202 protein-coding genes, 3 tRNA genes and 1 pseudogene (1 of these 206 cut by a window edge) are annotated in these 229,447 nt (G+C 71.4%); 105 read left to right on the top strand and 101 right to left on the bottom strand.

Features of this window, described 5'->3' with window-relative positions:
- A protein-coding gene (locus tag EKO23_RS02370; protein ID WP_134713674.1) for a formate--tetrahydrofolate ligase crosses the window boundary here: on the bottom strand, positions 1-1,419 show its 5' portion. 261 nt of this gene lie to the left of the window's left edge; 1,419 of the gene's 1,680 nt are visible here — the first part of the coding sequence; its start codon is at positions 1,417-1,419; the stop codon falls past the left edge of the window.
- 28 nt (positions 1,420-1,447) lie between these two features.
- Complete coding sequence (gene purU, locus EKO23_RS02365; protein ID WP_134713672.1) at positions 1,448-2,332, bottom strand: formyltetrahydrofolate deformylase; 885 nt, start codon at positions 2,330-2,332, stop codon at positions 1,448-1,450.
- Between the two features lie 87 nt (positions 2,333-2,419).
- On the opposite strand from purU, the gene EKO23_RS02360 reads away from it, so the two are divergent.
- From EKO23_RS02360 to EKO23_RS02310, 11 genes are all read left to right on the top strand, one after another.
- Entirely contained in the window at positions 2,420-3,232 is an 813-nt protein-coding gene (locus tag EKO23_RS02360) for an IclR family transcriptional regulator (protein ID WP_134713670.1), read from the top strand.
- Positions 3,233-3,343: 111 nt separating this feature from the next.
- Positions 3,344-4,852 (top strand): aldehyde dehydrogenase family protein, encoded by a 1,509-nt coding sequence (locus tag EKO23_RS02355; protein ID WP_134713668.1) that lies wholly within the window; start codon positions 3,344-3,346, stop codon positions 4,850-4,852.
- Between the two features lie 3 nt (positions 4,853-4,855).
- Positions 4,856-6,574, top strand: coding sequence for a choline dehydrogenase (gene betA, locus EKO23_RS02350; protein WP_134713666.1), 1,719 nt, complete (start codon positions 4,856-4,858; stop codon positions 6,572-6,574).
- On the top strand, positions 6,571-7,644 hold the full coding sequence (locus EKO23_RS02345) for a quaternary amine ABC transporter ATP-binding protein (protein WP_134713664.1): 1,074 nt from the start codon (positions 6,571-6,573) through the stop codon (positions 7,642-7,644). Before betA ends, EKO23_RS02345 begins: the two co-directional genes overlap by 4 nt.
- Positions 7,641-9,680, top strand: a complete 2,040-nt coding sequence (locus EKO23_RS02340) for an ABC transporter permease (RefSeq protein ID WP_134713662.1) — start codon at positions 7,641-7,643, stop codon at positions 9,678-9,680. The genes EKO23_RS02345 and EKO23_RS02340 overlap by 4 nt, the downstream gene beginning before the upstream one ends.
- A gap of 61 nt (positions 9,681-9,741) precedes the next feature.
- Complete coding sequence (locus EKO23_RS02335; protein WP_246050856.1) at positions 9,742-10,743, top strand: ABC transporter substrate-binding protein; 1,002 nt, start codon at positions 9,742-9,744, stop codon at positions 10,741-10,743.
- A 152-nt stretch (positions 10,744-10,895) separates the two neighbouring features.
- Complete coding sequence (locus EKO23_RS02330) at positions 10,896-13,433, top strand: GcvT family protein (RefSeq protein WP_134713660.1); 2,538 nt, start codon at positions 10,896-10,898, stop codon at positions 13,431-13,433.
- A 67-nt stretch (positions 13,434-13,500) separates the two neighbouring features.
- A complete protein-coding gene (locus EKO23_RS02325) occupies positions 13,501-14,271 on the top strand; it encodes an electron transfer flavoprotein subunit beta/FixA family protein (protein WP_134713658.1) in 771 nt (256 codons plus the stop codon).
- A complete protein-coding gene (locus EKO23_RS02320; RefSeq protein ID WP_134713656.1) occupies positions 14,268-15,245 on the top strand; it encodes an electron transfer flavoprotein subunit alpha/FixB family protein in 978 nt (325 codons plus the stop codon). The genes EKO23_RS02325 and EKO23_RS02320 overlap by 4 nt, the downstream gene beginning before the upstream one ends.
- Before the next feature lie 85 nt (positions 15,246-15,330).
- Entirely contained in the window at positions 15,331-15,840 is a 510-nt protein-coding gene (locus EKO23_RS02315) for a universal stress protein (RefSeq protein WP_246050855.1), read from the top strand.
- A 4-nt stretch (positions 15,841-15,844) separates the two neighbouring features.
- Positions 15,845-17,530, top strand: coding sequence for an NAD(P)/FAD-dependent oxidoreductase (locus EKO23_RS02310; protein WP_217702410.1), 1,686 nt, complete (start codon positions 15,845-15,847; stop codon positions 17,528-17,530).
- Positions 17,531-17,563: 33 nt separating this feature from the next.
- Here the strand turns inward: EKO23_RS02310 and EKO23_RS02305 are convergent, their stop codons facing one another.
- From EKO23_RS02305 to EKO23_RS02295, 3 genes are all read right to left on the bottom strand, one after another.
- A complete protein-coding gene (locus tag EKO23_RS02305; protein ID WP_167880287.1) occupies positions 17,564-19,153 on the bottom strand; it encodes a sulfatase family protein in 1,590 nt (529 codons plus the stop codon).
- Between the two features lie 161 nt (positions 19,154-19,314).
- Positions 19,315-20,148, bottom strand: a complete 834-nt coding sequence (locus tag EKO23_RS02300) for an arylamine N-acetyltransferase family protein (RefSeq protein WP_134713652.1) — start codon at positions 20,146-20,148, stop codon at positions 19,315-19,317.
- An 84-nt stretch (positions 20,149-20,232) separates the two neighbouring features.
- Complete coding sequence (locus tag EKO23_RS02295; RefSeq protein ID WP_175582648.1) at positions 20,233-21,372, bottom strand: TlpA family protein disulfide reductase; 1,140 nt, start codon at positions 21,370-21,372, stop codon at positions 20,233-20,235.
- A 656-nt stretch (positions 21,373-22,028) separates the two neighbouring features.
- On the opposite strand from EKO23_RS02295, the gene EKO23_RS02290 reads away from it, so the two are divergent.
- Positions 22,029-24,137: a RecQ family ATP-dependent DNA helicase gene (locus EKO23_RS02290; RefSeq protein ID WP_134713650.1), complete on the top strand. Its 2,109-nt coding sequence runs from the start codon at positions 22,029-22,031 to the stop codon at positions 24,135-24,137.
- 16 nt (positions 24,138-24,153) lie between these two features.
- Here the strand turns inward: EKO23_RS02290 and EKO23_RS02285 are convergent, their stop codons facing one another.
- The 3 genes from EKO23_RS02285 to EKO23_RS02275 all read right to left on the bottom strand — a co-directional run bounded on the left by EKO23_RS02285 (position 24,154) and on the right by EKO23_RS02275 (position 27,534).
- Entirely contained in the window at positions 24,154-25,446 is a 1,293-nt protein-coding gene (locus EKO23_RS02285; RefSeq protein WP_134713648.1) for a DUF1501 domain-containing protein, read from the bottom strand.
- 5 nt (positions 25,447-25,451) lie between these two features.
- Positions 25,452-26,912, bottom strand: coding sequence for a DUF1800 domain-containing protein (locus tag EKO23_RS02280; RefSeq protein ID WP_134713646.1), 1,461 nt, complete (start codon positions 26,910-26,912; stop codon positions 25,452-25,454).
- A 136-nt stretch (positions 26,913-27,048) separates the two neighbouring features.
- Entirely contained in the window at positions 27,049-27,534 is a 486-nt protein-coding gene (locus tag EKO23_RS02275; RefSeq protein WP_134713644.1) for a glutathione peroxidase, read from the bottom strand.
- Between the two features lie 230 nt (positions 27,535-27,764).
- Between EKO23_RS02275 and EKO23_RS02270 the strand changes: the two genes are divergently transcribed.
- Complete coding sequence (locus tag EKO23_RS02270; protein ID WP_217702409.1) at positions 27,765-30,521, top strand: DEAD/DEAH box helicase; 2,757 nt, start codon at positions 27,765-27,767, stop codon at positions 30,519-30,521.
- A 20-nt stretch (positions 30,522-30,541) separates the two neighbouring features.
- A complete protein-coding gene (locus tag EKO23_RS02265; protein WP_134713642.1) occupies positions 30,542-31,228 on the top strand; it encodes an SWIM zinc finger family protein in 687 nt (228 codons plus the stop codon).
- 113 nt (positions 31,229-31,341) lie between these two features.
- Here EKO23_RS02265 and EKO23_RS02260 read toward each other — a convergent pair whose 3' ends face one another.
- Positions 31,342-32,424 (bottom strand): LLM class flavin-dependent oxidoreductase, encoded by a 1,083-nt coding sequence (locus EKO23_RS02260; RefSeq protein WP_134713640.1) that lies wholly within the window; start codon positions 32,422-32,424, stop codon positions 31,342-31,344.
- A gap of 123 nt (positions 32,425-32,547) precedes the next feature.
- On the opposite strand from EKO23_RS02260, the gene EKO23_RS02255 reads away from it, so the two are divergent.
- On the top strand, positions 32,548-33,105 hold the full coding sequence (locus EKO23_RS02255) for an NADPH-dependent FMN reductase (protein ID WP_134713638.1): 558 nt from the start codon (positions 32,548-32,550) through the stop codon (positions 33,103-33,105).
- Between the two features lie 99 nt (positions 33,106-33,204).
- Here EKO23_RS02255 and EKO23_RS02250 read toward each other — a convergent pair whose 3' ends face one another.
- Together EKO23_RS02250 and EKO23_RS02245 are read right to left on the bottom strand one after the other, a co-directional pair.
- Positions 33,205-33,789: a class I SAM-dependent methyltransferase gene (locus EKO23_RS02250; RefSeq protein WP_134713636.1), complete on the bottom strand. Its 585-nt coding sequence runs from the start codon at positions 33,787-33,789 to the stop codon at positions 33,205-33,207.
- Positions 33,790-33,879: 90 nt separating this feature from the next.
- The gene (locus EKO23_RS02245) at positions 33,880-34,446 is read right to left on the bottom strand and encodes an SACE_7040 family transcriptional regulator (protein ID WP_134713634.1); all 567 of its coding nucleotides are present in this window, start codon (positions 34,444-34,446) and stop codon (positions 33,880-33,882) included.
- A 129-nt stretch (positions 34,447-34,575) separates the two neighbouring features.
- On the opposite strand from EKO23_RS02245, the gene EKO23_RS02240 reads away from it, so the two are divergent.
- From EKO23_RS02240 to EKO23_RS02215, 6 genes are read left to right on the top strand one after another with little or no spacing between them, the layout of a single operon-like run.
- Positions 34,576-36,204, top strand: coding sequence for a carboxyl transferase domain-containing protein (locus EKO23_RS02240; protein ID WP_281280839.1), 1,629 nt, complete (start codon positions 34,576-34,578; stop codon positions 36,202-36,204).
- Positions 36,205-36,244: 40 nt separating this feature from the next.
- The gene (locus EKO23_RS02235) at positions 36,245-38,098 is read left to right on the top strand and encodes an acetyl/propionyl/methylcrotonyl-CoA carboxylase subunit alpha (protein WP_134713632.1); all 1,854 of its coding nucleotides are present in this window, start codon (positions 36,245-36,247) and stop codon (positions 38,096-38,098) included.
- A complete protein-coding gene (locus EKO23_RS02230) occupies positions 38,095-38,988 on the top strand; it encodes a hydroxymethylglutaryl-CoA lyase (RefSeq protein WP_134713630.1) in 894 nt (297 codons plus the stop codon). Before EKO23_RS02235 ends, EKO23_RS02230 begins: the two co-directional genes overlap by 4 nt.
- A 15-nt stretch (positions 38,989-39,003) precedes the next feature.
- Entirely contained in the window at positions 39,004-40,095 is a 1,092-nt protein-coding gene (locus tag EKO23_RS02225; protein ID WP_134713628.1) for a hypothetical protein, read from the top strand.
- Between the two features lie 7 nt (positions 40,096-40,102).
- Complete coding sequence (locus tag EKO23_RS02220) at positions 40,103-41,233, top strand: hypothetical protein (protein ID WP_134713627.1); 1,131 nt, start codon at positions 40,103-40,105, stop codon at positions 41,231-41,233.
- The gene (locus tag EKO23_RS02215; RefSeq protein WP_134713625.1) at positions 41,230-42,444 is read left to right on the top strand and encodes a hypothetical protein; all 1,215 of its coding nucleotides are present in this window, start codon (positions 41,230-41,232) and stop codon (positions 42,442-42,444) included. Before EKO23_RS02220 ends, EKO23_RS02215 begins: the two co-directional genes overlap by 4 nt.
- Here EKO23_RS02215 and EKO23_RS02210 read toward each other — a convergent pair.
- Entirely contained in the window at positions 42,405-43,085 is a 681-nt protein-coding gene (locus EKO23_RS02210; RefSeq protein WP_134713623.1) for an EcsC family protein, read from the bottom strand. The genes EKO23_RS02215 and EKO23_RS02210 overlap by 40 nt on opposite strands.
- Positions 43,086-43,128: 43 nt before the next feature.
- On the opposite strand from EKO23_RS02210, the gene aat reads away from it, so the two are divergent.
- From aat to EKO23_RS02195, 3 genes are all read left to right on the top strand, one after another.
- Positions 43,129-43,800 carry a leucyl/phenylalanyl-tRNA--protein transferase gene (gene aat / locus EKO23_RS02205; RefSeq protein ID WP_134713620.1) on the top strand — a complete coding sequence of 224 codons (672 nt, stop codon included), beginning with the start codon at positions 43,129-43,131 and terminating at the stop codon, positions 43,798-43,800.
- Between the two features lie 164 nt (positions 43,801-43,964).
- A complete protein-coding gene (locus tag EKO23_RS02200; RefSeq protein WP_134713618.1) occupies positions 43,965-44,324 on the top strand; it encodes a hypothetical protein in 360 nt (119 codons plus the stop codon).
- A 2-nt stretch (positions 44,325-44,326) separates the two neighbouring features.
- On the top strand, positions 44,327-44,770 hold the full coding sequence (locus EKO23_RS02195) for a hypothetical protein (protein ID WP_134713616.1): 444 nt from the start codon (positions 44,327-44,329) through the stop codon (positions 44,768-44,770).
- Positions 44,771-44,797: 27 nt separating this feature from the next.
- Here the strand turns inward: EKO23_RS02195 and EKO23_RS02190 are convergent, their stop codons facing one another.
- Positions 44,798-45,130, bottom strand: a complete 333-nt coding sequence (locus EKO23_RS02190) for a rhodanese-like domain-containing protein (protein ID WP_134713614.1) — start codon at positions 45,128-45,130, stop codon at positions 44,798-44,800.
- 10 nt (positions 45,131-45,140) lie between these two features.
- Positions 45,141-46,007 carry an Fpg/Nei family DNA glycosylase gene (locus EKO23_RS02185; RefSeq protein ID WP_134713612.1) on the bottom strand — a complete coding sequence of 289 codons (867 nt, stop codon included), beginning with the start codon at positions 46,005-46,007 and terminating at the stop codon, positions 45,141-45,143.
- A 208-nt stretch (positions 46,008-46,215) separates the two neighbouring features.
- Here EKO23_RS02185 and EKO23_RS02180 point away from each other — a divergent pair, with 208 nt between their 5' ends.
- The 5 genes from EKO23_RS02180 to EKO23_RS02160 all read left to right on the top strand — a co-directional run bounded on the left by EKO23_RS02180 (position 46,216) and on the right by EKO23_RS02160 (position 50,442).
- Entirely contained in the window at positions 46,216-46,494 is a 279-nt protein-coding gene (locus EKO23_RS02180; RefSeq protein ID WP_134713610.1) for a hypothetical protein, read from the top strand.
- A 228-nt stretch (positions 46,495-46,722) separates the two neighbouring features.
- A complete protein-coding gene (locus EKO23_RS02175; protein ID WP_134713608.1) occupies positions 46,723-47,937 on the top strand; it encodes an ATP-binding protein in 1,215 nt (404 codons plus the stop codon).
- 29 nt (positions 47,938-47,966) lie between these two features.
- Entirely contained in the window at positions 47,967-48,452 is a 486-nt protein-coding gene (locus tag EKO23_RS02170) for a helix-turn-helix transcriptional regulator (protein ID WP_134713606.1), read from the top strand.
- Positions 48,449-48,874: a VOC family protein gene (locus EKO23_RS02165; RefSeq protein ID WP_134713604.1), complete on the top strand. Its 426-nt coding sequence runs from the start codon at positions 48,449-48,451 to the stop codon at positions 48,872-48,874. The genes EKO23_RS02170 and EKO23_RS02165 overlap by 4 nt, the downstream gene beginning before the upstream one ends.
- 65 nt (positions 48,875-48,939) lie before the next feature.
- On the top strand, positions 48,940-50,442 hold the full coding sequence (locus EKO23_RS02160; RefSeq protein WP_134713602.1) for an alkaline phosphatase family protein: 1,503 nt from the start codon (positions 48,940-48,942) through the stop codon (positions 50,440-50,442).
- Here the strand turns inward: EKO23_RS02160 and EKO23_RS02155 are convergent.
- Complete coding sequence (locus EKO23_RS02155) at positions 50,427-50,900, bottom strand: MarR family winged helix-turn-helix transcriptional regulator (protein WP_134713600.1); 474 nt, start codon at positions 50,898-50,900, stop codon at positions 50,427-50,429. The two genes, EKO23_RS02160 and EKO23_RS02155, sit on opposite strands and share 16 nt — an antisense overlap.
- 55 nt (positions 50,901-50,955) lie before the next feature.
- Between EKO23_RS02155 and EKO23_RS02150 the strand changes: the two genes are divergently transcribed.
- The 4 genes from EKO23_RS02150 to EKO23_RS02135 all read left to right on the top strand — a co-directional run bounded on the left by EKO23_RS02150 (position 50,956) and on the right by EKO23_RS02135 (position 53,969).
- Positions 50,956-51,330: a VOC family protein gene (locus EKO23_RS02150; protein ID WP_134713598.1), complete on the top strand. Its 375-nt coding sequence runs from the start codon at positions 50,956-50,958 to the stop codon at positions 51,328-51,330.
- A 66-nt stretch (positions 51,331-51,396) separates the two neighbouring features.
- Positions 51,397-52,173: a glycerophosphodiester phosphodiesterase family protein gene (locus EKO23_RS02145; protein WP_134713596.1), complete on the top strand. Its 777-nt coding sequence runs from the start codon at positions 51,397-51,399 to the stop codon at positions 52,171-52,173.
- Between the two features lie 10 nt (positions 52,174-52,183).
- Positions 52,184-53,122 (top strand): DUF5926 family protein, encoded by a 939-nt coding sequence (locus tag EKO23_RS02140; protein WP_134713594.1) that lies wholly within the window; start codon positions 52,184-52,186, stop codon positions 53,120-53,122.
- Between the two features lie 175 nt (positions 53,123-53,297).
- The gene (locus tag EKO23_RS02135; RefSeq protein ID WP_134713592.1) at positions 53,298-53,969 is read left to right on the top strand and encodes a class I SAM-dependent methyltransferase; all 672 of its coding nucleotides are present in this window, start codon (positions 53,298-53,300) and stop codon (positions 53,967-53,969) included.
- Positions 53,970-54,045: 76 nt separating this feature from the next.
- On the opposite strand, the gene EKO23_RS02130 is transcribed toward EKO23_RS02135, so the two are convergent.
- The 6 genes from EKO23_RS02130 to EKO23_RS02105 are packed head-to-tail and all read right to left on the bottom strand — an operon-like array spanning position 54,046 to position 59,186.
- A complete protein-coding gene (locus tag EKO23_RS02130) occupies positions 54,046-55,272 on the bottom strand; it encodes an arginine deiminase (protein WP_134713590.1) in 1,227 nt (408 codons plus the stop codon).
- Positions 55,273-55,309: 37 nt separating this feature from the next.
- Complete coding sequence (locus EKO23_RS02125; RefSeq protein ID WP_134713588.1) at positions 55,310-55,918, bottom strand: TMEM165/GDT1 family protein; 609 nt, start codon at positions 55,916-55,918, stop codon at positions 55,310-55,312.
- A complete protein-coding gene (locus EKO23_RS02120) occupies positions 55,918-56,394 on the bottom strand; it encodes a MarR family winged helix-turn-helix transcriptional regulator (RefSeq protein WP_134713586.1) in 477 nt (158 codons plus the stop codon). The genes EKO23_RS02125 and EKO23_RS02120 overlap by 1 nt, the downstream gene beginning before the upstream one ends.
- 29 nt (positions 56,395-56,423) lie before the next feature.
- Positions 56,424-57,617, bottom strand: coding sequence for a nickel pincer cofactor biosynthesis protein LarC (larC, locus tag EKO23_RS02115; RefSeq protein WP_246050854.1), 1,194 nt, complete (start codon positions 57,615-57,617; stop codon positions 56,424-56,426).
- A complete protein-coding gene (gene larB, locus EKO23_RS02110; protein WP_134713583.1) occupies positions 57,614-58,306 on the bottom strand; it encodes a nickel pincer cofactor biosynthesis protein LarB in 693 nt (230 codons plus the stop codon). The genes larC and larB overlap by 4 nt, the downstream gene beginning before the upstream one ends.
- A 22-nt stretch (positions 58,307-58,328) precedes the next feature.
- The gene (locus EKO23_RS02105) at positions 58,329-59,186 is read right to left on the bottom strand and encodes a prephenate dehydratase (RefSeq protein ID WP_134713581.1); all 858 of its coding nucleotides are present in this window, start codon (positions 59,184-59,186) and stop codon (positions 58,329-58,331) included.
- 46 nt (positions 59,187-59,232) lie between these two features.
- Here EKO23_RS02105 and EKO23_RS02100 point away from each other — a divergent pair, with 46 nt between their 5' ends.
- Both EKO23_RS02100 and EKO23_RS02095 read left to right on the top strand, forming a co-directional pair.
- Positions 59,233-59,652, top strand: coding sequence for a DUF4446 family protein (locus EKO23_RS02100; RefSeq protein ID WP_134713579.1), 420 nt, complete (start codon positions 59,233-59,235; stop codon positions 59,650-59,652).
- A 92-nt stretch (positions 59,653-59,744) separates the two neighbouring features.
- Complete coding sequence (locus EKO23_RS02095) at positions 59,745-60,188, top strand: DUF3237 family protein (protein WP_134713577.1); 444 nt, start codon at positions 59,745-59,747, stop codon at positions 60,186-60,188.
- Between the two features lie 31 nt (positions 60,189-60,219).
- On the opposite strand, the gene EKO23_RS02090 is transcribed toward EKO23_RS02095, so the two are convergent.
- On the bottom strand, positions 60,220-60,471 hold the full coding sequence (locus EKO23_RS02090; RefSeq protein ID WP_134713575.1) for a PspC domain-containing protein: 252 nt from the start codon (positions 60,469-60,471) through the stop codon (positions 60,220-60,222).
- Between the two features lie 220 nt (positions 60,472-60,691).
- On the opposite strand from EKO23_RS02090, the gene EKO23_RS02085 reads away from it, so the two are divergent.
- Positions 60,692-62,695: an APC family permease gene (locus tag EKO23_RS02085; protein ID WP_425464379.1), complete on the top strand. Its 2,004-nt coding sequence runs from the start codon at positions 60,692-60,694 to the stop codon at positions 62,693-62,695.
- Positions 62,696-62,713: 18 nt separating this feature from the next.
- Here the strand turns inward: EKO23_RS02085 and EKO23_RS26025 are convergent, their stop codons facing one another.
- On the bottom strand, positions 62,714-64,291 hold the full coding sequence (locus tag EKO23_RS26025) for a bifunctional phosphatase PAP2/diacylglycerol kinase family protein (RefSeq protein ID WP_246050853.1): 1,578 nt from the start codon (positions 64,289-64,291) through the stop codon (positions 62,714-62,716).
- 111 nt (positions 64,292-64,402) lie between these two features.
- Here EKO23_RS26025 and EKO23_RS26020 point away from each other — a divergent pair, with 111 nt between their 5' ends.
- The 6 genes from EKO23_RS26020 (at position 64,403) to EKO23_RS02050 (ending at position 69,377) form a co-directional block, all read left to right on the top strand.
- Positions 64,403-65,332 carry a hypothetical protein gene (locus tag EKO23_RS26020; RefSeq protein WP_134713573.1) on the top strand — a complete coding sequence of 310 codons (930 nt, stop codon included), beginning with the start codon at positions 64,403-64,405 and terminating at the stop codon, positions 65,330-65,332.
- A gap of 123 nt (positions 65,333-65,455) precedes the next feature.
- The gene (gene serS, locus EKO23_RS02070) at positions 65,456-66,727 is read left to right on the top strand and encodes a serine--tRNA ligase (RefSeq protein WP_134713571.1); all 1,272 of its coding nucleotides are present in this window, start codon (positions 65,456-65,458) and stop codon (positions 66,725-66,727) included.
- Positions 66,720-67,592: an HAD family hydrolase gene (locus tag EKO23_RS02065; RefSeq protein ID WP_217702406.1), complete on the top strand. Its 873-nt coding sequence runs from the start codon at positions 66,720-66,722 to the stop codon at positions 67,590-67,592. Before serS ends, EKO23_RS02065 begins: the two co-directional genes overlap by 8 nt.
- Positions 67,589-67,915: a DUF1905 domain-containing protein gene (locus tag EKO23_RS02060; RefSeq protein WP_134713569.1), complete on the top strand. Its 327-nt coding sequence runs from the start codon at positions 67,589-67,591 to the stop codon at positions 67,913-67,915. The genes EKO23_RS02065 and EKO23_RS02060 overlap by 4 nt, the downstream gene beginning before the upstream one ends.
- Positions 67,912-68,706, top strand: a complete 795-nt coding sequence (locus tag EKO23_RS02055; RefSeq protein ID WP_134713567.1) for an HAD family hydrolase — start codon at positions 67,912-67,914, stop codon at positions 68,704-68,706. The genes EKO23_RS02060 and EKO23_RS02055 overlap by 4 nt, the downstream gene beginning before the upstream one ends.
- A gap of 89 nt (positions 68,707-68,795) precedes the next feature.
- On the top strand, positions 68,796-69,377 hold the full coding sequence (locus EKO23_RS02050; RefSeq protein WP_134713565.1) for a hypothetical protein: 582 nt from the start codon (positions 68,796-68,798) through the stop codon (positions 69,375-69,377).
- A gap of 6 nt (positions 69,378-69,383) precedes the next feature.
- Here the strand turns inward: EKO23_RS02050 and EKO23_RS02045 are convergent, their stop codons facing one another.
- The 4 genes from EKO23_RS02045 to mobA all read right to left on the bottom strand — a co-directional run bounded on the left by EKO23_RS02045 (position 69,384) and on the right by mobA (position 72,016).
- Entirely contained in the window at positions 69,384-69,968 is a 585-nt protein-coding gene (locus EKO23_RS02045; RefSeq protein ID WP_134713563.1) for a bacterial proteasome activator family protein, read from the bottom strand.
- Positions 69,969-69,977: 9 nt separating this feature from the next.
- Complete coding sequence (locus EKO23_RS02040; protein WP_134713561.1) at positions 69,978-70,967, bottom strand: NAD(P)H-quinone oxidoreductase; 990 nt, start codon at positions 70,965-70,967, stop codon at positions 69,978-69,980.
- Between the two features lie 44 nt (positions 70,968-71,011).
- Complete coding sequence (locus EKO23_RS02035; RefSeq protein ID WP_134713559.1) at positions 71,012-71,335, bottom strand: DUF6457 domain-containing protein; 324 nt, start codon at positions 71,333-71,335, stop codon at positions 71,012-71,014.
- A 108-nt stretch (positions 71,336-71,443) separates the two neighbouring features.
- Positions 71,444-72,016, bottom strand: a complete 573-nt coding sequence (mobA, locus tag EKO23_RS02030) for a molybdenum cofactor guanylyltransferase (RefSeq protein WP_134713557.1) — start codon at positions 72,014-72,016, stop codon at positions 71,444-71,446.
- Between the two features lie 60 nt (positions 72,017-72,076).
- Between mobA and EKO23_RS02025 the strand changes: the two genes are divergently transcribed.
- The 3 genes from EKO23_RS02025 to EKO23_RS02015 all read left to right on the top strand — a co-directional run bounded on the left by EKO23_RS02025 (position 72,077) and on the right by EKO23_RS02015 (position 75,293).
- Entirely contained in the window at positions 72,077-72,877 is an 801-nt protein-coding gene (locus tag EKO23_RS02025) for a carbon-nitrogen hydrolase family protein (protein ID WP_134713555.1), read from the top strand.
- Between the two features lie 276 nt (positions 72,878-73,153).
- Positions 73,154-74,359, top strand: a complete 1,206-nt coding sequence (locus tag EKO23_RS02020) for a hypothetical protein (RefSeq protein WP_246050852.1) — start codon at positions 73,154-73,156, stop codon at positions 74,357-74,359.
- Between the two features lie 37 nt (positions 74,360-74,396).
- Positions 74,397-75,293 (top strand): TIGR02569 family protein, encoded by an 897-nt coding sequence (locus tag EKO23_RS02015; protein WP_134713553.1) that lies wholly within the window; start codon positions 74,397-74,399, stop codon positions 75,291-75,293.
- Positions 75,294-75,319: 26 nt separating this feature from the next.
- Here the strand turns inward: EKO23_RS02015 and EKO23_RS02010 are convergent.
- Positions 75,320-75,411: transfer RNA gene (locus tag EKO23_RS02010), tRNA-Ser, on the bottom strand.
- A 48-nt stretch (positions 75,412-75,459) separates the two neighbouring features.
- A complete protein-coding gene (locus EKO23_RS02005) occupies positions 75,460-75,831 on the bottom strand; it encodes a hypothetical protein (RefSeq protein ID WP_134713551.1) in 372 nt (123 codons plus the stop codon).
- Positions 75,832-75,933: 102 nt separating this feature from the next.
- Here EKO23_RS02005 and EKO23_RS02000 point away from each other — a divergent pair, with 102 nt between their 5' ends.
- The 3 genes from EKO23_RS02000 to EKO23_RS25005 all read left to right on the top strand — a co-directional run bounded on the left by EKO23_RS02000 (position 75,934) and on the right by EKO23_RS25005 (position 76,860).
- A complete protein-coding gene (locus tag EKO23_RS02000; protein WP_134713549.1) occupies positions 75,934-76,380 on the top strand; it encodes a hypothetical protein in 447 nt (148 codons plus the stop codon).
- Positions 76,381-76,434: 54 nt separating this feature from the next.
- A tRNA-Ser gene (locus tag EKO23_RS01995) sits at positions 76,435-76,528 on the top strand.
- Between the two features lie 185 nt (positions 76,529-76,713).
- Complete coding sequence (locus EKO23_RS25005) at positions 76,714-76,860, top strand: hypothetical protein (protein ID WP_167880285.1); 147 nt, start codon at positions 76,714-76,716, stop codon at positions 76,858-76,860.
- A gap of 167 nt (positions 76,861-77,027) precedes the next feature.
- Here the strand turns inward: EKO23_RS25005 and EKO23_RS01990 are convergent, their stop codons facing one another.
- Together EKO23_RS01990 and EKO23_RS01985 are read right to left on the bottom strand one after the other, a co-directional pair.
- Positions 77,028-78,017, bottom strand: coding sequence for a phospholipase D-like domain-containing protein (locus tag EKO23_RS01990; protein ID WP_134713547.1), 990 nt, complete (start codon positions 78,015-78,017; stop codon positions 77,028-77,030).
- 118 nt (positions 78,018-78,135) lie between these two features.
- Positions 78,136-79,944, bottom strand: coding sequence for a phosphoenolpyruvate carboxykinase (GTP) (locus tag EKO23_RS01985; RefSeq protein ID WP_134713545.1), 1,809 nt, complete (start codon positions 79,942-79,944; stop codon positions 78,136-78,138).
- A gap of 271 nt (positions 79,945-80,215) precedes the next feature.
- Here EKO23_RS01985 and EKO23_RS01980 point away from each other — a divergent pair.
- A tRNA-Arg gene (locus EKO23_RS01980) sits at positions 80,216-80,291 on the top strand.
- 109 nt (positions 80,292-80,400) lie between these two features.
- On the opposite strand, the gene EKO23_RS01975 is transcribed toward EKO23_RS01980, so the two are convergent.
- The 7 genes from EKO23_RS01975 to EKO23_RS01945 form a co-directional block, all read right to left on the bottom strand.
- Complete coding sequence (locus tag EKO23_RS01975) at positions 80,401-81,561, bottom strand: tyrosine-type recombinase/integrase (protein WP_134713543.1); 1,161 nt, start codon at positions 81,559-81,561, stop codon at positions 80,401-80,403.
- Positions 81,558-81,926 (bottom strand): helix-turn-helix domain-containing protein, encoded by a 369-nt coding sequence (locus EKO23_RS25750; protein WP_217702405.1) that lies wholly within the window; start codon positions 81,924-81,926, stop codon positions 81,558-81,560. The genes EKO23_RS01975 and EKO23_RS25750 overlap by 4 nt, the downstream gene beginning before the upstream one ends.
- Positions 81,886-83,457, bottom strand: coding sequence for a replication initiator (locus EKO23_RS01965; protein WP_175582647.1), 1,572 nt, complete (start codon positions 83,455-83,457; stop codon positions 81,886-81,888). The genes EKO23_RS25750 and EKO23_RS01965 overlap by 41 nt, the downstream gene beginning before the upstream one ends.
- A 229-nt stretch (positions 83,458-83,686) precedes the next feature.
- Positions 83,687-85,048, bottom strand: coding sequence for an FtsK/SpoIIIE domain-containing protein (locus tag EKO23_RS01960; RefSeq protein WP_134713541.1), 1,362 nt, complete (start codon positions 85,046-85,048; stop codon positions 83,687-83,689).
- A gap of 3 nt (positions 85,049-85,051) precedes the next feature.
- The gene (locus EKO23_RS01955; protein WP_134713539.1) at positions 85,052-85,318 is read right to left on the bottom strand and encodes a hypothetical protein; all 267 of its coding nucleotides are present in this window, start codon (positions 85,316-85,318) and stop codon (positions 85,052-85,054) included.
- The gene (locus EKO23_RS01950) at positions 85,315-85,632 is read right to left on the bottom strand and encodes a hypothetical protein (protein WP_134713537.1); all 318 of its coding nucleotides are present in this window, start codon (positions 85,630-85,632) and stop codon (positions 85,315-85,317) included. Before EKO23_RS01950 ends, EKO23_RS01955 begins: the two co-directional genes overlap by 4 nt.
- A complete protein-coding gene (locus EKO23_RS01945) occupies positions 85,632-86,066 on the bottom strand; it encodes a plasmid replication, integration and excision activator (protein WP_134713535.1) in 435 nt (144 codons plus the stop codon). Before EKO23_RS01945 ends, EKO23_RS01950 begins: the two co-directional genes overlap by 1 nt.
- Before the next feature lie 136 nt (positions 86,067-86,202).
- Here EKO23_RS01945 and EKO23_RS01940 point away from each other — a divergent pair, with 136 nt between their 5' ends.
- Together EKO23_RS01940 and EKO23_RS01935 are read left to right on the top strand one after the other, a co-directional pair.
- Positions 86,203-86,943 (top strand): helix-turn-helix domain-containing protein, encoded by a 741-nt coding sequence (locus tag EKO23_RS01940; RefSeq protein WP_134713533.1) that lies wholly within the window; start codon positions 86,203-86,205, stop codon positions 86,941-86,943.
- A 23-nt stretch (positions 86,944-86,966) separates the two neighbouring features.
- Positions 86,967-87,440, top strand: coding sequence for an NUDIX hydrolase (locus EKO23_RS01935; protein WP_134713531.1), 474 nt, complete (start codon positions 86,967-86,969; stop codon positions 87,438-87,440).
- Here EKO23_RS01935 and EKO23_RS01930 read toward each other — a convergent pair.
- The 3 genes from EKO23_RS01930 to EKO23_RS01920 form a co-directional block, all read right to left on the bottom strand.
- Positions 87,428-87,982: an HDIG domain-containing metalloprotein gene (locus EKO23_RS01930; protein ID WP_246050851.1), complete on the bottom strand. Its 555-nt coding sequence runs from the start codon at positions 87,980-87,982 to the stop codon at positions 87,428-87,430. The two genes, EKO23_RS01935 and EKO23_RS01930, sit on opposite strands and share 13 nt — an antisense overlap.
- Before the next feature lie 135 nt (positions 87,983-88,117).
- Positions 88,118-89,338 carry a hypothetical protein gene (locus EKO23_RS01925; RefSeq protein WP_134713521.1) on the bottom strand — a complete coding sequence of 407 codons (1,221 nt, stop codon included), beginning with the start codon at positions 89,336-89,338 and terminating at the stop codon, positions 88,118-88,120.
- Positions 89,339-89,391: 53 nt separating this feature from the next.
- Positions 89,392-90,966, bottom strand: a complete 1,575-nt coding sequence (locus tag EKO23_RS01920) for an AAA family ATPase (protein ID WP_167880283.1) — start codon at positions 90,964-90,966, stop codon at positions 89,392-89,394.
- A gap of 448 nt (positions 90,967-91,414) precedes the next feature.
- On the opposite strand from EKO23_RS01920, the pseudogene EKO23_RS01915 reads away from it, so the two are divergent.
- The 3 genes and pseudogenes from EKO23_RS01915 to EKO23_RS01900 all read left to right on the top strand — a co-directional run.
- Positions 91,415-92,722: pseudogene (locus tag EKO23_RS01915) on the top strand (ISL3 family transposase); the annotation flags it as partial.
- Positions 92,723-92,750: 28 nt separating this feature from the next.
- Entirely contained in the window at positions 92,751-93,161 is a 411-nt protein-coding gene (locus tag EKO23_RS01910) for a VOC family protein (RefSeq protein ID WP_134713517.1), read from the top strand.
- Between the two features lie 1,108 nt (positions 93,162-94,269).
- A complete protein-coding gene (locus tag EKO23_RS01900) occupies positions 94,270-94,866 on the top strand; it encodes a hypothetical protein (protein WP_134713515.1) in 597 nt (198 codons plus the stop codon).
- 57 nt (positions 94,867-94,923) lie between these two features.
- Here the strand turns inward: EKO23_RS01900 and EKO23_RS01895 are convergent, their stop codons facing one another.
- Positions 94,924-96,420 (bottom strand): LGFP repeat-containing protein, encoded by a 1,497-nt coding sequence (locus tag EKO23_RS01895; protein WP_134713513.1) that lies wholly within the window; start codon positions 96,418-96,420, stop codon positions 94,924-94,926.
- 441 nt (positions 96,421-96,861) lie between these two features.
- Here EKO23_RS01895 and EKO23_RS01890 point away from each other — a divergent pair, with 441 nt between their 5' ends.
- Positions 96,862-98,577, top strand: a complete 1,716-nt coding sequence (locus EKO23_RS01890) for an esterase/lipase family protein (RefSeq protein ID WP_134713511.1) — start codon at positions 96,862-96,864, stop codon at positions 98,575-98,577.
- Between the two features lie 172 nt (positions 98,578-98,749).
- Here EKO23_RS01890 and EKO23_RS01885 read toward each other — a convergent pair whose 3' ends face one another.
- On the bottom strand, positions 98,750-99,484 hold the full coding sequence (locus tag EKO23_RS01885) for a DUF6994 family protein (RefSeq protein ID WP_134713509.1): 735 nt from the start codon (positions 99,482-99,484) through the stop codon (positions 98,750-98,752).
- A gap of 934 nt (positions 99,485-100,418) precedes the next feature.
- Here EKO23_RS01885 and EKO23_RS01880 point away from each other — a divergent pair.
- Complete coding sequence (locus tag EKO23_RS01880) at positions 100,419-100,892, top strand: hypothetical protein (RefSeq protein ID WP_134713507.1); 474 nt, start codon at positions 100,419-100,421, stop codon at positions 100,890-100,892.
- Between the two features lie 1,023 nt (positions 100,893-101,915).
- On the opposite strand, the gene EKO23_RS01875 is transcribed toward EKO23_RS01880, so the two are convergent.
- The 18 genes from EKO23_RS01875 to EKO23_RS01790 form a co-directional block, all read right to left on the bottom strand.
- Complete coding sequence (locus tag EKO23_RS01875; protein WP_134713505.1) at positions 101,916-102,719, bottom strand: hypothetical protein; 804 nt, start codon at positions 102,717-102,719, stop codon at positions 101,916-101,918.
- A 167-nt stretch (positions 102,720-102,886) separates the two neighbouring features.
- Entirely contained in the window at positions 102,887-103,411 is a 525-nt protein-coding gene (locus EKO23_RS01870; RefSeq protein ID WP_134713504.1) for a hypothetical protein, read from the bottom strand.
- Between the two features lie 76 nt (positions 103,412-103,487).
- Complete coding sequence (locus EKO23_RS01865; protein WP_134713502.1) at positions 103,488-104,012, bottom strand: hypothetical protein; 525 nt, start codon at positions 104,010-104,012, stop codon at positions 103,488-103,490.
- Positions 104,013-104,379: 367 nt separating this feature from the next.
- Positions 104,380-106,389, bottom strand: coding sequence for an ATP-dependent nuclease (locus tag EKO23_RS01860; RefSeq protein WP_134713500.1), 2,010 nt, complete (start codon positions 106,387-106,389; stop codon positions 104,380-104,382).
- Between the two features lie 211 nt (positions 106,390-106,600).
- A complete protein-coding gene (locus EKO23_RS01855; RefSeq protein WP_134713498.1) occupies positions 106,601-107,638 on the bottom strand; it encodes an Eco57I restriction-modification methylase domain-containing protein in 1,038 nt (345 codons plus the stop codon).
- A gap of 1 nt (position 107,639) precedes the next feature.
- A complete protein-coding gene (locus tag EKO23_RS01850) occupies positions 107,640-110,972 on the bottom strand; it encodes a DEAD/DEAH box helicase (RefSeq protein WP_134713496.1) in 3,333 nt (1,110 codons plus the stop codon).
- Positions 110,965-111,747 (bottom strand): DNA methyltransferase family protein, encoded by a 783-nt coding sequence (locus tag EKO23_RS01845; protein ID WP_134713494.1) that lies wholly within the window; start codon positions 111,745-111,747, stop codon positions 110,965-110,967. Before EKO23_RS01845 ends, EKO23_RS01850 begins: the two co-directional genes overlap by 8 nt.
- Positions 111,748-112,062: 315 nt before the next feature.
- Entirely contained in the window at positions 112,063-112,809 is a 747-nt protein-coding gene (locus EKO23_RS01840; RefSeq protein WP_134713492.1) for a hypothetical protein, read from the bottom strand.
- Positions 112,810-113,911: 1,102 nt separating this feature from the next.
- Positions 113,912-116,788 carry a bifunctional trypsin-like peptidase domain-containing/SEL1-like repeat protein gene (locus EKO23_RS01835; RefSeq protein WP_134713490.1) on the bottom strand — a complete coding sequence of 959 codons (2,877 nt, stop codon included), beginning with the start codon at positions 116,786-116,788 and terminating at the stop codon, positions 113,912-113,914.
- Positions 116,785-117,048 carry a CU044_2847 family protein gene (locus tag EKO23_RS01830; RefSeq protein ID WP_134713488.1) on the bottom strand — a complete coding sequence of 88 codons (264 nt, stop codon included), beginning with the start codon at positions 117,046-117,048 and terminating at the stop codon, positions 116,785-116,787. The genes EKO23_RS01835 and EKO23_RS01830 overlap by 4 nt, the downstream gene beginning before the upstream one ends.
- A 127-nt stretch (positions 117,049-117,175) precedes the next feature.
- Positions 117,176-118,078, bottom strand: a complete 903-nt coding sequence (locus tag EKO23_RS01825; RefSeq protein ID WP_167880282.1) for a tetratricopeptide repeat protein — start codon at positions 118,076-118,078, stop codon at positions 117,176-117,178.
- Between the two features lie 470 nt (positions 118,079-118,548).
- Positions 118,549-119,355: a hypothetical protein gene (locus EKO23_RS01820; RefSeq protein ID WP_134713484.1), complete on the bottom strand. Its 807-nt coding sequence runs from the start codon at positions 119,353-119,355 to the stop codon at positions 118,549-118,551.
- A gap of 330 nt (positions 119,356-119,685) precedes the next feature.
- Positions 119,686-119,970 carry a hypothetical protein gene (locus tag EKO23_RS01815; protein ID WP_134713482.1) on the bottom strand — a complete coding sequence of 95 codons (285 nt, stop codon included), beginning with the start codon at positions 119,968-119,970 and terminating at the stop codon, positions 119,686-119,688.
- Positions 119,967-121,877 carry a peptidoglycan DD-metalloendopeptidase family protein gene (locus tag EKO23_RS01810; protein WP_134713480.1) on the bottom strand — a complete coding sequence of 637 codons (1,911 nt, stop codon included), beginning with the start codon at positions 121,875-121,877 and terminating at the stop codon, positions 119,967-119,969. The genes EKO23_RS01815 and EKO23_RS01810 overlap by 4 nt, the downstream gene beginning before the upstream one ends.
- A 15-nt stretch (positions 121,878-121,892) precedes the next feature.
- Positions 121,893-123,860, bottom strand: a complete 1,968-nt coding sequence (locus EKO23_RS01805) for a hypothetical protein (protein ID WP_134713478.1) — start codon at positions 123,858-123,860, stop codon at positions 121,893-121,895.
- Positions 123,857-126,379, bottom strand: coding sequence for an ATP-binding protein (locus EKO23_RS01800; RefSeq protein WP_134713476.1), 2,523 nt, complete (start codon positions 126,377-126,379; stop codon positions 123,857-123,859). The genes EKO23_RS01805 and EKO23_RS01800 overlap by 4 nt, the downstream gene beginning before the upstream one ends.
- On the bottom strand, positions 126,354-126,731 hold the full coding sequence (locus tag EKO23_RS01795) for a hypothetical protein (RefSeq protein ID WP_134713474.1): 378 nt from the start codon (positions 126,729-126,731) through the stop codon (positions 126,354-126,356). Before EKO23_RS01795 ends, EKO23_RS01800 begins: the two co-directional genes overlap by 26 nt.
- Before the next feature lie 6 nt (positions 126,732-126,737).
- Complete coding sequence (locus EKO23_RS01790; protein ID WP_134713472.1) at positions 126,738-127,001, bottom strand: hypothetical protein; 264 nt, start codon at positions 126,999-127,001, stop codon at positions 126,738-126,740.
- Between the two features lie 535 nt (positions 127,002-127,536).
- Between EKO23_RS01790 and EKO23_RS01785 the strand changes: the two genes are divergently transcribed.
- Entirely contained in the window at positions 127,537-128,793 is a 1,257-nt protein-coding gene (locus tag EKO23_RS01785) for a calcium-binding protein (RefSeq protein WP_246050861.1), read from the top strand.
- A 34-nt stretch (positions 128,794-128,827) separates the two neighbouring features.
- On the opposite strand, the gene EKO23_RS01780 is transcribed toward EKO23_RS01785, so the two are convergent.
- On the bottom strand, positions 128,828-130,897 hold the full coding sequence (locus tag EKO23_RS01780; RefSeq protein ID WP_167880281.1) for a YhgE/Pip family protein: 2,070 nt from the start codon (positions 130,895-130,897) through the stop codon (positions 128,828-128,830).
- Positions 130,894-133,782 (bottom strand): MMPL family transporter, encoded by a 2,889-nt coding sequence (locus EKO23_RS01775; RefSeq protein WP_167880280.1) that lies wholly within the window; start codon positions 133,780-133,782, stop codon positions 130,894-130,896. Before EKO23_RS01775 ends, EKO23_RS01780 begins: the two co-directional genes overlap by 4 nt.
- Positions 133,783-133,984: 202 nt before the next feature.
- Here EKO23_RS01775 and EKO23_RS01770 point away from each other — a divergent pair, with 202 nt between their 5' ends.
- Together EKO23_RS01770 and EKO23_RS01765 are read left to right on the top strand one after the other, a co-directional pair.
- The gene (locus EKO23_RS01770) at positions 133,985-135,493 is read left to right on the top strand and encodes a CYTH and CHAD domain-containing protein (RefSeq protein WP_134713464.1); all 1,509 of its coding nucleotides are present in this window, start codon (positions 133,985-133,987) and stop codon (positions 135,491-135,493) included.
- A complete protein-coding gene (locus EKO23_RS01765) occupies positions 135,481-136,110 on the top strand; it encodes a 4'-phosphopantetheinyl transferase family protein (protein ID WP_134713462.1) in 630 nt (209 codons plus the stop codon). Before EKO23_RS01770 ends, EKO23_RS01765 begins: the two co-directional genes overlap by 13 nt.
- Here the strand turns inward: EKO23_RS01765 and EKO23_RS01760 are convergent.
- Positions 136,058-137,374 carry a M1 family metallopeptidase gene (locus EKO23_RS01760; protein WP_134713460.1) on the bottom strand — a complete coding sequence of 439 codons (1,317 nt, stop codon included), beginning with the start codon at positions 137,372-137,374 and terminating at the stop codon, positions 136,058-136,060. The two genes, EKO23_RS01765 and EKO23_RS01760, sit on opposite strands and share 53 nt — an antisense overlap.
- Positions 137,371-141,285 carry a Pls/PosA family non-ribosomal peptide synthetase gene (locus EKO23_RS01755; protein ID WP_167880276.1) on the bottom strand — a complete coding sequence of 1,305 codons (3,915 nt, stop codon included), beginning with the start codon at positions 141,283-141,285 and terminating at the stop codon, positions 137,371-137,373. Before EKO23_RS01755 ends, EKO23_RS01760 begins: the two co-directional genes overlap by 4 nt.
- A gap of 151 nt (positions 141,286-141,436) precedes the next feature.
- Here EKO23_RS01755 and EKO23_RS26015 point away from each other — a divergent pair, with 151 nt between their 5' ends.
- The 3 genes from EKO23_RS26015 to EKO23_RS01745 all read left to right on the top strand — a co-directional run bounded on the left by EKO23_RS26015 (position 141,437) and on the right by EKO23_RS01745 (position 143,214).
- On the top strand, positions 141,437-141,694 hold the full coding sequence (locus EKO23_RS26015) for a three-helix bundle dimerization domain-containing protein (protein ID WP_246050848.1): 258 nt from the start codon (positions 141,437-141,439) through the stop codon (positions 141,692-141,694).
- A 123-nt stretch (positions 141,695-141,817) separates the two neighbouring features.
- The gene (locus EKO23_RS01750) at positions 141,818-142,435 is read left to right on the top strand and encodes a GyrI-like domain-containing protein (RefSeq protein WP_134713456.1); all 618 of its coding nucleotides are present in this window, start codon (positions 141,818-141,820) and stop codon (positions 142,433-142,435) included.
- Between the two features lie 59 nt (positions 142,436-142,494).
- Positions 142,495-143,214 carry a metallophosphoesterase family protein gene (locus tag EKO23_RS01745; RefSeq protein ID WP_134713454.1) on the top strand — a complete coding sequence of 240 codons (720 nt, stop codon included), beginning with the start codon at positions 142,495-142,497 and terminating at the stop codon, positions 143,212-143,214.
- A 22-nt stretch (positions 143,215-143,236) separates the two neighbouring features.
- Here EKO23_RS01745 and EKO23_RS01740 read toward each other — a convergent pair whose 3' ends face one another.
- Together EKO23_RS01740 and EKO23_RS01735 are read right to left on the bottom strand one after the other, a co-directional pair.
- The gene (locus EKO23_RS01740) at positions 143,237-143,737 is read right to left on the bottom strand and encodes a Crp/Fnr family transcriptional regulator (protein WP_167880279.1); all 501 of its coding nucleotides are present in this window, start codon (positions 143,735-143,737) and stop codon (positions 143,237-143,239) included.
- 46 nt (positions 143,738-143,783) lie between these two features.
- The gene (locus tag EKO23_RS01735) at positions 143,784-144,320 is read right to left on the bottom strand and encodes a CGNR zinc finger domain-containing protein (protein WP_134713450.1); all 537 of its coding nucleotides are present in this window, start codon (positions 144,318-144,320) and stop codon (positions 143,784-143,786) included.
- A gap of 207 nt (positions 144,321-144,527) precedes the next feature.
- Between EKO23_RS01735 and EKO23_RS01730 the strand changes: the two genes are divergently transcribed.
- From EKO23_RS01730 to EKO23_RS01720, 3 genes are read left to right on the top strand one after another with little or no spacing between them, the layout of a single operon-like run.
- Positions 144,528-145,100: an MFS transporter gene (locus EKO23_RS01730; RefSeq protein WP_167880278.1), complete on the top strand. Its 573-nt coding sequence runs from the start codon at positions 144,528-144,530 to the stop codon at positions 145,098-145,100.
- On the top strand, positions 145,097-145,906 hold the full coding sequence (locus EKO23_RS01725; RefSeq protein ID WP_134713446.1) for an adenylate cyclase: 810 nt from the start codon (positions 145,097-145,099) through the stop codon (positions 145,904-145,906). Before EKO23_RS01730 ends, EKO23_RS01725 begins: the two co-directional genes overlap by 4 nt.
- Before the next feature lie 58 nt (positions 145,907-145,964).
- On the top strand, positions 145,965-147,551 hold the full coding sequence (locus EKO23_RS01720) for an MFS transporter (protein ID WP_134713444.1): 1,587 nt from the start codon (positions 145,965-145,967) through the stop codon (positions 147,549-147,551).
- A 6-nt stretch (positions 147,552-147,557) separates the two neighbouring features.
- Here EKO23_RS01720 and EKO23_RS01715 read toward each other — a convergent pair whose 3' ends face one another.
- The 5 genes from EKO23_RS01715 to mgrA form a co-directional block, all read right to left on the bottom strand.
- Positions 147,558-148,613, bottom strand: coding sequence for an RDD family protein (locus tag EKO23_RS01715; RefSeq protein WP_134713442.1), 1,056 nt, complete (start codon positions 148,611-148,613; stop codon positions 147,558-147,560).
- A 93-nt stretch (positions 148,614-148,706) separates the two neighbouring features.
- Positions 148,707-150,032 carry a M20 family metallopeptidase gene (locus tag EKO23_RS01710; RefSeq protein ID WP_134713440.1) on the bottom strand — a complete coding sequence of 442 codons (1,326 nt, stop codon included), beginning with the start codon at positions 150,030-150,032 and terminating at the stop codon, positions 148,707-148,709.
- Positions 150,033-150,203: 171 nt separating this feature from the next.
- Positions 150,204-150,398, bottom strand: coding sequence for a hypothetical protein (locus tag EKO23_RS01705; RefSeq protein ID WP_134713438.1), 195 nt, complete (start codon positions 150,396-150,398; stop codon positions 150,204-150,206).
- Between the two features lie 101 nt (positions 150,399-150,499).
- Positions 150,500-150,763 (bottom strand): DUF1272 domain-containing protein, encoded by a 264-nt coding sequence (locus EKO23_RS01700; RefSeq protein WP_134713436.1) that lies wholly within the window; start codon positions 150,761-150,763, stop codon positions 150,500-150,502.
- A gap of 31 nt (positions 150,764-150,794) precedes the next feature.
- On the bottom strand, positions 150,795-151,838 hold the full coding sequence (mgrA, locus tag EKO23_RS01695) for an L-glyceraldehyde 3-phosphate reductase (protein ID WP_134713434.1): 1,044 nt from the start codon (positions 151,836-151,838) through the stop codon (positions 150,795-150,797).
- 94 nt (positions 151,839-151,932) lie between these two features.
- Between mgrA and EKO23_RS01690 the strand changes: the two genes are divergently transcribed.
- Complete coding sequence (locus EKO23_RS01690) at positions 151,933-153,390, top strand: S8 family serine peptidase (protein WP_134713432.1); 1,458 nt, start codon at positions 151,933-151,935, stop codon at positions 153,388-153,390.
- A 72-nt stretch (positions 153,391-153,462) separates the two neighbouring features.
- On the opposite strand, the gene EKO23_RS01685 is transcribed toward EKO23_RS01690, so the two are convergent.
- Positions 153,463-154,221, bottom strand: coding sequence for a hypothetical protein (locus EKO23_RS01685; RefSeq protein WP_134713430.1), 759 nt, complete (start codon positions 154,219-154,221; stop codon positions 153,463-153,465).
- Between the two features lie 131 nt (positions 154,222-154,352).
- Here EKO23_RS01685 and EKO23_RS01680 point away from each other — a divergent pair, with 131 nt between their 5' ends.
- The 4 genes from EKO23_RS01680 to recD are packed head-to-tail and all read left to right on the top strand — an operon-like array spanning position 154,353 to position 164,069.
- Positions 154,353-155,561, top strand: coding sequence for an exonuclease/endonuclease/phosphatase family protein (locus tag EKO23_RS01680; protein ID WP_134713428.1), 1,209 nt, complete (start codon positions 154,353-154,355; stop codon positions 155,559-155,561).
- A 44-nt stretch (positions 155,562-155,605) separates the two neighbouring features.
- Complete coding sequence (recC, locus tag EKO23_RS01675; protein ID WP_134713426.1) at positions 155,606-158,941, top strand: exodeoxyribonuclease V subunit gamma; 3,336 nt, start codon at positions 155,606-155,608, stop codon at positions 158,939-158,941.
- A gap of 20 nt (positions 158,942-158,961) precedes the next feature.
- Positions 158,962-162,303, top strand: a complete 3,342-nt coding sequence (locus tag EKO23_RS01670; RefSeq protein WP_246050847.1) for a UvrD-helicase domain-containing protein — start codon at positions 158,962-158,964, stop codon at positions 162,301-162,303.
- Entirely contained in the window at positions 162,300-164,069 is a 1,770-nt protein-coding gene (recD, locus tag EKO23_RS01665; RefSeq protein ID WP_134713424.1) for an exodeoxyribonuclease V subunit alpha, read from the top strand. The genes EKO23_RS01670 and recD overlap by 4 nt, the downstream gene beginning before the upstream one ends.
- A gap of 267 nt (positions 164,070-164,336) precedes the next feature.
- Here recD and EKO23_RS01660 read toward each other — a convergent pair whose 3' ends face one another.
- Complete coding sequence (locus EKO23_RS01660; RefSeq protein WP_134713422.1) at positions 164,337-165,020, bottom strand: alpha/beta fold hydrolase; 684 nt, start codon at positions 165,018-165,020, stop codon at positions 164,337-164,339.
- A 1-nt stretch (position 165,021) separates the two neighbouring features.
- Entirely contained in the window at positions 165,022-165,879 is an 858-nt protein-coding gene (locus EKO23_RS01655; RefSeq protein ID WP_134713420.1) for a DinB family protein, read from the bottom strand.
- A 71-nt stretch (positions 165,880-165,950) separates the two neighbouring features.
- On the opposite strand from EKO23_RS01655, the gene EKO23_RS01650 reads away from it, so the two are divergent.
- Entirely contained in the window at positions 165,951-166,913 is a 963-nt protein-coding gene (locus tag EKO23_RS01650; protein WP_134713418.1) for a helix-turn-helix transcriptional regulator, read from the top strand.
- Positions 166,914-167,018: 105 nt separating this feature from the next.
- Here EKO23_RS01650 and treZ read toward each other — a convergent pair whose 3' ends face one another.
- The 3 genes from treZ to glgX are packed head-to-tail and all read right to left on the bottom strand — an operon-like array spanning position 167,019 to position 173,379.
- Entirely contained in the window at positions 167,019-168,764 is a 1,746-nt protein-coding gene (gene treZ / locus EKO23_RS01645; protein ID WP_134713416.1) for a malto-oligosyltrehalose trehalohydrolase, read from the bottom strand.
- Positions 168,761-171,166 carry a malto-oligosyltrehalose synthase gene (gene treY, locus EKO23_RS01640; protein ID WP_134713414.1) on the bottom strand — a complete coding sequence of 802 codons (2,406 nt, stop codon included), beginning with the start codon at positions 171,164-171,166 and terminating at the stop codon, positions 168,761-168,763. Before treY ends, treZ begins: the two co-directional genes overlap by 4 nt.
- A 2-nt stretch (positions 171,167-171,168) precedes the next feature.
- A complete protein-coding gene (gene glgX, locus EKO23_RS01635; protein WP_134713412.1) occupies positions 171,169-173,379 on the bottom strand; it encodes a glycogen debranching protein GlgX in 2,211 nt (736 codons plus the stop codon).
- Between the two features lie 140 nt (positions 173,380-173,519).
- On the opposite strand from glgX, the gene EKO23_RS01630 reads away from it, so the two are divergent.
- The 3 genes from EKO23_RS01630 (at position 173,520) to EKO23_RS01620 (ending at position 175,778) form a co-directional block, all read left to right on the top strand.
- Complete coding sequence (locus EKO23_RS01630) at positions 173,520-174,665, top strand: acyl-CoA dehydrogenase family protein (protein WP_134713410.1); 1,146 nt, start codon at positions 173,520-173,522, stop codon at positions 174,663-174,665.
- 97 nt (positions 174,666-174,762) lie between these two features.
- Entirely contained in the window at positions 174,763-175,329 is a 567-nt protein-coding gene (thpR, locus tag EKO23_RS01625; protein ID WP_134713408.1) for an RNA 2',3'-cyclic phosphodiesterase, read from the top strand.
- A complete protein-coding gene (locus EKO23_RS01620; protein WP_134713406.1) occupies positions 175,326-175,778 on the top strand; it encodes a hypothetical protein in 453 nt (150 codons plus the stop codon). The genes thpR and EKO23_RS01620 overlap by 4 nt, the downstream gene beginning before the upstream one ends.
- A gap of 29 nt (positions 175,779-175,807) precedes the next feature.
- On the opposite strand, the gene EKO23_RS01615 is transcribed toward EKO23_RS01620, so the two are convergent.
- The gene (locus EKO23_RS01615) at positions 175,808-177,895 is read right to left on the bottom strand and encodes an elongation factor G-like protein EF-G2 (protein WP_134713404.1); all 2,088 of its coding nucleotides are present in this window, start codon (positions 177,893-177,895) and stop codon (positions 175,808-175,810) included.
- A 76-nt stretch (positions 177,896-177,971) separates the two neighbouring features.
- Here EKO23_RS01615 and EKO23_RS01610 point away from each other — a divergent pair, with 76 nt between their 5' ends.
- Complete coding sequence (locus EKO23_RS01610) at positions 177,972-178,607, top strand: NADPH-dependent F420 reductase (protein WP_134713402.1); 636 nt, start codon at positions 177,972-177,974, stop codon at positions 178,605-178,607.
- A 60-nt stretch (positions 178,608-178,667) separates the two neighbouring features.
- Positions 178,668-179,285, top strand: a complete 618-nt coding sequence (locus EKO23_RS01605; protein ID WP_134713400.1) for an ACT domain-containing protein — start codon at positions 178,668-178,670, stop codon at positions 179,283-179,285.
- 275 nt (positions 179,286-179,560) lie between these two features.
- Here the strand turns inward: EKO23_RS01605 and EKO23_RS01600 are convergent, their stop codons facing one another.
- Both EKO23_RS01600 and EKO23_RS01595 read right to left on the bottom strand, forming a co-directional pair.
- A complete protein-coding gene (locus EKO23_RS01600) occupies positions 179,561-180,004 on the bottom strand; it encodes a nitroreductase family deazaflavin-dependent oxidoreductase (protein ID WP_134713398.1) in 444 nt (147 codons plus the stop codon).
- Positions 180,005-180,027: 23 nt separating this feature from the next.
- A complete protein-coding gene (locus EKO23_RS01595; RefSeq protein ID WP_246050846.1) occupies positions 180,028-181,317 on the bottom strand; it encodes an MFS transporter in 1,290 nt (429 codons plus the stop codon).
- Between the two features lie 82 nt (positions 181,318-181,399).
- Here EKO23_RS01595 and EKO23_RS01590 point away from each other — a divergent pair, with 82 nt between their 5' ends.
- Positions 181,400-182,356 (top strand): 1,4-dihydroxy-2-naphthoyl-CoA synthase, encoded by a 957-nt coding sequence (locus EKO23_RS01590; protein ID WP_134713394.1) that lies wholly within the window; start codon positions 181,400-181,402, stop codon positions 182,354-182,356.
- 146 nt (positions 182,357-182,502) lie between these two features.
- Here EKO23_RS01590 and EKO23_RS01585 read toward each other — a convergent pair whose 3' ends face one another.
- Positions 182,503-183,171, bottom strand: coding sequence for a class I SAM-dependent methyltransferase (locus EKO23_RS01585; RefSeq protein ID WP_217702404.1), 669 nt, complete (start codon positions 183,169-183,171; stop codon positions 182,503-182,505).
- Positions 183,172-183,282: 111 nt separating this feature from the next.
- On the opposite strand from EKO23_RS01585, the gene cobB reads away from it, so the two are divergent.
- The 6 genes from cobB (at position 183,283) to EKO23_RS01555 (ending at position 190,541) form a co-directional block, all read left to right on the top strand.
- The gene (gene cobB, locus EKO23_RS01580; RefSeq protein WP_134713392.1) at positions 183,283-183,990 is read left to right on the top strand and encodes a Sir2 family NAD+-dependent deacetylase; all 708 of its coding nucleotides are present in this window, start codon (positions 183,283-183,285) and stop codon (positions 183,988-183,990) included.
- Between the two features lie 57 nt (positions 183,991-184,047).
- The gene (locus EKO23_RS01575) at positions 184,048-186,711 is read left to right on the top strand and encodes a glucosidase family protein (RefSeq protein WP_246050845.1); all 2,664 of its coding nucleotides are present in this window, start codon (positions 184,048-184,050) and stop codon (positions 186,709-186,711) included.
- A gap of 106 nt (positions 186,712-186,817) precedes the next feature.
- Positions 186,818-187,534 carry a LolA-like protein gene (locus tag EKO23_RS01570; protein ID WP_134713390.1) on the top strand — a complete coding sequence of 239 codons (717 nt, stop codon included), beginning with the start codon at positions 186,818-186,820 and terminating at the stop codon, positions 187,532-187,534.
- Between the two features lie 174 nt (positions 187,535-187,708).
- Entirely contained in the window at positions 187,709-188,854 is a 1,146-nt protein-coding gene (locus EKO23_RS01565; protein WP_134713388.1) for an NAD(P) transhydrogenase subunit alpha, read from the top strand.
- Positions 188,851-189,171 carry an NAD(P) transhydrogenase subunit alpha part 2 gene (locus EKO23_RS01560; RefSeq protein WP_134713386.1) on the top strand — a complete coding sequence of 107 codons (321 nt, stop codon included), beginning with the start codon at positions 188,851-188,853 and terminating at the stop codon, positions 189,169-189,171. Before EKO23_RS01565 ends, EKO23_RS01560 begins: the two co-directional genes overlap by 4 nt.
- Positions 189,171-190,541, top strand: a complete 1,371-nt coding sequence (locus tag EKO23_RS01555) for an NAD(P)(+) transhydrogenase (Re/Si-specific) subunit beta (protein WP_134713384.1) — start codon at positions 189,171-189,173, stop codon at positions 190,539-190,541. Before EKO23_RS01560 ends, EKO23_RS01555 begins: the two co-directional genes overlap by 1 nt.
- Positions 190,542-190,553: 12 nt before the next feature.
- Here EKO23_RS01555 and EKO23_RS01550 read toward each other — a convergent pair whose 3' ends face one another.
- Genes EKO23_RS01550 through EKO23_RS01540 form a run of 3 tightly spaced genes read right to left on the bottom strand, consistent with a single transcriptional unit; the run spans position 190,554 to position 194,275 of the window.
- Positions 190,554-192,164 carry a phytoene desaturase family protein gene (locus EKO23_RS01550; RefSeq protein ID WP_134713382.1) on the bottom strand — a complete coding sequence of 537 codons (1,611 nt, stop codon included), beginning with the start codon at positions 192,162-192,164 and terminating at the stop codon, positions 190,554-190,556.
- 1 nt (position 192,165) lies between these two features.
- A complete protein-coding gene (locus tag EKO23_RS01545; protein WP_134713380.1) occupies positions 192,166-193,365 on the bottom strand; it encodes an aminomethyl transferase family protein in 1,200 nt (399 codons plus the stop codon).
- A gap of 58 nt (positions 193,366-193,423) precedes the next feature.
- Positions 193,424-194,275 carry a methyltransferase domain-containing protein gene (locus tag EKO23_RS01540; RefSeq protein ID WP_134713378.1) on the bottom strand — a complete coding sequence of 284 codons (852 nt, stop codon included), beginning with the start codon at positions 194,273-194,275 and terminating at the stop codon, positions 193,424-193,426.
- A gap of 106 nt (positions 194,276-194,381) precedes the next feature.
- On the opposite strand from EKO23_RS01540, the gene EKO23_RS01535 reads away from it, so the two are divergent.
- From EKO23_RS01535 to EKO23_RS01525, 3 genes are read left to right on the top strand one after another with little or no spacing between them, the layout of a single operon-like run.
- Positions 194,382-195,128 carry a CDP-alcohol phosphatidyltransferase family protein gene (locus tag EKO23_RS01535; protein WP_134713376.1) on the top strand — a complete coding sequence of 249 codons (747 nt, stop codon included), beginning with the start codon at positions 194,382-194,384 and terminating at the stop codon, positions 195,126-195,128.
- Positions 195,129-195,141: 13 nt separating this feature from the next.
- Positions 195,142-195,960, top strand: a complete 819-nt coding sequence (locus EKO23_RS01530) for a class I SAM-dependent methyltransferase (RefSeq protein WP_217702403.1) — start codon at positions 195,142-195,144, stop codon at positions 195,958-195,960.
- A 51-nt stretch (positions 195,961-196,011) separates the two neighbouring features.
- A complete protein-coding gene (locus EKO23_RS01525; protein WP_134713374.1) occupies positions 196,012-196,419 on the top strand; it encodes a hypothetical protein in 408 nt (135 codons plus the stop codon).
- Here EKO23_RS01525 and EKO23_RS01520 read toward each other — a convergent pair.
- Genes EKO23_RS01520 through EKO23_RS01510 form a run of 3 tightly spaced genes read right to left on the bottom strand, consistent with a single transcriptional unit; the run spans position 196,366 to position 199,311 of the window.
- A complete protein-coding gene (locus EKO23_RS01520) occupies positions 196,366-197,067 on the bottom strand; it encodes an anti-sigma factor family protein (protein ID WP_134713372.1) in 702 nt (233 codons plus the stop codon). The two genes, EKO23_RS01525 and EKO23_RS01520, sit on opposite strands and share 54 nt — an antisense overlap.
- Entirely contained in the window at positions 197,064-197,576 is a 513-nt protein-coding gene (locus EKO23_RS01515) for a sigma-70 family RNA polymerase sigma factor (RefSeq protein WP_134713370.1), read from the bottom strand. Before EKO23_RS01515 ends, EKO23_RS01520 begins: the two co-directional genes overlap by 4 nt.
- 55 nt (positions 197,577-197,631) lie before the next feature.
- Positions 197,632-199,311 carry an alkaline phosphatase family protein gene (locus EKO23_RS01510; RefSeq protein WP_134713368.1) on the bottom strand — a complete coding sequence of 560 codons (1,680 nt, stop codon included), beginning with the start codon at positions 199,309-199,311 and terminating at the stop codon, positions 197,632-197,634.
- 78 nt (positions 199,312-199,389) lie between these two features.
- Here EKO23_RS01510 and EKO23_RS01505 point away from each other — a divergent pair, with 78 nt between their 5' ends.
- The 15 genes from EKO23_RS01505 to EKO23_RS25655 all read left to right on the top strand — a co-directional run bounded on the left by EKO23_RS01505 (position 199,390) and on the right by EKO23_RS25655 (position 215,592).
- Positions 199,390-200,385, top strand: a complete 996-nt coding sequence (locus EKO23_RS01505) for a zinc-dependent alcohol dehydrogenase (RefSeq protein ID WP_134713366.1) — start codon at positions 199,390-199,392, stop codon at positions 200,383-200,385.
- A complete protein-coding gene (locus EKO23_RS01500; RefSeq protein ID WP_134713364.1) occupies positions 200,373-200,765 on the top strand; it encodes a 6-pyruvoyl trahydropterin synthase family protein in 393 nt (130 codons plus the stop codon). Before EKO23_RS01505 ends, EKO23_RS01500 begins: the two co-directional genes overlap by 13 nt.
- Complete coding sequence (locus EKO23_RS01495) at positions 200,762-201,826, top strand: glycosyltransferase family 4 protein (RefSeq protein WP_134713362.1); 1,065 nt, start codon at positions 200,762-200,764, stop codon at positions 201,824-201,826. Before EKO23_RS01500 ends, EKO23_RS01495 begins: the two co-directional genes overlap by 4 nt.
- Positions 201,823-202,767: a lysylphosphatidylglycerol synthase transmembrane domain-containing protein gene (locus EKO23_RS01490; protein WP_134713360.1), complete on the top strand. Its 945-nt coding sequence runs from the start codon at positions 201,823-201,825 to the stop codon at positions 202,765-202,767. The genes EKO23_RS01495 and EKO23_RS01490 overlap by 4 nt, the downstream gene beginning before the upstream one ends.
- A complete protein-coding gene (locus EKO23_RS01485; protein WP_134713358.1) occupies positions 202,764-203,459 on the top strand; it encodes a RibD family protein in 696 nt (231 codons plus the stop codon). Before EKO23_RS01490 ends, EKO23_RS01485 begins: the two co-directional genes overlap by 4 nt.
- 11 nt (positions 203,460-203,470) lie before the next feature.
- Positions 203,471-204,178: a GTP cyclohydrolase II gene (locus EKO23_RS01480; protein ID WP_281280836.1), complete on the top strand. Its 708-nt coding sequence runs from the start codon at positions 203,471-203,473 to the stop codon at positions 204,176-204,178.
- Positions 204,179-204,326: 148 nt separating this feature from the next.
- Complete coding sequence (locus EKO23_RS01475; protein ID WP_134713356.1) at positions 204,327-205,340, top strand: sensor histidine kinase; 1,014 nt, start codon at positions 204,327-204,329, stop codon at positions 205,338-205,340.
- Positions 205,341-205,382: 42 nt separating this feature from the next.
- Positions 205,383-207,290, top strand: a complete 1,908-nt coding sequence (locus EKO23_RS01470) for an anthranilate synthase family protein (RefSeq protein WP_134713354.1) — start codon at positions 205,383-205,385, stop codon at positions 207,288-207,290.
- 189 nt (positions 207,291-207,479) lie between these two features.
- Positions 207,480-209,243 (top strand): sulfatase-like hydrolase/transferase, encoded by a 1,764-nt coding sequence (locus tag EKO23_RS01465; RefSeq protein ID WP_134713352.1) that lies wholly within the window; start codon positions 207,480-207,482, stop codon positions 209,241-209,243.
- A 129-nt stretch (positions 209,244-209,372) separates the two neighbouring features.
- On the top strand, positions 209,373-211,169 hold the full coding sequence (locus EKO23_RS01460; protein WP_134713350.1) for a sulfatase-like hydrolase/transferase: 1,797 nt from the start codon (positions 209,373-209,375) through the stop codon (positions 211,167-211,169).
- Positions 211,170-211,240: 71 nt separating this feature from the next.
- Positions 211,241-212,950, top strand: coding sequence for a sulfatase-like hydrolase/transferase (locus tag EKO23_RS01455; RefSeq protein ID WP_134713348.1), 1,710 nt, complete (start codon positions 211,241-211,243; stop codon positions 212,948-212,950).
- Between the two features lie 88 nt (positions 212,951-213,038).
- Positions 213,039-213,272 (top strand): cyclic nucleotide-binding domain-containing protein, encoded by a 234-nt coding sequence (locus tag EKO23_RS01450; protein WP_134713345.1) that lies wholly within the window; start codon positions 213,039-213,041, stop codon positions 213,270-213,272.
- Positions 213,273-213,304: 32 nt separating this feature from the next.
- Positions 213,305-213,898 (top strand): anthranilate synthase component II, encoded by a 594-nt coding sequence (locus tag EKO23_RS01445; RefSeq protein ID WP_134713343.1) that lies wholly within the window; start codon positions 213,305-213,307, stop codon positions 213,896-213,898.
- The gene (locus tag EKO23_RS01440; RefSeq protein ID WP_134713341.1) at positions 213,895-215,148 is read left to right on the top strand and encodes an anthranilate synthase component I family protein; all 1,254 of its coding nucleotides are present in this window, start codon (positions 213,895-213,897) and stop codon (positions 215,146-215,148) included. The genes EKO23_RS01445 and EKO23_RS01440 overlap by 4 nt, the downstream gene beginning before the upstream one ends.
- A gap of 153 nt (positions 215,149-215,301) precedes the next feature.
- Complete coding sequence (locus EKO23_RS25655) at positions 215,302-215,592, top strand: hypothetical protein (protein WP_175582645.1); 291 nt, start codon at positions 215,302-215,304, stop codon at positions 215,590-215,592.
- 59 nt (positions 215,593-215,651) lie between these two features.
- Here EKO23_RS25655 and EKO23_RS01430 read toward each other — a convergent pair whose 3' ends face one another.
- Together EKO23_RS01430 and EKO23_RS01425 are read right to left on the bottom strand one after the other, a co-directional pair.
- Positions 215,652-216,173 carry a GNAT family N-acetyltransferase gene (locus EKO23_RS01430; RefSeq protein ID WP_217702402.1) on the bottom strand — a complete coding sequence of 174 codons (522 nt, stop codon included), beginning with the start codon at positions 216,171-216,173 and terminating at the stop codon, positions 215,652-215,654.
- 3 nt (positions 216,174-216,176) lie between these two features.
- The gene (locus EKO23_RS01425; protein WP_246050844.1) at positions 216,177-217,592 is read right to left on the bottom strand and encodes an MFS transporter; all 1,416 of its coding nucleotides are present in this window, start codon (positions 217,590-217,592) and stop codon (positions 216,177-216,179) included.
- Between the two features lie 97 nt (positions 217,593-217,689).
- Between EKO23_RS01425 and EKO23_RS01420 the strand changes: the two genes are divergently transcribed.
- Positions 217,690-218,202 (top strand): winged helix-turn-helix transcriptional regulator, encoded by a 513-nt coding sequence (locus tag EKO23_RS01420; protein WP_134713339.1) that lies wholly within the window; start codon positions 217,690-217,692, stop codon positions 218,200-218,202.
- Between the two features lie 46 nt (positions 218,203-218,248).
- Here the strand turns inward: EKO23_RS01420 and EKO23_RS01415 are convergent, their stop codons facing one another.
- Both EKO23_RS01415 and EKO23_RS01410 read right to left on the bottom strand, forming a co-directional pair.
- Entirely contained in the window at positions 218,249-218,554 is a 306-nt protein-coding gene (locus EKO23_RS01415) for a hypothetical protein (protein ID WP_134713337.1), read from the bottom strand.
- A gap of 61 nt (positions 218,555-218,615) precedes the next feature.
- Positions 218,616-219,056, bottom strand: a complete 441-nt coding sequence (locus EKO23_RS01410) for a VOC family protein (RefSeq protein ID WP_134713335.1) — start codon at positions 219,054-219,056, stop codon at positions 218,616-218,618.
- A 211-nt stretch (positions 219,057-219,267) separates the two neighbouring features.
- Here EKO23_RS01410 and EKO23_RS01405 point away from each other — a divergent pair, with 211 nt between their 5' ends.
- Positions 219,268-220,479, top strand: coding sequence for a DUF480 domain-containing protein (locus tag EKO23_RS01405; RefSeq protein ID WP_217702401.1), 1,212 nt, complete (start codon positions 219,268-219,270; stop codon positions 220,477-220,479).
- 172 nt (positions 220,480-220,651) lie between these two features.
- On the opposite strand, the gene EKO23_RS01400 is transcribed toward EKO23_RS01405, so the two are convergent.
- From EKO23_RS01400 to EKO23_RS24995, 3 genes are all read right to left on the bottom strand, one after another.
- Positions 220,652-220,918, bottom strand: a complete 267-nt coding sequence (locus EKO23_RS01400; RefSeq protein WP_134713331.1) for a hypothetical protein — start codon at positions 220,916-220,918, stop codon at positions 220,652-220,654.
- Positions 220,919-221,116: 198 nt separating this feature from the next.
- Positions 221,117-221,635 (bottom strand): AAA family ATPase, encoded by a 519-nt coding sequence (locus EKO23_RS01395; RefSeq protein ID WP_134713329.1) that lies wholly within the window; start codon positions 221,633-221,635, stop codon positions 221,117-221,119.
- A gap of 52 nt (positions 221,636-221,687) precedes the next feature.
- Positions 221,688-221,828 carry a hypothetical protein gene (locus EKO23_RS24995; protein WP_167880277.1) on the bottom strand — a complete coding sequence of 47 codons (141 nt, stop codon included), beginning with the start codon at positions 221,826-221,828 and terminating at the stop codon, positions 221,688-221,690.
- A 307-nt stretch (positions 221,829-222,135) separates the two neighbouring features.
- Between EKO23_RS24995 and EKO23_RS01390 the strand changes: the two genes are divergently transcribed.
- Positions 222,136-222,648 carry a SigE family RNA polymerase sigma factor gene (locus EKO23_RS01390; protein ID WP_134713326.1) on the top strand — a complete coding sequence of 171 codons (513 nt, stop codon included), beginning with the start codon at positions 222,136-222,138 and terminating at the stop codon, positions 222,646-222,648.
- Positions 222,645-223,790, top strand: a complete 1,146-nt coding sequence (locus tag EKO23_RS01385) for a hypothetical protein (protein WP_134713324.1) — start codon at positions 222,645-222,647, stop codon at positions 223,788-223,790. The genes EKO23_RS01390 and EKO23_RS01385 overlap by 4 nt, the downstream gene beginning before the upstream one ends.
- 46 nt (positions 223,791-223,836) lie before the next feature.
- Here EKO23_RS01385 and EKO23_RS01380 read toward each other — a convergent pair whose 3' ends face one another.
- The 6 genes from EKO23_RS01380 to EKO23_RS01355 form a co-directional block, all read right to left on the bottom strand.
- Positions 223,837-224,586: a MerR family transcriptional regulator gene (locus tag EKO23_RS01380; RefSeq protein WP_246050860.1), complete on the bottom strand. Its 750-nt coding sequence runs from the start codon at positions 224,584-224,586 to the stop codon at positions 223,837-223,839.
- Positions 224,493-225,446: an ABC transporter permease gene (locus EKO23_RS26010; RefSeq protein ID WP_246050843.1), complete on the bottom strand. Its 954-nt coding sequence runs from the start codon at positions 225,444-225,446 to the stop codon at positions 224,493-224,495. The genes EKO23_RS01380 and EKO23_RS26010 overlap by 94 nt, the downstream gene beginning before the upstream one ends.
- A 5-nt stretch (positions 225,447-225,451) precedes the next feature.
- Entirely contained in the window at positions 225,452-226,228 is a 777-nt protein-coding gene (locus EKO23_RS01370; protein ID WP_134713320.1) for an ABC transporter ATP-binding protein, read from the bottom strand.
- Positions 226,229-226,262: 34 nt separating this feature from the next.
- Positions 226,263-226,931 carry a VOC family protein gene (locus tag EKO23_RS01365; protein WP_134713318.1) on the bottom strand — a complete coding sequence of 223 codons (669 nt, stop codon included), beginning with the start codon at positions 226,929-226,931 and terminating at the stop codon, positions 226,263-226,265.
- 87 nt (positions 226,932-227,018) lie between these two features.
- The gene (locus EKO23_RS01360) at positions 227,019-228,518 is read right to left on the bottom strand and encodes a sensor histidine kinase (protein WP_134713316.1); all 1,500 of its coding nucleotides are present in this window, start codon (positions 228,516-228,518) and stop codon (positions 227,019-227,021) included.
- Entirely contained in the window at positions 228,515-229,222 is a 708-nt protein-coding gene (locus tag EKO23_RS01355) for a response regulator transcription factor (protein ID WP_134713314.1), read from the bottom strand. The genes EKO23_RS01360 and EKO23_RS01355 overlap by 4 nt, the downstream gene beginning before the upstream one ends.
- Positions 229,223-229,447: the final 225 nt, after the last annotated feature.

Genomic DNA, 229,447 nt, shown 5'->3' with positions numbered 1-229,447 from the left:
CCGGCGCCGTGCCTTCGCGTCCCACGTGACCAGCCCCGCGCCGTACAGCCGCGTGGCGATGGCCTCGACCTTCCCGGTGAGGGACAGGTCGTCGTCGTAGGTGAACGAGAAGGTGTACGGCGACGGCTCGTCGAGGGCCTGCAGCACCCCCTTGGCCAGGTCCTGGGCGCCGAGGCCGCCGTCGGCGAAGTGGGTGGCGGGATAGGCACGCACGCCCTCGGCGGCGACCAGGTCGACCACCCTGGCGATCTCGGTGTCGGTGTCGGACGGGAAGCGGTTGACCGCGACGACGCACGGGATGCCGTAGACCTCGCGGATGTTGTCGAGGTGCCGGCGCAGGTTGACCATCCCGGCCTCCACCGCGCCGATGTCCTCGGTGCCGAGGTCGGCCAGCGCCACGCCTCCGTGGTACTTCAGCGCCCGCACCGTCGCCACCACCACCGCGACGTCGGGACGCAGCCCGGACTTGCGGCACTTGATGTCGACGAACTTCTCGGCGCCGAGGTCGGCCCCGAAGCCCGCCTCGGTGACCACGAGGTCGGCCAGCCGCAGCCCGGCCCGGGTCGCCATCACCGAGCTGCAGCCGTGCGCGATGTTCGCGAACGGGCCGCCGTGCACGAACGCCGGCGCGCCCTCGAGGGTCTGCACGAGGTTGGGGGCGAGCGCGTCGCGGAGCAGCGCGGCCATCGCGCCGTGCGCCCCGAGGTCGCGCGCGGTCACCGGCTTCATGGCGCGGGTGTAGCCGATGACGATGTCGCCGATCCGCCGCTTCAGGTCGGCCCACGACTCGGTGAGGCAGAAGATCGCCATCAGCTCCGAGGCCACCACGATGTCGAAGCCGTCCTCCCGCGGGAATCCGTTGACGTGCCCGCCGAGGGCCACGACCACCTCGCGGAGCGCCCGGTCGTTCACGTCGAGCACGCGTTTCCAGGTGACGCTGCGGACGTCGATGTCCAGCTCGTTGCCGTGGTGCACGTGGTTGTCGATCAGCGCTGCGAGCAGGTTGTTGGCGGCGGCCAGCGCGGCGAAGTCACCGGTGAAGTGGAGGTTGATGTCGGTCATCGGGACGACCTGGCTGTAGCCGCCGCCGGCCGCGCCACCCTTCATGCCGAACACCGGGCCCATGGACGGCTCGCGCAGGCAGGCGACGGTGCTGTGCCCGAGCCCGTGCAGCGCGTCGGTGAGCCCGACCGTGGTGGTGGTCTTGCCCTCCCCGGGCGGGGTCGGGGACAGCGCGGTGACCAGCACCAGCCGTCCGAGCGGGCGGTCGGCGAGCGAGGCGAGGTGGGTGAGGTCGACCTTGGCCTTGTGGTGGCCGTACGGCACCAGGTGCCGCTCCTCGATCCCGAGGGTCTCGCTGGCCACGTCCTTGATGGGACGCAGGACCGCGGCGTTGGCGATCTCGATGTCGGACAGCACGGTCGATGACCTCCTTGGATGTGGTCCCTCAGCGGAAGACGACGGTCCGGTCGCCGTTGAGCAGGACCCGGGACTGGGAGTGCCAGCGGACCGCGCGGGACAGCACCTGCGCCTCCACGTCGCGACCGGCGGCGACCAGGTGGTCCTGGTCGTAGGTGTGGTCCACCCGGATCACGTCCTGCTCGATGATCGGGCCCTCGTCGAGGTCGCCCGTGACGTAGTGGGCGGTGGCCCCGACCAGCTTCACGCCCCGGTCGAACGCCTGGTGGTAGGGCCTGGCGCCCTTGAAGCTCGGCAGGAACGAGTGGTGGATGTTGATCGCCCGCCCCGACAGCCGCTTGCACAAGTCGTCGGAGAGCACCTGCATGTAGCGGGCCAGCACCACCAGGTGCACCCCGAGGTCGTCGACGAGCCCCATGAGCCGGGCCTCGGCGTCCGCCTTCGTGTCCGGCGTGACCGGCACGTGGTGGAAGTCGATGCCGTAGGACCGCACCAGGGCCTCGGCGTCGCGGTGGTTGGAGACCACCGCGGGGATCTCGATCTGGAGCGCCCCGGTGCTGGTGCGGAACAGCAGGTCGTTGAGGCAGTGCAGCTGGCGGGAGACCATCAACAGCGTGCGGTACGGCGCCGCGGACTCCCACACCTCGTACTCCATGGCGAAGTCGCGGGCCACCTCGGCGAAGTCCTCGCGCAGCACCGTCGCGTCCACGGGGCCGGTGACGTTGAAGTCGATCCGCATGAAGAACCGCCCGGAGAGCCGGTCGCTGAACTGCTGGCTCTCCAGGATGTTGCCGCCGTGCCGGACCAGGAAGCCGCTGACCGCGTGCACGATCCCGGGCCGGTCCGGGCAGGAGAGCACCAGGAGGTAGTCTCCGGCCGCGTCGGTGGCGGGCGCGACGCCCTCGATAGTCATGATCGAACCCCGTCCTGCCTTCGGTTTCGTTGCGCGCAACGAAACGCAGTCTGCGATACGCAACAACTTCTGCGCTAGTGTCCCAGCATGAGCACCTCCGCCGCGGAGCAGGACGGCCAGCGCGACGCGGCCGCCGCCGGGGTGCAGTCGGTGGACCGGGCGCTGACGATTCTCGAGGTCCTCGCGCGCAACGGCGAGGCCGGTGTCACCGAGGTGGCCGCCGAGCTCGGCGTCCACAAGAGCACCGCGTTCCGGCTCGTGGCGACGCTGGAGGCGCACCGCCTCGTCGAGCAGACCGAGGACCGCGGCAAGTACCGCCTCGGCGTGGGGGTGCTGCGACTGGCCGGCGCGACCGCGGCCCGGCTCGACGTGGTGCAGGAGGCGCGGCCGGTCTGCCGCCAGCTCGCGGCCGCGACCGGCGAGACCGTCAACATCACCGTCCTCTCGGACAGCTCGGCGCTCTACCTCGACCAGGTCGCCGGCACCTCGGCGCTGCAGCCGCACAACTGGGTGGGTCAGCACATCCCGCTGCACGCCACCAGCAACGGCAAGGTGCTGCTCAGCGGTCTGGACCCCGATGCCCTGGACCGGCTGCTGCCGAAGCTCCCGTCGTACACGCCGCAGACGATCACCCGGAAGGCGGAGCTGCGCGCCGAGCTCGAGCAGGTCCGCGACCAGGGGTATGCCGTCGCGGTCGACGAGCTCGAGGTCGGGCTGACCGCCATGGCCGCGCCGATCCGCAACGCGGGCGGCGACGTGGTCGCCTCGATCAGCGTCTCGGGCCCGACGTTCCGGATCGAGCAGCGCACCGAGGAGATCGTTCGCCTGCTGAAGGAGGCCGCGCTCGAGGTCTCGCTGCGCCTCGGCTGGGGACACCGTCAGGTCACAACACCCCAGTAGTCCTTGACGGGGACCGGTGCCCGCAGCATTCTCAACTCAAGGAAACCGGTTGCGGGTTGAGCAATCGGTTGCGGCATACGCAACGACCGCTGTTGCGTGAAGGGTGAGCCCGTGGCAGAGCTCTACGTCGACGGACAGTGGGTGTCCGCCCGCGCTGGAGGGCGCCGCGAGATCCGCTGCCCGGCCGACGGCGCCCTCGTCGAGGAGATCGACGAGGCCGGGGCCGAGGACACCGACGCCGCCATCGCCGCCGCGCACCGCGCCTTCGAGCACGGGCCGTGGCCGCGACTGCCGTCCCGCGAGCGCGGGGACCTGCTGCTGCGCGTGGCGGACCTGCTCGAGCGGGACACCGCCGAGATCGCCCGCATGGAGTCGCTCGACACCGGCAAGCGCCTGGTCGAGAGCGAGTACGACGTCGCCGACGTCGTCTCGGTCTTCCGGCACTACGGCCACGTGGCCGCGGAGGACGCCGGCCGGGTCGTCGACACCGGCAACGCCGACGTGGTGAGCCGCGTCGTGCACGAGCCCATCGGGGTCTGCGGCCTGATCACGCCGTGGAACTACCCGCTGCTCCAGGTCTCCTGGAAGGTCGCCCCCTGCCTCGCCGCCGGCAACACCTTCGTGCTCAAGCCCAGCGAGCTCACGCCGCACTCCGCGATCCACCTGATGCGGGTCCTCGAGGAGGCCGGGCTGCCGGCCGGGGTCGGCAACCTGGTGCTGGGCACCGGCCCGGACGCCGGCGCGCCGCTGTCCTCGGACCCGAGGGTCGACCTGGTCTCGTTCACCGGTGGCCTCGAGACCGGCCGCCGGATCATGGCCACGGCCGCCGCCACCGTGAAGAAGGTCGCGCTCGAGCTGGGCGGCAAGAACCCCAACGTGGTCTTCGCGGACGCCGACCTCCAGGTGGCCCTCGACTTCGCGCTGACCGCGGTCTTCCTCCACTCGGGCCAGGTGTGCTCCGCCGGGGCCCGGCTGCTGGTCGAGGAGTCGGTCCACGACGAGCTCGTCGACGCGATCGTGGAGCGGGCCGGGCGGATCCGGCTCGGCGGACCCTTCGACGAGAAGGCCGAGACCGGGCCGCTGACCAGCGAGCGGCACCGCGACAAGGTCGAGGCGTACGTCGCCGCCGGGATCGCCGAGGGCGCGGTGCTGCGCTGCGGCGGCCGGCGCCCCGACGACCCCGAGCTCGACGCGGGCTTCTACTACCTGCCGACCGTCCTGGACCGGTGCAGCAGCACGATGTCGGTGACCCAGGACGAGTCGTTCGGCCCGGTCCTCACCGTGGAGACGTTCCGCGACGAGGACGAGGCGGTCGCGATCGCCAACGACAGCATCTACGGTCTGGCCGGGGCGGTGTGGACCCAGGACGCCGGCAAGGGGCAGCGGGTCGCGGCCCGGCTGCGGATGGGCACGGTGTGGATCAACGACTACCACCCGTACGTCCCGCAGGCCGAGTGGGGCGGCTTCAAGCAGTCGGGCATCGGGCGCGAGCTGGGGATGGCCGGGCTCGACGAGTACCGCGAGACCAAGCACGTCTGGCACAACATCCGTCCCGCCGTCCAGAGCTGGTTCCCGGACGGCTCGTCGATCGGATCATCGACCACGGGGCTCGAGGAGTAGACGATGGGCGCAGACCGGTACGACGTCGTCATCGTGGGTGGTGGCTCGGCCGGGTGCGCGCTCGCGAACCGGCTCTCCGCGGACCCCGGCACCACCGTGCTGGTGCTCGAGGCCGGTCGCTCCGACTACCGGATCGACCCGTTCATCCACATGCCGGCGGCACTGCCGATCCCGATCGGGAACCGGCTCTACGACTGGAAGTACGAGACCGACCCCGAGCCGCACATGAACGGCCGCCGGGTGTTCCACGCCCGTGGCAAGGTCCTGGGCGGCTCCTCGAGCATCAACGGGATGATCTTCCAGCGGGGCAACCCGATGGACTACGAGCGCTGGGGCGCCGAGCCCGGGATGAAGGACTGGGACTACCTCCACTGCCTGCCCTACTTCAAGCGCATGGAGAACTGCCTCGCCGGCGCCGACGACTGGCGCGGTGGCGACGGCCCCCTCAAGCTCGAGCGCGGCCCGGCCACCAACCCCTTGTTCGGTGCCTTCTTCGAGGCCGCGCAGCAGGCCGGCTACCCGCTCACCGACGACGTCAACGGCTACCGCCAGGAGGGCTTCGCGAAGTTCGACCGCAACGTCTACCGCGGTCGCCGGCTCTCCGCCGCGCGGGCCTACCTGCACCCGGTGAAGAGCCGCACGAACCTCACCGTCGAGACGATGGCGCTCGCGACGAAGGTGCGCTTCCAGGGCAGACGGGCGGTCGGCGTCGACTACCTGCGCGCCGGCCGGCTGCACCGCAGCGTCGAGGCGGGCAAGGTCGTCCTCTGCGGGGGCGCGATCAACACCCCGCAGCTCCTGCAGCTCTCCGGGGTCGGTGACGAGACCCTCCTCAAGGGCCACGGCATCGACGTGGTGCACCACCTTCCCGGCGTCGGCGAGAACCTCCAGGACCACCTCGAGGTCTACATCCAGTACGCCTCCAAGCTGCCGGTCTCGATCGCCCCCGGCCTGCGCTGGCGGGCCCGGCCGAAGATCGGCTACGACTGGCTGTTCCACCGGAGCGGGCTCGGCGCGACCAACCACTTCGAGGGCGGCGGCTTCTGCCGCAGCAACGAGGACGTGGACTACCCCAACCTGATGTTCCACTTCCTCCCGGTCGCGATCCGGTACGACGGGACGGCGCCGACCGAGGGCCACGGCTACCAGGTCCACATCGGCCCGATGTACGCCGACACCCGCGGCTGGGTGCGGATCCGGTCGACCGACCCGAAGGTCCACCCGTCGATGCAGTTCAACTACCTCTCGACGCCCACCGACCGCAAGGAGTGGGTCGAGGCGGTCCGGGTGGCCCGCGACATCCTCAACCAACCGGCCTTCGCGCCGTACAACGACGGCGAGCTGTCCCCGGGCGGCGAGGTCGAGACCGACGAGCAGATCCTCGAGTGGGTGCGGGCGGACGCCGAGACCGCGCTGCACCCGTCCTGCACCGCGAAGATGGGCGTGGACGACGCGGCCGTCGTCGACCCCACCACGATGGGCGTCCACGGGCTCGATGGGCTCGCGGTCGTCGACGCCTCGGTCTTCCCGTTCGTCACGAACGGCAACATCTACGCGCCCGTGATGATGGTGGCCGAGAAGGCGGCGGACCTCATCGCCGGCAACACCCCGCTCCCCGCGGCCGACGTTCCCTTCTACCGCTACCGCGACAGCACCCCCCTCTACCCGCCCGGTGACCCCCGCAACGCCGGCGACCTTCGCAACCCCGAGGAGCAGACATGACCACCGTGTCCCCTGACGAGACGACGACGGCCACCGTGGGGGCCGACTCGGCCCTCTCGGTGCGCCACCTCTGGAAGATCTTCGGTCGCGGGGGCGACAAGATCATCGGCACCCCCGACGCCGAGCTCTCGCGGGCCGAGCTGAAGGAGAAGACCGGCTGTGTGGTCGGCGTCCGCGACGTGTCGTTCGAGGTGCCGCCCGGCGAGGTGTTCGTGGTCATGGGCCTGTCCGGCTCGGGGAAGTCGACGCTCGTGCGCTGCCTCACCCGGCTCATCGAGCCGACGGACGGGGACGTCGTGATCGACGGGGAGGACGTCACCAAGGCCAGCGACTCGCAGCTGCGCGAGCTGCGGCGCAACCACACCTCGATGGTCTTCCAGCACTTCGGCCTGCTGCCGCACCGGCAGGTGATCGACAACGTGGCCTACGGCCTCGAGATCCGCGGGGTCGGCAAGAAGGAGCGGCGGGCCAAGGCGGCCGAGGTGGTCGAGCTGGTCGGCCTGTCCGGCTACGAGCGCTCCTACCCGGACCAGCTCTCCGGCGGCATGCAGCAGCGCGTCGGCCTGGCCCGCGCGCTGGCCGGCGACCCGTCGCTGCTGCTCTTCGACGAGCCGTTCTCCGCGCTGGACCCGCTGATCCGCCGGGACATGCAGAACGAGGTGATCCGGCTCCACGAGGAGCTCGGCAAGACGATGGTGTTCATCACCCACGACCTCGCCGAGGCGCTCAAGCTCGGCGACCGGATCCTGATCATGCGCGACGGCGAGGTCGTGCAGATCGGGACGCCCGACCAGATCATCGGTGCCCCGGCCGACGAGTACGTCCGCGACTTCACCTCCGAGGTCCCGCGCTCGCACGTGCTCACCCTCAAGTGGGTCATGCACGAGCCCAACGGTGACGCCGGCGACGGCCCGGTCCTCCAGTCCGACCAGATCGTCCGCGACGCCGCCCGCGTGGTGCTCGACCACCACGGCCCGTGCCGGGTGATGGAGGGCGACAAGCTGGTCGGTGTGGTCGACGACGAGGACATCCTCCGGGTGGTCGTCGCCGAGGAGGAGGCCACAGCATGAGTGCCACCACCGAGGCGCCCCCTCGGCCGGCGGCCAAGGAGCCACCTCCGCCGCCTGCCGAGCCCCGCCGGCTCCCGCGCTGGGCCTGGGCCCTGATCGTGATCGGGGTGTGGATCCTGGTCTGGTCGGTGACGAAGGGGCAGGACACCCTCGCCATCGCCGCCCGCGAGCACACCGAGGTCCAGGACAAGCTCACCGACTTCCGGGACTCGGTCCTGGCCAGCCGCGACACCAACCCGGTCATCCAGTTCACCTACCAGCTCGGCGAGTGGTTCAAGTCCCTCGTCGACTGGTTCCAGCGGATGATCTCGATCCCGGACTTCCCGCGGCCGGTGCCCCAGATCGGCTGGGTCGGCGTCACCGCCGTGGCCACCTGGATCGGGCTGGCCGTGGCCGGCTGGCGCATCGCCATCCTGGTCGCCGCCTCCTTCGTGACCTTCGGCCTCTTCGGCTACTGGTCGGACTCGATGGACCTGCTGATCGTGACCTTCGTCGCGGTCGCCTTCGCGGTCCTCATCGGGATGCCGCTCGCCGTGCTGCTCGGCACCACCAGCCGGATCGGCAACTCGATCATCAACACGATCCTCGACATCTTCCAGACGATGCCGACGTTCGTGTACCTGCTGCCGATCGTGCTCTTCTTCGGCATCGGCGCCTCCGCGGGTGTGGTCTGCACGCTGATCTACGCCATGCCGCCGCTGATCCGCATCGCCGGCCACGGGATCCGGTCGGTGTCCGGCACGACCATCGAGGCCACGGACTCGGCGGGGCAGACGCGGTCGCAACGGTTGCGCAAGGTGCAGCTCCCGATGGCCCGCAAGACCATCGTGGTCGGGGTGAACCAGACGATCATGGCGGCGCTGTCGATGGCGACCATCGCGGCGTACGTCGACAGCCCCGGGCTCGGCCAGCCGGTGCTGAACTCCCTGTTCAAGAACGACGTCGGCGGGGCCTTCGTGCCCGGCATGCTCATCGTGGTGATGGCGGTCATGCTCGACCGCTCCACCACCGCGGCCAGCGAGGCCTCGGAGAAGGCCGCACGGGGCGGCGTCGACATGCGCCAGCGCCGGATCGTCCTGGCCCTCACCGCGATCCCGGTGGTCGTGGCGCTGTGGATGTCCCGCTACTACACCTGGGCCGCCGAGTTCCCCGAGACCGAGCTGGGACCCAAGCTCGCCGACAAGGTGAACTCGTTCACCGACTGGTTCGTCGACACGTTCAGCACCTACACCGAGTGGTTCAAGAACGTCATCACCGACTACCTGCTCAACCCGATGCAGGACCTGCTGGCGGAGTCGCCGTGGTACGTCTCGGCCCTCGCGATCCTCGCCCTGGCCCTCGTGCTCGGGGGCGTGCGGGCACTGATCCCCACCGTGATCTGCCTGTGGGGCCTCAAGTTCTTCGGCCTCTGGCACGACGCGATGATCACGCTGAACATGACGCTGGTGGGCACCGTGCTGGTGATGATCCTGGCCCTCGTCTTCGGCGTCCTGATGGCGCGGCGCAAGGCCGTCGACCTGGGGCTGCGGCCGCTGCTCGACGCCGGGCAGACGATCCCGCCGTTCGTCTACCTGATCCCGATGCTGGCGCTGTTCGGACCGACCCGCTTCACCGCGATCATCGCGGGCGTCGTGTACGCCGCCCCGGTGGCCATCAAGCTGGTCGCGGACGGCGTCAGCGGCGTCTCCGCGACCACGGTCGAGGCCTCCCGCTCGACGGGCGCGACCGCGTGGCAGGAGATCACCAAGGTGCAGCTGCCGATGGCCAAGGGCTCGCTGGTGCTGGCCGCCAACCAGGGCCTGCTCTACATGCTGTCGATGGCCGTCATCGGTGGCATGGTCGGCGCCGGTGCCCTCGGCTACGACGTCGTCCTCGGCTTCTCCCGCTCGGAGGAGTGGGGCAAGGGCGCCGCGGCGGGCATCTCCATCGTGCTGCTCGGGATCATGGTCGACCGCATCGCGCGCGCTGCCGCGGACAAGGACGAGGTCACGCACAACCCGGCCAAGCGGCCGTGGTGGCGGTCGGCCATGGGCTGACCCCCCGAGTTCAGGAGAACACGCAAGAAATCGCACTCGCACGACGCAACGGAGGAACGGAATGCGGATCACGCGGAACGGATGGATGCGGGCCCGCCCGGCTTTGGCTGCGGCGTGCCTGGCCCTGGTCGTCGCCGGCTGTGGCGGCGGCTCCATCAACGAGGAGACCAAGTCCAACGAGGAGAAGCAGGCTGCGGCCGGCGGGGACTGCGGCGAGCTGAACATGGCCGTCAACCCGTGGGTGGGCTACGAGGCCAGCGCGTACGTCGTCGGCACGGTCGCCCAGGAGCAGCTCGGCTGCACGGTGAACTACAAGGACCTGAAGGAGGACGTCTCCTGGCAGGGCTTCGGCACCGGTGAGGTCGACGTCGTGATCGAGGACTGGGGCCACCCCGACCTCGAGAAGAAGTTCGTCAAGGACAAGGGCGGCGACGGCAGCGCCACCATGTTCGGCGAGAACGGCAACGTCGGCATCATCGGCTGGTACGTCCCCGGCTGGCTCGCCGACGAGCACCCGGACATCCTCGACTACAAGAACCTCAACAAGTACGCCAAGGAGTTCGAGACCTCGGAGTCCGGCGGCAAGGGCCAGTTCCTCGGCTCCGACCCGTCGTACGTCCAGTTCGACGAGGCGATCATCGACAACCTCGGTCTCGACTTCAAGGTCGTCTTCTCCGGTGGCGAGGCCGCCACGATCACGGCCTTCGAGCAGGCCCAGAAGGACAAGAAGTGGCTGATCGGCTACTTCTGGGAGCCGCAGTACATCCACGCCGAGATCCCGCTGGAGCAGGTCAAGCTGCCGCCGTACAAGGACGGCTGCCAGGACGACCCGGCGAAGGTCGCCTGCGACTACCCGGAGACGCCGCTCAACAAGGTCGTGTCGACCGAGTGGGCCGACGGAGACTCGACAGGGGTCGACCTGGTCAAGAACTTCACCTGGACCAACGACGACCAGAACCAGGTCGCGGCGTACATCACCGCCGACAAGATGTCGCCGGAGGACGCCGCCAAGAAGTGGATCGACGACAACCAGGACAAGGTGGACGCCTGGCTGGGTCAGTAGACCCACCCGCGCCGCACCGCTCCTGAGGCCGGCGCCGTCGTCCGCGGCGGCGCCGGCCTTGCTCTTGACGAGCCCCGGGCTCACAGCACACACTGGCGTTGTTCCACATAGCGCAATCCGTTGCGGCATACGCAACAAGGAGTTGACCGCAGATGGCCACCGTTCCCTCCACCGCCCGCGCCGTCGTGATCGGCGCCGGCATCGTCGGCAACAGCCTCGTCCACCACCTCGCCCGGCTCGGCTGGCGCGACATCGTGCAGATCGACAAGGGCCCGCTGCCGAACCCCGGCGGCTCGACCGGGCACGCCTCGAACTTCATCTTCCCCGTGGACCACTCGCGGGAGATCACGGACCTGACCCTCGACTCGGTGCGGCAGTACCAGGAGATGGGCGTCTTCACCCAGTCCGGCGGCTTCGAGCTCGCCCGCACGCCCGAGCGCATGGAGGAGCTGCGGCGCCGCATGTCCAGCGCGAAGGCATGGGGAATCGAGGCCCACCTCGTGGACCCGGACTTCGTGAAGGAGAAGGTCCCCTTCATCGAGACCGACCAGTTCATCGGAGCGTTCTGGACCCCCAGCGTCGGCGTCGTCGACTCGCTGCGGGCCGGCACCATCATGCGCGAGAACGCCCTGGCGACAGGCGCGCTGACCGTCGTGCCCAACGTCGAGGTCACCGGCCTCGACACCGAGGAGGACGCGGCCGGCCGCCGCCGCATCACCCGGGTGCGTACGACGGGTGGTGACATCGAGGCGGAGACCGTGGTCATCGCCTGCGGCGTCTGGAGCCCGAAGATCGGCGACATGGCCGGGATCTCCATCCCGCTGACGCCGGCCGTCCACCAGATGATCAGCGTCGGCCCGTGCCCGCAGCTCGCGGAGCAGGAAGGCGAGATCTCCTTCCCGATCGTCCGCGACATGGACACCTTCTGCTACGAGCGCCAGCACGGCGCCGACATGGAGGTCGGCTCCTACGCCCACCGCGCGATCCTGCACGAGCCCGAGGACATCCCGTCCATCGAGCAGGCCAAGCTCTCGCCCACCGAGATGCCGTTCACCTCCGACGACTTCGACCCCCAGCTCGAGCAGGCCTACGAGCTGATGCCGGAGCTGCTCGGGGCCGAGGGCGCGGAGATGCGCTACGCGATCAACGGCCTGCTGTCGCTGACCTGCGACGGCAACCCGATCCTCGGCGAGAGCGAGGTCCGGGGACTCTGGACCGCCGCCGCGGTCTGGATCAAGGAGGGTCCGGGAGTCGGCCGCGCGGTCGCCGAGTGGATGACGAACGGGCACCCCGAGATCGACGTCAACGCCAGCGACATCTCCCGCTTCCACCAGCACCAGAAGCGCCGCGAGCACACCCGGCTGCGCACCACCGAGGCGTTCATCAAGACCTACGGCATCATCCACCCCTCCGAGCAGTACGAGTCCGACCGCGGGCAGCGGCTCTCGCCGATGCACGAGTCGCAGAAGAAGCTCGGCGCGTTCTTCTACGAGACCGCCGGCTGGGAGCGGCCGCACTGGTACGAGTCCAACGCCCACCTCCTCGACGTGTACGGCGACGCCGTGATGCCGCGCGAGCACGAGTGGGACTCCCGCTGGTGGAGCCCGATCATCAACGCCGAGCACCTGCGGATGCGCGAGGCGGCCGGCGTGATCGACCTGTCGGCGTTCTGCATCTTCGACATCGAGGGCCCGGGCGCGCTCGAGTCCGTGCAGCGCACCTGCGTCGCCCAGTGCGACGTCGCGGTCGGCAAGGTGATCTACACGCCGGTGCTCGACGCTGCCGGCGGCTTCCGCTCCGACCTCACCGTGATGCGGCTCGGCGACGACGTCTTCCGCGTGGTCACCGGCGGCGCCCACGGCATGGCCGACCGGAAGTGGTTCGAGGACCAGCTCGTCAGTGACCCGGACGGGGCCGGCGCGACCACCCTGACCGACCGCACCGACGCGGTGTCCACGATCGGCCTGTGGGGTCCCCGAGCCCGCGACATCCTGGCCTCGCTCACCGGGGACGACGTCTCCGACGAGGGCTTCGGCTTCCTGACCTGCCGCGAGATCCAGGTGAAGGGCGTGCCCGTGCTGGCCTCACGGATCTCCTACGTCGGCGAGCTCGGCTGGGAGCTGTACGTCCCGATGGACCAGGCCGCGGAGCTCTGGGAGACCCTGCTCGAGGCGGGCGGCCCGGTCGGCGCCGTCCCGGTAGGGATCGGGGTCTACGGCACCACCGGCCGGATCGAGAAGGGCTACCGCGCCTACGGATACGAGCTCGACGGCGAGCGCAGCATCGTGGAGGCGGGGATGCAGCGCCCCAAGGTCAAGGTCGCCGACTTCGTCGGGAGGGAGGCGTACCTCCGCCAGCGCGACGAAGCACCTGCCGCGGTGCTGTGCACGATGACCGTCGACGACCACACCTCCGCCAGCGGCGTGAAGCGCTACATGCTCGGCGGCGAGCCGATCCTGACCCGCGACGGCGAAACCCTCACCGACGGGCACGGCCACCACCCGTACGTCACCAGCGCCGGCTCCGCGCCGTCGCTGGGCAAGCACGTGCTGATGGCCTACCTCCCGCCCGACCAGGCCACCGTCGGCAACCGGCTCGCGGTGTCCTACATGGAGGAGCTCTACCCCGTCACGGTGGGCTCGGTCGACGCGACCGGCCTGCTGGACCCGACCAACGAGCGCATCCGATGACCCACCCCACGGTGTTCTCCGCCTCCCCCGCTTCGCTCCTCCACCGGACAACACCGAAAGGACCCCGATGACGAACGTCCTGGTCTGCGTGAAGCGGGTGCCCGACTCGTCGAGCGAGGTCGTGCTCACCGACGACGGCCAGTCCGTCGACGGCCGGTACGCCGGGTTCACCATGAGCGCCCACGAGGAGTGCGCCGTCGAGATCGCTGCCCAGGTGACCTCTGGCGGAGACGAGGCCACGGTGCTGACCCTCGGCGACGCCGACGCGGTCGAGCAGCTGCGGGCCTCGCTCGCGGTCGGCTGCACCGCCGCCACGCACGTGGTCGCCGACCCGCAACGGTTCGGCCCGGCCGACGTCGCCCGCGAGATCGCCGTGGTGGTCCGCGACCACGAGGCGCAGGGCCGGAGCCACGACCTGGTGCTGCTCGGCAACGACGCGGCCGACAGCGGCGACTTCCAGGTCGGCATCCGGCTCGCCTACGAGCTCGGCCGCCCGGTGGTCAACGGGGTCAACACGGTGACCGTCGCCGACGGCGTGGTGACCGCGACCGGGTCCGGGCCCGACGGGCACGAGACCTACCGGGTGCCGCTGCCGGCCGTGGTGACGATCCTGGAGGGCGGCGTGCAGCCCCGCTACCCGACGGTCCCGGGCCGGATGAAGGCGAAGAAGGTGCCGATCGAGGAGCGCACGCCGGCCGCCGAGCCGACCGGGCCGAAGCGGGTGCGGCTGCTGCTGCCCCCGCCGGCGCCGAGCAACGTGGAGATCCTCGGCACCGGACCGGAGGCGGCACCCGCCGTGGTCGACGTGCTCGAGAAGCTGGGGGTGCTGGCCCGATGATCCTGGTCCTCGTCGAGACCGACGCCTCCGGCGCGATCGAGGTCTCCCGCGAAGCCCTGACCTTCGCCCGGTCCCTCGGGGACGCCGGCGGAGGCATCCCGGTCGACGCCGTGGTGGTCGGCGACGTCGCCGACGCGCTGCGCGACCAGCTCGCCACGTACGGCGTCCGCACGGTCCACCGGGTCACCGGCGACGCGTTCACGTCGTACGCCGGCGCCGCCTGGGCCGCGGCCGTGCAGGAGGCCCGGCGTCAGGCCGGGTCCGTGGTCGTGATGGCCGCCGGTACGCCGCGCGGCAACGAGGTGATCGCCCACGTCGCGGCCCGCGAGGGGGTGGCGATGGCCGCCAACGTGCTCTCGTTCGGCGGCCTGGCCCCGTTCGTGGTCACCCGCCAGGTGGTCGGCGGTGCCGCGCTCGAGGAGATGCGGCTGGACGAGCGGCCGGCGGTGTTCACGGTCGCAGGCCACGCAGTCGAGGCGCAGCCCGCGCCCGCCCGTGCCGACGCCGCACTCGTCGACTGTGCTCCCGCGGTGTCCGAGTCCGACCTGGTCGCCCGGGTCGTCTCCACCGAGGAGCCCGAGCCCGACCTCTCCGGCAGCCTGCGCTCGGCCCGCGTCGTGATCGGCGCCGGACGGGGAGCCGGGAGCGCCGACGGGTTCAAGGACCTGCTCGAGCTCACCGACCTGCTCGGCGGCAGCCTCGGCGTCTCGCGCGTGGTCACCAGCCTGGGCTGGCGGCCGCACCACGAGCAGGTGGGGCAGACCGGCAGCCGGATCTCGCCGGACCTCTACATCCCCTGCGGCATCAGCGGCGCCATCCAGCACTGGGCCGGCTGCTCGTCGGCGAAGAGCATCCTCGCGATCAACACCGACGCCGAGGCGCCGATGGTCACCAAGGCGACGTACGCGGTGATCGGCGACCTGCACGAGGTGGTGCCGGCGATCAACGAGGAGATCCGGCGCCGGCAGGGCTGATCCCGAGACGTTCGACCCTCCACCGGCCACGGGCCGCCCCCTATCCTGTGAGTACGCTGACGCCGGTCGAGGGAAGGGAGCCACGGTGATCGAGGTCGCCACCACACTGGAGCTCGACGGAGGGCTGCTGGTCGGGCACGACGGCTCCAGGCCGGCCGGCGAGGCGGTGCGCTGGGCCGCGAAGATGGCGACGAGGCTCGGCTGCCCGCTTCACGTCGTCCGCACCTGGTCGCTCTCCTCCGCACCCCGCCCCGCCTCGGCCCGGGGTGGCTACGTGCCGCCGATGACCGACTTCGAGGCCGCGGTGCTCGAGCGGCTCGAGCACGACATCGCCGCGCTGGGCCTGCCCATCGACGTCGACCTCCACTGCCACGTGCTGCACGGATCCTCCGGCCGCCGGCTCACCGAGGCGTCGGAGGGCGCGGACATGCTGGTCGTCGGCTCGCGCGGCGCCGGGGGCTTCCGGGGCCTGCGGTTCGGGTCGACCGCCGACCAGGTGGTGCGGCACGCGGTCTGCCCGGTCGTCGTGGTGCCGGTCGACGGCTCCGACGACCCCGCCGACCTCGACGCGCAGCTGCGCGCCCAGCCGCAGTAGTCCCGTGACCGGGAGCGCGGAGCCCACCGACCTGCCGGTCATCCTGGTCTGCGCGCCCGAGCACGCCGACGTGCTCGGCGGTGAGTTCGGCCGCTACGCCCGCGACTACGAGGTGCGCCTCGTCCCCACCGCCGAGGACGTGACCGCGGAGCTGCAGTCGATCCGCGACACCGGTGGCCGGGTGCCGATGCTGGTGACCGAGTCGGTGCTGCCCGGCACCACCGTCTACGCGGCGTTCCAGTCCTGGCGCACGATCGTGCCCACCGCCAAGCGGATCATCGCCGCGCACTGGTCGGTCTTCCTCGACCAGGCACCGACGCTGCGCGAGGGCCTGGCCAAGGGCAAGTACGACGCGTACCTGCTGATGCCGCGCGGCGTGCGCGACGAGGAGTTCCACGGCGCGATCGTCGAGATGCTCTCCGACTGGGGGTCGTCGGTGGCCACGCCCGAGGTGGACACCGTCCGGATCGTCGCCGACGGGCCCGACCCGGTCACCGTCGGGGTGCGCGACTTCCTCGACCGGATGGGGATGCCCAACCGCACCTACCCGCCCGACAGCGAGGTCGGGCAGGCGATCGTCGCCCGGTTCGCCGACGAGGTCGGTGACGAGCTCGGCTGGCCGCTGGTCTCGGCGTACGACCGGGTGCCGTTCGTGGCCCGCGAGGTGTCCGCCGTGGCGCGGCAGATCTACGGCACCCCGGCCGACATCAGCACCGAGGGCGTGGTGGACCTGGCGGTGGTCGGTGCCGGGCCGGCCGGGCTGGCGGCCGCGGTCTACGGCTCCTCCGAAGGGCTCTCGACGGTCGTCGTCGAGGCGGAGGCGATCGGCGGCCAGGCCGGCACCTCGTCGATGATCCGCAACTACCTCGGCTTCCCCCGTGGCATCTCCGGCATGCGGCTGGCGCAGCGCGCGCGCAACCAGGCGATCCGGTTCGGCACCCGGTTCCTCACCGGGTGGCGGGTCGACGCCCTCGAGCCCGGCGCCGACGGCGAGCCGCACCGGGTGGTGACCGCGGGCGGCGACGTGCACTCCCGGTCCGTGCTGATCGCGACCGGCGTCGCCTACCGCCGGCTCGGCGTGCCGCCGCTCGAGGCGCTGGTCGGCGCCGGTGTCCACTACGGCGCCGCGGTGTCCGCCGCCCGCGAGATGGAGGGGCAGGACGTGGTCGTGGTCGGGGGCGGCAACTCCGCCGGCCAGGCCGCCGTCCACCTGTCCCGGTTCGCGCGGTCGGTGACGATCGTCGTACGTCGCGCCGGGCTGGAGGAGTCCATGTCGGCGTACCTCATCCGCGAGATGGCCTTGAACCCGGTCATCTCGGTCCGCGGCCGCACCGAGGTGGTCGGCGGCGGCGGCGAGGGCCGGCTCGAGTGGATCGTCGAGTGCGACGTCGACACCCGCGAGCAGACCCGGCGCCACGTCGGCGGCCTGTTCCTGCTCCTCGGCGCCGCGCCGCACTGCGACTGGATCCCGCCCGCGGTCTGCCGCGACGACGACGGCTTCGTGCTCACCGGCCGCGACATCCCGCAGCACCTCTGGGTCGCGGGCCGACCGCCGGCGAACCTGGAGACCACCGTGCCCGGCATCTTCGCCGCCGGCGACGTCCGTGGCGGGTCGATGAAGCGGGTCGCCGCCGCCTCGGGCGAGGGCGCGTCGGTGGTGCCGCTGGTGCACGCGTACCTCGCGCCGTAGGACGCGTCCCGGGCACCGCAAGGACCGCGCCGGTCAGCCGGCCGGCGGGTCGCCGGGCAGGTACACCGCCTTGGGACAGGTGGCTCCGGCGCAGTCGCGGTACCGGCGGTCCAGCGCCCGGAACCGGGCCAGCTCGGCGGCGTACCGGGTGTTCCCGGCCAGGTTGTGCAGCTCGTAGGGATCCGTGGCCCGGTTGTAGAGCTCCTCGCGCCGGACGCCGTCCCGGCGCAGCCGGGTGTAGGTCCACGTGCCCTCGCGGATGCCCGTGTAGACCGGACGGGTGCCGCCGTGGACGGGGTACGCCTCGGTCGGGACCACCCGCCCGCGGTAGCCCATCCGCAGCAGCGGCATGAAATCGATCCCGTCGACGCGACGGCCCGGCTTCGCGCGGGCGAGCGCGGCGATGGTGACCGCGATGTCGGGGTTGGTGACCGCGGTCCGCACCCGCTTCCCGCGCGGGACGCCGGGGCCGGACATCACCACGGGGATCCGCTGGGAGTCGTTGTAGCTGTACAGCTTGCCGAACCGGTTGTGCTGTCCGACCAGGAACCCGTTGTCGGAGGTGAACATGACGACGGTGTTGCGCAGCTGCCCCGTGCGGCGCAGTGCCGCGACGGACCTCGCCACGCCCCGGTCGACGCTCTGGAGCGCCTCGATCCGCTGCTGGTACGCCTCACGGATGTTCCGGCGCTTCAGCAGCGACATCGGCGCACCGTTGTCCCACCCGTGCCGGACCCGCCGGAACATGTTGGGGTCCTGGGGCAGCCGCAGGTCCCGGAACCGGTTGCGGTCCCTGGGGGCGGGCTTGGTGGTCTTCACCCAGGACGCCGGGTTCCGGGGATAGCGCAGCTGCGGGTCGTCGGCGTCGAGCGGCCCGCCGTGGTGCGGTGCGACGTAGTTGACCCACATGAACCAGGGCTTGCGCTTGCGCTGGGAACGCCCGAGCAGGTCGACGGTCTGGTCGGCGAAGAGGTTGCTGTTGTACTGGTGGTAGCCGACCAGTCGGCCGTTGATGTTGAGGGTCGGGTTCATGAAGTTGTACGTCGAGCCTCCGACGGTGGGCCGCCACTGGGTCCAGCCGGGCTCGATCTTCCGGGCAGTGCCCGTGCCGGCGTCGCCGTACCCGTTGAGGTACTTGCCGATGAAGAGGGTGTCGTAGCCGGACCTGCGCAGCCAGGTCGGGAGGGTGTTGCGGGAGTCGAAGGACGTGTAGCCGCCGCCCTTGCCCTCGATCGTGTACGCCTTGTGGTTGTGGGTGTACTGGCCGGTCAGCAGCGACGCGCGGGCCGGCACGCAGATCGGGGTGGGGGCGACCCCGTTGGTGAACGTGACGCCCCGGTCCGCGATGAGCTCGCGGGTGTGCGGCATGAACCGCAGGTCGCCGGGTGCGGCGTCGTCGGCGGTGATCAACAGCACGTTGGGGCGGCGGGCCGCGCCGGTCAGCGCGGCGCTGGAGACGCTGGCCTGCTCGCCGGTGGCGGTCACCATGTCCCCGGAGCCCCGGATCGGCGAGGTCGAGGGCGTGCTCGACGGGCTGAACGCACAGCCGCTGACCGCCGCGGTGAGCGCCAGCGCGGTCAGGCCGGCAGAGGCCGGGACGCGCCGGCTGCGACGGTGATTCATGCGGTGCCCCTGCCGGTCCTCTGGCGGGACCCCCGTGGCCCCGGCTGAGGCATCGTAGGTGGTGTCCGGTCGATCGCCGGGGAGAACCGCCCACTCGTGACCGACCTGCGACATTCCCGGATCCGCACGGCGGTGACGGGGTCCGGGTCGGGCCCGCCGGGCTAGGGAGAGACCAGGGTCCGCACGGTCGCGAGCAGCCGGTCGCGCTCGTCGCCGGTCAGCCGGGCGTCGAGCGTCGACAGCCACTCCGCGAGCTCGCCCTCACGCAGGGCCCGGTGCTCGGTCGCTCCGCCCGGCGTGCGGACGGTGAGCGAGTCGTGGGTCACGGTGACGTGCCGGCCGGGCAGGTGCCGGGTGACCATGAGGCCGGTGGTGAAGTGCGACCCCGGGTAGGTGCTCGTGTAGTGGTGCCCCATGACGACGTCGAGGGGCATCACCTCGAGCTCGTCGGTGGTGTGGGCGACCTCCCAGCCCGCCTCGCGCAGCCGGTGCAGCGCCCAGTCGCCGGCATCGGTCCGGCGCAGCCGGTAGCGCCAGCCCGGGAGGTAGTCGTCCTCGGCGCCGTCGGCCAGCGGGATGGGCCGCAGCAGGCTCATCCCGAAGCCCGGGTCGCACAGCAGTCGCTCGCCGGCCAGGACCACCTCGACGGCCATGTGGGTGCGGGCCTGCTGCGTGCCCTCGTCGGGGTCCCCGACCCGCCCGAGGTGTCGCCGTACCCGGTAGCCGAGCCGCTCGAGGGCGGCGGCGAAGAGCGTGCTGTGCTCGAAGCAGTAGCCGCCCCGGCCGCGGCCGACGAACTTCTGCTGGATGGCGTCGAGGGAGACGCCGGGGTGCTGGCCGAGCAGCACGTCGATGTTGTCGAACGTGAACGCGCGCACGTGCGCCTCGTGCAGCTCCGAGAGCGCCGCTGGCGCGGGCTCCCGAGCTGGCACGCCGAGTCGCTGCAGGTAGCCCTCGAGGTCGAGCTGGTCGACCTGCCATACGTCGGTCGGCATGCGCCCAGTCAAGCGCACGGCGTCCCGGCCCGGAGCGGCCGACGTGTCGTGCGGCTGCGATTGCGGCCGTACGGCGGCCGGCCCTCAGTGCAGCCGGTCGAGGGCCGCCCGGAGCTGCGGGGCGGTCGCTGGCCCGTCGATCACCTGCCGGAGCGTGCCATCGGCCGCGATGAAGGCGAAGCCCACGCGCTGCTCGAGGCCGTAGGAGTGCTGGACGTCGTAGCCGGGGTCGTTGGCGACCGGGAGGCGCAGGCCGCGCGGGACCATGAGGTGTCCGGGCTTGCCCCGGTCGCCGCCCTGGACGGCCAGGACCGCAGGGTGCGCACCGCCGGAGGTCTCCCGCTGCAGGTCGAGCAGCGACGGGATGCAGCGCCGGCACTCCTCGCCTGCGGGGTCGAAGACGATGTCGGAGGCGAAGAAGGCCAGCACCACGGGTCGCCCGGCGTAGTCCGCGAGTCGCGCCGTACCGCCGTCGAGACGCTCGAGCCTGAAGCCGGGGGCGCGCCCGGGCTGCCCCTCTCCTTCCTTGGCCCCGTAGACGGTGACCTCGCTGCCGGCGGGGGGTCGGGTGGAGAACGTGGACCGGGTGATGACCGGGTGCTCCTCGATCGCGGTCGCGGAGATGGGCGGGTCGACCAGCAGGAGTCCGGCCTTCTCGTCGAGCCAGATGCTCCTGGCCTCCCGGTCGTACTGCGGCGTGTGGATGGGACCGCAGCGGTAGCCGACGGCGGTCCGCCCCAGGATCGTGCGGTGGCCGATCGGGGCGGCGGACGGACAGGTGCTCTCGAACGTGGCGCTGGTCGGGTCGACCCTCCAGCCCGTGACCTGGTCCAGCGCGTCGGGGTGCTCCTCGGGCGCCTCGTAGAGGATCCAGGGGCGGTACTCCTCCGGGTCGTGCACGAGCAACCGGCGGCCGTCCCACACGGAGCTCATCGGCGGGTACGTCGCGATCTCGCTGTCCAGCCGGGCGTGGTGGGTCCCGGACACGAGCAGGACGAGGTGGATCCTGCGGTTCCCGCGGTTCGCCCCGGGGCCGTCGTAGGTCACCCGGACTGCCTTCGACGTGGCCGGCCCACCGCCGGCCGGTGTGGCTGACGGTGTCGACGACGTCGGACCGGATCCGCTCCCGTGGTCGCCGGACTGCGAGGCGCAGCCCAAGGTGGCGAGCAGCCCCAGTGCCACGATGCGTCCTGCGACGTGCCGTCCGCTGAGCTTGGCTGCCATCCCGGTGCCCCCTTGCCCGAGGGGTGGTGCGCCTCCACACCATCTCGTTTCAGGCTAGGACCGGGACGCCGGCGGCGCCTCCGCCCGCGGGTGGGACTTCACCCCGGACCGGAGGCCCACGACGACCAGACGCGGCCTACGAAAGGGGTGGCTTGCGGCCGTCCGCGGGCGTCATCGTGGCACGGAACCGGGCCCTCGCCGAAATATCTCCCGTTCCTCCCGGAACTCCTGCGCGACCCGGTCCGGCCTCGATAGCCTCCGTGGCGCGTCGGTCCGGGGGCGCGCGTCGACCAGTCCCCCGTGACGACGCGCGCCACGACCTGGTTGCGGCCGACGAGCCGGCGCCGCCCCGTGGCATCCCAATCCCCCGCGCCCGGGGCGGCGCAGCTCGCCGGCCGCGCAATCGGCCCCGGACAGCCGAGAGCCACCCCGGCGTTGGGTTCGGTCGGTTCACGGGGTGGCACTCGGTCGTGTGGACGTCCGACGGAGGCTGACGGAGGACGGACGAGCCGCACGGCACCTGGGTCGTACCCGCCTCCCCGAGCGTCAATCGCGGCGACCGTCGGCGGTCTAGCGCAGCGGACCGACGGTGCCGGCGGCCGGCGCCCGTGGACGACCGGTCGAGCCCGTCGGCGGCCGCTGGTAGACATGCGGGCATGCCCGCCGAGACCGACACCGCCCCCGACGCCGACGTGCGCCGCGCCGCCAGGGTCGCGGCCGAGGACCACCTCCGGGCGCTGGTCGGTCGCGACGACGCGACCCTGCGCGAAGACCAGTGGACCGCGATCGAGGCCCTGGCCGTCGACCGGCGCCGGGTGCTGGTGGTGCAGCGCACCGGGTGGGGGAAGTCCGCGGTCTACTTCGTCGCCACGCTGCTGCTGCGGGCGGAGGGGGCCGGGCCGACCGTGATCGTCTCGCCGCTGCTCGCGCTCATGCGCAACCAGATCGCCGCGGCGGAGCGCGCCGGCATCCGCGCGGTCACCATCAACTCGACCAACATCGAGGACTGGTCCCGCATCGAGAACGCCATCCACGCCGGTGAGGTCGACGTGCTGCTGGTCAGCCCCGAGCGGCTCAACAACCCGGCGTTCCGCGACAACGTGCTGCCGCGGCTGGCCGACGAGGCCGGCCTGCTGGTGGTCGACGAGGCGCACTGCATCTCCGACTGGGGCCACGACTTCCGTCCGGACTACCGCCGGATCCGCACCATGCTGGCCGACCTCCGTGACGGCATCCCGGTGCTCGCCACGACCGCGACCGCCAACGCCCGCGTGACCCGGGACGTGGCCGAGCAGCTCGGCACCTCGGTGCTCGTGCTGCGCGGCTCGCTCGACCGGGAGTCGCTGCACCTCGCGGTGGTTCGGCTGCGCACGGCCGAGCAGCGCCTGGGCTGGCTGGCCGACCACCTCGACGACCTCGACGGCTCCGGCATCGTCTACTGCCTGACCGTCGCCCAGACCCAGGAGATCGCCGACTTCCTGCGCGCCCGCGGCCATACCGTCGCGGCGTACTCCGGCCAGACCGAGACCGCCGAGCGCGAGGCCCTCGAGGCCGACCTCGCGGCCGGGCGGGTCAAGGCGCTGGTGGCGACCAGTGCGCTGGGCATGGGCTTCGACGCGACCCTCGGCTTCGTGGTCAACGTCGGGGCGCCGTCGAGCCCGGTCGCCTACTACCAGCAGGTCGGACGCGCCGGCCGCGGCACCGACCACGCGACCGTGGTGCTGCTGCCCGCGACCGAGGACCGCGACATCTGGCACTACTTCGCCTCGCTCGCGTTCCCGCCCGAGCAGCAGGTCCGGCAGGTGCTCGACGTGCTGGCCGGCTCCGAGCGGCCGCTGGGCACCCCCGCCCTCGAGACGTACGTCGACCTCGGCCGCTCGCGTCTCGAGATGATGCTGAAGGTGCTCGACGTCGACGGTGCCGTGCGCCGGGTCCCGGGAGGCTGGGAGTCCACCGGTGCGGACTGGGCCTACGACCGCGACCGCTACGCCAGGGTCAGGGAGGCCCGGGAGCGCGAGCAGCAGGCCATGCTCGACTACCTCGGCACCGACCGATGCCGCATGTGGTTCCTGCGCGACCAGCTCGACGACCCCGACGCCGTCGAGTGCGGCCGCTGCGACAACTGCGGCGGCACCACGGTCAGCGCGTCCGTCTCCGAGCAGGCCACCGAGGCTGCGCACGAGCGCCTGGCCCGGCCCGGCGTCGTCGTGGAGCCGCGCAAGATGTGGCCGACCGCGCTGGCCAACCTCGGCATCGACCTCAAGGGCAAGATCGCCGACCAGCCCTCGCCCGGGCGGGCGGTGGCCCGGCTGACCGATCTCGGCTACGGCCAGCACCTGCGCGACCTCTTCCGCGAGGGCGCCCCCGACGGGCCGGTCCCGGTGCCGCTGGTGCAGGCGGTGATCGAGGTGCTCGGGGACTGGCGGCCGCAGGCGTCCGGCATCGCGTACGTCGAGTCCGCACGCCGCGCGACCCTCACCCGCGACTTCGCCGAGGGTCTGGCGCGCTACCTGAAGATCCCGGTGGTGGCCCGGCTCGCGATCGTCGACGAGTCGGTGGCGCCGGGGCAGGGGCAGGCCAACTCCGCCCAGCGGGTCGCGGCCGTGCTGCGCCGCTACCGGCTCGAGGGCGAGGTGCCGTCGGGGCCGATGCTGCTGCTCGACGACCTGGTCGGCACCGGCTGGACCCTCACGCTCGCCGCGCGTGCGCTGCGCTCGGGCGGCGCCACCGACGTCCTGCCCTTGACGCTCGGCACCGAGAGCTGAAGCCCGGCCGCGGCGATCACGACATCGCCCCCACGGTCTCGGGCACGAACCCGGGGAACACGGTTGCCTTGCTGCCGGAGACCTCGGGGAACCGCGACGCCAGCACCTCCCACAGCACGCTGCGGAAGTCCTGCCGGATCGCCAGGTCGCCGTCGTTCAGGTCGTTCAGGTGGGCCCACTGGCCGCGTACGCCGCCGCCGTTGACGCCGGCCCCGAGCAGCAGCATGGCGTTGCCGTAGCCGTGGTCGACGCCGTGGTCGCCGTTCTCCTGCACGCGGCGGCCGAACTCGCTGATCGTCACCACCGTCACCCGCGACGCGGCCGCGCCGAGGTCGGTGAAGAACGCCGCCAGCGCGCCGGCGAGATGGGTGACCTGGTCGGCCATCCAGCCGCTGTCGGGCTGCCCGAGCCCGTTGTGCATGTCCCAGTTGCCGTAGTCGACGGTGACCATCCGGGTTCCGACGTCGGCGCGGATCAGGGCCGCCGTGTTCGCGAGCACCTCGCGCAGCGGGCCGGCGGGGTAGGCCGTGGGGTGCACGACGTCGTCGGCGGAGGCCACCAGCGGGGCGAGCCGCTCGGCGGTGGCGAGGGTGGCCCGCACCGAGCTGCCCAGCGGCGTGGAGGTGCGCGCCCACATCTGCCCGAGCGACGTACGCCGGATCGCGGCGTCGTCGTTGGCCAGCGTGGGGACGCTGAGGTCCTGCACGCGGCGTACGCCGAGCGCCGGGGCCGGCCCGACCAGCGACGTGGGCAACAGGGCCGAGCCGAGCTGGACCGCGCCCTCGGGCTGCGCGGACGCGTCGAGACCGACCACCCGGTTGATCCACCCGACCCGCCCCGACGAGCCCGGGTCGGCGTCCTCGACCTCGATCATCGCGTCGAAGTGGCTGCGGTTGGGGGCGGGCAGGCCGACCGCGTGCACCGCGCCGAAGGTGCCGGCGTTCCACATCGGCAGCAGGGGTGCGAAGGCCGGGTGCAGGCCGAAGTTGGTGTCACCGCCGATCAGCGTGGCCTCGGGAACGACGATGCCGGGCCGCGCGGCGGCGAGGAGGTCGTGGTCGGCGCCACGGGGCACCACCATCGATAGCCCGTCGGAGCCGCCGCGCAGGCTGACCACGACGACGACGTTGCCGCCGGGCGCCGCGCCGTACGCCACCTGTCGCCAGGCGTCGTCGAACAGCTGCCCGGCGGTGAGCACGCCCGCCCCGGCAACCGTGGTCGCGAGGAACCGGCGCCGGCTCAGCGTGAAGTCGGGGCAGCCGCAGGACTCGCCGGAGCCGTCCGCGGGTGTGGGGAGGTCGGGAGTCATGGCGGTCACCGGGTGAGGTGGTGGGGGGAGTCGAGCAGGGAGACCACGATGGTGGGCAGCGTCCAGTAGCGCTGCGCCTCCTCCGCGGTGACGCGACGGGAGAGGCTCCAGCCGAGGGCGGTCGCGATGCCCTGGCTGACCGCGGCCGACGGCGCCTGGCCGATCACCTTGACCGCGACGTGGTCGATGACGGCCTCCAGCGTCGCCGGCAGCGCCGGCAGCAGCGCGGCCGGCTTCCGGAAGACCGCCTCGTCCCGAGGCCACCAGCCGAACGCCAGGGTGCGGTGCACCTCGAGGCTGTTGAGGATCCGGCCGCTGCTGATCCAGGCGCCGTTGACCTCCGGGAACCCGTTCGGCGCCGGCCAGTCGAACGGCGCCTGTCCGGCGTCCCGGTAGTGCCAGTGCATGGCGTTGGCGAAGGAGTCGCCGTCCACCGGCTTGCCCAGGCTGATCCCGAGCGCGCGTACAGTCGCGACGTAGTCGTCGAGCGGGGTGCGGACCTTGGCGCCGGCGGAGGCGAGGAACTCGGGGTGGTCGACCATCGCGAGCAGGGTCGGCCGGACCGCGGTGTTGTTGCGGCGGTAGGCACGGGCCACGGTGGCGACCAGCCCCGCGGACGGGGTGTCGCTCACGAACCGGACGCACAGCCGGCGGGCGATGCGGTTGGCGGTGGCCGGGTGGTGCGCGAGGTACTTGAGGTACGCCGTGGTGGCAGCGCGGCCGTCGGCATTGCTGTTCGCGTGCTGGAAGCCCATCACCCTGATGGGCCCGGTCCAGTGCCAGCTGGGGTCGTAGAAGGTCTGGAAGGCCGGCCACCAGACGTCCGAGCGGTAGCCGGTGAGGATCCGGCTGGAGCTCTTCACGTCGGTCTCGGTGTAGCCGGCGTCGACGCCGACGGTGTGCAGCTCGAGCAGCTCCCGGCCGAGGTTCTCGTTGGGCGCCTGCTTGCTGGAGGTGGCGTTGTCGAGGAACAACCCCATCGCCGGATGGGTCGTGGCGTGCAGCAGCAGCCGCTCGAAGCTGGTCAGCGCGTAGGTGCGGATCATGCGGTCGTAGGAGACCCGGTGGTACGCCGCGAGGTCGTCGCCGAGCGGCACGTGCAGCAGGTTCGACCAGAACTCGACCATCAGCTCCTGCACTTGCCGGGTGCTGTGGATCCGGCGGCACACCGTCCACCGGCTGAGGTCGGCCATCACGTCCCAGGAGCCCTGCACGTCGTCCTGCTCGCGCTGGAAGATCTGGGCCGGGGTGAGCTTCAGCGACGGGAACCAGGTGTTGACCTGGTCCCCCTTGGTGTCGGTGACCCGGGCCGGGTAGAGCTGCTGGGAGAACCACCGGCGGCCCCCGCCGGCGCGCGTGATCTGGGAGGCAAGGGTGGGGGTGATGCCTCCCGAGAAGCGACGCGCGAAGTGACGGCCGGCCCGGGGAAGCACGGCCGTCGACGCGGCGGGGGCGGCGGGTGACATGCGGTCGACGGTAGGTGAGATGGTGACCGGTTGTTACCAATTTGTGGAAATGGGAACAGCAGGGTGACAGGACCGGTCGTCGGTCCAGACCACGCGCCCGCGGGAGGGCGCCGTCGTCCAGCGTCGAAGGAGACAGCTAGAGCAGGCCCTTGATCGCGTCGACGACGCGCGGGTCGTCGGGGGTGACGGTCGGCGAGAACCGGGCGACCGGCTTGCCGTCCGAGGCGAGCAGGAACTTCTCGAAGTTCCACCGGATGTCGCCGGACTCGCCCTCCTCGTCGGGGGTGTCGACCAGCTGCTGGTAGAGCTCGTGGCGCCCGTCGCCGTTGACCGCGACCTTCTCGGTCATCGGGAACGTCACGCCGTAGGTGGCGGAGCAGAACTCGGCGATCTCCTCGCTGCTCCCGGGCTCCTGGCCGCCGAACTGGTTGCACGGCAGGCCGACGACGGTGAAGCCGTGGTCCGCGTACTGCTCGTGGAGCCGCTCCAGCGCGGTGTACTGCGGCGTCAGCCCGCACTTCGAGGCGACGTTGACCAGCAGCGCCGGGCGTTCTCCGGTGAGCTCGCCGAGGGTGGCGGCCGTGCCGTCGAGGCGGGCGATCGGCACGTCGTGGATGCTCATGCCGCGAGCCTAGCCAGCCGGTCCAGACGGGCCGTACGCCGCCACCCCGGGACGGGCCCCGGCGCCACCGGCCGCCGTGGTGCGCAGTGCCCCCGCCGTCGTGCCGCCCTGCCGCCGTCGTGCCGCCGTCGTGCCGCCGTCGTGCCGCCGCGGTGCTGCTGCCGTGGGAACGTCTCGTCGGTGCCGCGCGTTAGCGTCGGGTCAGCACCCGCCCGACCGGAAGGCACGCGTTGAGCTTCGTTCCCGTCACCGGACCGGCCACCTTCGAGGCGGTCGAGCCCGCGAGGGACAGCGTCGTGGTGTTCAGCGACGACCACCGCACGGTCAGCCTGCCGATGCGGGCCGCGCTGCCGGTGCTCACGCGCGCGCACCGACGCGACGACGTCCACCCGAGCGTGGCGCTGCTGGCCGGGGCGGTGCTGCTCGCGATGCGGCTGGTCGCGGCCGGCCGGCTGGAGCCCGACCGCTCGGGCTGGCGGATCGCCGACCTCGGGCCCGACGACCAGGACCGCCTCGACCGCCTGGTCGAGGCCCGCGGCGGCACGGATGAGCCGGAGTCCGCGGCACTCGTGCGGTCGGTGATGGACGCGGTCGCCGACACCCTGCCCCGGTCGGCCCCCGCGGCCGGCTCCCTGGTCGCCCGCCGGCCCCCGGTCCGCCGGACCGCCGCGCCGACGGTGCCCGGCCGGACGGCGCCTGCCCGGTCCCGGGCTGCCGACCCCGCCTTCGCCGAGCGCCTCGCCGAGCGGCTGGCCCGGCACACCGGCCCGGGCCGCGGCCCCGACGACCGTCCGCACCTGGTCACCCTGTCGCTGCGGGTGGAGGCCGACGAGGGCGAGCTGGTCGGCGGCGCGGTTCGGCTGGTGCTCCAGGTCCACGACGAGCGCAACCCGCTGCACGTCGCCGACGCCGCGGTGCTCTGGGCCGAGTCCGGCGCGGACGCCTCCCACGGGTTCGGCGACCGGGCCCGCACCCATGCCACCATCGCCCTGCGCAGCGCGGCCGGGGCCTGGCCGGTGCTCGACCGGCTGCTCGAGCTGCGGGTGCCCGACGAGATCGCGCTCGACTCCGAGGAGCTCGCCGACCTGCTGGAGCACGGGCTCCCGGCGCTCCGCGAGCGCGGCGTCGACGTGCTGTGGCCGCGCAGCCTGGGTCGCGACCTGACCGCGGTCACCGTGCTCCGTCCCGGCTCCGGGGAGCGCGAGGAGCCGCTGGTCGAGGGGCTGTTCGGGCCGGACTCGATGTTCTCGTTCTCCTGGCAGCTCGCCCTGCACGGCGACCCGCTGACCGAGGACGAGATGGACCAGCTGGCATCGGCTACCGGGCCGATCGTCCGGCTGCGCGACAATTGGATGGTCGTCGACCCCGTGATGGCCCGGCGGGCGCGCAAGCGGCTGGTCCGCACCGCGAAGCCCGCCCAGGCGCTGGCCGCCACCCTCACCGGCGTGGTCACCGTCGAGGACGTCGACGAGCAGGTCGTGGTCGGCGCGACGCTGGAGAAGGTCCGCCAGCGGGTCGTCACGGCGGCCACCCGCGAGCCGGTGCCGGTTCCCGCCACGCTGGCCGCTAGCCTGCGCGACTACCAGCGGCACGGGTTGACATGGCTGGCCGAGCTCACCGGTCTCGGGCTCGGCGCCTGCCTGGCCGACGACATGGGCCTCGGCAAGACGATCACGCTGATCGCGCTGCACCTGCACCGGACCGCGCATGACCCGGACGCCGGACCCGTGCTGGTGGTCTGCCCGGCGTCGCTGCTCGGCAACTGGGAGGACGAGGTCGCCCGGTTCGCTCCCGGAGTCCCGGTCCGGCGCTTCCACGGCACGCAGCGCGACCTGGCCGGGCTGACCCGGGGCTTCGTGCTGACGACGTACGGCACGATGCGGCGTGACGCCGACCTGCTCGCCGGTGTCCCGTGGGACCTCGTCGTCGCCGACGAGGCGCAGCACGTGAAGAACCCCCGCGCCTCGACCGCCACCGCGCTGCGCCGGATCGACGCCCGGGCCCGGGTCGCGCTCACCGGCACCCCGGTCGAGAACAACCTGACCGAGCTCTGGGCGATCCTCGACTGGGCGATCCCCGGGCTGCTCGGCTCGCGCAACGCCTTCCGCCGGGTCTGGGCGGCGCCGATCGAGGCCGGCGTCGACCCGGCCAAGGCGCGGCAGTTCGCCGACCTGATCTCGCCGTTCCTGCTGCGCCGGCGCAAGTCCGACCCGGGGGTGGCCCCCGAGCTGCCCGCGAAGACCGAGACCGACCACCGGCTCGGGCTGACCCGCGAGCAGGTGGTGCTCTACGAGACCGTCGTGCGCGAGTCGATGGAGCGCATCGAGCGGGCCGACGAGCACGCCCGCCGCGGTCTGGTGCTGGCGTTGCTGACCTCGCTCAAGCAGATCTGCAACCACCCGGCGCACTACCTCAAGCAGGCCAACCCGCGGCTGGGCGGCCGCTCGGAGAAGCTCGAGCTGGTCGACGAGCTGCTGGCCACCGTGCTGGCGGAGGGTGGCGCCGCGCTGGTGTTCACCCAGTACGTCGCGATGGCCCGGCTGCTCCAGGCGCACCTCGCGCGCACCGGCATCCCCTGCCAGCTCCTGCACGGCGGCACCCCGGTCCGCGAGCGCGAGGCGATGGTGCGGCGGTTCCAGGCGGCCAGAGGTGAGCAGAGGGTGCCGGTGTTCCTGCTCTCGCTCAAGGCTGGCGGCACCGGCCTCAACCTGACTTCCGCCGACCACGTCGTCCACTTCGACCGCTGGTGGAACCCCGCCGTCGAGGACCAGGCCACCGACCGCGCCTACCGGATCGGGCAGACCCGCCCGGTCCAGGTGCACCGCCTGGTCACCCGCGGCACGATCGAGGAGAAGGTCGCCGAGCTGCTCACCCGCAAGCGCGCCCTGGCCGACGCCGTGCTCGGACGGGGCGAGGCCGCACTGACCGAGCTGAGCGACGACGAGCTGCGCGACCTGGTCACCCTGCGGCCGGGAGCGACCTCCTGACCGCGGTCACGCACCCGCGGATGCCGGCCCGCCGCGGCGGCGTCCGGGTCGGGTCGTGGTGGGCGAAGGCGTGGCTGCGTGCGGTGGAGGAGGCGGCGTACGCCGAGGCGGACCTGCGGGCCGGCCGCACCCTGGCCCGGGCCGGGTCGGTCGGGGCGCTGACCGTCGGTCCCGGCGCGGTGGTGGCGGCGGTGATCGAGGGCGACGACGCATGGCCGGTGCAGGTGACAGTCCCGCGGCTGCCGCGCGAGGCGGTGGCCACGTTCGTGGAGCTGGTGGCCGCCGAGGCCGGCCGGATCGCCGAGCTGCTCGCCGGCGACCTGCCGCACAGCCTGGTCGAGCACGCCGACGAGGCCGGAGTCGAGCTGCTCCCGTACGGCGGCGAGCTGGCCACCGAGTGCGGCTGCCAGGCCTGGGCCCAGCCCTGTCGACACGCGGTCGCGGTGCTGACCCAGGTCGGCTGGCTGGTCGACGGTGACCCGCTGGTGCTGGTCCTGCTGCGCGGCCTGCCCCGCGAGGACCTGCTCTCCGCCCTGCACGCCCGCGACAGCCAGCGGGTCCGCGAGCGCGAGCCCGACCTCCCGCCGGACGAGGCGGCCGACCTCGACGCGGCGTACGACGCGGCGGTGCGCGCCGCCCGGCTGCTCGAGGTGGTCGCCCGCGCCGAGGCCGAGGGCCACGACGCCGACATCGACCACCTCCTCTAGCCGACCGGTCAGGTCTTGCGCGCCGAGCGGCCAGGAATTGCGCGCCGCCCGCACGACCGTCGCCGGTGGACCGGCACGACCTGGCCTCTCGGCGGACCGGAGCTGGCCTGTCGTCAGGCGATCACGGGGTCGGCGGCGAGCAGCTCGCGCACCCGGGGCACCACTTCGGTGCCGTACAGCCGGATCGACTCCAGGCGCTGGGCGTGCGGCAGCGTGCCGACGGCGTACTTCAGCTGGAACCGGGAGAGCCCGAGCGCTCGGACCGCCCAGGCGATCTTCCGCGCGACCGTCTCCGGCGAGCCGACGAACAAGGACCCGGTCGGGGCGGCGCCGTCCTCGAACTGCTCGGGCGTGTACGGACCCCACCCGCGCTCGGCGCCGATCTTCGTGAACGCCGCGGCCTGGTGCGGGTACATCTGCTCGCGCGCGAGCTCGTCGGTCGCGGCGACGTGGCCGGGGCTGTGCATCGACACCGGGCGGGTCCCGTGGTGGTAGTAGTCCAGCGCCCGGTGGTAGAGGTCGACCAGCGGCCGGAACCGCTCCGGCGACCCGCCGATCACCGCGACCACCAGCGGCAGCCCGTGGCGGCCGGCCCGGACCACGGACTCGGGAGTCCCGCCGACGCCGACCCACGCGACCAGACCGTGCTCGGTGCGGGGGAACACCTCGATGCCCTCGACCGGCGGCCGCACGGTGCCCTCCCAGGTGACCGGCCGCTCCTCCAGGAGCTGGGCGAAGAGGTCGAGCTTCTCGTCGAAGAGCACCTCGTAGTCCTCCAGCGAGAGCCCGAACAGCGGGAAGGACTCGGTGAACGAGCCGCGGCCCAGGGTCACGTCGGCCCGGCCGCCCGAGACGGCGTCGAGGGTCGCGAACCGCTGGAACACCCTGATCGGGTCGTCGGAGCTGAGCACGGTCACCGAGGTGCCGAGCCGGATCCGTCGAGTCTGCCCGGCGATCGCCGCGAGCACGACGTCGGGCGCGCTCACCGCGAAGTCGGCGCGGTGGTGCTCGCCGATGCCGAAGAAGTCGAGGCCCACCTCGTCGGCCAGGACCCCCTCGGCGACCACCTGCCGGATCGCCTCGGCCTGGCTGACCGGGCCGCCGGTGGCGTCGAGCTCCAGGTCGCCGAAGGTGTCGAGACCGAACGTCGGGTGATCCCGCGTGCCCAGCACGCCGTACCGGCTGTCATCCGTCATGACCGCCGAACGTCCTGTCCGGGTCCGGCATTCCGCGCTTGATCGCGGGCCGCCGGACGGCGAGAGTCGGGGCAACCGGCCAGCCCCATGATCCAGCCCCAGCATCCAACCAGGAGGACCCGCGTGAGGATCGGCATCGTCATCGGCAGCACCCGCCCCGTCCGGAAGGGCGGCGCGGTCGGCGCGTGGGTGCACCGGATCGCGACGGAACGCGGCGACGCCGAGTTCGAGCTGGTCGACCTGCGCGACTACGGCCTGCGGCTGCTCGACGCCGAGGTGGTGCCCAGCGACGCGCACGGGGAGTACGCCGACGAGGCCACCCGCGCGTGGAGCCGCACCATCGGGTCGTTCGACGGGTTCGTGTTCGTCACCGCGGAGTACAACCACGGCGTCCCGGCCGCGCTGAAGAACGCCGTCGACGTGCTCTGGCCGGAGTGGGGCAACAAGGCAGTGGGCTTCGTCGGCTACGGCTTCGACGGCGCCACCCGCGCCGTGGAGCAGTGGCGGTCGATCGTGGCGGCGACGTTCATGGTCGCCGTACGCCCGCAGGTCGCGCTGCAGAACTTCGCCGACTTCGACGGTGACGACTTCCGGCCCCTCGACCGGCGCGAGCGCGAGCTGACCAGCCTGCTCGACCACGTCGTGCGGATGACCGAGGCGACCGCCAGCCTGCGCGGGTAGGGCGCAGGATTCCCCGGTTGACCGGGGAATCCTGCACATGACGGGCAGAATTCCGCCCGACAAGCGCAGGAGCTGCCCGTCCAGTCCGGGTACGGCGGGTCAGCCGGGGCGGCGGAAGACCGTGACCGCCCAGTCGGCGTCGTCGCCCCAGGGGGCCATTTGCCACGTGGCGAACCGGTGCTCGGGCAGCCAGCCCAGGGCCGACGCGTCCCGGTCGAGGGCGGCGACGGTGTAGTCGCGGTCGGTGGCGAAGCCGAGCACCACCCGGCCGCCGGGCACGACCACGCCGTCGAGGGCGCGCAGCACGCCGGCCTCGGTGCCGGCCTCCAGGAAGACCATCACGTTGCCGGCCAGCACCGCGAGGTCGAACGGACCGTCCTCGGCGCGCAGGTCGAGCAGGTCGCGGTGGACCAGGGGGAGGCCCGGGTACTGCTCGCGACCCGCGTCGATCAGCGTCCCGTCCGCGTCCGCCCCGAGCACGTCGTGCCCGCGCACCGCCAACGCAGCGGCGACCCGCCCGGTGCCGCAGCCGCCGTCGAGGATCCGGCTGCCGCGCTCGGCCATCGCGTCCACGAAGCGGGCCTCGCCGTCGATGTCCTGCCCGGCCGCGGCGAGCCTGGCGAAGTACGTCGCGTACGCCGCCCGCTCGGCCTCCGAGCGCTCCAGGAACCAGCGGGTGCTCATGCAGGATCCCCCGGGCGCGCGTGATTGCGGGTGGCGGTCATGCGTGGTCCCCGCGGAAGCGCGAGCGCAGCGAGTGGTACCGGGGGGTGTTCATGCGCTCTCCTCGCGCAGGCCGAGCGCCCGGGTGGCCATGTCGTGCAGCACCGCACGCATCGCGTCCTCGGGGAGGAAGGCGCTGTGCGGCGTCGAGTTCAGCAGACCGAACGCCGCGTGCGCCCGCACGTGTGCCTCGGTGTCGTCGAGCTCCGGCGAGAGCGACCGCAGCTGCGCGGCCCAGAGCGCGACGTACTTCCGTTGCAGGGTGCGCACCTTCTCCCGTGCCTCCACGGGCAGCGCGGCCCAGTCCCGGTCCTGCACGACGATCAGCGACTTGTTGGCCAGGGCGAAGGTGATGTGCCAGTCGACCAGCGCGTCCAGCGCGGCGGCGGGGTCGTCGGCCGCCTCGGCCCGCTCGGTGCCGACCGCGAGCAGCTCCTCGCTGATCGAGACGAGCATGGCAGCGAGCAGGGCGTCCTTGGACGGGAAGTGCTTGTAGAGCGCGGGTCCGCTCATGCCGCAGGCCGCACCCAGGTCGGCCACGGAGGTCCCGTGGAAGCCGCGCTCGGCGAAGAGGACGGCCGCGGTGGACAGGATCTGGTCGCGGCGGGAGGCTGGCACGAGCCCAAGAGTAGACGGCTTCGGTTAGCGATCGCTAACATCCGTGGTTAGCGATCGTTAACGTGATCGGCGACACCGACGCGCACCGTCGGGCCGTCGACAACCAGGCACACCACCCAGGGAGGCTGCGTGACCGCGACATCCGAGGAGACCGCGACGCAGGCGCGGCCCGGGCTCCGCGACATGGTCGACGACCTGCGGGCCCGCCTGGCAGCGGTACGCAACGACGGCGCCGGCGGCACCGAGTCCGCCCGCCGCAAGCACACCGACCGTGGCAAGCTGCTGGTCCGCGAGCGGGTCGACCGGCTGCTCGACCCGGGCAGCCCGTTCCTGGAGTTCAGCGCGCTGGCCGCCACCGGGATGTACGGCAAGCCCGGCGAGGAGAACGCCGTCCCCAGCGCCGGCATCGTGACCGGCCTGGGCCGGGTCAGCGGCCGGACCTGCGTGGTGATCGCCAACGACGCGACCGTGAAGGGCGGGACCTACTACCCGATCACGGTCAAGAAGCACCTGCGTGCGCAGGAGATCGCGCGCGCCAACAAGCTCCCCGTGATCTCGCTGGTCGACTCCGGCGGCGCCTTCCTGCCGCTGCAGGACGAGGTGTTCCCCGACCGCGACCACTTCGGTCGGATCTTCTACAACCAGGCCACCATGAGCGGCGAGGGCATCGCCCAGATCGCGGCGGTCATGGGCTCCTGCACCGCTGGCGGCGCCTACGTCCCGGCGATGTCGGACGAGACCGTGATCGTCAAGGAGCAGGGCACGATCTTCCTCGGCGGCCCGCCGCTGGTGAAGGCCGCGACCGGCGAGGTGGTCACCGCCGAGGAGCTCGGGGGCGGCGACGTGCACGCCCGCACCTCAGGCGTGGTCGACCACCTCGCGAACGACGACGCGCACGCGCTGGCGATCGTGCGCAGCATCGTGGACACGCTGCCGCCCGGTGGCGCGGCGGCAGGCACCACCCGGCTGCAGCCCGCGGGCGAGGTCGAGGAGCCGCACGAGGCCCCCGAGTCGTTGTACGACGTGGTGCCCGCCGACACCCGCACGCCGTACGACGTGCGCGAGGTGATCCGCCGGGTCGGGGACGGCAGCCGGTTCCACGAGTTCAAGAAGCTGTACGGCGAGACCCTGGTCTGCGGCTTCGCGAAGATCTGGGGCCACCCGGTCGGGATCCTCGCCAACAACGGCATCCTGTTCAGCGAGTCCGCGCTCAAGGGCGCCCACTTCATCGAGCTGTGCAACCAGCGCGGCGTACCCCTGGTGTTTCTGCAGAACATCACCGGCTTCATGGTCGGCCGGGAGTACGAGAACGGTGGCATCGCCAAGGACGGCGCCAAGCTGGTCACCGCCGTCGCGTGCAGCGTGGTCCCGAAGTTCACGGTCGTGATCGGCGGCTCGTTCGGTGCCGGCAACTACGGCATGTGCGGCCGCGCCTACGACCCGCGCTTCCTCTGGATGTGGCCCAACGCCCGGATCTCGGTGATGGGCGGCGAGCAGGCGGCGTCGGTGCTCGCGACCGTACGCCGCGACGGCATCGAGGCACGGGGGGAGTCTTGGTCCGCCGAGGACGAGGAGGCGTTCAAGGACCCGATCCGCGCGCAGTACGAGCACCAGGGGTCGCCGTACTACTCGACCGCCCGGCTCTGGGACGACGGCGTCATCGACCCGGCCGACACCCGGCGGGTGCTCGGCATGGGGCTCGCTGCTGCCGCCGAGGCGCCGGTCCCCGCCCCCTCCTACGGCATCTTCCGCATGTGATGGCCCGCGCCACCACCGACCGCCTTCAGGATGTGACGCAGTGATCCACTCGATCCTCATCGCCAACCGCGGCGAGATCGCGCTGCGCGTGATCCGCGCCTGCCGCTCGCTCGGCCTGCGCAGCGTCGCCCTGCACACCGACCTCGACCGCAGCGCGCCGCACGTGCTCGCGGCCGACGACTCCGTCCACGTCGGGAGCTACCTCGACATCGAGGCCGTGGTCGCAGCGGCGGTCGCGTCCGGAGCCGACGCGATCCACCCCGGCTACGGGTTCCTGTCCGAGCGCTCGGCGTTCGCGAGCGCGGTGGAGGCCGCCGGGATCACCCTGGTCGGCCCGTCCGCCGAGGTGATGGACAAGATGGGCCGCAAGGACGCCGCCCGCGAGATCGCGATCGCCGCGGGCGTGCCGGTGGTGCCGCGTGGCGACGACGCCGGCTTCCCGGTGCTGGTGAAGGCCGCGGCCGGCGGTGGCGGCAAGGGCATGCGCATCGTCCGCTCCGCCGAGGAGTACGACGAGGCGGTCGCGGCCGCGCAGCGCGAGGCGGCGTCGGCGTTCGGCGACGACACGATGCTGGTCGAGAAGTACGTCGAGCACGGGCGCCACATCGAGGTGCAGGTGATGGCCGACGCCCACGGCAACGTCGTCCACCTCTTCGAGCGCGACTGCTCCACCCAGCGCCGGCACCAGAAGGTCCTGGAGGAGGCGCCGGCGCCGACGATCACCGACGAGACCCGCACGCTGGTGACCGGGTCGGCGGTCGCGCTGGCCCGGCACGTGGGCTACCGCAACGCCGGCACCGTCGAGTTCCTGCTCGACACCGACACCGGCGAGGCGTACTTCCTCGAGATGAACACCCGCCTCCAGGTCGAGCACCCGGTCACCGAGCTGGTCACCGGCATCGACCTGGTCGAGGTGCAGCTGAAGGTCGCGGCCGGGGAGCCGCTGCCGTTCACCCAGGACGACGTGACCGTGACCGGCCACGCGATCGAGGCCCGGGTCTACGCCGAGGACTCCTTCGGCGGCTTCCTCCCGCAGGCCGGCACCACCTCGATCGTGCGCTGGCCGGAGCGGGCCCGGGTCGACCACGCGCTGGAGAGCGGCCAGGTGGTCAGCACGGCGTACGACCCCATGCTGGGCAAGGTGATAGTGCACGGTCCCGACCGCGAGGCGGCCCGCCGGGCACTGGTGGCGGCGCTCGACGACACCGCGATCCTGGGCCTCACCACCAACGCCGGCTTCCTGCGGGCGCTGGCCGCCAGCGACGAGTTCCGCGACGCGACCATCGACACCGCGTGGCTCGACCACGCCACGGTCCCGGCGCCGTCGCCCGACCTGGCCCGGGTGTTCGTCGCCTGGGTGCAGGCGATGCTGGTCGCCGTCGTCGACGCCGGCCACCCCTTCCAGAACGACGGATGGCGGGGCGCTGCCGACCCGGCCCCGACCGTGGTCGAGCTCGACGAGACCGTGCTGGTCGACCGGCACCGCGGCCGGGTCGGGGACCACGCCGTGCGCCAGCTGTCCGCGGAGAGCCACCTGGCGGTGCTCGAGATCGACGGTCGCCGTGAGCAGGCGGTGGTCAACGTCCAGCCGCACATCGCGGAGGTCGTGCACCGCGGCCAGCGGTTCGTGTTCGACCGGCCCGACGTGTTCGGCGACCACGCGGTCGACGCCGGCGACGGCGTGATCCTGGCCCCGATGCCGGGCACCGTGCTCGACGTCCGGGTCGAGAAGGGGCAGGCGGTGTCCGAGGGCGACGTGCTCGGCGTGATGGAGGCGATGAAGATGGAGCTGGCGCTCAAGGCACCGTTCGACGGGACCGTCGAGCAGGTCGGCCCCACGGCCGGCGAGCAGGTCGCGCTCGGCGCCCTGCTGTTCGAGGTGGTGCAGGGATGAGCCTTCCCGAGAGGGTGACGATCTGGGAGGTCGGTCCCCGTGACGGCCTCCAGAACGAGTCCGCGCTGGTCCCCACCGCGACCAAGGTCGCGTTCATCCGTCGGCTGGTCGCCGCCGGGCTACCGGTCGTCGAGGCGACCTCGTTCGTGCACCCGACATGGGTGCCCCAGCTCGCCGACGCCGCCGAGGTGATGGCCGAGCTCGGCGACGAGGGCCGCGGGATGCCGGTCCTCGTGCCCAACGAGCGCGGCCTCGACCGGGCCCTCGAGCTCGGGCTGGAGCACGTCGCGATCTTCGGCAGCGCCACCGAGACCTTCGCGCAGCGCAACCTCAACCGCGGCCTCGACGAGCAGTTCGCGATGTTCGAGCCGACCGTGCGGCGGGCGCGCGAGGCCGGGCTCGACGTACGCGCCTACGTCTCGATGTGCTTCGGCGACCCGTGGGAGGGCGACGTGCCGATCCCGCAGGTGGTCGAGGTGGGCAAGCGGCTCTTCGACCTCGGCGCCAGCCAGCTCAGCCTCGGCGACACCATCGGGGTCGGCACCGCCGGCCACGTCAAGGAGCTGCTGCAGGCGTTCGCCGCCGCCGGGATGACCACCGACCAGCTCGCGGTCCACTTCCACGACACCTACGGACAGGCGCTGGCCAACGCGTACGCCGCGCTCGAGGAGGGCATCACGACGTTCGACGCGAGCGCCGGCGGCCTCGGTGGCTGCCCGTACGCCGAGAGCGCGACCGGCAACCTGGCCACCGAGGACCTGGTCTGGATGCTCAACGGCCTCGGCATCGACAACGGCGTCGACCTCGACGCGCTGGTCGGCACCAGCGTCTGGATGGCCGGCGAGCTCGGGCGCCCCAGCCCCTCACGGGTGGTCACCGCCCTCGCCTGAGGCACAATGCGGCACATGAGCAGCCGGCCCGTCGTCCACCTGCACATCGGTGCCCCCAAGACCGGCACGACGTACCTCCAGGACCGGCTCACCGTGAACGCCCGGCGACTGCGCGACCACGACGTCCACGTGCCCGCGCTCAACGCCTGGACCAGCCCGGCGACCTCCCACTTCCGGGCCGCGCTGGACCTGCTCGACCAGGACTGGGGCGGTACGTCGGGGCACGCCAGGGGCGCCTGGCCGACCATGGCCCGCAAGATTCGCAAGTCCTCCGGCACCGTGGTGCTGAGCCACGAGATCCTGGCCCCGGCCCCGCAGGCCCGGATCGCCCGGCTGATGAACGACCTGTCCGGCTGCGAGGTGCACGTCGTCTACAGCGCCCGCGACCTCGCGCGACAGCTGCCCGCCGCCTGGCAGGAGAGCATCAAGCAGGGCCGGAAGTGGCGGTTCGAGCGGTTCCTCGACAGTGCCGAGGCCGGCAAGGCGTGGTTCATGCGCGCGTTCGACCTGCCGACCGTGCTCAACAACTGGAGCCGGAACCTGCCGCCGGAGCGGGTGCACGTGGTGACCGTGCCGCCGGCCGGCGCCGAGCCGGACGAGCTGTGGCTACGGTTCTGTGCGGTCTTCGGGATCGACCCGGCGTGGGCGCCCCTCGACAGCGAGCGGGCGAACGCCTCGCTCGGCATCGCCGAGACCGAGCTGCTGCGCCGGCTCAACCGCCGGATCGACCGGCGGACGCGTCGCTACGCACCCCAGGACGACCTGCTCCGCCGGATGCTCGACGAGGGCGAGCTCGGCGGCAGCACCAGCGGCAAGGTGGAGCTGCCCCCGGAGCGGCTGCCCTGGGCGGAGGAGCAGGCCGAACGCTGGATCGACTGGGTCAAGGGCTCCGGCGTGCACGTGGTGGGGGACGTCGAGGACCTCTGGCCGCGGCTCGACCCGGCCGAGGAGTGGTGCGACCCCGACCGGGTGCCGCGCAAGGCGCTGGCCCGGGTGGCGATCGAGGCGCTGGCGGCGATGACCAACGAGGCGGCGAGCCGCCCCGACCCGCGTCAGGAGCTCGGGGCCCGCATCCGGCGCCGGGCCGAGCACCTCCGCGACTGGTGACCGGCGCGTGAACACCGCACGCGCCTGGGCGTGGGTCGCACACCTGCGCACCGGAGGCACCACGCCCTGGCAGGAGTTCGCCCCCGGCGACCCGGACTCCGCCGCCTCCTCCGCCGACGCGCTGCTGCCGGGCGCCATCCAGCTCGAGGTCGTACGCCGCCTCAACCTGGCCGCGGACCCCGCCGGCACTGCCGACCCCCGGCACCGGGCCCTCGTCGACCGGGTGCTCGCGGCGAGCGCCCCCGGCCGCGGCCAGCCGGACCTGCCGCTGGTCGGCGTCCTCGACGACACCCGGTTCGGCCCGCCTCCGGCCGACCCGGCCGCGCTTCCCGACGACGAGCTCCTGCGGATGACCGTCGGCGTGCTCGCCGAGCTGGCGCTGGACCTCGATCCCGGCCCCGAGCCCGAGCAGCGGTCCCCGCTGCCCGTGCCGTGGCGGCGCAAGTGGGCCGTGGTCGGCGACCCGCTGATCGCGGACCGGACCCGCTCGGACCTGGTCGCGGCCGGCCGACGTCCCGGCCTCCGCTCGCCGGTCGCGCTGGTCGTCGCCGACGACCTCGCCGCGATGCTGGCCGACACCTGGACCTGGCGGGTCCGGCACCGGGTCACCCCGTCGTGGGCGTGGTGGGTCGGCCACTGGGCCCGTCGCGACCAGCTGCCGCCGCGGGTCGACCTGGCCGCGGTCGCCGCCCGCTGGGCGGGCCGGGTCGGCCGGGAGAGGGTGCACGTCCTCGTCGGCGGGGAGCTGCCCGCGTCGCTGCTCGGCACTGCCGTCGACCTGCGGGCCGACCCGCTCTCGGCCGACGCCGGGGAGCTGCTCCGCCGCGTGAACGAGGTGCTGCGGGTGCTGGTCCGGCCGGAACGGCACCAGCGTCTGCTGGACCGGGTCGTGGTCCCGTTGCTGGCCGGCGAGCGCGGCACGCTGCCCGGCGTGCCCGAGGCCCAGCAGGAGTGGGTACGTCGCCGGGCCGACCGGTTGGTCGGGGAGCTGTCGCGGGCTGGATACCCTGTGCACGGCGAGCTGGCCTCCCTGCGACCGCGCAACGGGTGCGGGCCGACCGCCGCAGGAGCGACCGGTGCCCTCGACGTGGCCCTGCGTGCCCTGCTCGCAACGAGGACGATCGAGGAGGCCCGGTGAGCCCCAGGCGGGTCCTGCTCCACGTGGGCACCCCGAAGACGGGAACGTCGTACCTCCAGGACGTGCTCTTCCGCAACCGCGACCTGCTGGCCGGCAAGGGGATCCTCTACCCCGCCGACCGCTTCGACGGGCAGTTCCTCGCCGCGCTCGACCTGATGCGGCTGCCCTGGGGCGGCCTCGAGACCGAGGCCGTCGGCGCCTGGGACGCGATGGCCGCGAAGGTCCGCGCGTTCGACGGCACCTCGATCATCAGTCACGAGATCCTGGCCACCGCCTCCCGCACCCAGATCCGCCGCGCGCTCGAGTCGGTCGGCCACCCCGGCACCGAGGTCCACGTGGTGCTGTCGGTGCGTGACCTGGTCCGGCAGATCCCGGCCGAGTGGCAGGAGAACGTCAAGCACCGGCGGACCCTGCGCTACGACCGCTTCCTGTCCGAGATCCGGGACCCCGAGCGCGCGACCCGGCTCGCGACCTGGTTCTGGGGTGTCCAGGAGGTGCCGGACATCCTCGACCGGTGGGGCGGCGAGCTGGACCCGTCACGGGTGCACGTGGTCACCGTGCCGCGGCCGGGAGCGCCGTCGACGCTGCTGTGGGAGCGGTTCGCCGAGACCTTCGGCCTGACCGGGCTGCCGCTCGACCTCGAGGCCGAGCGGTCCAACCCGTCCATGGGCGTGCCCGAGACCGCGCTGGTGCGCCGGATCAACCGGGCCGTCAACAAGGACGTCGAGCCGGCGCACTACCGGCCGCTGGTGCGCGAGCTGCTCGCCCACAACACCCTCTCCCGCCGCACCGGCTCGCCGCGACTGTCGCTGCCGCCGGATGCCCGGGCCTGGGCCGAGGACCTGGCCCGGGAGTGGGTGGCCGAGCTGCGCGCCCGCGGGTACGACGTCGTGGGCGACCTCGACGAGCTGCTCCCGGAGCCGTCCGACGCGCCGTACGTCGACCCGGACCGGCCGAACCCGCGGCAGGTCAACCAGGCTGCGCTGGACGCGATCAAGGCGCTGCTGGTCGAGGGCGCGCGGCAGCGCGAGACCGAGGAGCAGCTGCGCGAGGAGCTGCACCAGGCCCACCTCGCGCTGGAGCGGGCCTACCTGCGGCCGACGTACCGGGCCCGCGAGAAGCTGGTCCGATCCGCCGAGGAGCGTGGCTGGGGACGCCGGCTGCTCGGGGTCTACCGCCGGGCGCGGGGCAGGAGCTCGCGGGCGGCGTAGCGGCCGACCCGCCAGGTCGAGACCCCGTCGGCGCCCATGCCGACGACCCCGCCGACCACCGGCACCCGTCGCCCGACCACGACGGCGAGCCGCTTGCCGGCCACCTTCGCGATCAGCTCCGCGGCCACCTCGGTGGCGATCACGACGTCGAGGTCGGGGTCGAACACCGGTGCCGTCGCCATGGCCATCGGGGTGGTCGGCAGCTTGCGCTTCCGCACCAGCCGCTCGACGTCGTCCTCGCCGAGCAGGAGCGCCAGGATCGCGTTGTGCACGCGCGGGTCGGCAAGGTCGTAGCCGTGCAGGTGCGCGACCGCCGCGATCATCCGGCACTGGATCAACGCCAGCCCGGTCAGGTTGGCCGGGATCGCGAGCGCCGCCGCCAGCACCCCGCCGAGGTTGGTGACGAAGCCCTGCGCGCCGGCGTACCGGACGTGGTCCTCGATCACCTCGCGCACCGCCTTCGTCACGTCGCCGCCGGCCTCCCGGAGCGCCTTGTCCGCGCTGACGTGCGCGGCCGGGAGCGGGCCGACGCCGCGGATGGCGCGGTGCAGCGCCTCGCGGACGAAGCCGGCCGTGAGGTCGGGCGCCGCGCGCGGCACGTGCGGCGCCAGGCTCCGGCCGACCGATCCCTTGATGCTCATGCGTGCATCCTAGGCAGGCCACCCACGCGCCTATCGTGGTCGCGTGCCGATCGACCCGCCGCCCACGCCGTGGGTCTTCCCCGACCCGCGCGCCGTGGACGACGACCTCGTGGGGATCGGGGCCGACCTCGAGCCCGGCACCGTCCTCGGTGCTTACCGCGCCGGGCTCTTCCCCATGCCGTTCGACGACCGCCCGCGCGCGCCGATGGGCTGGTGGTCCCCGGAGCGCCGCGGGGTCCTCGAGCCGGGCGGCCTCAAGGTGTCCCGGTCGCTGCACCGGTCCTGCCGTCGCTTCGAGATCCGCGTCGACACCGCGTTCGAGGAGGTGATCGAGGCCTGCGCCGATCCCGCCCGGCCGCACGGGTGGATCAGCAACGGCATCCGGTCGGCGTACCTCCGTCTCCACGAGCTCGGCTGGGTGCACTCCGTCGAGGCGTGGCGCGACGGCCGGCTGGCCGGCGGGCTGTACGGCGTGGCCGTCGGCGGGCTGTTCGCGGGCGAGTCGATGTTCCACCGCGAGACCGACGCGTCGAAGGTCGCCCTGGTCGGGCTGGTCGACCTGCTCGACGACGAGCACGTCGCCGAGCGGCTGGTGGACGTGCAGTGGGCCACCCCGCACCTGACGTCGCTCGGTGTCGTGGAGGTCGAGCGCGAGGACTACCTCGACCGGCTCGGCCGGGTGCTCGCCTGCCCGCTGCCCACCGCCTTCTCCTGACCAGCGGCCAGGTCTTGCGGGTCGAGCGGCCAGGTCTTGCGGCCGTCGACGCCCGGATGCCCTGTGTTCGCAAGGGTTTCTCGCCAACTGCCCGTGGGTAGGGCAGGGTGGCGAGAGCCCGGACGCTCTGTCCGGGGACAACCACTTCGGGAATGGGGATCGACATGCGTCGACTTCTGCTGGGCGCCACCGTGCTGCTGGTGGCGGGGGTGACGGTGGCCTGCGGCGCGCCGACCGACGCGTCCAAGAGCGACTTCTGCGATGCTGTCGAGAAGGTGTCGAAGAACGCCAGCGACTACGACAAGGCCCGGGACGCGGCACTCGACCTCGGCGACGTCGGCACCCCGGAGGGCATCTCGGACGACGCCCGCGAGGGCTTCGAGATCAGCATCGACGCGTTCGACGAGGCCGAGAAGGAGAAGGACCTCGAGAAGGCCCAGGACGACCTGAGCTCCGACGACAAGAAGAAGGTCGAGGCCTTCAGCAGCTACATCGACAAGACCTGCGAGCAGGGAGGCGAGTGATCGTGCGCGTGGCACTGGTGGGGGCCGGGATGGTCCTGATGGCGGGCATGCTGGCCGGGTGCGGCGACGACGCCCCGGAGAACGCGTCCAAGGAGGACTTCTGCGACGCCTTCGAGGCGGTCGGCAGCGCCGGCGACGACTTCGACAAGGGCAAGGAGCGGCTCCAGGACCTCAAGGACACCGGCACGCCCGAGGACATCCCGGACGACGCCCGCGAGGGCTTCGACATCCTCCTGGGCGTCGTCGAGGACGCGGACAGCGCGGACGAGGTCGACAAGGCCGCCGAGGACCTGAGCAAGGAGGACACCAAGAAGGTCGAGGCGTTCACGACGTACACGATCAAGAAGTGCACCGACCTCGGTGACCTCCCGTCGGAGATGCCCTCGGACATGCCGACCGAGCTGCCGTCGGACATCCCGAGCGACCTGCTGTCGCCGACGTCCTGAGCGGCGCGTCGACGGGTCGACGGAGGGTCAGACCACGTGCGGGGGCCGGCCGGTCTCGCTGACCATCGGCCGGCCGGCCTCGGCCCACTCGATCATGCCGCCGTCGAGGTTGTAGGCGTCGTGGCCCTGCGCCGAGAGCCAGGCCACCGCCTGCGCGGAGCGGCCGCCGATCTTGCAGACGACGAGGAGCTGGTCGTCGGGTACGTCACCCAGCCGCGCCCCGAGCTCGCTCAGCGGGATGTGGTGCGCGCCGTCGATGTGGCCGTGGACCCACTCGACCTGCTCGCGGACGTCGAGGACGGTGAGCCCCGACGGCAGCTCGGAGGGGAGCTGGTCGAGGGTGACGGTGGGGACGTGCATGGGGATCACGCTACTTCAGCAACTTGCTCATGCGGCGGTCTGCCAGCGGCTTGCCACCGGTCTGGCAGGTGGCGCAGTACTGCAGGCTCGAATCGGCAAACGAGACCTCCCGGACGACGTCCCCGCAGACGGGGCACTTCTGTCCGGTTCGGCCGTGGACGGCGAGGTTCGACTTCTTCTCTCCCTTGAGCTCGCTCGCGGCCAGGCCGCGGGACCTCTCGACCGCGTCCCCGAGGACCGTGCGGATCGCCTGGTACAACGTTGAGACGTCCTCGGGGGTCAGGGATGACGCCGCTTTGAAGGGCGACATCTTGGCGGCGTGGAGGAGCTCGTCGGAGTAGGCGTTGCCGATGCCCGCGATCGTGCCCTGGTGCCGCAGCACCCCCTTGACCTGGGCGCGGCCCGCCTCGGTCAGGATCCGCTGCAGGGCGGCCTCGTCGAACTCGTCCGACAGCGGGTCTGGCCCGAGCCGGGCGATGCCCTCGACGTCCTGCGGTGACCGGACGACGTACAGGGCGAGGGACTTCTTGGTGCCGGCCTCGGTGATGTCCAGCCCGGAGTCGTCGTCGAGGATCACCCGGGCAGCGAGGCCGGACTTGCCGCCGGGGCGCGGCGGCAGCTTCGGGACCTCGTCGCGCCACCGGACCCAGCCGGCCCGCGCCAGGTGCAGGACCAGGTGCAGCCCCCCGGCGCTGATGTCGAGGAACTTGCCGTGCCGGGTGACCCCGTCGACGAAGGTCCCCTCCAGCGCCGAGAGCGGCGGGTCGAAGGTCTTCAGCGCGCTGAACGCCGCGATGTCGACCCGCACGATCGCACGGCCGTCGAGGCGTCCCGCCAGGTCCAGCGCGAGCGCCTCCACTTCGGGCAGTTCCGGCACGTCCCCGACTCTAGACCGGGCCCGATTCCGCCGAGGTGCCCTTTCTCGATGTCCGAGGTGCCCCTTCTTGCTCCTCCAACCGTCCGAAGACGGCGGGCCGAGCCGAGTGACATGGCGGGCCGAGCCGAGTGACATGGCGGGCCGAGCCATGCGTTCCGGCGGAGCGCGATCCGGTGACAGATGCGGAGCCCCGAGCCATGATGGAGAGGTGGAGCCGGTTCCGCAGGTACCCCGGCAGGGTGCGATCTACCTCGACGCCCGCGGGGAGAGCCGCGCGCTCCGTGTCACCTGGCACGACGAGCAGGACCTGGTCGTGCTGTCCCTGTGGCGCGAGAACGTGTGCGCCGGCACCTTCCGGCTCACCGTCGACGAGGTGCCCGACCTGATCGATGCCCTGCGCGGCGGGCTGGCCCGGGCCTACGAGCGCGCCAAGGAGCGGGTCGAGGCCGCCGAGGACCGCCGTACGACGCTCCCCGGCGCCAGCTGACCCCGCACGCCAGTCGGCCGCCAGCCCTCGCCGCTCCGTGGCCCTTGGTTTCGAGACGGTCGCTGCGCGACCTCCTCAACCAGCGGCGTCATGTCGCGCGGTTCGGCCGCCATTTCGCACACGGTTGGGCCCGCCATTTCGCACGGTTCGGCGGGGAGGGGGACATGGTTGCGAGGAAACGATCGGGAAATCTACGGAGTTCGCTAGACAAGCCGATAGCGTCGCATCGTGGACCCGATCCGGAACCCGTACGCCCCCGGCGCCGGGCAGCGGCCGCCGGAGCTGGCCGGCCGTGACGAGCAGCTGCGCGCCTTCGACGTCGTCCTGGAGCGGGTCGCGCGCGGGCGACCCGAGCGCAGCCTGGTGCTGACCGGCCTGCGCGGTGTCGGCAAGACCGTGCTGCTCAACGCACTGCGCTCGGCCGCGGTCCGGAAGCGGTGGGGCACCGGCAAGCTCGAGGCTCGGCCCGACCAGGGGCTGCGGCGGCCGCTGTCGAGCGCGCTGCACCAGGCGGTCCGCGAGCTCGGGCACCCGCAGGCCGACGACGTCGACCACGTGCTCGGCGTGATCAAGGCGTTCGCGCAGCGCGACGCCGGCCCGAACGCCCGGCTCCGCGAGCAGTGGAATCCCGGCATCGACGCGCCGGCCGTCAAGGGCCGGGCCGACTCCGGCGACATCGAGATCGACCTGGTCGAGCTGTTCAGCGACCTCGGCGGGCTCGCCGCCGACGTGGGCAAGGGGGTCGCGGTCTTCATCGACGAGATGCAGGACCTCGGCCCGGACGACGTGTCCGCGCTCTGCGCCGCCTGCCACGAGATCAGCCAGTCCGGACTTCCGGTCATCGTGGTCGGCGCCGGCCTGCCGCACCTGCCGGCGGTGCTGAGCGCCAGCAAGTCCTACTCCGAGCGGCTGTTCCGCTACCAGCGCATCGACCGGCTCGCCCGTGAGGCCGCCGACCTCGCACTGACGGTGCCCGCCGAGGAGGAGGACGCGGCGTACGCCGTCGACGCCCTGGCCGCGATGTACGCCGCCACCGGGGGCTACCCGTACTTCATCCAGGCCTACGGCAAGGCCGTCTGGGACCTCGCCCCGGCCAGCCCGATCACCGCCGAGGACGTCGCCGTGGCCAGTCCGGAGGCCGAGGCCGAGCTCGCGGTCGGCTTCTTCGGCAGCCGCTTCGAGCGGGCCACCCCGGGCGAGCGCGACTACCTCCGGGCGATGGCCGACACCGCGGTCGCGATCGCCGAGTCCGGCGAGGCCGAGGTCGACGACATAGGCTCGGTGCCCACCGCGGACGTCGCGGCCGCGCTCGGCAAGAAGCCGCAGTCGCTCAGCCCGGCCCGCGACTCGCTGCTCAAGAAGGGGCTCATCTACTCGGGCGAGCGGGGCCGGATCGCGTTCACCGTGCCGCACTTCGGTCGCTACCTCCGCGAGCACGGCTGACCCGCGGGGCGGCGTGCCAGACTGGCCGCGTGGCCAGCCTCCCGCCCACCCGCCACCTGCTGCGTGCGAAGGAGCTCGTCGACGCCCGGTACGCCGAGCCGCTCACGGTCAACGACCTGGCCGCAGCCACCGGGCTGTCCCCGGCCCACTTCAGCCGCGAGTTCCGCCGGGCGTTCGGCGAGTCGCCGCACCAGTACCTCCTGACCCGGCGACTCGAGCGGGCCGCGACCCTGCTGCGCAACACGGACTGGTCGGTGCTGCAGATCTGCACGACCGTCGGGCTGAGCAGCCCGGGATCCTTCACGACCAGCTTCCGCCGCATGTTCGGGCGGACGCCGACGGAGTACCGCGCGGCGTACCCGCCGGCCCGGGAGCGGGCCCAGGTCCCGATGTGCGTGCTGCGTGCCTACGGCCGCCCGCAGGTCCGCACGTTTCGAGAAGACGACGCCGTGCCGGTCGCCGCAGACTCATTGCGTCAGCAGGACCGAACCACACCCGAGGAGACGACAGCATGATGCGTATCGCCAGCAGCCAGATGTGGGTCCACGACCAGGACGTGGCCCTCGCCTTCTACACCGAGAAGCTCGGGATGGAGGTGCGGCAGGACGTGACCGTGCCCGAGATGGGCAACTTCCGGTGGCTCACGGTCGGGCCGCCGGACCAGCCGGACGTCGCCATCGTGCTGATGGCGATCCCCGGGCCGCCGATGGTCGACGACGCGACCCACCAGCAGATCAGGGACCTGATGGGCAAGGGGTTCGCGGGCACCGCCTTCCTGATCACCGACGACTGCCGCAAGTCCTACGAGGAGCTGAGCCGGCGGGGCGTGGAGTTCTCGGAGCCGCCGGAGGAGTACCCCTACGGCATCGACTCCGGGTTCCGCGACCCGTCGGGCAACAGCTTCCGGCTCACGCAGCTCAACGAGGACTTCGGCTGAGCCGTCCGGTCGGCGGCGGGCTGCCTTGGCACGTCGACGTGTGCGATGCGCCATAGGGTCTGCCCATGGCACCCTCCCCCGAGCAGCGCGCCGCCCACCGCGAGCGCGCGGTCGCCGCACTGTGCGCCCCCGACCTCGCCGCGATCGTCGACCTGGTGGTCTGGGTCGAGGACGGCACGGCGTACGCCGCGAACCACCTCGGCCGGGTCCGCTGGAACGGCGACGACGCTCGCGAGCTGCTCGCCGGCGTCGACCCGATCGGCAGCGAGGACCCGATGGCGTTCCTGCCCTACGAGCGCGAGGTCGCCGACCCGTCGCCGCGGCTGTCCACCGGCAACGCCTACCCGTACGCCGCCGCCCGGTTGCACTCGTTCTTCGCCGACCCCGAGCGCAGTCCGGACCTCGCGATCGTGCACACGCCCCGGCACCGGTTCCTCGACGAGGGCGGCCACATCGGTGAGCACGGGTCGCTCGACGTCATCCAGTCCCGCGCCCCGCTCGTGCTGAGCGGGGCCGGCGTCGCCCGCCGGGGGTACGTCGACGACCACGCCCGGCTGGTCGACGTCGGGCCGACCCTGGCCGTGCTGTCGGGCGTGCCGGAGGACGCGCTGGCCGACGCGGACGGCACCCCGCTCGACGGCCGCCCGCTGACGGCGTACCTCGACGGGCCGCCGCCGCGGCACGTGGTCGGCATCCTCTGGGACGGCGCACCCTCAGGCGACCTCCTGCACCTCGCCGAGACCGGGGAGCTGCCGGCGCTGGCCCGGCTGGTCGAGCGGGGTACGGCGCTGCGCGGCGGCGCGGTCGCGGAGTTCCCGAGCGTGACCCTGACCAACCACACCGCGATCCTGACCGGCGTCGGCCCGGGCCGGCACGGCGTGATGGGCAACGTCTACTACGACCGGGCGACCGGCGAGACCGTGGTGCCCAACGACGAGACCACCTGGCACCGCAGTGCCGAGTGGCTCAAGCCGTCGGTGCGCACGGTCTTCGAGATGGTCGGCGACCTGCTGCCGCCGTCCGAGTCGGCGCGTACGGCGAGCGTCAACGAGGCGATCGACCGCGGCGCGGACTACTCGACGATGCAGGTCATCCGCGCGACCAGCACGGGTGGGGCCGGGTCCCTCGACGACCTGCTGCCGGACCCGACCGGGTCGCCGTACCTCGGCGAGCCGACGTTCCTCGACGACCGCTACTTCCGCTGGGGCGTCCGGGTCGACGACGTCGGGCTGGACCAGGTGCTGCAGCTCTGGGCGGACCCGTCGACGTCGCCGCCGCCGCGCCTCACCTGGTGGGCGCACGTGGTCACCGACGCGGGGCACCACGGCGCCGGTCCGCGCTCGGAGATGGCCCGCGACGCGCTGCGCCAGAGCGACGCCCGGCTCGGCCGGTTCCTCGATCACCTCGACGAGCAGGGGGTGCTCGACGACGTCGCCTTCCTGCTCACCGCGGACCACGGGTTCGAGGGCAGCCACCCGGACGTGACCGGCTCCTGGCGCGGCGTCCTGGAGGGGCTCGGGGTCCCGTTCCTGGACGAGGGTCCGGGGCTGGTCTACTTCACCGACTGACCACGGCGGCGGGCGACCTCGGGGACGGTCCGGGACAGGTCGCGCAGCGCGGGTCCGGCGCCCACGACGGCCCGGCGCTGGTCGGTCGGGAGCGCCCGGAGCGCCTCGACGATCACGGCCCGCCGGCGGGCAGCGGCGGCGTGCATGAGCTCCACTCCGGCCGCGGTGGCGGAGACCAGCACCTGGCGGCCGCTGTCCGGGTGCGCCTCGCTGGTCGCCAGGCCGAGCCCGACCAGGCCCCGCACCACGCCGGTCATGGTCGGCGCGGCGACGCCCTCGGTCCGGGCCAGGGACCCCAGCGTGCAGGGTCCGCCGAAGACGAGCACCGACAGGGCGCTCAGCCGCGCCGGCGTCAGGCCGGCCAGCCGGTCGACTGCGCGCATCCCGCGCAGCAGGTGGATCGCGGCGGTGTTGAGCAGCTGGGCGGTGTCGTCGAGGGAACCCTTGCGTGGTGCCATGCTCTATCAATAGCATGCCTAACAGTTAGGGAACCTAAGGGACGAAGGAGTGTCGATGGAGCTCGTCCAGGTCGCCCAGCGTGCGGAGGACCTCGCCCGCGCCGCCGCATTCTACGAGGGGCTGCTGGGGGCGCCGGCCCTCGCGACGTACGACCCGCCTGGCCTGGTCTTCTTCGACCTCGACGGCGTCCGTCTGCTCCTCGACCGGGTGGCCCCCGCGGCCTTGCTCTACCTGGGCGTCGACGACATCGACGCCGCGGTCGCCCGGGCGCGGGAGCTGGGTGCGGTCGTCGAGAGCGAGCCGCACGTGATCTTCGGGCACGAGGACGCCACGCTCGGCCCGGCCGGCACCGACGAGTGGCAGGCGTTCCTGCGCGACTCCGAGGGCAACCTGGTCGGGCTCGTGGAGCAGAGGCCGCGCCGGGGCTGACCGGCTCGCGCCGACGGCGCGACCCCGACCGCGTGCCGCCGGGCGGAGCGTCGCGAAACTGGCAGGATGACCGCCATGCAGGTCGTCGCCCATCGAGGTGCCAGCGAGGAGAACGCCGAGCACACGCTCGGGGCGTACCTCGAGGCCCTCGACGAGGGGGCTGACGGCCTCGAGTGCGACGTCCGGCTCACCGCCGACGGGCACCTGGTCTGCGTGCACGACCGCAGCCTGCTCCGCACCGGCGCGAACCGCGGCACCGTCTCCACCATGGAGCTCAAGGACCTGCACGAGCTCGACGTCGCCGCCTGGAAGCACCCGTGGGCGGACCTCGACGACGAGGCGCCCGACGTCGACCCCGAGCTGGGCCGGGTGCTCACCCTCCGCAAGCTGCTCGAGACCGTCGCCGACTGCGGACGGCCGGTGGACGTGGCGATCGAGACCAAGCACCCTACCCGGTACGGCGGCCTGGTCGAGCGGCGCCTGGTCCAGCTGCTCGGCGAGTTCGGCTGGGCCGGGGCCGATACGCCGGTGCGGGTGATGAGCTTCTCGTTCACCGCGTTGCAGCGGGTGCACCGGCTGGCGCCCGAGGTACCCCTGGTGATGCTGGTCGAGAAGGCGCACCACTGGCCGATGCTGCGCCGCCTGGTGCAGCCGGACTGGATCATCGGGCCCGGCATCAAGGAGCTGCGCGACCACCCCGGGCTGGGGCGCCACCTCGCCGGCCGGCGCATCCACGTGTGGACGGTGAACACAGACGAGGACCTGAAGCTCTGCCAGGACCTCGGGGTCGAGGCGGTCATCACCGACCGGCCGGCGTACATGCTGGAGCAGCTCGGTCGGTAACCTCCGCGGCATGGGAAAGCGCTCACGCACCAAGGCCCGCGAGGCCACCGCGACCGCCACCGCCGAGGGAGCGGTCGGCCCTCGCCAGCCGTGTCCGTGCGGCTCCGGCCGCCGCTACAAGGCCTGCCACGGGTCCGCCGACGGGCCGCCGCCGGCGTACGTCGCGCGACCGTTCGCGGGCTTCGCCGGGGAGTGCGACCTGATCGCCCTGCGTGAGCTGGTGCCCGCGGCGACCGCCCCGGTCACCCTGCGGGACGACGACCGCGAGGTCCGGCTGTGCACGCTGCTGCCGATGGCCGCCCCCGCGCTGGTGCGGGCCGACGGCAGCATCTGGCTCGGCCTGCAGGTCCAGCACAGCTTCGGCGACCCCGCCCGCGACCTCGGCGCGGTCCTCCAGAAGGCGCTGAGCGCCGACGAGGGCGTGGTCGGGCTGACCGAGCCCCCCGGCGAGGGTCCGCGCTTCCAGGACCTGGTCGAGGACCGGCCGCTGGAGGTCACCGTGCACGACGGCTTCGACTTCTGGATCGACGAGGACCAGCGCGACACCACCACCGCGGCTGCCCTGGAGCAGGCCAACAGCGCAGCGCACCCGACGTCGCGGCTGACCGGCGTCGAGGCGGCGTACTGGACCACCGTCGGCTCCAAGGAGCACCTGCGCTGGGTGATGCCCGAGCCGGAGGACGACCTGCTGGCCGCCCTGGCCCGGCTCCATGCGGCCGGCAAGGACGAGATCGCCGAGGGCTCCCGGCTGGTCGGCATGTTCCGCGCCCACGGCCTGCTGGTCCCGGTCTGGGACCTGCCGGTGGGCACGGGCGCGGCGGTCCTGGAGGAGCCGGCGCGGCGGTTCGCGGCCGATCTTGCGGAGGCGCTCTCCGCCGGCGGCGACCTCACCGCGGAGGAGCGGGCGGCCCGCTCCGGCCTGGCCAACCGGCAGGTAACAATTCGCTGAATCCACCCGGTGTTGCGCCCGGGGAGTTGTGTCGAGCCGTCGGGCCTATTAGGTTTCTCCACGCCCGGTCGTTGTCGTATCCCCCGTCGACAGCGGCCGGGCTTCTCCATTTCCCGGCTCCCGGGGCCCGGGTGGCGCAGCCGCCCGCCGGCAGGGGACCGGTACGGTCCCCGTCATGACTCGGGTGCAGGAGGCGGTGGGCTGGTCCGGTGTCGCGGAGGCCTACGCCGCGACCTTCGCCCGGCTCTGTGCCGGGACCTTCGACGCGGTGCTGGCCGAGGCCGGCCTCCCCGACCCGTCCGTACGGCGGGTGCTCGACGTGGGCGCCGGCACCGGCGACCTGGCCGCCCGGGCACTGGCGCTGGGCGCTGAGGTGACCGCGGTCGACCCGGACCCGGAGATGCTTGCGCTGACGGCCCGCGCGGCTCCCGCGGCCTCCCTGGTGCGGGCCGGGCTGCCCGCCCTGCCGCTGCCCGACGCCCGCCACGACGCCGTGGTCGCCAACTTCGTGGTCAACCACCTCCCGGACCCCCGGGCGGGGCTGGGTGAGATGGCTCGCGTCGCGACGCCGGGCGGTCGGGTGGTGGTGACGATCTGGCCGTGCGGGCAGAACGTGCAGTCCCGGCTCTGGGACGCGGTGATCGAGGCCAGTGGTGCGGTCCGCACGCCCGGCGTGGGGTTGCCGCCCGCGATGGACTTCCCCCGGACCGTCGACGGGCTGGCGGGACTCCTCGACGGCGCCGGCCTGGTCGACGTACGCGCGCGTGCGTTGCGCTGGACGCACCGCACCGAGCCCGACGCGCTGTGGCGCGGTGCGGCGGTCGTCGCCGCCGGCACGCGCCCTTGACCACCGGGCGCCGACCACGCGGACCCGACGCTGCCCACACGGAGCGTCGTGTGGGTAAGCGCTGGAGGTGCGTCCGTCAGTCGGCCGGCAGCGGCGCCCGGGTCACCGGGCAGCTCATGCACCGCGGGCCGCCCCGGCCGGAGCCGAGCTCGGACCCGGCGATCGCGATCACCTCGATCCCGGCCTCCTCGAGCCGGGTGTTGGTCTCGATGTTGCGCTCGTAGGCGACCGCCACCCGCGGCGCGAGGGCCAGGGTGTTGTTGCCGTCGTCCCACTGCTCGCGCTCGGCGGTGACCGGGTCGAGGCCGGTGTCGATCTGGTGAAGGGTGTCGATCCGCATGGCCTTCGCAGCCGCCACCAGGAACGGCTCCGCGCCGGCGACGTCGAGCCGCAGGTCGGTGTCGCCGGGACCGGTCCGCTCGGCGATGGTGACGGCGTGCGCCTGGAGGGAGTCGGCGACGTTGGGGTACATCACGATCTTGTCGACGTCGACCATGGTGCAGACGGTGTCGAGGTGCATGGTGGCCCGCTCCTGGGCGATCGGCACCGCCAGCACGGTGTGGGCGAGCCCGGCGGTGAAGACCTGCCGGGCCAGCCGCTCGACGCCGGCCGGGGTGGTGCGCTCGCCGACGCCGACGGCGAGGACGCCTGGTGCCAGCAGCAGCACGTCGCCGCCCTCGACGTTCTCGTGGTGCCAGCCGTGGATCGTGGGCGACCCGGCGAACCGCGGGTGCTCGGCGTAGATCAGCTCGGTCAGCTGGGTTTCGCGGCGGCGGGCGGGCATCGCGAGGGACGTGATCGCCACGTGGTCGCGGATCCAGACGCTGGAGTCGCGGGTGAACAGCAGGTTGGGCAGCGGGTCGATCACGAAGTCGTCCTGCGGCAGCAGGCTGGTCACCAGCCCGAAGCCGCCGGAGAGCTCGTCGTTGCGCACGCCGGCGGTGAGGATCGTGGCCAGGTCCTCGGGGGACTGGTCGTGCAGCGCTTCTGAGAGGTAGCCGCCGAGGGTGTCGCCGAGGTGCAGCCCCGAGGTCACCGCGCTGATCGCGTGGTGACGGGCGTCCTCGCTGCGCAGGGTCTCGACCAGCAGGTCGACGAGGTAGAGGACCTCGACACCGCGTGCCCGCAGCGCCTCGGCGAACGCGTCGTGCTCCTCCTGGGCCCGGCTGATCCACGGGATGCCGTCGAAGAGGAGCTTGTCGTTGTTGCGGGGCGTGAGCCGCTTCAGCTCCGGGCCGGGGCGGTGCAGCAGGACGGTCTGGAGGATGCCGACCTCGGAGTCGGAACCGTGTGCGGAAGCCATGCCCTGAACTCTAGTGCGGGTGCGGCCGGGTGCTCGGTCATCCCCGGACCAGCTCCACCACCGTGACCACGAACAGGAGCAGGCAGACCGCTGCGCCGACGTAGTGGAGCGTGCTCAGCCGCATCCTCGTCAGCAGCACCCGCCCGAGCACGCAGGCCAGCCCGCTGACCGCGAGCAGCGCGCCCCAGGCGCCGATGAAGACGCTGACGTGGTCGTTGTACTTCGCCACCAGCGACAGCGTGAGCAGCTGCGACAGGTCGCCCCACTCGGCGGCGAACAGCACGAGGAAGCTGGCACCGACGGCGGCGAAGCCGGACTTGGGCGTGGTGCCGGCCCGGGCGGCGTACTCCTCCTCGGTCTCCTGCTCGTGCTCGTCGGCTCCGCGCGCCTCGCGGAACAGCAGGACGGCACCGGCCAGGAACATCAGCGCGGCCCCGATGCGCACCCACTCGACCGGGAGCTGGGCGGCGGCCTTGCCGAGGCCGACCGCGATCAGTGTCTGGACCAGGAACGCCAGCCCGACTCCGACCCACACCAGGAACGGGCGGAACTTCGTGCTCAGCACGAGGGTGGCGATGAAGGTCTTGTCGGGCAGCTCGACGAGGAAGATCGCGCCGAACGTGAGGGCGACGACGACGGGATCCATCAGGACGTGGGGGTTCCTTCCGAGGAGGAGGTGATCGCGAGCAGGATCTCACGCAGGGTGTCCCAGCGCTCCGCGCCGTACTGCTGGCGGTACTCCTGCTCGAGGTCCTCGATCACCCGCTGGCCGATCCGCACCGCGGCCATCCCGTCCGCGGTCGGCCGCAGGATCCGGACCCGGCGGTCCGCCGGGTCGCGCACCGACTCCAGCAGGCCCTGGGCCTCGAGGGTGGTGGCGAACTCGCCCAGCGACTGCTTGGTCATGCCGGCCCGGTCAGCGAGGTCGGTGACCCGCAGCCCCTCCTCGGGAGTCAGGCTGAGCAGCCGGATCTGCGAGCCACGCAGCGAACGCGTGACACCCGGCGCGCCCTCGAGGTCGACGAGCTCGAGCCGCAGCGGCAGCTCCCGTCGGAAGGCGTCCATGAGGTAGCCCAGCAGGGCGAGGATGTGGTCTGGGTGACCGTCGTGCCGGGAGGTCATAAGGTCACCTTACTGTCCGGGCGCGCGGCTCACTCCCCGGTGAAGAAGCGGCGGCTCGCGGCCACGGCGTCGGCGAGCACGTCGCTCACCGGGCGGCCGAGCGCGGCTGCGGCGCGGGCCACGTCGTCGTACTCCGGCTGGGCGTTGACCAGCACCCCGTGGTGCCGGGCCAGCTTGACCGCCACGGGCTGGCCGTCGACGTCGACGGCCACCATCTCGCGGTCGAGCGCGTGCTTGCCCAGCGGCTGCTCGCGCAGGCCGATGGTCGAGGTGTGCCGGAAGATCGCGGTGCGCACGTCGTCCGCCCGGTCGGCAACCACCAGCACCGACAGCGTGTGGGCGGGCCGGCCCTTCTTCATCAGGATCGGGGTCAGCCAGGCGTCGGAGGCGCCGGCCTCGAGCAGTGCGGCGATCACGGCCGGCCACACCCGCGGGTCGAGGTCGTCGACGTTGGTCTCCACCAGCAGCGGCGGCCCCGCTGCCCGGCCCGACGGGGTGCCGGTGAACAGCCGCAGCACGTTGGCGTGGCCCTGCGGGTCGCGGCCGCCGGCACCGATGCCGATCGCCTCGGTGGTCATCGCCGGCTGCGGGCCCCACGCGGTGGCCAGGGTGGTGAGCAGCGCCGCACCGGTCGGGGTGCACAGCTCCCGGGCCGGGGCGCCCGGCGGGCCGGCGTACGACGGGACGCCGCGCAGCAGCTCGGCCACCGCGGGCGGGGGGACCGGCATCGAGCCGTGCGCGCCCGTGACGGTGCCGGAGCCGACCGCCACCGGCGACACCACGACCTCGTCGAGGCCGAGGTGCACGAACCCGGCGGCGACGCCGACCACGTCCGCGATCGCGTCGAGGGCACCGACCTCGTGGAAGGAGACGTCGAGCGGGTCGGAGCCGTGCACGGTGGCCTCGGCGACGGCGAGCCGCTCGAAGACCCGTTCCGCGAGCTCCCGTACCTCCTCGGCGAGGTCCGCGCGCTCGAGCAGCACCCGGATGTCGCGCCAGGTGCGGTGGTGGACGGAGTCGGCGACCTCGACGTGGCAGCGGGTGGCGGCGAAGCCGTTGCGCGACACCTGTTCCACGTGGAACCGGACCGGTTCCGGGACCACGGCGTCGACCGCGGCCTGCAGCACGTCGAGGGGTACGCCGCCTCCGGCCAGCGCGCCGAGCAGCATGTCGCCGCTGGCCCCCGAGGAGGCGTCGACCCAGGTCGTCATGGGGTGCTTCATGCCCGCTTCCTGGGCGCGGCGTTGCGGGCGACGCGCGCGGCGAACACGCCCGCGCCGTACCCGTTGTCGATGTTGACCACGGTCACGCCGGGCGCGCAGGAGTTGAGCATCGTCAGCAGGGCGGCCACCCCGCCCAGGGACGCGCCGTACCCGACGGAGGTGGGGACCGCGACCAGGGGCACCCCGGTCAGCCCGCCGACCACCGAGGGCAGCGCACCCTCCATGCCGGCGACCACGACCAGGCAGTCGGCGTCGGCCAGCCGGTCGCGGACGCCGAGCAGCCGGTGCAGGCCGGCCACCCCGACGTCGTGGATCTCTTCGACCCCCGCGCCGTGCACGCGCGCGGTGAGGACCGCCTCGGCGGCCACCGGCAGGTCCGAGGTGCCGGCGCTGACGACGGTGACCGTTCCGCGGGGCTCGGGGAAGGGGCCGAGGGTCACCGCCCGGGCGCTGAGGTGGATCTCGGCGTCCTCGAGGTCGCCGACGGCGTGCAGCGCCTCGTCGGAGAGCCGGGTCGCCAGGACCGCACGCTCGGGGTGCTTCGCGTGCAGGGTGGAGAGGATCGCGACCAGCTGCTCGGGCGTCTTCCCGGCGCCGTACACCACCTCGGCGTCGCCGGTCCGCGCCGCCCGGTCGAGGTCCACCCGGGCGAAGCCCAGGTCGGCGGTCCGGTCTTCCTGCTCGTGCACAGGCACAACCTAGCCGCTGGGCTCAGGACGTCAGAGCCCGGAACGGGTCGGCCGGGTAGACCCCGAGGATCTTCACGTCGGTGGTGAAGAACTCCAGCTCCTCGAGCGCCCGTGCCACCGGCGTGTGGTCGGGATGCCCGTCGACTTCGGCGAGGAACATGGTGGCGGTGAACTCGCCGCCGACCATGTAGCTCTCCAGCTTGGTCATGTTCACGCCGTTCGTGGCGAAGCCGCCGAGGGCCTTGTAGAGCGCGGCCGGCAGGTTGCGCACGTTGAACAGGAAGCTGGTGACCACCGGCCCGTCGTCCGGCGGCGCCTGCACGAAGTCGCGGGAGAGCACCACGAAGCGGGTCGTGTTGTGCTCCTCGTCCTCGACCTCGTCGCGCAGGATCTCCAGTCCGTAGATCTCCGCGGCCAGCGGCGGTGCGATCGCGGCCTGGGTCGGGTCCTGGGCGTCGGCGACCTCGCGCGCGGCGCCGGCGGTGTCGCCGGAGATCACCGGGGTGAGGCCGAGCTCGCGGATCACCTTGCGGCACTGGCCGAGTGCGTGCACGTGGCTGTGCACGGTCTTGATGGTCTCCGTCGTCGCTTCCTCGACCGCCATCAGCGTGAACTGGATGCGCAGGAAGTGCTCACCGATGATGTGCAGCTCGGAGGTCGGCAGGAAGTGGTGGATGTCGGCCACCCGGCCGGCCAGCGAGTTGTCGATCGGGATCATGGCGAGGTCCGCGTCGCCGGAGTCGACGGCCGCGAAGACGTCCTCGAACGACGCGCACGCCACCGCCTCCCAGTCGGGGTAGTGCTGCTTGCACACCAGGTGGGAGTTGGCGCCGGGCTCGCCCTGGTAGGCGATCCGTCGTGGAGGGGCTGTGGCGGACACCACCACATTTTCCCACGGCTCGGGCGTGCGGTCCGGGGATGACCGGGTGCCGATCACTACGCTCGGCGCCGTGGAGAACCTCGCCTGGCTGGCGCTGCCGATCGCCCTCGTCGCGCTGGTCCTGTCGGTGCAGACCCGGCAGGCCGCGCGCCGTCGTCCGACGGACGGCGAGGACGCGCTCCCCGAGGACGTCCACGGCCTGCGCCAGGAGGTGGCCGCGCTCCGGGCCGAGGCCCGCGACGCCCTGCGCCACCTCGCGGTCGTGCGGTACGACGCGTTCGGCGACATGGGTGGGCACCTGTCCTGGTCGCTGGCGCTCCTCGACGACAGCGGCCACGGCGTCGTGCTGAGCTCGATCCACGGCCGCAGCGAGTCCCGCACCTACGCCAAGAACGTCACCGCCTGGTCCTCCGAGCAGCAGCTCAGCCCGGAGGAGCAGGAGGCGATCGAGCACGCCCGCCCCTGAGGCGCGGGTCGGCCCGGGACGACGGTGGCGCCCGGCCTCGGGCACCTGCGATGCTCCGGGGACGGCGGTGTCGCCGAGGCGGGAGCACCACGATGAGGCTCGAGCACCTGTACCGGGTCCGCTTCACGTACCCGGAGGGCTGGTCTATCGGGCTCGAGGGCGGCTGGGAGCAGCACCTCTACCTCGCCGAGGGGAGGTGCGAAGGCGCCCTGAGCGGTCGGTTCCGGGGTGCGAACTTCCCGCTCCGCCGTACGCCCGAGGGTCCCTTCCAACCCGATCTGCGAGCCGTGATCGAGACCGACGACGGCGCGGCGGTCATGGTCGAGTGCCATGGCTACGGCCGCGCCTTCCCACCGGGACGGCGCCAGATCGTCGGCTCCGTCCTCCACCTCTGCGACGACACTCGCTACCGGCGCCTGAACGACGTGGTGTGCGTGTGCGTCGGCGAGGTGCGCTCGCCCGCCGACCCGGAACGGCGGAGCCCTGACCTCGTGATGGACGTCGCGGAGCTCGTCTGGGAGCCCATCGCCGAGTGAGCCCGACCGGCCCGGGGCGTGCGCGCCCGGGTCAGGCGGTGCTGGTCGGCGGGTGCGGGTGGAAGCCGGCCGCCTCCTCCGACGGCATCAGGATCCACAGGATCGGGTAGATCAGGATCTGGCTGCCGGGGATGACCATGAGGAGCAGCACGAACAGCAGTCGTGCGGTCCACGGTCCGAGGCCGAAGCGGCGCCCGAGGCCCGCGCAGACGCCGCCGAGGACGCGTCCGTCGCGCGGTCGCACGAGGCCCCTGCCGGCGAAGCCCTGCTGGATGTTGTTCATGGTGCTGCACGTCCTTCGTGGTTCCTGGTTGCTGACATCTCCACTGTCCCTCGGCACCACGCCGCGGACCATCGGGAGCGGCCCTGATCCGACCCCGAGACGCGGGTCGTCCGCCTCAGGAGGGTCTCTGGCCCCTCGTGGGGCGGACGACCGAGATCTTGACGGTTTCCTGACGGGTCGGACCCTCCTGCACGACCACGTCGCGGACCACGATGGAGGTGTGAGCAACACCGTCGTGCGCGAAGGGCGTCCCGACGCACGCCCCGGGCAGCAGTCCGGCACCTCCGGTTCCCCGGACGGGGGCGGCCTGCGCGGCTGGCTGCTCGCAGGGACCCCGAGCCGCAGCCCGCACCCGGCCGGCCCGTACGGCGAGCCGGAGCCCGAGCATCCGCGGCACCCGTGGTGGCGGGTCATGTGCCTCACGGGTGTGGACTACTTCTCGACGCTCGGCTACCAGCCCGGCATCGCCGCCCTCGCCGCCGGCCTGCTCTCCCCGCTGGCGACGCTGGTGCTGGTCGGCCTGACCCTCCTCGGCGCGCTCCCGGTCTACCGCCGGGTGGCCGAGGAGTCGCCGCACGGCGAGGGCTCGATCGCGATGCTGGAGCGGCTGCTGTCCTACTGGAAGGGCAAGCTCTTCGTGCTCGTCCTGCTCGGCTTCGCCGCGACCGACTTCCTGATCACGATGACCCTCTCCGCGGCGGACGCCACCGCGCACATCGTCGAGAACCCGCACGTCCCGACCGCCCTGCACGGGCAGGAGGTCGCGATCACGCTGGTGCTGCTCGGAGCCCTCGGGGCGGTGTTCCTGCGGGGCTTCACCGAGGCGATCGGCGTCGCGGTGGCCCTCGTCGCGGCGTACCTGGCGCTCAACCTGGTGGTCGTCTCCGTCGGCCTGTGGCACGTGGCCACCTCCCCGGGCGTGGTCGGTGACTGGACGACCGCGCTGACCGCGCAGCACGGCTCGCCGCTCGCCATGGTCGGAGTGGCGCTGCTGGTGTTCCCGAAGCTCGCCCTGGGCATGTCGGGGTTCGAGACCGGCGTCGCGGTGATGCCGCAGGTGCGCGGCGCCGAGGGCGACACCGAGGCACGCCCGGCCGGCCGGATCCGCGACACGAAGAAGCTGCTGACCACGGCGGCGCTGGTCATGAGCGTGTTCCTGGTGACCAGCAGCATCGTCACCACGCTGCTGATCCCGCCGGAGGCGTTCGAGCCGGGCGGGCCGGCCAACGGGCGGGCCCTGGCCTACCTGGCCCACGACTACCTCGGCAACGCCTTCGGCACCGTCTACGACCTGTCCACGATCGCGATCCTGTGGTTCGCTGGCGCGTCGGCGATGGCCGGGATGCTCAACCTGATCCCGCGCTACCTGCCGCGCTACGGGATGGCGCCGGACTGGTCGCGGGCGGTGCGGCCGCTGGTGCTGGTGCTGACCGGCGTCGCGTTCCTGGTGACCTGGATCTTCCAGGCCGACGTCGACGCGCAGGGCGGCGCCTACGCGACCGGCGTCCTCGTGCTGATGACCTCGGCGGCGGTGGCGGTCACGCTGGCCGCGCGCCGGGCCGGGCAGCGGAAGCGCACGGTGGCGTTCGCGCTGATCTCCGCGGTCTTCGTCTACACCACCATCGACAACGTCGTGGAGCGTCCGGACGGCGTGAAGATCGGTGCCTGCTTCATCGCCGCGATCATCCTGGTCTCGCTGGTCTCCCGGGTGCGACGGGCCTTCGAGCTGCGGGCCGTCTCGGTCGAGCTGGACGCGACGGCCGAACGGTTCCTGCGTGACTGCGCCCGCCGCCAGATCCGGCTGGTCGCGAACGAGTCGGACGACCGGGGCCGCGCGGAGTACGAGTCCAAGACCCGGCAGGTCGTCCATGACCACGACCTGCGCGAGGAGGGCGACGTGCTCTTCGTGGAGGTGACGGTCCGCGACCCCTCGGACTTCGAGTCCACGCTGCGGGTGCACGGCGAGGTGCTGCACGACAGCTACCGGGTGCTGACCTGCGAGTCGTCCTCGGTCCCCAACGCGCTGGCCGCGCTGCTGCTGCACGTCCGCGACCGCACCGGCGTGGTGCCGCACATCTACTTCGAGTGGACCGAGGGCAACCCGGTCACGCAGTTCCTCCGGTTCCTGTTCTTCGGGGCCGGCGAGGTGGCGCCGGTGACCCGGGAGGTGCTGCGACGGGCCGAGCCCGACCGGACGCACCGCCCGCACGTGCACGTGGGCTGAGGACGCGCCGTACGGCGGTCAGCGCGGCACGCGGACCAGCAGCCGCCCGTGCACGCACTCCATCGCGAGGCTGCGGCCTGCGCCGATCGAGTCGCCGTCGAGCTGGCGGGGCGTGTCCGCCCCGGCCTTGATCACCACGCTGCGTCCGGTCATCCGGTTGACCAGGTCGTCGGTGTGCTTGCGCTTGAGCAGCACCCGCCAGGCCAGCGGGATCCACGAGAAGAAGTTGCGCGGGTGCAGGATCACCACGTCCAGCAGCCCGTCGTCGATCGCGGCGTCCGGCAGCAGCGGCAGCCCCGCCTGGAGGAACCCGACGTTGCCGACCACGATCGTGCGGGCCCGGTGCCGGGTGACCTCGCCCCCGTCGACGGAGATCTCGAAGCGGCCGGCCGGGAACATCAGCGACTTGATGCCGGACACGACGTACGCCACCCAGCCGACCTTCTTCTTGAGGTCCTCGTTGACGCCCTCCATGATCGCGGCGTCGAAGCCCATGCCGGCCATCACCATGAAGTGGGTGTCCTCGAAGCCGTCGCCCGAGACCTCGACCATGTCGATCGCCTTGTCCTGACCGTTGAGGGCGACGTCGATCGCGGAGCGCAGGTAGAGCGGGACGTCGAGGTTGCGGGCCAGCAGGTTGCCGGTGCCGGCCGGGATGATCCCCACCGGGATACCGGTCCGGGCCAGCTCCGCGCAGACCTCGCGGACCGTGCCGTCGCCGCCGCACACCATGACCAGGTCCGCCCCGGCCACCGACGCAGCGGCGGCCTGCCCGGTCCCCGAGTCCTCCTCCGTCGTGTAGTGCCAGGTGGGCGCCGACCAGCCGGCCTCCGCGGCCATCGCCGTCACGATCGAGCGGAACTGCCCGACGTCCTCCACCTTGATCGGGTTGAGGATGACGTGCAGGTCGCGGGTGGAGGCCGGGACGCTGGTCACCAGCGGCTCCGCGGTCTCGGCGTGGCCGCGCGGCTGCGGCGGGTAGACCGCCAGGCCGACCAGCACCATGCCCGCGCCGAGCAGCCCGCCGGCCACCACGTCGCTGGGGTAGTGGCGGCCGAGCAGCACCCGGTCCGCCCAGACCACGAGCACGACCAGCACCATGCCGACGGTCGCGAGCAGCCGCAGACCGCGGCGCCGTACGAACATGTGGACGAGCACGATCACGATCCCCGCGAACGCGCTGACGGACCAGGAGTGTCCGCTCGGGAAGGCGTGGGAGCTGACCAGGTCCACCGGGTCCTGCCAGTCCGGCCGGTCGCGGCCGACGGTGTTCTTGAGCAGGGTGCCGGTCACCGCGGTCGCGACCATCACGCCCACGGTGAAGTACGCCGCCCGGCGCTGGTTGCGCAGGAACAGCAGCAGGGCGAGCACCACGGTCGCGATGGTCATGCCGGGGCGGCTGAACACCACCTCGACGACGCGGAGGAACCCGACGAGGACGTCGTGGTCCGCCGCCCAGCCGTTGGCCGGCTTGCCCTCGGCGTCCAGGTCCGCGAGCACGCTCCAGTCCCGGGTGACGAGCGTGGCAAGCGCGGCGAACAGGAGGAAGCAGAAGACACCGAGGCCTGCGTACCAGGCGCGGGATCGGTCGATCACGGTGCTCCGTTTCCGTCGGGTCGGCTTTGTCCGCGGCAAAGTATGCCGTTCACTGGCACCAGACCGGATAATGGCAGCCAGCCCGGATCGAGCCGGGCACGAGGGGGCGACATGTTCTTCCGTCCGACCGTCGCCGCGGCGGCAGTGCTCTCGATGGGCCTGCTGGGGGGCCTCACCTCCTGCGGGGAGGAGACGTCGAGCTCGGCACCGGACCCGGCGGCGAGCAGCACCCGGACGGCCACGGACGACCCCAGCGCCGACACCACCGCGAGGTTCGACGCCGGCCAGCCGTGGGTGGCCCGGTTCGAGTTCGGCGGCGACGAGGTCGCGAACGGCGCCGCCTACGTGCGCTTCGACCCGGCCACGGGCGACACCCAGGTCACCAAGGTCATCGGGCCGCCCGAGGACTACACGCCCAACCCCTACCTCCTCGTCGACGCCGGTCGCACGGTCGCGGTCCGGGCCAACGCCGCCTCGATCAAGGAGGAGCGCACCGGCACCCTGCGGCTCCACCCCCTCGACGGGGCAAGGCCCCGCACGGTCGACCTGCGCGCGGTCACCGGCGTCGCCGGGCTGCACCCGATCGGCTGGGCGTTCGACCCGATCACGCCCGGACTGCTCCGGGTCCTCGACCGCAGCGGCCGGCTCTTCGAGTACGACGTGGCGGCGGGCACCGCGACCGAGGGCGACGCCGTGACCGTGGGCAAGGGCTGGGAGCTGGCCCCGCAGTTCGACAGCGCGGACGGCATGCCCCTGCTGCGCAACAAGCGCACCTGGGAGTACCAGAAGGGTGGACCCTACGCCGCCGGTGGCGTGAGGCTCACGAAGACCGACCGGAGCCCCTGCCCGGCGCGGACCACCCTGGCCCGGACCATCACCGACAGCGACGGCACCGCGTGGAGCGCCTGCCTCGCCGACGGCAAGGTGCTGCTGTTCACGCAGGCCGAGGGCGAGGACGGCTGGACCCGGCAGGCGGCCTCCGCGGCCGACGTACCCCGGGGCACGATGACCCTGACCTGGGTGCTGCCCACCGTCGCCTGAGGCGATCGGGCAGCGGGTCCCGGAACTCCCGCGACCCGCGGGGGTGGCGGCGGATAGCCTTGCAGGCATGACCCCACCCCACGAAGAGCCTCGCTGCGCTCCCCTCTCCGCGGGGATCCCGGAATGATCGACCCGCGCATCCTCCGTGACGACCCCGACCGCGTGCGAGCCGCCCAGGCCAAGCGCGGTCTCCCCGCCGACGTCGTGGACCGCGCCCTCTCCGCCGACACCGCGCGACGGGAGTCGATCTCCGCGTTCGAGTCGCTCCGGGCCGAGCAGAAGCAGCTCGGCAAGCAGGTCTCCCGCGCCCAGGGTGACGAGAAGGCCGCGCTGCTCGACCGCACCCGGGCGCTGGCCGCGGACGTCAAGACCGCCGAGGCCCGGCAGGCCGAGGCCGAGGCGGCCTGGGTGGAGACGCTCAAGGAGATCCCCAACCTGGCCGCCGACGAGGCCCCGGCCGGCGGCGAGGACGACTACACGGTGCTCGAGCACATCGGCACCCCGGTGGAGTTCGACTTCGAGCCGCGTGACCACCTCGAGCTCGGCCGGCTGCTCGGCGCGATCGACGTCGAGCGGGGCGCGAAGGTGTCCGGATCGCGCTTCTACTTCCTCACCGGCGTCGGCGCCCAGCTCGAGTTCGCGCTGGTCAACCTCGCCAACGAGACCGCCCGCGACCACGGCTTCACCCAGGTGATCGCTCCGTCGCTGGTCCGGCCGCGGGCGATGGACGGCACCGGCTTCCTCGGCCAGGCCGCCGACGACGTCTACCGGATCGAGGGGGAGGACCTCTACCTCGTCGGCACGTCCGAGGTGCCGATGGCCGCCTACCACTCCGACGAGATCCTCGACGCCGGATCGTTGCCGCTCCGCTACGCCGCGTTCAGCCCGTGCTTCCGGAAGGAGGCAGGCTCGCACGGCAAGGACACCCGGGGCATCATCCGGGTGCACTGGTTCGACAAGGTGGAGATGTTCGTCTACACGACCATCGAGGACTCCTTCGCCGAGCACCAGCGGCTGCTCTCGATCGAGAAGGCGTTCCTCGACAAGCTCGAGCTGGCCTACCGCGTCATCGACACCGCGGCCGGCGACCTGGGCCTGTCCGCCCAGCGCAAGTTCGACTGCGAGGCGTGGATCCCCACGCAGGGGCGCTACCGCGAGCTCACCTCCACGTCCAACTGCACCGACTTCCAGACGCGACGCCTGGACACCCGGGCCCGGTTCCCCGACGGCACCCGGCACGTGGCCACGCTCAACGGCACGCTGTGCGCGATCCCGCGGACCATCGTCGCGATCCTCGAGACCCACCAGCTCGAGGACGGGTCGGTGCGGGTGCCCGAGGCGCTGCGCCCCTACCTCGGCGGGGTCGACGTGCTGAAGCCGGTGGACGTTGGCTGAGCCGGCAGGACGCGCGTACGACGAGGCCGGGGAGCTCCCGGCCCCGGGCTGGCGGCCGCGCCTGGTGGCCCTCGACATCGACGGCACCCTGCTGAGCTGGGTGGACGGCGCCGGCACCACCCACGAGGAGATCAGCCCGGCGGTGCACGAGGCCGTGCAGCGGGCCGTCGACGCGGGCACGCACATCGTGCTGGCCAGCGGCAGGTCCCCGCACGGCATGACCCGCATCGCGGACCTGCTCGAGCTGCACGGCACCGAGCGCGACCGGCTGTGGGTGGTCGCGTCCAACGGTGCGGTGATCTTCCGCTACCCGCCGCTCGAGGTGGTCCACGAGGAGACCTTCGACGCGCGGGCCGCGGTGGGCGCCGTGCTCCGGCACCACCCTGAGGCCCTGGTCGCGGTCGAGGAGCGTGGCGTCGGCTACCGGGTCAGCGACCACTTCCCGGTCGGCGAGCTCTCCGGCGAGATGATCGTGACCGACCTCGAGGAGCTGGTCGCGGCACCGGTCAGCCGTGTGATCATCCGCGACCCCAACGCCACCGCCGACGACTTCGTGGCGCTGGCCGCCCGGCTCGGCCTGCAGGGCACCGACTACGTCGTCGGCTGGACCGCCTGGATGGACCTCGCGCCGCTGGGCGTCTCCAAGGCCTCCGGACTGGCCCACGTCGCCGGGGCGCTGGACGTGGAGGCCGTCGACGTGCTGGCCATCGGCGACGGGCGCAACGACCTCGAGATGCTGCGCTGGGCCGGTCGTGGCGTGGCCATGGGCCAGGCGGTCGCCGAGGTGCACGAGGCCGCCGACGCCAGCACGCTCAGCGTCGACGAGGACGGCGCGGCGGTGGAGCTCACGCGGTACTTCCCGTGAGCGACCACGCGACGTACTCCTTCACCGCGCCGCTCTGGCGCTGGCGCGACCCGAAGGGCGGGGGCGAGGGCGCCTGGCACTTCGTGACCGTCCCGGGGGAGCCGAGCGACGACATCCACGACCTGATGGACGGGCGTGCCAAGGGCTTCGGGTCGGTCCGGGTCGCGGTCCGGGTCGGCGCCACCTCGTGGGAGACGAGCGTGTTCCCCGAGTCGGGCACCGGCTGCTACGTGCTGCCGGTGAAGAAGGCGGTCCGGGCCGCCGAGGGGCTCGAGGAGGGCGACGACGTCGACGTCACGGTGACCCTGCGGGACGACGCGTGAGCACGCCCCGGCTGGTCGCCACCGACCTCGACGGCACCCTGCTGCGGTCCGACGGCACCGTCAGCGTCCGCACCCGTGCGGCGGTGGAGGCGCTCGAGGAGCGCGGCGTGCCGGTGGTGTTCGTGACCGCCCGGCCGCTGCGCTGGATGGACGACTTCTGGCCGATGGTCGGCGACCACGGCCTGGCCGTGGTGTCCAACGGTGGGATCGTCTTCGACGTCGCCGGCCACCGGGTCCGGGAGCTGCACGGCATCGACCCGGCCGACGGGCTGCTGCTGGCCGAGGCGATCTACCGGCACGTGCCCGGCGCCTCCATCGCGATCGAGACCGTGGACGGAATCCGCTGCGACCCGGCGTACGACGACGCGGCGCACCCGGTCCCCGCCGGCACGCCGACCGGCCCGCTCGAGGACGTCTGGACCGACCCGGCGGCCAAGGTGCTGGTGCGCAACGACGCGATGGAGCCGGCGGCCTTCCGCGACGCGGTGTTCGCGGCGGCGGGTCACCTCGCCGAGGTGACCTGGACGATGGACGGCCTGGTCGAGATCAACGCACCCGGCGTGACCAAGGGCAGCGCCCTGGTCGGCATCTGCGGGTCCCTCGACGTGCTGGCCGCCGACGTGATCGCCTTCGGCGACATGCCCAACGACGTCCCGATGCTGGCCTGGGCCGGTCGCTCCTATGCCATGGGCAACGCGCACCCCGACGTGGTCGCGACGGCCGGCGATCGGGCGCCCCGCAATGACGAGGACGGGGTGGCCGCGGTGCTGGAGCGGGTGTTCGGGCTGTGAGGGGGCGTGCCCGGGAGGTGCACGGGCTACCCCTACCCTGAGACGCTGGATCCGGGCCACCGGAACCGATAGACCGACTGGAGGTGTGCATGCGCCGGCTGATGGTGCTCGTGCTCGTGGTGCTGGGGTGCGTCCTCGTGACGGAGGCGCCGGCCTCGGCCTGCGACCGCGACGTGCTGCCGCTGTCGAAGGCCCTGCCGCGGGCGTCGTACGTCTTCAGCGGCACGGTCCAGCGCGAGTCCGGTGCCGGCGACCCCGCGACGTTCGACGTTGCCGTGGACCGGGTCTACCGGGGCCGGGTCCCGGAGCGGGTCAGCGTCGAGACCCCGGCGACCGGGGCCGACTGCGGGGTGCGCGGTCTGAAGCAGGGGAAGGACTACCTGTTCGTCGCCCGCAACGGGTCGGACGACGTCGTCCGCGCGCTCAGCTGGGAGGGCACCCGGCCGCTGACCGCGGCGGTCACCCGCTCGGTCGTCGGCGAGCTCGGCCGTGGTGCCAGGCCGGTGACCCGCGAGGACCCGGCCCAGGCGCCGGTCGAGATGACGATGGTCGACACCGGCGAGCCGGCGCCGTTCTCGACGCTGGTGCTGCCCGGCGTGGCGCTGATCGTGCTCGGGCTGGTCACGCTGGTGCTGGCCCGGGTGCTCGGGCGTCGCCCGGCCCGGGGCTGACCTCCCTCAGAGGTACATCCCCGACGAGCCGTCCCCCGACTGCGCCTCCGGCGCCTGGGGCGACTGCGGCGGGCGCTGCATGGCCTCCATGCCGGGAGGCAGCGCGCGGCGCATCTGCTCGAGCTGGGCACGGGCGGCCACCTGCTGCGCGTAGATCGCGGTCTGGATGCCGTGGAAGAGGCCCTCGAGCCAGCCGACCAGCTGGGCCTGGGCGATCCGCAGCTCGCTGTCGCTGGGGGTGCCCTCGTTGAACGGCAGGGTGAGGCGCTCGAGCTCCTCGACCAGCTCGGGCGCGAGCCCGGCCTCGAGCTCCTTGATCGAGGACTGGTGGATCTCCTTGAGCCGGTTGCGCGACGCCTCGTCCAGAGGTGCGGTCTTCACCTCCTCGAGGAGCTGCCGGATCATGCTGCCGATGCGCATGACCTTCGCCGGCTGCTCCACGAGCTCGCTGATGTGGCGCTCCTCGTCGTCCTCGTCCTCGGCGCCGTCCTGCTGCTGGGCCGCGGCGAGCACGCTGCTCGGCACGGTCCCCACCGGCTGACCGTCCGGACCGATGATGACGATCTGCTCCTCGGACTGCTCCTCGCTCATGACCCCACCCTAGGACGCGGCGCCCAAGGCGCCGGTGGTGAGCACGATCTTGCCGACGTGGCCGCTCTCCTCCATCAGCCGGTGCGCCTCGGGAGCCCGGTCCAGCGGCATCGCCGTGTGCACGACCGGTCGCACGCGCCCGTCGGCCACCAGCGGCCACACGTGCTCGGCGACGGCCGCCGCGATCGCCGCCTTCTCGGCGGTCGGGCGGGCGCGCAGGGCGGTGGCGATGACCGCGGCGCGCTTGCGCAGGAGCTTGCCGAGGTCGAGCTCGCCCTTCGTCCCGCCCTGCAGGCCGATCACGACGAGGCGGCCCTCGGTGGCCAGGGCGTCGACGTTGCGGGGAAGGTACTTCGCTCCCATGTTGTCGAGGATGACGTCGGCGCCGCCGGCCTCGCCGAGCACCTCGACGAAGTCCTGCTCGCGGTAGTTGATGGTCACGTCCGCGCCCAGGTCGGCGCAGACCGCGAGCTTCTCCGCACTGCCCGCCGTGGTGAACACGGTCGCGCCCAGTGCGTGGGCGAGCTGGATCGCGAACGTGCCGATGCCGCCGGCCCCGCCGTGCACGAGCAGCCTCTCCCCGGGTTGCAGGCCGGCGATCATGAACACGTTGGACCAGACCGTGCACGCCACCTCGGGCAGCGACCCCGCCTGGACCAGGTCGAGGTCGTCGGGGACCGGCATCAGCTGGCCGGCCGGGACCGCGACCAGCTCGGCGTACCCGCCGCCGGAGAGCAGGGCGCACACCTCGTCGCCGACCGACCAGCCGGTGACGCCCTCGCCGAGCGCCGCGACCGTCCCGCTGCACTCGAGCCCCAGCACCTCGGAGGCTCCGGGCGGAGGACGGTAGTGCCCCTGGCGCTGCAGGGTGTCCGCGCGGTTCACCGCGGTCGCGGCGACCCGGACCAGCACTTCGCCCGGACCGGGCTCCGGGTCGTCGACCTCGACCACCGTCAGGGCATCGGGTCCTCCGGGCTCGGGGGCGATCACGGCACGCATGCGGTCACCCTAGCCAGCCATACGGGCGGCGGACCCTGCGGTGGTCAGGCCTCGTAGCGGTCGCCGGTGTGGTCGACCAGGTGGTCGTCGGGGATCTCGTCGTCGACGTCGTCGGGGTCCCCCGCGTCGGCGGGACGGTCCCAGGAGTCGGCGAGCGCCGAGGCGGCGCCGGCCAGCTGCTCGACGCGGTCGGGACTGGCGCTGTGCGCGGCGGCGGCGAAACCGAGGAGGTACGTCGTGATCGGCGCGGCCGCCCGCTGGACGTTGTGCGCCGCGTCCCGGGCCAGGTCCAGCACGAGCGCCTCGTCGACCTCCGCATCGATGTCGAGCGCGTCGCAGAGCTCGTCGATCCAGTCGTGGAGATTCACAGGTCCACATTCATACGGCGGAGGCCGTCTGGCAAGTGTTGCGGCCGGAGCGTCCCCCGGTGCCGAACCAGTGGTCCAGCGGCGCCGGGGCGCTGCCAGTGGCGGGGATCAGGAGCCGGCCAGGTCGCGCAGGTCCGACCAGCCGTCGACGTCGTGCGCCTCGTCGCCCACTGCGGCCATCTCGGCGAGGTCCAGCGGTGCCAGCAGCCGGCGTAGCGGCAGCCCGTGCTCCTCGGCGTACGGCGGTCGTACGGCGCCCAGCCGGGCCGGGTCGAGCACCATCGCGAGCTGCCGCCGGCCGTCGCCGTCGCAGAGCACCGCGCCGTCGTGCCCGCGGGCCGAGTCCCGCAGCCGCGCCACTGTCCGCATCGTCACCCGGGGCATGTCCACCGCGAGGACGACCAGCTCCCGCGGGCTCCTCGCGAACGCGTCCAGCCCCGCCAGCAGCCCGGCCGCCGGGCCACCCTGAGCCGGGTCCTCGCGGGTGAAGGTCACGGGGCGCTCGGTCGGCACCCAGTCGCCGAGCACGACCACCTCGCCGGCGTCGACCACCGCGTCCAGCGCCCACGCCAGCAGGGTGCGCCCGCCGAGCTCGATGGACGCCTTGTCCACGCCACCCATCCGGGCCGCGGTGCCACCGGCCAGCACGATCGCGCCGAGCGCGACGGAGGAGGGGCTCATGATCCCCAGTCTCTCCCAGCGCCCCGTGCCTCCCCTGCCGGGGTCTGGCACGCTGGAGCCATGGCCGAGGAGCTCCGCGTCGCGCTCGTGCAGCGCGCGTCATCCACCGATCCCGCCGAGAACCGGGCGGCGCTGGCCGACCTGCAGGCCGACCCGGCGTTGGACGCCGACCTCGTGGTGCTGCCCGAGGCGTTCGCCCGTGACTTCGGCAAGCCGGGCGAGGACGTCTCCGGCGACGCCGAGCCTCTGGACGGGCCGTTCGCCGAGGCGGTCGCGAAGCTGGCCGGGCAGGACCGGACCGTGGTGGCCGGGATGTTCGAGTCCTCCGACGATCCCGCCCGCCCCTACAACACGCTCGTGGTCCGCGGCCGGACGGAGTCGGCGTACCGCAAGATCCACCTCTACGACTCGTTCGGCTACCGCGAGTCCGACCGGCTCACCGCCGGCCCGTGGCAGCCGACCGTGGTCGAGGTCGAGGGCTGGCAGGTCGGCCTGATGACCTGCTACGACCTCCGGTTCCCGGAGCTGGCGCGGGCGCTGGTCGACGCGGGTGCGGAGGTGCTGGTGGTGCCGGCAGCCTGGGTCCCCGGCCGCGACGAGGCCGAGCACGCCCGCAAGGTGGACCACTGGCGCACCCTGGCCCGGGCCCGCGCCATCGAGAACACGACGTACGTCGTCGCGGTGGGGCAGGCCGCCCCCCGCTACACCGGGCACTCGCTCGTGGTCGACCCCGACGGCGGGCTGCTCGCGGACCCGGGTCCCGACCCGGCCGTGGTGACCGCGGTGCTGAGCCGCCCGGCGCTGGTCCGAGCCCGCTCGACGAACCCCTCGCTTTCGAACCGAAGGCACCTCGCCGGTTAACCTCTCCCGGTGTCCCTTCCTCGCACTCCCGGCAGGCGCGTGGCCGAACGGCCCTCGCGCCTGGGTGCGCGACGGCAGCGGCCGGAGAGCCGCGGCAGCAGCGGACGGGAGTCGTCCGGCCCGTCCCGGGAGCCGCGTTCCGAGGTGACGGATCCGGCGCCGCGGACCCCGGAGCCCCCGCGGACACCGGTCTCCGAGCCGCCCCACGTCGTGGCGCCGACCCGGGTCGAGCCGCCGGTGGTGGCGCCGGCACCCTCGGTGACGACCACTCGTCCTGTGACCGACGCGCCCGCCGCTCAAGACGGGATGCCGACCGACTCGCGTGACGGTGCCCGCCGGCGCGAGCCGGCCAGGCGGGTCGCGCCGAAGCGGGCCGCGCAGCCCGAGCGGCCGGCGAGCCGCCGCGAGCGCCGCGCCGAGGCCCGGGCCGCGAAGCGGCAGTCCCGGGAGGAGCGCAACGCCGCCCCCACGCCGCGGGTGGCCGCGGCGACCGTCGCCGAGGTGCCGGTCCCGCGCTGGGCCCGGCCGCTGTTCGTGCTCGCCGTGCTCGCCGTGCTCGGCGGCGTGGCTGCCGCCGCCCTCGCGATCGCCGAGATGGGTCCGGCCTGGCTCGACGAGGCCTCCGCGGTGACGATCTCGACGACCCTGACCTTCGCGCTGGCCGCCCGCACCGGCGGCCGCCCGTTCGTGTTCGGCGGCCTGGCGCTCGGCTTCGGCCTGGCCGCGGTGCTCACCGGCACCGAGACCCTGCGCGGCGGCGCGGCGGTGCTGACCGCGGTGAGTGCCGGCGTCCTCGGTGTGATGGCCACGGTGCCCGCCGTGCGCTTCCGCGGGGCGCTCCGCGAGGCGGTGCTCGCACTGCTGATCGCCGCGGTCGGGGCGATCGCGGTGATCGGCTACCGGCCGGTTGTCTCGCTCGAGCGCTTCGACTACCTCACCCTCGGACTGGCGTTCTCCCTCGCCCTCATCCTGGTCTACCGGCTCGGGGCCGGCTTCCACGGCCTCGGTCGCCGCGGCCTGTTCGTGGTGCTGGTCGGCACCACCAGCCTGGCGGTGACCATGGCGTACGCCGAGATGCTCCGCCGCTACGGGTCCCAGGAGATGATCGACGGGATCTACGACTCGGTCGGCTGGCTGCGCGCCCATGCACGCGCCGTACCCCGTCCGATCCAGGTCCTGGTCGGCGTCCCCGCCCTCGTGTGGGGCACGCACATGCGCGCCCGCCGCCGGCAGGGCTGGTGGGTGTGTGCGTTCGGCACCGCCGCCACTGTCTCGGTCGCGGGGATCATGGTGAACCCCGCCACCGGCTGGCTCGAGGCAACCCTGATCGTGCTCTACTCCCTGGTCCCCGGTGCGCTGATCGGCTACCTGCTGATCCGCCTCGACCTCGCCTTCACCGGCCCGCGAGGCCGGCGGGCCCGGCGCGAGGAGGAGGCGGCCGCGATCCGCCCCGAGCCGCGCCGCTGGCACGCCCTGCTCTGAGGCCGTCCTGCCAGGGGCGCCGCTAGGGTCGGCTGGCATGACTCGGGCAACCGCGGACCGTCCCCACCCGCCGGCGCTCCGATTGCTCGACGCCTCCGACTGGGAGTGGCGGCGCCGGGGACCGACCCGACGCGCGGTGCGCGCTGTCGGAGCCCGCGGCGAGGACCTGCGGCGACTGCCCGGCGGGAGCGGTCATGTGTGGACCGACGGGCGGCTCGTGCTCAAGCCGGTCGGCTGCGTGCCCGAGCACACCTGGGTGTGCGAGGTGTACGCCGCGTGGCGGTCCACCGACGTCCGGGTCCCGGAGCCCGTCGCGCCGGACGCCCCCGGCGCCGCAGGCTGGTCCGTCGACGGCTGGGGGGCCCACGTCCTCCTGCCCGGCTGGGACACCGAGCCGCTGGCCGAGGTCGAGCGGGTGCGCGAGGCCGGCGACGCCTTCCACGACGCGGTCCGTGACCTGCCCCGCCCGGCGTTCCCGGACGACCGCGACGACCCCTGGGCGTACGGCGACCGGTTGGCGTGGGAGGACGCCGAGCCGGACGCCGACCCGGCCACGCTGGCGGTCGTCGAGCGGCTCCGGGCCCACCTTGCGCCGGTCCCCGCGCCGGACCAGGCGGTCCACGGCGACCTCCTCCCCAACGTGCTCGTGCACGACCGGCTGCCGCCCGCGGTCATCGACTGGCCGCCGTACTTCCGGCCGGCCGCGACCGCGCTCGCCATCGCCGCGACCGACGCGGTGACCTTCCGCGGCGCTCCGCTGTCGCTGCTCGACGACTGGGCGACGGGTCCGCACTGGGACCAGCTGCTGGTGCGAGCGCTGCTCTACCGCCTCGGGCCGACCGGGGTGTTCGCACGGCGCAACCGCCTCATGGGCAGCCTGGTCACGCACGTCGACCGGGTGGTGTCGGTCGTCGACGCGGCCCTGGACCGCTGAGCGGACTCGTTGCCCGCCACGTGTGGTGGCAGAGGGGGCGGGATTCGAACCCGCGGCTGACATCTCTGCCAGCGACCGCTTTCAAGGCGGTTCCGATCGGCCACTCCGGCACCCCTCCGAGCGCCTCCGGGGAGGCGCGTGGGGCAGTCTACGGGCGGACCTCGTGCTACTCGGACCCGCCGAGCTCGAGCTCCACCGCGTCGTACGCCAGGTCGTGGACCTTCTGCCGGTGGTGGTGGATGTCGGTGATCAGCCGCTTGAGCTCCACCCGGACCTGTTCGATCTCGGGGGCCTCCAGCACGCCCTGGCCGAGCACGGTCAGGCGGGTCATGAGGGCGTTGCGGTCGCGGAGCACGGTGCTCTCGCGCGCCGCCAGCCAGGAGTCGGAGCTCTCGGTGGTCTCGCGGGCGAGGCCCTCGCGGACCGACGCCATGCGTTGCCGCACCGTCCACCGCCAGTTGCCCAAGGCGCGTCCTTCGACCCTGGGTGAGTCGATCGCCTGGGTGAGCCCGTGCAGTGCCATCTGGAGTTCGGTCATGGGGGGCCTCCGATGCTCCGGGGAATATCGAGTGTGACCGCCGTCACCCATCGTGACAAGGGGTAGGGCTGGCCCGTTCGGGCCACTTGGGAGAATGGGGCCGTGACGTCCGACTATCGACTCTCTCCTGCTCTGGCCGCCCGCTTGCTGGGGGTGTCCCTGGTGCTCTGGGGAGCCGTGGTCTTCGCGGCGACGGCCGTGGTGGTGCTGTTCGCCGTGCCACCGGTGTTCCTCTCGGTCGTCGTGGTGGCCTGCGTGGCCGGAGTCTTCGCCACCGGCTGGTTCCTGACCCGGTCGACGTACGTCGTGCGGCTGGACGAGGACGGCTACCACGTCCGGTTCGTGCGCGGCGCCGGGGTGACCAGGGCCCGCTGGACCGACGTCGAGGACGCGGTCACCACCGTCGTCGCGGGCGCCCCGTGCGTCGTGTTCCGCCTCCGCGACGGAGGCTCCACGACCATCCCGGTGGACGTCCTCGTCGGAGACCGCGACGACTTCGTGCGGCAGGTCCGGGCCCACCTCGACCGGCACGGTCGCCGCGCGCGGTGAGCCCCGATTGACCCCGCGGGCGCGCGGGCGGGTACCCTGTTCCGCGCGCAGCATGGAGGCGTCGCCTAGTCCGGTCTATGGCGCCCGCCTGCTAAGCGGGTTTGGGGCTACAACCCCATCGAGGGTTCAAATCCCTCCGCCTCCGCCAGCGCGTCGCAGCACCCCGCCGGACCCCGGCGGGGTGCTGCCGCCACGGGCAACTTTTGCAAGTTTGTGCAACGCGAATTTGTGCAGCCATTTTCCGTGGTGTGTGCGCGGAGCCATCCCGCACACTGGGTGCACAGCGACCATGAGGTCGTCTGGATCCCCCGAAAACAAGAGTGGAGTCTGACTATGGGCAAGCTGATCACCAGGTTCGTGGCGGCAACTCTTGCGGCCGGCCTGACCTGGGGCGCAGTCAGCATCGCCGCCCCGGTCTCCGCCCAGGCGGACACGAGCTGGGGCCGTATCGCCATCCCGGTCGTGACCGCCAGCAACTGAGACTCACCTCTCGGAGGGCCGACCACGGAGGATCGACAACCACAGACCTGAGACGAGGACCAACTCAACCCCCCCGCATGTCTGGTCCCTGAGCCAATCCCCCCGGCCCGTCTCAGCGCGAGGGCAGCGAAGGCGCTGCCCTCGCTGTCATTTGTCCGGAATCCGGATCAGGCGTCCTTGCGACCCCGACGGGGCCGCGCCTCGGCCAGCCCCATCCGGTAGCCCAGCTGGAACCGGGTCTGCGCCTCGAACTCGACCTTGAGGTCGGCCACGTAGCCGGCGTACGTCCGCGGGCTGACGCCGAGCCGCTTCGCGCAGGTGGCGTCCGCGTGCCCCTCGATCAGCATGCGGATCGCCATCGCCCGCTGCTCCTGCGCGATGCTGTTGAGGGTGCTGGTCTCGCGGTTGGTGAACGGGCGCCCGCGGTCCCAGAAGCGTTCGAAGATGTCGACGAGGTAGGCCACCAGGCCGGCGTCGCGGATCGCCAGCGCGGTGTTGAGGTCGTCCCCCGACGGGATGATCGCGACCTCGCGGTCGACCACGATCATCCGGTTGAAGAACTCGTCGAGGGTGCGCACCTCGGCGCCTTCCGCGGTGACCCGGCGGACGTACTCGCGGGTGGCAGTCTGACGGCGCGCGGCGTGCTGGTAGATCGTGCGCATCGACAGCCCGCGCTGCAGCGCGGCGATGTCGCGCGCTGCAGCCTCACGCAGCGCGGCAGCCGTGTGCCCGGCTCGCGGCTGCGCGGTCAGCAGCTCGGTCTGGGCACCGGTCACGATGTCCTGCAGGAACCGGTCGATCTGGTCGCCCCGCAGCTCGGTCACCGGGCCGCCGTGGGTCGACGGCGAGCGGCGGTAGGCCTGGCCGAGGGTGTTGAACGCGTTGGCCCAGTGGCTGGACTCGGTGATCAGCTGCGCGCCTTGCTGGCCCAGGGGCGCCACCACGCTGTCCTGCACGGAGTGCGGGTCGACCGCGAGGTAGCGGTGCCCCTCGTGGCGCAGCAGGCCCAGGTCGAGCAGCAGGTCGAGCGCCTCGGGGCTCTCGCCGACCAACGGGTCGTCCTGGGGTACGCCGCCGCGCGCGGCGATGTCCTCGAACAGGCGACTGCCGTCGGTCTCGAACAGCTTGCGCCGGTCCGCGCCGTACTCCTGTGTCACCTGTGTGTCACCTGACCCTCCGAGCGCGCCCACTGCCGGACGCGGAAATCATGCCAGAGACAGCACAGGGGCCCGTCCGGATCTCTCCGGACGGGCCCCTGGTGGAGACGGTGAGGGATCAGGCGCCGAGGCGCGCCTTGAGGCCGTCGAGCTCGGTCCACAGCACGGCCGGGAGGTCGTCGCCGAACTTCTCGAACCACTCCTGGATCTGCGGGACCTCGGCCTTCCACTCCTCGACGTCCACGGCCAGCGCGGCCTCGACCGCCTCCGGGGCCATGTCGAGGCCCTCGACGTCGAGGGTGCCCGGAGCCGGCACGTGGCCGATCGGGGTCTCCACCGCGGACGTCTGGCCGTCGATGCGCTCGACGATCCACTTCAGCACCCGGCTGTTCTCACCGAAGCCGGGCCAGAGGAAGCCGCCCTCGTCGTCGCGGCGGAACCAGTTCACGTAGAAGATCCGCGGCAGCTTGGCGGCGTCGTTCTCCTTGCCGACCGTGATCCAGTGGTTGAAGTAGTGGCCGGCGTTGTAGCCGATGAACGGCAGCATCGCCATCGGGTCGCGGCGCACCACACCGACCGCACCGACCGCGGCGGCGGTGGTCTCCGAGGAGAGCGTCGCGCCGAGGAACGTGCCGTGGGTCCAGTCGCGGGCCTCGAAGACCAGCGGGATCGTGGTCTTGCGGCGACCGCCGAACAGGATCGCGTCGATCGGGACGCCGCGCGGGTCGTCGTACTCCGGCGCGAGGATGTCGCACTGCTTGATCGGCGTGCAGTAGCGGCTGTTCGGGTGGCTGGAGAGCTGGTCGGAGTCCGGGGTCCAGTCCTCGCCCTTCCACGAGCGGGCGTGCTCCGGGGTGTTCTCCAGGCCCTCCCACCAGATGTCGCCGTCGGGCGTCAGCGCGACGTTGGTGAAGACCGAGTTGCCCTTGTTGATGGTCTTCATCGCGTTGGGGTTGGTGTGCTCGTTGGTGCCGGGCGCGACGCCGAAGAAGCCGTACTCCGGGTTGACCGCCCACAGCCGGCCGTCCTCGCCGACCCGCATCCAGGCGATGTCGTCGCCGAGGGTCTCGACCTTCCAGCCGGGGATGGTCGGGGCCAGCATGGCCAGGTTGGTCTTGCCGCAGGCGCTGGGGAACGCGGCCGCGATGTACTTCACGACGTTCTGCGGGCTGGTGAGCTTGAGGATCAGCATGTGCTCGGCCAGCCAGCCCTCGTCGCGTGCCATCACGCTGGCGATGCGCAGGGCGTAGCACTTCTTGCCGAGCAGCGCGTTGCCGCCGTACCCGCTGCCGTAGGACCAGATCATCCGCTCCTCGGGGAACTGGACGATGTACTTGGTGTCGTTGCACGGCCAGGCCACGTCCGCCTGACCGGGCTCGAGCGGCATGCCCACCGAGTGGAGGGCGGGCACGAACTTCGCGTTGGTCTCCTCCATCTTGCGGAGGACCTCGGTGCCCATGCGGGCCATCACGCGCATCGAGACGGTGACGTACGCCGAGTCGGTGATCTCGACGCCGAACATCGGGTTCTCGGCCTCGACGTGGCCCATCACGAACGGGATGACGTACATCGTGCGGCCGCGCATGCACCCGTCGTACAGGTCGCGCATGATGGCCTTCATCTCGTTCGGGTCCATCCAGTTGTTGGTGGGCCCGCAGTCCTTCTCGTCGACCGAGCAGATGAAGGTCCGGCCCTCGACGCGTGCCACGTCGGTGGGGTCGGAGGCTGCGTAGAACGAGTTCGGCTTGATGGCCGGGTTCAGCCGGGTGAAGGTGCCGGTCGCCTCGAGCGAGCGGGTGAGGTGGTCCCACTCCTCGTCGGAGCCGGTGCACCAGTGGATGTGGTCGGGCCGGGTCATCTCGGCGATCTCGTTGACCCAGCTCAGGATGCCCTCATGGGTGGTGGGCGCCTGTGTCGTTGCGGTCATGCCAGGTTTCCCTCTCGCGCATTCGCGCCGATCCCCCGTTGGACGACCGGCGGCCGCCGAGCGTGTCGGCGGATGTGTCGTGGAGTTGTTGTGATCGCCGAGCGTCGTTGCGTGACGATGTTTGGTGCTGGGAGGTTAATCCCGTCATGAGGTGCGGGCATATTGGATCGATCAACAGGACGTGACCCCGGCCACACCCCTGCGATTTCGGCTATCCCGACCGGGTCGGCTATCCTCGTCGGGTCCTGAACGGCCGAGCCGTTCGCGACGGGCGCCCGTAGCTCAACGGATAGAGCATCTGACTACGGATCAGAAGGTTTGGGGTTCGAATCCCTACGGGCGCGCCAACCGGAACCGCAGGCAGCACACCCGCTGACCTGCGGTTTCGCATTTCATCAAGGACCTGGCTCTCAAGTGCCCGAACGTTCAGACGCCGACTGACGTCACTTTTCGACGTCACTTGCACTCACCTCGTCCTTGAAACAGGTCTCCGAGCTGGTCCATCGCGGACCGCATCGAATCGATGCTGACGTGGCCGTAGACGTTCATCGTCATCTCAATGGTCGTGTGGCCGACGATCTCCATCGCTGTCCGTGGAGGCACGCCGAGATCCAAAAGCACCGAGACGCACCCGTGACGGAAGTCGTGCAGCCGAACCACGCGGACGCCGGCCCGCTTGCACGCGTTCTGCACGACCCGGGTGCAGTTGCGAGGATCGATGGGCGTTCCCACGTGCGTGGTGAAGACGTAGTCCGTCTCCGTGAAGGCGCCCTCCGCCTCGACTCGCCACTTCGCCTGTTGGTCGGCCTGCAGTCTCAGCAGCTCGAGGACATAGGCGGGCAACGGCACCGTCCGGCGCGAGCGCTCTGTCTTCGTCTGCATATCGACGAGCTGTCCGTTGACCCGCTGAAGCCCTCGCCGGACCTTCAGGGAGCCGGCGGCGAGGTCTACGTCCTCCCACTTGAGCCCGAGGACCTCGCTCCGACGCATCCCCAACAGCGCGAAGACAGCCAGCATGGGCTGGATCTCGTGACCGTCGTGCTTAGTGAGGAGGGTCCTGACGTCCTCGACGGAGAGCGGCTGTCGCTCCGTGCGCTCGGGCCGCGCCACGCGGACCAGCTTCGCGACGTTCTTCGGAATGAGCTCCTCACGGACTGCGTCCTCCAGGGCCGCCCGCAGCGTCGCGTGGAGGTACTGGATCGTCCGCGCGCCAGTCCCAGACCTGCGTAGGTCATCGAGGTACAGCCGCACCTCACGCGCCGACAGGCGTCCGACGGGCTTGGAGCCGAGCCCGGGGACCAGGTACTTCTCGACGTAGTTCCGGTAGGCGACAAAGGTTGTTGGCCGGACCCGAGGCTTGGCCAGGTGCTCCAACCACTCCTCCAGGTATGCGGCGACGGTGAGTTTCGAGGGCGGGATCGGCTCGCGGCGGGCTTCCGCGCTGATCAGCTCGGTCCGCTTCTCCTCCAGCTCCTTGCGCGTCTTGGCGTAGATTGTCTTGCGGACCCGTCGGTTCGTCCCCGACTCGGTCACGAAGATCTGGGCTGCCCAGCGCCCGTCGGCCCGCTTGTAGGCCGTCCCTGCGCCGCGGGGCCGGTTTCGCCGCTGGGCGCTCATCCCGTTTCCTCGACCTCGAGCGTGGCCACGAAGTCGAACAAGGCCTTGGCTGAGACGCGGCGCGATGCCCCGACCTTGACCGAACGGAGGCGGCCCTCCCGGATCAGGTCGAACACCCGGTGCCGGGCGATGCTGAGCAACCGGGCTGTCTCGTCGACGGTGAAGAGCAGCGGTGGGATGTCCTCGGAGGTCATCAGCCAGAGGTTCGGCCGAACCTCGACCGTGCCGTCCAACGCTTCGTCGGCTGCCCTGAGGCTGAAGAGCTGTTGCTGTTCCATGGTCCCGTCCTCCCGACGGTCGATGGTTCGTTCGGCGTTGTGCCCGTCAAGGGCACTTCGTGTCACTTCGTGATTCGCTTCGCTCACCCCTGACAGGCGCAACCCCGAACGAGGTGGGCTGGCTGTCGGGAGGACGGGGAGGGGCGTTCGCCGGGCTGGCGCGCGCCTTGGCGGCCTCGTACTCGGCCTTCCAGCGCAGGTGCTCCGCGAGCGACCGTGCCAGGACCTGGCGATACAGCGGAGTCGGGGACTGGCGCGGGTCGAAGAACTCCCAGGCGTAGCGCGGGCGCCCGTCCGAACGAAGAACGTCCGCGGCCAGCCGCTGCGAGTCCGGGACCTCGACGCCGGCAGCCAGCAAGGTCTGGCGCACCACCTCGGCACGATCGGCCCGATGCCGGTCCAGTGTCTTGCCCGACCACCTGCGGGATACCAGGACCCGACGGCCGCCGCAGCCCAGGTGCTCCTCGTCGTGGCACTTCGCCGGACAGGCACCGGGCGACATCCCGGGACCAGCGTGCTGGGGCTGGATCCCGAAACGGAGCCAGTTCCAGCAGCGAGGCGCGCACGGCAGGAAGCGGACCTCGTCGTGGAGCCGCCTCTGGTGGGCACGCTGTCGCCGGTTCAGCTCCTCCGACGCACCGAACGAGGCGCCGAAGCTCTTGGCGAGGTACTTCGTCAGGTAGGCCACGCGGCGGTCGGCGTCGCCCTCGGTCGCGATGATCCCCTGGATGTCCAGCTCTCGGCCGAAGCGGATGACGTGGGCCGGCTCGGCCTCCTGGTCCTCGTCGATGTCGTCGAGCGCCTCGTCCCACGTCGGCAGTGGCTCGCGTGAGGCCGGGTCGACGTACCCGACCTCCTCGACCCACTCCGGGAATGCGTCGGTGAACAGCGGCTCATCGTGGGCCGGCCACCACACCTGGTGGTACGTGGCACGGGCGACCTGCCGGAAGAGCTGGCGCGGGATTGCTCCCCGGATCGCCGCGTGGAGGTGGGGTGCGAGCCGGCGCTGGGCCTCCACGGACGCGAAGTACTGGACCTTGTAGCCGGTCGCGCGGCGCAGATTCTGCCAGACGCGGTCCACCAGCTTCGGGAAATGCAGGGCATCCAGGGCGGCGCGCCTGTAGTCGTACGAACGCGGGTCAACCGGCGAGCCGTCGGTCCGCACCCGGCCGTAGGAGGGCAACGTGAATGTCACGAACATCGACGGCCGGTAGGTCCTACCCGATGGCGTGGTGAAGGCGGTGCCGACGGTGCGGTCCTCGACAGGAAGCCTAGGGAGGTCGGGCGCGTCCTGACGGCGGCGCGTGGACCGACCCCGACGGTCCGGAACCCCGGTGTCCTCGGCCTCCTCTGCGTCAGCTTCCCCCGACGGGTCCGTCTCGCATGCCGGCTCCTCCTCGAGGTGCCACCCCTCCCGGCACTGCTGCATGCGCAGCTTCCGGTTCCGCCGAGCGCAGGGCACACACTTGGACTCGAGGGTGGCGCCGCAGCGGGTGGCCACGATGCTTACCTGGTTCGTGACCGTGTCCGTCACCTGGTGAACCACCGGTCGGGTGCAGACGCCGTTGTTCTCGGCCACCTCGCGGAGCGCGTCCGTGGGGATCGTGGCGGCGATCATGCGGCGCCTCCCGTCTCCGACACATCCACAGGGGTGCGGTCACGCCCGGCCCAGAAGCCGCTCACGATGCCGGCCCGGTCGACGTACGCCTCGCACTCGGCGCGCACCGGACAGGCCCCGCACACGCACTGCATGGCCCTCTCCGCGGCCGGCGAGCAGTTCTCGGGCTCTGCGATCCACGGCAGCCCCCTGAACGCCGCACAGAGCGCCTGGTGCCTCCACCCATGGGTCATGACGCCCCACCACCCGCACGCGCCCGCTGGGGCCGCTTCGTCACAGGGGCGGGGACGGCGCCCCGGAGCTGGACGTGGCTGGGGGTCGCGAACTGCTCGGCCACCTCGCGGATCGCGTCGTCGGTCGCGAAGCCCGCCCGGACCCGGATCGGGTGCCCGCCGTCCTCCGGCAGCACGTAGCCGGTTCCGGGCATGTCGCGGGGAATCCGGTGGCAGAGAGCTCCGCTGAGCACCGCGGTCTCGCCCAGCACCATCGAGGCCTCGGACTGGTCCTTCAGGCGAAGGCCGACCATCTGGGTGAACAGCCCGCGGGAGGGGATGACCTCCTTGCGGGGGTCCTGGAGGCAGGCGAAGACCATGAACCCGGGTGCCCGACCTTGGGAGCAGAGCAGGTTGATCGCGGTCTCGGCCCGTCGCTGCAAGTCGCGCTCGGAGCAGTACGCCGTCAGCGCGGCCAGTTCATCGATCATCACGACGTGCAGTGGCTCCACGAGACTCGGCGTGTGGGATCGCACCCGGCCGGCGTACGCCTCGGCGCGTGCCCGCATGAGGTCGACGAGATGCTCGAGCACCGCAACCGCCTGAGCCGCGTCCGTGGCCGACATGGTGAAGAGCTGCCGGCCCATGGCGATCTCCATGCCACCCTTCAGATCGATACCGTGCAGCTGGGCGTGACCCGTTCTCACCGCAGGCGCCAGAGCGAACGCGAACGACCAGAAGACCGACCCCTTGCCTGCCCCGGAGCAGCCCGCCACGAGCGTGTGGGGACCGATCGGCAGCCGCCATGCCTGGCCGTCCTCCCGGCGGCCAAGGGCTACCGAGCCCACGAGCTCAGGGGAGGCGCCGGTCGCCGCAGCGAACGGGATGCCGAGGGTGTCCCCGACAGTCAGGGTGACCAGGACGTCCGTGGGGCCGTCAGGCTCGATCCGAATCCGCGCCGCACCGAAGGCTGAACGAAGGGCATCGGCTGCGACCTCGAAGTCACGGGACGTCTGGCCGAGCGTCGGGCGCACCCGCAGTTGGACATACGGGAACGAGCCCCGACTCCGACGCAGCTGCGGCGTCTCGCGTTCTGCCAGGCCGCACCGCGCGCAGACGGCGTGCCAGTCGCGCCGCACGCGTCGACGCCAGACCAGCACACGAACAGACCCGGTGCGTCGAGCAAAAGATGCCGGCAACCCCAGCGCCCACGCGAGAAGCAGCCCACCGAGCAGGGCAGCGGTCGCAAGGGCCAGCAGCGTCCAGGGCCAGGCAAGCCATCCCACGCCGAGTACGAGGCAAAAGTGGCCGGCCCAGCGACGGAAGGCACCGGCGGGCCCGACGGGCTCGGCGACAAGGTGGCTGGCGTGCAAAGGCATGGCTCACGCAGCGTCCGGGTCGTCCAGTCGGATGCGGGTAACGGCGCCGTTGAGCAGGCTGATCGCCTCGTAGGTCGTGGTCCGCGAGATGCGCAGCACCTCCTCGACGTCGTCGGCAGGCGCACCACTGAGGGCGTTCAGCACGCGCGTCAGGTCGTCAGTGCAGCCGTCCAGACGACGGACCAGGTCGCGCAGCTGGCCCACGGCGTCCTCCGGATCACGCGCGTCGAGGAACCGGATCCACTGGGTCGCGGTCGCCCGGGCGTTCACGTCGGCTCACCGAGGTCGGGAGTCAGGACGAGGTGAACACCCAAGAGCACGCCGGCCCAGCTGTCGGGCACTGGAGCGGGGCCGAGCTCGACGTCGTACAGGCCGACGATCTCGGACCCGATGCGTCGGATCGCCAAGACATCGGTCATGAGGACGGACACCGTGGGCACGCCGCTCTCCTCCGACGGAGGCGCGATGCCGACACTCTCGACTTGGGTGCCGGGTCCGACAGCGACGCTCGCACGGTTCAAGGCATCCGCAAGGTCGCCGAGGACCCAGTCACCCCAGGTCGAGGCGATGGCTCCGTCGAACATCAGGCGGCCGACTTGGCGTCCGCGGGCTTGGTCTCCGCGGGCTTGGTCGCCCGGACCGGGGCACGGACGTCGGCTGCGCGCATCGACCACGCGACCTTGGAGAAGTCGCCGTTCTCCTCGATGTACGCCGTGGCCGTCAGCTTGTCGAACTCCACTGGCGTGAACGGCAGCCCAGTAAGGGCCTCCGGAAGCACCGGCTGCACCTTGGCGGTGATCTTCACCGACAGCGTGCGGTTCGACTTCTTCGCGTCGGGGTCTCCGTCGACCACCTCGACCGACCACAGCAGCAGACCCGTGTCGGGGTCGACGGCCTGGACGAGCCGCTCGCGCGTCGACTTGTCGTAGTCCCGGACCGGCTGGACCTCGCCGACGGCGTACGCGCCGTTGGGAAAGGCCACACCGAACTCCACAGGGATCTTGCGGGGCATCGCCATGACGAACTCCTCTGTGTGGTGAGCGATTGCCTCCACTTCAGCCGTTGTCCACAGGACGCCAACACCACGTAGCCGGGACGGCTCAGGACGTCTAGCGTGACCGCAAACGTCCTAACACGTCCTCTCGGGAGAGCGCATGGGGAACGAACGGCTACGCAGTCAGATGCAGTCGGCCGGCATCACAGTTGGTGACCTGGCCACTGAGGTAGATGTCGATCCAAAGACGGTCCAACGTTGGCTCGATGTCGGCCGCGTTCCGCACCAACGCCACCGTCAGCGAACAGCCGCAGTGCTGGATAGCGAAGAGGAATACCTGTGGCCGGAGCTACTCGACGACCCACGCCGTCTCTCGGCGAGCCAGGCCGAGGTGCTTTCCCTCTACCCACACCGTGGAGCTGTACCCGGCGACCTTTGGAGCCGGTTGCTCGACCAGGCCACGGAGTGCGTGGATCTGCTGGCTTACTCGGGATTGTTCCTGTTGGACAGCCAGCCGACCTTCCTCGAGCGACTGATCGCGAAGGCCCGCACCGGTCTGCGGACCCGAGTGCTACTCGGCGACCCCGAAGCACCGGTTCTGTCGGAGAGGGGCCGCGAGGAGGGCATCGGCGAGCAGATGGGAGTCCGCGCTCAGCTCAGTATCGACGTCACCAGGGCCGCGAGGAACCAGGCCGACTTTGACGTGCGCACCCACGCCACGCCGCTCTACAACTCGATCTACCGATTCGACGACCAGGCCCTCGTCAACTTGCATGCGTACGGTTGGCAGGCGCCCCAGAACCCCGTCCTCCACCTCCAGCGAATCCCCGGAGGTCAACTGTTCGACCACTACCTGACCTCGTTCGACCGCGTTTGGGAGACAGGACGCGACGTCGTGTGAGCATGTTTGGCACGCTTGCCTGCATGGGACGCCGCATCGACTACCTGGATGACCCGAACGCGCCCGAGCCGAACAGCTTGGTCCCATCGGTCAACACGATCGTGACCAATGACCAGGGCGAGGTCCTTCTGATCCGGCGCACCGACAACGGAAACTGGTCACTCCCAGGGGGTGGCATCGAGCTCGGTGAGTCCGTGGCTGAGGCCGCCGTTAGGGAGACCCGCGAGGAAACCGGCGTCACCTGTGAGATCACCACGCTTGTTGGGATCTACTCCAATCCCAGACACGTCATCGAATACACGAGCGACGGCGAGGTGCGACAGGAGTTCACCATCGTCCTCACCGGCCGAGCAGTGTCGGGCGTGCCGACGCCGAGTGACGAGTCATCACACGTCGAGTGGGTCAACGGAGGTGATCTCAGTTCGCGACCCATGCACGACTCGATGCGCGATCGCATCGCCCATGCGACCAGCGAACAGCCGCCTCACTTCGACTGAGCGACGGAGGCATCCAATCTGCCGGCGATGCGCTCCACAGTCTCTACGATCACTGGCTCTGCTTTCGTGATGAAGCGGGACACCACGTCGTCCGGGCCGTAGCGCTCTCGAATCTCAACAAGCCGATCCTGCACAGTCATTCGTTGTCCATCAGGGCCCGTGGTCATATCGCAATAACACAGCGCGTCGTGTGGGAGCGTGTCGTCGTATGGGAACTCGACGAGCAGGTTCTTGGCCAGCCCACGCTCTTCGGCCTCAACGACGGCGTGAGAGTGGTGGGCTACGAGATTAACGACACGCTTGTCCGCCCCCGCGGCGCGCAGATAACGCGCCCCGTCGAGTGGGTGGAAGCCTGTCACTGCGATCGGCGGTGAATAGCCGATGTCGTGGAGCCAAGCGGCAGCCTCGAGCAGGTCCCCCTCAAGCCCAAGAGGCCCGGCCACATCAAGAGCTCGGTCAGCGACGGCCGCCACGTGGGCACGGCGCTGAGGTAGGGCCGCCAGGCACTCCCGCGCCATTTCCGCTGCCAACTCCGCCTTCACCTTGTCAGCCTACGGCGAGTCTGGAGGACCTTCCCCGAGCGGACACTCCAGCCCAGATAGACCCACGGTCGAACCGCCCACTATGGGCGCACCAAGCCCCCGTCAGGTCCCCGCACCCAGCGCCAGAGTTGCTGCCTAGTGGGCGTCCGACGCCGACGCTTCCGCAGTCTTCTTGCGAAGGCGGATCAGGCGGCCATGTCGACGCAGTACCTCCAGATCGTTTGAGCGCACCAAGCGCATATGGGCGACCCGGTGCCTGACCGGGAGGAGATCGGTCGCCAACTTTCGCCACTCAGGCTCGTTGAGCCCGAGGAACCGATCGTGTGCCGCTGCTTCCGCTGCTGCTAGTTCGAGCAGTCGCGACATCTGGAGCCAGTCGAGAGGACTACGGACGTCCGCGAGCGCCGCTGCATTCGGGATTGCATCGCGGCGAGCCAGCTCGATGATCCCCTCGCGATCCTGATCCAGAACGGTCTCGGCCCACTCATCTCCGAGAACACCCTGATAGTGCTGTGCCAGCAGGTGCCGAACCTCGCGCTCTAGCGCGAACAACTCGCTCGCGACCGCGGTCCACGAGGCCGGTGGCTCGATAACCCGCGACAGACTCTCCCTCAGGCCGGCAAGCCAAACATCTTCGTGGCCGCTGGGCAGCAGCTTGAAGCATCCGTTGTCTAGCGGCGTGAGGACACCGGCGGCCTTGAGGGGCAGCATCAACCGTTCATCGATATCTAATGCGTCAAGGTGGTCTTGCTGGCACTCAAAAAGCCAGTACTCGAGCCACGTGCAGAGTTCGGGGCCAAGCTCATCGAAGAGCGTGACGACGAACTCCTTCTCGCGTTCTGCTGCGAGAGCTCGCTTCCGGTTGCCGCCCATCTTCAACGCATCGATGTCCGAGAACATCCATATGAGTGCTCGGCTCCCGATGGCGAACGCCGCGACGTTGCTCTGTGAGGCTTGCGAGGCGACGCCAAGGCTCGCGGCAAGCTCGCGTGCTGCTCCCTCAGTCACGGGCTTCATCGCAACGGTTTCGGCATCAAGGAGGATCGAGCTACCTGCCATGGCCGGGAAGTCGTGCAACGGCCTTGTGGATACGAACACCACCCTGGCGCCTTGCTCCCGTGCTTCGGTAAGCGCGGGACGAAGATTGCTGAGTATCTCCTCGGTCCGAGGACTTCGCACATCGAGCCCGTCGAGGTCAATCAGCGCGACGTCATCGGGGGAAGGCGAACGGCACCATTCCGTGAGTTCCGCACCGTCAACGGGCAGCCATGCAGCGGTCGCATCGTCGAAACCGCTCGCGGCACGCGTGGTGAAGTCGGGTGTCCGGTGGAATGTTCCAACATGCGCGAACGCCAAGGCGCTAGGGAACCGTGCGGCCGCCAAGACTTCGGGGTACCAGGGCGACCCCATCACGCGATACCCACGACACGGTCATCTCTGAGTCGCCGACTTACCGTGCCGAGCGAAATGCGATCCGAACCCTCGACCAGTAGGTCCAGTTCAATCAGTCGTCTGGTCTCATCCGGGAAGGCATTCTGCACCTCAGAAATGTCCATGTCCCCGTCGATGAGTGTCTGCAGCAGATCGGCTTCGACTGGGTAGTGTCTCCAGAACGACTCGAACATCTGTCGCAGGCGCTCTGAGGTGTTTGTCTTCCAGGTCTGTACGGCGCCATCCACCTCGTCACTCGTGAGCCGCGGCTGCACCCTCTCAGAATCGACCTGCGCAACGACGGCGGCTGCGAGTGTTCGATGCAGAAACACTTGGCCACCGCTGTGCGCGAAGAGCGAGGTGAGTGCAGCCTCGTCCCAACGGATACCCATACGGTTTCCCACCTCGGTAGTGAGCGAGGAGATCTCCGGTCGAAGCATGGGCTGTAGGTAGTAGGTCTTCGCCCAGGAGAACAGCGGGTTCTCGACTCCATAGAGGGCGCCACGATGCGTCACGGCACTGGTGATGCCTGACATGAGTACGTTGAAATTCGAGTTCTCCTGAACCAGGCTTCGAATGGCCCCGAGGATCTCTGGAACTTCCGGGCGGCTCGCTGCCTCCAACATCTTCGAGTCCCCGACGAGATACTCGATTTCGTCGAGGGCGAGGACAACCTGGATCCCTCGCTTCGAGCAGTCGGCGAGTGATGCCTGCAGCGCCCGCCGCAACTGGCCAACGGATGCTTGGCCCGACAGATCCGTCAGTTCTGCCGTTCGCACATTGCGGCGTCGGAACTCCTTTAGGAAGGAGTCCCGCAGATCCTGCACGAACTCGATGCCCAAGCGAGGACTGTCCATGGGTAGTGTCTCAAGGTCTCTGAAAACGAAGATTCGCGACGACTCACTGGTCGCGAACCGCGCACCCAACTCCTTGATAAGGGATGTTTTTCCTGTCTTCCTTAGTCCAAAGACTCCGCACACATTGCCTTGCCTGATCTCCTCCTGGAGCTGAGTGAGGATGCGCCTGCGACCGAAGAAGTCTCGCCCCGTGACAGGGAGCGTCTCGTCGTAGAGGTTGCGGCTTGCGAGCGAGCGCTTCATCTCCACAAGCAGTTGCTGGGCGAGTCTCGGCGCATCCCCTTGGTCCGGAAGAGGGAGGGCAACGAACGGGTTCTCCTGCGACCAACGCTCGAGTTTCGCTCGGCCAAACGGGTCGCGTGTCGAGACAAAGACCAGGTGATCTTCACACATCCTGTGCGTCGCCAGATCCCTCACTCGTTTGGGGAATGACGCCACGGTGCGTGGCTGCAAGTCGGTCGCTTGGGTGTAGATAATCATCACGTCTCGCGTGATGCCAAACATCGCTGCGATATCTGGTCCGAACCGCATCGTTACGGCCCAAGTGCCATCCTGGTACCTGCGCGCAAAGGTGAAGTCGGACCGAAGCACGCGGATTGCTTCACGATGTCGCTCGGCGCGTGGGTAGTCCGCGTACAGCCGGGTGAGCTCGCGCAGCACGGTCTTGTTTGTCAACGAGTACTCGTCGCGCGCCACGCGTGCTGCTCCCAACCTCGGTACGGTCACATAAAGGCATCGCAGACAATGGTCCTCGACGCTCGTGTACGCCGAAGGTACGCCAGCCACCCGGCAGACGCCGACGTTCATCGCACAGTTGGGCGCTGATTTCCTCGGCGCCCTGCACACATCGCGGACCGGTTGGTCGTAAGGGTGCGCATAATCGAGGGGCCTGGGTCGCGTCACTCCGGTGCGCCCCGGCACTGCGTTACCCTCCGCGACTGACTCTTCGGTGTCCTCAAAGAGCATCGCTCGAGCATTTCTGACACTAAGTCAGGGCGACGTCATAAGCCGGCCAGCTGCCTTGTTGGGCTCTTCCCAGATGAGGGTGTAGCCCTGTGGGTCCGTCGGCGCGTCGTTGAGCGGGTAGGAGTCGAGGCCTCCCGAAGATGGAAGTTCTCACGCTCGCCATCTGGAAGACCTCGACGTGCCCGACGCTACCCCGCCGGTCGGCTTCGGCCGCCCCGACCTAACCACCTTCGCCCGGCTCGACCGGCTCGGCCTCGAAGTCGTTGGACAGCGACTCGAGCCTGACCGTGCGGTCCTCGCGTGCCGGGTCGCCGAACCCGATCAGTGGTGCAGGCGTTGCGGTTGTGAAGGCGCGCCGCGCGACAGCGTGGTCCGAAGACTTGCCCACGGGCCGCTGGGTTGGCGGCCAACGATGCTGGAAGTCGTCGTCCGCCGTTACCGTTGCAGCGAGTGCGGTCACGTGTGGCGCCAGGACACCAGCGCCGTAGCCGAGCCCAGGGCGAAGCTCTCGCGGTCCGGGTTGGCCTGGGCGTTGACGGGCATCGTCGTGCAGCACCTCACGGTCGCCCGGCTCGCCGAAGGCCTCGGGGTCGCGTGGGACACCGCGAACAGCGCGGTTCTGGCGGAGGGCAAGAGGCTGTTGATCAACGAAGCGGCCCGGTTCGACGGGGTGAAAGTCATCGGGCTCGACGAGCACCTGTGGCGCCACACCAGGCGCGGCGACAAGTACGTCACCGTGATCATCGATCTCACTCCCGTGCGGGACGCCACCGGACCAGCCCGCCTGTTGGACATGGTCGAGGGCCGTTCCAAGCAGGCGCTCAAGACCTGGCTCAACGAGCGTCCGCAGGCGTGGCGCGACGCCGTGGAGGTGGTCGCGATGGACGGGTTCACCGGCTTCAAGACCGCAGCTGCTGAGGAAGTCCCCGACGCCGTCGCGGTGATGGATCCCTTCCACGTGGTCCGCCTGGCTGGCGACGCACTCGACAAGTGCCGACGACGAGTCCAGCTCGCCATCCACGGGTTCAAGGACGACCCGCTCTACAAGTCCCATCGGACCCTGCACACCGGCACCGGCCTGCTCACCGACAAGCAGATCACCAGACTCACCGCACTGTTCGCCGACGACGCGCACGTCGAAGTCGAAGCGACCTGGGGCATCTACCAGCGCATGGTCGCCGCCTACCGCGACGAGGACAGGGCGCGTGGCCGAGAGGCGATGGTGAAGCTGATCGAATCGATCAGCACCGGCGTACCGAAGGTGCTCACCGAGGTCATCACCCTCGGCCGGACGCTGAAGAAGCGTGCTGACGACGTGCTCGCCTACTTCGACCGACCCGGCACCAGCAACGGCCCTACCGAGGCGCTCAACGGACGCCTCGAGCACCTCCGCGGGTCCGCACTCGGGTTCCGCAACCTGACCAACTACATCGCCAGATCGCTGCTCGAGACCGGCGGCTTCAGACCCCAACTCCTACACCCTCGATTGGAAATGAGCCCTCTATCGTCGGTCCATGACCACTCGACTGAACCCCTACCTGAGCTTCGCGGGTGATGCCTCGGCCGCCCTGGCGTTCTACCAGGACGTGTTCGGCGGCGATCTCACGATCAACCACTTCGGCGACTTCGGCACCGACGACCACGGCATTGGCGACCAGGTCATGCACGGCCAGCTGGAAACAGCGTCTGGCCTCACGCTGATGGCCGCCGACATGCTGCCGGGCGAGACGTTGCGGCCCGGGAACAACTTCGCGGTCAGCCTCGGCGGGGACGACACCGAGGAACTGCGCGGCTACTGGCAGGCGCTGTCGGACGGAGGGACCGTGACGGTCGAGCTGGCCACCCAGCCGTGGGGCGACGAGTTCGGGATGTGCGTCGACCGGTTCGGGACCTCGTGGCTGGTCAACATCGCCGGGGGCGGCTGACCTACCCGATCCGCGCTGCGCCCGGTCGGTCAGGCTGTCCGTCGGTACCGCAGGTCGGCGATGCCGCGGCCGGCGGCAGTCCCCTTGCGCTCGAACCTCGTCACCGGCCGCTCGGCCCAGCGATCGACCACGCCCCCTGCGCAGGGGGCCTGCCGGCCCTCCGATCGAGCGGATCGCGGCCGACGTAAGTCGGATCCACCACCAGCTGCTCAGCCTCCCCCCGTCGATGAGCCTGCCCGCGCGGGGGGTGCCGGCGGCCCGGCTGCGGGGCTGGCGCGCGGCCTACGACAACGTGCCCGAGACCGGCGGCTTCAGACCCCACCTACACCCTCGATTGGGATGAGCCGTCATACCGCCGCCAGCGAGCGCTATCCAGCGATCTTGTAGTGCGCAACATCAGATCTCGATGACATAGGCGTCGTGTCGGCGATCCTCGCCTCGTTCGCGAAGGCGGGATAGAGCTCAACGCTCAGCCCCCTTCCACGAGGCTGTGATCGATGCTCAACAGTCCCTGGATCTGGTGGGGTGCCTCCTCGGTGGGAAGTCGCAGGCCGAGCTGGGCGCCCCTCCAGGATGGATCGCCGACCACGTTGGGAGCCGCTCCGCTCACGGCCCGTCATCGCGTGGTTCCAGTCCCCGCCCCACACGCTCGGAGTCGCCGCTTCGATGCAGGCGACCGCCGATTCGGTCTCCGCTGCCGTAGTCGGTCCGTTCTAGGGCGGCTGTATGCAGCACGAGCGCCAAGGCAGAACCGATGAGCAGACCCGCATCCTATCGATCTCCACCATCGCCGAGGCCCCATGCGGATCAGGCAAGCGACGGAGCGGCTGGCGAGATGCCACGGCCGCCCAGCGCTGGCGCGGCGCCATCAAACTGCTGGTGGCTGGAGAGCGTGTGTCGGGAGCTGGACACGCTCCGACACCTCGGTGAGCAGCAACATGTCGCAGCGCATGGCCGCGATCTGTGGCAGCGCTTCGTCCTAGGTCGAGAGCGGCTCGGCACGTCGGCCCGCGGCCGGGTCCTGGAGTATCTGGCGCGCAACGGAGGACAGATGTCGCCGATCTAGTGCGGACCGCACCCGCAGTTACGCTGACCGTATCGTCTTCATATGGTCGACACGCCCATTCCCGTTGTCATGCCTCGAGTGTCGCTAGACGGCAAGGTTCCCCCTCGACTAGGTGTGGCCCTGGAGTCCCTGGTTGTCCACTGCAAGGAGGGCAGGGGTGCCGCTTCACTCACCGTCGACCGGGAGAGCATGCCCGAACTTCGAACTCTGGTGTCGCTTGGGCACACCATGCTCGAGGTGACGTTGGCAGGAGCTTCGATCTTCACGGGCAAGGCCCACGGCGTCGATTTGCTCGTGCGCGAGGCTGCTGCACCGCGGGTCGTTCTCCGAGCGAAGGGTGACGACCAGCCAGGCGGGACCATAGACCCCACGCCCCTGCGACTCGACCACGAGATCCTGTCACTGGTCGTTCGTCAGCGTCGGGGGATATCCCGCATTCGCTGTGTGACCACCGTCTTGACGCTGCGGCATGGCTGTCGAGTGGCGTTGACAACTGCGGACGCCGCCTTCGATGGATCATTTCAGGTGACTGAGATCTGGCATCGCTTCGATGGTCACCACGGAGCCCGGGTGGAGTTCATCGGTGAGGGAGTGGCCCCGACGCCGCATGCAGGAGAGCGCCCAACAAGCGGCTCGTAGCATCCAACCCTCGCGTGTCCACCTTAGATTGCAGCTTGCTGCCGCGGCCGATCGAGCTCATTGGCCCGGCAACCGCACGCGGCCGAGCCGGCCCGTAGCGCTCTCGCGCATCCCGGTCAGGGCGTCTAGGGGTACGCCGTCGCTCACAACCTGGGTCTGCGCGTCCCACCAAACGAAACCGTGCTCGAAGCGCTGGCAGCGGTCGAGGTCGTGCCCAGGCCACCGTGACGGATCGAAGTTCTCCTCGTCCGTGATTGGGAACCCGAGTTTGCCCGTGCAGCCGCCGAGTTCGGCGTACTTGCGAAAGATGCCGCCGTACACGACATGCGCGCCAGTCTCCGGCGTGTAGAAGACGCCACCTATCTGCTTACCATCGCCGTCGTTCGCGAAGCGCCAGCGGCTGCCTTCTCGGCCCTCGTCACGGTCGTACTCCATGTCTAGCGGCAGGCCGAAGAGGGCGCGCAGCCACGCTCGTGCTCGGGAGTCATGCAGTTCGACTTGCGCGATCTTGTCGCCCAGCGGGTCGAGCGACTCAACTCTGTCGGGCCAGTTGATAACGGGGAACTCAAGACCTTCGAGTGTGCACTGCTTGATGTCTTGGTTGCAGGCGTGTGCCGCTTGCGCCCACTTCGTCATCGTGCCGTGAAGCTGCTGGCGCATCGTGGTCAGCGCCAGCAGGTCCGGGTTCACGAACTGCTGAGGGTTGTCGAGGATGTACTGCAGACGGGTCTTGGCCTGGATGGCCTTGAGGACGTTCTGACCGCACGTCTCGATGGTGTGGCGGCGCACCATCATCTCTGCGTCGGTGGGAGCCGGTGGGAGGGGAAACTCACGCCAAGGTTTGGCCGTCACCTGGTGCGGCACACCCGCGTTCAGCACCGCGGCCGGAAAGGACTTGAAGAGACTAATCGCTTCTTCCGGGTTCGCGGGAATCACGACGCCTCGGCCACCGGAGATGAAGGCCGAAATTCGTAGGTCGGACTTGGACTGGGCCGACTGGACGACGGATGTGAAGGACCCCGAGATCTCCCCTCCGGCGATGAGGCCCCCGACGGCACCGTTCAACTCCGCCGACACCGTCCGCGAGGATGATTCGTCTCGCGTGTGGAACATGAAGAGGATCGCGAGTGATCCGCCGGTGTACACCTCGTCGACGAAACAATCACCGAACGACTGACGAAACTCCTCCGGATTATTGCGGTACATCACTTCCGCGGCGCCCCTCAATTTGGGCTTCTGCATGTAGCGCGGCGGATTGGACGCGTGCGCGGAAAGCATCATGTAGACCGAAGACTCGTTGATGGCGTTCTTCTCCGCGAAGTCCATGCGGCCGTCCACGTTCGCCAGTCCGTATCGGACCGAGGCCGACACGGACAGATCGAGCGATTCACTCAGCTCTTGTTGGGTGGTGATGACTCGAAACTCAGCGGTGACTGTTTGCCCGCCCTCGGCGTCGGTGACCCCCGCATACTCAATCGCCTCTCCCTTGGCCAATTGCAAGACGGTGTCGACACCCACGCCCAGCCGGACCCCGTGGTCGAGGGACAGCTTCATGAGACGACTCCTTCGTGAGGCTCACGCGTCACTTGCCGGGTGGCAACGCATCGCACCGAGACTCCGAACTTGAATCGTCTGCTCACGGTAACCGCGGCACATGCATCTGACCTTCACAGTGACAGCGGACCTTCTTGATCGCCATGCTCCGATCGGGCCATCTGCCACGCCAATTCTTGGACCTACCCTCGGATCCCAAGCGAAGCATGTGGGAAGGCGCGCTGGTGCCCGGTCGGTCCACCGCCGCGACTCCCAGGCCAGGGCGGACGGGACTCCATTCGGAAAGGCGTATCTCGACGACGGAGTCGAGGGGGACGTGCGGTCAGTCCTGTTCCGCAACACTGCCGCAGGTCCGGGACACATGGGCTAGTGCGATGAGGCTATGGACCCAAACGCCGCGAGCCCGATGAAGTGAGCTAGGCAACTTCCTCGGGAGGCAGCGTGAGCGCAACAGCCGAAATCAACTCAGGCGGAGATGACGCTGATACCGGCACGGTCATTCCCCGCCCATTGATCCTGGTCCGCGGATTCGGTGGCGTCGATGTCGATGATGAACGACGCAACGCATACCAAGGATTCAACGAAGGCACCGTGTATCCAGGTCGGCGAGGGCAGAACTTCATCTACGAGGGGTTCGTCCTGCGTGCGCTGAAGTCACCCCGCTACCAGTACACCGACGCCACGAACGTCGTCGGTTACTACAGCAAGCCTATCGACGCTCCGAGTGCGGATATCGACCTTGGCGGCTTCGCCGGGGGTGATGTCGGCGGCGACACCGTGGTCATCGACCCGAGCACCGCGAAGATCGTGCTGGCGAACGGCCTGGCCGGGACCATCTGGGTCTATCGCTACTACGACCTCGACCCGCGCAGCCTGGCCAACTACGGACGTGGCCTTGCACGCTTGATATACCTCATTGAGGCGGCGGCCGGCGTGCACAAGCTTCCGTTCCAAGGAGTCGATGTCGTTGCGCACAGCATGGGCGGACTGGTCGTCCGCGATGCCCTGCACCAGATGGACGCCGCGGAGAAGAAGTCGGCTGAACGACTTGTCCACAAGATCGTGACCCTTGGCACGCCGCATCGCGGTATCGCGTTCCAGGTTCTGCCGCGCTGGCTCGTCTCGGCACTCCCGAAGGTGGGGAAGGCGAAGAACGAGCTGGCGGCGTTTGACCCTGACGGCGTTGCGTTCAACGACATAGCCAACGTGTTTCCGATGGAGCGAATCCTCACTGTCGTCGGCACGAATTACCGAACGTATAACGTCGGCGTCTCCTCTTTGGCCAACCGTCTCTCGTCGCTGTTCGACGAGGGCACGCTGGCGACCAACAAGAGTGATGGCTTGGTCAAGCAGGCCGCAGCACAGCTACCTGGCGCGCCCAGGACCTTCGTGAACAAGTGCCACGGAGGCCCCGATTCGCTGGTCACGTCCCGTGAGGCTTACGAGATCAGCATGCGCTTCCTCAACGGAACACATCGGGTGAGGCTGTGGCTCGACGAGGCCGAGATCAGCCGCGGCAAGGACTGGTTCGGCAAGTCTGAGTTCTACTTCGGTGCCTCCATCAAGCCCAGAGGCTTGGACTTCGAACTGTTTCACCAAAGCGCCGAAGCAGAGAATTGCTACGGCCCCTTCCGACGAGTTGACCTCGCGGACGGGCCCTACGACCTCGCAAAGGCGCTTACCAAGCCGTTATCAGATCCGGGTGACGACACCACATGGTGGGCCGGCCCCGACCGCCTCATCTGGGATGGCTGGATCGACGAGCGTGACGTCCTGGACCCCAGCCACCCGGACATGGTGTTCCGTCTCGACCTGTACGTCGGCGAGCGCGACAGCCGGGGTTTTGGGTTTTCCGACAACGTCATCTTCCGCAAGCAGTACTACGTCCAGGCCTTCCCTGGAAGTCCCATTCAGGTGTTCGTCCACACGAACGAGGAGCTGTTGGGGCCGAGGGCAGACCGATCGGTGGCGGTTGCCAGAACCAGGGCCGCCGGCGCCGACAGCACAGACTTCAACGGCGTGGTGACGGAATCCGGAGGCCCATCGCCTGCGGTCCAGCGCGCTGCCGCATCGGACACCGGGTGGAGGTTTCAGGTTGCCGGGACCGGGTTCACCGCGACGTTGCGAGTAGGCATCGAGCGGATCAGTCAGGAGTAGTACGGCGGGCCAAGGTGGCCCGGTGGCCATGGTGTCCCAAATCCGACGCTAGGCCGGGCACCAACAGCATGCGAGCGGGCGTAGGGCGGGCGCCAGCGCCGAAACTTCCGATACGAAGAGTGTTCGCGGACCTGCGTCTTACCGCCGCGTAGGCGCTCGACAAGACTGGCAGTTACTCGGCCGGCACAACTTGGTTGCGTGCGTTGCACCAGTTGCGGATGCGGTCGTTCCTCGCCGCGACGAATGATGCGACGTTGGCGAGGTAGCGACGATAGGCATCGAGCGTCTGCGGCAACGGCGGCCGCTCGAATGACCATTGACGTTCGGTCGACCCGTCGAGCCAACGTACGGACCCACCAGACACGAGGTCTTGCAGGTGGAAGAACTCGACGAACTCGGAGAAGCCATCTGCTCCGGATCCAAAAAGTCCGAAGTAGCGTGCGTCCTGCCTCAGCACGTCTGCCAGCGGGCTTCCGTCCTGGCCGAGATAGTGCTGTCGAATGCACTCGAGTGTGAGGTCGAACCTGTCCGCGATGTTGCGGGAGGTACCTCGGCGCTGGTTCAAGGACTGAGGCCGGGTCGGGAAGATGACGAACCCGCCGATCGTGTAGAACGCACGGTCATACGCCCGCCGCTCTCCCTCTGTTAGGGACTCCCAGAGTCCTGCAACGCCGAGACGCCGGTAGTTCGCGTGTGTTGTGGCAATGGTGTCGCTCGAGACGCGCACGCCGTCGTGGACCAAGCAGGATGTTCCAGGCTCCAACGCCCAGACGATCCGACTTCCGCCGGACACCGACTTGCTCCATAGCTGCTGATGCCAGGTCCGCAAGCGAAGGCTGTCTCGGTCGGCGTCGCTGACGAAGTCAGGATCGTCGTAGAAGCAGAAGTCGACGTCGATCTGGTCCACAGCCTCAACATAGTGAGGACCGCCGACGGCGGTCGGTGGTGATCACCCAGTACGCGCGTCTTAACGCCGCGTCCGTGCCGTGGCGAGGAACTTCGAATCTGGTGCGGATTCGGGCCAAACAAGAGACGTCCGCGGCCACAGCGACACTGACGAAAACCTTGTAGCAGCCAGTTGGGCTGCCTTTTGTCGGCACATCTGGGCCATTGTTCACTCTGAATGCGAGGAGCCGGCCGTCACGCACCGGGTCTTCCACTGTTCTCGACGGCTGGGCATCCGCAGACGGTGCCAGTTGACAATACATTCCCACAGCCGGTGCACACCAAATAGGTCGAACCGGGGAGGACCTGAGCGTTCTCCGAGTCCTGGCGCTTTGACTCGCGAAACATGGCCTCCCCACGACTCGGAATCGCCAGGGCGATCTCCAACCATTCCGTGGCACTGAAGCGTGAGTGACGGACCACGAGCTCCCGCGCGGCCTCCCACAAGAGGGCGACTGGCAGACACCTCAGAGCCCAATGGGCCCTTCCGCTACTTAAGGAGGCAACCTCCTCGTCGTGCAATCGTCGCCCGTAGACCGTCGACGCGATCTCGACTAGCTGGCTTGCCTCCGTTTGCACCCTGCCGAATCGCGCCCCCACGCCAATCCACCCCTCGTCAAACCTGTTGCCACGGTGTGTGCTGCTGGGCCAAGAGCAGCGCTCGACATCATGGCGATCGGATAGGCCAGTATCGAGAACCCCGGCCACCGAAGGTGTCGAACTGCAAAACTCGTTCGCTCTGCCTCCACCATCTGCGTCTCGACATTGGCTTATGGGGTAGGGAACGAGTCCGGTGGCGCGGACTTCCCGGGCACGCGGTTAGACGCCGTCCGTCGATCGTGGGTCTGTGGTCGCAAACGTCCTCCCTTTGGATCTCAGGACGACATGATGGCCGCGTGCAAATGCCTGCCTGGATCGACACACCTGTCCCTGCCGTCGGCTTAGAAGCCCATCACGACGCGGTTGGGCGCCTCGTCGTCGCCACACAGGAGGTTGAGGCGTGGCTCGCGTTCATCTCGTACCGACTGGGTGCAACCCCGAGCTACGCCGACTCCGCCCGCCTTCGCGCGACGCAACTGGTCGTAAGGCTTCGACAGTCCGCGAGCAGGGTTCCTGCCCAGGATCGAGACGACCTGCTCTCCACCCTTCGGCGCACGTCCGCAATCCTCAACTTCCGCAACGCCGTCGTTCACGCCATGCCCAGGCGATTCGAGGACGGCGCCCTACGCGAAGAGCATCAACTCCAGCCGCCTCCGAGTGAGCACTTCCCGGTCGAGATGCTGATTGGTGCGGCCTTGGCGGCCCAGTCGGTCGCGGGCTACCTCCAATCGAAGGCGGGCGCCTGGTCACAGTCGTTCATCGACATCTAACGCAACTGGTCTCTCGCATGACGGCGAAGGTGCGTCTTACCGCCGCGACTTGGCGCTAGGGGTTCGCGTCACGAATAGACCGAGATGGCGCAGGAGATGGAGCGTGAGGCTCGGAGGGCACAGACTGCTCCGCCAACCTGTCGATCATTGGTTGAACCTCGTGGACGACGTGGCGTTCGGCTTGGCCGATCAGCCACAGCCGGGCCGGCGAGTACACCGCGATCGCAATCAGCGCCGCATACCCGAAGGGCCGTACCCAATGTCTCGGGACCAGCCCGAGATAGGGCTCACCGTCGAAGAGATCCATGCTTCGGATCATGCAAGAGACCACTGACATACTCCTTGAAGGCGAGAGGAACGACCGTGCACAGACGGTCGACGGCAATGTGGCTGCGCCTTTTCGCCGCGTGAGTCCGATGCCTCACGATCCGCTCGCGAACGAGGTCGGGACCGGTTATCGGTGCCTCCGTCTGGAATGGAATCGCTGCGACAAGACACCTACCTCGTCATTCACCGCCACCAGATCATTGATGACTCTGCGCAACTCGCCTTTGGTTACGAACTCGCCTTGCATCCACTCTGCTGGCGCGTCTCGACGCTTCAAGGTCCGAGGTCGCCATCTGAACGCGATTCGGAGTGATGGCTCGGGCCAGAGACTATGGACGATTGCGTTGCGGTCCTCGAGAGTCGACTTGGCACGCGCCAGGAGGTCGCGGGCATCTGCTCCGATTCCATCTGGCGCGCTGGCCAGCCTTCTCTCAATCAAGGTCAGCAGTTGAGCGACAGGCTTGCCAGCGTGCAGCCCCTGGGGTTCTTCGTCGACCGACCAGAGCAACTCAAGTAGTCGCTGCTCCAGGAGGGCCCCCAGCATCGTCACTCGCCCAATCACCGCGTAGAACTGACCGGGAACCGGCCCAAAGAATTGGTCTGGGATTCCATACGGATCAGGCATGGCCCCATGGTGCCGCTATCGGTCCGGGATCCCACAGGAGCATGCGTCTTTCCGCCGCCTAGGCATGCTGGTCAAGACCTCCCGCTGTCGGAAGTCAAGTAGGGCAGAGTGCGATCTAGGAACTCCTGAGCCTGGGACTCGCCGAGAGCCAAGACCGAATCAATTGGCCACGATGTGGTCCCGTCCAGGCTGATCCCTACCCTGACAGTGTGGTCATCAACCCGTCGGGCGTCCTCTTGCAGGGACGCTAGTTGCGGGAGCTGGGTAAGAAGCAGAGCGAACTCGCGAAAGGCGGCACGCATCTGATCCAACCCGTTCTTGATGACCGCGAAATCAACGGGGTGCTCCCATGCCCATGGATCGACCTGAGGATCAACCGATCGATGCCCTGCCCACTTGTTTCGCCAGTATCGAATAGCTGAAATCTCGGGGGACTTGATTGTGATCACTGAGTTGCGAATACCCGCGACTAACTGCCGTGCCGCCTCCCGATCTGCCGCCGAGCCGAACGTGGGGTCCTTGAGGCAACCAGTGATCAGGTCGAGTGCGTTGGCGAGAGAGCTGGAGCCTTTGCCGGCCTGGTCGTAGGTTGCCGCTGCGTCGAGCACCGCCTTCTGCGCGATGCTCACGGCCAAGTGATCCAAGGCCGAAGCCAGAGGGTGATGACCGAGTTCAGCAGAGCGCTGGCGGAGCTGAGGTGCAGCCGTTTTCGCGAATCCCAGCGAAATACAGGCCAAGAGGTACGCGGAGAAGGCATCCTCAAGCCGCTCTCCCACAGGAACCTGGGCAAGAGCTTGGGCGAGATCCTCCTCATCCAGCGGTTGAGCCGAAGATGAGGATTGCCCAGGCTGCGTGGCCGCGGAGTCAGTGCCCATGTTGGGACCGTACACATGAGCCTGCGCTGAATCTTGGACGCGAAGAACGCCAACACATTGGGTTCGGAGGTCACATCAATGCCCACGACTGCGCTCTCCCAGCTGCCGGAGAGAAGTACGCGGCCCAGGCGCATCCTTCCCCCGCCTTCAGGCGCACCTTCATAGACTTAGCTGCGAGGTGCGCGCTCGTGAGTCGTGCCGATCTTCGCGATCTCCGCGCGCGCGACTCGACGACCTTGGTGGCTCGCGCCGAGCCAAAGGTCGACGTCCGTCAGCATCAGCAGCGCTACCGAGAGTTCGTCTCGATCGACAGGTGACTTCGCCATCAGAACCGCGGAAATGGTGTCGAGCGCGTCGTCGATCTTCTTCCGCAGCTCTGGCCAGTCCGTGGACGCGAGGGACGACGCCTCGCGTCCCGCCGCGTACAACTCGGCTACCCGGTCGTACATCTCGCCGAGCGAGTGGAAGTCGTTCGCGAGCTTTAGGCCGAGGACCCACACCACCGACGAGAGCCGAGCAACCGCTGCCCGAAGGGCAGCCGCCTGGGCCATCTTTCGCTCATGCCGGATCGTCCACGCCACCGCGAACGCCGTCATCAACCCACCGATGACACCCCCAACGATGCCATCAAGCGCGACGGCCCACCACCACGCGCCGTCGTCTAGGTGGCCACCGATCCAGTTTTCCGTCATGCCACGGAACGTAGCGGGCCCGCATCCCTCTGCGTCGGTATCGCTGGACGGGAGCCCGACCGGAGTCCGATGACCGTCAGGGACCGAGTTGACGACTTATCGGCCAGCGGAATGTGACGCGTCGGCGCTTCTTCACCACGAACTGCTCAGGCTCCGTCATCCACGCGACGGCAAAGGACGAGAGCGATCCGAGCGCTTCGAGCGCTGCGTTGCGTTGCTCGATCCATTCGCCGCGCCGGCCCAACGTTGAGGCCGCAAGGCGGGCGCGCAACCCGTCGAGCAACTGCGCTGCGTCGGGCTCGTCGTCAGAGATGCCGGCCCAAAGATCCAAGGAGCTGGCCTGGATCAGTCGCACCTGGGCCGCCCAGCTTCGGAGGTCACCACGGTCGACCTCGTCCGGGATGGCCGAAGCGACCTCCTGACTTAGGACGGTCGCCATCTCGCTCAGGCGCGCGGCTGACGCGTGCAACCTCTGGAGTCGCGCCGACCGTTTCTCGTGCCGCAACGTCGCCCACACTGCTGCGCCCGTCGCCGCGCCGCCGATGACCCCACCGAACAGACCGTCGAGCAAAACGCCCCACCAGGTGTCTCCCGGACTCATGGCCGTACCGTACAGACAGGAACCCTGAAGTACGGGCGCTCTCAGTCCGTCTGCCTGCGCGTGAATCGTCATCTCTGGCGGTAGGACGTCGAGAGCCGGGCTCGCTGCACCGTCGGCGCGCGCGAAGCCCGACTCTGAGTCAACCTGACGCCGTCTTTCCTGGCTGGGGAGGCGCGCCCGACCGGCGTCGACCGCGACTACTTCTCGAAGTGTCCATAGGGTCGGAGTTCATCTCGGTCGCCGTCGCCTTCGGATGGGTGCTCATCGGTGCCAGACTGACGTGCGTCATACCGCCGCGTTTACGCCGGATGCGAAGGTTGCCTTACGGTTCGTCTGCCGCCCGCCCAGGCTCCATCTCAAGGCCGGGCTAGCCGACGCGCGCCTGAACTGTCTTGAATAACTGCAGGAAGTCACCGGGGATCGCGTCCAAGCTATTCGCCGCCTTCAGGATGTGCTCGGAGCTCAGGTCAGCGTTGTGGGGGCGGCCTCGCAGCCACACCTTGAAGTCCCTTGCAGTTGCCCCGGGACGGTCTTTACGGGCGTCGGCATGCTGAGAACGAAGGTCCGCCCAGCTCGCTGCACCTGGGACGAAGGTGTCGACGGGTAGGTAGTCGAGCACGTCCTTAGCAGTGAGTCCGAAGGCCGTGAATCGTCGAATGGTTCCGCTTTCAACGCAGCGCTGAATGAGCTCCCTCAACTTGTCCCATTCGTGGCTGCCCAAGAAGGTTGGGCGATTGAGCAGGCGTACGGCTTCGTCCACGAGGCCACTCTCCGACAGGACTGTGACCTTCTTCATCAGGTCGTTCAACTCGGCCGTGGCAATGTTGTCGAACACTACGAAGATGTGCGCAGGCGTGTAGTCGAACAACACACCGAGGGCTGCCGGCGACACGTGATGGGTCCCGCGCAACGCCCGCGTCTCGACTCTCAGCGCCTCGAGCTCGGCACCGAGGAGCGCCTCGAGCACAAGGGTGTCGTGCAGCCCCTCAACCAGAACCAAGCCCCGCTGTCGCCTGAGCAGATCACTGGGCAACAAGCCAAGTTCTTCGAGATGCTCCCGCGAAGCGGACGTCAGTTCCGACACCGACCGGGTGCCTGACGTACGCGCGACCTCGTAGACATTGGCTGTCGGGACGTTGAGCAATTCAGGTGAGTGGGTTGCCAGCAGAACGTTGGTGGCACCATCGGACGGCAGGGTCGCCACATACTCGGCCATCTGTGCCTCGGCAGAACGATGCAGGGCAGCTTCGGGCTCATCGAGCAGCAGCAGGCGCTGCCCCGGTCCCTGGGGATCTGCGGCATCGAGCGCGCGCTGAATACCCCAAACCGCCCAGCGCCGCTGAGCGGTGCTCAGTTCGTCGATTCGCCTAGTGCGATAGATCGGATCGAAGCCGGTTCCGCCACGAGTGGGTGTCGCAACGTAGTGATCATGGTCGACGAACCACTGCACGGTTTCGTCCAGCCCGGCGACCGAGACGTGCAGTCGAAGTGTCGGCGCGTCCTGCAGCGCTCGAGCGAAGTGCAGGTTTGCGACAGCCTCCACTTGACGCACGGCGTCGGTGAGCGCGGGGCTCGCGGCGACTTCGTTGCCGACTACTTCCAGATCCTCATCGACCGTGGAGGAGAGTAGTATCCGCGTGGCCTCATTGATGTCGTCGACCGCTGTGGCAAGGCTTGGGGTCAATCGAGGAAGACGCCGATGATGCCCGGCGTAGTACGCCGGCATGTCGAGAACTCCAATGCCACCGAGAGCGGCACATGCGACCGTTCGGTCGTCGCCGATCCTTCCAGCAGGCGAGACGCAGATGATGCCCGTCTGAGCGTAGACCTCGTCATCGTGGGAGTTCTCGTAGGCCTCATACAGTGCGAACTCGCTCGTCGCGTAAGGGCACTCCGGGCCTGTCACCAGCGCCGGCGCGGACACCCACTGGGGGAGGTCCGCCTCGCCAGCGGCTGCAACGAGCAGGAGTCTGTATCGCAGCCAGTCGCCGACTAAGCCAGCCGACCGGCCCGGCAAGACGTAACGGTCGGCGAACTCCGACTCCTCGGGGTCAAAGCAGGAGCGAACCCATGCCGTCAGGGCCGCCTCTGTGCCTCGATCAGCCCATCTTCCGCGCGCCCGTTCCCAGTCTTCATCCCAATCATCGAGGCCCTCCACGGGCATCCTGGAAGACCCGTTCGTGTCTGCGGGGAGCTGGATCAACGCCTCAAGGGGGCTTTGTTGGCCCTTCCAGAACCGCTGGATCTCCGCGATTGTCCGGGACTTCCCGGCCCCGTTGAGGCCGTACAAGACACTTAGGCCGTCGCAAACCGAGATCAACGCAGGCACGGCAACCTGGCTGTCGCGCACGAAGAAGCCCAAGAGCCGGATGCCCACCGAGTCTGGTCGCTCAAGCACACCGCCAGCCTACGGACCTTGCGAACCGAGTGCCCGCTCAGCTCGCGGACTGCGCGGTCATCCAAGACTGCCTGATGGGATTACCTATCCGATTCACAGATCGGTCACCTCCACTCGGACTAATACGATCGACCGCCGAACTAGGAGAGTCGGCCTTGACTGCTACAACAAGACCTCTCTTCTCCGGCGGTCATTCCATCGGCTTGACATTGGCTTCGACGAAGGCAATCTCCTCGGCGTCGAGCCCGTACTTGGCGTAGAGCTGGGCGTCGATCTCGGGGATCGACTTGTTCCAGTCGATGTCGGAGCTGTCTGTGAAGTCCTGGAGTGGTACGTGCTTCCAGGTGCGTGCCGGGTTATCCTGCGTCACCTTCGAGACGCCGAGCATTGTCCGAGCGAACTTGCTCTTGATGTACTTCTCGCAAGCCTCTGCGGCGTCGCGGGAGTCGAAGGCTCCGATGGTGATGAACGTGCCCTGGACTCCAACGCCGGGATCGAGCACGACGAGTTGCGAGAGCGTCTCGCCGAAGGTGCCCGAGCCATTCGCTTTCGGCACCGCAACCTTGAACTTGTCGAATGACTGGGGACCGTCGATGTATGCCCGGCGAATCCAGCGGGTCGTCCGTGCTGTACCAAACCTACCGAGAATTTGGGCGTACTGATGGCCGTCCTCTGGCCTGGATGCGTGCCACAGGAACGGCAGCCGCGTGAACGTCCTCGCGTCGGGCTTGTACGGGTTGCCCTCCGACATCAATGAGCGTGCCTGCGGGTTCTCGGAGTGCATCAGGTCTGTGAATCGGTACTGACGGTCGTTCGTTATCTCCAACTGCGTCAAGGAGCCGTCCCCGCGTCCCGAGACCCTGTGGAGGATCGAGTTCAGCTCAGGGTATTTCGTGAACGTTCCTATCGGCTCTCCCTCCTTGGATGCGTCGCGGTAGGTGACAACGACACCGCCTTTGATGTCGGTGCCAGGAAACAGTTCGCCGCTGTTTGGAACGTAGATCGGGACCGACACGTGCGGGTCGGCGAGCATCTTGGCGTTCCAGTCCTTGTTCGTGTAGCCGGCGTTGAACAGGAAGCGCGCGGGGGTGATGAGCACAGCCTTGGTGCCGACCTCGTAGGCGGCATCCATGAACTTGTCATAGATGGGCATGTTGTGTGTCGACTCGCCGACTGAATCCTCCTGGTAGGGAGGGTTGCCGATCACGACATCGAACTTCCTACTCATGTCAGTTGTCTCCCAGCATCTCGTCTACAACCCGATCGCGTTCCGCGGTGGTCATGCGGGCGAGGTTCCCGACCCGGAAGTGCCCAGAATCCACGAGCCATGCCCGGCGCTCGGGCACGCCGCCGCTGACGGCCTCCAAGGTGATGTCGTGCAGGATCTCGTTGTGGCTCATCTCGAACACCTGACGGGTGAGGATGTGCCGTAGCCGCTCGTCCTGGTCAGAGATGGCGTCAACTAGGCCCCTGTCGAGCCGGCGCACGAGCTCCATCAGGAACAGACCAGCGGTCGAGAACAGGTCGGCGAACGTCTTTTCCGGGTCAGAGAAGATACCCGGGTTCTCGGCCTCTAGCGTGTCGCACATCATTTGCACGACCGGCTTCGGGGTGAACACCAGCGAAGTCTTCTGCTGGGGGATGTACGCGAAGATGTCCTCAGTCAGGTCCGGATCGAAGTAGTTCGCTAGCTCAGCCTTCGTGTTGAGGAACTCCTGGATCGCCTGATTGAACACCTCCTCGTCGAAGAGCCCCGCAACCTTGGTGACCTCGCCGGTCTTCGGGTCGGTCACCTCGCGGCCGTCGCGGAGCTTGCAGAAGTCTTCCTCGGTGATCCCAGTGATCTCCTGGAACACGTCGTCCGGGGTGTAGTCATCGAAGTTGGTAAGCGTGGTGCTCCGGTCGCCGTAGGCCATGAGGAACATCGGGATGGTCCGTGCAAACCCCCGGAGGTGGTCGCGGGCGGCGTCCATCGTCTTGTTCACCTCCGACTGGGCCTTCTTGGTCTCCTCACGCTTGACGAGGGTCTCGGTGACGTTGTCGAGCGTCTCGTGGAAGATCGAGAGCACCTGCGCGTCGAGTTCGGCCTTCGCCTCGGCCTTCTTCGCCTCGATCGCCTGGAACTCGGCTTCAGTTGCGGCTTCCTTGGCTTCGGCGTCGATGTGGCTGAGCGCGATTTGGTGGTCGACGTAGGCGCGATCCACCTTGGCCTTCACCTGCGCCTCGGTGGCCTTCTCGTCGTTCTGGACCTGCCTGGCCGTCATGCCGTACTCGGCCGCGGCCTTGGCCCGCGTTTCGCGTGCCTTCTCCGTGACGATCGCGGCAACCTGTCTGGCCGCCTCGGCCGCCTTCGTCGTGGCCGGGTCGAGCGGCGGCACGTCTCCGTCGGAGTAGACCGGCTTGCCCAGCTCGGCGACCTTCGGGTTGATGACAGTGCCGACGTCGACCTGAACGTTTCCATCTGCGTCCGTGGTCGGTGGCGGCACCGGGACCTCAACCGGCTTGCCCTTCTCGACCTTCTTCTCCTTGGCGGCAGGAAGTTGGTTGAGGATGTCTTGGAAGTGCTCCACGGCCCGGAAGATGCCGGATACGTTCGCGAACAGCAGGTTCGACAGGAAGCCCCGCCGCACGACCTCACGAGCCTTGAATACCTGCGGGAACGTGAGCACCTGGGCGGCGTCGAGCTCGATCATGCGGCCTTCGGTGTCCTCACCCAGGATGGGGAAGAAGTTCAGCAGCCGCCGGATGTTCTCCCTGCGCTCAGCGGCATCGATCGGTGGATGCGGGGCGAGGTTGTTCGCGAACGCGTCAAAGATCGTCAGCGTGCGCTCGGGTGCGAAGTCGAAGATGTAGGCGTTCTCCTTCTGGAACACCTTGGCGCCGTGCGTGAACGTGCACGGGTTCTGAGACCGGAACGCCGCCTGCATGTAGAGCGCGGGCGAGGACAGGTTGGACAGCATGATGACCGCCGTCCACTCCGGCACCGTCACGCCCGTCGTGAGCTGCCCCACCGACAGCGTGATCGTCTTTCCGCCGTCGGCCTCCGCCTTCGCGATGGCCGCGCGGACCTTGTCCAGCGACCTACCCACCGCCACCGAGTCGTCGGCGTCCTCGTCCAGGCCGTCGTTCTCGTCGGCATGGGTTCGGCCGTCGCCGGCCGCCAGGATGATCGTGTACTCGCCGAAGACAGGATGCGTCTTGAGCATCCGCTCCAGCGCCTTGGCAGAGGCGACACGGTTGAGCAGCCAAAACGAGTGCCGGATCTCGTCACGCAACTCCGGGGTGGAGAACGGGTACTTCTCCTGCATCGTCACGGCGTCCAAGAACCGCGCGACGTCAGCTTCGTAGACGAAGTAGCCGTTGTCCTTGGTCGAGAAGAACTCCGCAAGGTCGAACGTGTAGTCGACGTTCCCCTTCTCTTCGTCGAGGGCGACGCCCTCAGCGAGCCGGTCGGTGACCATGCGGGAGAGCTGGTAGGTCAGGAGGTTGAGGGTCGGGAGCGGGGCGTACGGGTTGTCCTGCGTCCCGTCGGACCACTGCTCCTTGGCCGTCTGCTCGTTCTCGTAGGTCCAGTTGAAGATCTGGTCCTCGCCGAAACGTCCTGACGCCAATGCCTTGAACGGTGTGCCTGACAGGTGAAGCGTGTGGTCGCGCTTGATCTGGTTGAACGCCACGTCGGTCTTCGTCGTGTCGACGCCTTCGTGGGCTTCGTCGATGACGAGTAGGTCCCAGTCAGCGTCGGCGATGTGCTTGAGTTTGTCGAAGGATCCGCCGAAGTACTGCGATCCCTTGAGGTCCTGGAGCGACACGAACTCGATGATGCGAGGGTCCTGGTCGACGTGCTGCAGTGAGTACGCCTTCCACTGCTCGCGTGTCATCGGGCTGCGCTGGGCGAGCGACGGCGAGTCGGACACGAACTGGTAGCTGGTCTGGTGGCCGATGAACCGCTGGTAGTCGTCGAACCAGGAGTTGGCGATGGCCGGGCGATTGGTGACGATCAACACACGCTTGACGTCCATCTTTCGCATGAGGTCGTACGCAGTCAGCGTCTTGCCGAATCGCGGTTTCGCGTTCCACAGCACCTCACCGGACCCTTGGGGGGCGAACGCCGTCATCGCCTGGCTGACCGCCTGCCGCTGCTCGGGCCGCAGCGTGTAGTCATCCTGCGACGCAGTCAGCGGTGTGGTGAAGGACTTCGATGCGAACTCGAGGAAGTACTGCTGGCTGGTCTTCGTGGCGCCGGCGAACTTGTGCCACTCCGTCCGGTGCGGAGTGGCGTTGGAGTCGAACTCGCGCTGGATTCCCTGCTGCTTGAGGAAGGCGTGGAAGTCGCTGTCGCGGAACGGCCCGCCGTCCTCGGTGATGAACGCTGCCCTGTACGCCCAGACCTTGATCTTCGTGATGTTGAGCTGGGACGCCTGCTGGGTGATGCGCTTGTCAGCCGAGTCCTGCTCGGTGTACCCGATCTTCTCCCACCCGTCGTACTTCGGTACGTCAGGGGTGCGCCACGAGTAGATGTAAGGGATGACCTCGCGGTAGGTGCTGATCTTCGGGCTAGTCATCGGCTTTCTCTTGTTCGTGGACCTTCTCAATTCGGCACGCCTGATAGCTGTCGGAGGCAGCGAAATTCATGGCGAAGTCGGTGGTGCTATGACGTAGCGACGCGAACGTGAATGGCTCGCGCTGAGCCATCCCGGGGGCCTCGGGGATGCGGTTCCACCAGGAGAACTGGATCTCCTCGCCGTGCCAGTCAAGGCCGGTCAGAGTGTCTCCACGAACGACGTTGGCGTCGATGAGGAAGGCCGCGGCCTGATGCAGGTTCGTACGCGGGCCACAGGGAATACCGTGTGCTTGGTGGAAGCTCAGAAATTCGGCCAGCATGATCGCCTTGGCATCCCGGTGGTTGTCTTCTAAAAGCTCGATGCCGTAGATCGACGCCACTGCGAACAGTGACTCCTGCGGCCACAGCGCAGGCGGGTACTCCTTCTCGATCGCATGGAGCTTGCGGCGCAGGATCGCGACCAAGAAGTTGCCGTGTCCGGCCGCAGGCTCGAGGAAGGTCTTGTCGACGAAGTCGCCGGTCTCCAAATCCTCGCGGACCAAGTCGAGCATGCGGTTGACCATGTGACGAGGAGTGAACACCTCGCCGTAGGTCCTGACGCGGTGACGCGACTTCACGACCTGCTCCTCGATCGTCTCTGTCACCGTCAATGGTGCCCTTCGTGCCGCCGACGATGAGCAACGGAACCCGGTGGCGGCGGGGGCGTCGGCCGACGTGTCGAGCAAGTCGGCGAACCGATCATACGGAGCAGCGCTCATTACCCCCGAGGAGACCACGCGGCGAACTCTAGTGAACGCGCCGCAGAGTTACCGACGATTGATGAGAACTGGGTCTGCACTAGGGCCGCGTCAGAGCGATCGACGACACCGGTAGCCCGGTCGGGCGTCCTCCGCGGCGATCGGATTCGTTATCCGATGCTCTCGGGGTGCCCCGAAGTTCGGATACCAGATCGACTGTCGGTGCCGGGCAACGGAGGGCGCTCGTAAGTCTGGTCAACCCGGCATCGTCAGCCGTTGACGTCCCGTCTCCCATGCCGTCGCCCCGCGTTCCTGGGGGGTGACTGCGGCGTACGTTGCGCTTGGGACGTCGGACTAGTAACCCGCAAGGTCTAAGAGATCCGCGGAGGGCTGCGCGAGATGCTCTTCGAGGCGCAAGGTCTCTCCGAAGGAGAAAGCCAGTGGGTCCCGGACCGCACCATTGCGGGTGGCGGCATATCGGTTCACCGCTGCGGTCACAAGCGGTGTCGCGGACCGAAGAATACCCGGAAGCAGCGGCGCATTGGTAATGCCACCATGGAGGATCAGATTTCGCTGACGATAGAGTCCCTTGAGCGTTGTTAGCACTTCAGTTCGCAGCGAGCCCACTTCTCGTAAGTCCAGCATCCTCGCGCAATGGCGGGCCTGCGACACTACTCTCGCGGACCGTACGTTTGAAAAGTCGCCCGCCTGGAGGTACTTCACGAAGAAGGGCAATCTTTCCTGTCGTGGGAGGACCTGCGCAGCAGCCGACCATCCAGGGTCACCTTGATTCCTCAAGAGGGCACCTAGGGTGTGGTTAAGGTCATATCGGACCCAAGCAATGGTGGCTACATCAGCCGCCCGCTCGCCCGACGCCAACTTATTCTCGTCGCCGGCGCTTCCGAATAGACACTCGACAGTTGCCCACAGCATCCCCGCAGCGGCCGCACCGCCGGCCAGGATGGCAGCTTGAATCGACTCAACGGCCACCTCCAAACGATCATCCGATGTCGGACGATCGAGAGCTGGCTCTGGCACGTCGTAATCCGGCAGAAGGTGATCCAGCTTTGTCCGGTCGGGCAACGGCTTGGGGTTACTCACGCCTTGAAACCACACCAGTCTGTGGAACCGTGGCACCGCTCCCGTCTTAAGGAGGGCGGCGTGGCTGACCCTGTGCACCGCGTCGCTCGCACTTTCCAAAGCCCCATCCAAGTCCCGAGCAACCCCTCGCAGAATGATGCCACCATGGATCGTGCGGGGAACGAGAGCGTGTGTCGAAAGTTCGTTGCTGTCGAGCCAGGCCTGCACCTCGGACCTACTGATCTCCAACATCAGGTGGTTAAGCCGCTCGGAGGCGACGAAGCCCCTGATCGACTACTACGACGGCGCGTCGGATTTCCTGCATTCCGGCGCAACGGCTATCCCAGATGCCGAGGCTCTCCGAAAGGCCGAGCTTACTCTTCTGGCCACAGGGGCATCTGGGACGCTTCAGACTTATCAGAAGTTCCGAGTTGCGGCCCGGCAGGTCATGATGATCGCGCAAGCCACCCACGACGGCGAGTACTCTGCCATTTGCGGGCTTGGGGTCGATCCGAACGTTCCCCCGGCGGTGCCTCTTGAGCCTCGATAGATCCGCCGCCCGCTCGGCATCATCAGCAGGGGGTGAATGTCGACGACAATGTCGACAGGTCGTTAACGGTTTTACACCGGCCGTGCTCCGCGATCGGATGCTGTATCCGATGCGGGCCGGCTTCCGAAATCGACACGGCCAATCCCGGCCGCCTGTGTCCGAGACGCCCCACGGAGACGCCCCGAAACAGGGTGCCGATCACGGCCGGTGTCGCACATCAGCTGACGGATCCCTGTCGCACATCACCCGACGGAGGACAAAGCGGTTCCGTCTTCAGTGCCGAATTCACCTCTACTAGATCAAGGCGCCGGCTCCGCCGGCGCACGGCCTGCGGGCGGCGCTGGCGCGCCGTCCTCGGCGGTCAGGCCTCGCGTCCGCGCCCATCGAGGGCGCCCTGTGGGCCTAGTTCCCGTGCACCTGAGCTGGTCTTCGAGCAGTGTGGACGACTCACTCACTGACAGTGCCGTACAACGCGGGGGCCGCGGCCAACGGGCTGGTGACCCCGCGAGGCTCGGGGCGCTAAGCCGACGATGTCCGATGCAACGTGATTCTAGGCGTGGCATCGATAAGTGCCTAGCGCGGATCGCGATCGGGGTCTTCGTTGGCGTCTACGTGGTCCAATAGGGTCACGGCCGGGAGGAAGCCCAACTCGGCGGCTCGTTCTAGAGATGCCCGAGCACGCTCGTAGTGGCCGCCTGAAGCGTAAGCCTCGTACAGCCGGAACGCTGCTTGGCCGTCGCCGGTCGCCGCGGCCTTGGTCCAGTGCTCGATGGCCCCATCAGTGTCGCCGCGACGCAGCAACAGGTATCCGTAGAGGTCAAAGGCCCCCGGATGTCCCTCCTCACTCGCGCGAGCCAACAGGGGCAATGCCTCCTCGGTGTCTCCGCCCTCCAGCCGCTTCACGCCAAGCCGATAGGCAGATGTGGAATCGCCAGCTTCTGCGGCCGCCTGCCACACTTCTTCGGCTTGGTCCCGGTGACCGGTCTCCCACAAGAACTCGCCAACCTCTGCGTCCGCTGCCGGGTTTCCGGCTGGGTCGCGGGTTGCGGCTAGCAACGCTCGGATGCTCGGAATGTGCCCGTGCTCGGCCCCGGCGCGTCGCCACCACTGCACAGCCTCTTCCGATGCGTTGCCCTCGGCCAACAGCGAGGCGAGCGTGAACATGCCGTCCGCGTGCCCGCCTTCTGCCGCCTGCCGGGCCCACTTCACAGCATCGGCGGTGCGCCGATCCTGGACGGCCAACCAAGACGCACGCAGCATCGCGCTCGTATTGCCTGCGCGGGCTGCTCGCTCCGCCCATCGGCGCGCTTCGTCCTGGCGACCGTCCGCGAACAGCCGCGCGCCCATGTTCAGCATGGCGTGGGTGTCCCCGGCCTCGGCGGCCCGGAGCGTCCAACTCTGAGCGGCGGCTGTCTCGCCTGCTTGCTCTAGGGCGACACCGAGATCCGTCATGGCCGCTATGTCGCCGGCCTCAGCCGCCGGCCGGAGCCACTTAACGGCGTCCTCCGGCTGCTCCATAGAGGCCGCAGTGCGACCCATCTTTCGCAGCGCCTCGGCTCCGGTCTCACGCGTCAGCCACTCGGCCCAGAACAGAGCCCCTGGCAAGTCCGGCAACGGACTGCCCGGCCGCAAGACGGTCAGAAGATGATCGCCGGCTTCCTTAATCTTCGGCACGATCAAACTTCCAATGTCGTCCCGCCCGTCCCTCACGACACTGGTGAGCAGCAGGTTTGACAGGTCGTCCAGCCGGGACAACTCAGATATGGCGACGCGATAGGTGGCATCGGCCACTGGGGTCTGTGCTTCGTAGTTCTCGCCGACGTAGTCCAACACGCCAAACCTCCGCCCGCGAATCACGTCCTCGTCCGAGGTGACTAAGAGCGAGACGGAGGACGCGACTGGGGTCTGAGCCCATGCCAGCGCGGCGTCGAAATCTGCGGCACCGGCAGCGGCTCCGCGAGACTCGCGACGCCATTCCTCCAACAGCAGGCGCCAGATGGGCTCTGTGATCCAGTCGCCAGTCGCCCGGGCCCAGTCGATCAGTGCTCGAACGGCCAGCCAGCCGGTTGGTTCGGTTTCGCGGCCGGTTCGTAGCCGGTTCAACAGTTCCCGCGCAGCGATCAACCGTTCGGCGATGCCTGTCGCACTGTCGGTCCAGTCCTCAGCCGGATACGCGGCCATTGCGGCCGCGCGCTCTTTTGGGGTGATCTCCCGGGGTAGTTCGATCTCAACGAGGGGGCCTTCGTCTAAGAGTGCCCGGGCAATCCGCCCCCGATCATCCTGCGCGTGCAGACATTCCTCGAACGAGCGCAACGTCATGGTGGCGACCAGGAACGCGCCACCGACACGATTGCTCAGTAGGCCGAAGGACTCGGCGTCTAGTCCACCATCCTCGGACAGGTACTGCTCAAGGGCATCGAGCCACACAACGATCGGCCCCGGGTACAAGGGCTGCGCCAAGTCGAGTTCCAGCAGCCGGCGCAATCCCTGCGGACGTGCTTTGGGCCAGAGCACACCGGCCTGGGGCAATGTCTCCACGAGCACCTGTGCAGCTGTGCGGCTCTTGCCCGACGTCGCTGGTCCAAGAAGCAGGACGAAGCGGTCGCGTTGGAGGGCCCCTGCGATGAGCTCGTCGGCCTCTCGGGGGACATAAGGATCGGTCGCGGCCTTGGTGTACCGCGTCGGGAGCGCGCCGAGATCCGCCGGGTTTAGTTCACCCGCAGACGGCAGGTGTGCCGCGGGGTCGGTTCGGAGACGGAGCAGCGAATCCGCGTTTGCCTTGTGTCCGAGCAGAGACGGCCGGAGGACGGTGACACCCAACTGCGTCGCGCTCCATGTGCGGAGAATGGCCGTCATCGGTGTCGCATAGACAATGGCACCCTTGGCGAACCGCTCGTCAACCTCCGCCGGAGGATTCCACCGGATTAGGCCGACAGCACGCGGGGGGTCGTCGACGAGGACGGGCGCGCCGCTGAAGCCTCCCAACGCCAGCGGGTGCGACGCCCCGGCTTGGTCACTGTGTAGTTGGATGGCCGGCTGAGGCCCGGGGAAAGGCCGCGCGTCGACATCGACGATAGTTCCGCCGAAGGCCGCCTCGACACCCCCGGCTTCGTACGGATAGCCGCGCACGTAGTAGGCGCTTCGCGCGAACTCGTCCGATAGCGGCACAGGTTCCTCGCCGGCTGGCAAAGCTCCGACGAATGTCAGCAACGCAATATCCAAGTCGGCGTTCCAGTCCTCCACCCTTGCTTTCACCACCCCGGATCGGAACGTGATGTCAACCTCAGGACGCAGCAACCGGTTGGAGTGCCTGTCCCCCACGCAATGGAATGCGGTCAGTCCGGCGGTGGGCGCGACGGCGAACGCCGTTGCTCCCTCGTCGTGCTGCTCGTGCCTCGGACCTGTCTCGGGCAGGCGGGACTCGGTCAGCCGACCGATGGCGAGGTTCATCCGGAGTCCGATGCGGCCGTCGTGACCTTGCGTGCCCACGTGACGGTGGCTGTAAAAGTGCCCCCCACGCTCGCCTTGGCGAGCACGACACCACTTTCGGCCTTGAGTTCCAGGGCAAAACTGAGTTGCACCTCAGACACTGCAAGTGTGCCGGGGCTGTCGTCGTTCAACTGTTGCTCCAGACGCGAGCGCAGCGACTGGCTGATGTTCGCGACCGCGTCCGCGAGCTCGTCCGACCGGTCAGCGAAACTCTCAGGCACAGACTTCCTTGCACCCCAAAGGTCCCCAGCTGACGAACCGGCCGCAACCGTCGGAACAATGACTTCTGTCACGGCTTCTCCTTCCTGACGCGCAAACGCGCATCGTCATCGTGTTGAAAACACTCCCTCAGTGCGGATCGGGCTCCGCGTCGTCAAGCTCAGCCACCGAGCGCATCCGATCGATCCACAGAGCTTGGTCCTCGCTGGGCGGGTCGATGCGTGCGAGCGCGTCACTGGCGACAGCCCGGGCTTCCGTCAAGCGGTGGGCGTGCACAAGGTCAACGGCAAGGTTGAAGCAGGATCCCCAAAGGACGCCCGCGTTATCGGGCACGCCCTCGGCGTGACACTGCTCGGCGATTTGTACTGACGTGCGAGCCATGCTGACCGCTGCTGACGGGTCACCGGCTTGATCCAGCAGGCTCGCATATGTGGACATCGCTGCTGCCGCCCGCAGCCGGACCGACCCTTCGTCCGCGGGAAGGAGAAGGTCAACAGCTCCTTTGGCATACCTCAGCGCGGCTTCGACGTGGCCGGCCTCCGCCAATACCGCCGCGGTTGTGGCGAGGATGTCGCCGAGTGCTGGATACGCGGTCTGCAAGCTGGTGCCCGGCTCCAGGGCCAGATCCGCCAGGTCGCGCGCGATCGCCGGCGCGGCTTCAAGCAATGTCGTGAAGGCCCCGGCGGCCTCCTCAAGGATCGCCAGGGCCTCCTCCGGTCGGTTCAACTCGCGCAACAGCTTCGCCTCTGTGAGCAGAGCGGCGCCGCGGGTCGCAGTGAGTGCCTCTGAGCTGGTTTCGCCCAGGCCCCCGGCAGCCGTTACGGCTGAGCGTGCGACGTCCAGGGCTTGGTCAAAGAATCCTTGCCGTGCCAAGACCCTCGACAAGTTCAGCAGCGTCTGCGCACGCCGGCCGTCCCAAAGGCCAGGATCGATCGGGTTGAGCTCAGCAAAGACGTCGCGCGACTTCTCCAGGAGGCGCTGTCCCTCTGGGATGTCGCCGCTGTCCGCACGCAGGGTGCCCAGGGTGCCCACCGCCCAGGCGTAGTGCCCCTTGTCCCGCGGCCCTAGAGCACCCTCCAAGCGTTCGAAGCCGTCGACGGCAGCTTGAACAAACGCGCTCGCAGACGCCAAGTCACCTCGCGAGGCGGCGCTCTCGCCGACGGATACGAGGCTCGCGCATAGTTCCGGCGCCCGGGCCGGGTAATCAGTCGGGGTAAGGCGGTCCAATTGCGCAAGTAGCCGATCGCCATTGGCGTCTGTCATCGAAGGCCCGGGCACAGTCATCGCCCGTGCTCCCGCGATCGCAGAACTGTCTCTCCATCGTTGGATTCAGTTGCAGCAACATCGGCAGAGATGCCATGCGGAGCGCCACCACTGATGTTCACTCGCGCACGGCGCGGCTGCGGATCATCCAGTGTCGCCATGCTTCCTCCTCTCTCCCGAAGTGGTCCAACTTTTAGAGCCTCAACTGCTCGTGGGTCGCGACGCTGCGAGAGGATGCGTTACTCCGAGGGCCGCAGCCCTACCGAGAAGATCAGGTGGGTCGTAAGCAGCGGACCGTGCTCGTCACGCAGTTCCCCATTGAGGTAAGAGAGCTTCCCAGGAAAGCCCTGCTGCTCGGAGGACCGGTCTATTACCGCGTAGATACCGGCGCGGAGGAACACCGAGCCAATCAGGGGGTGCAACTGCAGTATCGGCAATTCGGACCACAACACGTCGTCAGCGTTCTTCCCAAAGTTCTGCACGAGGCTGTTAACGAGTTTGGTGCCGACGTCTAGATACGGGATGCCCTTGAGGACGTCGACTTGCGCTAGGCCGGAGTCGTCGATGACCTTCTTGACCTTGTCGAAGTACACGCTCAGGTCTGAGTCCAGCTCGATGAGACCGAGCCGCAGGTTGACGAAATTCTCGAACAGCACGTTGCGGAACACCCCGCGGGAGGCGAACGACGGTGCATACTCGTCGTCCCGGACCCGGAACTTGGTGACAAAGGAGGCCGTGACCTCGTTCGAAAGGTCCTGCGGCGCCCGGGTGTCGACCTGAATCCTCAGCAGACCCTCGTTAGACCCGATCAGCCCGTCGGGGAGGTTTCCAGAGTAAAAGGCATGCAGGTCTAAGTCGAAGAATGTTCGCGGCGTCTCCGGGACGGCCAGGTCCTGTAGCGGTAGGGCTGACGCCGGGACCACGTCGTAGGCGGCCCCGATCTTGGGAGCAGTTTCCCCGTTGAGGTTCACGAACCCGATATGCGGCGCCCTCGAGGGCCCCGTTCCTCCCCGGAACGACTCGACATCGACCACCAGCTCTTCCACGACGCCTCCCGAGTCCGGCGGTGCCGAGAACCCCCGAACCCTCGTGGCCCGGCGCCGCGAGCACCAGTAACGTCCAGCATGATGGCGACGAGGGGTCCGGGGAATAGTCCCGACAGGCTGTTCTCAGACCGGACGCGCCGCTGCTATTCCTCTGGCGGCGCCGGACATGGCGAACTACCTCCGACCAAAGCGTCCTGCTCGCGCGGGATTTGCCGGGCGGCGACCAGAGTGGCCACCACTTGGAGTGCGGAGCGGTCCCGCGTGGCTGGAAGAAGCGGAGTGCGTGTGCGTGTACCGGTCAGTGAACACCGGTGAACGAAGGCGCGTGGCCTATTCGACCCAAACGAGATGTGCAGGGAAGTCCCTGATTTCTGGAACTCGACCCGTGAGCATCCACTCGTAGTACGCCTCCTCGGTCATGATCGCTATTGAGGGGCGGCTGTGCTTGTCGGGGTGGATATCGCTGACGGCGCGCATGTCGTAGACGAAGCCGTCGGGGGTCGAGAGGACGACACGCTTCCCCTTCAGGGCTGGGACTTCCTCGGCCGGAAGGGGTTGGCGTGCTGGCGGGATGCCGAAGTAGGGGTAGCGCTTGTCTTCTGGTTGCTCGCTCATCGATCTCCTCCAGTTGCCATGGGCGTGGCGACCTGTGCCAGGACGAGTGGGTGGTCGGTCACCTTGCCGGCGATGCCTCGCTTCAGCACCCCATGCGCTCGCCAAGCCGCGTTCGTCCCGAAGATCCAGTCGATGCCTTCGTACTTCGGGGGACGGCAAGTGCTCGAGTCTGAGCCACCGGCGGCAGCACTCAGCCTGCCCCCTGCGGTCATGGCGCAGTAGAGATCGTGACGTTCGTTGAAGTCGCCAGTGATGAAGATGAGGACCGAGTAGCGGGCATCGAGTGACCGCACAATGGCGACCTCGCGACGCACGGCCTCGCGTCGGAACCTGGCCTGGGCGGGGAACCGCTTCGTGTCTGCGGGGTTGTGGACGTTGAGGAAGATGCTGTCCAGGCCCGTCAGGACATCGCGGAGCCGAACCATCGGCATGTGGCGCTTCTGGCCGTTGAAGTAGGGGATGGTGAAGCTGCTGCCGCTGACGAACGCCCACCGGCCGCGATGCCAGGCGATCGAGTTCGACGTCTCGCCGTGAGGTGAGAAGACCGAGTAGCGGTCGCGAGCGAAGGCAAGGAACGCGTTGCGCTGAGGCGGCTCGAGCTCCTGGAAGCCGACGACTCCGACGCCGTACCGGTCGAGCAGCTGGACGGCCCAGCGCATGCGTTGACGGCTGTTCGCCCAGCTTGGCTTGTTGCCACCGGGCTTGGTGTGCGAGTGGCCAAGGACGTTGAAGGAAGCGATGAGGTGGTCGGGCAACGGCTCGGTCCCAGTCGCGGCCTCGTTTACGACCTGAGCGACATCTCCGCTGAGGTGGTCCTCGAGCCACTTGCTCGGGTCCTCGTCGTCCTCGTAGATCGAGCCGCCCTGGGGGTGGACCTCGAAGTGCAGGTGACAGCCCGTGGAGTTTCCCAGGCTCCCGACTGCGCCGATCTTTTGCCCCGCGCGCACCCGCTGGCCCTGGACGACGGAGACGCTCTGCATGTGGGCGTACCAGGTGTGCAGGCGACCCTCGCCGACGCCGACCTTGACCAGCCACTTGCCAGCCCAGGCCTGGTCGGTCTCGATGCTCACCACGCCGTCATTGGCCGCCACCACGGGCGTCCCGCAGGCCGTGGAGAGGTCGGTTCCGGTATGGCCTCGCGACCACAACTGACCGCTGCCCCCGAAGTTGCGCTGGTCGGTGAAGCGGGCCGACGCCGGCAACGGCGAGACCACCCGGCCACTGAACGTTGCGGGCTCCACGCACGGTCCTCCCTCGCTGCCGCTCGTCCAGCTCGCTTCCTCAACCGAACCACTGGTCAGGTCGGCTCGGCCCATCAGAGATGCGGCGATCGCCTCGTCATCGGCATAGGCGTCGGGATACGCCGATCGCTGCACCGCCTGGGCCGCCGCCGTCACTGACATCTCCTGCCAGCCACGGACGCTCATGAGCCGCATGAAGAACTTCCGGGAGCTGGCCGCGGGGTCCATCAGGTCGGGTATGGATCCCCACCACGGCCACTGCTGCTGGAAGATCCCCAACGAGCCGTGGTCGGACCCCACGGCATCATGCGGGAGCGATAGGGAACGTTCGACTCCCGCCTGCTCCGGCTCTAGGTCGCGGCCGAGGCCGTCGTTGGCGTAGTTCTGGAACCGGGACTCCTGATGAGCGGCGGCCAGCGCGATGAGGACGCCGCGAGCCGGGACGTTCATACCCTGCCCGACTGCGATCACGGTCTGCGCGTTGGCCAGCTGGCTGGTGCTGAAAGTCTCCCTTGTCGCGGCGTTCGCCTCGACAGTCTCGGTGCAGCCGCCGGCGACCTCACTGCGACCGCCGGTGAACGAGGTGATCATAAGGACCGCGGGCATGACCAGCGCGACCACGCCGACCACGAGCGCCAGCCCGGCGATGAAGGTCGGCTTGCTCACGGGAGCCCCGCCGCCTCACGCGACCTCATCAGCGTCCTCGTCGTTCGACGGGTGATAGATGGGGTAGACCTCTTCCCCGTCGTACCACTCGGGGTCGGTGGGAGCTGGTGCCGGCGGAACACCTTCGGACCGACGACGCGGCGTGAACCCGGGCGGCAGCGCTTTGGGAGACCCGACGTGGGTGCCAGAGCGAGTCTCCTCGGACGTCCCGGCGGGGGATGCCGGGGCGGAGCCGAGGACTCCTCGAACCGGGCCGGCGGGACCCGGAGACGCTCCGGACCTGGCGTCCCCACGGTCGGTAGCGGCTGACAGTACCGGCGTCGGTCGGTTCGTACGGCCGGGTTGGGCCTCCGCACGCTGCGGTGGGCCATCGCCCTGGGAGGCAGCTGCGGCGGCTGCGCCAGCACTGGCACCTCCCGAGGCAGCGGCCAGGCTCGTCATCACGGCCTGCTTAGCCCAGGTCTTGCCCTTCTGCCCCGCGCCCGGCATCGGGTTGGTCATCCCGAAGTGCTCCGCGTTCGGGTTGACCATTGTGGTCAGCCGTCGGAACGGCTTCAGGGCCACCCACATGATGTAGCTGAACAGCGGCATCAGGACCATGCTCAACCAGCCGGGCACGCCTCCGCCGGGGTGGAAGAGGATCCCGAGCACCGCGATCGTGACTCCCGCGCCGATGCCGAACACGATCGAGTTCACGACGGCTGCGCCCACGGTCCGGCCGAGTCCGATCACCAGGCCGCGGGACGCCGGGAGGGCGCCGAGGAGGGCGAAGGCGGGGAACATCATCACCGCGAGCCGGACGATGAGGAAGCAGCCGAGCATCAGCAGCGCGGACAGCAGCAGGAACGGCAGGGCCAAGAACACGCCGAGGCCGGAGACGATGGCGAACCCGACGCGGGTCTCGGACCGCTTGCCCGTGAGGTGCTCGTAAGCCTCGGGGTCTTCGTTCTTGATCTTCTCGGTGGTCTCGGTCCACTGCTTCTTCTTGGCCTCGACGATCTCCTTGAAGTGGTCGGGGTCCTTGTCCGCCTCGGCGGCTTCGCGCCAGGTGAGGGCCTGGGACTTGAACAGGTCCGGCCCGTACTTCTTGGCGGTCGGGCTGTCGGGGTCGCCGAAGGTGCCGGCCAGCCAGGACCGGTAGAGGATCGCGCTGTGCACCTGCGAGGACACGGCCATGCCCGGGTCGGTGGTGCTGGACTGGCCGTCGAGCCGTCCCACGACGGTGCCGAGGGTTCCGGTGACGGTCTCGTCGGCGGCGTGACCGGCTGCGATGGGCCACCGGAACAGCGCGGTGGTGACCATCAGGATGATGAGTGCCCACCCGATGGCACCGGCGGTGCTCGAGAGTGCGGAGCGGCGGGCCTTGAAAATGATCAGGCCGCCGAGGATCGCGAGCACGACGGGGATCCACGAGGCGAAGAGCTTGTCGTGCAGCGCGGTCGAGACCCGGGTGATCACCGGGTCGAAGGTGTCCAGGAAGGTCGGGTTGAAGGCCACCTGGCTTACCGATCCGGTGAGTGCGGCGAACGCGACCGGCGGCTGCATGATCCAGTTCGCGACCGCCGTGCCGATGACCGCGTCCGGCTGGCGCACGGCGTCGGGTCCGCAGCCCAGGTCGTAGGTTCGGTATCGGAGCCCGGCGTACCCGTACTGCTCGTAGATCGTGGTGTTCGACCCCTCCTTGAACGGGTCGCCCTCGGGCGGGAGGCCGTGCGGAGGCACCGAGAAGAACCCGGCGACTCCTTGCCCGGGAGACTCCGGGGTCGGCGCCTCCTTGCAGTCGCTCAGGCCCGGTGCGTTGCCGCCCAGGACGGAGGACAGGGCCGGTGCGCCCGGGATCGGCAGGGAGCTGACCGGTACGTCGGGCAGCGGTCCGGGTGCCGGGATCTTCGGGTCCGGCTGCGCACCGGCCGGGCCCGCGATCCCGAGCAGGGCCACCAGGAGTGCCGAGAGGACCAGGACAGCGCGCAGGATCTTCCTCATGCGATCTGCTCCTCGAGCTCCTCGGTCGCGCTGTGCCGGCCGGCCGTGGTGTTGAGCGCTGCCAGCAGGCCCGGGTTCGCGGTCAGGTCGATGGAGACCCGGTCCACGTTCCCGTCGACGTCGCGCATGACGAACTCGCGGGTCCCAGCGTCGCCCCGCGTCGAGGACAGGGAGGCCAGGGCGCGCTCGTACCCGACACCGGTCTGGATCCGCAGCATCCGCAGGCCGTCGCGGGCGGCGTCCTCGTCCTCGATCCGACCCACGAACGCAGCCGACATGAAGTTGGCGACGTCCATGCCGAGCACGTCGGCGGGGTTCTGCGAGGCAGCCAGCACGCAGGTGTTCCACTTGCGCGAGTCCCGGCCGAGCCGGGTGAACAGGGCACGGCCGGCGGACCACTCCCCGAGGAAGTGGGTCTCGTCGAGAGCAACCAGCTTGCGCTGCTCCATGGTCCGGCCGTAGACGGCGCGGGTGGCGTACCAGGACGCCAGGTGGAGAAGCGGGACCGCGAGCTGCTCCGACGTCGACCAGTGGTCGCGAGGGATCGAGCGGGGCGGCAGGACGAGCCCGGGCATCGTCATCACCGTCAGGCCGGCCCCCAGCCGAGCCTCACCCGATGAGGCGCTCGGGAACAGCAGCCGGGCCAAGGGCAGCTCGGCCATGTCCCGGAGGTAGTTCGCCACGACCTGCCCGTGCGGCTCTCCGAGGCGCTCGAGGTTCTCCACCACGTGCCAGAGCGAGGCGGAGGGCTCACCGCCCGTGGCGCGAACGGCGTCGGAGATCACCAGTGCCGTTGGTGGGAGGCTCGCCACCGAGGCGGGCAGCAGCATCCGAACCACATCCATGGCCAGCAGCTTCCGGTCCTGGGATGCGAGCACCTTGGCCTCTTCGAAGGCGACGTCGTCCTCGTAGCCGGAGCGATGTGGGTCGGCGACGACGCTGAACGGGTTGAGGGTGCCGCTCACCGCCGCGGTCAGGTCGAGGTGCTCGCTATGCTGCCGTAGCTCGGGTAGTTCGGTGAGCCGGGCCAGCGGACCGGACGGGTCGAGCACCACTGACGGGATGCCGCGCCGGACCGCCTCGTAGGTGATCTGGCCGAGCAGCACGCTCTTGCCGGCTCCGAGGCCGCCCACGACGGGCACGAGCCCGGACGTCTCCCGGACCTCGGTGGCGTAGTGGGTGTCGAACATGACCGCCCGCCGGGACGCGCCGACGGTGTACCCGACGTACGGGCCGCGCCGATCGCCCAGCTGACTGGAGGAGGTTGGCATCCCGGCCGCCACGTACAGGACCGGAAGCCGACGACGGTAGGCAGAGGTCGACACCGGCTCGCCCGGGACGAACTCACGCAGCAGCCCGAACTGTCCCCGCGGCTGCTCCAGGGCCACCCGTCGCGAGCGGAACGACGTCCGGACCTGACGGACGCGCTCCAGGCACTCATCCTCGTCTCGGCCCGCCACGGCGAGACGGAACCAGCCGTGCAGCCGTGTGGAGGCAACGTCGGCGCCTCGCGCCATCTGGTCCTCGACCTCCCGTGCCTGGTCAGCCTGGCGTCCCAGAGCCAGCGGCGCGTCCAGCTCGTGCTCGGCGTAGTGGCGCTGCATGTCGCGGACCACCAGGAGCTTCCGCTGGATCGCCTTGCGTGCGTCCACGCCGGTCAGGACGTCGAACTGGCAGGACCACTCGACCGGGAAGGGGAGCCTGTCGGCGTGGGCGAGCCAGGGCTCGTGCGCCGGGTCGGGTGCTTCGATCTCCTCGAGGCGCCCGACCGACAGGACGGCCACGTGCCGTTCCAGCGGGTCCGCTGTGGTGCGGCTGGTGAGCTGGACCGTCTTGCTCAGCGGCCCGGCGTGGTAGTCCACCTCGTCCGCGAAGCTGTGGAGGTCGTCGGCGTCCCACGTCGAGCTCTCCGAGGCGCACAGGCTGATCGGAGCCGGCAGGCCGATCCCCATCGAGCGGCGGAGCAGCCACTCCATCTCGCGGGCGCTGGCGGGGCGACCCTCGAGGCCGGGGAGCCGGATGGTCTCCGAGACCTGCTCGACCTTCGACAGCAGGCGCGCGTGCTCGATGTTGCCCGGGTGTCGCCACAGTGCCGCGATCAGGCGATGGGTCGCCGGCCGGTTGGAGATGCGTACGCCGAGGAAGACCTGCTTCTCGGCCATCGTCTGGTTCCGCAGGTGCTTCTGCATGGTCACCATGTGGTCGGACCAGCCCTCCACACCCTCCGACTCCAGGGGATCCGGGGTCAGCCGGTGCAGCCGCTTGGCCCAGGCAGCGGTCGGATACGGCCGGGACGTGACCCGCAGGTGCAGCCGGTGCCCGGCGAGCCAGGCCAGACCGTCGCCGAACCCGTACATGAGCTGTTCGCGCTGTCGGTCCGACCGGAAGGCCCACGGCTGGGTCGGCAGGACGTACCAGGCCCACACCTCGTGCTGGCTGAAGCAGAGGTTGTCCTCGATGTTGCGCAGGGACAGCCGGGCGGGGGTCGCCGGGTCAGTGGGGCGACGGGACTTGAACATGGTTCTCCCTCGTTCGGACCGAGGTCACCTTCAGGCGCGTCGGCCGCGGGGTCTTGGGGGCTCGCGGGGTCCTGGCTTCCGAGCGCAGGAGCTCCCACACGGTGATCAGCGGGCGGTCGTGGTCGATCACGCCGGTGAGGGCGTACGTCGCGAGGATGGTCAGGACCAGCTCCCACACCGGGGGCACGCTGACCCTCATGGGAAGCGCGGCCTCGACCATCAGGACGCCGACGAACAGGACCAGCCAGATGCCGTACGCGGAGTAGCGCGCCGACCACGGCAGGGTCAGGCCCTGGGGGCCCAGCCACACCGCGTCGACGCGGTACACCTCGTCATCGGGACTGAGGCGCATCGCCGGTCACTGCTTCTGGAACACGAAGCCCGCGATGTCGCCGGCGAACCCGTAGAACAGCGCGGCGCCGGCGATGATGACGCAGCCCAGCATGACGTTGGTGACGGTCAGCGCGTTCTGGGACATCTGTCCCTTCCGCGAGCTGGCGATGATCCCGATCCCGACCACCAGCAGGATGATCGGAATGACGTTGCGGACGCCCCAGGCGACGATGCCGTCGGAGTTGATTTCCGGTGCCGCGGTGACGATGAGGGTGACGAATGAAGTCATGACGCTGCTACCTCCCGAGATTGGCTCGCCGAGAAGAGCAGCTGTTGGTGCCGCCCCCCCGAGCGAGCGCGGACGTTGACACTCTTGCGTTGCTGGTTACGACGATCCCGGGATTTGCCGGGAGTGTCGCCGGGGCAAATCGAATATGTGGATAACCCTGGCTCGGTGTTCGAGGGCGGCCCGTTGACGGCAACGCTGACTGCAACGGCGCTGCACCGGCCTGCACTGCGGAATTGCCGAACAGGCTCACGCACGCCTGAATCGCACCGTCCTGCACCGCCCTGCACAGGGCCGCCGAGGCTACGGATCAGAAGGTTTGGGGTTCGAATCCCTACGGGCGCGCAACACAGAACCGCAGGCAGCTACGAGGTCTGCGGTTCTCTGCATTTCCGGCTGCCGGACGCACGGCGCGGGTCGCGCGTGCCGCGAGTTCGACCCCGGGGTTCGGGGCGGCTCCTTGCGCCGGCGGGCTGCTGGCCCTAGAAACAGGTGCACGAGCCAAGGGTGGCCAGGTCAGAGGGGGGACGGCGTGAGCATGGTCGGATTCGGGCGGGCCGGGAGTCTTGGGGGAGCGATCGTGCTGGTCGCGGCGGTGACGGCGATGCCGCCGGCGTCGGCGGAGCCACCTCCGACGTGTGCAGGCCAGGCGGCCACCATCGTGGGGACGGACGGCGATGACGTCCTGCACGGGACGAGCGGCACCGACGTGGTGTCGCTCGGCGAGGGCAACGACAGGTTCAACGCCGGCCTGGGCGACGACATCGTCTGCGGTGGGCCGGGCAGCGACGTGCTGAACGGCATGGGCGGCGCGGACACGTTGTACGGCGAGGCGGGCTTCGACCAGCTGTACGGCGGGCTCGGGGCCGACCACCTGGACGGCGGCCTCGACGGGGACGACCTCTGGGACGACACGATGGGGCCGCCGACCGCCGGTGGCGACGGCGCCGACGTCCTCATCGGCGGGGACGGGAACGACCAGCTGCAGATGTCGGCGGGCGACGGGCTCGGCGGAGGCAGCCCCGACGAGGCCGACGGCGGGGCCGGGAGGGACCGCGTCGGCTACCTGTCCTCCCCCGTGGGGGTGACCATCCGCGTGGCGGCGGGCACCGCCACCGGGAACGCGGTCGACCGGTTCGTCGCCGTCGAGGGCTCGTTCGGGGGCTCCCTGCACGCGGACACCTTGATCGGCACTCCGGGGGCCGACCGGCTGATGGGCGGCGGAGGCAAGGACCGGGTGCTGGGTGGCGCCGGCAACGACGTGCTCATGGCCGATCGCGGTGTTGTGGACGCCGGCCCCGGCAACGACGTCGTGGACTCCGAGAACGAGTCGGCACGCGATCTCGCCGTACGGCTGGACGACGGGGACGACCGGGTCACGTTGTGGACGGGCCGCTCCATCGAGGTGCGCGGCGGTGACGGCAACGACACCGTCACGGTGGTCGAGCCGCACGACACGGCCGGCCTCCGCGCCCGGATCACCGGAGGGCGGGGCCACGACAGGGTCTCGTTCGCCAACGTTCCTCGCCGGATCCACGTCGACCTGGCGGCGGGGCTGGCCACCTTCTACCGGAGCCGCCTGCACCTCCACTACGTCGACGAGATCGTCGGCTCCAGCAAGGACGACACCCTCGAGGGCAATGCCGACGACGACGTGCTGCGTGGCCGGGGCGGCGACGACGTGCTGCGCGGACGGGGAGGTCCCGACCTGCTGATCGGTGGACCGGGCCACGACGTCGCGTACGGCGGGCCGGGCCGCGACCGCTGCTTCGCGGAGCGTCGCCTCTCCTACTAGGTGTCACGACGGAGTGACCGGCCCGCCGGGTCGGTCACTCCGTCGCGACCACCGGCGCCCGGGCCACCCGACGCTTGCGGACCAGGAGCAGCGCGACCAGGGACGCGCCGAGCCCCCACACCACCAGCACCGTCACGGTCCCGGCCAGGGAGCCCACCGAGCCGCCGGTGACCAGCTGGCTGGCGGCATTGACGTACGCCGGCAGCGGCAGCAGGCGGTTCAGCATCTGCAGCGGCTCGGGTGCGGTCTCGATCGGGAGCACGTTGCCCAGGGCGGCGACCTGGAGGAGCAGGAACAGCACGAACGCGAGGAGGCCGGCAACGCCCCAGGCCCATCGCAGGACGAGGCCGACGAGGGTGAAGGTGACGGCGGCCAGCAGCGTCAGCAGGCCGAACTTCACCGGACTCGCCATCCCGACCCGCAGCAGCAGGACCGCGACCAGCACGGCGACCCCCTGCGCGAGGGCCAGGGCCACGGCCGGCCGCAGCTGCACCTCGGTGAGCCGTCGCGAGGAGATCGGGCTGCTCGAGTGCCGCAGCACCTTGCCGATGTCCCGGCGCATCACCCCCAGCAGGGCGGCCAGCCACAGGATCACGCCGAGCACGACGCCGATCAGCCACCCGTTGGCGTGCTCGGTGTGCTCCACCGACGAGGTGAGCGCGACCGGTTCGCTGACCACGGTCTCCAGTGCCTTCTGCTCGTCCTTGGAGTACGTCGGGCTCTGCTTGGCCAGCTTGTCCAGGCCCTGGCTGAGCTGCTGGGCACCGTTGTCGGCCGAGATGGCGCCCGAGCTGAGCGAGCTCGCGCCCGAGGCCAGCTGCTGTCCGCCCGAGGCGGAGGAGGCCGCACCGGCAGCGAGGCGCCCCGCCGCCTGGTCCGTCTCGGCCGCACCGCTCGCGAGCGAGACGGCGCCGCTGCGCACGTCGTCGGCGCCGGAGCTGACCTGCTGGCCGGCAGCGCTGAGCTCGTTCGCGCCCGAGGCCAGCGACCGGGAGCCGGCCGCCAGCGCATCGGCCCCGGTCGCCAGTCCCTTGTCGGCGCGGGCCACGCCGTTGGTCAGGCGTGAGACCGCGGCGGCGCCGGCGGCGACGCGGCCGGCGCGGTCCCGCGCCCGCCCCAGGGCGTTGCAGAACCGCGTGGAGCCGCCCTCGCGCTGGCAGGTGGCGGCCAGCGCGCGTACGTCGATCGCGAGGCCACGACTGCCCCGCTTCAGCAGCCCGGCGGCCTCGGCGACCTTGGCCGAGCCCGAGGCCACCGTGTGGGCGTCGCCGGCGTACCCGGCCTGTCGCGTCGCGAGTGCCTGGGCACCCTCCGCGACGCCGCCGATGCCGTCCTCGAGCTGGTTCGCGCCGGTGGCGAGGCGGCGAGCCCCGCCGGCCAGGTCGTCGGCGCCGGTGCTCAGCGAGCCGGTCCCGGTCGCCAGCTCCGCAGCGCCGGTCGAGAGCTGGTCGAGCCCGGTGGACAGCTGCGCGGCGCCGGTGGACAGCTGCGCTGCGCCCTGCGCCACCTGGTTGGTCCCCTGGGCCAGCTGCTCGCCGCTGGAGGCCGTCTTCTGGTTGTTCTGGGCCAGCTGGTTGAACCCGTCGTACACCTGGCCGAGGTAGCCCTGCGTCGACTGCTGGCCGAGTGCGGTGGCGGCTGCCGCGGCGGTGGCCTGGCTGATGTAGGGCACCGTCGAGCTCGCGGCACCGTTGCTCACCAGCGTCAGCTTCCCCTGGACCGGCTTGTCGGTGCCGGTGGACAGGATCGACTTCGAGAAGTCCTCCGGGATCGTGAGCACCGCGTAGTACTGGCCGTTCTTCAGCCCGGCCGCCGCGTCGTCCGTGTCGGCCAGCGTCCAGTCGAGGTTCGACTGTCCGGAGCCGGGCTCGGTCAGCGAGGCCGCCAGGGCTCGTCCGGCCGCCATCGGCTGCGGCTGCTGGATGATCTGGTCGTTGTTGACCACCGCGACCGGGATGCGATCCAGGTTGTCCTGGCGGCCGGTGGTCGCCCAGACCAGGACGGCAGCGGCCACGAGCGGCAGCACCAGTCCGACCAGTGCCAGGCTGCGCCAGGGCACGGCCTCGCCGGGTTCGCCGAACTCAGGGGTCAGCGAGCTGCTCATGTCGATGCCTCCTCCGGCTGCTCCGCAGCCGTCCGTCCGGCTGCTGCCGCCAGGCGCTGCCGTCTCCATGCGTCGGGTCGCAGGAGCACGGCCGTGGTGCCCTGGCGCGACAGCTCCTGGGCCATCGCCTCGGCCGTCCCTGCCGGGACGTTGCTCTCGGGGCCTTCCTCGATCAGGACCAGCAGCCCTGCGCCTCCGGCCACGGCGAGGGCGGCCTCGACCACGGCGGCCGTCGTCGCGGCCCGGCCGAGGGGGCCGGGGTGACCGTCGACGACCGCGGCACTCCGCTGCAGGTCCTCGGCGAGGGCGGTGCCGCGCGCGACGAACTCCGTGCGTCGCCGCCGCGACGACACGCTGAGCCTGGCGCGCTCCTCCACCTGGTCGGACACGGGTCTCTCGTCGTCGCCCGGGCGGCCGACCTCGACGTACGCCGCCGCGGTCTGCACCGCGCCTCCCTGCTCCGGGAGCAGGAGTCCGCCGACGACCAGCTCACCGCCGCTCGGCCGCTGCCGCCCGACCAGCACCTGCGCGAGCTCCACCGGTTCGACGTCCTCGGGCACCGGCAGGTGGGTCACCCGGGTCGGAGGCGCCTCGAGGTGGACGGGCGTTGCGCCGGCCCGCACCACGAGGTCACGCGCGACGAGTGCCGTCGTGCCGTGCGTTTTCTCCCAGTCCTCGTACTCCACCTTGCGGTGCATCGCGGCCCCCTCCACGTCGACCTCCGGGATCCGCGCGTCCAGCCACGCCGGCAGCCACCAGGCCCGGTGCCCGAGAAGCATCAGCACCGCGGGCACCAGCGTCATCCGCACCACGAAGGCGTCGACGAACACGCCGACCGCCAGGCCGAACGCGATCGGCTGGATCGTGTTCGAGCCGTCGGGGACGAACGTGGTGAAGACGGAGGTCATGATCAGCGCGGCTGCGGTGACCACCGGAGCCGAGGCACGGAAGCCGGTGTAGATCGCGTCCCGCGGATCGCCGGAGTGGACGTACTCCTCCCGCATGGCGGAGACGAGGAACATCTCGTAGTCCATGGCCAGACCGAACAGCACGCCCATCAGGAAGATGGGCAGGAAGCTGACGATGGGTCCCTCGGTGAGCCCGGGTATGCCGAGCCAGCCCCACTGGAACACCGCCACGACGACGCCGAGGGCCGCGCCCACCGACAGCAGGTAGCCCAGCGTGGCCTTGAGCGGGACCGCCACGGAACGGAAGACGATCATCAGCAACAACAGCGACAACCCGATGACGATCGCGGCGAACGGCAGGAGCGCGCCGGCCAGCCGGTCGGACACGTCGATGTTGGTGGCGGTGGGCCCGGTGACCAGGATGTCGGTGACGCCGTACTTCTTCTCCAGCGCGGAGCTGTTGTCCCGCAGCTCGGTGACCAGCTCCGCAGTCGACGGGGCGTTCTGGCCGGCAGTCGGGATCACCTGGAGCAGCGCGGTGTCCCCGCTCTCGTTGGGCGTGGCCTGGGGCACGGCCACCACCCCCGGCAGCTGGCGGAGCCCCTTGGCCAGGTCGTTCACGGTCTGGGTGGGGTTGCTGCTGGTGATCACCCCGGCCGTCACCGAGAGCGGCGCGTTGTAGCCCTCACCGAAGGTCTCGGTGATGACGTCGTACGTCTGCCGCTGCGGCGTGTTGACGGGCGCGGTGCTGTTGTCCGGAAGCGCCAGCTCGATCCGGAGCGCGGGGATCGCCAGGACGAGCAGGAAGCCGACCACGGGCACGATGGTCAGCACCGGGTGGGCGGTGACCAGGTGGACCCACCGGGCCCGCAGCAGGACCTTCTCCTTCGTGCGCTTCTGCTTCGTGCGCTTCTTCGGGGGGCGCTCGTCCGCGGCGGGCTTGTCTGGCCTGGTACGCCGGCGCGGTCGGAGCCGCTCGCCGAGGAGCAGGGCGATCGACGGGACGAGCGTCAGTGCCGCGAGCACGGCGACGGCGACCGCCGCGGCCGCGGCGAGGCCCATGACGGTGAGCACCGGGATCCGGGCCACGGCCAGCCCGGTCAGCGCGATGATCACGGTCGTCCCGGCGAAGACGACGGCACTGCCGGCCGTCGCCATCGCCCGCGACATGGCCACGACGGGTTCGATCCCGGGATCGGCCAGCTGTCGCCGGTAGCGCGAGAGCAGGAACAGGGCGTAGTCGATGCCGACGGCGAGACCCAGCATCTCGGCCAGGTTGGGGGAGGAGCTGTTCACCGTCACGACGTTCGAGATCACGACCAGGGAGCTGATCGTCACGCCGACGCCGACCAGCCCGGACAGGATCGGCATCCCGGCCGCGACGAGGGACGCGAACGTGACCGCGAGGATGACGAACGAGATCCCCAGCCCGATCAGCTCGGGGATCCGGCTGGGCGGATCACTGGCGTTGTAGGCGTCTCCTCCGACCGAGGTCGTGATCGCCGACCGCGCCGACCCCGTCGGCCGCCCGGCCTCCAGGACGGCGTCGAGCGTCTCCTCCGACGGGTCCACGTCGGCGAAGGACGCGGTGCCGAGGGTCGCGGTCTTGTCGGAGGAGAGGATCGGCGCGCTCTGTCCGGGCGGCGGCCCGAGCGGGTTGCTCATCGAGACACCGCGGACTGCGTTGATCGCGCTCGCCACCTGCTTGACCGCCTTGGCGTTGGCGGAGTCGGTGACCTTGCCGTTCGTGGCGGTGAAGACGACCGTCGCGGTGGTACCGCTCTGGTCGAACCGGTCCAGGATGATGTCCTGGCCCTCTTGGGACTGGGTCCCGGGGATGCTGAAGGAGTCGTCGTAGTCGTCGCCGAGCACCATCGAGAGGCCGACGACCGTCCCCAGGACCAGCAGCCAGGCCACCACCACGAACGCCGCGTAGCGGCCGAGCATCCCGCCCAACCGGTGCAGGAACACTGACATGCGACAGCCCCTCCCTCGGCCGTCGGGCCCCCGAGACGCCGTCGGGCAGGTCTCACAGCGGCATGCGGTCACGATCTTGCCCACAGGAGGGGCGTGGTCGTCAACGCGCTCTGGGGGTCGAGCGGCCACGTGGGCCATGGCGCTGATCCGGGGTCGTCATGGTCCAGCGGCGCCGTTCACCTTCGTGCGGTAGACGTAGGCGATGGCGCGCACGATCGAGATGCGGTACGACGCGACCGCGGGCCTGCCGGCGCTGGAGGGACTGCCCGGATCGACGGGCACCGTGGACGGTGCCGTGGACGAGTGGGACACCGTCTACTTCGACACGGTGTCGCTCGAGCTCACCGCGGCCGGCGTGGTGCTCTGCCGCCGGGAGGGCGGAGGCGAACCCGGTTGGTTCCTGACGGTGCCCATGTCCGGGGAGGACCTGGACGTCCGCGTGCCGCTGGCCCGGTCGACGCACACCGCTCCCAGGGAGCTGCGTGGAGCGGTGACGGCGTTCGCGGGGAACCGGGTGCTGCAGCCCGTCTGCCGGGTCCGGACCGTGCGCCGGAGCCGGCAGGTCGTCGGCGGGGTCGAGCGCCGGGTGCTCACCGAGGTCGTCGACGACGACGTGGTCGCCGAAGTCCTCGTGGACGGGCACGAGAGCGCCCGCTGGAGGGAGTGGACGGTGCGGCCGGGGGACGCCGATGACGAGCTCCTCGCGGCCCTGGCACGACAGCTCGGTGAGGCCGGCGCGGGCCCGGCCACGGGCGCCCACGGACTGGCGGTGATCCTCGGAACGCCCCCCGTGGTGCGGCGCGAACCGGGCCGCCGGCGGGTGCGGCGGGGCAGCCCGACGTCCGAGCTGGTGCAGGGCCAGCTGGTCGGGCTGGTCGCCCAGGTCCCGGAACGCGATGTCGCCGTACGCCGGGACCTGCCGGGCGCCGTCCATCAGCTCCGGGTCACCTTCCGGCGGATCCGTAGCCTGCTGGCCAGCTTCGAGAGCGTGCTCGACGCCGAAGACGTGGACGCGCTGCGGTCGGAGCTGAAGTGGGTGAACGACCTGCTCGGAGAGGTGCGGGACGCCGAGGTCGTGCTGGCCCGCTTGCTCACGCGCCTGGACGAGCAGCCGGGCGAGGTGCGTTCACCGATGGCGGTTCGCGTCGTGCACCAGTCGATGCGTCGCCGCCACGACGAGGCACAGCGCTTCGTGCTCGCGGCGATGGAGTCCCCGCGGTACGTCGAGATGCTGGAGCGCCTGGCCGAGGTGGCCGACGCTCCACCGTGGCGGAAGCGGGCACGCAAGCGGGTCCGCGACGTGGTCCCGGACCTGCTGCGCGACGACGTCGCCCGGCTCGGGAAGAGGATGACGCGACTCCCCGCGTCCGGCGACCCCGACTTCGCGCACCGGCTCCACCAGGCACGCAAGGCCGCCAAGCGCGTCCGCTACACCGCGGAGGCGTGCCGGCCCGTGTACGGCAAGCACGCCAGGAGGCTGGCCCGGTCGATGAAGCAGTTCCAGCAGCACCTCGGCGAGCACCACGACGCGGCGATGACCAGCGAGGTGGTGCGGGAGGAGGCTGCGGCCCCGGGGACCGACGGGCGCGTGGCGTTCGCCCTCGGGCGCGTCGACCTGGTCGAGGAGCAGGCCGGCTTGCGCATCGCGAGCGAGGTGCCTCGCGCCTGGACGCGGCACCGCCCCCGGAAGCTCTCGGGATGGGCGAGGTGACGGGCCGACCCCGCGTCGCCGTCGCCTGGTCCCGGGGCGGCGACCGGTCGGTGCTCGAGTCGCTCACGGCCTGTCTCCGGTCGATCGGGTGCGACCCCGCTGGCATCGAGGTGGTCCGGTCGTGCCGTCGCTGCGGGGGCGACGACCACGGTCAGCCGCGCCTCCGTCGCCGGGGGGCCGACCTGCCGCAGGGGATCAGCATCAGCCGGTCCGCGGGGGTGCTGGCCGTCGCTGTGTCCGACGGCGCTCCGGTCGGCGTCGACATCGAGAGTCCCGAGAACGCCCGGTTCGACGGCTTCGACCAGGTGGCCCTGCACCCGGACGAACTCCGACCCCGCACGATCCGGCAGCGGGCGATCGTGTGGACCCGCAAGGAGGCCTACCTGAAGGCGCTGGGGCTCGGACTCGACATGCCCCCGGACCGGGTGCGGGCCAGTGCGCCGGACGGTCCGCCGCGCATCCTCGACGGCGTGCCCGGGGCGGGCGACGTACAGCTGGCCGACCTCGAGGTCCCACCCCCGCTCGTCGGCTGCGTGGCCGTGGTCTCCGCGGCGCCGCCCCGGGTCACCTGCGTGGAGGCAGCGGCGGCAGCTCCAGCTCGTCCAGCCAGGCCCTGAACAGTGCCCGGACGCCACCGCCCGCCCGGGCCTCCACGAACGAGGTGAAGTCGGCGGTCTCGACCCCGCCGTTGCGGTGCTCGGCCACCCACCCGCGCAGGACGTCGAAGAACGTCTCGTCACCGACGGTGAGCCGGAGCGCGTGCAGGCACAGGGCTCCGCGCTTGTAGACCCGGTCGTCGAACATCAGGTCCGGTCCCGGGTCGGAGAGCTGCAGGTCCTGCGGAAGGTCCGACAGCTTCTCCCAGTGGGCGACCGCCCGCTCGTGGGTGGTGTCCTCCCCGCACTCCTCGGACCAGAGCCACTCGCTGTAGCAGGCGAACCCCTCGTGCAGCCAGATGTCCTTCCAGGACGTGGCCGTGAGGCAGTTCCCGAACCACTGGTGGCTGAGCTCGTGCGCCACGAGCCGCACGGCACCCCAGTCGGACCGGACGAGGTTGGCGCCGAAGGTGGACAGGCTCTGGGACTCCAGCGGGATCTCGAGGTCGTCGTCCGTGACGACCACGGTGTACCCGCTGAACGGGTAGGGACCGAAGAGCTTCTCGAACGTCGCGATCATGTCGGCCTGGCGACCGAACGCGTCGTCGAGCCGTTCACGCAGGCGTCGCGGCGCCACCAGCCGGGTCGGCACCGGGGCTCCGTCGACCTCCTGCACCTCGTACTTCCCGATCTGGACCGTCGCGAGGTAGGGCGCCATCGGCTCGTCCTGGCGGTAGGCCCAGGTCGTCGTCCGGCCGTGCCGGGTCGAGGCCGCCAGCTCACCGTTGGCGACCACCACGTAGTCGCTCGACGTGGTGACCTCGATGAAGTAGCTGGCCTTGTCGCTCGGCCGGTCGTTGCAGGGGAACCACGACGGAGCGCCGTGCGGCTGCCCGGCCACGATGACCCCGTCCTCGAGCTCCTCCCACCCGGCGGTGCCGAGGTGGCGCTTGCGGATCGGCTTCGGGTTCCCGGAGTACAGCACCACGACCTCGACGCGACCCCCCGCGGGGAGCTCGTGGAGGAGCCGCACGGACAGCCGGCCGCGCAGGTGCGAGTGCTTCGCGGGCCGTCCGTCGACGAGGACCTTGTCGACGTGCAGGTGCTGCAGGTCCAGGTCGATCCGCTGGAGCGGTTCGTGGGCGACGACCGTGAGCGTGGCGCGGGCGTCGAGGTGGTTCCGGCGGAGGGCGTAGGTCAGGGCGAGGTCGTAGTGCTCGACGCCGTACGACGTGTCACCGTGTGCCGAGACGTAGGAGTCGGCGCCGCTGCGGATCAGGGTCATGCGGTGCCGTGGTCGGGAGCGTCCACCCAGGGACCGATCGGGTTGCCGATCCAGCAGGTCTTGTCGGGGACCGACTCGCCTCTCATCACCAGTGACACGGGGCCCACAGTAGCGTGGCGCCCGATCCGCGAGGCAGGCAGAACGACGCTGTTGGCGCCCAGCGTGGCGCCCCGCCGCAAGGTGACGGAGTCGATGCTGAGCACCCGGTCGTGGAACAGGTGGGTCTGCACCACGCACCCCCGGTTGACCGTCGCGCCGTCGTCGAGCCGCACCTGGTCGGACTCGGGCAGCCAGTACGTCTCGCACCACACGCCACGGCCCACCCGGACCCCGAGCATCCGCAGCCACAGGTTGAGCACCGCCGTCCCGGTCGCCGCCCGGGCGAACCACGGTGCGGCGACCACCTCGACGAAGTTGTCGACCAGCTCGTTGCGCCAGACGAAGGAGCTCCACAAGGGGTGCTCGATGGCAGCGATCCGGCCGACCAGCAGCCACTTCGCGAGCACCGTGACCAGCGCCGCGACCGCGCCGGCGGCGAGCAGGACCGGACCGGCCAGGACCGCGGCGACGGCGCCACCGGCTGCGTCCGCCAGCCCCAGGATCGCCGCGGCCGCGGTCCACGCGATCGCGGCGCCGACCACCAGGGGGATCACGCGACAGGCCTCGACCAGGGCCCGGGCGACCTGCAGCCGACGGGCCGGCTGGTAGGTGCGGCTGTCGTCGGCGCCCTCGGCCGCCCTCCGGAGCGGCACCGGCGGGCTTCCGAGCCACGAGGCACCGGCCTTGGCGGACTTCCGCCTCGGCGCCGCGGACAGCACCGCGACCAGCGACTCCTTGGGCACCTTGCGGCCGGGCGCGGCCATGCCCGAGTTCCCGACGAACGCACGCTTGCCGATCTTGACCCGCTCCACGCGGAGCCACCCGCCGCCGAGCTCATAGCTCCCGATCAGGGTGTCGTCGGCAAGGAACGACTGGTCGCCCACCGAGGTCAGCTTCGGGATCAGGAGCACGGTCGAGGCCTCGACGTGCGAGCCGACCCGGGCACCGAGCGCGCGCAGCCACGCCGGGGTCAGGGTGCTGGCGTAGAGGGGGAACAGCCAGGTGCGGGCCTCGTCGAGCACGCGCATGGTTCCCCAGGCCTGCCAGGCCAGACGGCTGTGGATCGGGTAGTGCCCGGGCTCGAGGCCGACGCCCAGCAGCCGGACGGTGGCGAGCACGAGCAGGCCGAGGGTGAGGTACCCGAGGACGACCGCGAGCGGCAGCCAGGCCAGGCCGGTCAGCCACGCCTCGCGGAGCGAGTCGGCGTCGACGACGGGCCGCCAGAGCACCAGCGCGGCCACGAGGCCGGACAGGAGGGGCAGGAGCGAGACGGCGATGCTCAGGACGGCGTACGCCGTGGTCCACCGCGGCCTGCGCGCCGGTCGCTTCGGCGACCACGGCCCCCGTGCCGTCCGGGAGACCGGCTCGGCCGGCGAACCCGACCAGAACGCTCCCTGCGGCACCGTGCCGAGGACCGCCGAGCCGGGGGCCACCTCGGAGCCTCTCCCCAGGCTCGCCCCGGGACCGAGAGTGCTGCGGGTCCCGACGCGGGCGCCGGCGCCGATCGTGATCGGACCGACCCGCAGGACGTCGCCGTCGACCCAGTGGCCGGCGAGGTCCACCTCGGGCTCGACCGAGCATCCTCTCCCCAGCCGCAGCATGCCGGTGACCGGCGGGAGCGAGTGCAGGTCGACGTCGCGCCCGACCCTGGCGCCGAGGGCTCGTGCGTAGAGCGGCATCCAGGCGGCGCCGGCGAGGTTCGCGGCGCCGAGCTCGTCGGCCAGACGCTCCGCGAGCCACACGCGCAGGTGGACCGTCCCGCCGCGTGGGTGGTCACCGGGCCGGATGCCGCGGGTCAGCAGCCGGGCGCCGAGCGCGGTCAGGGCCATCCGGCCCGGCGGCAGGACGAGCAGGACCCAGCCGAGGACGGGCCAGACCCAGGACACCGTCGGCGCCCACGTGGCACCGGCGGCGGCCAGGATGTTGCTGGTCGCGAGCACGTACGTCGTCCAGCGCAGCCCGGACAGCATCCGGAGCGGCACGGTGAGCACGACCTGCCCCAGCTGCGTGTCCCACGGCGTCGGCCGCACCTTCCGGTCGACCGTGGTCACGGGACGGTCCATCGAGTCCAGCAGGCCCGCCAGTGCCCGGACCGTCGGGTTCTCGTAGATGTCGGCGACGGTGATGTCGGGGTGCGACATCCGCAGGCGGGACACCAGCTGTGCCGCGGTGAGGCTGCCGCCACCGAGGTCGAAGAAGTCGTCGGACGGTGCGGTCACGACCGCCCCGAGCACCTCCAGCCAGTGGTCGACCACCTGGCGTTCGCTGTCGGAGAGACCCGCCAGTGCCTCGCCGGACTCCTCGCCGGGCTTCGGGCCGCTTCCCGGCACCGGCCAGGGCAGCGCGTCGCGGTCGATCTTGCCGCTGGTGCGCGTCGGGAGGTCGTCGACCTGGGCCAGGCGCGGGACCAGCGCGGCCGGCAGGTCCCGGCGCAGCCGTTCGGTCGCGGCCGCCTGGTCGAACCCGTCGGAGGTGGAGATGTAGCCGACCAGGATCTGGTTCCCGGCCTTGCTCGTGCGCACGGCCGCCGCCGCCCCTGCCACGCCGGGCAGCGCGAGCAGGGCGCTGTCGATCTCGCCGAGCTCGATGCGTCTCCCGCCCAGCTTGATCTGGTCGTCCGCACGGCCGGCGAAGACCAGACCCTGCCCGTCGAACCGGACGATGTCACCGCTCCGGTAGGCCCGGTCCCAGCCCAGCGTCGGCATCGCGGCGTACTTCTCCGCGTCCTTGGCCGGGTCGAGGTAGCGCGCCAGTCCGACCCCGCCGATGATCAGCTCGCCGGGCTGGCCCTCCGGCACCGGGACGCCGTTCCCGTCGACGACCGCCAGGTCCCACCCGTCCAGGGGGAGCCCGATGCGCACCGGCCCGTCGGCACCCAGCGGGGCGCCGCAGGCAACGACGGTGGCCTCCGTCGGGCCGTAGGTGTTCCACAGCTCGCGCCCCGGGCGCGCCAGCCGGGACCCGATCTCCGGTGGGCAGGCCTCACCACCCATGATGAGTAGCCGCACCCGGTCGAGCGCCTCGCTCGGCCAGAGGGACACGAGCGTCGGCACGGTGGAGACGACGGTGATCTCGTTGGCCACGATCCACGGACCCACGTCGACGCCGCTGCGCACGAGGGAGCGCGGGGCCGGCACCAGGCAGCCGCCATGCCCCCAGGCCAGCCACATCTCCTCGCACGAGGCGTCGAACGCCACCGAGAGCCCGGCCATCACCCGGTCCTCCTCGCCGAGCGGCGCGTCCTGGAGGAACATCCGGGACTCGGCATCGACGAAGGCCGCCGCCGACCGGTGCGAGACCGCGACCCCCTTGGGGGTGCCGGTCGAGCCGGAGGTGAAGATGATCCAGGCGTCGTCGCCGGGACGGACCTCCACGGCCGGGACGGGATCGCGACCCGGCCGGCGCGGGGTGAGCCGGAGCCCGTTGCCGAGGATCGCGGCGACGTCGGCCTCGTCGAACACCAGACGGGCGCGCTCGTCCGGGTCGTCGGCGTCCACCGGCACGTACGCCGCGCCGGCGAGCAGCACGCCCATGATCCCGACGTACAGGTCGAGCGTCCCGGACTTGATGCGCACGCCGACCCGGTCACCACGGGCGACCCCGATCTCGCGCAGGCTGTCCGCGACCTCGTCCGCCGCCTCCGCGAACTCGGCGTACGTGAGGACCTCGGCTCCGTTGTCGAGGGCGTGGTCGTCCGCGTGCTCGCGCACCACCCGGCGGAAGATGTCCACCAGCGTGCGTGGTGGGGCGGCGTGCCCGGACCTCAGCAGGTCAGGCACGGTCCCCGGGGCCCCGACATGGGTGTCAGCCACGTTCGTAGTGTCCCGCCCCAGGTGAACGGGGAGTAGCCCGGAGATCGCGTCGCGGACCGGACCCTCGCTCCGGAGCGGCAGCGGCCGCCGCGTGTCCAGTCGTCCCCGGCGGTCCCTTGTCGCCGGGCGGTTCCGGGAGCACGCTTGAGCGGTGGACGAGAGTGCAGAGCGCCAAGCACTGGCGGAGGTCACCCAGCGGCTGACGGCGCGGTTCGGCCATCTCCCCCCGGACGTCGTCGCGGCCACGGTCGACGACGTCGCAGGCCAGCTCCAGGCCGCGCGGATCCGCGAGTTCATCCCCCTGCTCGTCGAGAGGCAGGCGCGCGACGAGCTCCGGCTGCATCCCCGGGCCGCCCCGGCACCATCCGTCCCCGCGCAGCGGGCGGAGGTCGTCTGGGTCGAGGCCTGAGGCGGTCGCGGTCCTCGACCGATCGTGGCTCGGCGCGCCGGTTCCCCGCCCGTCGGCCCGGGCCCGGGCGACCCTTGACCGCCCGGGAGGGGTTGGGCACCGTGAGGGTCGGGAGGTTCGTGCGTGAGCAGCAACGGGGACGACCGCATCGACCGGCTCTACCGTGCCACGAAGACCCCGCAGCTCGTCGAGGTGCCGCCGCTCGCGTTCCTGTGCCTGGACGGGCACGGCGACCCGAACACGAGCCTGGCCTACGCCGCAGCCGTCCAGGCGCTGTACTCGGTGTCGTACGCCGCCCGGTTCGCCGTCAAGAAGGCCGGCGGCCCGGAGTTCAAGGTGGCGCCGCTCGAAGGGCTCTGGTGGGCCGAGGACATGGGCACCTTCGTGACCGGCGACAAGTCGGCCTGGGACTGGCGGCTGATGATCCGCCAGCCGGACGCCGTCACCGGCGAGCTCGTCGAGCGGCTCGCGGACGAGGTCTCCGTCAGGAAGTCGATGCCCGCGGCCAGGAAGCTCAGGCTGGTCACGTTCGAGGAGGGCACGGCGGCCCAGGTCCTGCACCTCGGACCGTACGCCGACGAAGGCCCCACCATCGCCCGGCTGCACGCGTTCATCACCGAGCAGGGGTACTCCTTCGACCTGCCCGGCCTGCGGCACCACGAGATCTACCTCGGCGACCCGCGCCGCTCGGCCCCGGGGAAGCTGCGCACCATCATCAGGCAGCCGTACGGCGAGCGGTAGCGGCCGGCGCCGGCGCGGACGCGGCAGGGAGACGGCGTCGCACTGCGGGAGGATGAGGCATGCGGATCCTGGTCGTCTCCGACCTGCACTACCGCCTGCCGCACTGGGACTGGCTGGTCGAGGCGGCCGGACGGGTGGACGTGGTGGCGATCGTGGGGGACCTCGCCGACGTGGTGAGCCCGGTGCCGCACGAGGTGCAGACGGTGGTGCTGTCGACGTACCTCGAGCGGATCGCGGACCGGGTGCCGGTGCTCGCGGCGTCGGGCAACCACGACCTGGACGGGCCGGGCGTGCACGGGGAGCAGGTGGCGGCGTGGCTGCGGCGTCCGGGGCACCCGGCGTTGCACGTCGACGGGGCCAGCGTCGACCTCGCGGACACGAGGTTCACGGTGTGCCCGTGGTGGGACGGGCCGGTGACCCGGGAGGAGGTCGCGGCCCAGCTGGCGACGGCGGCCGTGGACCGCCCGGAGCGGTGGGTGTGGCTCTACCACGCGCCGCCGGCGGGGACCCCGCTCTGCCACGACGGGCGCCGTACCTTCCCCGACCAGGAGCTCGCCGACTGGATCGCCGAGCACTCGCCGGACCTGGTGCTGTGCGGGCACATCCACCAGGCGCCCTGGGTCGAGGGTGGCTCCTGGCACGCACGGCTGGGCGACACGTGGGTGTTCAACGCCGGCAAGCAGATCGGCAAGGTGCCGCCGCACATCACCGTCGACCTCGAGGCGGGGACCGCGCACTGGTTCGGCGTGTTCGAGTCGGAGACGATCAGCCTCGGCTGAGGGCGAGCCCGCGTGCGACGGCTCAGTCGTGCTCGTGGTGGTGGTCGCCCTCGGGGTCGCGCGCCGACCCGGTGCGGGCGCCGGGTCCCTGATGGTGGACCAGGGTGTCGAGGATCTGGTCGACCAGCCCGAGGTGGCCGGCCTGGTCGGCGAACTGGCGCTTCACGTCCACGAGGTACTGCGTCATCCCGTCCAGCCGCGACGCCGTCGTGCGCAGCACCGCCAGCGCGGCGCCCGGGGTGTCGGTCAGGAAGCGCACCGGGTCGTCCACGACGTGCACGCGCACGTCGCCCACTGCCCGGACGGTCGCCGTCGCGGCCCGGTCGAGCACCGCCGACATCTCGCCGAACACCGCGCCCGGGCTGTCGATCCGCGCGAACGGCACACCGTCGTGCTCGACCACGACCTCGCCCGAGACCAGCACCAGCAGCCGTCCGGGTCGCGTGCCCTCCTCGATCAGCACGGTGCCGGGCGTCAGGTCGGCGGTCGGCAGGTCGCTGCCGAGGGCGAGCAGGTCGGTCACACCACCAGTGTGCGGGCAGCCCGGGCCAGCGGCCCGGGGCGACCACCTACCGGCCGGAGCGCCGCTGCCGGTAGGCCCGCGACCGGGTGCGGGCGCCACAGACCTGCTCGCTGCACCACGTGCGGGAGGAGTTGCGGGAGCGGTCGTGGAAGGCCCACGCGCACTCCTCGCCGGGGCACACCTTGAGGCGGGCCAGGGTGCCGGCGGACCGGGCGTCGAGGAGCAGGGCGAGCAGTCGGGCGGAGAGCAGCGCCCAGCCCGTGCCGAGCGGGTTCAGGGTGACCCCCTCGGGGGTCATCGCCAGCGAGAAGCGGGCGGCTGCGGCGGTGGCGACCAGCGAGGAGGTGTCGTCGTCGCCCGCCTCCCAGCCGTCGGCGACCCGGGTCCGCAGGGCCTCGCGCAGCTCGCGGGCGGCCACCACGTCGTACGCCGTCAGCCGGCCCACCTCGCGGTCGAGGCCGTGCTCGGAGGCGAACCGGTCGAGGTCGCCCGGGCCGGCGAGGTCCTCGCGGTGCAGCTCGACGTGGCGCGTGTTGAGGAACGCGACGAGCACGTCGATCGAGTCGGGCACGGTCTCGACCATGCACCCAGACTACCGAATCGTCACGGACAAAAAACTTTGACTCGTGATGCGTCACGGTCATAACGTCGACGCTCGTGACGAATGACGACTCGGGAGCACTGCCCGCCTTCTTCCGCCCGCTCTGGCTCGGCCAGGGCCTGAGCATGGTCGGCACCCAGGTCACCACCGTCGCGGGCCGCTGACCGGCGCGCTGCTCGGCTGGCCTCGGTGCCCGTGCTCTGCCTGGTGGTCGCGGTGGTCGGCGCCGGGCAGGTCGTGTTCGCGACGGCGTGGGGCAGCGTGCTGGCGTCGCTGGTCGGCCGCAACCGCCTGCTCGCCGCGCACGGCCGGCTCGAGGGCACTCGGGCCAGCGCCGACGTGGCCGGGCCCAGCATTGCCGGCGCTCTGGTCAGCCTGGTGGCGGCGCCGTTCGCGCTGCTGCTGGACGCTGCCAGCTACCTGGTCTCGACGGTGACCATCGCCCGGGTGGTGCCGGCCCTGCCCGCGCTGAGCACGAACGGGCCGCGCCGGTCCTGGCGCGTGGCCGCGGCCGAGGGGCTCCGGTTCCTTGCCCGGCACCGGGTGCTGCGGGCGGTGGCCGCGAGTGGCCACGGTCCTGCTGCCACTGCGGGCGACCCCGGACGCGGTGTCCGTGGGACTCCGGACGGTCGCCGATGCCGAGCGGACGGCCGGCGAGCCCCCGTTGGTGACCGCCGGCGTCTGACCCCCACCCGACCCGGGGTGGTGCCCGCCTACCCGCAGTCGCGTCATCGTCGTACTCCCGAGGAGGTGGTCCGATGAGCACGACCGCAGGTGGCGCCGGGGCAGAGGCGCACGAGGCATTCCAGAGCCTGACGCCCGACCAGCTGACCGAGATCCTGGCGCTCCTTCCCGGAGCCGACTCGGTGGAGCTCAAGCTGACCGTGCCGGACACGCACCGGCGGTCCGTGGTCCACGGGCTCGGGATGGACCTCATGGACGGCCAGCTGCGGCAGGTGGTCTTCTTCGACACCCCGGAGCTGACGCTCAACAAGGCCGGCGTCGTCGTGCGCGCGCGCCGGGTGCAGCGCAAGCCCGGTGACTCCGTGGTGAAGCTGAGGCCCGTCGTCCCCGACCAGCTGCCGCCCTCTCTGCGCAAGTCCCCGGAGTTCGGCGTCGAGGTGGACGCGATGCCCGGCGGCTTCGTGTGCTCGGGGAGGATGAAGCATCCCGCGGACGACGCGCTGCTCAAGCAGGTCTTCCTCGGGCAGAGGCCGGTGCACAAGCTGTTCTCGAAGGAGCAGCGGGCGCTCTACGAGGCGCACGCACCCGAGGGCATCGCGCTCGACGACCTGTCGGTGCTCGGCCCGATCAACGTGCTGAAGCTGAAGTTCGAGCCCGAGGGCTACCCGCGGCGCATGGTCGCCGAGGCGTGGTTCTACCCCGACGGCTCGCTCATCCTCGAGCTGTCGACCAAGTGCGCGCCCGGCGAGACGTTCCAGGTGGTCGCCGAGTCGCGGGCGTTCCTCGGGAGCAAGGGTGTGGACCTCGGGGCGCCCCAGCAGACCAAGACCAAGACCGCACTGGAGTTCTTCGCCGCCGAGCTGGCCGGCGCGGCTTCGTCCTGAGGTCCGAGGGCGTCGGGTCTGAGTCGGGGGCTGGGCAGGCGACGCGGAGGGAGGCACCGTGTCTGACGCGGAAGCAGTCGAGGACGCGGGCGACACCAGACTGGCGGTGCTGCTCGCGATGGCCATGTTCGTGCTGGTCGTCGACACCTCGCTGATGAACGTCTCGATCAGCTCGGTGGTCCACGACCTCGACACCACGGTCAGCGGCGTGCAGTCCGCGATCGCCCTCGAGGCGCTGGTGTCCGCGGCGTTCATCCTGATCGGGAGCAAGGTCGGCGACCTGATCGGGCGGAAGCGGGCCTACGTCCTCGGGCTGCTCGGCTACGCCGTCGGTGCCCTCGCGATGGTGCTGGCCCGGGACCTGCTGGCGATCGTCGTGTTCTGGGCGGTCATCGGCGGTCTCGGTGCCTCGCTGCTGCTGCCCGCGATGCAGTCGCTGGTGCACGGCAACTTCGAGGGCGCCGCGCAGAAGAAGGCCTACGCGATGGTCGGTGCGGCCGCGGCGATCGCGGCGGCCGTCGGGCCGCTGCTCGGTGGCTTCATCACGACGTACCTCTCCTGGCGGGTGGCGTTCGGCCTCGAGGTGGTGGCGATCGGCGTCGTGCTGTCGGGGATCCGGCTGGTCCGGGACGCGCCGTACGACGGACCGCGCGAGGTCGACGTGGTCGGCGCGCTGCTGTCGATCCTCGGCATGGGCGGGTTGGTGCTCGGCATCCTGGTCTGGCAGGAGGGCGGCGAGTCCGTGGCCGCGCTGCTCTCGGTCGGCGCGCTGGCGATGGGGTCCTTCGCGTGGTGGCTGGTGCGCCGGAAGCGTGCGGGCAAGCCCACGCTGGTCGACCCGGGGCTGTTCGAGATCCCCACGTTCCCGCTCGGCATCACCCAGCAGATGATGCAGCAGATCGCGCTGGGCGGCGCGATGATCGCGCTGCCGATCTACCTGCAGATGGTGCTGGAGTACAACGCGATGGAGGCCGGCCTGTCGCTGGCGCCCCTGTCGCTGAGCATGTTCGCGGTGGCCCTCGTCGCGGGACGGCGGGCGGGGCGCCGGCGCCCGAGCATCGTCGTACGGACCGGGTTCCTGCTGCTCCTCATCGGGCTCGTGGCGCTGCTGCCGGTCGTGCCCCGCGCGGACTCCGGGTGGGCGCTGGTGGTCCCGCTGGTGGTCGCCGGCTCCGGTCTCGGCCTCCTCGTGTCGCAGCTCAACGTCTACACGCTCGGGCCGATCTCGGAGGAGCGGGTCAGCGAGGCGGCCGGGGTGAACTCGGCGGCCGGCTCGTTCGGGCTGTCGTTCGGGCTGGCGTTCGCGGGCGCGATCATGCTGGCCACGCTGTCGACCGTGTTCACGTCGATGTCCGACGACAGCGACGTGCTCCCGCCGGAGGACAAGGCGCAGGTCGCGCAGGTGCTGGAGGACGACGCCGAGCTGATGAGCAACACCCAGCTCGTGGAACTGCTGGCGGACGAGCCGCCGGCGGTGCAGGCCGAGATCGTCCGGATCAACACCGACGCCCGGCACCTGGCGCTGCAGGTGGCGCTGGGCATCCCGATCCTGGCCGCGCTGCTCGGGTTGGGCAACTCGTTCCGGATGACCCGGCTGCCCGAGCCGGAGAGCACCGGCGACGTCGAGGGACTCGCGCTGGGCTGAGGCCGGTCAGGCGGCCGGCTCCTGGTTGCGGTTGAGGAACTCGGACAGCGGCCCCGGCATCTCCGCCGTCCGGTCGCCCCAGTCGTAGACCACGGCGGTGCCGGCGATCAGGTCGTGCGCCGACCGGTGCTCCTTCTGGAGCAGCACCGGCAGGTAGCCGAGCATGAGCAGGGCGGCGCTGAACGGCTGCACCAGGGTCCGCAGGAACACCTTGCGGACCGCCGGCGTGCCGCCGTCCGAGCGCACCACCCGGAGGCCGACCAGGGCCTTGCCGACGGTGCGGCCGGCCACCGCGAGGGAGACGAAGACGTAGAGGAACGCCCACAGCGCCATCGCCGCGATCGCCAGCGGGGTGCTCCGGTCGCCGCTCAGCGAGTTGCCCGTGAACGCCCGCCACAGCAGGCTCACCCCGGCGTACCCGACGGTGTAGAGCGTCGTGATGACGAGGATGTCGAGGGCGCCGGCCGCGGCCCGGCTGACGGGACCGGTGTAGTGGCCGGAGACCGAGCGTCGGCCCGCGCGGCCCTCGGGCGCGGCGGACGTGAGCAGCGGTGGGCCCTCGTGGCGCTCCGGGTGCTTGCGCCGGAACAGCCGGTCCACGAAGCGGTCGACGACCACGTCGAGGCCGACCAGCTGCCGGCGGGCGAGGTCGAGCGCGGAGCCGGCCATGTGGCTGGTGCTCTCCGCGACGACCTCGGGGATGCCGGAGCGCGCGACCACGGCCTCCATGTCCACCTGCGCCAGCAGCGCGTCCATGTCGACCCGGGCCATCAGGCCGTTCACGTCGACCCGGTCGACGAGCGCGTCGATGTCGACCCGGGCCAGGATGGCGTTCACGTCGACCCGGGCCAGCAGCGCGTCCACGTCCACCTGCTGCAGCAGGGCGTCGACGTCGACCCGCTGCACGACGGCGTCGATGTCCATCCGCTCGACGATCGCGTTGACGTCGACGTGCTCGAGGACGATGTCGGGGTCGACCACCTCGACCACGCGTCCGGTGACCGCGCCGGTGACCCGCCCGATCAGCCGCTTGCGGTCGTGACCGTTCGTCGGCGCGCTCACGCGCCAGCCTCCGTGCCGAGAGGCGACCTGGTCACGAAACCGACTGTACGGCGCCGCGGCCTGCGGCGGGTGGGTTTTCGGCCCCGCCGCCCGTCATCGCTCGAAGTACGTCGGCACGTCGATCGCGCCACCGGCCGCCTCGAAGGCGGCGGCCGCGGCCTCGCGCAGGGCGGGGTCGCAGAGGAAGTCGGCGGCCACCGCGGCCAGGCCGTACGCCGCGTCGAGGACCACCCGGTCGGCCTGCGGCGTGACCGCGGCGTCGGCGAACTCGCGGGTGTGCAGCGAGAGGTCGGCGTCGGTGATCGACACCATCGCGTGCACCCCCGGCACCCGGAACGACACGTTGCCGAAGTCGGTGCTGCCCGCGAACAGGTTGGGGACGACGCCGGGCGGCAGCACCCGGTGGCCGCGCTCGGCGTACCGGCGGGTCCAGGCCGCGGCGAGCGGACCGTTGTTCCGGACCGGGAGGTACGCCGGCGACTCGTCCCAGCGGAGCTCGACCCCGCAGCCGGTCATCAGCGCCGCGCCGCGGGCGATGTCGGCGAGCCGGTCGCTCAGCACGGCCAGGCTCTCGGGGTACTCGCTGCGGAGGTAGAACAGCATCTCGGCGTGCTCGGGGATCACGTTCGGGCGCTCCCCGCCGGCGGTCACGATCCCGTGCACCCGGTCGGTCGGCGGCATCTGCTGGCGGTGCACCGACACCCCGGCGTACATCAGGTGGACGGCGTCGAGCGCGTTGCGGCCCATGAACGGCTGGGCCGAGGCGTGCGAGGTGGTGCCCGCGAAGGTGGCCCGGAGCTGGCGCCGGCCGAGGAAGACCGGTTCTGCGACGTCGTACGTGAACGGGTGCACCATCACGGCGGCGTCCACGTCGTCGAACGCGCCCTCCAGTGCCATCAGCTCCTTGCCGGAGCCGCCCTCCTCGGCCGGCGTGCCGAGCCAGACGACCCTGCCCGGCAGACGGTCGCGGGCCTCGGCGAGGGCGAGGAAGGCACCGACACCGGTGGTGGCGATGACGTTGTGGCCGCAGCCGTGGCCGATGCCCGGCAGGGCGTCGTACTCCGAGAGGATCGCGACGGTCGGGCCGTCCGGGTCGCCGGTCACCTCGGCTCGCAGCGCGGTGTCGAGGCCGTGGGCGCCGCGGGTGACCGAGACGTCGTACGACTCGACGAGGTCGGCCAGGGCGGCCGCCGAGCGGTGCTCCTCGAAAGCCACCTCCGGGTGGGCGGCCAGGTCGTGCGAGGCGCCGACCAGCGGGTCGGCGAGCCCCTCGACGGCCCGCGCCAGCGCGCCCAGCAGGTCCTCCGGCGCGCCGGTCGCGGTGGACGACGGCGCCGTCGCCTCCGCGGCGCGCGCCTCGGTCTCCTCGCCGAGCCGACGCAGCAGGAAGCCGTCGACGGGACGCGGTTCGTGCGACATCTTCCGCCTCCGTTTCCGCGTCCGAGATCAGGCAGGCTGTCCGTCCAGGAGGCTAACAGCGATCCCGGCAGGTGCTCGCGGGACCGTCCGCGTGGTGGCGGGAGCGGTGGTGGCCGTCCGGGTCATCCAGGGGGGTGGGGAGGGGCGGCCACCACCGCGGGCCGGGGCTGGTCAGCCGGGGCCGCGGACGCGATGCGCGTCGTCCGCGGCCCCGGTGCCCAAGGGATCCTGCGTCAGCAGGTCGTCGACGGCCTCCGGAGTCAGGGGGACGGGGGAGGCCGTCGCAGCCACCACGACGTCGGTCAGCAGCCGGATCTCGTCGAGCAGGACCGGGTCCTGAAGATCGACGTCGTACTGATCCGCCATGGCGACCCTCTCATCGTGGTGACCGGTCAACGAGTGGACCACGGCGCGGTTAGGGGTCCGAACGGGCCATTTCGGCATGGCCCGTTCGGGTCATGCCGCGCTCAGTGCTGCCTCGCGCGCCGTGCCACGCACTCGGGGTGCTCCGACAGCACCCGCGTCGCCGACGGCGGGTCCTCGGTCAGCCGGCCGGCCGGCCGGATCGGGCGCGGCTCGAGGTTCCCGCCGCAGTTCGGGCACCGCCAGCCGAGCACGTGCTCGACGCAGTCGCGGCACCAGGTGCACTCGTAGGTGCAGATCAGGGCGTCGGGCGAGTGCGGCGGCAGGTCGCGGTCGCAGCACTCGCAGTTGGGTCGCAGCTCCAGCACCCCTCGATGCTGGCACGGATCGGGCGATCAGTCAGGCGGTGTCGCCCTCCTCGCGGGCCCCGCGCCACAGGTCGATGGCCGTGTCGCGGGCGTGCTCGTCGATGGTCTTCAGCTCGTCGTCGGTGAAGTCGAGGTTGGCCAGGGCGCCGACGTTGCCGCGGATCTGCTCCGGGCTGCTGGCGCCGACCAGCACCGAGGTGACGCCGTCGTTGCGCAGCGCCCAGGCCAGGGCCATCTGGGCGAGCGTCTGGCCGCGGTCGCGGGCGATGTCGTCGAGCGCGCGGATGTGGGTCAGCGCCTCGTCGGTGAGGAGGTCGGTGGACAGGGACTTGTCCTGGGTGGCGCGCGAGCCCTCGGGGACGCCCCGGAGGTACTTGTCGGTGAGCATCCCCTGCGCCAGCGGGGAGAACGCGATGCAGCCGGCGCCGACCTCCTCGAGGGTGTCGAGCAGGTCCTCGGACTCGATCCACCGGTTGAGCAGGGAGTACGACGGTTGGTGGATGAGCAGCGGGGTGCCGAGGTCGGCGAGGATCCGGGCGGCCTCGCGGGTCAGCTCCGGGGAGTACGACGAGATCCCGGCGTACAGCGCCTTGCCCGACCGCACGATGTGGTCGAGGGCGCCCATCGTCTCCTCCAGCGGCGTCGAGGAGTCGGGCCGGTGGTGGTAGAAGATGTCGACGTAGTCGAGGCCCAGGCGCTGCAGGGACTGGTCGAGGCTGGCGACGAGGTACTTCCGCGAGCCGCCGACGTCGCCGTACGGGCCCGGCCACATGTCCCAGCCGGCCTTGCTCGAGATCACCAGCTCGTCGCGCAGGTGCCTGAAGTCGCCGGCGAGGTGGTGGCCGAAGTTGGTCTCCGCCGAGCCGTACGGCGGGCCGTAGTTGTTGGCCAGGTCGAAGTGCGTGACGCCGAGGTCGAACGCCTCCCGCAGGATCGACCGCTGCCGCTCGAACGGCACGTCGTCGCCGAAGTTGTGCCACAGGCCGAGGCTGACGGCGGGCAGCGTCAGGCCGCTGCGTCCGACCCGGCGGTAGTGCATGTCGTCGTAACGGTTCTCCGCGGGCTGGTAGCTCATGCCCCCATCCTTGCGGGCCGCCGGGGCGCACGGAAGTGGGGTCCGCCGGGCCGGCGGCGACGTGACCTGCCGCACGTCGGCTCGTTGGGCAGGCATGAAGCGCCTCCCCTCCTCTCTCGCCGTCACCGCGGCCGCGGTGATCGCGGTCGCCGGCCTCTCGGCACCCACCGCCGCCGACACGACCCCCGAGGTCGCCGACGTCTCGCCGTACCTCGCGCGGCAGCTGACGGACCTCTCCGGCACCACGCTCGTGCTCGTGCACGGCGAGACCCTGGCCGACGCGACCGACGCCGTCGCGGCCACCGGCATGACCCGGTCGATCACGTTCCGCAAGATCGGCGTGGTCGGCGCGGTCGGCACGAAGAAGCAGGTCGAGGCGGTGCGCGCCCGGCCCGGCGTGACGTACGTCGAGGCCGGCCAGCAGCCGATCGAGTTCTTCCAGGAGACCTCCAACACGGCAACCCGTGGCCTGGAGGCCACGCAGACCCTCACCGGCGCCGACGGGACGCCGCTCACCGGCCACGGCGTCTCGGTCGCGGTGATCGACTCCGGCGTCGACCCGACCCACCCCTACCTCCAGGAGGCCGGTGGAGGCAGTGCCGTGGTCGCCAACCTCAAGACCGTGTGCGACCCGCTCGAGCTGGCCTGCTCGGTGCAGCAGGTCCCGGCGTCCGTCGACACCGACACGCTCTCGGTCGGCGGCCACGGCACCCACGTCAACGGCATCGTCGCCGGCCGGCCCACCACGCTCGCGGACGGCGCGAAGCTCCAGGGCGCGGCGCCGGGCGCCAAGCTGGTCTCGCTCTCGACCGGCGCCGGCCTCGTGATCATCGGCGCCGACGCCGCCCTCAACTGGGTGCTCGAGAACCACTCCGCCCCGTGCGGCGCCGGCGTCCCGGCCAGCACCTGCCCGCCGATCAGGGTCACCAACAACTCCTACGGCCCCTCCGGCGGCGGTGCCTTCGACCCCGAGTCGGCGACCGTGAAGCTGCAACGGGCGCTGGTCGACGAGGGCGTCGTCACGGTCTGGGCCAACGGCAACGACGGTGGCGACGGATCCGAGAGCCTGTCCAACCCGCCCGGGACGGACCCGACCGGCGGCATCCTGTCGGTCGCGTCCTACAACGACCAGGACACCGGCACCCGGGACGGCACCGTGTCCGACTACTCCTCCCGCGGCAAGGCGGGCGACCAGTCGACGTACCCCGACATCTCGGCGCCAGGCGAGAACATCACCTCCTCGTGCCGGGTCTACCTCCCGATCTGCTCGACCGGCCTCGACCCGCGCAACGGGCCGAGCGCCTTCGACGTGGGGACCTTCAACACCATCAGCGGCACGTCGATGGCGGCGCCGCACATCGCGGGCATCGTCGCCCAGCTCTTCCAGGCCAACCCGGCAGCGACGCCGGCGCAGGTCGAGGAGGCGCTGAAGGCCACGGCCTACAAGTACTCCGACGGCGCGGCGTACGAGCCCGGGACGCTGGGGACGACCAGCCACGACAAGGGCTACGGCCTGGTGGACGTGGTGGCCGCGGCGACCGCCATCCGCTGACGCAACCCGAGGACCGGCCGGCGGGAACCAGCCCCGCCGGCCGGTTCGCACGCCCGGCCCGAGTCGCGCCGGTCAGGCGGGGACGCCGAAGTCCCCCGGCTCGTAGTCCTCCATGACCTGCCGCGGCTCCGGCGGCTCCTCGTCCGCGGCCACTGCGCGCAGCCGGGCGACGGCCGCCTCGGTCAGCTCACGCGGGTAGTCGCCGAAGTCGTCGGTGGCGTCCATCAGCACGACGTACACGACGTTCTGGGCGACCTGCACCGCGCTGGCCTGCAGCCCGACCCGGGAACGGATGTTCGCGTTGGTCAGCGTGCCGGCGAGGCCGATGTTGATCTGCCGGTCGGCGTCCGCCCAGCCGTCCTCGTCGGTGGTCGGCTCGAGCTGCCAGTGCCCGTCCTCGTCGTCGATGTCGATCGGCGTGCACCGCTCCAGCCCGCTGGCCAGGTCGTCCATCGCCCGGTCCGCCACGTCGGCCGACCGGTAGGAGATGACGGCGGTCCCCACCCGTGCTGCCGACGTGCTCTCGACCGCGAAGGACCGGGCGGCGTCGGCCGGGTCGTTGGCCTTGTTGTCCAGGACGTCCAGGGAGGTCACGCAGCCCAGCGTCGCGTCGTAGGTGTCGACGCCGCCGTCGTTCGAGTCGTTGTCGACCTCGTCGAACGGACCGCCGACGTCGTCGCGGTCGAGGAGCGCCTGCTGCACGCGGTGCGGGCCGAACTCCTGGCTGGAACCGGGTCCCGGGGCGCCGGGCGGACCCATCACGCCGGCTCCGGAGCAGGCGGCGAGCGTCAGCAGCAGGGGGGCAGCCACCGCGAGGGCCCGAGCGTGCACCGCGCCAGTCTAGGGGCGGGACGCCCCTCCGCGCCCGACCCCAGTGGTGCCCGCTCCGGCCGGGCCATGGACATCTGGGGTGCGCCCGCCGAGGATGCAGGAACCACACGGCCTTGGGAGGGACGATGAGGATGAAGAGACAGGGACTGGCGCTCGGGTGCGCCATCGGGTTGCTGCTGGCGCCGCTGGCGGTGACGGGCACGGCGGACGCGACGCCGAACCCACCGGCGAAGCCGGTCACGGTGATGACGCGCAACCTGTACCTCGGTGGGGACATCAACCGTCCGGTCGAGGCGGCGCTGCGGGCGGCGGCACAGCCCGACGCCACCCCCGAAAAGATCGTGGGCGCCCTCGCGGTGGCCACCCACGTGACGCGCACGATCGTCGACCAGACGAACTTCAACGTCAGGTCGAACCTGCTCGCGGACGAGATCTCCACCACGGAGCCGGACCTGATCGGCCTCCAGGAGGTCGCGCTCTGGCGGTCCGGCCCGCCCCAGCCCACCCAGGTCGGTGTGCCCAACGCGACCCACGTCGACTACGACTTCCTCGCCATCCTGCTCGGCGACCTGGCCGAGCGCGGTGAGCAGTACGTCGCGGTCAGCGTCGGGAACCGGGCCGACGTCGAGTCCCTCAGCTTCTCAGCCACCGGAGCGAACCCGCGCGACGTGCGGCTGACCATGCGCGACGTGATCCTGATGCACGTCGAGGACGGCCTGTCGGTCACCGGCAAGGGGGACAAGATCTACGACGCGAACCTGTCGTTCGACCTGCCCGGGCTCCCGGAGGGGACGCCGACCATCGACTTCGACCGCGGCTACCAGTGGGTCGACGTCCGGGCCGGGGCGCAGCGCTTCCGGTTCGTGAACACGCACCTCGAGGCCTTCAGCTCGGACCTCGCGTACGCCCAGGCCCGGCAGCTGCTGGCCGAGGCCACCTCGCCGAACCGCAGCACCGTCTTCGTGTGCGACTGCAACTCCGACCCGGCCAACAACAGCATCAAGGTGAACATCGGTGACACGCTTCCGCACAACGCGCCGTACCGGCTGATCACGGGCGCCGGCGGCTACACCGACCTCTGGAAGGCGTCCGGCCGGCCGGCGGACCTGCCCGGCTTCGACGCCGGCGACACCTCGGGCCTGAACGAGCTGGTCAACGAGCCGCTGCCCGGGTCGTGGACGCACCGGATCGACATGGTGTTCGGACGTACGGCGGGCGGCGGCCCGTTGAGCACCGACCGCGGCCAGGTGACCGGCCGGGACGGCGACCCGCGTGACCCCGCCACCGGGCTGTGGCCGTCCGACCACGCTGGTGTGGTGATGCGGGTGCGGGGGCTGTGAACGACTGACCGGAGTGTGTGGGTCACCCGTGGCATGCTGCGCGGGTGACCCTGCACCTCCACCGCGCCGAGCGCACCGACGTGCTCGCCGACGGGCTGGCGGAGCTGCTCGCGACACCCCTGGCGGACCCGTTCGCCGAGGAGGTCGTGGTGGTGCCGGCGCGCGGCGTCGAGCGGTGGCTGACCCAGCGCCTGTCCCACCGGCTCGGGTCCGGCAAGCGCGGCGGTGACGGGGTCTGCGCGGGCGTCCGGTTCCTGACTCCGCACTCGCTGGTCGGGATGCTGCTCGGCCGTGACCGCGACGACCCGTGGGACCCCGACCGCTTCGTGTGGCCGCTGCTCGACGTGGTCGACGAGAGTCTCGGCGAGGAGTGGTGCGCGACCCTGGCCGCGCACCTCGGCCACGGGGTCGCGGGTGACGAGGGCCTGCTGCGGCGCAACCGGCGCTGGTCGGTGGCCCGTCGGCTGGCCGGGCTGTTCGCGTCGTACGCCGCGCAGCGGCCGCAGCTGGTCACCGACTGGCGCGAGGGGCGGGACAGCGACGGCGTCGGCGGCGAGCTCGACGGCGACCTGGGCTGGCAGGCCGAGCTGTGGCGCCGGCTGGTCGACCGGGTGGACGCGCCCCCGCCCGACGTACGCCATGCAGGGACGGTGGCCCGGCTCCGTGCCGGCGGCGACGACCTGGCGCTGCCGCCGCGGCTGTCGCTGTTCGGCCACACCCGACTGCCGCGCACCGAGGTCGAGCTGCTGGCCGCGCTCGGCCACCTGCGCGACGTGCACCTGTGGCTGCCCCAGGCCTCGCCCCACCTGTGGGACGAGCTGGCCGCGGTCGCGGCCGACGGTCCGGTCCGCCGCACCGCCGACGACTCGGTCCTCCGGGTGCGCCACCCGCTGCTGGCCTCGCTCGGCCGCGACGCCCGCGAGCTCCAGCGCTCCCTGGCCGGCGTCGGGGTGGTCGCGGAGTCACCGGCGGGGGAGGCCGCCCGCGACGAGGGCACGGCGCTCGGCCGGCTGCAGGCGGACCTGCGGGCCAACGTCGAGCCCGGGTCGGTCCGACCGGTGCCCGGAGACGACTCCGTGCAGGTGCACGCCTGCCACGGTGCCGCCCGCCAGGTCGACGTGCTCCGCGAGGTGCTGGTCGGGCTGCTCGCCGACGACCCCACGCTGGAGCCGCGCGACATCGTGGTGATGTGCCCCGACATCGAGACCTACGCGCCGCTGATCCAGGCCGGCTTCGGCCTCGCCGACGTGGTCCCCGAGGCCCAGGGACACCCGGCGCACCGGCTGCGGGTCCGGCTGGCCGACCGGGCCCTGTCGAGCACGAACCCGCTGCTCGCCGTCGCCGTACGCCTCGTCTCGCTGGTCGGCAGCCGGGCCACCGCCACCGAGGTGCTCGACCTGCTCGCGACCGAGCCGGTGCGCGAGCGGTTCGCGCTGGACGACGACGACCTGGCGCAGGTCGCGCAGTGGGTCGACCAGGCCGGCATCCGCTGGGGCCTCGACGCCGACGGGCGGGCCGACTACCGCCTCGAGCGGTTCGGCCAGAACACCTGGCGCGCGGGGCTCGACCGGGTGCTGGTCGGCGTCGCGATGGCCGAGGACGAGCACCGGTGGCTGGGCGCCGCGCTGCCGGTCGACGACGTCTCGTCCGGCGACATCGACCTGGTCGGCGCCCTCGGCGAGTACGTCGACCGGCTGGCCGCCGCGGTCGACGCGCTCACCGCGGCCCGCACGGTCGCCGACTGGGTGCGTGCCCTGGCCGACGGGGTGCGCTCACTGACCGCGGTGCCGGTGCGCGACGCCTGGCAGCTCGCCCAGTTCGACCGGGAGCTGGCCCGGATCGCCGACGCCGCTGCCGGCGGCAGCCGCACCGAGCTCCGGGTCGCGGACATGCGGGCGCTGCTCGACCGGCAGCTCGGTGGCCGCCCCACCCGCGCCAACTTCCGCACCGGCACGCTCACGGTCTGCACGATGGTGCCGATGCGGTCGGTGCCGCACCGGGTGGTCTGCCTGCTCGGCCTCGACGACGGCGAGTTCCCCCGCAGCGGCACCGTCGACGGCGACGACGTGCTGGCCCGCGACCCGGTCACGGGCGAGCGCGACGTGCGCTCGGAGGACCGGCAGCTCCTGCTCGACGCGGTGCTGGCTGCCGGCGAGAAGCTCGTGGTCACCTACACCGGCGCCAACGAGCAGACCGGTGCCCCGCGGCCGCCGGCGGTGCCGCTCGGGGAGCTCGTCGACGCGGTCGGCGGGCACGTGGTGACCCGGCACCCGCTGCAGCCCTTCGACCGCCGCAACCTCGAGCCCGGGCTGACCCGCGACGGCCTGGCGTTCAGCTTCGACGCGGCCGCGCGGGCCGGGGCCCAGGCCGCGCTCGGCACCCGCGTGGAGCCGCGGCCGCTGGTCGAGGAGCCGCTGCCCCCGCGCCCGCTCGGCGACGTGGCGCTGGCCGACCTGCAGCGCTTCCTCGCGCACCCGGTCCGGGAGTTCCTGCGCACCCGCCTCGACATCTCCGCACCCCTGGCGGCCGAGGAGACCCACGACGCGATCCCCGTCGAGCTCGACCCCCTGCAGAAGTGGGCGGTCGGCGACCGGCTGCTGCGCGACGTGCTCGACGGGCTCGACCCGGCGTCGAGCATGACCGCCGAGCTGCTGCGTGGACTCCTGCCGCCCGCGGCGCTGGGGCAGCGCACGCTCACCGACGTCATCAAGGAGGTGCAGGCGCTGGTCGAGCGCACCGCTCACCTGCGCGAGGGCACCCGACGCACCCTCGACGTCGACGTCGACCTCGGCAACGGGCGTCGGCTCACCGGCACCGTCAGCGGCATCGTCGGCAGCCGGATCGTGTCGGTGACCTACTCCTCCCTGCGGGCCCGGCAACGGCTCCAGTCGTGGGTCGACCTGCTCGCGCTGAGCGCCGGCCACCCCGACCAGAGCTGGACCGCCTCCGCGGTGGGCAAGGGCCGCGCCGGGCCCAGCCAGGCCCTCGCCGGTCCGCTCGACCACCGGGCGGTCGCCTGGCTGCGCGACCTCGTCGACACCTACGACCGCGGCCTGCGCGAGCCGCTGCCGCTGCCCCTGCGCACCGGCCTCGCGTACGCCGAGGGCAGCCTCCGGGCGCGGATGGGCGACCCCAAGGACCCGCTCCAGCAGGCACGGCGGGAGTGGGAGACCGACCGCGACCGGGCCGCCGCGGTGCCCGGCGAGCAGGACGACCCGGCCCACGTCCGGGTGCACGGCGATGACGCGCCGCTGTCCGTGCTCACCACGGTGCCGCGGGCCGACGAGGACTTCAACGACGAGCCGCACCGGCTGGGCCGCTACGCCTGGCGGGTGTGGGGTCCGCTGCTGACCGGCGGCGAGAGGGTGGGGCCCCTGTGAGTGACCCTGTGAGTGACCTCGTGAGCGACCTGCAGCCGTTCGACATCCGCGACCCGCTGCCCACCGGCACCACCCTGCTCGAGGCCAGCGCGGGCACCGGCAAGACCTGGACCATCGGCGCGCTGGTCACCCGGTTCGTCGCCGAGGGTGAGGCCTCGCTCGAGCAGATGCTCGTGGTCACCTTCGGCCGGGCCGCCAGCCAGGAGCTGCGCGAGCGGGTGCGGGCCCAGCTGGTGGAGGCGGAGCGTGCCCTCGCCGACCCGACGGCGCCGCGGGAGCCGAGCGTGCTGCTCGACCTGCTCTGCGACGCCTCTCCCCACGAGCTCGCGCTGCGCCGGCGCCGGCTCCGCGAGGCGCTCGGCAGCTTCGACGCCGCCACCATCGCCACCACCCACCAGTTCTGCCAGCTGGTGCTGCGCAGCCTGGGCGTGGCCGGTGACACCGACACCGGCGCCCGGCTGGTCGAGGACCTCGACGACCTGCTCGTCGAGGTGGTCGACGACCTCTACCTGCGCGGGTTCGCGGACGCCGCCGAGGGCCCGGTCTTCACCCGTTCCGAGGCGCTGAAGCTCGCCCGGCAGGCGGTGGGTGACCCCCAGGCCCGGCTGGAGCCGGCCGGCGCCGACCCGGGCTCGACCGCGCACCGCCGGGTCGGCTTCGCGCACGCGGTGCGCACCGAGATGGACCGGCGGAAGCGGCGGCTCGGGGTGCTGTCCTACGACGACCTGCTCTCGCAGCTCGCCGAGGCGCTCGAGACCGAGGGCGCGCCGGCGCGGGTCCGCATGCGGCAGCGCTGGGCCGTGGTGCTCGTCGACGAGTTCCAGGACACCGACCCGGTCCAGTGGCAGGTGCTCGACCGGGCGTTCACCGGGCACGCGCGGATGGTGCTGATCGGCGACCCCAAGCAGGCGATCTACGCCTTCCGCGGCGGGGACGTGGTCACCTACCTCGCCGCCGCGGAGACCGCCGGCACCCGCAAGACGCTCGCGGTCAACTGGCGCTCCGACCAGCCGCTGGTCGACGCGCTGGGCGTGGTCCTGCAGGACGCCGCGCTCGGCCACCCGGAGATCGTGGTCCGGCCGGTGTCCGCCTGGCACGACACGTCCCGGCTGGAGGGCGCGCCGCGGCCCGAACCGTTGCGGCTGCGGGTGCTGCGCCGTGACCAGTTCGGCCGGCGGGGGACCACCGGCCTCACCGTCGCGACGTACCGCCCGCACATCGCGCAGGACTGCGCCCACGACATCAAGGCCCTGCTCACCTCCGGCGCCACCTTCGACGGGCGGCCGGTCGAGCCGGGCGACGTGGCCGTGCTCGCGCACACCGGCCGCAACCTCCAGCTGGTCCGGCGGGCGCTGGCCGAGGTCGGCGTACCCGCCGTGATCGCGGGCGGCGGCAGTGTGTTCGCCACGCCCGCGGCTGTCGAGTGGCAGACCCTGCTCGAGGCGCTGGAGCAGCCGCACCGATCCGCTCGGGTCCGCAGCGCGGCGCTCACCTCGTTCCTCGGGCACTCCGCGGTCGACCTCGACGAGCGCGGCGACCTGCTCACCGACGAGGTCGCCGACCTGCTGCGCGATTGGGCCGACCTGTTCGCGCTGCGCGGGGTGGCCGCGGTGATGGAGGCGGCGGTGGCGCGGGGCCTCTACGCCCGGGTGCTCGCGCGGGCCGACGGTGAGCGGCATCTCACCGACCTGCGCCACGTCGCGCAGGCCCTGCACCAGGCCGCGCTGGTCGACCGCCTCGGCCTGGTCGCGCTGCTCACCTGGCTGCGTGACCAGATGGCCGAGGACAAGGTGGAGGTCGCCTCGGAGCGGACCCGACGCCTCGACAGTGACGCCGCCGCGGTGCAGCTGGTGACCATCCACGGCAGCAAGGGCCTCCAGTACCCCGTGGTCTACCTCCCGTTCGTCGCCGACCGCTGGGCTCCGGACCCCGACATGCCGCTCTTCCACGGCGACGACCGGGCCCGCTCGATCGACGTCGGTCGCGGCGGCCCGACGTGGGCCGGCAACGTCGCCCGCGCCCGCGACGAGGAGGCCGGGGAGTCGCTGCGCCTGCTCTACGTCGCCCTGACCCGCGCACAGTCCCAGGTCGTCACCTGGTGGGCACCCGCCAACAACGCGAAGCCCTCCGCCCTGCACCGGATGCTGATCGGGCGCGGGCCGGGCATGCCCGCGGTCCCGCCCGAGCACCCGCTGCCCACCGATGACGAGGCCGAGGTGTTCTTCGAGGCCTGGCGGGCGCGGCAGGGCCCGGTGTGGGAGCGGTCGGTGCCGGCACCGCTCTCCGGAGCCGAGCTGCCGAGCCCGGGGGAGCTGCCCGCGGCCCGGACCTTCGACCGGACCGTCGACACCACGTGGCGCCGCACGTCCTACACCGCGCTGAGCAGTGCCGCGTCCGCGCCGACCCCGGATGCCGGCGTCTCCAGCGAGCCCGAGGTGGTGCCCCGCGACGACGAGCCCGACGGTCCCGAGCCGCTGCCCGAGGTCGCGCACACCGGCGACGCGGTCCCCTCGCCGATGGCCGCGCTGCCGGTCGGGGCGACGTTCGGCTCGCTGGTGCACGGGGTGCTCGAGACCGCCGACCCGCAGGCTGCCGACCTCGAGGCCGAGCTCCTGGACCGGGGCCGCGAGCAGCTGGTCCGGTGGCCGGTCGACCTCGATCCCGCGGCGCTGGCCGCCGCCCTTTTCGAGGTGTGCTCCTCGCCGCTCGGCCCGCTCGCCGGCGACGTCCGGCTGCGCGACGTGCCGTTGGCCGACCGGCTCTGCGAGATGGAGTTCGAGCTGCCCCTTGCCGGCGGCGACGATGCGTCGTACGACGCGGGGCGGGTGCGGCTCGGCGACCTCGCGCCGCTGCTGCGCCGGCACCTTCCGGACGGCGACCCGCTGCTCCCGTACGCCGACGCGCTGCGGGACCCGGCGCTGGCCGGGCAGGACCTGCGCGGCTACCTCACCGGCTCCGTCGACGTGGTGCTGCGCGTGGGCGGGCGGTTCCTGGTCGTCGACTACAAGACCAACTGGCTGGGCCCGATGGAGGGTCCGCTGACCGCCGACGACTACCGGCCCGAGGCGCTGGCCGCCGCGATGGGCCACTCCGACTACCCGCTGCAGGCACTGCTCTACGCCGTCGTGCTGCACCGCTACCTGCGCTGGCGGCTCCCGGCGTACGACCCGGAGGAGCACCTCGGCGGCGTCCTCTACCTCTACCTCCGCGGCATGTGCGGGGACGTGACGCCGGTGTGGGACGGGCACCCGGCCGGGGTCTTCTCGTGGCGGCCGCCGGTCGCGCTGGTCGAGGAGCTCAGCGACCTGCTGGACGGGCTCACGCTCGACGGCACCCTCGACAGCGGGGAGGGAGCGGCATGACCCTGGCCCCCGAGACCACGGTCCCGCGCGACCCCCAGGACCGCCGGCTCGCGCTGCGGGCGACCGGCGTGCTGCGCACCTTCAACGACGCCGACGTGCTCACCGCCGCCGACGTCCACGTCGCCACCCGGCTCGGAGCGCTCGGCGGCGAGGGCCAGGAGCAGGTGCTGCTCGCGGTCGCGCTGGCCACCCGCGCGGTCCGGCTCGGCTCGGTCTGCCTCGACCTGGCGACGGCGGAGGGGTCGGTGCCGCCCCCCGAGGGCGGCGCGCTCCCGTGGCCGGACGCCGAGGCATGGGCCGAGGCGGTCACGGCCAGCCCGCTGGTCGCGGCCGGCGCGCTTCGGTGGGAGCACGACCTGCTCTACCTCGACCGCTACTGGCAGCAGGAGGTGCAGGTCTGCGCCGACCTGGTGGCGCGCCGCGCCCTGGCGCCACCGCCGGTCGACGTCGCAGTTCTCGACACGGGCATCGGGCGGGTCTTCCCCGACCACGGGTACGACGAGCAGCGGTCCGCGGTGCGCCGTGCCGTGCTCGGCTGGACGACGGTGCTCACCGGTGGGCCGGGCACCGGCAAGACCACGACCGTGGCCGGCCTGCTGGCGCTGCTCGCCGAGCAGGCCGAGCTGACCGGCGGGCGGCCGCGGGTGGCGCTGGCCGCCCCGACCGGCAAGGCGGCGGCGAGGCTCCAGGAGGCGGTGCGCACCGAGGCGGCCCGGCTGCCCGCGGCCGACTCCGCGCGGATCGCGGGCCTGGAGGCCTCGACCCTGCACCGTCTGCTGGGCAGCCGCCGCGACAACGGCACCCGGTTCCGGCACCACCGCGGCAACCGGCTTCCGCACGACGTGGTGGTGGTCGACGAGACCTCGATGGTGTCGCTGACGATGATGGCCCGGCTGCTGGAGGCGGTCCGCCCCGACGCCCGGCTGTTGCTGGTCGGCGACCCCGACCAGCTCGCGTCCGTCGACGCCGGCGCGGTGCTCGCCGACCTGGTCTCCGGCCTGGCCGGCGACGACGGCCCGGTCGCCGCGCTGCGCACCAACCACCGCTCCCAGGCCCACATCATCGCGCTGGCCGAGGCGCTCCAGCGCGGCGACGCCGACGCCGCCCTGGTCGAGCTCGCGGCCGGCTCCGACGAAGTCCTCTTCCTCACCGACGAGGACCCGACGCCTGCGCTGCGCGTGCCGGTGCTCGACGCGGCGCTCGCGATCCGCGAGGCGGCGCTGGCCGGCGACGCCCGCGCGGCCCTCGACGCCCTCGACCGGCACCGCCTGCTGTGTGCGCACCGCGACGGACCGTTCGGCGTACGCCGCTGGAACCGGCTGGTCGAGGAGTGGATCACCGAGGCGACCGGCGACCCGCTGTGGGACCTCTGGTACCCCGGCCGCCCGGTCCTGGTCACCGCCAACGACTACGGCCTCGGCGTCCACAACGGCGACGTCGGCGTCACCGTGGTCGGGCCCGACGGCCGGCTCCGGGTGTACGTCGACGGGGCCACCGGGCTGCTCGAGTTCGCACCGACCCGGCTCGACGACGTCGAGACCATGCACGCGATGACGATCCACAAGGCCCAGGGCAGCCAGGCAGACGAGGTGACCGTGCTGCTCCCCGGCGAGGACTCCCGGCTGCTGACCCGCGAGCTCTTCTACACCGCGGTCACCCGGGCCCGCTCCACGGTGCGCGTCGTCGGCACCGAGGAGTCCGTCCGCGCCGCCACCGAGCGCCGGGCCCTCCGCGCGACCGGCCTGCGCCACCGCCTCCAGTCCTGACCCCGCCGAGGTGCCCGGACTTGATGCCCGAGGTGCCCGGACTTGATGCCCGAGGTGCCCGGACTTGATGCCCGAGGTGCCCCGAATTGCGCGCCGAGCGGCGATGGTTTCGAGACGCTCGCTGGCGCTCGCTCCTCAACCACCGGTCGGGCGCAAGAGCTGGCCGTTCGGCGGTGGTTTCGAGACGCTCGCTGGCGCTCGCTCCTCAACCACCGGTCGGGCGCAAGAGCTGGCCGCTCGACGCGCGAGAGGTGGCCGTTCGGCAGGTCAGGTGGTGGCGGCGTCGGCGAGCAGGCGGGCGAGCTCGGCGGGCCTGGTGAACATCGGCCAGTGGCCGGAGTCGAGGTCGACCAGGTCGACGTGCTTCGCCTTGGCGAGCTCGGGCAGGTCGCCGGCGTCGATCCAGGCCCGGGCCTCGGCAGGGGAGTACTCCGGGCAGACCATGGTGACGGGGACGTCGTACCGCCGGTCGTCGGAGTAGGTGACGGTGGCGGTGGCGACTCCCTCGGGCACGGGGATGGCGCCGTCGGCCATGCGCGCGCGGGCGTCGGCGTCGAGGTCGGCGGCGTCGGGTCCCTCGAACGTCTCCCAGCCGGGGAAGGCCATCGCGCCGTCGACCATCGGGAAGAACGCGGCGTACGCCTCCCCGGGGGTCGACGGGAAGCCGCCGATGAGGACGACCGAGGCGACCTTGTCCGGGCGGGCGTCCGCCGCCAGCCACGCCAGCGTGCAGGCGGCGGAGTGACCGACCACGGTCACCCGGTCGGGGGCGGCGTCGACGGCGGCCACCACCGCAGCGACCTGGTCGTCGAGGGTCGCGGACGACGAGCCGTCGCCCTGGCCGGGCAGGGTCAGCGGCACCGGTCGGTGGCCGAGCCCCTCGAGCGCCGGTGAGACGTCGTCCCAGGCGGACCCGTCCAGCCAGAGTCCGGCGATCAGCACCATGTCCATGTCAGTTCTCCTCCTGCGGTTCGGTCGGGCCCTGCGGCTCGGTCGGGCCCTGCGGCTGGGTCGGACGTTCCAGGGCGGTCAGGTCGCGCTCGGCGTACAGCCTGTGCTCCCACTCCTCGTTGAGGACGACGCGGAGGGCCTCCTCCACGGTGACGACCTCGCCCTCGGGTGGCCAGCCGGGTCCGGCGCACGACTTCTCCGCGGCCAGCTCCTCGTCGGTGAGCGACGCGAGCACCTCGCGGACGGTCGCCTGCCGTGCTGCGCGGACGGCCAGCACCTCGTCGAGCGACGGGCGTGCCTCGCGGTCCCACGGGACGCCGTCCCACCCGGGGGCGTCGTCCCAGGGCAGGTCGAGCGGGTGCCACGGGGACGGGTCGCCGAGGACCAGGCGGTTCACCCAGGCCGCGTCGGCGAAGTTGAGGTGGCGCAGCGTCTGGACGAACGACCACTCGTCGTCGACGCCGCGGTGCAGGTCGTCGGACGAGAACGTGCGGGCCCGCTCGACGGTGCCCGCCCACAGGCGCTCGAGGATCGCCCACGCCGCCCGGAAGCCGTCGCTGTCGCGCGGGCGCATCCTCGCCCGGTCCGGCATGCGCCGGTCCAGCTCGGCCTCGACGAACGGCACCACGTCGACCCCGTTGACCGTGACCTTGCGCAGCTCACCGTAGATGTCGAGGTCCACCACCTCCACCCCGCGGAGCACGGTCCCGTCGAGCAGCGCGCCGCGGACCCGCGTGCCGGTCAGGTCGACCACGTCGAGCCGGGCGTCGTTGAGGCGCACCTGCCGGAACGTCGCCTTCCGCAGGCTGACCCGCTCGAAGGTCGCCCCGCTGAGGTCCTGCTCGATGAACTCGGTCATAAGGGCCACGCTAGGGGTGGTTCCGGACGAACCGCTTCCGGTTCGTGTCCCGACCTCCTACCCTTGCCCGCGTGCCAGCCGAGGTCAGCCCCACCGCCCGGGCACTGCGCGCGCTCGAGATCCTGCAGACCCGGCCCGGCGCCACCGCTGACGAGCTGGCCACCCGGCTCGGCGTGACCGAGCGGGCCGCGCGGCGGTACGTCGGCATCCTGCGCGAGGCGGGCATCCCCATCGAGTCCCTGCGCGGCCCGTACGGCGGGTACCGACTGGGTCGCGGCACCCGGCTGCCGCCGGTCATGTTCACCCAGTCCGAGGCGTTGGGCCTGGTGATGGCGGTGCTCGACGGCCAGCCGGAGGCCGCGGACGCAGACGACCTGGTGGGGTCCGCCCTGGCCAAGGTGATCCGGGCCCTGCCGGAGAGCGTCGGCGCGCAGGCGGCGGCGCTGCGGACCCACGCGTCGGCCACGCCGGACCGCTACTCCGCTCGCCCGGACCCCGCCACGACGAGCGCGCTGGTCGCCGCGGCCGCGACCGGGCGCCGGGTGCGGGTGTCCTACCGCAGCGCGTCCGGCCGCGAGTGGGAGACCGAGGTGGATCCCTGGGCGGTGGTGGTCCGGCACGGCCGCTGGTACCTCCTGTGCCACTCCCTGTCCGCAGAGGCCACCCGGACCTACCGGATCGACCGGATCGGCAGCGCCGAGCAGACCGGCGACGCCTTCGTCCCGCCCGCGGGGCTCGACCCGGTGGCCGCGCTGGAGGAGAACCTCGGGATCGGCTGGGAGTTCACGACCCGGGTCGCCTTCGACGCGCCGTACGACGAGGTGGCGCCGTGGGTCCCGCGCACCATGGGCCGGCTCGAGGAGGCGGACGAGGGCTGCGTGCTGGTGGGCAGCACCAGCAACCCGCAGATGTACGCCGAGGAGTGGCTGCCCCGGGTCCCGTTCCCGTTCCGGATCGAGGGCGGGCCGGAGCTGCGGTCCGCGATGGCGGCACTGGTGGCCCGGCTGGCCGAGTCGATCGAGGGCGACGGGTGATCGCGGTGACCCGGCACATCTTGTGCCGACTCGCCGGGGCGATGGGGCGGTGACCCGGCACATCTTGTGCCGACTCACCGGGAGGCGTCCGAGACCGGCGTGGAATCAGGCGAGGAGCGCGCCGGCGTGCGGACCGAGCCGGAGCGTGTCCTCGGTGAGCGCGACGGACGGTCCGGTCGCGAACAGCAGCTCCTCGTGGGTCACCGGCAGGTCGACGGCACCGTCACCGACGTTGACCACCACCAGCAGGTCGCCCCGGGCCATCGTGAACACGCCCCGGTCCTCGTCGGCCGTGCAGGCGACCGAGGCGAACGACGGGTCGGTGAGCTCCGGTCGCTCGCGGCGCAGCTCCGCCAGCCGGCGGTACGTCGCGAGCAGCCGGGCGCCGCGCCCCGAACCGGCCTCCGACCAGTCGAGCTTCGAGCGCGCGAACGTCGCGGGGTCCTGCGGGTCGGGCACCTCGGCGGGGTCCCAGCCCATCCGCTCGAACTCGGCGATCCGACCCTCCGCAGTGGCCCGACCGAGGTCCTCCTCGGGGTGCGAGGTGAAGAACTGGAACGGTGTCGAGGCGGCGAACTCCTCGCCCTGGAACAGCATCGGCGTGAACGGGCCGGCGAGTGTGAGCAGCGCGGCACAGCCGAGCTGGTCGTCGTCGAGCACCTCGGTGAGCCGGTCGCCGCGGGCCCGGTTGCCGATCTGGTCGTGGTTCTGGCTGCACACCACCAGCCGCCAGGTCGGCATCGCCGCGGTGTCGATCGGCACGCCGTGGTCGCGGCCCCGGAACGAGGAGAAGGTGCCGTCGTGGAAGAAGCCGCGCTCGCACACCTTCGCCAGCGCGCAGAGCGGCTCGAAGTCCGCGTAGTAGCCGTCTGTCTCGCGGGTCAGCGCCACGTGCACCGCGTGGTGGAAGTCGTCGCTCCACTGCGCGTCGAGGCCGTAGCCGCCGGCCTCGCGCGGGGTGACCAGCCGCGGGTCGTTGAGGTCGGACTCGGCGATCAGCGTGAGCGGGCGGCCGACGTGTGCCGACGCTGCTGCCACCTCGACCGCGAGCTCCTCGAGCAGGTGGGTCGCGGACTCGTCCGACAGCGCGTGCACGGCGTCGAGCCGCAACCCGTCGACGTGGAGGTCGCGCAGGAACATCAGCGCGTTGTCGAGGACGTAGCGCCGGACCTCCGCCGACCCCTCGTCGTCGAGGTTGACCAGGTCGCCCCACGTGTTCCGGCCCTGCTTGAGGTACGGCCCGAACCGGGGCAGGTAGTTGCCGGACGGCCCGAGGTGGTTGTGGACGACGTCCTGGATCACGCCCAGCCCGGCGGCGTGGCAGGCGTCGACGAAGCGCTGGTACGCCGCCGGGCCGCCGTACTCCTCGTGCACGGCGAACCAGAGCACCCCGTCGTAGCCCCAGTTGTGGGTCCCGTTGAACGCGTTGACCGGCATCAGCTCGACGAAGTCGACGCCGATCGACCGCAGGTGTCCGAGCCGGGTGGCCGCGGCGTCGAGGGTGCCCTCGGGGGTGAAGGTGCCGAGGTGCAGCTCGTAGACCACCGCACCTGCCAGCTGGCGGCCGGTCCAGGCACCGTCCTGCCAGGCGTGCGCCGACGGGTCGAAGCGGCGGGAGCGCCCGTGCACCCCGCGCGGCTGCCGGCGTGACCGCGGGTCGGGGACCGGGTGCTCGTCGTCGTCGAGGAGGTAGCCGTAGTCCAGGTCGGCGCCTCCGGGCAGCGGACCGTCGGGCGTCCACCAGCCGTCGTCGCCGCGGGTCATCGGGACCACGGCGTCGCCGATGGCGAGCCGCACGCGCTCGGGGAACGGCGCCCACACGTCGTACGGGCCGCGGGCTGGGCGGCTCACCGCCCGTCCTCCGCGAGCAGCGCGACCGGGAGGTCGGCGAGCAGGTCGGACAGGCGCACGGCTCCGCTGAAGCGCCGCCCGCTCACCTGCTCGGTCCAGGACCCGTCGGGCAGCCGGAGCACGGCGTCGCCCCACCCGCCGCGGGCGGCCAGCCCGACCGGCAGCCGGGTGACCACCGTGACCGCACCACCCCGGTCGAAGGCGAGCGCGTGGTCGGCGGCGGCACCCTCGGCCGCGAGGGGTGCGTACGTCGTGAACAGGTCGGGGCGGTCGCGTCGCAGCCGGAGCGCGGCCGCGGTGACCGCGAGCTTGGCGGCGCCGGGGTCGTCGAGGCCGGCCGGCGGTCGGTGCGTGGCCTCGGCCAGCAGCCGGGCGCGCAGGTCGAAGTCGACCGGCCGACGGTTGTCGGGGTCGACCAGGCTCTGCTCCCAGAGCTCGCTGCCCTGGTAGACGTCGGGCACCCCGGGCAGGGTCAGCGCCAGCAGCTTCGCGGACAGCGCGTTGGTCCACCCCGGGTCGGCCAGCCGGGACGCGGTCGCGGTGACCAGGTCGCGCACACGCGGGTGGTCGAAGGCCGCGTCGACCGCCGCGTGGACGGCGGTCTCGTAGGTCTCGTCCGGGTCGGTCCAGGTGGTCCGGTCCCCGGCCTCGCGCATCGCCTTCTCGGCGTACGCGTGCAGCCGGTCGCGCAGGTCCACAGGCGGTCCGCCGTCGACGCTCGCGGGCCAGGCCCCCACCACCGCCTGCCAGAGCAGGTTGCCGAAGCCCGGGTCCGGCACCGGCGCCGCGGCCAGCAGCCCGTCGAGCGTCTCCGACCACAGGTCGGGGAGCTCGGCGAGCACGGTGATCCGGGCCCGGACGTCCTCGCCGCGTTTGGTGTCGTGCGTCGAGAGCGTGGTCATCGCGTCGGGCCACTCGTGCTGACGCAGCCCCGCCCAGGCGTGGAACGCGGCCGGGTCGACCGAGAACACCGACGGGTCGCCACCCACCTCGGTCAGCGAGGTGAGCCGCGACCAGCGGTAGAACGCACAGTCCTCGACGCCCTTGGCCATCACCATCCCGCTGGTCTGCTGGAAGCGCTGCGCGGGCGGCGACGTCGGGTCGGCGAGCACCGGCAGGAGCGCGTCGTACGCCGCCGCGAGGTCGGGGCGCCACGTGCGGGCCGACGCGAACGCCTGGTCGAGGTGCTCGCGCCCCTCGGGCAGGTAGGAGCGGTAGACCGGGAAGCAGGCGAGCAGCTCGGCGACCGCGTCCGCCACGTCGTCGAACCGCAGCCCGGACCGGACCCGGCGCACCTCGCGGGTGATCCGCCGGACCTCCGACTGCAGGATGCCGTCGGCGACCGCGCGCTTGGTCCCGTGCACCATCGCCGCCCAGTCGACCGGGCCGCCGCGCAGCCTGGTCTCCAGCGCGTCCAGCGGTGCCTCGCCGGCCGGGTCGGTGAGCACCCGGTCGACGTACGCCAGCGCGTCGTAGCCGGTGGTGCCCTCCGTCGACCACGACGGCGGCAGCTCCTCCATCTCGGGGGCTGACGAGTCGGGGGACGAGGCGTCTCGAAGCTCGAGGATCTTCTCGACCAGCACGTAGGCCCCACCGGTGAGGTCGGCCAGGTCCGCGAGGTAGCCCCCGGGGTCGCGCAACCCGTCGGGGTGGTCGACCCGGAGTCCGTCGACCAGGCCCTCGTCGAACCACCGCTTGATCTCGACGTGGGAGTCGGCGAACACCGCGGGGTCCTCGACCCGGACCGCGGCCAGCGTGTTGACCGCGAAGAACCGGCGGTAGTTGAGCCCCTCGTCGGCGACGTGCCAGTTGACCAGCTCGTAGTGCTGGCGGGCGTGCACGGTGTCGGCGTCCGCCCCGTCGTCGGCGCTGCCGGGCGCCAGCGGGAAGCGGTGGTCGTGGTAGTGCAGCTCGTCGTCGGCGACGGTCAGGTGCGCGATCGGACCGCCGGGCTCGGGCTGGTCGTCGTCGCCGACCACCGGGATCCGGATCCGCCCGTCGCCGACCGCCCAGTCCACGTCGAACGCCTGCGCGTGCTCGCTGGCCCGGCCGTGCCGGAGCACGTCCCACCACCACGGGTCCTCGTGCGGGGTGGCCACGCCGACGTGGTTGGGCACGATGTCGACAAGCACGCCGAGCCCGAGCCGGCGGGCCTCCGCGGACAGGGCCGCCAGCCCTTCTGCTCCGCCGCGCGAGGCGTCGACGTGGTCGTGGGCCACCACGTCGTACCCGTGGGTGCTGCCCGGCTCGGCGGCCAGCAGCGGGGAGAGGTAGACCCAGTCGGCGCCGAGGTCGTGCAGGTAGGGCAGCAGCCGCGCCGCTGCGAACAGGTCGAGGTCCTCGGTGACCTGGAGGCGGTACGTGCTGGTCGGCTTCCTCGGGACCCTCCGCTGCTCCGGCACGGTCAGCCCTTCCCGCCCTTCGTCGTACGTCGCCCGCTGGCGGACCCGTTCCCGCCGGAAGCGTGCGCCACGGACGCCGCCACGGAGTGGTCGGGCTCGGCGACCGGCGCGACGTGCTCGCGCAGCACCAGCAGCGACCGGGTCTCGATGTCGAACGTCGACCCGGCCTTGCGGGTGGTGGCCCGGTCGGCATTCCCGCCGGTGTCGACCACGACGTCCCAGGCCGCGGCGTACTCCTCCGGAGGCAGGGTGACGGTGGCCGGGCCGTCGGCGTTGAAGTAGAGCAGGAAGTGGTCGTCGGTGACGGTCTCCCCGCGCGGGCCCTTGCCGGCGATGCCGTGGCCGTTGAGGTACATCCCGATCGCCTGCGCCGCGCCGTCCCAGTCGTCGTCGTCCATCGGCCGTCCGTCGAGGTGCAGCCAGACGATGTCGTTGAGCCGGTCGCCCTCGGTGCCGTCGCTGACCCGGACGCTGGTGCCGGTGAAGAACCGCTTGCGGCGGAACGTCGGGTGGTCGCGGCGCAGCCGGGCGACGGCGGCGGTGAACTCGACCAGCGGCTCGTCGACCTCGTCCCAGTGGATCCAGCTCAGCTCGGAGTCCTGGGCGTAGGTGTTGTTGTTGCCCTGCTGGGTGCGGCCGAGCTCGTCGCCGTGCAGCAGCATCGGGACGCCCTGGCTGAGCAGCAGGGTGGCGATGAAGTTGCGCTGGGCACGGGCCCGCATCGCGAGGATCTCGGGGTCGTCGGTCGGCCCCTCGGCGCCGTGGTTCCAGGACCGGTTGTGGCTCTCGCCGTCGTTGTTGTCCTCGCCGTTCGCGTCGTTGTGCTTCTCGTTGTAGGACACGAGGTCGCGCAGCGTGAAGCCGTCGTGCGCGGTGACGAAGTTGATGCTGGCGAACGGCCGGCGGCCGGAGTGCTCGTAGAGGTCGGAGGAGCCGGCGATGCGGCTGGCGAACTCGCCCAGCGACGGCTCGCCGCGCCAGAAGTCGCGGACGGTGTCGCGGTACTTGCCGTTCCACTCGGTCCACTGCGGCGGGAAGCCGCCGACCTGGTAGCCACCGGGCCCGATGTCCCACGGCTCCGCGATCAGCTTCACCTGGCTGACCACCGGGTCCTGCTGCACGAGCTCGAAGAACGTCGAGAGCCGGTCGACGTCGTAGAACTCGCGGGCCAGCGTCGCGGCGAGGTCGAACCGGAAGCCGTCGACGTGCATCTCGGTCACCCAGTAGCGCAGCGAGTCCATGATCAGCTGCAGCGAGTGCGGCTGCCGCACGTTGAGGCTGTTCCCGGTGCCGGTGTAGTCCATGTAGTAGCGCTGGTCGTCCTCGACCAGCCGGTAGTACGCCGGGTTGTCGATGCCCTTGAAGCTCAGCGTCGGCCCGAGGTGGTTGCCCTCGGCGGTGTGGTTGTAGACCACGTCGAGGATCACCTCGATGCCCGCGGAGTGCAGCGCCTGGACCATCGACTTGAACTCCTGCACCTGCTGGCCGCGCTCGCCGGTGGCGGCGTACGGGGCGTGCGGGGCGAAGAAGCCCAGCGTGTTGTAGCCCCAGTAGTTGCGCAGGCCCTTCTCGAGCAGGGTGCTGTCCTGCACGAACGCGTGCACCGGCATCAGCTCGATCGCGGTGACCCCGAGCTTCCGGAGGTGCTCGACGATCGACGGGTGCGCCAGCGCGGCGTACGTCCCGCGCAGCTCCTCGGGGACGTCCGGGTGCAGCGCGGTGAGCCCCTTGACGTGCGCCTCGTAGATCACGGTCTCGTTGTAGGGGACCTCGGGGCGCCGGTCACCCTCCCAGTCGAAGAACGGGTTGATCACCACGCCGTGCACCATGTGCGCGGCGGAGTCGTCGTCGTTGCGGCTGTCGGGGTCGCCGAAGTCGTAGCCGAACAGCGACTGGTCCCAGTCGATCTCGCCGGCGGTCGCCTTGGCGTAGGGGTCCAGCAGCAGCTTGTTCGGGTTGCAGCGCAGGCCGCGCTCGGGGTCCCAGGGACCGTGCACGCGGTAGCCGTAGCGCTGGCCGGACTGGACCTGTGGCAGGTAGCAGTGCCAGACGAACGCGTCGACCTCGGTGACCTCGATCCGGGTCTCGGTGCCGTCCTCGTCGAACAGGCACAGCTCGACACGCTCGGCCACCTCGCTGAACAGGGCGAAGTTGGTGCCCCGCCCGTCGAACGTGGCGCCGAGCGGGTAGGCCTCTCCGGGCCATACCTCCATCGCTGAACCTCTTCTCACGACCCCGGGCTGATGGTTTGAACGATCCAAGCACAGGTACCCACCCGTCGGGGCGGGGATGCGTGACCGGGAGGCAACGATCACATTTCGGCGGCGGTTACCGGTGAGTAAGATGCGGCGGTATGAAGCGCACGCTGTACGACGCCGACCACGAGTCGTTCCGCTCCTCCGTCCGGGAGTTCCTCGAGCGCCAGGTGATCCCGCACCTCGACGCGTACGCCGAGGCGAAGGCGATCCCGCGCGACTTCTGGATCGAGGCCGGCAAGCAGGGCTTCCTCGGCCTCGAGGTCCCCGAGCAGTACGGCGGCTCCGAGGCCGGCGACTACCGCTTCAACGCGGTGCTCACCGAGGAGCTGGCGAAGGTCAACATGGCGCTCCCGTCCTGCCTCGGCATCCACGCCGACATCGTGGCGCCGTACCTCGTGCACCTGACCACCGACGAGCAGAAGCAGCGCTGGCTCCCCGGCTTCTGCTCCGGTGAGCTGCTGACCGCGATCGGCATGACCGAGCCGTCCGGCGGCTCCGACCTGGCCGCGCTCAAGACCACCGCGGTCAAGGACGGCGACGACTGGGTCCTCAACGGCTCCAAGACCTTCATCACCAACGGCTACTCCGCCGACCTGGTGCTGGTCGCGGCCCGGACCTCGCCGGAGAAGAAGGCCCGTGGCATCACCCTGTTCGCGGTCGAGTCGACCCGCGAGGGCTTCTCCCGCGGCCGCAAGCTCGACAAGGTCGGCCAGGACGAGTCCGACACCGCCGAGCTGAGCTTCACGGACGTCCGCGTGCCGTCGGAGAACATCGTCGGCGAGCTCGACCACGGCTTCATCCACATGATGACGTGGCTGCCGCAGGAGCGGCTCGGCTCCGCGGTCACCAACCTCGCGCACGCCCGGCAGATCTTGGACGAGACGCTCGCTTACACCAAGGACCGCAAGGCGTTCGGCCAGTCGATCGGCCAGTTCCAGCACAACAAGTTCCTGCTCGCCGACCTGTTCACCCGGGTCGAGGTGACCCAGGCGTACGTCGACCAGTGCGTCGCCGCGCACGCCGAGGGCGACCTCACCCCGATCGACGCCGCCAAGGCCAAGTGGTGGACCGCCCAGGTGCAGAGCGAGGTGCTCGACCACTGCGTCCAGCTGCACGGCGGCTACGGCTTCATGAACGAGTACCGCGTCGCCCGCGCCTGGCGGGACGCCCGGGTCACCAAGATCTGGGCCGGCTCGAACGAGATCATGAAGGAGCTGATCGGGCGGGACCTGGGGCTGTAGGTCGGCCGCAGGATTCCCCCGTGGACCGGGGAATCCTGCGCTTGACGGGCAGAATTCCGGCCGACAAGTGCCAGAACTGCCCGTCAAGATGGGGCGCATGAGGCTCTTCGTGGCGGTGATCCCACCGGAGCGCGTGGTCGAGGACCTCGACGCGTTCCTGGCGCCGCGGCGGGAGGCGGGGCCGTTCCGGTGGACGCTGCCGGAGCAGTGGCACCTGACCCTGGCGTTCATGCCGGACGTGGAGGAGCGGCGGCTCGACGACCTCCTCGAGCGGCTGGCGCGGGCGGCCAAGCGACGTACGGCGTTCGACCTGCAGGTCCGCGGCGGGGGCGCGTTCCCCAACGCAGCAAGGGCGCGCGTGCTGTGGGCCGGCGTCGACGGCGACGACACCGCGCGCACCGAGCTGTCCCGGCTGGCCACGGGCGCGCGAGCGGCGGCGAGCAAGGCGGGGGCCGAGCCGGAGGGCGGGAAGTTCCGCGCCCACCTCACCCTGGCCCGGCTCGGACGCCCTGCGGAGGCAAGCAACTGGGTCCGCCTGCTCGAGGGGTACGCCGGCCCGGAGTGGCGGGTGGACGAGCTCGCGCTGGTCGCGTCGTACCTCGGTGAAGGACCGCGCAAACGGCCGCGCTACGAGGTGCTGGGGACCAATATGCTCGCGCGATGACCAGTGCACCCATGACGGACTCGGTGACCGGCGGGCTCTACTGGCGACGAGGACGGATCCGCGGCGGCTGCGTGCCCGTGATCCTGCACCTCGAGCACGGCCGGGTCACCCTGAGCACACCGGAGAGGACGGTCGTCGACTCCGCACCCGGCGACGTCGAGGTCTCCCGCAGCCGCGGCAGCCTCGTGCTCCGCAACGGCGGCCGGCGCTACGTCCTCTCCGGCAGCGGCTCCCCACCGTCCCTGACCTTCAGCAACAGCCAGGTCGAGCGGCTCCGGTCCGCGCTCGCCGCCGGCCACCAGGTGTGGGTGCTCGACACCGCCAGCGACACGAGGCTCGGCTACGGCGTGGCGCGCGACGTCCCCGGCGCGGACGGGCACGCGAAGCCCGGCGAGCTCGCCGAGCGCTGGTGCACGCTGCTCACCGACCGCGGCGCCCGCCGCGGCTGACCGACCGGCCCGACCGGGTCGGAAACGACTCAGGACCGCGGCGCCACCTGGCGGGCGAGGTCCTCGGCCATCGGTTCGTACTCCGCGAACGTCCGCGTGAACGTGCCCGCGCCGTGCGTCGACGAGCGCAGGTCGATGGCGTAGCGGACCAGCTCGGTCTGCGGCACCACCGCGCGTACGACGGTGCGGTCGTCGCCGAGCTTGTCGGTGCCGCTCAGCCGACCCCGGCGCGAGGAGACGTCGCTCATCACCTCGCCGACGAGGTCGTCCTGCACCACGACCGCGATCTCGTCGTACGGCTCGAGCATCACCACGCCCGCGCTCTCGGCGGCCTCGCGCAGGGCGAGCGCGCCGGCGGCCTGGAACGCCATGTCCGAGCTGTCGACGCTGTGGGCCTTGCCGTCGAGCAGGGTCACGCGGAGGTCGACCACCGGGTAGCCGTTGCGCACCCCACGCTGCATCTGCGCGATCACGCCCTTCTCCACCGACGGGATGAACTGGCGGGGTACGGCGCCTCCGACGACCTTGTCGAGGAACTCCAGCCCCGAGCCCGGCGGGAGCGGCTCGACCTCGATGTCGCACACGGCGTACTGACCGTGCCCGCCGGACTGCTTGACGTGGCGTCCCTTGCCGCGCGCCTTCCCGGCAAAGGTCTCCCGCAGCGGGATGACGAGCTCGCGCTGCTCGACGGTGACGCCGTACCGCCGGGACAGCCGGTCGAGCGCCACCTCGACGTGCGCCTCGCCGAGCACCCACAGCACCACCTGCTGGGTCTCGGGGTTGCGCTCGACCCGCAGGCTCGGGTCCTCGGCGGCGAGCCGGGTGAGCGCGGATGACATCTTGTCCTCGTCGGAGCGGGTGGCCGCCTCGACCGCGACCGGCAGCTGCGGGTCGGGCATCGACCACGGCTTGAGCACTCGCGGGTCGTCCGGGTCCGAGAGGGTGTCGCCGGTCTCGGCGGTGGTCAGCCGGCTGACGCTGCCGATGTCACCGGCCACCAGCTTCGAGGCGTTGACCAGCGCGTTGCCGAACGGGAACGAGAGCGCGCCCGACCGCTCGTCGGCGTCGTGGTCCTCGTGGCCGCTCTCCTCGCCGAAGAACGACGAGAAGTGGCCGGAGACGTGCAGTGGCTGGTCGGGCTGGAGGGTGCCGGAGAAGACCCGGACGATGCTGACCCGGCCGACGTACGGGTCGCTCGTGGTCTTCACCACCTCGGCCACCAGCGGCCCGGCCGGGTCGGCGGAGATCGCGGCGGCCGGCGCTCCCGAGGGTAGGAACACCTCGGGCGAGGGGTGCTCGTGCGGCGGCGGGAAGCCGGACACCACGAGGTCGAGCAGCTCGGTGCAGCCGACGCCGCTGGTCGCGCAGGCGGGCACCACCGGGTGGAAGGAGCCCTTGGCCATCGCGGTCTCGAGGTCGGCGACCAGGGTCTTCTCGGTGACCTCCTCGCCGCCGAGGTACCGGTCCATCAGGCCCTCGTCCTCGGACTCCTCGATGACCGCCTCGATCAGGGAGTCGCGACGGTCGTCGGTCGAGGACGGGTCGAGCAGGTGGTCGACCGCGGACACTGTGTCGCCGTCGCGGACCGGCACGAAGACCGGCATCACCTTGTCGCCGAACACCGCCTGGCAGGAGGCGACCACGCCGTCGTGGTCGGCGCGCGCGTGGTCGAGCTTGGTGACCACCACGGCGCGCGGCATCCCGACCTGGGCGCACTCGCGCCACAGGTGGCGGCTCGCGTCGTCGACGGACTCGTTGGCCGCGATCACGAACAGCGCGGCGTCAGCGGCACGCAGGCCGGCCCGCACCTCGCCGCCGAAGTCGGCGTACCCGGGGGTGTCGATCAGGTTGATCTTGACCCCTTGGTGCACCAGCGGCGCGACCGCGAGCGACACCGAGCGTTGGTGCTGCTGCTCGGGTTCCTCGTAGTCGGAGACGGTGGTGCCGTCGATCACCGAGCCAGCGCGGGAGATCGCGCCGGACGACGCGAGGAGGGCCTCCAGGAGGGAGGTCTTGCCGGATCCACTGGGCCCGACCAGCACGACGTTGCGAATCCGGTCGGGCCCGGGCGCTTCGAGGTCGTGCTGGGTGGCCTTCCTGCCGTTCTTGTCCGCCATGGGTCCACGAAACTCCTCCTCCCCGGTCTGCACAAGACCCGGGTGACCCTCGGGGCAGCGACCTAGCATCGGACACATGGAGATCGCGATCCTCGGCACCGGTGCCGTCGGCCGGGCCCTGGCCGGGGCGTTCACCCGGGCCGGGCACCACGTCGTGGTCGGCACCCGCGACCCTGCGACCACCCGGGAGCGGGAGGGGTTCCCGGCGGACCTCGAGCTCGCGACGTACGCCGACGCGGCTGCCGGCGCCGACGTCGCGGTCAACGCGACCAACGGTGACGGCAGCCTGCCGGCCGTGGCCGCCGCGAGCCCGGGCCTGGCCGGCAAGGTGCTGCTCGACACCTCGAACCCGCTCGACTTCAGCCACGGCTTCCCTCCGACACTCACCGTGAAGGACACCGACAGCCTGGCCGAGCAGCTCCAGCGCGCGCACCCGGACGTCCGTGTCGTCAAGGCCCTCAACACCTGCGCCAACGAGGTGATGGTCGATCCCGGCCGGATCGGCGACGGCGACACCACGGTGTTCGTCGCGGGCGACGACGCCGACGCCCGGGCCGTCGCACGGGGCCTGCTCGAGGAGCTCGGGTGGCGCGACGTCGTGGAGTTCGACGACCTGTCCGCAGCCCGTGGGCTGGAGATGTGGCTGCCTCTGTGGCTGCGGCTGATGGGGAAGTTCGGGCGCGCGGAGTTCAACCTCAAGATCGTCCGCTGACCCCACCCAGCCACCGGACAAGGCGGCAGTGGGGCGGGATCCGGGCGATATCGTCGTGTCATGCCCTTCCTCCTGCGCGTCGAGCTGCCGGACGTCCCCGGCTCGCTGGGCCGTGTCGCGACCGCGATCGGTGAGGCCGGCGGTGACATCGAGGCGATCGAGATCGTCGAGCACCGCCCGGACGGCAACGCCGTCGATGACGTGCTCCTGGAGACCTCGCCGGGCACCATGCCGGACTCGATCGTCTCGGCGTGCAACACGCTGGAGGGCGTGCGGGTGCTGTGGATCTCGCGGTACGCCGCGGGGGGCAACCTGTTCCTCGACCTCGAGGCCGTGGAGGAGCTCACCGCGCACCGCGCCGGTGCGGTGGACCGGCTGGTCGAGGTGCTGCCGCACACCTTCCGCGCGGACTGGGGTGCCCGGATCCGCCGCGAGGGCGACGACGCGAAGGTCGTGCACGCCACCACCGCCGCACCCGAGGCGCTGGCCTGGGTGGAGCTCGAGCGCCCCGCTCGCCTCGAGACCGGCGACGACAACGACGTGCTGGCCGCGGCCCCGCTCTCCAGCGACGAGGTCGTGGTCTTCGGCCGCCGCGGCGGGCCGGACGTGCTCGACAGCGAGCTGGCCCGGCTCGGTCACCTGGTCGCGCTGGCCGCCTCGATCGCCCGCAACGGCTGACCGCCCTGCCGGGCCCGCACGGTCGAGCGAGTGCTCGACCGCGTCCTCGACGAGGGACCGCACCACGGGAGCGACGGCACGGCCGGTGGGGGTGGGTGCCGTGCCCACGCGCTCGACCGTGGTGCGGGTGATCGGGGAAGGGAGCGCGGCGCGCGCCGGAGATCCGGCTGGTGGTGGGTGACCGAGGCCCCCGAGGTCTCCGCCATGACGCCGCTCCGAGAAAAACGGGTAGGTCTGCTTCCCACGATAGGCGTCTTCCGCCGGAAGACAAGGGGTCAGGCGCGCTCGAGCAGGAAGACGGGGATCTCCCGGTCGGTCTTCTGCTGGTAGTCGGCGTACGGCGCGTACTGCGCGACCGCCCGCTCCCACCACTCCGCACGCTCCGCGCCCTCGGCGAGCCGGGCGACGTACGTGTGCGGCTCGGGGCCGTCCTGGAGCTCGACCTTGGGATGGGACACGACGTTGAAGTACCAGCTCGGGTGCGCGGGTGCCCCGCCCTGCGAAGCGATCGCGGCGTAGACACCGTCGTGCTCGACCCTCATCACCGGGTTCTTGCGGAGCTTGCCGGACTTCGAGCCGACCGAGGTGATCACGACGATCGGCCAGTGGTCGATGCCGCGGAGGGTGTTGGCTTCGCGCCCGCCGGTCGCCTCGTAGCGCTCGACCTGGTCGCGGACCCACTGCTGCTTGCTCGGCTCGTACTCTCCCGTGAGTGCCATGGCGTCCACGGTACGTCGCCCGCTCAGGGCACCGAGCGGATCCGGGTCACGAGCACCGACCCGAGCACGCTGCACGCGAACGCCACCACGTACAGCACGAAGTAGCCGACCGAGAACGCCTCCCCGTCCGTGGTGACCCGACCGCCGGTGACGTGCACGATGCCCAGCACGACCGTGGCCAGGAACGGTGCGATCACCTGCGGCAGCGCGTTCGCGATGTTGATGACGCCGAGGTCCTTCCCGCGGGCCTCGGCACCCGGCAGCACCTGCGTGATCAGCGCGAAGTCGACCGAGGTGTAGATGCCGTAGCCGCAGCCGAGCAGCAGTGCCGCCACCAGCGCTCCCGGCCAGGTCTGGGTGCCGGCCAGCACCAGCCCGGCCGCGCCGGCGACCAGCCCGGACCAGATCACGAAGACCTTCCGCCGTCCGACCCGGTCGCTCCAGCCGCCGAAGACCACGGTCGTGGCGACCAGCGCGACGGCGTACAGCGCGGTCAGGACGAAGACGCCGTCCTCGGGGTCCGACAGCCCGACCGCGTCGTCGAGGTAGTAGAGCAGGTAGAGGGTGCCGAGCGCGTTGCCGAGGTTGACCAGCATCCGGGTCAGCCAGGCCCACGCGAAGTCGGGATGGGCCTGCGGCGAGATCCAGAAGCCGCGCAGGAAGCTGCCCCACGCGAACCGCGGCCGGAGCTCGGCGGGCAGCTCGAGGTCGCGGGAGTCGAGGCAGTAGGGCAGCGCCAGCACGACGAGCACGACCGCGGTGGTGGTGTAGCCGGCCGCGATGGAGCCGGTCGCCGAGGCGATGCCGACGCCGCCCACCACGCCGACCGTCTGCGCCACCGCGAGCAGGCCGCCGACCAGGCCGCGCCGGTCCACCGGAACCTGGTCCGGCACCGCGGCGGTCACCGCGGCCAGCATCGCGTTGAGGGCGGCCTGGGCGAGGCACCAGCCGAGCGCCATCACCGCCACCGAGTCGGCGACCGCGAGCAGCAGCAGCGCGGCCGCGCCCCCGAGCGCACCGCCGGCCACCCAGGGCAGACGGCGCCCGGCGGCCAGCGTGGTCCGGTCCGAGAACGCGCCGAACAGCGGGTTGCAGACCACCGAGGTGAACGCCCCCAGCCCGGTCACCAGCGAGAACACGAACTCCTTGTGCCCCGCGTCGATCGCCTCGGCCTGCTGGGCGAGCAGCACCTGGATCGGGCCGAAGAAGCCGGCCCAGAGCCCGATGCTCGCCAGGCACAGCGCGGCGACCCACCGGGCGGGCGGCGGTACGACGGGCTCGGCGAGGGCGGCGCCCGGCGCGGGTGCGGTCACGGGCACAGCATGGCGGTCGTCCGCCCCACGGGGGTGCAGACACCCTCGTGAGGCGGAGGACCGTGCCGGATAGCCTCTCGCCATGAGTGCGATCGAGGGTGTGTCCGAGGGGTTCGACGCCGCCGCCTGGCGCGACGTACCGGGCTTCGAGGACCTGACCGACCTGACCTACCACCGCGCGGTCGAGCACGGCACGGTCCGGATCGCGTTCGACCGCCCCGACGTGCTCAACGCGTTCCGCCCGCACACCGTCGACGAGCTGCTCCGGGTGCTCGAGCACGCGCGCACGTCGGCCGACGTCGGCTGCGTGCTGCTCACCGGCAACGGCCCCAGCGCGAAGAACGGCAAGTGGGCGTTCTGCACCGGCGGCGACCAGCGGATCCGGGGCCGGGCCGGCTACCAGTACGAGCTCGACTCCGTCGAGCCCCCCGACGCCGGCGCCGCCCCACAGAGCCGTCGAGAATTGGCGATCGACCGGGCGAAGCTGGCCCGGCTGCACATCCTGGAGTGCCAGCGGCTGATCCGGTTCATGCCCAAGGTCGTGGTCTGCCTGGTCAACGGCTGGGCCGCCGGCGGCGGGCACTCGCTGCACGTGGTCAGCGACCTCACCCTGGCCAGTGCCGAGCACGCGCGGTTCAAGCAGACCGACGCCGACGTCGGCTCCTTCGACGGCGGCTTCGGGTCGGCGTACCTCGCGCGGCAGGTGGGCCAGAAGTTCGCGCGCGAGATCTTCTTCCTCGGCGACGAGTACACCGCCGAGGACGCGCACCGCATGGGCATGGTCAACAGGGTGGTCCCGCATGCCGACCTCGAGGCCGAGGCGCTCGCGTGGGGCCGCAAGATCAACGGCAAGAGCCCGACCGCGCAGCGGATGCTGAAGTACTCCTTCAACCTCATCGACGACGGCCTGGTCGGCCAGCAGCTCTTCGCCGGGGAGACCACGCGCCTGGCCTACATGACCGACGAAGCGCAGGAGGGGCGCGACCAGTTCCTCGAGAAGCGCGACCCCGACTGGTCGCCGTACCCCTGGTACTACTGAGCGTCGAGGTCGTAGTGATTCCCCGGGCGTCCGGGGAATCCCTCCCCTGTCAGGCAAAGCATTCCCTGGCAGGGCATTGATTTCCCTGACCAGGTCCCGGTCGATGTCGCCGTCCTGGGGCGCCGCCCCACGGGCGCCGGGCGCTCCTACGTACGCCGCAGTACCAGCACAGCCTGGTCGTCCCGCTCGACGCCGGCGACCGGGGCGCGGTCGAGGCGGGCGACCTCGGTGAAGCCGTCGGCGGTGAAGCGGGCGGACAGGTCGTCGGGCTGCCGGTGGTGGCGGACCATGGTGACGTCGTACCCGAGGCGGCGGTAGCCCTCGCCGACCTCGCGCGGGCCGTGCCCGGTCTGGAAGGCGACGAGGAGGTGGCCGTCCGGGCGGAGCACACGCCGTGCCTCGCGGGAGACGGTGGGGAGCTTGCGGTCCGGGACGTGGATCGTCGAGTACCAGTAGAGGAGCCCGTCGAAGGTCGCGTCCCCGAACGGCAGCGCGGTGAGGGAGGCGACGCCGATCGGGATGTCGGGGTGGGCGTGTCGCGCGGCCCGGACCATCCCCGGCGACAGGTCGACGCCCTGGACCCGGCAGCCCCGGTCCGTCAGGAGCCCTGCCATCCGTCCGGCGCCGCAGCCGCCGTCCAGCACGTCGGGAGTCTCGCCCAGGAGCCCGACGAAGTGGTCGATCATCGCCACGTCCACCGGCTGCTCGGGCTCGGTCGACGGGAAGTGGGCGGCGTACGCGTCGGCGACGAGGTCGTAGGCGTCGCGCAGCCGTCGGCGCTCGTCGTCGTGGTCGGAGGGGTCGGCGGTGGGCACCGGGCCAGTATCCCGACCGTCCACTGGCGCGACCGACCAGCGGGCGCCCGTGCCGGCGCCGGCCAGGCGCTCAGTACCCTGCGGGCAGGCCGACGAGAGGTGGAGCGACGCATGAGGGTCGTGGTCCTGACCGGGGCGGGTGTCTCCGCCGAGAGCGGCGTCCCCACGTTCCGGGACGCCGACGGCCTGTGGGAGGGGCACCGGGTCGAGGACGTCGCCACCCCCGAGGCCTACGACTACCAGCCCTCGGTCGTGCACCGGTTCTACGACGCCCGGAGGGCGGCGCTGAGCGGCGTCGAGCCCAACCCGGCGCACCGGGCGCTGGCCCGGCTGGAGGACCTGCTCGGCGACGACTTCCTCCTGGTCACGCAGAACATCGACGACCTGCACGAGCGCGCCGGATCCGCGCGGGTGGTGCACATGCACGGCGAGCTGCTCTCCGCGCTGTGCCGCGGCTGCGGCCAGCGGATGCCGTGGGAGGGCGAGATGTCCGGCCACCCGCCCTGCCCGCGCTGCGGGGTCAGCGAACTGCGGCCGGACGTGGTCTGGTTCGGCGAGATCCCCTACGACATGGACCGGATCCTCGAGGCGCTGACCGAGGCCGAGCTCTTCGTGTCGATCGGTACGTCGGGCGTGGTCTACCCGGCCGCCGGCTTCGTGCACCAGGCGCGCATGCACGGCGCGCGTACCCTCGAGCTCAACCTCGAGCCCAGCGAGGGCGTGTCGATGTTCCACGAGTCGCGGCAAGGTCCGGCCGGCACCCTGGTCCCGGCCTGGGTCGAGGAGCTCCTGGCCCGGCTCGGCGGCGCGTTCGGCTGAGTGGTGACCCGCCGGTAGGTCTGGACACCGCCCGCGCCGGGGGCGTAGGAACGACGAATGGATCTCTCGGGCCTGTCCTCATCCCTTCCCCCTCGTCCCGTTCGTCCTCTGCTCCGCCGGTCCCTGGCCGCCGCCGTCGCGCTCGCCGCCGGCGCCCTGGTCGCCAGCCTCCCGCAGGCCGGGACCGCGCCCGCCGCGGCCGCCCCGACCCCGGTCGTCGACGGGTCGCTGGACCGCTCGCCGGAGCTCTCGGAGACCACCCGGCTGGCCGACCGCCGGTTCGTGGTCACCGGTGACCGGGCCTGGGCGCTCGGCTCCGCGGACGGCCGCTGGCCCGCGGCCGGTTTCCACACCCGCGGCGAGATGGGCGGTTACTGGTTGCCCGAGGTCAAGCTGCTCGACGGCGTCTGGTTCGGGATCGACGACCAGTGGATCGGGCAGGGCACCCGCACCACCTCGGGGTGGGGCTACGTCCGCACCGACCTCCCCGACACTGCAGGGGTGCAGGCCAGTCGCACCGACGTCGTGCCCGACGGAGCGGACGGCGCGCTGGTCGGCCTGAGCCTCCGCTCCGACACCGACCGCACGATCAGCCTCCGCGCCGACGCGCACTCCGAGCTGCTCGGCTCCTACCCGTGGGGCGAGACCCAGCCCAGCCAGAAGACCGAGAACCTCCCCGACACCGCGTCGGTCGAGGGCGGCCACCTGCTCTTCCGCGACCAGGGCAAGCCCCCGCACCCGAACGCCGAGGCGCACGACTGGGCGGCCACGTTCGGCTCCAGCCTCACCCCGACGGCCACGGACACCGGCACGGACTTCCGCGGGCCGCAGGACCCGGCCGTGGTCTGCCCCGCCTCCGGCCCGGACGCCCCGCCGCAGCCACAGCGCTGCGACGACACCGAGTACGGCAAGGGCGCCGGCGGCCGCCTGACGTACGACGTGCCGCTGCGGGCCGGTGAGGTCCGCACGGTCTGGTTCGGCATCGGTGGGTCCAGCGCCGGCCCCGCGGGCGCCCGCTCGGCCCTGTCCGGCCTGCTCGACGACCCGGCCGGGCACCTCGCCGCCAAGGTCGCCACCCGGCAGGCGGTCGACGGCAACACCGTGGTCGACCTGCCCGGTGACCGGCTGCTCGAGCAGAGCATCCGCTGGTCCAAGCAGATGCTGGCCGCCTCCGACCAGCGGGTCGCGAACCCGCGGCTGCGCGTGGTCCGCGCCGGCAAGGAGTACCCGCCGCCGGCCGGCACCATCGCGTCCATGCGCTGGCTCGGCGCCGGGTGGCCCGACTACCCGTGGCTGTTCGGCACCGACGGCGAGTACACCGCGTTCGCCGCGGTCGCGGCCGGCCAGTTCGCACCGATCAAGGCACACCTCCGCGCGCTGCGTGACGTGTCCGAGGTGGTCAACGGCGGCAGCGGCAAGATCGTGCACGAGGTGACCCCGGACGGCGCCGTCTACTTCGGCGCCAACGCGGACGCCGGCAACACCGACGAGTCCTCGAAGTACCCCTCGGCGGTCGCCGAGGTCTGGCGCTGGACCGGCGACGACGCGTTCCTGCGCGACCTCTACCCCGCGAGCGTCAAGGCGATGAAGTACGTCGCCACCCTCGACGAGGACGGCGACGGCTGGCCCGAGGGGCTCGGCAACGTCGAGCGCGAGGGCATGGGCGAGGAGAAGCTGGACAACGCCGTCTACACGATCCGCGGGTACGCCGACCTCGCCGACATGGCCCGCGCCCGCGGCGACAACAAGACCCGCACCTGGTCCGAGCAGCGCGCCCGCGCGATGGTCAAGGCGTTCGAGGACGCCTGGTGGTACGACGACGGCGGCGCCAACTCCTACGCCGACTCCCTCGACGACCCCGGCAACGAGAAGGTCTTCCAGCGGCACTGGATCGGGCTCACCCCGACCGACGCCGTGCTGCCCGACCTCCCCGGCCGGCCGGGCGACCCGCTGGCCTCCCGGGCGCACGGGAACACCACCCTCGACCAGCACGAGAAGCCCTGCTTCACCAACGAGCTCGGACTGTTCCACACCGGCACAGGGCCGACCTCGGCCCCGGCCGGCAACCCGGGCGCGAGCTGCGACAGCGTGGTCTCCGCGGTGCCCAGCGAGCGCAGCGTCTTCACGCTGAACAGCGCGATCGCCGCGGTCAGCGAGGGCAACTACGGCCGTCTCGGCTCCGGGCAGCAGGGCGTCTACACCCACGGCAACGCTCGCAGCCAGCTCGACCCGTCGCTGTGGGAGATGCCGGGCGCGATGCCCGAGATCGTCCCCGGCGGCGACTTCGGCGCCAACATCAACCGGCTCTTCACCGAGCGGTCGATGGTGATGCAGGCGTGGGGCGCCTACGGCACGCTGTGGCCGGTCGTGCACCAGTGGCTCGGGGTGGCGCCGGACCTCGGTCGCGGCACGGTCGCGGTGGTCCCGCAGGTCCCGGCCGGCCAGAGCACGATCTCCGGCGACACGATCCGGCTCGGCGACGGCGCGGTCGACGTGACCGCCACCCGGACCGGCCCGACGTACACCACCGAGGTGACCCGGCACAGCCGGCTGGCGCTGACGATCGGGGCGGTCCTGCCCGACGGGGTCAAGGTCCGCAAGGCCACCCTCGACGGGCGCCCGGTCGGCGTACGGCTCGTGCGGACCGCGCGCGGCGCCGAGGCGCAGGTCATGGTCCGCCCGGGAACGGGTACGTCGTCCCTGGTCGTGGTCACCCGCTGAGCACCCGCCCAGCGCCCACCCGGGCCCCGTGGGCCCCGACCGGATGACGGGGGAGCGGTTCGACTGTGGTCGGATGGTCCCCGCGAACCACGACGGAAGGGGAAACATGAGGCTCGGGACGAACGCGCTGCGCGCGGCCCTGGTGGCGACGGGGCTGCTGGGCGCGGCGGCCTGTGGCTCCGGTGACGGGGGCGGCGACGACTTCGCCGACAGGTCCGCGTCGGACATCAAGGATGCCGCGATCAAGGACATGAAGACCGTGACGTCGCTGACGATGGACGGCACGATCAAGGAGAACGGTCAGGAGCTGTCGCTGACGCTGTCCTCGGACACCGACGGCAAGTGTGCCGGCGAGATCAGCCAGGGAGGTGGCACCGCCCGGTTCATCGGCGGCGAGGAGACCTACCTCAAGGGCGACGAGGCGTTCTGGACGAACTCCGTCGGCGGCGCCCAGCAGGCCCAGCAGATCCTGGCGCTGGTCGGCGACAAGTGGGCCAAGGTGCCGGCCTCGGCCGGCGCGTCGTTCGAGTCGTTCTGCGACCTCGACAACCTGCTCGACGACTTCACCAAGGAGGACGACTCGACGGTGAAGAAGGGCGACACCGGCGCGGTGGACGGCGAGGACGCCGTGGTCATCGAGGGCACGAGCGACTCCGGCGACCCGACCAAGGCGTGGATCGCGGTCGACGGCAAGCACCACATCCTCAAGCTGCAGGGCGAGGGCGACACCTCGGGCTCGTTCACCTTCAGCGACTACGACGAGCCGGTGGAGGCCGACGCGCCTCCGAGCGACGAGGTCGTGGACCTCTCGCAGCAGGGCTGACCCGGCACGGACAGGGCTCCCGGGGCGGTGGCGGCGCAGGAGAACGGTGCCGCCACCGCACCGGCCCGTGCCCACCCGCCCGCGCCCCGTGGGCGCACCCGCCGATCGGGCAGTTGCGAGACACCCGTCTCAGACAGTGGTCCTGACGGCTTCCCGTGCCCTAGGTTGCAGCGGGTGAAGATCGCTGTAGCGAAGGAGACCCGCGACGGGGAGACCCGGGTCGCGATGGTGCCCGAGCTGGTCGACAAGCTCACCGGCCTGGGGTACGACGTCGCGGTCGAGCCCGGTGCCGGCGCCGGTGCCCTGCACGCCGACGAGGAGTACGCCGCGGCCGGCGCGACCGTCGAGCCGGACGCGCTCGCGACCGCCGACGTCGTGGTGTCGGTGCAACCGTTGCCCGTCGAGTCCGTACGCCGACTCCGCCAGGGCGCGGCCACCGTGTCGTTCCTGCCGGGGGCGCAGGCCGGCGAGGTGGTCACCAACCTCCGTGACTGCGGGATCACGTCCTACTCGATGGAGCTCGTGCCCCGCATCTCCCGGGCGCAGTCGATGGACGCGCTGTCCTCGCAGGCCCTCGTGGCCGGCTACCGCAGCGCGATCGTCGCGGCGGGACTGCTGCGGCGCTTCTTCCCGCTGAACATGACCGCGGCCGGCACCGTCCAGCCTGCGGAGGTCGTGGTGCTCGGCGCCGGCGTCGCCGGTCTCCAGGCGATCGCCACCGCCAAGCGGCTCGGCGCCGTGGTCCGGGCGTACGACGTCCGGGCCGCCGCCGCCGAGGAGATCCGCTCCATGGGCGCCAAGTCGATCGACCTCGACCTCGAGACGCTCGAGGGGGCCGGCGGCTACGCCCGCGAGATGACCGAGGACCGGGCGGCCCGGCAGCGCGAGCTGCTCACGCCGTACATCGCTGCTGCGGATGCGCTGATCACCACCGCTGCCGTGCCCGGCCGGCAGGCGCCGATGCTGGTCACCGCCGCCATGGTCGAGCAGATGAAGCCCGGGTCCGTGGTGGTCGACCTCGCGGCCGAGTCCGGCGGCAACGTCGAGGGCTCGGTCGCGGGCGAGGTGGTCCGGATCGGCCACGCCCAGGTCTGGGGCGGGAGCAACGTGCCGTCGCAGATGCCCGGCCCGGCGTCCCGCCTCTACGCCCAGAACGTGGTCAACCTGGTCACGCTGATGACCGCCACGGGCGACGGCACCGGACCCGGCACCTTCGCCCCCGACCCCGAGGACGAGATCGTCGCGTCGTCCTGCGTCACGCGCGACGGTGCCATCGTGCACGAGCCCACCCGCACCGCCCTGGAAGGGGAGGACCAGTGAACGACGCCGTCGTCTGGCTGACGATCTTCGTGCTCAGCGTCTTCGTGGGCATCGAGGTGATCTCCAAGGTCTCCTCGACGCTCCACACGCCGCTGATGTCCGGTGCGAACGCCATCCACGGGATCATCCTGCTCGGCGCCATCCTGGTCACCGGCACCACCGACAGCGGTCTCGCACTGGCGGTGGGCCTGGTCGCGATCGTGCTGGCGACGGTGAACATGGTCGGCGGCTTCGTGGTCACCGACCGGATGCTGCAGATGTTCACGCGGAGGAAGCCGAAGGCACCCGCGGGCAGCACCGAGGGCGGGGCTGCCTGATGCCGGTCTGGGTCCAGCTCGTCTACCTCGCCTGCGCGGTCTGCTTCATCCTCGCGCTCAAGGGCCTCTCGGGCCCGAAGACCGCGCGCACCGGCAACCTGGTCGGGGCGGGCGCCGCGGTGGTCGGCTGCGTCGTCCCGTTCCTCTACCTCGACCTCGACCACGTGCCGCTGATGCTGGCCGCCATCGTGCTCGGCACCGTCGGTGGCGTCTACGGCGCTCGCAAGGTGCAGATGACGCAGATGCCGCAGATGGTGGCGCTGTTCAACGGCGTGGGCGGCGGCGCGGCTGCCCTGGTCGCGCTGCTCGAGCTCGAGCACATGGGGTCGTTCACCGCAGGGTTCGACCTGGCCGCCACCGCGTTCACGATCGTGGTCGGCTCGGTGTCCTTCGCCGGCTCGCTGGTCACCTTCGCCAAGCTCCAGGAGCTGATGACGTCGCGGCCGGTGGTCTTCCCGGGTCTGCCGGTGGTGTTCGGCGCCGCCCTGATCGCGGTGCTCGCCCTGTCGGTGCTCATCGTCACCGACCCGTCCGTGGGCGTCGGCGTCCTGCTGGCCCTGCTCGGCCTCGCGATCGGCGTGCTCCTGGTGCTGCCGGTCGGCGGCGCGGACGTGCCGATCGTGATCTCGCTGCTCAACGCGTTCACCGGTCTCACCGTCGCCGCCGGCGGCTACATACTCGGCAACACCCTGCTGCTGGTCGCGGGCACCCTGGTCGGTGCCTCCGGTACCTTCCTCACCCTGCTCATGGCTCGCGCCATGGGCCGCTCGGTCGCGAACATCCTGTTCGGCGCCCTGAAGGGGGGCTCGACGCTCGGCGGAGGCGAGGCCTCCGACCGCCCGGTGAAGTCGGCCGGGCCCGAGGACGTCGCGATCATGCTGGCCTACGCCGAGCGCGTGATCATCGTCCCCGGCTACGGCCTCGCGGTCGCCCAGGCCCAGCACACGCTGCGCGAGCTCGTCGACGTGCTCGGCGAGCGCGGCATCAAGGTCGACTACGCGATCCACCCGGTCGCCGGCCGCATGCCCGGCCACATGAACGTCCTGCTCGCCGAGGCCCAGGTGCCCTACGAGCAGCTGAAAGAGATGGACGACATCAACGGCGACTTCAAGGACGCCGACGTGGCACTCGTCGTCGGGGCGAACGACGTCGTGAACCCGGCCGCGAAGACCACCCCCGGCGCGCCGATCTACGGCATGCCGATCCTCAACGCCGACGAGGCGAAGCAGGTGGTCTTCATGAAGCGCTCGATGCGCCCCGGGTTCGCCGGCATCGAGAACGAGCTGCTCTTCGAGCCCAACACCACGCTGCTGTTCGGCGACGCGAAGGACTCGATGGGCAAGCTGCTCAACGCCGTCAAGTCCCTCTGACCCCTGCCGGAGTCAGCTGCCCAGACCCTCGCGGACCCGCAGGTCCTTGATGATCTGCTGGCTGGCGAGCTTGCCGGGGGCACCCATCACGCAGCCGCCGGGGTGGGTGCCGGAACCGCACTGGTAGTAGCCGTGGATGGGCGTGCGGTACTGGCTCCACCCGGGGGCCGGCCGGAAGAAGTACATCTGCGGAGCGAAGAACTCGCCCGCGAAGATGTTCCCCTCGGTCAGCCCGACGGTGCGCTCGATGTCCAGCGGGGTCCTCACCTCCCGCTGCAGGACCAGGTCGCCGAAGCCGGGGAAGAACGACTCGAACGTCGCCTGCACGGTGTCGGCGAAGGTCTCGCGCTCGGTGTCCCAGTCGCTCCCCTTGAGGTGGTACGGCGCGTACTGGACGAAGCAGGACATGACGTGCTTGCCCGGCGGCGCCATGTCCGGGTCGACGAACGACTGGATCGCGCAGTCGATGTAGGGGCGCTGGCTGTACCAGCCGTACTTCGCGTCGTCGAAGGCCCGCTCGAGGTACTCCATCGACGGCCCGATGTTGATGAACCCGAGGTACTGGTCGGTGCGGTCGCCGAGGGCGGGGTAGCGGGGCGCGCCGTCGAGGGCGAAGTTGACCTTGGCGGAGGTGCCCTGGAACCGGAACCGGTTGATGTTCTCCACCAGGTCGCCGGGCAGCTCGCGGGGCTCGACCAGCTGGGTGAAGGTGCGCCTCGGGTCCAGGGCGCTGACCACGGTCCTCGCGGTGAGCTCGGTGCCGTCCTCCAGCACGACGCCGACCGCCTCGCCGTTGCGGGTGAGCACCGAGGCCACCGGGGCGTTGAGCAGGATCTCGGCGCCGAATGCCTGGGCGGCGCGCGCCAGCACCTGCGTGAACCCGCCGTTGCCGCCCTTGTGGAACGACCACGCCCCGAAGTGACCGTCGTGCTCGCCGATGGAGTGGTAGAGCAGCACCATGCCGGAGCCTTGCGACATCGGGCCGACCTTGGTGCCGATGATGCCGGAGGAGGCGATGTAGCCCTTGAGGATGTCGCTCTCGAAGTAGTCGTCGAGGAAGTCGGCGGCGCTCCCGGTGAGCAGCCGAACCAGGTCGTGGACCACTTTCTGGTCGGCGCCGCGCAGGTGCTTGACCAGCTCGGCGGTGTCCTGGATGTCCTCGGGCGACCCGCCGAAGATGTTCGGCGGCACGGTGTCGAGCAGCGGCTTGACGAGCTGGCAGACCCGCTCCATGTCGTGCTCGTAGCGGTCCATGGCGTCGGCGTCGTGCGGCGAGTGCCGCATGATCTCCTTGATGTTCTCGTCCCGGTCCTGGCCGAGCAGCAGGTAGTCGCCGTTCTCCATCGGCGCGAACGACGACGGCATCAGGATCGGCATGAAGCCGTGGCGGACCAGGTCGAGCTCGTGCACGATGTCGGGCCGGAGCAGGCTCAGGGCGTAGGAGAACGACGTGAAGTGGAAGCCCGGTCGCAGCTCCTCGGTGATCGCGGCGCCGCCGATCAGGTGGCGCCGCTCCACGATCAGCACCTTGAGGCCGGCCTTGGCGAGGTACGCGCCGTTGACCAGCCCGTTGTGGCCGCCGCCGACGACGATCACGTCGTAGTTCTTGTCCATCGATGCCATCTCATGCCATCTTTCGAGGAGGGTTGAAGAACGGAAGACGGGTGACCTCGGCCGCGACCGTCTCGTAGTGGTGGTTGATGGTGAGCTCGAGGTTCACCCGCGTCCCGGCCGCGGCGAGCGCTGGCCGGACCCGGGCCAGCGCGATGTGGCGCTGGAGCATCGGTGAGTACATGAGGCTGGTCGCGTAGCCGATCCGCTCGCCGGCGTCGTCGTACAGCATCGAGTCGTACTCCTGCGGCGTCTCGTCCTTCGGCGGGATCAGCCCGGCCTGGTCGTAGACCCGGTCGTAGTCGGCCCAGTCGACGACCAGCCCGACGGTCGCCCAGCGGGAGGTCCTCTCCGCGAGCTCGCGGCGGATCGCCTCGCGGCCGATGAACGGCCGGTCGTCGGCGTCGATGCCCTTGAGCATCCAGCCGAGCCCAAGCTCCTTCGGGGTGATCCGGTCGTGGTCGGTGTACGCGTAGCGGCTGGAGGAGAACTCCACGTTGATGAGGACCAGGCCGGCCTCGATCCGCGTCATCAGCAGGGCCTCCTCGCCGAACGGCCGCAACCCGTGGCCCTCGCCGGCCTCGATCACCGCGTCGAGGACCGCGAGCGCGTCGTCGCGCGCCACCCGGACCTCGTAGCCGAGGTCGCCGGTGTAGCCGGTCCGCGAGATGGTGACCGGCGCCTTGCCCATCTTGGCGTCGGTGTGCTCGAAGTAGGACAGCTTCTCCACCTCGGGCGCCAGCTTCGCGAGGATCGTCCGCGACCGCGGGCCCTGCACGGCCAGCATCCCGAACTCGTCGGTCACGTCCTCGATGGTGACGTCGAGTCCCCCGGCCAGGTCGCTCAGGTACCCGAAGTTGGGCTCGGCGGCGGTGAGCAGGAAGTCGCTCTCGGAGTGGCGGAAGACGACGCCGTCCTCGAGGAGGAAGCCGCGGTCGTCGCACCAGACGGTGTACTGCGCGCGGCCGGGCCGGCAGTGCCGGATGTCGCGGGCCATGACGCCGGCGAGGAGACGCTCCGCGTCGCGGCCCGAGATCCGGTGCTTGTAGAGCGGTGAGGTGTCGAAGAAGCCGGCGCTGTTCCGCACCGCGAAGTACTCGTGCTTGGGCGACATGCCGTACTTGAGGGCCGAGAGGTAGCCGGACCAGTGACCCCAGCGCTGGGACTCGTTGAGCTGGTCGAGCCGTTCGTGGAACGGGGTGGTCTTGATCATCGTCGACCTATCTGTGGGTGGGGTCGCGAGAGTGCCGCCGATCTTACTGAATGTTCAGTCAGGAAGTCGAGGGTCGCGCAGCCGGCAGGGCCAGCAGGTCCCGGTGGTGGACGGTCACCCCGAGCGACCCGCTCGCCGCGCCGGCCAGCCGTTGCCGCCGGTACGTCGCCACGGCCGGGCTCAGGGTCGGCCGCAGGTCGGGGCGCCGTGCGCAGGCGGCGTCCAGCCAGCCGGTGAACCAGGCGGTGACCAGCTCCCGCTGGTCCGGACCCAGGTGCCAGGGGCTGGGGCGCACGAGGACCTCGTGCCCGGCCCGCGTGAAGGCGTCCACGGCCACGGCGCACGCGTCGGGACCGAGCAGCCTCCCGGCTGCGGTCTGCCGCCGCTGGTCCGCGTCGAAGGCGGCGGCCACCTCTGCGTCGAGCGGGTCGGCCGGGCGGAGCTCGACCCGCCCGACCACCGAGAGCGTGACCAGGACCGGGCAGCCCGCCGCGACGCAGACCGCCACCAGCCGCCCGAGCTCGGCGGCGGTCAGCATGTCCAGCAGCGCGGACGCGGTGACCAGGGACGCCCCGGCAAGCTCGGACGCGGGCAACCCGGTGACATCGCCCCGACGGGTCTCGACGGTCACCCGGGCGCCGTCCGCGGCCGCGACGGGTGCGCCGGCGGCGGCGAGGTCGAGCAGGTCGGTGTCGCGGTCGTGGAGGACCCAGCGCTGCGGACCGGCCAGTCGCGGCGCGAGCCAGCGGAGCTGGGAACCGGTGCCGCACCCGAGGTCGTGGACCACGATCCCGGGCGTCGGCAGGTGCGGCCGGAGCGCGTCGACCAGCTCCTCCGACCGGGCCGTCGCGTCCGCCGGCTCCCGCAGGGCCAGCCACCCGGAGCCGGCGCGGACCGGTTCGGTGCTCATCCCCGCCTCCCGTGGGCCGGACGCTCGGTCCCGCGTCGAGTGAACCGATCGGGGTCGGTCCTCGTAGGAGCGTAGTACCCGGAGGAGTGGAGGCGCGGTGGTCACGGTGCGCAGGGGTCTGGCGGAGGGCGCCGCGGTCCTCGCCGCCCTGCTCGGGGCCCTTGCCGCGTCTGTGGGACTGGGCCCCGTCGGCTGGGCGGTCGGGCTGGGGTGCGGGCTCGTGGCGCTGGCGGCGGTCGCCGGAGGTGGGGCGGCTGTGCTGGGTCCGGCGGACCGGGTGACGGTCACGCGGACCGCGATCGGCTGTGCCATGGCGGCGCTGGTCGCTGACGCCTGGGCCCGGCCGGCCGAGGTGGGCGCACTGGTCGCGCTCTCGACCGTCGCGCTCGTCCTGGACGCGGTCGACGGCCGCGTGGCGCGGCGCACGGGCACGGCGTCGGGGTTCGGCGCGCGGTTCGACGGCGAGGCCGACGCGTTCGTGATGCTGGTGCTCAGCGTGTACGTCGCGACCACCGTCGCAGGCTGGGTGCTGGCGATCGGGCTGGCCCGCTACCTCTTCGGGATGGCCGGCTGGGTGGTTCCGTGGTTCCGCCGGACGCTGCCGCGGCGCGACTGGCGCAAGGTGGTGACTGCCGTGCAGGGCATCGTGCTGACGGTGGCGGCCGCCGCGTTCCTCCCGCCCTGGCTGACGTACGCCGCGCTGGTGGCGGCCGCGGCCCTGCTGGCCGAGTCGTTCGGACGGGACGCGCTCTGGCTCTGGTTCCGCCGGCACGAGGAGCGGGCCACGGAGCGGGTCACGGAGCGGGCCACGGAGCGGCCCCCGTCCATGGTCCTCCGGCCGCAGCGCTCGTGAGGCAGGACGGCGCATGAGGCAGGACGACCGGGCTGCCGTCGACGCGGCCCTGTGGGACGCCCGGGTCGCGGCGTACCCACCCGGCGAGTTCGTCGGCCAGGAGAGCTTCATGACCGCCTCGGAGCTCCGGACGCTCGCCGTCCGCGCCGGGATCGGCCCCGGGACCTCGGTGCTGGACCTGTGCTGCGGGGTCGCCGGACCGGGGATCCTCCTCGCCGCGGAGCTCGGCTGCACCTACGTCGGGGTGGACGCCCACCCCGGCGCCCTCGCGATCGCCCGCGAGCGGGCCGCGGGGCTCCCGTGCCGTTTCGAGCAGGCCGCGGTGCCGCCGGTGCCGGCCGGTCGGTTCGACGTGGTGCTGCTGCTGGAGACCCTGCTCGCGTTCGAGGACAAGGGAGGGCTCCTGCGCTCGGTTGCCGAGTCCCTGCGCTGCGGCGGCCGGTTCGCCTGCACGGTGGAGGAGGGCCCGCCGCTGACGCCGGCGGAGCGGGCGGCGATGCCGCGCCCGGACACCGTGTGGCCGGTGCCGCTCCCGGACCTGCTGGCGGAGCTGGACCGGGCCGGGCTGGCGGCGTCCGCGGTGGAGGAGTACACCAGCGCCCACCGGGAGACCGCGGTGTCCCTGCTGGCCGCCTACGAGGCCGGGGCCGCCGGGATCGCGGCCCGCCTCGGGTCGGAGCCCGTCGACGACCTGCTGGCCGCGCACCGCCTCTGGCGGGACTGGCTCACCGACGGCAGGGTCCGCAAGTTCGGCGTGGTGGCCGAGAAGGTCCGCGACGCCGTACCCGTCCGGGTGAACCGTGCGGGTGCCCCTGCCGTCTTCCCGGGGTGAGGGCTCCGCCGCCACCCGGGTGGCGGACGACCCGACAGGACGGAGCTCGTGATGACCATGCGGATGCTGGCAGCGGCTGCGGTGCTGGTCTCGGCGGCGGTGCACCTCTACCTCTGGTTCGACGGGATGCGGTCGTACGACGTCGTCGGGCCGGCGTTCATGTTCAACGCAGTGGCCGGCGTGGTGATCGCCGTGCTGCTGGTGACCTGGCGGCACTGGGTGCCGCCCTTCCTGGCGCTCGGCTTCGGCCTGTCCACGCTGGGGGCGTTCGTCATCTCGACCACCGTGGGCCTGTTCGGGGTGGACTCGACGTGGTCGGGCTGGGCCGCCTGGACCGCGGCCGCGGTGGAGGTCGTCGCGATCGTGACCGGCGGGCTGCTCCTGATCGAGGACAACCCGCTGCGGTCACGCCGCCAGCACCAGGACCACGCGACCGTCGGTGGTCCGCACCTCGACTGAGGCGATGTCGTCGCGGTTGGTGGCCGTGCCGGCGGTGAGGTGCATCGTGCGCCCGTCGACCGACCGCCAGCTGCCGACCCGCTCGGACTTCCCGTCCCGGGTCCGCACGAACAGGGTGTAGTCGACCTCCGACGGCAGGGGGTACTCGACCGACTCGGGCTCGTAGGTGCAGGTCAGCCCGAGGCGGGTGCCCCAGGTGACCTGCTCCATCGACAGCCGGGCCCGGACCGGCACCTCGCCGACCGGGGACATCCGCTGGGCGGCCGCGCCCGCGGGCCCGGCGCCGACGCCGGGCGTGGGCGACTCCGGGTTGCTCCCCACCACCTGCCAGGCCACCACCGGGACGATCACCGCGGCCGCGGCGCCGGCCAGCGCGATGCCGATGCGGGTGCGCCGCCGGCGCCGGTCGGCGCGGAGCTCGCGGGACAGGCGGGGCAGCAGCGTGTCGGGCAGGGGCACGTCACCGGTCGGGCCCTCGAGCACGCTCGCGTCCACCCGGCCGAGCAGGCCGGGCAGACCGGCGAGCTCGCGGACCGCCCGCGTGCAGTCGTCGCACCGGTCGAGGTGCCGCTCGAAGGCCAGCCGCTCGGTCGGGGACAGGGCGCCGAGGACGTACGCCGCGTCGTCGTGCGCGAACGGACAGCTCATGCGCTCACCCCCATCTCCTCCAGCGCCAGCTTCAGGGCCCGCAGCGCGTAGTGCGTGCGCGACTTCACGGTGCCCTCGGGGATCCCGAGCCGGCGCGCCACCTCGGCCACCGGACGGCCGCGGTAGTAGCACTCGAGCAGCACGGTCCGGTGGTCCGGCGACAGCCCGGCGATCGCCTCCGCCACCATCCAGGACAGGAGGAGCTGGTCGGTGGCGTCCTCGTCCGGGGCGCCCTCAGGCACGTCGGCCACCGAGGTCTCCGTCACGACGCGGCGCCGGCGCCACTCGTCGGTCACGATGTTGCGGGCGACGGTGTAGAGCCAGGCGCGCACCGCCGGCGGCGGGCTCTCGAGGATCTCGTGGTGCCGCCAGGCACGCAGCAGCGTCTCCTGGACCACGTCCTCGGCCCGGACCCGGTCGTTGCCGACCAGGCGGAGGCAGAAGTGCCACAGCGCGTCGGCGTGCTCGTCGTGCAGGTGCTGCATGAGCACGACAGCGTCGTCAGGCATCTCCACCTCCTCCACCACGGAAGACGTGCCGCGGGCCCCGCAGGTTCAGGGCCGGTCACCCCGTCCCAGTCTGACTCGCGCCGTACGCCGCGAGGAACCGGTCGCGGAAGCGGTCCATCCGCCAGACCGGCGCGTCGCTGGCCGGCCGCAGCCCGGGGGCCCATCCCCAGTGCCGGACCGCGCGGAGGACCGACGGGTCGCGGGCGATGATCGAGACCGGCACGTCGTGCCCGGCGTCCTCCCCGGAGACGATGGTCGCGGGCTGGTGGTCGCCGAGGACGACCAGCACCAGGTCGTCGTCGCCGTACGTCGTGACGAACGAGACCAGGGACCGCAGGGAGTACTCGATCGCCGCGCCGTACGCCTGCCGGACCCGGCTCGGCGAGGGCCAGATGTCGGTCTCGGACGGGAGCGTCTCGGGCATCCCCTCGTAGACCGACCCGTCGCCGACGGCGGACGGCGGGATCATCCGCGGCGTGCGCGACCACGGCGCGTGGCTGGTGATCAGGTCGATCTCCGCCATCACCGGCCGCCGGGGCCGCGGCGCCAGCTCCAGCCGGTGGAACGCGTCGAGGGTGAACTGGTCCGGCATCGTCGGGTAGCCGAACCGCGGTCCCCGGTAGCCGACGTTCCGGGAGTCGTAGACGTGGTCGTAGCCGTAGAACGCGCCCTGGGGCCAGTCCCGCGTGTTGGCCGGCACGTCCGCCACCGTCCGCCACCCGGCCCGCCCGAAGATCCGGCTCAGGGTCAGGCGCCGGCTGGTCACCAGCACGTCGTACCGCGGCTGGCTGTCGGCCCAGAGCCCGGTCTGGAGCGTGACGTGCGCCAGCCAGCTCAGCGCGCCGAACGTCGGTGAGGTGAGGTAGGCGCTGCGGCTGGTGAAGCCGGCCCGCCGCAGCTGCTCGTCCCCCTGCGCCAGCACCGCGTCCACGCCGGGGGAGAACGAGGAGCCCTCGACCGCGACCCGGCCGTAGCTCTCCACGAACACGAACAGCACGTCCTTGCCACGCAGCCCGGTCAGCAGCCGGTGGGCCGGCACGTCCCGGAGCGGGTCGTCCCGGGCGGCCTGCTCGAACTCCCGCTGGTCGCGCAGCTGGGTCGGGATCCGGCTGACCTGGCCGTAGACGTAGCCCGCGGTCTGGCTGGTCGCCAGGGTCCCGGCGGGCCCGCCGACCTGGAGCAGGGCGAGCACCAGCCAGAGCGACGCGAGCCCGGCCACCACCCGGGACGTGGCCCGGCGCCGGCGCACGGCGACCCGCGTGAGCCGCAGCACCGCGAGCGGCAGCAGCACCAGCAGCGCGACGACGGCCACGACCGCGACGACGAGCAACGTCGTACCGAGGCGGTCGCCGGCCGAGCTCCGCAGCGTCTCGACAAGGGCGCCCGCGTAGTGCCAGTCGATCAGGGGGTCGAAGGGGCGGTTCAGGGCCTCCAGGAAGCCCATGTCGAGGACCCGGGACACCGCGGCCAGTCCGAGCACCAGTCCGGCGACCACCGCGAGCGCGGTCCGGAGTCGTGCGAGACGGGGCGGGAGGGCCAGCACGACGGCGAGGTAGACGAGCGCCTCCAGCGGCAGCCGGAGGTACGCCGCGGGCCGGAGGTCCTGGAGCCGGTCCGGGGTGGTCAGGGCGGCCAGCACGAGCAGGCCGGCCAGGGCCGTCAGCAGGTTGGCACCGACGGCTCGCGCTCCCGGTCGGGGACGGCGTTGAACCAGGCGCACCCCTCCTCCGTTCATCTGACCAGCAGGGAGCTTTCACCGAGAGGAACGACGGCGGCACGGCTCCGGTTCACCGGCGCCGGGTGAGGTGGTCCGATGGAGAGGGAGGCCCGCGCGTTCTGGGTGCGCGAGCCGGGCGCCGGCGAGATCAGGCCGGTGCGCCTGCCGCCGCCGCGCAGGGACCAGGTCGTCGTCCGCACCCTGCGTTCGGCGATCAGCCGCGGCACCGAGACCCTGGTCTTCGACGGGCGGGTCCCGGTCGGCCAGTACGACGTGATGCGGGCACCGTTCCAGGAGGGCACGTTCCCTGCGCCGGTGAAGTACGGCTACCTCAACGTGGGCGTCGTGGAGGACGGTCCGCCCGACCTGCTCGGACGCACCGTCTTCTGCCTGCACCCGCACCAGACGGCGTACGTCGTCCCCGCCTCGGCGGTCACCCCGGTCCCCGACGGCGTGCCCACGGAGCGGGCGGTGCTGACCGGCGTCGTCGAGACCGCCGTCAACGCCCTCTGGGACGCCGCCCCACTGGTCGGCGACCGGGTCGCGGTGGTCGGGGCGGGGATGCTCGGCTGCTGCGTGGCCCGGCTGCTGGCCCGCTTCCCCGGCGTCTCGGTGACGCTGGTCGATGTCGACCCGCAGCGGGCCGGGGTGGCCGCGACGCTCGGCGTGGACTTCGCCGACGGCGAAGCGGCCCCCGGCGGCTGCGACCTGGTCGTGCACACCAGCGCCACCTCCGCCGGGCTCCAGCTCGCGCTCGACCTGCTCGGCCGGGAAGGCGCGGTGGTCGAGCTGAGCTGGTACGGCGACGACGCGACCACGGTCCGGCTCGGCGGCTCCTTCCACTCGGGCCGGCTCACGATCCGCGCCAGCCAGGTCGGCACGGTGTCGCCGGCCCGCAGCGCGCGACGTACCACCGCCGACCGGCTGGCTCTGGCGCTCGACCTGCTCCGCGACCCGGCCTTCGACGCGCTGCTCACCGGGGAGTCGGCGTTCGAGGAGCTGCCGGACGTGATGGCCCGGCTGGCCCGCGGCGAGCTGCCGGCCCTCTGCCACGCGCTGACCTACGACCGGGAGGTGCCGTGTTCAGCGTGACGGTGCGCGACCACATGATGGTCGCGCACAGCCTGTCCGGGGAGGCCTTCGGGCCGGCGCAGCGGCTGCACGGCGCGACGTACGTCGTGGACGCGACGTTCCGGGCCGAGGACCTCGTGGACGGGGTGGTCGTGGACATCGGCCGGGCCGCCGACGCGCTGCGGGAGGAGGTGGGCGCCCTCGGCTACCGGAACCTCGACGACGAGCCGGCCTTCGCCGGCGTCAACACCACCACCGAGGTGCTGGCCCGGCACCTCGCGGACCGGCTCGCCGAACGGCTGCGCGACGGCGCGCTCGGCGACGCATCCCGCGTGACCGGCCTCGTGGTCACCCTGCACGAGTCCCACGTCGCGTGGGCCAGCTACGAGCGGGCGCCGTGACCGGCCGGGCGGTGCACGTCGTGGTCCCGGACGGGATCGACGACCCGCTGCGCCCGAGCGGCGGCAACACCTACGACCGCCGGCTCTGCGCGCAGCTGGCCGCGCGCGGCTGGACCGTGCACGTCCTTGCCGTGCCGGAAGCCTGGCCCCGGGTCGGCGAGACCGGGCAGCGAGCCCTCGCGCAGGCCCTCGCCGGGGTGCCGGCCGACGCCGCGGTCCTGGTCGACGGGCTGGTCGCGTCCGTGACACCCGAGGTGATGGTGCCCGAGGCCGGGCGGTTGCGCGTGCTGGTCGTGGTGCACCAGCCGGTCGGCGTGGCCGACGACCGCGACGCGGTCCGCGAGCGCGAGGCCGCCGTGCTCCGGGCCGCGGCTGCCGTGGTCACGACCAGCACGTGGACGCGGCGGTGGCTGCTGGCGGCGTACCGTCTCGACCCGGCGCGGGTGCACGTCGCCCCGCCGGGGGTCGATGCCGCCCTGCGCGCGGCGGGCAGCGGGCACGAGAGGACGCTGCTGTGCGTCGCCGCGGTGACCCGCGAGAAGGGCCACGACGTGCTGCTGGCGGCGCTGCGCCGGGTCGGCCGGCCGTCGTGGCGGTGCCTCTGCGTCGGGAGCCTGACCGCCGAGCCCGGCTTCGTCGCGGGGCTGCGGCGCGAGGTCCGCGCAGTCGGGCTGGGTGGGCAGTTCGTGCTGACCGGCCCGCGCACCGGGGCAGCGCTGGACGCGTCGTACGCCGGGGCGGACGTGCTCGTGCTGGCCAGTCGGGCCGAGACCTGGGGCATGGTCGTCACCGAGGCGCTGGCCCGGGGCCTGCCGGTGATCGCCTCGGACGTGGGCGGCCTCCCCGAGGCGCTGGGCAGCACCGCGGACGGGCGGCGGCCCGGACTGCTGGTGCCGCCGGGCGACCCACCGGCGCTCGCCGCCGTGCTGCACGACTGGCTGACGGACCCGGCGCTGCGTCGGGCCCTGCGGGGGGCCGCGGAGGAGCGGCGTACGTCGCTGTCCGGCTGGGCCGACACCGCCGACCGGGTGGCCGGCGTCCTGGCCGAGGTGGCCGCATGAGCCGCGTCCCCTGGAGGTCCCTGCGCACCGCCGTCGCGGTGGGGATCCTCGGTGCGGTGCTGTGGCGGACCGGGTCCGGGCCGCTCGTGGCCGGCCTGGGCTCGGTCGACCCGGCGCTGCTGGTCCTCGCCGTGGCGCTCACCGTCCCGGCCACGGTCGCCTGCGCCTGGCGCTGGCGCCTGGTCGCCGGCGGGCTCGGGGTCGGGGTCGCGCTCGGGCCGGCGGTGGCGTCCTGCTACCGCGCACAGTTCCTGAACACGACCCTGCCCGGTGGGGTGCTGGGCGACGTGCACCGCGGCGTGCGGCACGGGCGAGACGCCGGCGACACCGGGCGCGGGCTCCGCGCGGTCGCCTGGGAGCGGCTCTCCGGCCAGGTGGTGCTCGGCGCGATCGCCCTGCTGGTGCTGGTGCTCCTGCCGTCCCCGGTCCGCCCGGCGATGCCGCTCGTGCTCACCGGGCTGGTCGCCGCCGGAGTGGCCGGCTGCGTGGCCGGCGGGGTCGTCGTGCTGCTGGTCCGTCGGGTCCGTCCCGCCGCGACGGCCCAGCGGTTCCTGCACACGGTGCGCGACGAGCTCGAGGGCGCACACGTCGTACGGCGGGCCTGGCCCGGCGTGGTGGTCGCATCGATGGTTGCCGCGGGGGTGCACCTGTCGACCTACCTCGTCGCGGCCCGGGCCGTCGGCGTCGCCGGATCGCCGGCGACGTTGCTGCCGGTGGCCGTGCTGGTGCTGCTCGCCGCCGGCCTGCCGGTCAACGTCGCCGGTTGGGGTCCGCGCGAGGGCATGGCGGCATGGGTGTTCGGCGCCTCCGGGCTCGGCGCGGACCAGGGCGTCGCCACCGCCGTGGCGTACGGCGCGATGGTGCTGGTGGCGAACCTGCCGGGCGCCGTCGTGCTGCTGGTGGCGTGGTCGCGCCGGAGGCGGGAGGTGGCACCGGCATGAGCGAGCGGCCGTACACGATCCTGAGCTGCGGGGTCTCCCTCGACGGCTACCTCGACGCCGCGACGGACCAGCGGCTGGTGCTGTCGAACGAGGCGGACCTCGAACGCGTGGACGCCGTACGCGCGGACTGCGACGCGATCCTGGTCGGCGCCGCGACCGTCCGCAACGACAACCCGCGGCTGCTGGTGCGGCAGCCGGCGCTGCGCCGGCAGCGCCGCGAGCGCGGGCTCGGGGAGTCCCCGATGAAGGTGACCGTCACCGAGTGGGCCCGACTGGACGCGTGCGGGAGGTTCTTCGCGACCGGCGACAGCGAGAAGCTCGTCTACTGCGCCAGCCCGGCGGTGGCCGACGCCCGCCGGCGGCTCGGCTGCGTCGCGACCGTGGTCGACGCCGGCCGGCCGGTGGACCTCGCGAACGTCGTCACCGACCTGCACGAGCGGGGGGTCCGGCGCCTGATGGTCGAGGGGGGCGGGCGCGTGCACACCCAGTTCCTGACCGCGGCGCTGGCCGACGAGCTGCACCTGGTGATCGCGCCGTTCTTCGTCGGCACGTCGCGCGCGCACCGCTTCGTCGGCGACGGTGCGTTCCCGTGGAACGCCGACCACCGGGCGAGCCTCGTGGAGACCCGGCAGATCGGCGACGTGGTCTTCCTCCGCTATGCGCTGTCCCCGCGGTTCACCGCGGCGTCCTGAGAGGAGCACCCGTGCTGGAGCACGTCCCCGCCGCCGCCCACGCGACCGTCCGTGGCCGGGTCCCGCTCCCGGTCCTGCGCGCCGACGGCGGCGTCACGCGAGCCCGCGTGATCAGCTTCGACGGCCTTGCCGACGGGCGCGAGCACCTCGCCCTGGCCCTGGGCGACCGCGCGTCCGACCGGCCCTGCGCCGCCGGGGTCCCGCTCGTCCGCCTGCACAGCGAGTGCCTGACCGGGGACGTGTTCGGCAGCCAGCGCTGCGACTGCGGACCGCAGCTGCGAGAGGCGGTCGGACGCATCGCCGACACCGGCGGCTACCTGCTCTACCTCCGCCAGGAGGGCCGCGGCATCGGCCTCTACAACAAGCTCGACGCCTACCTCCTCCAGGACGGCGGCCTCGACACCTACGAGGCGAACCTGGCGCTGGGCTTCGGGACCGACGAGCGCGAGTACGCGGTCGCCGCGCAGATGCTCAGGACCCTCGGCGTCGACGAGCTCGACCTGCTGACCAACAACCCCGACAAGGCGACCCAGCTCCGCGCTGCCGGCATCCGGGTCCGCCACCGGGTGCCGACAGGCGTACACCGCTCACCGGCCAACGCCCGCTACCTCGCCGCCAAGGCCGGTCGTGGCGCCCACACCCTCGGCGACGACCCGTTCGACCCGCGGGACGTCATCCGAGGTGGTCGCCGGGGCAGCCGGGGCAGCCAGGACGGATGACGTTGCGCGGCTGACGTCGTACGGCGCAGTGGCATTGCTCCGCGTCGGTAAACGCTCAGCCACAGTTCTGCCAATCCCCGGCGGCACCGGGGACGCCGCGCGGATACTGGTCCGGTCGCACCACGCACGGACGCGGAAGGACGGGGCGATGTTCGCAGCTGCGGCCAGCTGGGCAGGTCGGCACCGGGTGGTGCTCCTCCTCGTGCTGCTCTTCGCCACCGCGTGGGCCGCGCTGTTCGTGCTGCACGTGGTCGACGAGCAGCCGCTGGTGTGGCCGGCGGCCGGGCTGGTGACCGGGCTCGCGGTCGTCGTCGTCCACCAGCGCCAGACGGCGTCACGGGTCGCCGAGGACACGCGCCAGCGGGAGGCCACCCACCGGGCGCTGGTCGCGGCCCTCGATCACGAGCGGTCGGCGGTCGACCGGCTCCGCGAGCTCGAGCGGGTCAAGGGCGACTTCGTGGCCACCGTCGGCCATGAGCTGCGCACGCCGATCACCAGCATGGTCGGCTACCTCGAGCTGCTCGAGGACGGCGTCGCCGGCGAGCTGACCGACGGCCAGCTCGACCTGCTCGGCCGCGTCCAGCGCAACGCCCGCCGGCTGCACCTGCTGGTCGAGGACCTGCTCATGCTCTCCGAGATCGAAGCCCGCCGGATGACGATCACCCGGGTGCCGACCGACCTCTGCGCGGTCGTGCGCCGGGCGTACGACGCCGCACGGCCGCTGGTCGAGGGCCGCACCCTCGAGGTGTCCCTGAAGGTCCCGGACCAGCCGGTCCCGCACGACTGCGACCCGGACCAGCTCGAGCGGGCGCTGCTCAACCTGCTCTCCAACGCGGTCAAGTTCACCCGGGACGGCGGCCGGGTCGAGATCCGTCTCGAGGTCCGCGGCCCGCACGCCGAGGTGGTGGTCAGCGACACCGGCATCGGCATCCTGGCGCACGAGCAGGAGCACGTCTTCACCCGGTTCTGGCGCTCGTCGGTGGCCTACGACGAGGCCATCCAGGGCACCGGCCTCGGGCTCGTGATCGCCCAGGCGATCGTCACCCACCACGACGGCCGGATCGCCATCGCCTCCGAGGAGGGGGCCGGCACCACGGTCACCACGACCCTGCCGTGCACCCCGGTCGCGGCCGCCCCGGCCGGGCTCTCCGTCGCCGGCTGAGACCCGCCCGGCCCGGCGGGTCCCCGTTGGTAGCGTGCGCGCATGTCCAGCACCGACGCCGCCACTGCCCTCGCCGAGGTGCGGGCGTGCGAGGCGTGGGCGGTCATCCGGCTCCGCGACAGCGACACCGTGACCCTGGTCGGCGGCACCCGGAGCGAGGTCGCGAGCGTGCTCGACGTGCCGCTCGAGGAGGGCCCGCCGCCACCCGGCAGACGCTTCGACCGGCTGGTGGCGGTGCCGTTCCGGCAGGTGCGCGAGCGCGGGTTCGCCGCCCACGACGACGGCACCCCGCTGGTGGTCGTCGACATCGCCACCGAGGCGGAGGTCCCGTACGCCGAGCTGGTGGCGGCGCTGCCCGACGTCCCGCTCACCTTCGACGACGAGGGCGGCTTCGAGACCGACGACGCGGCGTACGCCGACGTGGTCGAGGCGATCATCCGCGACGAGATCGGCAACGGCGAGGGCGCGAACCTGGTGGTCGCCCGCAACTACCGTGCCACCGTCGCCGACTGGGACGCCGACCGGGCGCTGACCGTGCTGCGCCGGCTGCTGGAGCGCGAGCGCGGTGCCTACTGGACCTATTGCTTCTCCACCGGCGACCGCTACCTGGTCGGCGCCAGCCCCGAGCGGCACGTCAGCGTGCACGGCGGGGCGGTCCGGATGAACCCGATCTCGGGCACCTTCCGGCTGCCGCGGGTCTCGACAGGCTCGACCACCGACCAGGCCGCCACCAAGCGGCGGCTGCTGGACTTCCTCGCCGACGAGAAGGAGATCTACGAGCTCTTCATGGTCGTGGACGAGGAGCTCAAGATGATGTGCGACATCTGCCACGAGGGCGGCCAGGTGCTCGGCCCGTTCCTCAAGCCGATGACCCACCTCGTGCACACCGAGTACCTCCTCGCCGGCCGCACCTCCCGCGACGTCCGCGAGGTCCTGCGCGACACGATGTACGCCGCCACCGTCACCGGGTCGCCGGTCGAGAACGCCTGCCGGCTGATCACGGAGTACGAGTCCGAGGGCCGCGGCTACTACGGCGCCGCGCTGGCGCTGCTCGGCCGGGACGCCGACGGCGCGCCGACCGCGGACAGCCCGATCGTGATCCGCACCGCCGACGTCGGCCTCGACGGGCGGCTGAAGGTGACCGCCGGCGCGACGCTGGTCCGCGACTCCGACCCGGCGTACGAGGTCGCGGAGACCCACGCCAAGGCCGGCGGCATCCTGTCGGCGTTCGGCCTGGTCCCGCCCGCGGTCGGACCGCCCGAGGGCACCGCGGAGCTCACCCGGGACGAGGACGTGCTGATCGCGCTGAACTCCCGCAACCAGCGGCTCTCGCGCTTCTGGCTGACCGACCAGAGCGGGGCAGCGCCGGACGACGCGCTCCGCGGCCGCTCCGTGGTGATCCTCGACGGCGAGGACGACTTCGTGAACATGCTGCGCCACGTGCTGGGGGTGCTCGGCATGACCTCGACGGTGGTCCGGCACGAGGACTGGCGGCCGGGCGCCCTCGACGGGCACGACCTGGTGATCGTCGGCCCCGGGCCGGGAGACCCGCGGGAGGGCGATCACCCGAAGATCGCGGCGTTCCGCGGCGCCGTCGACGAGCTTCTGGCCTCGGGCCAGCCGTTCCTCGCGGTCTGCCTCGGCCACCAGACGCTGTGCCAGCGGCTCGGGATTCCCCTTGCCTACAAGGACATCGTCTTCCAGGGCACCCAGTCGCCGGTCGCGATCGACGGCCGCACCGAGCGGGTCGGCTTCTACAACACCTTCGTCGGCCGCGCCGGCGACGCCACCCTGCCCGCGGGCGTCCGGGTCGCGGCCGACCCCGACACCGGGGACATCCACCTGGTCGCGGGCTCGCACTACCGGGGCATCCAGTTCCACGCCGAGTCGATCCTCACCGAGAACGGCTTCGACCTGATCCACGGGCTGGTCCGCGACCTGCTGACCTGAGCCGGTCCCTCCGCGGCGTCGTCCGGTAGCCGACCACCCGGGTGGTCCCTCCGGGTGGTTCCGGGGCGCAGTCGGGCGGTTCTGTCCGATACCCGTGGTCAGTGCCGCTTTCCGGTGGCTCAATGGAAGTACGTCGGCGGCCCACCACGCGACGCCGGATCTGGCGGGACGCGCGACGGGGGAGACACGGTGCGCGCTCGGGTTCCTCTGACGCTCGCGATGGTCCTCGTGGTCGGGGCCACCGCGCTCGCGGCGTGCCGTCCCGGGGGTGGTGAGGACGACAGCGTGGTCGTGGTGGACCGCCGGGCCACCAGGTCGCCCGACCGGGTCATCGCGCCGGGCCCCAACGACGGCGAGCGCCCGCGGGCGCGGCGCCCGAGCATCGTGCTCGTGGTGATGGACGACTTCTCGCTGGACCTGCTCGACACGATGCGGTCCGCGGCAGCGATGCGACGGAAGGGAGCGTCGTACGAGAACGCGTTCGTCGTCGACTCCCTCTGCTGCGTCTCACGCACCAGCCTGCTCACCGGCCAGTACCCCTTCCAGACCGGCGTGCGCACCAACACCGGGAACATGCCCAACCCGTACGGGCCGATCGGTGGCTGGGCGGCGTTCCAGGCCTACGGGAACGCGGCGCGCAGCTTCCCGGTCCGTCTGCAGCGGATCGGCTACACCACGGGCCTGGTCGGCAAGTTCATCAACCAGTACCGACCGGTCGGCCGGAGCCTGCCCCGGGTCCCGCCCGGATGGGACGACTGGCAGGTGATGTTCGGCTCCGCGTACGCCGGGTGGAACTTCCAGAGCACCCGGATCGAGGACGGCCGCGTGGTGCTGGTGGACCACCCGGCACCACCTGCCGACGCCAGCGACGCCGAGAAGGACGCGGCGTACGCCGGCACCGTGACCGAGCGGGGGGCGCTCGGGTTCATCCGCGAGCACCGCGACGACAAGGCGCCCTACTTCCTCGAGGTGGCGCCGTACGCCCCGCACAGCATGACCCCGGGCATGGCACGCACCTACCCGGGTGACACGCTGTTCCCGCCGGCCTTCCGGGACCGGCCGGGGCGCGGTCGCCCCGAGGGCAACTGCGGGCGGATCCGGTGCGATCGGCTGCGCGTCGACCGGCTGGTCGGGTTCCACGACGACCAGTCCGACAACATGCCGCTGCGTGCCGACGGCAGTCCGGCACCGGACTGGCGGCCGGGGATCGGGCTCGGCGCCGACGACGCCGTGCGCTCCCTGCGGGGACGGGCCCGGATGGTGCAGTCCGTCGACCGGATGATGGCCCGGATCCTGCGCGCGGTCGGGCCGGACACCTTCGTGATGCTCACCTCCGACAACGGCTTCCACCTCGGGCAGTACGGCCTGGGGCGCGGCAAGAGCACGCCGTACGACCCGGACATCCGCGTGCCGCTCCTCGTCACCGGACCAGGGGTGGTGCCCGGACCGCGGACCGAGATGACCAGCAACATCGACCTCGCCTCGACCGTCGAGGACCTGGCCGGCCTGAGGCCTGCGCCGTACCGGGCGGGGGTCTCCCTGGTGCCCACGTTCACCGACCCCGGCCTCGACCGGCGCGACCACGTGTTCGTCGAGCACACGTGGGCGCCCTCGCTCGGGTTCGACCCGGACCGGTGGTACTCCGGTCGCGAGAACGACGCGGTCCCGTCGTACGTCGCGGTCCGGACCCGGCACGCGCTGCTGGTCCGCCTCGACCTCGACGACTCGTGGGAGGGGACCGACGTCGCCTGGGAGTACTACGACTACCGGGCCTCGCGCTTCGAGCGGACGAACGCCTTCGCCGATCCCCGGCACGCGGCCGAGGTGACCCGGCTCAGGCACCTGCTCGCGCGCTTCGTCTGGTGCCGCGACCGGGCCGCGCGGCACCCCCGCGGCGCGGCGCTCCCGGCGCGCTGCGCGGCGCTGGGCGGGGAGCGGCTGACCGGGTCGTGAACCGGGGTAGCCCGCACGGGTCATTTCCGCACGACTCTGCGTGTTCCGCGCAACCGGACGGGCCTCGTCGGCGTCACTAGGGCAGACGGATTTCGGGTGCCGGGAGGCACGTGCTCGTGGGAGGAAGCGGTGCGCGCTCGGGGGACCAACCCGGCTCTGGTGGCCGCGGTGCTGCTGGCGGTGCTGGCGGTTGCCGGGTTCGCCGTGGCCGGCCTGCGCGAGAGCGGGGCGGTGCGCGGCGACGGCCCCGTGACCGGGGTGAGCGAGGGGGCCGGCGATGGATCGGTCGGGGCGGTCGACGGGGCCGTGGGCGGCGAGGCCGCGGCTCCGGCGAAGCCGGCGCCGATGCCGGTGGGCACCCGGCCCGTGCTGCGACGGCCACCGAACATCGTGCTGGTCCTCATGGACGACTTCTCGCTCGACCTCGTCGACACGATGCGGTCCGCCGAGGCGATGCGGCGCCGGGGCGCCACCTACGACCAGGCCTACGTCGTCGACTCGCTGTGCTGCGTCTCGCGCTCGAGCCTGCTCACCGGGCAGTACCCCCACCAGACCGGGGTGCTGACCAACACCGCCAACACCCCCAACCCGTACGGCCCGATCGGCGGCTGGGAGGCGTTCGCGGCCTACGGCAACGAGGCCCGCAGCTTCCCGGTCCGGCTGCAGCAGCGCGGCTACCGGACCGGCTTCGTGGGCAAGTTCCTCAACCAGTACGAAGCGACCAACGGCGTGCTGCCCCCGGTGCCGCCCGGCTGGGACCAGTGGAACGTGCTGTTCGGGCAGGCCTACTCCGGCTGGGGCTTCCGGAGCACCCGGGTCGTCGACGGTCGTCTCGAGGGCGAGTGGCACGCGCAGCCGCCGGCCTGGGCGAGCGACGCCGAGAAGGACGCTGCGTACGCCGGCACGGTCACCGGCGACCTGGCCCTCGACTTCATCCGGACCCACGAGGGCGGCGACGCGCCGTACTTCCTCGAGGTGGCGCCGTACGCCCCGCACAGCCGGACCACCGCGGCCGGCGCCTACCCGGGCGACCCCCTGTTCCCGCCGGCCTTCCGGGACCGGCCCGGCGGCAGGAAGGTGCGCGGCGACTGCGGCCGGGTCCGCTGCGACCGGCTCGGCGTCGACCGCCTCACGGGCTACGGCGACGACCAGGCCGACAACGCGCCCCGCTACGCCGACGGCAGGGTGGCCCCCGACTGGCGGCCCGACGTCGAGCTGTCCGTCGCCGACGCCGAGTCCGGGCTGCGCAACCGCGCCCGCATGGTGCAGTCGATCGACCGGACCGTGCAGCGCATCCTGCGCACCGTCGGCCCGAACACCTACGTGGTGCTCACGTCCGACAACGGCTTCCACCTCGGCCAGTACGGCCTCGGCCGCGGCAAGGGCACGCCGTACGACGCCGACGTGCACGTGCCGCTCCTGGTCACCGGCCCCGACGTGGCCCCCGGCTCCCGCGCCGAGATGGTCGCCAACATCGACCTCGCACCGACCTTCGAGGACCTGGCAGGGCTGCAGTCCCCGGCCTACCGGGCCGGCACCTCGCTGGTGCCCACGTTCGCCGACCCGGGGCTCGACCGCCGCCGGTTCACGTTCGTCGAGCACACCTTCGCGCCGTCGCTGGGCGCCGACCCCGACCGGCCGTACTCCGGAGGCACCCTCGACCTGATCCCGTCGTACGTCGCCGTCCGGTCGCGCGACGCCCTGCTGGTCCGGCTGGACCTGGACCTGTCGTGGGAGGGCACGGACTACGCGTGGGAGCTGTACGACTACCGAGACGCGTCCTACGAGCGGACCAACTCCTACGCCGACCCGGCCAAGCGCGGCCTCGTGCAGCGACTGACCCGGCGGCTCCAGGCCTACGTCGCCTGCCAGGACGCGGTGCGTGACCAGGGTCTCCCCGCGAGCTGTCGGGGCCTGACGAGGTGATCTCGCCCGATCGCCTGTCCTGCATCGGCTTCATGACCCTCTCACCCGCGGAGGGGAGGAGAGGGTCATCCATGTCTGTCCGCCTGCGCGCGCTCACCGGCCTGGTCGCCGTCCTGGCCGCCGTCGCCGTGCTCGCCGGGCCCGCCGGCTCCACCGCCAGCCCGCGCGGGATCCCCGGCACGGCCGGGTCCGCCGCGGCCGCCGCGCCCGTTCCGGCGAAGGCCGTGGCCGCGGGCCGACCGAACATCGTGCTGGTGCTCATGGACGACTTCTCCATGGACCTGTGGGCGTCGATGCGCAACGGCCGGCGGATGGCCGCCCACGGCGCGTCGTACCGCAACTCCTACGTCGTCGACTCGCTGTGCTGCGTGTCCCGGTCGAGCCTGCTCACCGGGCAGTACCCGCACCAGACCGGGGTGCTGCTCAACACCCCCAACACCAGCGCGGGCCCCGGGCCGCTGGGCGGGTGGAACGCGTTCAGGGCCTACCGCAACGGCGAGCGCAGCTTCAGCGTGAAGCTGAAGCGGGGCGGCTACACGACCGGGTACGTCGGCAAGTTCCTCAACCTCTACAACCCGCCGAAGCCGGGCACCCGCGCGGTCCGGCCGCCCGGCTGGTCGGAGTGGCGACCGGTGTTCGCCTCGGCGTACAAGGGCTGGGGATTCCAGATGCTGCGTCGCGACGGCCGGGTCCAGCGCTTCGGCGTCCCGCGGGCCGGCGCCTCGCGCGCGACCAAGGACACCACGTACGCCGGCACCGTGATCGGGCGGACCGCGCTCGACTTCATCCGCCGGCACGAGGACGACCGGGCGCCGTACTTCCTCCAGGTCGCGCCGTACGCCACGCACAACAGTGTCGGCAAGCGGGCCTGGCGGGGCGACCCGCTGTTCCCGCCGGCCTTCGCCGACCGCCCGTCGTCCCGGCGGCCGGGAGGAAACTGCGGCCCGACTGCCTGCCGCACGCTCGGAGTCTCCGGGCTGCCCGGTTTCGGCGACCGGATCGGCGACAACCGACCCTTCTGGAGCAGCGGGGGTCGCGCACCGTCGTGGCGTCCCGCCCGGGACCGGGTCGGCCGGCGGACCGCCACCACCTCGCGCCGCAACCGCGCGCGCATGGCGCAGTCCGTCGACCGGATGGTCGGCCGGATCCTGCGTGCCACCGGCCCGAACACCTACGTGGTGCTCAGCTCCGACAACGGCTTCCACCTCGGCCAGCACGGGATGGGCAAGGGCAAGGGGCTGCCCTACGACAGCGACGTCCGGGTGCCGCTCGTGGTCACAGGCCCCGGAGTCGTGCCCGGCACCCGCGAGGAGGTGGTGTCCAACATCGACCTGGCCGCCACCGTCGAGGACCTCGCCGGGGTGGCGACGCCGGCGTACCGCTCGGGCCGGTCGTTCGCCCCGACCCTCACCGACCCGGCGCTGGTCCGGCACCGCTACGCGTTCTTCGAGCACACGTGGGCGAAGTCGCTCGGCGGCACCGACCCCGACCGTTCCTTCGCCGGCGGCACCATGGACCGGATCCCGTCGTACGTCGCCGTCCGCGACCGCGACGGGCTGCTGGTCCGGCTCGACCTCGACAACCGGTGGCGGCACGCGAAGTACGCCTGGGAGTACTACGACTACCGCGACGCGGGCTTCGAGAAGACCAACACCTTCCGCCGGAGCTCCGAGCAGGCCGACGTACGCCGGCTCCGCGGGAAGCTGCGGGAGTTCCTTGCCTGCCGCTCGGCCCGGCGTTTCGACGCGGTTCCCCGCGACTGCCGGGCAATCACCCGCTAGCCGCCCGTTCGGGGCGTTCCGCGGGACCCGGCCGCGTCCTACCGTGGAGGGGCGTCCCCTGTCACGGGGTCTGGCCGAAGGAGGGGCCATGACGACGACCCGAGAGCCGGAAGAGCAGCTGGCGGCCGTGGACCTGCTCGCAGGCCTGTCGCGCTCGGCCACGGTGACGATCGAGGAGGACGTGCACGCCCTCGCCGTGGGCCACATGGTCTTCGAGTCCCTCCTCGAGGATCGCCCCGAGTTCACCCGGGTGCTGCTCAAGCGGCTGTGCGCGCGGCTGCGCGAGGCGGAGGCGGGAGCGGGGACCGCGTCCGCGTCCTGACCGGCCCGGGTCCGGGACGGTAGGTTGCGCGCGTGAGCCCCCAGCCGGCGTCGCGCGTGGTCGTGGTCGACCACCACGACTCCTACACGTGGAACCTCGTGCACCTGCTGGCCGCGGTCACCGGCATCCTGCCGGAGGTGGTCCAGCACGACGCGACCACGGCCGCGCACGTGCTCTCGTTCGACCACGTCGTGCTCTCGCCCGGACCCGGACACCCGGCCGACCCGGGCGACTTCGCGGTCGGCGGCGAGGTGCTCCGGGCCGGCACCGTCCCGGTCCTCGGGGTCTGCCTGGGCATGCAGGGCCTGGTCACGACGTACGGCGGGCTGGTCGAGCGGGTCGAGCCGGCGCACGGAGAGGTCGCCGCGGTGAGCCACGACGGAACCGGGCTCTTCGCGGGCATCCCGTCGCCGTACGCCTGCGTGCGTTACCACTCGCTGGCCGCGACCCGGGTCCCCGACGACCTGGTCGTCACCGCGTGGTGCCCGGACCCGGCCGGCGGCGTCGTCGTGATGGGGGTGCGGCACCGGACCAGGCCGCTGCACGGCGTGCAGTTCCACCCGGAGTCGGTGCTCAGCGAGCACGGAGTCCGGCTGGTCGCCAACTTCCTCGGCGGTGCCGCGTGAGCGACCCGGTGGAGCGGTTCGTCGAGATCGCGGCAGCGCACGCGCGCTGCTTCTGGCTGGACGGCGGCGGTGCCCGGCCCTGGTCGGGCCACCGGTCCCTGCTCGGCTGGCTGGAGGACGACGACGTCTCGCTGACCTACGACGCGGCCCGCGGTGAGGTCACCCGACACGACGGCGGCGGCTCCCGGGTGGTCGGGACCGACGTGTTCGCGGTGCTCGAGGACGAGATGGACGGCGACGAGCCGCGCGTGCACTGGGTCGGCTACCTCGGCTACGCCAGCCGTCCCGATCTGCCGGCACTGGTCGCTCCCGACGCGCCGATGCCCGACGCGGTCTGGATGCGCACCCGGCACGTCGAGGTGTTCGAGCACCCGGAGGCGGCGGCCGGACCGCTCCTGCCGTCGGGGGAGGCGCCCGCCGACGTGCCGGTCCCCGAGGAGTACGCCGCCGCGTTCGCCGACGTCCAGGAGCAGCTGCGCGCCGGCAACAGCTACGAGGTGAACCTGACCCACCGGCTCACGGTCGAGAGCGACCTCGACCCGGTGGCGGCGTACCTCCGGCTGCGCTCGCTCAACCCCGCGCCGTACGCCGGGTTCCTGCAGCACCGCGGCCGCTGGCTGCTCAGCTCCTCGCCGGAGCGGTACGCGACCGTCGACCGGCACCGGGTGCTCGAGACCAAGCCGATCAAGGGCACCACCCGGCGCGGCGCGACCCCGGAGGAGGACGAGCGGCTGCGCCGGCACCTGGCCACCGACCCGAAGTTCCGGGCCGAGAACCTGATGATCGTCGACCTGCTCCGCAACGACATCGGGATGGTCGGCGAGCCCGGGACCGTCGAGGTGCCGGTGCTCATGGACGTCGAGTCCTACCCGTCGGTGCACCAGCTGGTCTCCACCGTCCGCGGCCGGCTCCGCGACGGGGTCACCACGGTGGGCGCGCTCCGGGCGCTGTTCCCGGCCGGCTCCATGACCGGCGCCCCGAAGCTGCGCACGATGGAGGTGATCCGCGACGTCGAGGCCACCCCACGCGGGGTCTACTCCGGTGCGTTCGGGTGGATCGCCGGCGACGGGCGGGCCGACCTCGGGGTCGTGATCCGCAGCCTCACCACCGCGGGCGACGGCACCTGGCAGCTCGGAACCGGCGGCGGGATCACCGTCCGCTCCGACGTCGCCGAGGAGTACGCCGAGTCCTGCTGGAAGGCGGACCGGCTGCTCCGGGTCTTCGACCGGCCGGACGAGTCGACGCGCTAGACGAACAGCGTGCCCTTGCCCCGGCGGGCCTGGTCGGAGTTAACCGCGCCGGACATTGGGCACGGGAAGGGTGGCGCCAGGAGAGAGGACCCGGGGAGCGACCGCCGGGTCAGGTGGGGCGCCGCCGAAGGTCAACGAGGGAGGACGCAGTACATGATCGACATCAAGAGCCCGGTGAAGAGCGTGACGGACCGGGAGAAGTGGGCCGCACGCGGCGCCACGTTCATGGCCAAGGTCAAGGCCACCAAGGCTGTCTGGTTCCCGCCCGAGCCCGCCGAGGCAGGCAAGCAGACCGTCTCGAAGGCCAAGAACGCGACCGCGAAGGCCACGAGGAAGACCACCGGCTCGGCCCGGAAGACGGCCGGGTCCGCCCGGAAGTCGGCGGCGAAGAAGACCGCCGCCAAGAAGACGGCGGCCAAGAAGACGAGCGCCGCCAAGAGCTGAACCGGCCTGCATCGTCGTCCGCGCGACGGACGTCTGGTGCGCCACGGCCCGGGCGACCCCTACCTCGGTCGGCTCGTGTCGAGATGCCAGATCTGCTCTCCGGCATCGTCGACGTCCCCCGACGGCCGCATCCCCACACCGGTGGCGACACGTTCCGAGCCCGCGTGGCCGGGCGCCACGTGGGCGGTCAGCCGGCGGATGCCCTGCCGGCCCAGCCACCCGGCCACCTCTCGAGTGGCCTCGGTGGCATAGCCCTGGCGCTGGTGGTCGGTGGTGACCACCCAGGCCAGGTCGGCTTCCTGTGCGGTGACCGTGGCCTGGACGTATCCGATCGGCTCGTGCGGGGACAGACGGACGACCCAGTTCAGCCACGTCTGGCCCTGCGGCCAGGGTCCGTCGACCTGGCGCCGGTAGCGGCGCCGCAGCTCCTCGAGGCCCGGTGGGGACCCGCCGGTGTAGGCGTACAGCGCCGGATCGTTCAGCACCCCCACCATGTCCGCCGCATCGGCGAGCTCGAGCGGCGTCAACGTGAGGCGCGCCGCGACCAGCTCCACCGCGACCAGCCGGCCCTGCTCCGCCACGAGTCAACCCTCCCACGCCTCGTCGGGCGACAGCTTCGCAAGGGCAGTGTCCCGCGGCTCAGGCTCGACGGCGGACCGCTCGCCGACCAGCAGCACGACCAGCGCGCCGAGCAGCGAGACCGCCGCGGTCACGATCACAGCTCGGTCCCAGCCCGCCACCAGAGCCTCCTTCGTCGCGGATCCCGACGGCGCTGCGACCACCGAGACCACGGTGACGCCGAGCGCGGACCCCAGGTAGCGCGCGGTGTTGTTGGCGCCGCTGCCGAGGGCGCCCTGGCCCTCGGGCACGCTGGCGACGCTCTCTCGGCCGAGCGCCGCGTTGAGTACCCCGGTGGCGACCCCTGCGAGCAGCAGGCCGGGCACGAACCGGGCGGCTCCGCTCGTCGAGTCGACGCCCCACAGCATCAGCTGGCCGACCACGATCACCACGAGGGCGCTCCCCATCCGGGCGCGACCGGTCCAGTGGTGGGGCAGGCGGCGTGCGGCGAGCGCGGTGAGCACGCTGGGACCGGACCAGGCCAGCATGAGCCAGGCGGTCGTCGTCGGCGCCAGCCCGAGCGCGAGACCTGCGAACCCGGAGACGAACGAGAGCAGGGCGATGATCCCACCGCCGGTGGCGAAGGCGGCCGCGGTGACGGCGGCGAAGGCGGGACGGCGGAACAGCCCCAGGTCGATCATCGGGTGGTCGGAGCGCCATTCGGCGACCACGAAGGCCGCCAGCAGCAGCACACCGAGCGTGAGCAGCGTGATGACCGCGGGTCGCGTCCAGCCCTGCCGGCCCTCGGTCAGCCCGGCGAGCAGAGCGCTGGTCCCCAGGGCGAGCAGGACGATGCCTGGCAGGTCGAGCCGGGCCCGGTGCGTGGCACGGGACTCGCGGCAGCCCGTGGCGGTCACGGCGAGGAGGACCGCTGCCAGTGCGAGCACGGCGTACACGTCTCGCCAGGAGTGCCAGCGACCCAGCCACGTGGACACGAGCGGGCCGACGGCGATGCCGGCGCCGACGCTCGCGCCCCACCAGCCGGTGGCCCGCGCTCGTTCCAGGGGGTCCGGAAACGCGACGGCGATCATGCCCAGTCCGGACGCGATCACCGCTGCTCCGCCGACCCCGGTGACGATGCGAGCGAGCACGAACACCTCGACGTCGGGCGTCACCGCCGACACCAGCGAGCCGACGGCGAGGACGACCGACCCGGCCACGAACGCCCGGCGCCTGCCGTAGTCGTCCGCCACCCGGCCGGCGGTGAGCAGGAACGCACCGAGGCCGATGGCCATGGAGCTGAGGATCCAGGTGCGACCGGTGGGCCCCGCGTCCAGCCCGCCCGCGGTCTGGTTCAGGTTGGCCAGTGGAGCGGTGAAGGCCACGAGGACCGTCATCGTGCCCAGCGTCGCGCTGAGCAGGGTGCGTCGGGCTGCGTCCACGACGTCTCCTGAGGGTTTGGTCTGATGGTCGAACTGATTGAGACGGTAGCATAGAGTCTGTTCATCAGACCAGACGGTTGTCGGACGGAGAAGTCACATGCCCCTCGGCACCGACTACGCACGACAGGACTGCTCCCTGGCGCGCTCCCTCGAGGTGGTCGGCGAGCGCTGGACCCTGTTGATCCTGCGCGACTGCTTCTGGGGCGTCCGCCGCTTCTCCGACCTCCAGGCCCACCTCGACATCTCCAGGGCCGTGCTCAGCACCCGGCTCGACGCGCTGGTCGCGGACGGTCTGCTCACCCGCTCCGGGGACGGGCACCCGGAGTACCACCTCACCGACGACGGTCTCGCCCTGTGGCCGGCCCTCTACGCGCTGACCCAGTGGGGCGAGCAGCGGACCACGCCCGGCGCTCCCCGCCGGGTCTTCGTCCATGTCGGGTGCGGTCGGCTCGGCCGGGACGGGCGGTGCACCGGCTGTGGTGAGAGCCCCTCGCCGGGCGACCTGGAGATCCATCCCGGACCCGGAGCGGACTTCACCGTCCGCGACGACCCGGTGTCGGTCGGGCTCCGCACGCCGCACCGACTGCTCACGCCGCTCCCCGCGCGATGATGTCCCACCCGCGGGGCGGGGCGCACCCGCTCCGACGTCGCGCTGCCTACTCCTCGGTCTCGAAGATCGCCTTGCGCTGGCGTGCTGTCGCCATGGCGGTCATGAAGAGCTCGTCGTACTCCGGATCGTTCACGGGGATCTCGGCGATGACATGCTCGTCCAGGACCTGGGCGCTCCCGGGCCTGACCTTGTGCACCACCACGCGGGTGTGACCGTCGACGTCGTAGTGGGCGACGCGCCACCGGCCGGCGGTCACCGCCGGGTGTCCGGGTCTGCTCTCCAGCGCCCGGATCACGACATACAGAACGGCGCCCACCGCCCCGAGGATGAACAAGCCCTCCAACACCGCCATGGCGCCATTGTCCCAGCGCTCTGGCCGACTCGTCAGACGGAGGCTGGTGGTGCGACGTACGTCAGCCGAGCTGCTCGAACAACGACACGATGATCCCGTCGGGTCCGCGCACGTAGGCCATCCGGACGCTGTTCTGGTACGTGCCGATGCCGCCCACGAGCCCGTACCCGTCCGCTGCCACCGCGTCGACGGCCGCCTGGAGGTCGTCGACCTCGAAGGAGACGTTGCGCAGGCCGAGCTCGTTGGCCATCGCCGTGGGCGAGCCCGGCACGTGGTCGGGCGTGACGAAGCTCGCGAGCTCCAGCCGGGAACCGCCATCGGGCGGTCGCAGCATCGCGATCTCACAGTGCGCGCCGGGGATGCCGCAGACGGTATCCACGAACTCGCCCTGCACGGATCCGGTGCCTTCGACTTCGAGACCCAGCCCCACGAAGAACGCAGTCGCCGACTCGAGGTCCGCGACGGTGATGCCGATGTGGTCGAAACGTCGTACGTGTGCCATGCGATCGATCCTCCAATGGTGATCTGGTCGACTCGATGCTGGGACGGAGCCCGGGCTGGGATCTCGACATGTCCTGGGCGCAGACCTTGCTCGCGGTCATCCGAAGGCCTGAGTGGTCGTCGCGAACGCTCCCATGCACGGCAGTCGGGTTCCCACCTGGGTTGCCGTCACACGCCCCATCGGGACCCGGATCGGTTCTAGGGTCGGGAAGGTGAGCGAGCTCCCCGTCCTGGAACCCGACGAACAACGGATCCTCGGCAGCCTGTTGGAGAAGCAGACGACGGTGCCGGCGTCCTATCCCCTCACCGCCAGCGCGCTGCGGACCGCCTGCAACCAGACGAGCAACCGCGAGCCCGTCGTCGACTTCGACCAGGAGACCGTCGAACGGCGAGCACGGACCCTGAAGGAGCGCGGGCTGCTGCGCATCGTCTGGGCAGACACCGGACGACGGGTGCTGAAGTACCACCAGACGCTCGACGAGCTGCTCGGACTCGACCACGACGAGCGGGCCGTCCTCACGGTGCTGCTGCTCCGGGGAGAGCAGGCGCCCGGCGAGCTGCGCACCCGCACGCAACGGCTGCACGAGTTCAGGGACCGGGACGAGGTCGAGGCATGCCTGCGTCGGATGGCGGGGCGTCCCCAACCGCTGGTGCGCGAGCTCGAGCGGCGCCCGGGGCAGCAGGACCGGCGCTGGGTGCACCTCCTGGGACCGGTGCCGCAGCAGGTTGCGGCCGTCGCCACGGTGGTGGTCGACCGGGAGTCCGTGATCGCGGAGGGCGGGGAGACGCGCGACGGGCGGGTGCGGGCGTCGTACGACGCCGTCGCGGTCGACTACGCCGAGAAGTTCGTGGACGAGCTGCGCGACCTGCCATTCGAGACCTGGCTGCTGGACCGGGTGCTCGCCCACGCCGCTGGCCGGCCCGTGGTCGAGGTCGGCTCGGGCCCGGGGCACGTCACGGCGTACCTGGCCGAGGGAGGTGCGGACGCGACCGGGATCGACCTGTCGCCCGCCATGGTGGCGGAGGCCCGCCGACGCTTCCCGGGCCCGACGTTCGAGGTCGGTGACCTGCGGCGGTTGAGCCGTCCGCCCACGTCGTCGGGCTGGGCCGCCGTGCTGGCCTGGTACTCGCTCATCCACCTCGCGGCCTCCGAGCTCCCCGACGCGGTGGCCGCCCTCGCCCGCCCGCTCGACCCCGGCGGCTGGCTGGTCCTCGCGATGCACGCGGGCGCCGAGGTCCGCCACCTCGACGAGTGGCTCGGCCACGACGTCCATCTGGACGCCGTCCTGCACGAACCCGCGTTCGTGGTCGGGGTGGTCGAGGGCGCCGGACTCGTCGACGTCGAGTGGTACGTGCGCGGGCCGGTTGCCGCCCGGGGTGAGACGAGCCAGCGGTTGTACGTCGTCGGCCAGAAGCCCGCGTAGCCGGGTCGCCCACACGCGGAGGCCCGACACACGGTGTGCTCACGGACTGCAGCCGCTCCGTCGCCGTCATCGTGAGCGGGCCGGTCGGACGAGGTCGGTGGCCCTGTCTCCTACCTGAGCCCCGGCCTGCTGTACGCCGCACTGTGCACGCGACCGTGACCAGGCACCCCACTCAGCAGGCGACATCCAGCACCGACGTGGGCCGGTCGCACTCGCCGTAGCTCCACCGTTGATCGCTGTTCGTGTCCTTCGTGGCGTCGGTGTACACCTCCGTCGTGCCCTCGGGAGTGACCCTGTAGTACTCCGTGACGGGGTCACCCTCAGCGGTGGGGTACTCGATGCGCAGCTCCCCTCCCCGACCGGAGTCCAGTGCGACGCGAAGACACTGGACCTGCTCCGTGCCCCGGGACTCCAGTGACTCACCGTGTCGAAGTTGCACGGTGCCGCAGCTGGGAAGTGGCTCGCGTGATTCCCACTGCTCGTGGACGGCGTCCGCACAACCCGCGACCGCGGCCAGGCCCGCGCAGGCGAACGCAGCGAGCCCCGTCCTCGCGCATGACAACCTCATGACCAGTCCTCCCGCAGCCGCGTGCTCCGACGCAGTGTCGATCGTGGCGCAGTCGTGGGCGGCACGACATCAACCGGCGTGGTCCCGGCCAGCGTCGGACAGCTCCACCTGACGAAGGATCTCGTCGACCACGTCCGTGAGCGGTCGCGTCGCATCGATCACCACGCCAGTACCCGGGATGTCTTCCTTGGTCCGATGGAGTCGGAGGATGAGGTCGCGCTCGGATGGTTTCGATCCCCACTCGTCTTGCGGGCGCTGGCCGAGCCGCCGGTGCAGGGTCTCGAGATCGATGTCGAGGACGAAGACCTCGTCGAACAGGTCGATGAACGTCGAGAAGTTGCGGGAGCCCCCGCAGAAGAAGGTGACGGGCTCCTGATGCTCTGCCACCAGAGCCCGCACCCGCCCCACGTCCCAGATGTGGTGCTGGTGCGTAGCGGTGTCGGTCGCCTCACCCGTCTCGGGGTCGCCCTGGTACGCGAGCTCCCTGTCGCCGTGGATGGCCTGGTAGCCACGCCGGTTCAGCTCTCGGCACACCGAGGTCTTCCCCGTTCCGGAGACGCCCTCGACGAGATAGTTGCGGACACCCACCGGGGCAGTATCCAGCCATGGTGCGCATGGGAACAAACGTCCTCCATTGGGGTCAGGTGGAGCGGAATCGCTGCCACCGCGGCCTGAGATCCTGCCGCTGCCGGGTGCGCGCGTGCCTGGCTGAGCGGCGGGACTCGGCGTGGTGCAGGCGGGTGGCGATCTCGGTCTTGGCGAGCTCGTAGTGCATGTTCATGACTGGCTCCTGGTCCGGCTTCGTCGACGTTCGACGTGCCAGGAACGCTAGTGACCCGGGCGGCTCACGCGCGGTCGTGCAGACCGGCCGGCCGGGCCTGCCAGCCACACATTTGGGGGTGGGTTGGCCACACCCGGCTGGCTCTCGAGGCAGCCCTGCAGAGGTCCGTCGGTCGTGGTTGGAGTGGCGCCCTCGGCCCGCCACGCTCGCGCGGGCGGTGCGACACTTCCAGGAAGCATCGCCAATTCTTTCGCGCGACCCGTCCTGAGACGCGTCTGCGTGCGTCAGGGACGCGAAAGGGGGCCCGATGGACCGCGAACCAGCCTTCAGCGCCTACGTGGCAGCCCGGCGGGCAACGCTCTTCCGCACCGCTTGCCTGCTGTGCGGTGACCCGCACCGGGCTGAGGACATCGTCCAGGACACGCTGGCCAGGCTGTACGCAAACTGGCCCCGGGTGAGCCGTGCCGACAACGTCGAGGGGTACGTCCGCCGGATCCTGGTCAACAGCCACTACAGCGACCGTCGGCGTCCCTGGCGCCGCGAGTCGACCACCACGACCTCCGTCGACCTGGCTCTCGAGCCGGGGATGACCGCCGAGGACGCTGACGTGATCTGGACGGCGATCCGGCGCCTGCCGCCCGGGCAGCGCAGGGTCATCGTCCTGCGGCACATCTGGGACCTCTCGGTCGAGGCGACCGCCGCCGAGCTCGGCATCAGTACCAGCACCGTCAAGAGCCAGACCAGGGACGCCCTCGCCGCGCTGCGCCGCGCCCTTACCTCCGACTTCGGCACGACCTCGCTGCAAGGAGAAGAGCGATGATCGACGACGACGTCATCACCCGGCTCGTGGACCTGCACGACCACATCCAGGCCCCCGACACCCCTCCCGGCGCGGACGCATTTCGTGGGGAGCGGAGGCTCCGCCGCCGCCGGACCCTGGTCGTCGGAGTCGCCGCGGCCGTCGTCGTGGGAGTGGTGGGAGCTGCCGCCGTCGCGGCCGGCGGACCGCAGGCCGGGGATCGCATCGAACCGACCGGTCCGAGCCCTACCCGAGGTCCTTCACCGACGGATGACGCGTGGTCGCTCGAGCGGATCCGCGCCGAGGGAACAGTCGACGCCGAGGACGTGACGGCGTCCGGGATCACCGTCCGGTCGTACGCCGTCTGCGACGGGCCCCGGGCTGTCTGTGGGCCCGACGTCGACGGCCCGATCCGGCGCGGACACTCGCACTTCGCGCTCGAGGTGGCCCAGGCCGGGCAGTCCGCGCTGTTCGGCGTCGACGGCCAGTCGTCGTACAGCCTCACGGCGGTCGCCGACGACGCAGTTCTCGTCTTCCAGCCTCCGCCGGCGGGCGCGAACCTCGACGCTGCCGACTACCGTCTGCTGCGCGCCGACGGCACCGAGCGTCGGCTGCGCTCGCTGATCGACGACCCGGTCACTGCGGCCTCCGGACCCGGCGCGGTCACCGTCAACTTCGAGCCCGGGGGCTCGGAAGGCACCACGCACCCATTCGTCCTCGACGAGGCTGCGGGCACGCTGCGGCCGATGGCACTCGCGCGGAGCGCCGAGGACCGCGATCGCGTGCTGCGCGACCTCGGAGCGTGGTGGCCGGAGGCCGGCCTCAGCTGGGGCCCCAACCCCGACGAGTCCCTGTGGTTCGTCTACCACGACTGCACCGTGCACTGGGGGACTGGCGAGTTCTACGGGGACGGAGGCTCGTACAGCGAGCACGAGCTCGAATGCGGCACGGGCTTCGACGGGGCCTTCGGCGAAGACGACTTCACCTACCTGCGCGAGAACATGTTCCCTGCCGGGTGGCTCCGGCCGGGACGGATGGCCGCGATCGAGAACACCGGTGGGCGGCTCTTCCTCCACGTGAGCCTCGACCAGGGCGCGTCCTGGCAGCGGATCCCGGTCGACGACGAGGCCGCGATCTCCGACACCCTGCGACAGCTCGGCTGACACCTCGTCTGGCCTCCTGCCCCCGTGGAGCCCGCGGCCGAGCAGGTCAACGACGGGTGCGGCGTCGGGTGGTGGAGGGTTCGGGGGTGCGCTCCATGCGGCTCCAGCCGGACCAGCCACGCTCGGCGAGCAGCTCCTGGAGGCGCTCCACCATGGGGTGGGCGTCGGTCGCGAACGAGTCCATGAGGCCGATGAAGGCGTCGTCCCCGAGGTCCTCGTCCTGTCGGTCCAGGTCACCGCGCTGGGCGGACTCCTCCATCATCTCGACCATCAGGTCGGCGACGGCAGTCAGCCTGTCGTCGTCCATGCCGGTTGCGACCATATCGTCGAGCAGACGGTAGAGCTGCACGGTCCGCGGGTCGTCGAGCTGGGCGGTCTTGTCGGCCATGAACGCGGGGATCTTGTCCGGCCAGCGGGCAGCAATGAGGATCCAGCCGTCGCGCTCGCCCTCGACCATGGCCTGCGACGCACCGCTGGCGCGCAGCTTGTCGAGGTAGGTGACGACCTCGGGCGGTACGGCGAGCGAGTCGCCGTCGGCGAGCCGGGCGATCCGCCGGCGGTGCTCCTGCAGCTCGCGGATCCGCGCCCGGAGCTCGACGTCGACACGGGTGACCGCGTCGGCGAACTCGGCGGGGGTGGAGTCGAGCAGCTCCTGCACCCGGGACAGGGGTACGCCGGCCTCGGCCAGGGTGCGGATCCGGATCAGGCGGACGACGTCGCCCGCGCCGTACGTGCGGTAGCCGGAGCGGTCCCGCTCCGGCTCGGGCAGCAGCCCGACGTGGTGGTAGTGCCGCACCGCGCGCACCGTGACCCCGGCGTACGACGCGAGCTGGCTGATCGTGAGCATGGGTTCAGACTGCCCGAACCCGACCGAAGACCCGGCCGGCCCACCAGAAGCAGACCACGCTGATCGCCACGCACCAGCAGATCGCCCCACCACGCGTCGGCACCCGGGTCCCGCCCGTCGAGGCAGGCGCGCAGGGTCTCGATGATCGGGGTGAACGGCTGGTGCGCGGCGAACCAGGCTAGCCCGGCCGGCATCGAGTCGGTCGGCACGAACGCGCTGGAGAGGAACGGCAGCAGGATCAGCGGCATCGGCGCGTTGCTGGCTGCCTCGACGCTGCCGCTCGCCAGCCCGATCGACACGCACAGCCAGGTCACGGCCCAGCCCATCAGCAGGAGGATGCCGGCGGCGCCGGCCCACCCGGCGAGCGAGGCGCCGCTGCGGTAGCCGATCGCGAACGCGACGGCGAGGACCACGGCCAGGGCGAAGGTCGTCTGCACCATCGCGGCCAGCACGTGCGAGGTCAACGGCGCCGACCGGGCGATCGGCAACGTCTTGAACCGGTCGATGATCCCCTCGGTCGCGTCCCTCGCGATCAGGATCGCGGTGCTCTGTGCCACCGCCACCACCGTCATCACGAGGATGGCGGGGGTGAGGTAGTGCAGGTAGTCGGCCCGCGGGTCGGCACTGCCGGCCCCTCCGGGCAGCCCGGCGCCCAGCGTGCCGCCGAAGACGTAGACGAACAGCAGCAGGAAGATCACCGGCATCGCGATGATCGTCACCGTGAGCGACGGGTAGCGGACCAGGTGCTTGAGGTTGCGCCGCGTCAGCGTGGCCGAGTCGCGGACGCCCAAGGACAGCGCAGTCGTCATGGTGCTCACCGGAGGGCCTCCGTCTCGTCGTCGTGGTCGGGAGTGGCGGCGTGGCCGGTGAGCGCCAGGAACACGTCGTCGAGGGTCTCGCCGCCGGCCGCGGCCTTGAGCTCGGCGGGCGTGCCCTCGGCGACGAGGCGTCCGCCGTCCAGCAGCCCGACGGTGTGGGCGAGCTGGTCGGCCTCCTCGAGGTACTGCGTGGTGAGGAAGACCGTCACGCCGTCCGCGAGCAGCTCGCGCACGATCTGCCACAGGTCGCGCCGGCTGCGCGGGTCGAGCCCCGTGGTCGGTTCGTCGAGGAAGATCAGCCGCGGCCGGCCGACCAGCGTCATGGCGAGGTCGAGCCGGCGCTTCATGCCGCCGGAGTACGTCGCCGCACGTCGGTCGGCGGCGTCGGTCAGCCCGAACCGGACGAGCAGCCCGTCGACCCGGGCGGCGGCCTCGCGCGCGGGCTGGTGCGCGAGGTCGGCCATGAGCCGCAGGTTCTCGCGGCCTGTCAGCAGGTCGTCGATCGCCGAGAACTGCCCGGTCACGCCGATCGCGCGGCGTACGCCGTGGGGCTCGGTCCGCACGTCGTACTCGGCGACGCGGGCCGTTCCGTCGTCCGCGGCGACGAGGGTCGAGAGGATGCGGACCATGGTGGTCTTGCCGGCGCCGTTGGGTCCCAGCAGGGCGTAGACGGTGCCGGCGGGGACGGTGAGGTCGATGCCGCGCAGCACCGCGTTGTCGCCGTACGACTTCGTGATCCCGGCGACCTCGATGGCGGTCTCTGGAGTGGTCATGGGACCAGCGTGCAAGGTTGACGCTGCGTCAAGGTCAAGCCGTCGTGGAACCGGGCCAGGGGGCGCCGTCGGGCCAGGCGCAGATGCACACCCGGTTGCCGGCCCGGTCGCTGAGGGTCCAGTACCGGGGGGCGCTCGAGTCGTCCACCATCCGCCCGCCGGCTGCCAGCGCCGACGCAACCCGATCCTCGGCCTGCTCGCGGGCCACGGAGACGTCGACGTGCATGGCGTGGCGCAACGGCCGGCCCGGGTCGAGGTCCTGCATCCAGACCGTCGATCCGTGCCCCAGCGGGTCGACAGCGTTGTCCTCGGCCAGCGGGGCGTACCCGAGGGCGGCACGCCAGAACCCGACGTCGAGGTCGTCGGGCCGCGCGGCGACGGCGAGCTGGACCTCCTGGACGGCGGCGCGGTCGGCAACGGCCCCGTGCTCGCGGGCGACCGCCGAGACACCGCGCGCCAGGTCGACGTGCCGCCGTTCCAGCCGCTCGACGCCCCGCGTCAGCCGCACGGTGACGCGCTCGGCGCCGATCGTGATCAGCACCCCCGCGTCGGCGATGCCCGGGACGTCGGCGACCGTCGAGGCCAGCCGGGCAGCCTCCCCGAGCGACAGGACGCGGAACACCGCCGCGGCGCCGCCGTGCAGGACGACCCAGTCCTCGACACCCTCGGCCGCGAGGAACTCGCGCCAGCCCTGCTCGCTCATCTGCGCCTCCTTCCCGAAAGGTAGCCGAGACGGAGCTCCGCGGGCGGAGCCGTCATCCGACGCCTACCCCGGGCGGGAGTCGCGACCTCAGGCGGTCCGGCCCTCTTCGGTCTCGAGCACCGGCGCGGACCCTGGCGGGGGCCACGGTGCGCCGGGGAGGCGCAGCGTCATCAAGGTTCCGCCGCCGGGGTTCACCGCGGCGTCGACGGTGCCGGAGTGGCGCATCGCCACCTGCCGGACGATCGACAGGCCGAGACCGGAGCCGGGCATGCCCCGGGACTCCTTGGAGCGGTAGAACCGGTCGAACACGTGGGGCAGGTCCTCGGCCGAGATGCCGGGCCCCTGGTCGGCGACGGTGAGCACGCCCTCGTGCAGCCGGACGGTCACGGTGCCCGACTCCGGGCTCCACTTGGCGGCGTTGTCGAGCAGGTTCGTCACCGCCCGCTCGAGCGCCGAGGACTCCCCGGTCAGCCACCACTCGTCGGCGGAGACGTCGAAGGCCACGCCGGGCGCGCGGCGGCGTACGCGGGCGACCGCGCGGTGCAGCACCTCGGTCAGCTCGACGGTCTCGACCACGTGCGGGAGCGGCTCGTCGCGGGCCAGCTCGACCAGGTCGCCGATGAGGTTGGTCATCTCCTCGATCTGGGCGCGTACGTCGTCGAGCAGCTCGGCCCGGGCCTCCGGGGGGATGCCGGCGCCGTGCTCGGCCTGGATCAGGAGGTCCAGGTTGGTGCGCAGGGAGGTCAGCGGGGTGCGCAGCTCGTGGCCGGCGTCCGCGACGAGGCGCCGCTGCCGGTCGCGGGACGCGGCGAGCGCCGCGAGCATCGCGTTGAACGACCAGGAGAGGCGGGCGATCTCGTCGTTGCCCTCGACCTCGATCGGGGCCAGGTGCTCGGTGCGGGCGATCTCCTCGGTGGCGCGGGTGAGGCGGCGTACCGGACGGAGGCCGTTGCGGGCCACTGCCCAGCCGGCCAGCCCGGCCGCGAGCACGCCCAGCCCGCCCATCACCAGCATGACGATCCCGAGCTTGTGCAGGACCCGCTCCTGCGACTCCAGCGACTGCGCCAGGACCAGCGCGTTGCCGGGCTGGGTGGGCACGGTGACCACGCGGTAGCGGGTGCCGCCCTCGGCGGTGATGGTGCGGATGGAGTGTGCGTCCTGGCCGGCGGCGACGTCGAGCTCGGGCTGGCCGAGGCTGAGCAGCGGGCCGCGGTCGAGCGACCGGGGCCGCACACGGGGGTTCTCGGTGATGAAGATGATCCGCACGTCGGCCGCGCCCAGCGCCCAGGCCGGTACCTCCGCGGTGATCTCCGTGACCCTCGACGCGGTGGCCGCCTGCTCCGCCCGGTCGAGGAGGGAGGTGTCCATCGAGTTCTGCATCTGCATGCGCACGGTGACGTAGACGCCCAGAGACAGGGCCGCGACCGTGATGCCGACCGCCATCGCGGTCAGCAGGCCGACCCGACTGGCCAGGCTGCGCTTGTAGTGCCAGCGACGGTTGTCCCTGCGCTCCCCGAGCCCGGTCGCCCAACCGGTCGCGCCGGGCTGCTCGCCCGTCGACGGGCCGGCGCCCGGGCCGGCGGTCATCCGGTGCCCTCCTTGAGGACGTAGCCGACGCCGCGCACCGTGTGGATCAGCCGCGGCTCACCCTCGGCCTCGGTCTTGCGGCGCAGGTAGCCGACGTACACCTCGAGCGAGTTCGCGGTGGTCGGGAAGTCGTAGCCCCAGACCTCCTCGAGGATGAACGAGCGCTCCAGCACCCGGCGGGGGCGGCGCAGGAACATCTCGAGCAGCGTGAACTCGGTGCGGGTCAGCTCGATCGCCCGGTCGCCGCGCCGCACCTCGCGGCTGGCGATGTCGAGGCTCAGGTCGGCGAAGGTCAGCGTCTCGTCCGCCTCCGCCTCGTGCGGGACCACCCGGCGCAGCAGCGCACGCAGCCGGGCCAGCAGCTCCTGCAGCGCGAACGGCTTGGTCAGGTAGTCGTCGGCGCCGGCGTCGAGCCCCTCGACCCGGTCTCCGACGGCGTCGCGGGCGGTCAGGACGAGGATCGGCACGTCGTTGCCCGCGGCCCGCAGCGCCCGGGTCGCCTCCAGCCCGTCGAGCCGCGGCATCATCACGTCCATCACCACGACGTCGGGCCCGAACCCGGCGATCCCCGCCAGCGCCTCGGCGCCGTCGCAGGCCAGGGACACGTCGTACCCGTTGAACTCGAGGGACCGCCGGAGGGACTCGCGGACGGCCCGGTCGTCGTCGACGACGAGCACGCGGGGACGGGCGGCGGCGGCGGTCACGTACCTACTGTGCCAGTCCAGCCTGAACCCGCCCTGAGAACGACGTTCCCGGAATTGCCCTCCGAGGTGCCCCGAATTGCGCCGAGCGGCCGGAAATTGCGGATCGAGCGGCCAGGTCTGCGGGCGTTTCGCGCGTTCTGGTCGGACAGCTGCTCGGCGGCCACACCGTGCGACATGCCCGGAGCGACGACCGGGGGCCTTGGTTTCGAGACGCTCGCTGGCGCT

The organism is Nocardioides guangzhouensis, assembly GCF_004519545.1.
Taxonomy (GTDB): domain Bacteria; phylum Actinomycetota; class Actinomycetes; order Propionibacteriales; family Nocardioidaceae; genus Nocardioides; species Nocardioides guangzhouensis.
Note: the sequence above shows the minus strand (reverse complement) of the source record. Positions and strands in the feature narration are given on the sequence as shown.

Excerpts from the sequence above, each read along its gene's own strand:
- EKO23_RS02190 (WP_134713614.1), bottom strand. The coding sequence starts at position 45,130 with ATGCACGTCCCCACCGTCACCCTCGACCAGCTCCCCTCCGAGCTGCCG.
- EKO23_RS02225 (WP_134713628.1), top strand. The coding sequence starts at position 39,004 with ATGAGCAGCCGGCCCGTCGTCCACCTGCACATCGGTGCCCCCAAGACC.
- EKO23_RS01615 (WP_134713404.1), bottom strand. The coding sequence starts at position 177,895 with ATGGCGGACAAGAACGGCAGGAAGGCCACCCAGCACGACCTCGAAGCG.
- EKO23_RS01680 (WP_134713428.1), top strand. The coding sequence starts at position 154,353 with ATGAAGAGACAGGGACTGGCGCTCGGGTGCGCCATCGGGTTGCTGCTG.
- EKO23_RS01420 (WP_134713339.1), top strand. The coding sequence starts at position 217,690 with ATGCCCCTCGGCACCGACTACGCACGACAGGACTGCTCCCTGGCGCGC.
- EKO23_RS25005 (WP_167880285.1), top strand. The coding sequence starts at position 76,714 with ATGGGCAAGCTGATCACCAGGTTCGTGGCGGCAACTCTTGCGGCCGGC.
- EKO23_RS01760 (WP_134713460.1), bottom strand. The coding sequence starts at position 137,374 with ATGACCCTGATCCGCAGCGGCGCCGACTCCTACGTCTCGGCACACGGT.
- EKO23_RS02330 (WP_134713660.1), top strand. The coding sequence starts at position 10,896 with ATGGCCACCGTTCCCTCCACCGCCCGCGCCGTCGTGATCGGCGCCGGC.
- EKO23_RS02275 (WP_134713644.1), bottom strand. The coding sequence starts at position 27,534 with ATGAGCATCCACGACGTGCCGATCGCCCGCCTCGACGGCACGGCCGCC.
- EKO23_RS01945 (WP_134713535.1), bottom strand. The coding sequence starts at position 86,066 with ATGGCGATGCCCCGCAAGATCCCTGTGGAGTTCGGTGTGGCCTTTCCC.
- EKO23_RS01505 (WP_134713366.1), top strand. The coding sequence starts at position 199,390 with ATGGAGAGGGAGGCCCGCGCGTTCTGGGTGCGCGAGCCGGGCGCCGGC.
- EKO23_RS01960 (WP_134713541.1), bottom strand. The coding sequence starts at position 85,048 with ATGCCTTTGCACGCCAGCCACCTTGTCGCCGAGCCCGTCGGGCCCGCC.
- EKO23_RS01510 (WP_134713368.1), bottom strand. The coding sequence starts at position 199,311 with ATGAACGGAGGAGGGGTGCGCCTGGTTCAACGCCGTCCCCGACCGGGA.
- EKO23_RS01745 (WP_134713454.1), top strand. The coding sequence starts at position 142,495 with ATGCGGATCCTGGTCGTCTCCGACCTGCACTACCGCCTGCCGCACTGG.
- EKO23_RS01690 (WP_134713432.1), top strand. The coding sequence starts at position 151,933 with ATGAAGCGCCTCCCCTCCTCTCTCGCCGTCACCGCGGCCGCGGTGATC.
- EKO23_RS02045 (WP_134713563.1), bottom strand. The coding sequence starts at position 69,968 with ATGAGCGAGGAGCAGTCCGAGGAGCAGATCGTCATCATCGGTCCGGAC.
- EKO23_RS02005 (WP_134713551.1), bottom strand. The coding sequence starts at position 75,831 with ATGACCGAACTCCAGATGGCACTGCACGGGCTCACCCAGGCGATCGAC.
- EKO23_RS01815 (WP_134713482.1), bottom strand. The coding sequence starts at position 119,970 with ATGAGCGAGCAACCAGAAGACAAGCGCTACCCCTACTTCGGCATCCCG.
- EKO23_RS02160 (WP_134713602.1), top strand. The coding sequence starts at position 48,940 with ATGGCACCCTCCCCCGAGCAGCGCGCCGCCCACCGCGAGCGCGCGGTC.
- glgX (WP_134713412.1), bottom strand. The coding sequence starts at position 173,379 with ATGGAGGTATGGCCCGGAGAGGCCTACCCGCTCGGCGCCACGTTCGAC.
- EKO23_RS02125 (WP_134713588.1), bottom strand. The coding sequence starts at position 55,918 with ATGGATCCCGTCGTCGTCGCCCTCACGTTCGGCGCGATCTTCCTCGTC.
- EKO23_RS02325 (WP_134713658.1), top strand. The coding sequence starts at position 13,501 with ATGACGAACGTCCTGGTCTGCGTGAAGCGGGTGCCCGACTCGTCGAGC.
- EKO23_RS01935 (WP_134713531.1), top strand. The coding sequence starts at position 86,967 with ATGGGACGCCGCATCGACTACCTGGATGACCCGAACGCGCCCGAGCCG.
- EKO23_RS02130 (WP_134713590.1), bottom strand. The coding sequence starts at position 55,272 with ATGGCTTCCGCACACGGTTCCGACTCCGAGGTCGGCATCCTCCAGACC.
- EKO23_RS01410 (WP_134713335.1), bottom strand. The coding sequence starts at position 219,056 with ATGGCACACGTACGACGTTTCGACCACATCGGCATCACCGTCGCGGAC.
- EKO23_RS01940 (WP_134713533.1), top strand. The coding sequence starts at position 86,203 with ATGGGGAACGAACGGCTACGCAGTCAGATGCAGTCGGCCGGCATCACA.
- EKO23_RS01725 (WP_134713446.1), top strand. The coding sequence starts at position 145,097 with ATGAGCACGACCGCAGGTGGCGCCGGGGCAGAGGCGCACGAGGCATTC.
- EKO23_RS02165 (WP_134713604.1), top strand. The coding sequence starts at position 48,449 with ATGATGCGTATCGCCAGCAGCCAGATGTGGGTCCACGACCAGGACGTG.
- EKO23_RS01765 (WP_134713462.1), top strand. The coding sequence starts at position 135,481 with ATGGGCGAGGTGACGGGCCGACCCCGCGTCGCCGTCGCCTGGTCCCGG.
- EKO23_RS01610 (WP_134713402.1), top strand. The coding sequence starts at position 177,972 with ATGGAGATCGCGATCCTCGGCACCGGTGCCGTCGGCCGGGCCCTGGCC.
- EKO23_RS02095 (WP_134713577.1), top strand. The coding sequence starts at position 59,745 with ATGAGGCTCGAGCACCTGTACCGGGTCCGCTTCACGTACCCGGAGGGC.
- EKO23_RS02145 (WP_134713596.1), top strand. The coding sequence starts at position 51,397 with ATGACCGCCATGCAGGTCGTCGCCCATCGAGGTGCCAGCGAGGAGAAC.
- EKO23_RS01415 (WP_134713337.1), bottom strand. The coding sequence starts at position 218,554 with ATGGCGGTGTTGGAGGGCTTGTTCATCCTCGGGGCGGTGGGCGCCGTT.
- EKO23_RS01365 (WP_134713318.1), bottom strand. The coding sequence starts at position 226,931 with ATGAGCGAGCAGGGCTGGCGCGAGTTCCTCGCGGCCGAGGGTGTCGAG.
- EKO23_RS02335 (WP_246050856.1), top strand. The coding sequence starts at position 9,742 with ATGCGGATCACGCGGAACGGATGGATGCGGGCCCGCCCGGCTTTGGCT.
- EKO23_RS02140 (WP_134713594.1), top strand. The coding sequence starts at position 52,184 with ATGGGAAAGCGCTCACGCACCAAGGCCCGCGAGGCCACCGCGACCGCC.
- EKO23_RS01470 (WP_134713354.1), top strand. The coding sequence starts at position 205,383 with ATGTCCAGCACCGACGCCGCCACTGCCCTCGCCGAGGTGCGGGCGTGC.
- EKO23_RS01775 (WP_167880280.1), bottom strand. The coding sequence starts at position 133,782 with ATGTCAGTGTTCCTGCACCGGTTGGGCGGGATGCTCGGCCGCTACGCG.
- EKO23_RS01620 (WP_134713406.1), top strand. The coding sequence starts at position 175,326 with ATGACCAGTGCACCCATGACGGACTCGGTGACCGGCGGGCTCTACTGG.
- EKO23_RS02290 (WP_134713650.1), top strand. The coding sequence starts at position 22,029 with ATGCCCGCCGAGACCGACACCGCCCCCGACGCCGACGTGCGCCGCGCC.
- mgrA (WP_134713434.1), bottom strand. The coding sequence starts at position 151,838 with ATGAGCTACCAGCCCGCGGAGAACCGTTACGACGACATGCACTACCGC.
- EKO23_RS25655 (WP_175582645.1), top strand. The coding sequence starts at position 215,302 with ATGATCGACATCAAGAGCCCGGTGAAGAGCGTGACGGACCGGGAGAAG.
- EKO23_RS01605 (WP_134713400.1), top strand. The coding sequence starts at position 178,668 with ATGCCCTTCCTCCTGCGCGTCGAGCTGCCGGACGTCCCCGGCTCGCTG.
- EKO23_RS01785 (WP_246050861.1), top strand. The coding sequence starts at position 127,537 with ATGGTCGGATTCGGGCGGGCCGGGAGTCTTGGGGGAGCGATCGTGCTG.
- EKO23_RS02305 (WP_167880287.1), bottom strand. The coding sequence starts at position 19,153 with ATGAATCACCGTCGCAGCCGGCGCGTCCCGGCCTCTGCCGGCCTGACC.
- EKO23_RS01900 (WP_134713515.1), top strand. The coding sequence starts at position 94,270 with ATGGTCGACACGCCCATTCCCGTTGTCATGCCTCGAGTGTCGCTAGAC.
- EKO23_RS02015 (WP_134713553.1), top strand. The coding sequence starts at position 74,397 with ATGACTCGGGCAACCGCGGACCGTCCCCACCCGCCGGCGCTCCGATTG.
- EKO23_RS02280 (WP_134713646.1), bottom strand. The coding sequence starts at position 26,912 with ATGTCACCCGCCGCCCCCGCCGCGTCGACGGCCGTGCTTCCCCGGGCC.
- EKO23_RS02340 (WP_134713662.1), top strand. The coding sequence starts at position 7,641 with ATGAGTGCCACCACCGAGGCGCCCCCTCGGCCGGCGGCCAAGGAGCCA.
- EKO23_RS02295 (WP_175582648.1), bottom strand. The coding sequence starts at position 21,372 with ATGGCAGCCAAGCTCAGCGGACGGCACGTCGCAGGACGCATCGTGGCA.
- EKO23_RS01850 (WP_134713496.1), bottom strand. The coding sequence starts at position 110,972 with ATGACTAGCCCGAAGATCAGCACCTACCGCGAGGTCATCCCTTACATC.
- EKO23_RS26020 (WP_134713573.1), top strand. The coding sequence starts at position 64,403 with ATGTTCTTCCGTCCGACCGTCGCCGCGGCGGCAGTGCTCTCGATGGGC.
- EKO23_RS01530 (WP_217702403.1), top strand. The coding sequence starts at position 195,142 with ATGAGGCAGGACGACCGGGCTGCCGTCGACGCGGCCCTGTGGGACGCC.
- EKO23_RS01485 (WP_134713358.1), top strand. The coding sequence starts at position 202,764 with ATGAGCGAGCGGCCGTACACGATCCTGAGCTGCGGGGTCTCCCTCGAC.
- mobA (WP_134713557.1), bottom strand. The coding sequence starts at position 72,016 with ATGAGCCCCTCCTCCGTCGCGCTCGGCGCGATCGTGCTGGCCGGTGGC.
- recD (WP_134713424.1), top strand. The coding sequence starts at position 162,300 with ATGACCCTGGCCCCCGAGACCACGGTCCCGCGCGACCCCCAGGACCGC.
- betA (WP_134713666.1), top strand. The coding sequence starts at position 4,856 with ATGGGCGCAGACCGGTACGACGTCGTCATCGTGGGTGGTGGCTCGGCC.
- EKO23_RS01570 (WP_134713390.1), top strand. The coding sequence starts at position 186,818 with ATGAGGCTCGGGACGAACGCGCTGCGCGCGGCCCTGGTGGCGACGGGG.
- EKO23_RS01390 (WP_134713326.1), top strand. The coding sequence starts at position 222,136 with ATGGACCGCGAACCAGCCTTCAGCGCCTACGTGGCAGCCCGGCGGGCA.
- EKO23_RS01770 (WP_134713464.1), top strand. The coding sequence starts at position 133,985 with ATGGCGCGCACGATCGAGATGCGGTACGACGCGACCGCGGGCCTGCCG.
- EKO23_RS02285 (WP_134713648.1), bottom strand. The coding sequence starts at position 25,446 with ATGACTCCCGACCTCCCCACACCCGCGGACGGCTCCGGCGAGTCCTGC.
- EKO23_RS01575 (WP_246050845.1), top strand. The coding sequence starts at position 184,048 with ATGGATCTCTCGGGCCTGTCCTCATCCCTTCCCCCTCGTCCCGTTCGT.
- EKO23_RS01705 (WP_134713438.1), bottom strand. The coding sequence starts at position 150,398 with ATGGCGGATCAGTACGACGTCGATCTTCAGGACCCGGTCCTGCTCGAC.
- EKO23_RS01520 (WP_134713372.1), bottom strand. The coding sequence starts at position 197,067 with ATGAGCTGTCCGTTCGCGCACGACGACGCGGCGTACGTCCTCGGCGCC.
- EKO23_RS01805 (WP_134713478.1), bottom strand. The coding sequence starts at position 123,860 with ATGAGGAAGATCCTGCGCGCTGTCCTGGTCCTCTCGGCACTCCTGGTG.
- EKO23_RS01490 (WP_134713360.1), top strand. The coding sequence starts at position 201,823 with ATGAGCCGCGTCCCCTGGAGGTCCCTGCGCACCGCCGTCGCGGTGGGG.
- EKO23_RS01660 (WP_134713422.1), bottom strand. The coding sequence starts at position 165,020 with ATGGACATGGTGCTGATCGCCGGACTCTGGCTGGACGGGTCCGCCTGG.
- EKO23_RS02230 (WP_134713630.1), top strand. The coding sequence starts at position 38,095 with ATGAGCCTTCCCGAGAGGGTGACGATCTGGGAGGTCGGTCCCCGTGAC.
- EKO23_RS02150 (WP_134713598.1), top strand. The coding sequence starts at position 50,956 with ATGGAGCTCGTCCAGGTCGCCCAGCGTGCGGAGGACCTCGCCCGCGCC.
- cobB (WP_134713392.1), top strand. The coding sequence starts at position 183,283 with ATGAGGGTCGTGGTCCTGACCGGGGCGGGTGTCTCCGCCGAGAGCGGC.
- EKO23_RS01790 (WP_134713472.1), bottom strand. The coding sequence starts at position 127,001 with ATGACTTCATTCGTCACCCTCATCGTCACCGCGGCACCGGAAATCAAC.
- EKO23_RS01870 (WP_134713504.1), bottom strand. The coding sequence starts at position 103,411 with ATGACGGAAAACTGGATCGGTGGCCACCTAGACGACGGCGCGTGGTGG.
- EKO23_RS01895 (WP_134713513.1), bottom strand. The coding sequence starts at position 96,420 with ATGAAGCTGTCCCTCGACCACGGGGTCCGGCTGGGCGTGGGTGTCGAC.
- EKO23_RS01475 (WP_134713356.1), top strand. The coding sequence starts at position 204,327 with ATGTTCGCAGCTGCGGCCAGCTGGGCAGGTCGGCACCGGGTGGTGCTC.
- EKO23_RS01875 (WP_134713505.1), bottom strand. The coding sequence starts at position 102,719 with ATGGGCACTGACTCCGCGGCCACGCAGCCTGGGCAATCCTCATCTTCG.
- EKO23_RS02025 (WP_134713555.1), top strand. The coding sequence starts at position 72,077 with ATGGCCGAGGAGCTCCGCGTCGCGCTCGTGCAGCGCGCGTCATCCACC.
- EKO23_RS02040 (WP_134713561.1), bottom strand. The coding sequence starts at position 70,967 with ATGCGTGCCGTGATCGCCCCCGAGCCCGGAGGACCCGATGCCCTGACG.
- EKO23_RS01515 (WP_134713370.1), bottom strand. The coding sequence starts at position 197,576 with ATGCCTGACGACGCTGTCGTGCTCATGCAGCACCTGCACGACGAGCAC.
- larC (WP_246050854.1), bottom strand. The coding sequence starts at position 57,617 with ATGAAGCACCCCATGACGACCTGGGTCGACGCCTCCTCGGGGGCCAGC.
- serS (WP_134713571.1), top strand. The coding sequence starts at position 65,456 with ATGATCGACCCGCGCATCCTCCGTGACGACCCCGACCGCGTGCGAGCC.
- purU (WP_134713672.1), bottom strand. The coding sequence starts at position 2,332 with ATGACTATCGAGGGCGTCGCGCCCGCCACCGACGCGGCCGGAGACTAC.
- EKO23_RS01545 (WP_134713380.1), bottom strand. The coding sequence starts at position 193,365 with ATGATCAAGACCACCCCGTTCCACGAACGGCTCGACCAGCTCAACGAG.
- EKO23_RS01550 (WP_134713382.1), bottom strand. The coding sequence starts at position 192,164 with ATGGCATCGATGGACAAGAACTACGACGTGATCGTCGTCGGCGGCGGC.
- EKO23_RS01710 (WP_134713440.1), bottom strand. The coding sequence starts at position 150,032 with ATGTCGCACGAACCGCGTCCCGTCGACGGCTTCCTGCTGCGTCGGCTC.
- EKO23_RS01360 (WP_134713316.1), bottom strand. The coding sequence starts at position 228,518 with ATGACCGCCGGCCCGGGCGCCGGCCCGTCGACGGGCGAGCAGCCCGGC.
- EKO23_RS01855 (WP_134713498.1), bottom strand. The coding sequence starts at position 107,638 with ATGAGTAGGAAGTTCGATGTCGTGATCGGCAACCCTCCCTACCAGGAG.
- EKO23_RS02320 (WP_134713656.1), top strand. The coding sequence starts at position 14,268 with ATGATCCTGGTCCTCGTCGAGACCGACGCCTCCGGCGCGATCGAGGTC.
- EKO23_RS26010 (WP_246050843.1), bottom strand. The coding sequence starts at position 225,446 with ATGACGACTGCGCTGTCCTTGGGCGTCCGCGACTCGGCCACGCTGACG.
- EKO23_RS01795 (WP_134713474.1), bottom strand. The coding sequence starts at position 126,731 with ATGCGCCTCAGTCCCGATGACGAGGTGTACCGCGTCGACGCGGTGTGG.
- EKO23_RS24995 (WP_167880277.1), bottom strand. The coding sequence starts at position 221,828 with ATGAACATGCACTACGAGCTCGCCAAGACCGAGATCGCCACCCGCCTG.
- EKO23_RS01540 (WP_134713378.1), bottom strand. The coding sequence starts at position 194,275 with ATGAGCACCGAACCGGTCCGCGCCGGCTCCGGGTGGCTGGCCCTGCGG.
- EKO23_RS01800 (WP_134713476.1), bottom strand. The coding sequence starts at position 126,379 with ATGTTCAAGTCCCGTCGCCCCACTGACCCGGCGACCCCCGCCCGGCTG.
- EKO23_RS01835 (WP_134713490.1), bottom strand. The coding sequence starts at position 116,788 with ATGAACCTCGCCATCGGTCGGCTGACCGAGTCCCGCCTGCCCGAGACA.
- EKO23_RS01655 (WP_134713420.1), bottom strand. The coding sequence starts at position 165,879 with ATGACCGAGTTCATCGAGCAGGACCTCAGCGGGGCGACCTTCGAGCGG.
- EKO23_RS01735 (WP_134713450.1), bottom strand. The coding sequence starts at position 144,320 with ATGGTCGAGACCGTGCCCGACTCGATCGACGTGCTCGTCGCGTTCCTC.
- EKO23_RS02250 (WP_134713636.1), bottom strand. The coding sequence starts at position 33,789 with ATGAGCACCCGCTGGTTCCTGGAGCGCTCGGAGGCCGAGCGGGCGGCG.
- EKO23_RS02120 (WP_134713586.1), bottom strand. The coding sequence starts at position 56,394 with ATGACCTCCCGGCACGACGGTCACCCAGACCACATCCTCGCCCTGCTG.
- EKO23_RS01525 (WP_134713374.1), top strand. The coding sequence starts at position 196,012 with ATGACCATGCGGATGCTGGCAGCGGCTGCGGTGCTGGTCTCGGCGGCG.
- EKO23_RS01555 (WP_134713384.1), top strand. The coding sequence starts at position 189,171 with ATGCCGGTCTGGGTCCAGCTCGTCTACCTCGCCTGCGCGGTCTGCTTC.
- thpR (WP_134713408.1), top strand. The coding sequence starts at position 174,763 with ATGAGGCTCTTCGTGGCGGTGATCCCACCGGAGCGCGTGGTCGAGGAC.
- EKO23_RS01965 (WP_175582647.1), bottom strand. The coding sequence starts at position 83,457 with ATGATCGCCGCCACGATCCCCACGGACGCGCTCCGCGAGGTGGCCGAG.
- EKO23_RS01975 (WP_134713543.1), bottom strand. The coding sequence starts at position 81,561 with ATGAGCGCCCAGCGGCGAAACCGGCCCCGCGGCGCAGGGACGGCCTAC.
- EKO23_RS02360 (WP_134713670.1), top strand. The coding sequence starts at position 2,420 with ATGAGCACCTCCGCCGCGGAGCAGGACGGCCAGCGCGACGCGGCCGCC.
- EKO23_RS01370 (WP_134713320.1), bottom strand. The coding sequence starts at position 226,228 with ATGACCACTCCAGAGACCGCCATCGAGGTCGCCGGGATCACGAAGTCG.
- EKO23_RS02135 (WP_134713592.1), top strand. The coding sequence starts at position 53,298 with ATGACTCGGGTGCAGGAGGCGGTGGGCTGGTCCGGTGTCGCGGAGGCC.
- EKO23_RS02050 (WP_134713565.1), top strand. The coding sequence starts at position 68,796 with ATGCGCCGGCTGATGGTGCTCGTGCTCGTGGTGCTGGGGTGCGTCCTC.
- EKO23_RS01910 (WP_134713517.1), top strand. The coding sequence starts at position 92,751 with ATGACCACTCGACTGAACCCCTACCTGAGCTTCGCGGGTGATGCCTCG.
- EKO23_RS01780 (WP_167880281.1), bottom strand. The coding sequence starts at position 130,897 with ATGAGCAGCTCGCTGACCCCTGAGTTCGGCGAACCCGGCGAGGCCGTG.
- EKO23_RS02200 (WP_134713618.1), top strand. The coding sequence starts at position 43,965 with ATGCGTCGACTTCTGCTGGGCGCCACCGTGCTGCTGGTGGCGGGGGTG.
- EKO23_RS01865 (WP_134713502.1), bottom strand. The coding sequence starts at position 104,012 with ATGAGTCCGGGAGACACCTGGTGGGGCGTTTTGCTCGACGGTCTGTTC.
- EKO23_RS01630 (WP_134713410.1), top strand. The coding sequence starts at position 173,520 with ATGAAGCGCACGCTGTACGACGCCGACCACGAGTCGTTCCGCTCCTCC.
- EKO23_RS01385 (WP_134713324.1), top strand. The coding sequence starts at position 222,645 with ATGATCGACGACGACGTCATCACCCGGCTCGTGGACCTGCACGACCAC.
- EKO23_RS02300 (WP_134713652.1), bottom strand. The coding sequence starts at position 20,148 with ATGCCGACCGACGTATGGCAGGTCGACCAGCTCGACCTCGAGGGCTAC.
- EKO23_RS01600 (WP_134713398.1), bottom strand. The coding sequence starts at position 180,004 with ATGGCACTCACGGGAGAGTACGAGCCGAGCAAGCAGCAGTGGGTCCGC.
- EKO23_RS01450 (WP_134713345.1), top strand. The coding sequence starts at position 213,039 with ATGACGACGACCCGAGAGCCGGAAGAGCAGCTGGCGGCCGTGGACCTG.
- EKO23_RS01950 (WP_134713537.1), bottom strand. The coding sequence starts at position 85,632 with ATGTTCGACGGAGCCATCGCCTCGACCTGGGGTGACTGGGTCCTCGGC.
- EKO23_RS01590 (WP_134713394.1), top strand. The coding sequence starts at position 181,400 with ATGAGTGCGATCGAGGGTGTGTCCGAGGGGTTCGACGCCGCCGCCTGG.
- EKO23_RS02210 (WP_134713623.1), bottom strand. The coding sequence starts at position 43,085 with ATGAGCATCAAGGGATCGGTCGGCCGGAGCCTGGCGCCGCACGTGCCG.
- EKO23_RS02265 (WP_134713642.1), top strand. The coding sequence starts at position 30,542 with ATGCCGGCCCGCCGCGGCGGCGTCCGGGTCGGGTCGTGGTGGGCGAAG.
- EKO23_RS01455 (WP_134713348.1), top strand. The coding sequence starts at position 211,241 with ATGTCTGTCCGCCTGCGCGCGCTCACCGGCCTGGTCGCCGTCCTGGCC.
- EKO23_RS02155 (WP_134713600.1), bottom strand. The coding sequence starts at position 50,900 with ATGGCACCACGCAAGGGTTCCCTCGACGACACCGCCCAGCTGCTCAAC.
- EKO23_RS02260 (WP_134713640.1), bottom strand. The coding sequence starts at position 32,424 with ATGACGGATGACAGCCGGTACGGCGTGCTGGGCACGCGGGATCACCCG.
- EKO23_RS02345 (WP_134713664.1), top strand. The coding sequence starts at position 6,571 with ATGACCACCGTGTCCCCTGACGAGACGACGACGGCCACCGTGGGGGCC.
- EKO23_RS01985 (WP_134713545.1), bottom strand. The coding sequence starts at position 79,944 with ATGACCGCAACGACACAGGCGCCCACCACCCATGAGGGCATCCTGAGC.
- EKO23_RS02090 (WP_134713575.1), bottom strand. The coding sequence starts at position 60,471 with ATGAACAACATCCAGCAGGGCTTCGCCGGCAGGGGCCTCGTGCGACCG.